Source organism: Cupriavidus sp. H19C3, assembly GCF_049393815.1.
Classification (GTDB): Bacteria; Pseudomonadota; Gammaproteobacteria; order Burkholderiales; family Burkholderiaceae; genus Cupriavidus.
On the sequence record NZ_CP184985.1, the window covers coordinates 3,940,028 to 4,167,611 of the forward strand.

General features: G+C 66.5%; 203 protein-coding genes, 1 tRNA gene, 1 other RNA gene and 2 pseudogenes (1 of these 207 only partly in view). 105 read left to right on the top strand and 102 right to left on the bottom strand.

The window, feature by feature from the left end; genetic code table 11:
- Together DFLDMN_RS18205 and DFLDMN_RS18210 are read left to right on the top strand one after the other, a co-directional pair.
- Nucleotides 1-452: the 3' portion of an RNA polymerase sigma factor gene (locus DFLDMN_RS18205; protein ID WP_423196262.1), read on the top strand. The gene continues 100 nt to the left of window position 1, outside the view; the window shows 452 of its 552 coding nt (coding positions 101-552); the start codon falls outside the window, past its left edge; the stop codon is at nt 450-452.
- Nucleotides 449-1,267: an anti-sigma factor family protein gene (locus DFLDMN_RS18210; RefSeq protein ID WP_423196263.1), complete on the top strand. Its 819-nt coding sequence runs from the start codon at nt 449-451 to the stop codon at nt 1,265-1,267. Before DFLDMN_RS18205 ends, DFLDMN_RS18210 begins: the two co-directional genes overlap by 4 nt.
- 28 nt (nt 1,268-1,295) lie before the next feature.
- On the opposite strand, the gene DFLDMN_RS18215 is transcribed toward DFLDMN_RS18210, so the two are convergent.
- The 15 genes from DFLDMN_RS18215 to DFLDMN_RS18285 form a co-directional block, all read right to left on the bottom strand.
- Nucleotides 1,296-2,084 (bottom strand): metallophosphoesterase, encoded by a 789-nt coding sequence (locus DFLDMN_RS18215; RefSeq protein WP_423196264.1) that lies wholly within the window; start codon nt 2,082-2,084, stop codon nt 1,296-1,298.
- Nucleotides 2,085-2,245: 161 nt separating this feature from the next.
- Nucleotides 2,246-3,589, bottom strand: a complete 1,344-nt coding sequence (locus DFLDMN_RS18220) for a vWA domain-containing protein (protein WP_423196265.1) — start codon at nt 3,587-3,589, stop codon at nt 2,246-2,248.
- A 19-nt stretch (nt 3,590-3,608) separates the two neighbouring features.
- The gene (locus tag DFLDMN_RS18225; RefSeq protein ID WP_423196266.1) at nt 3,609-4,283 is read right to left on the bottom strand and encodes a TadE/TadG family type IV pilus assembly protein; all 675 of its coding nucleotides are present in this window, start codon (nt 4,281-4,283) and stop codon (nt 3,609-3,611) included.
- A complete protein-coding gene (locus DFLDMN_RS18230) occupies nt 4,283-4,798 on the bottom strand; it encodes a TadE family protein (protein ID WP_423196267.1) in 516 nt (171 codons plus the stop codon). The genes DFLDMN_RS18225 and DFLDMN_RS18230 overlap by 1 nt, the downstream gene beginning before the upstream one ends.
- A 19-nt stretch (nt 4,799-4,817) precedes the next feature.
- A complete protein-coding gene (locus DFLDMN_RS18235) occupies nt 4,818-5,774 on the bottom strand; it encodes a type II secretion system F family protein (protein WP_423196268.1) in 957 nt (318 codons plus the stop codon).
- Between the two features lie 18 nt (nt 5,775-5,792).
- Nucleotides 5,793-6,767: a type II secretion system F family protein gene (locus DFLDMN_RS18240; RefSeq protein ID WP_423196269.1), complete on the bottom strand. Its 975-nt coding sequence runs from the start codon at nt 6,765-6,767 to the stop codon at nt 5,793-5,795.
- 21 nt (nt 6,768-6,788) lie between these two features.
- On the bottom strand, nt 6,789-8,171 hold the full coding sequence (locus tag DFLDMN_RS18245) for a CpaF family protein (RefSeq protein WP_423196270.1): 1,383 nt from the start codon (nt 8,169-8,171) through the stop codon (nt 6,789-6,791).
- A gap of 16 nt (nt 8,172-8,187) precedes the next feature.
- The gene (locus DFLDMN_RS18250) at nt 8,188-9,453 is read right to left on the bottom strand and encodes an AAA family ATPase (RefSeq protein ID WP_423196271.1); all 1,266 of its coding nucleotides are present in this window, start codon (nt 9,451-9,453) and stop codon (nt 8,188-8,190) included.
- Between the two features lie 42 nt (nt 9,454-9,495).
- On the bottom strand, nt 9,496-9,816 hold the full coding sequence (locus DFLDMN_RS18255) for a hypothetical protein (RefSeq protein WP_423196272.1): 321 nt from the start codon (nt 9,814-9,816) through the stop codon (nt 9,496-9,498).
- A 26-nt stretch (nt 9,817-9,842) separates the two neighbouring features.
- Nucleotides 9,843-11,750: a type II and III secretion system protein family protein gene (locus DFLDMN_RS18260; protein WP_423196273.1), complete on the bottom strand. Its 1,908-nt coding sequence runs from the start codon at nt 11,748-11,750 to the stop codon at nt 9,843-9,845.
- A 30-nt stretch (nt 11,751-11,780) separates the two neighbouring features.
- The gene (gene cpaB, locus DFLDMN_RS18265) at nt 11,781-12,626 is read right to left on the bottom strand and encodes a Flp pilus assembly protein CpaB (protein ID WP_423196274.1); all 846 of its coding nucleotides are present in this window, start codon (nt 12,624-12,626) and stop codon (nt 11,781-11,783) included.
- Between the two features lie 108 nt (nt 12,627-12,734).
- Nucleotides 12,735-12,992, bottom strand: coding sequence for a hypothetical protein (locus DFLDMN_RS18270; protein ID WP_423196275.1), 258 nt, complete (start codon nt 12,990-12,992; stop codon nt 12,735-12,737).
- 105 nt (nt 12,993-13,097) lie between these two features.
- Nucleotides 13,098-13,781, bottom strand: a complete 684-nt coding sequence (locus DFLDMN_RS18275; protein ID WP_423196276.1) for an A24 family peptidase — start codon at nt 13,779-13,781, stop codon at nt 13,098-13,100.
- Between the two features lie 107 nt (nt 13,782-13,888).
- Entirely contained in the window at nt 13,889-14,074 is a 186-nt protein-coding gene (locus tag DFLDMN_RS18280; protein WP_423196277.1) for a Flp family type IVb pilin, read from the bottom strand.
- A 1,104-nt stretch (nt 14,075-15,178) separates the two neighbouring features.
- Complete coding sequence (locus DFLDMN_RS18285) at nt 15,179-16,120, bottom strand: LysR substrate-binding domain-containing protein (protein WP_423196278.1); 942 nt, start codon at nt 16,118-16,120, stop codon at nt 15,179-15,181.
- Nucleotides 16,121-16,255: 135 nt separating this feature from the next.
- Between DFLDMN_RS18285 and DFLDMN_RS18290 the strand changes: the two genes are divergently transcribed.
- Complete coding sequence (locus DFLDMN_RS18290; RefSeq protein ID WP_423198467.1) at nt 16,256-17,527, top strand: MFS transporter; 1,272 nt, start codon at nt 16,256-16,258, stop codon at nt 17,525-17,527.
- On the opposite strand, the gene DFLDMN_RS18295 is transcribed toward DFLDMN_RS18290, so the two are convergent.
- From DFLDMN_RS18295 to hemL, 4 genes are all read right to left on the bottom strand, one after another.
- Nucleotides 17,514-18,017: a TPM domain-containing protein gene (locus DFLDMN_RS18295; RefSeq protein WP_423196279.1), complete on the bottom strand. Its 504-nt coding sequence runs from the start codon at nt 18,015-18,017 to the stop codon at nt 17,514-17,516. The two genes, DFLDMN_RS18290 and DFLDMN_RS18295, sit on opposite strands and share 14 nt — an antisense overlap.
- A gap of 13 nt (nt 18,018-18,030) precedes the next feature.
- Nucleotides 18,031-18,894 (bottom strand): TPM domain-containing protein, encoded by an 864-nt coding sequence (locus tag DFLDMN_RS18300; protein WP_423196280.1) that lies wholly within the window; start codon nt 18,892-18,894, stop codon nt 18,031-18,033.
- A 6-nt stretch (nt 18,895-18,900) separates the two neighbouring features.
- Nucleotides 18,901-19,575 carry a LemA family protein gene (locus DFLDMN_RS18305; protein ID WP_423196281.1) on the bottom strand — a complete coding sequence of 225 codons (675 nt, stop codon included), beginning with the start codon at nt 19,573-19,575 and terminating at the stop codon, nt 18,901-18,903.
- Between the two features lie 74 nt (nt 19,576-19,649).
- A complete protein-coding gene (gene hemL / locus DFLDMN_RS18310; RefSeq protein ID WP_423196282.1) occupies nt 19,650-20,942 on the bottom strand; it encodes a glutamate-1-semialdehyde 2,1-aminomutase in 1,293 nt (430 codons plus the stop codon).
- Between the two features lie 224 nt (nt 20,943-21,166).
- On the opposite strand from hemL, the gene DFLDMN_RS18315 reads away from it, so the two are divergent.
- The 6 genes and pseudogenes from DFLDMN_RS18315 (at nt 21,167) to DFLDMN_RS18340 (ending at nt 31,898) form a co-directional block, all read left to right on the top strand.
- Nucleotides 21,167-21,337 carry a rubredoxin gene (locus DFLDMN_RS18315; protein ID WP_423196283.1) on the top strand — a complete coding sequence of 57 codons (171 nt, stop codon included), beginning with the start codon at nt 21,167-21,169 and terminating at the stop codon, nt 21,335-21,337.
- A gap of 391 nt (nt 21,338-21,728) precedes the next feature.
- Nucleotides 21,729-22,283 carry a response regulator gene (locus DFLDMN_RS18320; RefSeq protein ID WP_423198468.1) on the top strand — a complete coding sequence of 185 codons (555 nt, stop codon included), beginning with the start codon at nt 21,729-21,731 and terminating at the stop codon, nt 22,281-22,283.
- A gap of 36 nt (nt 22,284-22,319) precedes the next feature.
- On the top strand, nt 22,320-22,688 hold the full coding sequence (locus DFLDMN_RS18325; RefSeq protein WP_423196284.1) for a response regulator: 369 nt from the start codon (nt 22,320-22,322) through the stop codon (nt 22,686-22,688).
- Nucleotides 22,689-22,788: 100 nt separating this feature from the next.
- Nucleotides 22,789-23,340 (top strand): chemotaxis protein CheW, encoded by a 552-nt coding sequence (locus DFLDMN_RS18330; RefSeq protein WP_423196285.1) that lies wholly within the window; start codon nt 22,789-22,791, stop codon nt 23,338-23,340.
- A 138-nt stretch (nt 23,341-23,478) separates the two neighbouring features.
- Nucleotides 23,479-25,674, top strand: a complete 2,196-nt coding sequence (locus tag DFLDMN_RS18335) for a methyl-accepting chemotaxis protein (protein WP_423196286.1) — start codon at nt 23,479-23,481, stop codon at nt 25,672-25,674.
- Between the two features lie 27 nt (nt 25,675-25,701).
- Nucleotides 25,702-31,898: pseudogene (locus DFLDMN_RS18340) on the top strand (Hpt domain-containing protein).
- 41 nt (nt 31,899-31,939) lie between these two features.
- On the opposite strand, the gene DFLDMN_RS18345 reads toward DFLDMN_RS18340, so the two are convergent.
- From DFLDMN_RS18345 to DFLDMN_RS18360, 4 genes are all read right to left on the bottom strand, one after another.
- Entirely contained in the window at nt 31,940-33,250 is a 1,311-nt protein-coding gene (locus DFLDMN_RS18345; protein WP_423196287.1) for an MFS transporter, read from the bottom strand.
- Between the two features lie 51 nt (nt 33,251-33,301).
- Nucleotides 33,302-34,060, bottom strand: coding sequence for an SDR family oxidoreductase (locus DFLDMN_RS18350; protein WP_423196288.1), 759 nt, complete (start codon nt 34,058-34,060; stop codon nt 33,302-33,304).
- Nucleotides 34,061-34,144: 84 nt separating this feature from the next.
- Nucleotides 34,145-34,387, bottom strand: a complete 243-nt coding sequence (locus tag DFLDMN_RS18355) for a hypothetical protein (RefSeq protein WP_423196289.1) — start codon at nt 34,385-34,387, stop codon at nt 34,145-34,147.
- Nucleotides 34,380-35,816 carry an aldehyde dehydrogenase family protein gene (locus tag DFLDMN_RS18360; RefSeq protein WP_423196290.1) on the bottom strand — a complete coding sequence of 479 codons (1,437 nt, stop codon included), beginning with the start codon at nt 35,814-35,816 and terminating at the stop codon, nt 34,380-34,382. The genes DFLDMN_RS18355 and DFLDMN_RS18360 overlap by 8 nt, the downstream gene beginning before the upstream one ends.
- Nucleotides 35,817-35,973: 157 nt before the next feature.
- Here DFLDMN_RS18360 and ppa point away from each other — a divergent pair, with 157 nt between their 5' ends.
- A complete protein-coding gene (gene ppa, locus DFLDMN_RS18365) occupies nt 35,974-36,501 on the top strand; it encodes an inorganic diphosphatase (RefSeq protein ID WP_423196291.1) in 528 nt (175 codons plus the stop codon).
- A gap of 188 nt (nt 36,502-36,689) precedes the next feature.
- On the opposite strand, the gene DFLDMN_RS18370 is transcribed toward ppa, so the two are convergent.
- Complete coding sequence (locus tag DFLDMN_RS18370) at nt 36,690-37,862, bottom strand: GNAT family N-acetyltransferase (protein ID WP_423196292.1); 1,173 nt, start codon at nt 37,860-37,862, stop codon at nt 36,690-36,692.
- A gap of 143 nt (nt 37,863-38,005) precedes the next feature.
- Here DFLDMN_RS18370 and DFLDMN_RS18375 point away from each other — a divergent pair, with 143 nt between their 5' ends.
- Both DFLDMN_RS18375 and glnK read left to right on the top strand, forming a co-directional pair.
- A complete protein-coding gene (locus tag DFLDMN_RS18375) occupies nt 38,006-40,063 on the top strand; it encodes an NAD(+) synthase (RefSeq protein ID WP_423196293.1) in 2,058 nt (685 codons plus the stop codon).
- A gap of 182 nt (nt 40,064-40,245) precedes the next feature.
- Entirely contained in the window at nt 40,246-40,584 is a 339-nt protein-coding gene (gene glnK, locus DFLDMN_RS18380) for a P-II family nitrogen regulator (RefSeq protein WP_423196294.1), read from the top strand.
- Between the two features lie 60 nt (nt 40,585-40,644).
- On the opposite strand, the gene DFLDMN_RS18385 is transcribed toward glnK, so the two are convergent.
- The 3 genes from DFLDMN_RS18385 to trxB all read right to left on the bottom strand — a co-directional run bounded on the left by DFLDMN_RS18385 (nt 40,645) and on the right by trxB (nt 43,052).
- Nucleotides 40,645-41,292 (bottom strand): trimeric intracellular cation channel family protein, encoded by a 648-nt coding sequence (locus DFLDMN_RS18385; protein ID WP_423196295.1) that lies wholly within the window; start codon nt 41,290-41,292, stop codon nt 40,645-40,647.
- Nucleotides 41,292-41,966 (bottom strand): Smr/MutS family protein, encoded by a 675-nt coding sequence (locus DFLDMN_RS18390; protein ID WP_423196296.1) that lies wholly within the window; start codon nt 41,964-41,966, stop codon nt 41,292-41,294. Before DFLDMN_RS18390 ends, DFLDMN_RS18385 begins: the two co-directional genes overlap by 1 nt.
- Before the next feature lie 138 nt (nt 41,967-42,104).
- Entirely contained in the window at nt 42,105-43,052 is a 948-nt protein-coding gene (gene trxB, locus DFLDMN_RS18395) for a thioredoxin-disulfide reductase (protein WP_423196297.1), read from the bottom strand.
- Nucleotides 43,053-43,264: 212 nt separating this feature from the next.
- Between trxB and DFLDMN_RS18400 the strand changes: the two genes are divergently transcribed.
- From DFLDMN_RS18400 to DFLDMN_RS18415, 4 genes are all read left to right on the top strand, one after another.
- Complete coding sequence (locus DFLDMN_RS18400; RefSeq protein WP_423196298.1) at nt 43,265-45,598, top strand: DNA translocase FtsK; 2,334 nt, start codon at nt 43,265-43,267, stop codon at nt 45,596-45,598.
- A gap of 244 nt (nt 45,599-45,842) precedes the next feature.
- On the top strand, nt 45,843-46,490 hold the full coding sequence (gene lolA / locus DFLDMN_RS18405) for an outer membrane lipoprotein chaperone LolA (RefSeq protein WP_423198469.1): 648 nt from the start codon (nt 45,843-45,845) through the stop codon (nt 46,488-46,490).
- A gap of 8 nt (nt 46,491-46,498) precedes the next feature.
- Nucleotides 46,499-46,918, top strand: coding sequence for a hypothetical protein (locus DFLDMN_RS18410; protein WP_423196299.1), 420 nt, complete (start codon nt 46,499-46,501; stop codon nt 46,916-46,918).
- A gap of 311 nt (nt 46,919-47,229) precedes the next feature.
- Nucleotides 47,230-48,243, top strand: coding sequence for a Fe(3+) ABC transporter substrate-binding protein (locus DFLDMN_RS18415; RefSeq protein WP_423198470.1), 1,014 nt, complete (start codon nt 47,230-47,232; stop codon nt 48,241-48,243).
- A gap of 10 nt (nt 48,244-48,253) precedes the next feature.
- Here DFLDMN_RS18415 and DFLDMN_RS18420 read toward each other — a convergent pair whose 3' ends face one another.
- Nucleotides 48,254-48,922, bottom strand: coding sequence for a hypothetical protein (locus DFLDMN_RS18420; protein WP_423196300.1), 669 nt, complete (start codon nt 48,920-48,922; stop codon nt 48,254-48,256).
- A 123-nt stretch (nt 48,923-49,045) separates the two neighbouring features.
- Nucleotides 49,046-50,689, bottom strand: a complete 1,644-nt coding sequence (locus tag DFLDMN_RS18425) for an ABC transporter permease (protein ID WP_423196301.1) — start codon at nt 50,687-50,689, stop codon at nt 49,046-49,048.
- A gap of 239 nt (nt 50,690-50,928) precedes the next feature.
- On the opposite strand from DFLDMN_RS18425, the gene DFLDMN_RS18430 reads away from it, so the two are divergent.
- From DFLDMN_RS18430 to DFLDMN_RS18445, 4 genes are all read left to right on the top strand, one after another.
- On the top strand, nt 50,929-52,185 hold the full coding sequence (locus DFLDMN_RS18430) for an ABC transporter ATP-binding protein (RefSeq protein WP_423196302.1): 1,257 nt from the start codon (nt 50,929-50,931) through the stop codon (nt 52,183-52,185).
- 44 nt (nt 52,186-52,229) lie between these two features.
- Nucleotides 52,230-53,663, top strand: a complete 1,434-nt coding sequence (locus DFLDMN_RS18435; RefSeq protein ID WP_423196303.1) for a replication-associated recombination protein A — start codon at nt 52,230-52,232, stop codon at nt 53,661-53,663.
- A 103-nt stretch (nt 53,664-53,766) separates the two neighbouring features.
- Entirely contained in the window at nt 53,767-55,080 is a 1,314-nt protein-coding gene (gene serS / locus DFLDMN_RS18440; protein ID WP_423196304.1) for a serine--tRNA ligase, read from the top strand.
- A gap of 68 nt (nt 55,081-55,148) precedes the next feature.
- Nucleotides 55,149-55,238, top strand: a tRNA-Ser gene (locus DFLDMN_RS18445).
- Between the two features lie 133 nt (nt 55,239-55,371).
- Here the strand turns inward: DFLDMN_RS18445 and DFLDMN_RS18450 are convergent.
- Both DFLDMN_RS18450 and DFLDMN_RS18455 read right to left on the bottom strand, forming a co-directional pair.
- Nucleotides 55,372-56,673: a hemolysin family protein gene (locus DFLDMN_RS18450; RefSeq protein WP_423196305.1), complete on the bottom strand. Its 1,302-nt coding sequence runs from the start codon at nt 56,671-56,673 to the stop codon at nt 55,372-55,374.
- 73 nt (nt 56,674-56,746) lie between these two features.
- Nucleotides 56,747-57,697 (bottom strand): LysR family transcriptional regulator, encoded by a 951-nt coding sequence (locus DFLDMN_RS18455; RefSeq protein ID WP_423196306.1) that lies wholly within the window; start codon nt 57,695-57,697, stop codon nt 56,747-56,749.
- Between the two features lie 204 nt (nt 57,698-57,901).
- On the opposite strand from DFLDMN_RS18455, the gene DFLDMN_RS18460 reads away from it, so the two are divergent.
- The 4 genes from DFLDMN_RS18460 to DFLDMN_RS18475 all read left to right on the top strand — a co-directional run bounded on the left by DFLDMN_RS18460 (nt 57,902) and on the right by DFLDMN_RS18475 (nt 62,100).
- Nucleotides 57,902-59,209, top strand: a complete 1,308-nt coding sequence (locus DFLDMN_RS18460; protein WP_423196307.1) for a D-amino acid dehydrogenase — start codon at nt 57,902-57,904, stop codon at nt 59,207-59,209.
- A gap of 125 nt (nt 59,210-59,334) precedes the next feature.
- A complete protein-coding gene (locus DFLDMN_RS18465) occupies nt 59,335-60,243 on the top strand; it encodes a glutamate/aspartate ABC transporter substrate-binding protein (protein WP_423196308.1) in 909 nt (302 codons plus the stop codon).
- A 207-nt stretch (nt 60,244-60,450) separates the two neighbouring features.
- Nucleotides 60,451-61,260, top strand: coding sequence for a transporter substrate-binding domain-containing protein (locus DFLDMN_RS18470; RefSeq protein WP_423196309.1), 810 nt, complete (start codon nt 60,451-60,453; stop codon nt 61,258-61,260).
- A gap of 180 nt (nt 61,261-61,440) precedes the next feature.
- Nucleotides 61,441-62,100, top strand: coding sequence for an amino acid ABC transporter permease (locus DFLDMN_RS18475; protein WP_423196310.1), 660 nt, complete (start codon nt 61,441-61,443; stop codon nt 62,098-62,100).
- Nucleotides 62,101-62,189: 89 nt separating this feature from the next.
- On the opposite strand, the gene DFLDMN_RS18480 is transcribed toward DFLDMN_RS18475, so the two are convergent.
- The 3 genes from DFLDMN_RS18480 to cphA (DFLDMN_RS18490) form a co-directional block, all read right to left on the bottom strand.
- A complete protein-coding gene (locus DFLDMN_RS18480; protein ID WP_423196311.1) occupies nt 62,190-62,681 on the bottom strand; it encodes an SRPBCC family protein in 492 nt (163 codons plus the stop codon).
- Between the two features lie 80 nt (nt 62,682-62,761).
- Nucleotides 62,762-65,332 carry a cyanophycin synthetase gene (cphA, locus tag DFLDMN_RS18485; RefSeq protein WP_423196312.1) on the bottom strand — a complete coding sequence of 857 codons (2,571 nt, stop codon included), beginning with the start codon at nt 65,330-65,332 and terminating at the stop codon, nt 62,762-62,764.
- Nucleotides 65,333-65,360: 28 nt separating this feature from the next.
- Nucleotides 65,361-68,006 (bottom strand): cyanophycin synthetase, encoded by a 2,646-nt coding sequence (cphA, locus tag DFLDMN_RS18490; protein ID WP_423196313.1) that lies wholly within the window; start codon nt 68,004-68,006, stop codon nt 65,361-65,363.
- Nucleotides 68,007-68,463: 457 nt separating this feature from the next.
- On the opposite strand from cphA (DFLDMN_RS18490), the gene DFLDMN_RS18495 reads away from it, so the two are divergent.
- Both DFLDMN_RS18495 and DFLDMN_RS18500 read left to right on the top strand, forming a co-directional pair.
- Complete coding sequence (locus DFLDMN_RS18495; protein WP_423196314.1) at nt 68,464-70,764, top strand: ABC transporter ATP-binding protein; 2,301 nt, start codon at nt 68,464-68,466, stop codon at nt 70,762-70,764.
- Nucleotides 70,765-70,768: 4 nt separating this feature from the next.
- The gene (locus DFLDMN_RS18500) at nt 70,769-71,239 is read left to right on the top strand and encodes a DUF1854 domain-containing protein (RefSeq protein WP_423198471.1); all 471 of its coding nucleotides are present in this window, start codon (nt 70,769-70,771) and stop codon (nt 71,237-71,239) included.
- Nucleotides 71,240-71,279: 40 nt separating this feature from the next.
- Here the strand turns inward: DFLDMN_RS18500 and DFLDMN_RS18505 are convergent, their stop codons facing one another.
- Nucleotides 71,280-71,693, bottom strand: a complete 414-nt coding sequence (locus tag DFLDMN_RS18505; RefSeq protein ID WP_423196315.1) for a hypothetical protein — start codon at nt 71,691-71,693, stop codon at nt 71,280-71,282.
- Between the two features lie 230 nt (nt 71,694-71,923).
- Here DFLDMN_RS18505 and DFLDMN_RS18510 point away from each other — a divergent pair, with 230 nt between their 5' ends.
- From DFLDMN_RS18510 to DFLDMN_RS18530, 5 genes are all read left to right on the top strand, one after another.
- Complete coding sequence (locus DFLDMN_RS18510; protein ID WP_423198472.1) at nt 71,924-72,277, top strand: c-type cytochrome; 354 nt, start codon at nt 71,924-71,926, stop codon at nt 72,275-72,277.
- A 206-nt stretch (nt 72,278-72,483) separates the two neighbouring features.
- Nucleotides 72,484-73,419, top strand: coding sequence for a manganese catalase family protein (locus DFLDMN_RS18515; RefSeq protein WP_423196316.1), 936 nt, complete (start codon nt 72,484-72,486; stop codon nt 73,417-73,419).
- A gap of 331 nt (nt 73,420-73,750) precedes the next feature.
- A complete protein-coding gene (locus tag DFLDMN_RS18520) occupies nt 73,751-74,128 on the top strand; it encodes a hypothetical protein (RefSeq protein ID WP_423196317.1) in 378 nt (125 codons plus the stop codon).
- A 64-nt stretch (nt 74,129-74,192) separates the two neighbouring features.
- Nucleotides 74,193-75,206, top strand: coding sequence for a chemotaxis protein CheB (locus DFLDMN_RS18525; RefSeq protein ID WP_423196318.1), 1,014 nt, complete (start codon nt 74,193-74,195; stop codon nt 75,204-75,206).
- Between the two features lie 125 nt (nt 75,207-75,331).
- Complete coding sequence (locus DFLDMN_RS18530) at nt 75,332-75,763, top strand: NUDIX hydrolase (protein WP_423196319.1); 432 nt, start codon at nt 75,332-75,334, stop codon at nt 75,761-75,763.
- Between the two features lie 24 nt (nt 75,764-75,787).
- Here the strand turns inward: DFLDMN_RS18530 and DFLDMN_RS18535 are convergent, their stop codons facing one another.
- The 5 genes from DFLDMN_RS18535 to DFLDMN_RS18555 all read right to left on the bottom strand — a co-directional run bounded on the left by DFLDMN_RS18535 (nt 75,788) and on the right by DFLDMN_RS18555 (nt 81,377).
- A complete protein-coding gene (locus tag DFLDMN_RS18535; RefSeq protein WP_423196320.1) occupies nt 75,788-76,525 on the bottom strand; it encodes an aspartate/glutamate racemase family protein in 738 nt (245 codons plus the stop codon).
- A gap of 27 nt (nt 76,526-76,552) precedes the next feature.
- Nucleotides 76,553-77,971, bottom strand: coding sequence for a dihydropyrimidinase (hydA, locus tag DFLDMN_RS18540; protein ID WP_423196321.1), 1,419 nt, complete (start codon nt 77,969-77,971; stop codon nt 76,553-76,555).
- A 28-nt stretch (nt 77,972-77,999) separates the two neighbouring features.
- Nucleotides 78,000-78,731 (bottom strand): maleate cis-trans isomerase family protein, encoded by a 732-nt coding sequence (locus DFLDMN_RS18545; protein ID WP_423196322.1) that lies wholly within the window; start codon nt 78,729-78,731, stop codon nt 78,000-78,002.
- A gap of 68 nt (nt 78,732-78,799) precedes the next feature.
- Entirely contained in the window at nt 78,800-80,014 is a 1,215-nt protein-coding gene (locus DFLDMN_RS18550) for a serine hydrolase domain-containing protein (RefSeq protein WP_423198473.1), read from the bottom strand.
- A gap of 64 nt (nt 80,015-80,078) precedes the next feature.
- On the bottom strand, nt 80,079-81,377 hold the full coding sequence (locus DFLDMN_RS18555; RefSeq protein ID WP_423196323.1) for an MFS transporter: 1,299 nt from the start codon (nt 81,375-81,377) through the stop codon (nt 80,079-80,081).
- A gap of 197 nt (nt 81,378-81,574) precedes the next feature.
- Here DFLDMN_RS18555 and DFLDMN_RS18560 point away from each other — a divergent pair, with 197 nt between their 5' ends.
- A complete protein-coding gene (locus tag DFLDMN_RS18560) occupies nt 81,575-82,324 on the top strand; it encodes a GntR family transcriptional regulator (RefSeq protein ID WP_423196324.1) in 750 nt (249 codons plus the stop codon).
- Nucleotides 82,325-83,424: 1,100 nt separating this feature from the next.
- On the opposite strand, the gene DFLDMN_RS18565 is transcribed toward DFLDMN_RS18560, so the two are convergent.
- Nucleotides 83,425-83,892, bottom strand: coding sequence for a gluconate 2-dehydrogenase subunit 3 family protein (locus DFLDMN_RS18565; protein WP_423198474.1), 468 nt, complete (start codon nt 83,890-83,892; stop codon nt 83,425-83,427).
- Entirely contained in the window at nt 83,889-84,263 is a 375-nt protein-coding gene (locus DFLDMN_RS18570; RefSeq protein WP_423196325.1) for a gluconate 2-dehydrogenase subunit 3 family protein, read from the bottom strand. The genes DFLDMN_RS18565 and DFLDMN_RS18570 overlap by 4 nt, the downstream gene beginning before the upstream one ends.
- 251 nt (nt 84,264-84,514) lie before the next feature.
- Here DFLDMN_RS18570 and DFLDMN_RS18575 point away from each other — a divergent pair, with 251 nt between their 5' ends.
- From DFLDMN_RS18575 to DFLDMN_RS18590, 4 genes are all read left to right on the top strand, one after another.
- Nucleotides 84,515-84,835, top strand: coding sequence for a hypothetical protein (locus DFLDMN_RS18575; protein WP_423196326.1), 321 nt, complete (start codon nt 84,515-84,517; stop codon nt 84,833-84,835).
- Between the two features lie 64 nt (nt 84,836-84,899).
- Nucleotides 84,900-86,117, top strand: coding sequence for a zinc-dependent alcohol dehydrogenase (locus tag DFLDMN_RS18580; RefSeq protein ID WP_423196327.1), 1,218 nt, complete (start codon nt 84,900-84,902; stop codon nt 86,115-86,117).
- 152 nt (nt 86,118-86,269) lie between these two features.
- The gene (locus tag DFLDMN_RS18585) at nt 86,270-86,665 is read left to right on the top strand and encodes a CzcE family metal-binding protein (RefSeq protein ID WP_423196328.1); all 396 of its coding nucleotides are present in this window, start codon (nt 86,270-86,272) and stop codon (nt 86,663-86,665) included.
- Between the two features lie 276 nt (nt 86,666-86,941).
- On the top strand, nt 86,942-88,351 hold the full coding sequence (locus DFLDMN_RS18590; protein WP_423196329.1) for a mercuric reductase: 1,410 nt from the start codon (nt 86,942-86,944) through the stop codon (nt 88,349-88,351).
- A 223-nt stretch (nt 88,352-88,574) separates the two neighbouring features.
- On the opposite strand, the pseudogene DFLDMN_RS18595 reads toward DFLDMN_RS18590, so the two are convergent.
- A pseudogene (locus tag DFLDMN_RS18595) lies at nt 88,575-89,044 on the bottom strand (transposase); the annotation flags it as partial.
- Nucleotides 89,045-89,212: 168 nt separating this feature from the next.
- Between DFLDMN_RS18595 and DFLDMN_RS18600 the strand changes: the two are divergent.
- Nucleotides 89,213-89,515 carry a hypothetical protein gene (locus tag DFLDMN_RS18600; protein ID WP_423196330.1) on the top strand — a complete coding sequence of 101 codons (303 nt, stop codon included), beginning with the start codon at nt 89,213-89,215 and terminating at the stop codon, nt 89,513-89,515.
- Nucleotides 89,512-89,943: a LacI family transcriptional regulator gene (locus DFLDMN_RS18605; RefSeq protein ID WP_423196331.1), complete on the top strand. Its 432-nt coding sequence runs from the start codon at nt 89,512-89,514 to the stop codon at nt 89,941-89,943. The genes DFLDMN_RS18600 and DFLDMN_RS18605 overlap by 4 nt, the downstream gene beginning before the upstream one ends.
- A gap of 6 nt (nt 89,944-89,949) precedes the next feature.
- On the opposite strand, the gene DFLDMN_RS18610 is transcribed toward DFLDMN_RS18605, so the two are convergent.
- Together DFLDMN_RS18610 and DFLDMN_RS18615 are read right to left on the bottom strand one after the other, a co-directional pair.
- The gene (locus DFLDMN_RS18610) at nt 89,950-90,864 is read right to left on the bottom strand and encodes a nucleotidyl transferase AbiEii/AbiGii toxin family protein (RefSeq protein WP_423196332.1); all 915 of its coding nucleotides are present in this window, start codon (nt 90,862-90,864) and stop codon (nt 89,950-89,952) included.
- The gene (locus tag DFLDMN_RS18615) at nt 90,861-91,460 is read right to left on the bottom strand and encodes a type IV toxin-antitoxin system AbiEi family antitoxin domain-containing protein (RefSeq protein ID WP_423196333.1); all 600 of its coding nucleotides are present in this window, start codon (nt 91,458-91,460) and stop codon (nt 90,861-90,863) included. Before DFLDMN_RS18615 ends, DFLDMN_RS18610 begins: the two co-directional genes overlap by 4 nt.
- A gap of 943 nt (nt 91,461-92,403) precedes the next feature.
- Here DFLDMN_RS18615 and DFLDMN_RS18620 point away from each other — a divergent pair.
- The 5 genes from DFLDMN_RS18620 (at nt 92,404) to DFLDMN_RS18640 (ending at nt 104,098) form a co-directional block, all read left to right on the top strand.
- Nucleotides 92,404-100,584: a hemagglutinin repeat-containing protein gene (locus DFLDMN_RS18620; protein ID WP_423196334.1), complete on the top strand. Its 8,181-nt coding sequence runs from the start codon at nt 92,404-92,406 to the stop codon at nt 100,582-100,584.
- A 2-nt stretch (nt 100,585-100,586) separates the two neighbouring features.
- The gene (locus DFLDMN_RS18625; protein WP_423196335.1) at nt 100,587-101,078 is read left to right on the top strand and encodes an immunity 42 family protein; all 492 of its coding nucleotides are present in this window, start codon (nt 100,587-100,589) and stop codon (nt 101,076-101,078) included.
- Between the two features lie 339 nt (nt 101,079-101,417).
- Entirely contained in the window at nt 101,418-101,786 is a 369-nt protein-coding gene (locus DFLDMN_RS18630) for a hypothetical protein (RefSeq protein WP_423196336.1), read from the top strand.
- A 28-nt stretch (nt 101,787-101,814) separates the two neighbouring features.
- Complete coding sequence (locus DFLDMN_RS18635) at nt 101,815-102,894, top strand: hypothetical protein (RefSeq protein ID WP_423196337.1); 1,080 nt, start codon at nt 101,815-101,817, stop codon at nt 102,892-102,894.
- Nucleotides 102,830-104,098 (top strand): IS256 family transposase, encoded by a 1,269-nt coding sequence (locus tag DFLDMN_RS18640; RefSeq protein WP_025647994.1) that lies wholly within the window; start codon nt 102,830-102,832, stop codon nt 104,096-104,098. The genes DFLDMN_RS18635 and DFLDMN_RS18640 overlap by 65 nt, the downstream gene beginning before the upstream one ends.
- A gap of 141 nt (nt 104,099-104,239) precedes the next feature.
- Here the strand turns inward: DFLDMN_RS18640 and istB (DFLDMN_RS18645) are convergent, their stop codons facing one another.
- Nucleotides 104,240-105,019: an IS21-like element helper ATPase IstB gene (gene istB / locus DFLDMN_RS18645; RefSeq protein WP_423196338.1), complete on the bottom strand. Its 780-nt coding sequence runs from the start codon at nt 105,017-105,019 to the stop codon at nt 104,240-104,242.
- Nucleotides 105,016-106,029: an IS21 family transposase gene (gene istA / locus DFLDMN_RS18650; RefSeq protein WP_423198292.1), complete on the bottom strand. Its 1,014-nt coding sequence runs from the start codon at nt 106,027-106,029 to the stop codon at nt 105,016-105,018. The genes istB (DFLDMN_RS18645) and istA (DFLDMN_RS18650) overlap by 4 nt, the downstream gene beginning before the upstream one ends.
- A 114-nt stretch (nt 106,030-106,143) precedes the next feature.
- Between istA (DFLDMN_RS18650) and DFLDMN_RS18655 the strand changes: the two genes are divergently transcribed.
- Complete coding sequence (locus DFLDMN_RS18655) at nt 106,144-106,368, top strand: hypothetical protein (RefSeq protein WP_423196339.1); 225 nt, start codon at nt 106,144-106,146, stop codon at nt 106,366-106,368.
- Nucleotides 106,369-106,383: 15 nt separating this feature from the next.
- Here the strand turns inward: DFLDMN_RS18655 and istB (DFLDMN_RS18660) are convergent, their stop codons facing one another.
- Nucleotides 106,384-107,157: an IS21-like element ISOcsp1 family helper ATPase IstB gene (gene istB / locus DFLDMN_RS18660; protein WP_144817098.1), complete on the bottom strand. Its 774-nt coding sequence runs from the start codon at nt 107,155-107,157 to the stop codon at nt 106,384-106,386.
- Nucleotides 107,154-108,179 (bottom strand): IS21-like element ISOcsp1 family transposase, encoded by a 1,026-nt coding sequence (gene istA, locus DFLDMN_RS18665; RefSeq protein WP_423195247.1) that lies wholly within the window; start codon nt 108,177-108,179, stop codon nt 107,154-107,156. The genes istB (DFLDMN_RS18660) and istA (DFLDMN_RS18665) overlap by 4 nt, the downstream gene beginning before the upstream one ends.
- Here istA (DFLDMN_RS18665) and DFLDMN_RS18670 point away from each other — a divergent pair.
- Together DFLDMN_RS18670 and DFLDMN_RS18675 are read left to right on the top strand one after the other, a co-directional pair.
- Complete coding sequence (locus DFLDMN_RS18670; protein ID WP_423198502.1) at nt 108,139-108,900, top strand: hypothetical protein; 762 nt, start codon at nt 108,139-108,141, stop codon at nt 108,898-108,900. The genes istA (DFLDMN_RS18665) and DFLDMN_RS18670 overlap by 41 nt on opposite strands.
- Before the next feature lie 16 nt (nt 108,901-108,916).
- Nucleotides 108,917-109,540, top strand: a complete 624-nt coding sequence (locus tag DFLDMN_RS18675) for a hypothetical protein (protein ID WP_423196340.1) — start codon at nt 108,917-108,919, stop codon at nt 109,538-109,540.
- A 375-nt stretch (nt 109,541-109,915) separates the two neighbouring features.
- Here the strand turns inward: DFLDMN_RS18675 and DFLDMN_RS18680 are convergent, their stop codons facing one another.
- The 5 genes from DFLDMN_RS18680 to ompA form a co-directional block, all read right to left on the bottom strand.
- Complete coding sequence (locus DFLDMN_RS18680; RefSeq protein WP_423196341.1) at nt 109,916-111,199, bottom strand: tyrosine-type recombinase/integrase; 1,284 nt, start codon at nt 111,197-111,199, stop codon at nt 109,916-109,918.
- A 184-nt stretch (nt 111,200-111,383) separates the two neighbouring features.
- Nucleotides 111,384-111,742: a transfer-messenger RNA gene (gene ssrA, locus DFLDMN_RS18685) on the bottom strand.
- 61 nt (nt 111,743-111,803) lie between these two features.
- Nucleotides 111,804-112,466, bottom strand: a complete 663-nt coding sequence (gene gph / locus DFLDMN_RS18690; protein ID WP_423196342.1) for a phosphoglycolate phosphatase — start codon at nt 112,464-112,466, stop codon at nt 111,804-111,806.
- A gap of 4 nt (nt 112,467-112,470) precedes the next feature.
- A complete protein-coding gene (gene ubiG, locus DFLDMN_RS18695; RefSeq protein WP_423196343.1) occupies nt 112,471-113,232 on the bottom strand; it encodes a bifunctional 2-polyprenyl-6-hydroxyphenol methylase/3-demethylubiquinol 3-O-methyltransferase UbiG in 762 nt (253 codons plus the stop codon).
- An 84-nt stretch (nt 113,233-113,316) separates the two neighbouring features.
- Nucleotides 113,317-113,976, bottom strand: coding sequence for an outer membrane protein OmpA (gene ompA / locus DFLDMN_RS18700; RefSeq protein WP_423196344.1), 660 nt, complete (start codon nt 113,974-113,976; stop codon nt 113,317-113,319).
- 433 nt (nt 113,977-114,409) lie between these two features.
- Here ompA and gyrA point away from each other — a divergent pair, with 433 nt between their 5' ends.
- The 14 genes from gyrA (at nt 114,410) to rfaD (ending at nt 130,862) form a co-directional block, all read left to right on the top strand.
- Nucleotides 114,410-117,085: a DNA gyrase subunit A gene (gene gyrA / locus DFLDMN_RS18705; RefSeq protein ID WP_423196345.1), complete on the top strand. Its 2,676-nt coding sequence runs from the start codon at nt 114,410-114,412 to the stop codon at nt 117,083-117,085.
- 81 nt (nt 117,086-117,166) lie between these two features.
- Complete coding sequence (locus tag DFLDMN_RS18710) at nt 117,167-117,745, top strand: DUF2059 domain-containing protein (protein ID WP_423196346.1); 579 nt, start codon at nt 117,167-117,169, stop codon at nt 117,743-117,745.
- A 115-nt stretch (nt 117,746-117,860) separates the two neighbouring features.
- Nucleotides 117,861-119,027: a 3-phosphoserine/phosphohydroxythreonine transaminase gene (gene serC / locus DFLDMN_RS18715; protein WP_423196347.1), complete on the top strand. Its 1,167-nt coding sequence runs from the start codon at nt 117,861-117,863 to the stop codon at nt 119,025-119,027.
- A gap of 68 nt (nt 119,028-119,095) precedes the next feature.
- Nucleotides 119,096-120,223: a prephenate dehydratase gene (gene pheA / locus DFLDMN_RS18720; RefSeq protein ID WP_423196348.1), complete on the top strand. Its 1,128-nt coding sequence runs from the start codon at nt 119,096-119,098 to the stop codon at nt 120,221-120,223.
- 45 nt (nt 120,224-120,268) lie between these two features.
- Nucleotides 120,269-121,168: a prephenate dehydrogenase gene (locus DFLDMN_RS18725; protein ID WP_423196349.1), complete on the top strand. Its 900-nt coding sequence runs from the start codon at nt 120,269-120,271 to the stop codon at nt 121,166-121,168.
- A gap of 2 nt (nt 121,169-121,170) precedes the next feature.
- Nucleotides 121,171-122,484 carry a 3-phosphoshikimate 1-carboxyvinyltransferase gene (gene aroA, locus DFLDMN_RS18730; protein WP_423196350.1) on the top strand — a complete coding sequence of 438 codons (1,314 nt, stop codon included), beginning with the start codon at nt 121,171-121,173 and terminating at the stop codon, nt 122,482-122,484.
- 113 nt (nt 122,485-122,597) lie between these two features.
- Nucleotides 122,598-123,260 (top strand): (d)CMP kinase, encoded by a 663-nt coding sequence (gene cmk / locus DFLDMN_RS18735; protein WP_423196351.1) that lies wholly within the window; start codon nt 122,598-122,600, stop codon nt 123,258-123,260.
- Between the two features lie 190 nt (nt 123,261-123,450).
- Nucleotides 123,451-125,145 (top strand): 30S ribosomal protein S1, encoded by a 1,695-nt coding sequence (gene rpsA, locus DFLDMN_RS18740; RefSeq protein ID WP_423196352.1) that lies wholly within the window; start codon nt 123,451-123,453, stop codon nt 125,143-125,145.
- A 30-nt stretch (nt 125,146-125,175) separates the two neighbouring features.
- Entirely contained in the window at nt 125,176-125,637 is a 462-nt protein-coding gene (locus DFLDMN_RS18745; RefSeq protein WP_423196353.1) for an integration host factor subunit beta, read from the top strand.
- A 215-nt stretch (nt 125,638-125,852) separates the two neighbouring features.
- Nucleotides 125,853-126,203: a LapA family protein gene (locus DFLDMN_RS18750; protein WP_423196354.1), complete on the top strand. Its 351-nt coding sequence runs from the start codon at nt 125,853-125,855 to the stop codon at nt 126,201-126,203.
- A gap of 3 nt (nt 126,204-126,206) precedes the next feature.
- Nucleotides 126,207-127,427 (top strand): lipopolysaccharide assembly protein LapB, encoded by a 1,221-nt coding sequence (lapB, locus tag DFLDMN_RS18755; RefSeq protein WP_423196355.1) that lies wholly within the window; start codon nt 126,207-126,209, stop codon nt 127,425-127,427.
- Nucleotides 127,428-127,513: 86 nt separating this feature from the next.
- Nucleotides 127,514-128,887 carry a UDP-glucose dehydrogenase family protein gene (locus DFLDMN_RS18760; RefSeq protein ID WP_423196356.1) on the top strand — a complete coding sequence of 458 codons (1,374 nt, stop codon included), beginning with the start codon at nt 127,514-127,516 and terminating at the stop codon, nt 128,885-128,887.
- A gap of 5 nt (nt 128,888-128,892) precedes the next feature.
- Nucleotides 128,893-129,840 carry a D-glycero-beta-D-manno-heptose-7-phosphate kinase gene (gene rfaE1 / locus DFLDMN_RS18765; RefSeq protein WP_423196357.1) on the top strand — a complete coding sequence of 316 codons (948 nt, stop codon included), beginning with the start codon at nt 128,893-128,895 and terminating at the stop codon, nt 129,838-129,840.
- Between the two features lie 29 nt (nt 129,841-129,869).
- Complete coding sequence (rfaD, locus tag DFLDMN_RS18770; RefSeq protein WP_423196358.1) at nt 129,870-130,862, top strand: ADP-glyceromanno-heptose 6-epimerase; 993 nt, start codon at nt 129,870-129,872, stop codon at nt 130,860-130,862.
- A gap of 42 nt (nt 130,863-130,904) precedes the next feature.
- Here the strand turns inward: rfaD and DFLDMN_RS18775 are convergent, their stop codons facing one another.
- Nucleotides 130,905-132,185: an amidase gene (locus tag DFLDMN_RS18775; RefSeq protein WP_423196359.1), complete on the bottom strand. Its 1,281-nt coding sequence runs from the start codon at nt 132,183-132,185 to the stop codon at nt 130,905-130,907.
- Nucleotides 132,186-132,549: 364 nt separating this feature from the next.
- Between DFLDMN_RS18775 and DFLDMN_RS18780 the strand changes: the two genes are divergently transcribed.
- From DFLDMN_RS18780 to cysM, 3 genes are all read left to right on the top strand, one after another.
- Nucleotides 132,550-132,966, top strand: a complete 417-nt coding sequence (locus DFLDMN_RS18780) for a ComEA family DNA-binding protein (protein WP_423196360.1) — start codon at nt 132,550-132,552, stop codon at nt 132,964-132,966.
- A 339-nt stretch (nt 132,967-133,305) separates the two neighbouring features.
- A complete protein-coding gene (locus tag DFLDMN_RS18785; RefSeq protein WP_423196361.1) occupies nt 133,306-134,616 on the top strand; it encodes a solute carrier family 23 protein in 1,311 nt (436 codons plus the stop codon).
- A gap of 95 nt (nt 134,617-134,711) precedes the next feature.
- Nucleotides 134,712-135,614, top strand: coding sequence for a cysteine synthase CysM (cysM, locus tag DFLDMN_RS18790; RefSeq protein WP_423196362.1), 903 nt, complete (start codon nt 134,712-134,714; stop codon nt 135,612-135,614).
- Nucleotides 135,615-135,795: 181 nt separating this feature from the next.
- Here cysM and mltB read toward each other — a convergent pair whose 3' ends face one another.
- On the bottom strand, nt 135,796-136,902 hold the full coding sequence (gene mltB / locus DFLDMN_RS18795; protein WP_423196363.1) for a lytic murein transglycosylase B: 1,107 nt from the start codon (nt 136,900-136,902) through the stop codon (nt 135,796-135,798).
- A gap of 95 nt (nt 136,903-136,997) precedes the next feature.
- Here mltB and DFLDMN_RS18800 point away from each other — a divergent pair, with 95 nt between their 5' ends.
- Nucleotides 136,998-137,921 carry a histone deacetylase family protein gene (locus tag DFLDMN_RS18800; protein WP_423196364.1) on the top strand — a complete coding sequence of 308 codons (924 nt, stop codon included), beginning with the start codon at nt 136,998-137,000 and terminating at the stop codon, nt 137,919-137,921.
- On the opposite strand, the gene DFLDMN_RS18805 is transcribed toward DFLDMN_RS18800, so the two are convergent.
- Nucleotides 137,899-138,114, bottom strand: a complete 216-nt coding sequence (locus DFLDMN_RS18805) for a hypothetical protein (RefSeq protein ID WP_423196365.1) — start codon at nt 138,112-138,114, stop codon at nt 137,899-137,901. The two genes, DFLDMN_RS18800 and DFLDMN_RS18805, sit on opposite strands and share 23 nt — an antisense overlap.
- Between DFLDMN_RS18805 and DFLDMN_RS18810 the strand changes: the two genes are divergently transcribed.
- The 6 genes from DFLDMN_RS18810 (at nt 138,113) to DFLDMN_RS18835 (ending at nt 144,504) form a co-directional block, all read left to right on the top strand.
- Entirely contained in the window at nt 138,113-139,147 is a 1,035-nt protein-coding gene (locus DFLDMN_RS18810) for a methionine ABC transporter ATP-binding protein (protein ID WP_423196366.1), read from the top strand. The two genes, DFLDMN_RS18805 and DFLDMN_RS18810, sit on opposite strands and share 2 nt — an antisense overlap.
- Complete coding sequence (locus tag DFLDMN_RS18815; protein ID WP_423196367.1) at nt 139,137-139,793, top strand: methionine ABC transporter permease; 657 nt, start codon at nt 139,137-139,139, stop codon at nt 139,791-139,793. The genes DFLDMN_RS18810 and DFLDMN_RS18815 overlap by 11 nt, the downstream gene beginning before the upstream one ends.
- Before the next feature lie 36 nt (nt 139,794-139,829).
- Nucleotides 139,830-140,630 (top strand): MetQ/NlpA family ABC transporter substrate-binding protein, encoded by an 801-nt coding sequence (locus DFLDMN_RS18820; RefSeq protein WP_423196368.1) that lies wholly within the window; start codon nt 139,830-139,832, stop codon nt 140,628-140,630.
- A gap of 267 nt (nt 140,631-140,897) precedes the next feature.
- Nucleotides 140,898-141,647, top strand: coding sequence for an electron transfer flavoprotein subunit beta/FixA family protein (locus DFLDMN_RS18825; RefSeq protein ID WP_423196369.1), 750 nt, complete (start codon nt 140,898-140,900; stop codon nt 141,645-141,647).
- Between the two features lie 17 nt (nt 141,648-141,664).
- Complete coding sequence (locus DFLDMN_RS18830; RefSeq protein ID WP_423196370.1) at nt 141,665-142,600, top strand: electron transfer flavoprotein subunit alpha/FixB family protein; 936 nt, start codon at nt 141,665-141,667, stop codon at nt 142,598-142,600.
- Nucleotides 142,601-142,734: 134 nt separating this feature from the next.
- Nucleotides 142,735-144,504 carry an acyl-CoA dehydrogenase gene (locus DFLDMN_RS18835; RefSeq protein ID WP_423196371.1) on the top strand — a complete coding sequence of 590 codons (1,770 nt, stop codon included), beginning with the start codon at nt 142,735-142,737 and terminating at the stop codon, nt 144,502-144,504.
- A gap of 103 nt (nt 144,505-144,607) precedes the next feature.
- On the opposite strand, the gene DFLDMN_RS18840 is transcribed toward DFLDMN_RS18835, so the two are convergent.
- Entirely contained in the window at nt 144,608-145,912 is a 1,305-nt protein-coding gene (locus tag DFLDMN_RS18840; RefSeq protein ID WP_423196372.1) for a D-amino acid dehydrogenase, read from the bottom strand.
- Between the two features lie 119 nt (nt 145,913-146,031).
- On the opposite strand from DFLDMN_RS18840, the gene DFLDMN_RS18845 reads away from it, so the two are divergent.
- Both DFLDMN_RS18845 and DFLDMN_RS18850 read left to right on the top strand, forming a co-directional pair.
- The gene (locus tag DFLDMN_RS18845; protein ID WP_423196373.1) at nt 146,032-146,535 is read left to right on the top strand and encodes an Lrp/AsnC ligand binding domain-containing protein; all 504 of its coding nucleotides are present in this window, start codon (nt 146,032-146,034) and stop codon (nt 146,533-146,535) included.
- A gap of 105 nt (nt 146,536-146,640) precedes the next feature.
- Nucleotides 146,641-147,849, top strand: coding sequence for a PA0069 family radical SAM protein (locus DFLDMN_RS18850; protein ID WP_423198475.1), 1,209 nt, complete (start codon nt 146,641-146,643; stop codon nt 147,847-147,849).
- 52 nt (nt 147,850-147,901) lie between these two features.
- Here the strand turns inward: DFLDMN_RS18850 and DFLDMN_RS18855 are convergent, their stop codons facing one another.
- Nucleotides 147,902-148,390: an NINE protein gene (locus tag DFLDMN_RS18855; RefSeq protein ID WP_423196374.1), complete on the bottom strand. Its 489-nt coding sequence runs from the start codon at nt 148,388-148,390 to the stop codon at nt 147,902-147,904.
- Nucleotides 148,391-148,716: 326 nt separating this feature from the next.
- On the bottom strand, nt 148,717-149,109 hold the full coding sequence (locus DFLDMN_RS18860; RefSeq protein WP_423196375.1) for a hypothetical protein: 393 nt from the start codon (nt 149,107-149,109) through the stop codon (nt 148,717-148,719).
- Nucleotides 149,110-149,612: 503 nt separating this feature from the next.
- On the opposite strand from DFLDMN_RS18860, the gene rpsP reads away from it, so the two are divergent.
- From rpsP to DFLDMN_RS18885, 5 genes are all read left to right on the top strand, one after another.
- Nucleotides 149,613-149,867: a 30S ribosomal protein S16 gene (gene rpsP / locus DFLDMN_RS18865; protein ID WP_423196376.1), complete on the top strand. Its 255-nt coding sequence runs from the start codon at nt 149,613-149,615 to the stop codon at nt 149,865-149,867.
- A 210-nt stretch (nt 149,868-150,077) separates the two neighbouring features.
- Nucleotides 150,078-150,707, top strand: a complete 630-nt coding sequence (gene rimM / locus DFLDMN_RS18870; protein ID WP_423198476.1) for a ribosome maturation factor RimM — start codon at nt 150,078-150,080, stop codon at nt 150,705-150,707.
- A gap of 86 nt (nt 150,708-150,793) precedes the next feature.
- Complete coding sequence (trmD, locus tag DFLDMN_RS18875; protein ID WP_423196377.1) at nt 150,794-151,576, top strand: tRNA (guanosine(37)-N1)-methyltransferase TrmD; 783 nt, start codon at nt 150,794-150,796, stop codon at nt 151,574-151,576.
- A gap of 75 nt (nt 151,577-151,651) precedes the next feature.
- Nucleotides 151,652-152,044 carry a 50S ribosomal protein L19 gene (gene rplS, locus DFLDMN_RS18880; RefSeq protein WP_423196378.1) on the top strand — a complete coding sequence of 131 codons (393 nt, stop codon included), beginning with the start codon at nt 151,652-151,654 and terminating at the stop codon, nt 152,042-152,044.
- A gap of 294 nt (nt 152,045-152,338) precedes the next feature.
- On the top strand, nt 152,339-153,019 hold the full coding sequence (locus DFLDMN_RS18885; RefSeq protein ID WP_423196379.1) for a CoA pyrophosphatase: 681 nt from the start codon (nt 152,339-152,341) through the stop codon (nt 153,017-153,019).
- 113 nt (nt 153,020-153,132) lie between these two features.
- On the opposite strand, the gene DFLDMN_RS18890 is transcribed toward DFLDMN_RS18885, so the two are convergent.
- The gene (locus tag DFLDMN_RS18890) at nt 153,133-153,972 is read right to left on the bottom strand and encodes a sulfurtransferase (protein ID WP_423196380.1); all 840 of its coding nucleotides are present in this window, start codon (nt 153,970-153,972) and stop codon (nt 153,133-153,135) included.
- Between the two features lie 164 nt (nt 153,973-154,136).
- Here DFLDMN_RS18890 and dnaE point away from each other — a divergent pair, with 164 nt between their 5' ends.
- Both dnaE and DFLDMN_RS18900 read left to right on the top strand, forming a co-directional pair.
- Complete coding sequence (gene dnaE, locus DFLDMN_RS18895) at nt 154,137-157,652, top strand: DNA polymerase III subunit alpha (RefSeq protein ID WP_423196381.1); 3,516 nt, start codon at nt 154,137-154,139, stop codon at nt 157,650-157,652.
- Nucleotides 157,645-158,889 (top strand): glycosyltransferase, encoded by a 1,245-nt coding sequence (locus DFLDMN_RS18900; RefSeq protein WP_423196382.1) that lies wholly within the window; start codon nt 157,645-157,647, stop codon nt 158,887-158,889. The genes dnaE and DFLDMN_RS18900 overlap by 8 nt, the downstream gene beginning before the upstream one ends.
- Here the strand turns inward: DFLDMN_RS18900 and DFLDMN_RS18905 are convergent.
- Entirely contained in the window at nt 158,819-159,604 is a 786-nt protein-coding gene (locus DFLDMN_RS18905) for a glycosyltransferase family 2 protein (RefSeq protein WP_423196383.1), read from the bottom strand. The two genes, DFLDMN_RS18900 and DFLDMN_RS18905, sit on opposite strands and share 71 nt — an antisense overlap.
- Nucleotides 159,605-159,876: 272 nt before the next feature.
- On the opposite strand from DFLDMN_RS18905, the gene msbA reads away from it, so the two are divergent.
- Together msbA and DFLDMN_RS18915 are read left to right on the top strand one after the other, a co-directional pair.
- On the top strand, nt 159,877-161,655 hold the full coding sequence (gene msbA, locus DFLDMN_RS18910; RefSeq protein ID WP_423196384.1) for a lipid A export permease/ATP-binding protein MsbA: 1,779 nt from the start codon (nt 159,877-159,879) through the stop codon (nt 161,653-161,655).
- Between the two features lie 208 nt (nt 161,656-161,863).
- Nucleotides 161,864-162,484, top strand: a complete 621-nt coding sequence (locus DFLDMN_RS18915) for a peroxidase-related enzyme (RefSeq protein ID WP_423196385.1) — start codon at nt 161,864-161,866, stop codon at nt 162,482-162,484.
- Between the two features lie 42 nt (nt 162,485-162,526).
- Here DFLDMN_RS18915 and DFLDMN_RS18920 read toward each other — a convergent pair whose 3' ends face one another.
- The 8 genes from DFLDMN_RS18920 to phnG all read right to left on the bottom strand — a co-directional run bounded on the left by DFLDMN_RS18920 (nt 162,527) and on the right by phnG (nt 169,333).
- Nucleotides 162,527-163,042: a hypothetical protein gene (locus DFLDMN_RS18920; RefSeq protein WP_423196386.1), complete on the bottom strand. Its 516-nt coding sequence runs from the start codon at nt 163,040-163,042 to the stop codon at nt 162,527-162,529.
- Between the two features lie 202 nt (nt 163,043-163,244).
- Nucleotides 163,245-164,492 (bottom strand): alpha-D-ribose 1-methylphosphonate 5-triphosphate diphosphatase, encoded by a 1,248-nt coding sequence (locus tag DFLDMN_RS18925; RefSeq protein WP_423196387.1) that lies wholly within the window; start codon nt 164,490-164,492, stop codon nt 163,245-163,247.
- Between the two features lie 54 nt (nt 164,493-164,546).
- Nucleotides 164,547-165,269, bottom strand: coding sequence for a phosphonate C-P lyase system protein PhnL (gene phnL, locus DFLDMN_RS18930; RefSeq protein WP_423196388.1), 723 nt, complete (start codon nt 165,267-165,269; stop codon nt 164,547-164,549).
- A gap of 7 nt (nt 165,270-165,276) precedes the next feature.
- Entirely contained in the window at nt 165,277-166,053 is a 777-nt protein-coding gene (gene phnK, locus DFLDMN_RS18935; protein ID WP_423196389.1) for a phosphonate C-P lyase system protein PhnK, read from the bottom strand.
- The gene (locus tag DFLDMN_RS18940; RefSeq protein WP_423196390.1) at nt 166,050-167,018 is read right to left on the bottom strand and encodes an alpha-D-ribose 1-methylphosphonate 5-phosphate C-P-lyase PhnJ; all 969 of its coding nucleotides are present in this window, start codon (nt 167,016-167,018) and stop codon (nt 166,050-166,052) included. The genes phnK and DFLDMN_RS18940 overlap by 4 nt, the downstream gene beginning before the upstream one ends.
- A complete protein-coding gene (locus tag DFLDMN_RS18945) occupies nt 167,015-168,223 on the bottom strand; it encodes a carbon-phosphorus lyase complex subunit PhnI (protein WP_423196391.1) in 1,209 nt (402 codons plus the stop codon). Before DFLDMN_RS18945 ends, DFLDMN_RS18940 begins: the two co-directional genes overlap by 4 nt.
- Before the next feature lies 1 nt (nt 168,224).
- Nucleotides 168,225-168,836, bottom strand: coding sequence for a phosphonate C-P lyase system protein PhnH (gene phnH / locus DFLDMN_RS18950; RefSeq protein ID WP_423196392.1), 612 nt, complete (start codon nt 168,834-168,836; stop codon nt 168,225-168,227).
- Between the two features lie 2 nt (nt 168,837-168,838).
- The gene (gene phnG, locus DFLDMN_RS18955) at nt 168,839-169,333 is read right to left on the bottom strand and encodes a phosphonate C-P lyase system protein PhnG (protein WP_423196393.1); all 495 of its coding nucleotides are present in this window, start codon (nt 169,331-169,333) and stop codon (nt 168,839-168,841) included.
- Nucleotides 169,334-169,514: 181 nt separating this feature from the next.
- Here phnG and phnF point away from each other — a divergent pair, with 181 nt between their 5' ends.
- The 4 genes from phnF (at nt 169,515) to phnN (ending at nt 173,023) form a co-directional block, all read left to right on the top strand.
- A complete protein-coding gene (gene phnF, locus DFLDMN_RS18960; RefSeq protein WP_423196394.1) occupies nt 169,515-170,249 on the top strand; it encodes a phosphonate metabolism transcriptional regulator PhnF in 735 nt (244 codons plus the stop codon).
- Nucleotides 170,250-170,388: 139 nt separating this feature from the next.
- Complete coding sequence (locus tag DFLDMN_RS18965) at nt 170,389-171,615, top strand: alpha-D-ribose 1-methylphosphonate 5-triphosphate diphosphatase (RefSeq protein WP_423196395.1); 1,227 nt, start codon at nt 170,389-170,391, stop codon at nt 171,613-171,615.
- Nucleotides 171,615-172,352: a DUF1045 domain-containing protein gene (locus DFLDMN_RS18970; RefSeq protein ID WP_423198477.1), complete on the top strand. Its 738-nt coding sequence runs from the start codon at nt 171,615-171,617 to the stop codon at nt 172,350-172,352. The genes DFLDMN_RS18965 and DFLDMN_RS18970 overlap by 1 nt, the downstream gene beginning before the upstream one ends.
- A gap of 44 nt (nt 172,353-172,396) precedes the next feature.
- Nucleotides 172,397-173,023, top strand: coding sequence for a phosphonate metabolism protein/1,5-bisphosphokinase (PRPP-forming) PhnN (gene phnN / locus DFLDMN_RS18975; protein WP_423198478.1), 627 nt, complete (start codon nt 172,397-172,399; stop codon nt 173,021-173,023).
- Nucleotides 173,024-173,059: 36 nt separating this feature from the next.
- On the opposite strand, the gene DFLDMN_RS18980 is transcribed toward phnN, so the two are convergent.
- The 6 genes from DFLDMN_RS18980 to DFLDMN_RS19005 all read right to left on the bottom strand — a co-directional run bounded on the left by DFLDMN_RS18980 (nt 173,060) and on the right by DFLDMN_RS19005 (nt 178,290).
- Nucleotides 173,060-173,569: a GNAT family N-acetyltransferase gene (locus tag DFLDMN_RS18980; RefSeq protein WP_423196396.1), complete on the bottom strand. Its 510-nt coding sequence runs from the start codon at nt 173,567-173,569 to the stop codon at nt 173,060-173,062.
- Nucleotides 173,566-174,102 carry a phosphonate degradation HD-domain oxygenase gene (locus DFLDMN_RS18985; RefSeq protein WP_423196397.1) on the bottom strand — a complete coding sequence of 179 codons (537 nt, stop codon included), beginning with the start codon at nt 174,100-174,102 and terminating at the stop codon, nt 173,566-173,568. The genes DFLDMN_RS18980 and DFLDMN_RS18985 overlap by 4 nt, the downstream gene beginning before the upstream one ends.
- Nucleotides 174,103-174,161: 59 nt before the next feature.
- Entirely contained in the window at nt 174,162-174,980 is an 819-nt protein-coding gene (phnE, locus tag DFLDMN_RS18990) for a phosphonate ABC transporter, permease protein PhnE (RefSeq protein ID WP_423196398.1), read from the bottom strand.
- A gap of 111 nt (nt 174,981-175,091) precedes the next feature.
- The gene (gene phnD, locus DFLDMN_RS18995; protein WP_423196399.1) at nt 175,092-176,075 is read right to left on the bottom strand and encodes a phosphate/phosphite/phosphonate ABC transporter substrate-binding protein; all 984 of its coding nucleotides are present in this window, start codon (nt 176,073-176,075) and stop codon (nt 175,092-175,094) included.
- A gap of 81 nt (nt 176,076-176,156) precedes the next feature.
- Nucleotides 176,157-176,996: a phosphonate ABC transporter ATP-binding protein gene (gene phnC / locus DFLDMN_RS19000; protein WP_423196400.1), complete on the bottom strand. Its 840-nt coding sequence runs from the start codon at nt 176,994-176,996 to the stop codon at nt 176,157-176,159.
- A 142-nt stretch (nt 176,997-177,138) separates the two neighbouring features.
- Nucleotides 177,139-178,290, bottom strand: a complete 1,152-nt coding sequence (locus tag DFLDMN_RS19005) for an ATP-binding protein (RefSeq protein WP_423196401.1) — start codon at nt 178,288-178,290, stop codon at nt 177,139-177,141.
- Between the two features lie 209 nt (nt 178,291-178,499).
- Between DFLDMN_RS19005 and yddG the strand changes: the two genes are divergently transcribed.
- Complete coding sequence (gene yddG, locus DFLDMN_RS19010; RefSeq protein WP_423196402.1) at nt 178,500-179,426, top strand: aromatic amino acid DMT transporter YddG; 927 nt, start codon at nt 178,500-178,502, stop codon at nt 179,424-179,426.
- 131 nt (nt 179,427-179,557) lie between these two features.
- On the opposite strand, the gene DFLDMN_RS19015 is transcribed toward yddG, so the two are convergent.
- The gene (locus tag DFLDMN_RS19015; protein ID WP_423196403.1) at nt 179,558-180,211 is read right to left on the bottom strand and encodes an alternative oxidase; all 654 of its coding nucleotides are present in this window, start codon (nt 180,209-180,211) and stop codon (nt 179,558-179,560) included.
- 189 nt (nt 180,212-180,400) lie between these two features.
- Nucleotides 180,401-180,694, bottom strand: a complete 294-nt coding sequence (locus tag DFLDMN_RS19020) for a GYD domain-containing protein (RefSeq protein WP_423196404.1) — start codon at nt 180,692-180,694, stop codon at nt 180,401-180,403.
- Nucleotides 180,695-181,112: 418 nt separating this feature from the next.
- On the opposite strand from DFLDMN_RS19020, the gene DFLDMN_RS19025 reads away from it, so the two are divergent.
- Together DFLDMN_RS19025 and DFLDMN_RS19030 are read left to right on the top strand one after the other, a co-directional pair.
- Nucleotides 181,113-183,026, top strand: coding sequence for an FAD-dependent oxidoreductase (locus DFLDMN_RS19025; protein ID WP_423198479.1), 1,914 nt, complete (start codon nt 181,113-181,115; stop codon nt 183,024-183,026).
- Between the two features lie 117 nt (nt 183,027-183,143).
- Nucleotides 183,144-184,232: an NAD(P)H-dependent flavin oxidoreductase gene (locus tag DFLDMN_RS19030; RefSeq protein WP_423196405.1), complete on the top strand. Its 1,089-nt coding sequence runs from the start codon at nt 183,144-183,146 to the stop codon at nt 184,230-184,232.
- Nucleotides 184,233-184,348: 116 nt separating this feature from the next.
- Here DFLDMN_RS19030 and DFLDMN_RS19035 read toward each other — a convergent pair whose 3' ends face one another.
- The 4 genes from DFLDMN_RS19035 to DFLDMN_RS19050 all read right to left on the bottom strand — a co-directional run bounded on the left by DFLDMN_RS19035 (nt 184,349) and on the right by DFLDMN_RS19050 (nt 188,096).
- Nucleotides 184,349-184,618 carry a zf-HC2 domain-containing protein gene (locus DFLDMN_RS19035; RefSeq protein ID WP_423196406.1) on the bottom strand — a complete coding sequence of 90 codons (270 nt, stop codon included), beginning with the start codon at nt 184,616-184,618 and terminating at the stop codon, nt 184,349-184,351.
- Between the two features lie 60 nt (nt 184,619-184,678).
- The gene (locus tag DFLDMN_RS19040) at nt 184,679-185,314 is read right to left on the bottom strand and encodes a sigma-70 family RNA polymerase sigma factor (protein WP_423198480.1); all 636 of its coding nucleotides are present in this window, start codon (nt 185,312-185,314) and stop codon (nt 184,679-184,681) included.
- 97 nt (nt 185,315-185,411) lie between these two features.
- Nucleotides 185,412-186,767, bottom strand: coding sequence for a chloride channel protein (locus tag DFLDMN_RS19045; RefSeq protein ID WP_423196407.1), 1,356 nt, complete (start codon nt 186,765-186,767; stop codon nt 185,412-185,414).
- A gap of 396 nt (nt 186,768-187,163) precedes the next feature.
- The gene (locus tag DFLDMN_RS19050; protein WP_105857316.1) at nt 187,164-188,096 is read right to left on the bottom strand and encodes an AraC family transcriptional regulator; all 933 of its coding nucleotides are present in this window, start codon (nt 188,094-188,096) and stop codon (nt 187,164-187,166) included.
- A gap of 84 nt (nt 188,097-188,180) precedes the next feature.
- Between DFLDMN_RS19050 and DFLDMN_RS19055 the strand changes: the two genes are divergently transcribed.
- Together DFLDMN_RS19055 and DFLDMN_RS19060 are read left to right on the top strand one after the other, a co-directional pair.
- On the top strand, nt 188,181-188,486 hold the full coding sequence (locus DFLDMN_RS19055) for a carboxymuconolactone decarboxylase family protein (protein WP_105857317.1): 306 nt from the start codon (nt 188,181-188,183) through the stop codon (nt 188,484-188,486).
- 628 nt (nt 188,487-189,114) lie between these two features.
- A complete protein-coding gene (locus DFLDMN_RS19060) occupies nt 189,115-190,167 on the top strand; it encodes a porin (RefSeq protein ID WP_423196408.1) in 1,053 nt (350 codons plus the stop codon).
- Nucleotides 190,168-190,232: 65 nt separating this feature from the next.
- Here DFLDMN_RS19060 and DFLDMN_RS19065 read toward each other — a convergent pair whose 3' ends face one another.
- Nucleotides 190,233-191,471, bottom strand: a complete 1,239-nt coding sequence (locus tag DFLDMN_RS19065; protein WP_423196409.1) for a hypothetical protein — start codon at nt 191,469-191,471, stop codon at nt 190,233-190,235.
- Nucleotides 191,472-191,728: 257 nt separating this feature from the next.
- Here DFLDMN_RS19065 and DFLDMN_RS19070 point away from each other — a divergent pair, with 257 nt between their 5' ends.
- The 5 genes from DFLDMN_RS19070 (at nt 191,729) to DFLDMN_RS19090 (ending at nt 196,583) form a co-directional block, all read left to right on the top strand.
- Nucleotides 191,729-192,496, top strand: a complete 768-nt coding sequence (locus tag DFLDMN_RS19070) for a DeoR/GlpR family DNA-binding transcription regulator (protein ID WP_423196410.1) — start codon at nt 191,729-191,731, stop codon at nt 192,494-192,496.
- A 49-nt stretch (nt 192,497-192,545) separates the two neighbouring features.
- Nucleotides 192,546-193,520 carry an ABC transporter ATP-binding protein gene (locus DFLDMN_RS19075; RefSeq protein ID WP_423196411.1) on the top strand — a complete coding sequence of 325 codons (975 nt, stop codon included), beginning with the start codon at nt 192,546-192,548 and terminating at the stop codon, nt 193,518-193,520.
- An 86-nt stretch (nt 193,521-193,606) separates the two neighbouring features.
- Nucleotides 193,607-194,893, top strand: coding sequence for an ABC transporter substrate-binding protein (locus tag DFLDMN_RS19080; RefSeq protein WP_423196412.1), 1,287 nt, complete (start codon nt 193,607-193,609; stop codon nt 194,891-194,893).
- A complete protein-coding gene (locus DFLDMN_RS19085; protein ID WP_423196413.1) occupies nt 194,893-195,777 on the top strand; it encodes a carbohydrate ABC transporter permease in 885 nt (294 codons plus the stop codon). The genes DFLDMN_RS19080 and DFLDMN_RS19085 overlap by 1 nt, the downstream gene beginning before the upstream one ends.
- Entirely contained in the window at nt 195,774-196,583 is an 810-nt protein-coding gene (locus DFLDMN_RS19090) for a carbohydrate ABC transporter permease (RefSeq protein ID WP_423196414.1), read from the top strand. The genes DFLDMN_RS19085 and DFLDMN_RS19090 overlap by 4 nt, the downstream gene beginning before the upstream one ends.
- 135 nt (nt 196,584-196,718) lie before the next feature.
- On the opposite strand, the gene DFLDMN_RS19095 is transcribed toward DFLDMN_RS19090, so the two are convergent.
- The 10 genes from DFLDMN_RS19095 to DFLDMN_RS19140 all read right to left on the bottom strand — a co-directional run bounded on the left by DFLDMN_RS19095 (nt 196,719) and on the right by DFLDMN_RS19140 (nt 207,039).
- Nucleotides 196,719-198,194, bottom strand: a complete 1,476-nt coding sequence (locus DFLDMN_RS19095; protein WP_423196415.1) for a LamG-like jellyroll fold domain-containing protein — start codon at nt 198,192-198,194, stop codon at nt 196,719-196,721.
- Nucleotides 198,195-198,522: 328 nt separating this feature from the next.
- Nucleotides 198,523-199,449 carry a Bug family tripartite tricarboxylate transporter substrate binding protein gene (locus DFLDMN_RS19100; protein WP_423198481.1) on the bottom strand — a complete coding sequence of 309 codons (927 nt, stop codon included), beginning with the start codon at nt 199,447-199,449 and terminating at the stop codon, nt 198,523-198,525.
- Between the two features lie 180 nt (nt 199,450-199,629).
- Nucleotides 199,630-201,093, bottom strand: a complete 1,464-nt coding sequence (gene rng, locus DFLDMN_RS19105) for a ribonuclease G (RefSeq protein ID WP_423196416.1) — start codon at nt 201,091-201,093, stop codon at nt 199,630-199,632.
- A 21-nt stretch (nt 201,094-201,114) separates the two neighbouring features.
- On the bottom strand, nt 201,115-201,744 hold the full coding sequence (locus DFLDMN_RS19110; protein ID WP_423196417.1) for a Maf family protein: 630 nt from the start codon (nt 201,742-201,744) through the stop codon (nt 201,115-201,117).
- 25 nt (nt 201,745-201,769) lie between these two features.
- Entirely contained in the window at nt 201,770-202,246 is a 477-nt protein-coding gene (rlmH, locus tag DFLDMN_RS19115; protein WP_423196418.1) for a 23S rRNA (pseudouridine(1915)-N(3))-methyltransferase RlmH, read from the bottom strand.
- 32 nt (nt 202,247-202,278) lie between these two features.
- Nucleotides 202,279-203,049, bottom strand: a complete 771-nt coding sequence (gene rsfS / locus DFLDMN_RS19120) for a ribosome silencing factor (RefSeq protein ID WP_423196419.1) — start codon at nt 203,047-203,049, stop codon at nt 202,279-202,281.
- Between the two features lie 54 nt (nt 203,050-203,103).
- A complete protein-coding gene (locus tag DFLDMN_RS19125) occupies nt 203,104-203,808 on the bottom strand; it encodes a nicotinate-nucleotide adenylyltransferase (protein ID WP_423196420.1) in 705 nt (234 codons plus the stop codon).
- A gap of 19 nt (nt 203,809-203,827) precedes the next feature.
- Nucleotides 203,828-204,742, bottom strand: a complete 915-nt coding sequence (gene hemF / locus DFLDMN_RS19130) for an oxygen-dependent coproporphyrinogen oxidase (RefSeq protein WP_423196421.1) — start codon at nt 204,740-204,742, stop codon at nt 203,828-203,830.
- 218 nt (nt 204,743-204,960) lie between these two features.
- Nucleotides 204,961-206,229 carry a phosphoribosylamine--glycine ligase gene (gene purD, locus DFLDMN_RS19135; RefSeq protein WP_423196422.1) on the bottom strand — a complete coding sequence of 423 codons (1,269 nt, stop codon included), beginning with the start codon at nt 206,227-206,229 and terminating at the stop codon, nt 204,961-204,963.
- 84 nt (nt 206,230-206,313) lie between these two features.
- Entirely contained in the window at nt 206,314-207,039 is a 726-nt protein-coding gene (locus tag DFLDMN_RS19140; protein ID WP_423196423.1) for a YebC/PmpR family DNA-binding transcriptional regulator, read from the bottom strand.
- Between the two features lie 254 nt (nt 207,040-207,293).
- Here DFLDMN_RS19140 and DFLDMN_RS19145 point away from each other — a divergent pair, with 254 nt between their 5' ends.
- The 3 genes from DFLDMN_RS19145 to DFLDMN_RS19155 all read left to right on the top strand — a co-directional run bounded on the left by DFLDMN_RS19145 (nt 207,294) and on the right by DFLDMN_RS19155 (nt 210,843).
- Nucleotides 207,294-208,853, top strand: a complete 1,560-nt coding sequence (locus tag DFLDMN_RS19145) for a helicase HerA-like C-terminal domain-containing protein (RefSeq protein WP_423196424.1) — start codon at nt 207,294-207,296, stop codon at nt 208,851-208,853.
- Between the two features lie 86 nt (nt 208,854-208,939).
- Nucleotides 208,940-209,407, top strand: a complete 468-nt coding sequence (locus DFLDMN_RS19150; RefSeq protein WP_423196425.1) for a hypothetical protein — start codon at nt 208,940-208,942, stop codon at nt 209,405-209,407.
- Nucleotides 209,408-209,730: 323 nt separating this feature from the next.
- Nucleotides 209,731-210,843, top strand: coding sequence for a porin (locus DFLDMN_RS19155; protein ID WP_423196426.1), 1,113 nt, complete (start codon nt 209,731-209,733; stop codon nt 210,841-210,843).
- 66 nt (nt 210,844-210,909) lie between these two features.
- On the opposite strand, the gene upp is transcribed toward DFLDMN_RS19155, so the two are convergent.
- Complete coding sequence (gene upp / locus DFLDMN_RS19160) at nt 210,910-211,560, bottom strand: uracil phosphoribosyltransferase (RefSeq protein ID WP_423196427.1); 651 nt, start codon at nt 211,558-211,560, stop codon at nt 210,910-210,912.
- 130 nt (nt 211,561-211,690) lie between these two features.
- Complete coding sequence (locus tag DFLDMN_RS19165; protein ID WP_423196428.1) at nt 211,691-212,677, bottom strand: Bug family tripartite tricarboxylate transporter substrate binding protein; 987 nt, start codon at nt 212,675-212,677, stop codon at nt 211,691-211,693.
- Nucleotides 212,678-212,868: 191 nt separating this feature from the next.
- Between DFLDMN_RS19165 and DFLDMN_RS19170 the strand changes: the two genes are divergently transcribed.
- Genes DFLDMN_RS19170 through DFLDMN_RS19180 form a run of 3 tightly spaced genes read left to right on the top strand, consistent with a single transcriptional unit; the run spans nt 212,869 to nt 214,985 of the window.
- Entirely contained in the window at nt 212,869-213,756 is an 888-nt protein-coding gene (locus tag DFLDMN_RS19170; RefSeq protein ID WP_423198482.1) for a DMT family transporter, read from the top strand.
- Between the two features lie 42 nt (nt 213,757-213,798).
- Entirely contained in the window at nt 213,799-214,587 is a 789-nt protein-coding gene (locus tag DFLDMN_RS19175; RefSeq protein ID WP_423196429.1) for an SDR family oxidoreductase, read from the top strand.
- Entirely contained in the window at nt 214,587-214,985 is a 399-nt protein-coding gene (locus DFLDMN_RS19180; RefSeq protein WP_423196430.1) for a methylglyoxal synthase, read from the top strand. The genes DFLDMN_RS19175 and DFLDMN_RS19180 overlap by 1 nt, the downstream gene beginning before the upstream one ends.
- Here DFLDMN_RS19180 and DFLDMN_RS19185 read toward each other — a convergent pair.
- From DFLDMN_RS19185 to DFLDMN_RS19210, 6 genes are all read right to left on the bottom strand, one after another.
- Nucleotides 214,982-215,275 carry a YkvA family protein gene (locus tag DFLDMN_RS19185; protein ID WP_423196431.1) on the bottom strand — a complete coding sequence of 98 codons (294 nt, stop codon included), beginning with the start codon at nt 215,273-215,275 and terminating at the stop codon, nt 214,982-214,984. The genes DFLDMN_RS19180 and DFLDMN_RS19185 overlap by 4 nt on opposite strands.
- A 209-nt stretch (nt 215,276-215,484) precedes the next feature.
- Nucleotides 215,485-216,630, bottom strand: a complete 1,146-nt coding sequence (locus DFLDMN_RS19190) for a BMP family ABC transporter substrate-binding protein (RefSeq protein WP_423196432.1) — start codon at nt 216,628-216,630, stop codon at nt 215,485-215,487.
- Nucleotides 216,631-216,679: 49 nt separating this feature from the next.
- Nucleotides 216,680-217,600 carry an ABC transporter permease gene (locus DFLDMN_RS19195; protein WP_423196433.1) on the bottom strand — a complete coding sequence of 307 codons (921 nt, stop codon included), beginning with the start codon at nt 217,598-217,600 and terminating at the stop codon, nt 216,680-216,682.
- 10 nt (nt 217,601-217,610) lie between these two features.
- A complete protein-coding gene (locus DFLDMN_RS19200; protein WP_423196434.1) occupies nt 217,611-218,705 on the bottom strand; it encodes an ABC transporter permease in 1,095 nt (364 codons plus the stop codon).
- On the bottom strand, nt 218,698-220,284 hold the full coding sequence (locus DFLDMN_RS19205; RefSeq protein ID WP_423196435.1) for an ABC transporter ATP-binding protein: 1,587 nt from the start codon (nt 220,282-220,284) through the stop codon (nt 218,698-218,700). The genes DFLDMN_RS19200 and DFLDMN_RS19205 overlap by 8 nt, the downstream gene beginning before the upstream one ends.
- A 418-nt stretch (nt 220,285-220,702) precedes the next feature.
- Nucleotides 220,703-221,632, bottom strand: coding sequence for a pirin family protein (locus DFLDMN_RS19210; protein ID WP_423196436.1), 930 nt, complete (start codon nt 221,630-221,632; stop codon nt 220,703-220,705).
- Between the two features lie 735 nt (nt 221,633-222,367).
- Here DFLDMN_RS19210 and DFLDMN_RS19215 point away from each other — a divergent pair.
- The 4 genes from DFLDMN_RS19215 to DFLDMN_RS19230 are packed head-to-tail and all read left to right on the top strand — an operon-like array spanning nt 222,368 to nt 225,812.
- Entirely contained in the window at nt 222,368-223,057 is a 690-nt protein-coding gene (locus DFLDMN_RS19215) for an ABC transporter permease (RefSeq protein WP_423198483.1), read from the top strand.
- A gap of 18 nt (nt 223,058-223,075) precedes the next feature.
- Nucleotides 223,076-224,011, top strand: a complete 936-nt coding sequence (locus DFLDMN_RS19220; protein WP_423196437.1) for a glycine betaine ABC transporter substrate-binding protein — start codon at nt 223,076-223,078, stop codon at nt 224,009-224,011.
- A gap of 8 nt (nt 224,012-224,019) precedes the next feature.
- Nucleotides 224,020-224,673: an ABC transporter permease gene (locus DFLDMN_RS19225; RefSeq protein ID WP_423196438.1), complete on the top strand. Its 654-nt coding sequence runs from the start codon at nt 224,020-224,022 to the stop codon at nt 224,671-224,673.
- On the top strand, nt 224,670-225,812 hold the full coding sequence (locus tag DFLDMN_RS19230) for a betaine/proline/choline family ABC transporter ATP-binding protein (protein WP_423196439.1): 1,143 nt from the start codon (nt 224,670-224,672) through the stop codon (nt 225,810-225,812). Before DFLDMN_RS19225 ends, DFLDMN_RS19230 begins: the two co-directional genes overlap by 4 nt.
- 39 nt (nt 225,813-225,851) lie before the next feature.
- Here DFLDMN_RS19230 and DFLDMN_RS19235 read toward each other — a convergent pair whose 3' ends face one another.
- Nucleotides 225,852-227,429 carry an aldehyde dehydrogenase (NADP(+)) gene (locus DFLDMN_RS19235; RefSeq protein WP_423196440.1) on the bottom strand — a complete coding sequence of 526 codons (1,578 nt, stop codon included), beginning with the start codon at nt 227,427-227,429 and terminating at the stop codon, nt 225,852-225,854.
- Nucleotides 227,430-227,584 lie beyond the last annotated feature (155 nt).

The window sequence follows — 227,584 nt, forward strand, 5'->3', positions numbered from 1 at the left end:
ACACGCTGGAGCGCGCGCTCGGCCATACCGACCAGTACCGGGACGGCGCCGATCCGCGCGCGTGGCTGTTTGCGATCATGCATAACGTCTACGTCAATCATGCGCGCCGCGCGTCCGCGCGCGTCGCGCATGTGTCGATGGACGACGAGACCATCGGCGAGGAGACGCTGGCCGTGCCGGATGCCCAATTGCGCGCGCTGGAGATGCGCGACCTCGACGAGGCGCTGGCGCGGCTGCCGGCCGAACAGCGCGAGGTGGTGCTGCTGGTCGGCCTGGAGGACATGAGCTACGCCGAGGTGTCGCAGGCGCTCGATATCCCGCTGGGGACGGTGATGTCGCGCCTGTCGCGTGGACGCGAGCGGCTGCGGGGATTGATGGCGGGTGAGGAACGCGTGCAAGGACGGCCGGACGCCAAGGCCGCGGCCGCGACCAGACTGAGGGTGGTGCGATGAACGAGCAACGAATGATCGACGAGGCCGAACTGCACGCGTATGTCGACGGACAGCTGTCGGCCGAACGGCGCGCGGCGGTGGAGCGCGCGCTCGAGGCCGATCCGGAACTGGTGGCGCGCGTCGATGCCTACCTGACACAGAAGCGCCTGCTGCATGCGCGCTACGATCGCGTGCTGGACGAGCCCGTGCCGCGCCGCCTGCGCCCGGCCGCCAATGCGAGCCGCTGGCCGCGCATGGCCGCGCTCGCGGCCATGCTGGTGCTGGGCATCGGTATCGGCCTCGGGGTGGGCGCCGGTGGGGGCTTCGGCGGCGGCCAGCCGGGCACCATGGTGGCGTCGCGCCAGGATAGCGCCGTCACGCTGGCCGAGGCCCCGGCCGGCTTCGCGCGCCAGGCCGCGCTCGCCCACGTGGTCTACATGCCCGACCTCGTGCGGCCCGCCACGCTCGACGCCGGCCACGAGCAGGACTTCGTCAACTGGCTGTCGGCGCGGCTGGGGACCGACGTGCATCCCCCCATGCTGACGCGCAGCGGCTTCGAGCTCGTGGGCGGCCGCCTGCTGCCCGATGCCGCCGGCGATATGGCGCAGTTCATGTATCGCGACGCCAAGGGGCAGCGCATTACGCTATGCGTGTCCCATCGCAAGGCCGACAGCAAGACCACGGCGTTCCGGCTGTACCAGGACGGCTCGGTCAACGTGTTCTACTGGGTCGACGGCAAGTTCGGCTACGCGGTGTCGGGCGGCATCGGCCGCGACGTGCTGCTGGAGCTGTCGCACGATGTGCACGAGCAGCTGACCGGGAGGCGTAAGTCCTGATGCCGCCATCCGGGCCGGGCACGCCGCGCTAGATTTCGACGACCTTGTGCCAGTCGAAGGCCGGGTTTTCGAGGGCGCCGGTGCGGCGCGACACGTACCCGCGCGGATTGCACACCACGCGCGCGTGATCGAGCCGGTAGTCGAAGCCGGTATGCGTGTGGCCATGCACCCACAGGTCGGCCTGCATGACGAGATCGGGCCGCCGCGAGAGGAAGCCGGCCGACACGATGTCGTGGGCATAGCGCGCATCGAGGCTGCCCAGGTCGGGGCCATGGTGCGTGACCACCACGGTCTTGCCGTCGAACGGTTGCGCCAGCACCGAGGCCAGCCATGCCGTCGCGGCCACGTGACGCGCGCGCGCGTCCGCGGGCGTGAAAGGCCGCAGCGCGCCATCGTCACCGGCGGTGCGGATCAGCCGGTGATCCATCACCACGCTGGCGCAGGCCGTCATCGCGGCTTCCATGCGATCGCTGCCGAAGAGCTGGTAGTCGGTCCACCAGGTGGTGCCGATCACGCGCACGCGTTCGCCGTCGGGTCCCGAGAATTCGGCCACGCCTTCGTTGAGCACGCTGACGTTGTTGAACTCGGCGGAGGCGTCGGCCATCATGCGGTCGACCGTATCGAAGTTGCTCTCGTAATACTCGTGATTGCCGGGCACGTAGACCACCGGCACATCGAAGGTGCGTGCGGCCCAGTCGATGCCCTCGCGGCCGTTGGCGATATCGCCGGCGAGGATGACGAGATCGGCGGCGCAGGCCGGGATGTCGGCCGGCATATGGTGTTCGAGATGGAGGTCGCTGAGTACGCGCAGCTTCATGGGCAGACTCCGGATGCGGATGCGGATGTCGGGTGGTCCGTGACATTCTCGCGCCCATTCTCCCACAGCGTGCCGCGCATGTGGACCCATGCGCGGCACGGTCTCCCCCGCGCGGCCAGACCCTGGGCGGCGCGGCCACCCGGCGGCTGGCCGCCTGGCCGCTATTGCGAAATCCGCAGGATCTCCGACGCCAGCTTGGCAAAGCAGGGTCGCAGGTCGTTGATGGTGGCGGCATAGCAGTAGATGCCGCTGGGCTGCTGGTTGTTATACAGCTTGGCATCGCTCGTGTTGGCCATGTTGCGCAACAGGTCCTGGTCAAAGCCGCCATTGCCGTCCAGCCCCAGCGTGAAGATGTAGACGCCCGCGCTGCGCAGCGCCGAGGCCATTGCCAGGGGCACGTTGGTGGCGGCGTTGTACACGTTCTTCGACAGGTTGCCGCCGTTGGTGGACGACGTGACGGTATTGGGACTGCCACCGACGATCAGGAACTCGGTATCGCTGGCGTTGTGCGCGTTGTAGTAGGTCGGCATCTCCTTGGGCACCTCGTTGCCGCTCAGCGAGCTGCCGCCGTCGCAATTGCCTGTGAGCGTCGTGTCCTGCCTGTCGAAGGCGTAGTAGCCGGTGGCATTGGACGATGCCGACGTGGCGGTAATGCCGCCGGCGCAGGTCCTGTTGCCGTTGAGCTGGTACGTGGCCGCCAGCGTATTGGGCCGGCCATCGGAGAAGAACACGATCACGCGCAGGCTCGAGCGGTTGAGCGCGGGAATGCTGTTGAGCTGGGCGCGTGCCTGCCACAGCCCCTCGGCATAGTTGGTGTTGCCCCCGTTGCTCATGCCGGTGATCCTGGTCTGCATCGCGGGCCGGTCGAAGCCGCGCTGCGAGGTGCGGATGGCGATATCGGACACCCCGCCCGACGAGAAGTGCACCAGTCCCACGCGGTCGGTGGAGGGGCTGAACTGGTTCAGGAAGCTGTTGGCATTGGACCGCACCGTGCTCCATACCGGAGACATCGATCCCGACGAGTCGATCACGAAGACCATGTCGAGGTCCTTGCGGATCGACGTGGAGGATGCCGCCACCGCGATGTTGTTGAAGCCAAGCACCTTTGTCAGCGTGAGCGGCATGGTGCTGGTGGCCGAGACGCCGATCGTCACCTTGCCCCGGTCGAACTGCACCGAGGTGGTATTGAGCGAGGGCGTGCCGCCCAGGTAGCCGGTGGGATAGTTGGCGTTGAAGAAGTCGGTGGCGGCCTGGCGCGCGGAGGCGGTCTGCTCGGCCTGCGTGGTGCCGTTGGTGACGGCGCGGGCGGCGGCCACGGCGGCGGCATCCACGGCGGCGTTGAGGCGCGCCTTGGTCACGTACGCCATGCCGGCGTCCACCGCCAGGCCCACCACGCCGGCCAGGCCCACCATCAGGAAGCCCGCGATGATGGTGATCTGGCCGCGCTGTCCCGCGCGCGTGGCCCGGCGCGTGCGCGTGGCTTGCATCGGAGCTGTGGTTCTCATGGCGCCTCCCTGCCCTGGCTCAGAACACCGTTGACGAATAAAGGTTGGGACCGAGGGTGGGCATCTGCAGCACGCCCATGGTCAGGCCCTGAAAAAACATGTTGAAGTTGTAATAGGTCTCGACCGCCCACACGACCTGGCCATCGCTCAGCTTGCCGGTCATGACGCTCGCGGTGGGCGACGAGGTGCCGGGAGAAGGCAGGCCGCTGCAGGTGCCGTCGTTGCGCCAGCCGCCGCAGTTGCCCCAGATGCGGCTGCCCGGCGCGCTGCCGCCCATGCCCCAGCCGCCGGCCCAGCGGTACTGCTCCAGCACGATATTGCGCACGGTGCAATTGGTGCCGCTCTTGTTGCAGTTCTCGGCGTTGCCCATGACCTTGGTCACGTAGATCATGCCGCGCTGGCTCATCTGCAGCGGCGGCGTGGTCTGCGCCAGCGCGTTCATGATGGTCTGCGGCGTCTGCGGGCTGCGCGAGGCGAGGCTCGCGCCTTCGCGCGTGAGGTTGACGAGAATCAGGTTGGCCTGGATGGCACGCGCAAAGTCGATCAGCGGCAGCGTGAGGAAGACGAAGACCGGCAACAGGATGCCGAATTCGATGGCGGCAATGCCGCGCGCACGGCGGCACTGGCTGGCGCGGCTCGGGCGGACCGGGACGGACGCGCGCGGCTGGCGCAGGGGAGTGGTGTGCGCGTTCATCAGAAGGCCTCGTTGCGCATGGTGGCGGCCACGCTGAAGCGATACTTGCCGCCGGTGGTGGTGAAGAACGCGGCGACGAGCGGCGTCAGCAGCGGCCAGTTGCAGTCAACCTGGATCACGACGATATCGCCGGCCGCGCCGAACATGCCCGCGCCGCTCGGTTGCGAACTGCCGTTGACCCACGTGGTGACCTGCGCGCCGGACATGTCGAACACGCCCAGCGAGCTGTCGTGGATCTTCTCCAGCACCGCGCGATAGCGCTGCGGCGAGGCCTGGTCCGGATCGAGTCCGGTCTGTCCGGTGACGGCGTAGCGCGCGCCCTCGCGCACCGCGTGCTGCATGGTCAGGTTGGCCCACATCATCGCGCTGAAGTCCACCACCGAGAACAGCAGCAGGAAGAAGAGGGGGGCCACCAGCGCGAACTCGACCGCGCTGGCGCCACGCGCGCGGCTTGGTCGGCGTGGCGTGCGCGGATGCCGCCGATGCCGTCGGTGGCCTGGAGATCGCGAAGTCATGGCTGGCTCCCGGTGAGTATCAGCCGTTCTGGCCCATCATGAACGGCAACAGCGCGCGGTAGAACTGGATGGCGGGCGAGCCGAGCAGTACTACCATCAGCGAGGGAAAGATAAAGAAGATCAGCGGAAACAGCAGCTTTACCGCGATCTTGGCCGCGCGTTCCTCGGCGCGCTGGCGGCGCTTGACGCGCAGCGTGTCCGCCTGCACGCGCAGCGAGTCCGCCACGCTGGTGCCAAAGCGATCCGCCTGCACCAGCATGCTGACCAGCATGTCCACGTCGTCGACATCGGTGCGCAGCGCCAGGTTGCGCAGGGCCTTCTCGCGCGAGAGGCCGGCGCGCAGTTCCAGTACCAGCAGTTCGAGTTCGTCGCCCAGTGCGCTGCGTTCCGTGCGCAGCTCCTCCACCACCTTGAGCAGCGCCGCGTCGAGCGCGAGACCCGCTTCCACGCACACCGTGATCAGGTCGAGCGCATCGGGAAAGGCCTCGAAGATGGCCTGCTTGCGGCGCCGGATGCAGCGGCGCAGCCACAGGTCGGGCAGGTAGAAACCGGCGATCGCCGCTGCCAGCATCGCCACCGGCAGCACCTGCCTCGGCTCGTCGCCGAGCGTGCCGCCCGTGGCCAGGAACACCAGCAGCGGCAAGGCCAGCGCCAGCACGGTCTTGGTGGCGAAGTACACCGGCATGGCCGCGGCGCCGCGCCAGCCTGCATTCATGAAGCGCGTGCGCAGGACCGAGGTATCCCAGCCCTCCTTGGGCACGGCCAGGCGCGCCAGCGGTCCGGACACGTGCGCAAGCCGCTGCATCCAGTCGTCGTCCAGCGGCGAGGGGCGCGCGGGTTCGGCCGCCGACGTGCGCGAGGCCTCCAGGATGCGCCGGCGCAGCGCGCGCGGCTGGCACAGCAGCATCGCCGCGAGGGCGACGCCGAAGGCGAGGACGAAGGTCAGTACCAGCACCGCGATCTGTTCGATTCTCATGACGGGCTCCTTGCGCGCTCAGATATGGATCCGCACGATCCGCCGCATCCACAGCAGCCCGAGCATCATCAGCGCCAGCGCGTAGCCGACGATCCACGGCCCGGCCGGATCGTTGCGCAAGGGGTCGAGGAACTCGGGGTTGAGCAGGTACATCGCGCCGGCCACGAAGAACGGCAGCAGCGACAGGATCACGCCGGAAAGGCGGCCTTCCGCGGACAGCACGCGCACCTGGCCCATCAGCTTCATGCGCTCGCGGATGATGTGGCTCACGTTGCCGAGAATCTCGGCCAGGTTGCCGCCCGACTCGCGCTGGATCAGCACGGCGATCACGAGGTAGCGCAGGTCGGACAGCGGTGCGCGCTCGGCCAGGCCCATGAGCGCGTCGTGCATCGAGGCGCCGTAGTTGATTTCATCGAACGTGGTGCGGAACTCCGCGCCGAGCGGATCCGGCAGCTCGCTGCTGGCCATGTCGAGCGCGCTCGAGAACGAGTGGCCCGCACGCAGCGCGCGGCTGATCAGGTCGGCGGCTTCCGGCAACTGCGCTTCGATGCGCGCCAGCCGGCGCGCGCGGAGCCGCTGCACATGCCAGGCCGGCAGCGCGAGCCAGGCCACGCCAGCCACCGTCAGGGGCGCCGACGGCAGGCCCAGCAGCTGGCCCACGAGCCACAGCGCGACGGGCGGCACCAGCGTGACGGCGAGGAACGTCGAGACATTCCAGCGCAGGCCGGCCTGCCTCAGCATGCGGTCGAGCGCATGGATGCGCGGCAGCCGGCGCAGCAGCGCGGCCAGCCACGGCGACTGGCTGAACGTGCGCGCCTTCATGATGGAGGCGTCGGCATCGTCCCACGCGGCCTCCGACACCGCGCGCAGGCGGCGGTCGAAGCGGCGTGCCGCGACGCTATGGCGCCGCATCCACCATTGGTAGCCGAGCGCGAGCAGCACCACGATGGTGACGAACAGCGCGAATGCGAAGCCGGTGAGGGTGCGGTCCATGGCGGTCTCCTGGCAGGCGGGTCACACGTCGAAGCGCACCGACGGCTCGTAGAGCCGGTCCGGCACCGACAGGCCGAACGCGGCAAGGCGCTCGGAGAAGTGCGGGCGCACGCCGGTCGCGCAGAAGTAGCCACGCACGCGGCCTTCGGCATCGACGCCGGTGCGTTTGAAGGTAAAGATCTCCTGCATGTTGACCACATCGCTCTCCATGCCGGTGACCTCCTGCACGCTCATCAGCTTGCGGCGGCCGTCGGTCAGGCGCGACACCTGCAGGATCACGGTGATGGCCGAGGTGATCTGCTGGCGCATGGTGCGCGTCGGCAGCGACAGGCCCGCCATGCTGACCATGTTCTCGAGCCGCGTCAGCGCATCGCGTGGGCTGTTGGCGTGGATGGTGGCGAGCGAGCCCTCGTGGCCCGTGTTCATCGCGTGCAGCATGTCGAGCGCTTCCGCGCCGCGGACTTCGCCGAGGATGATGCGGTCCGGCCGCATGCGCAGCGCGTTGCGCACCAGCGAGCGTTGCGTGATCTCGCCGCGGCCCTCGATATTGGGCGGCCGCGTTTCCAGCCGCAGCACATGATCCTGGCGCAGTTGCAGTTCGGCGGCATCCTCGATGGTGACCACGCGCTCGCTGGCGGGGATGAAGCCCGACAGGATATTGAGCAGCGTGGTCTTGCCGCTGCCGGTGCCGCCCGAGATCAGGATATTGAGCTTGGCCCTGACCATCGCCTCGATCAGTTGCGCCATCGGCGGCGTGAGCGTCTGCAACTCGATCAGGTCCTTGACCATCAGCGGATTGACGGCAAAGCGCCGGATCGAGAGCAGCGGGCCGTCCACCGCCGAGGGCGGAATGATCGCGTTGATACGCGAGCCGTCGGGCAGGCGGGCATCGACCATCGGGCTCGATTCGTCGATGCGCCGGCCCACGCGCGACACCATCTTGTCGATCACCTTCATCAGGTGCGCATCGTCGTGGAAGGTGACGTCGGTCAGCTCCAGCTTGCCGCGCCGCTCCACATAGACCTTGCTGGCGGTGTTGACCAGGATGTCGGAAATGGTCGGGTCCGCCAGCAGCGGCTCCAGCGGCCCGTAGCCGAGCATCTCGTCGCGCACGTCGGACACCAGCCGGCGGCGCTCGGCCTCGTTGACCGGGAGATTGCGCTCGTCGACGATGCGCTCGACCAGCACGGCGAGCTCGCGCCGTACCTGCTCGGGCGACAGACGCTGCAGTTTTTCCAGTTCCACGCGCTCGATGATGGCGGTGTGGATATCGAGCTTGAGCTGCTGGTACGCGCTGCTGGCGGTGCCGCCCGCGGGGCTGGCGGCGCTCGGGCAGATGCGATCGGAGACGTGGTCCGGCACCGTCTCGCCGGCCTTCTCGAACAGTTGTGCGCGCAGGGACATGGCGGATCTCCGGTGGTCAGGCTTGCTTGCCGAGTGTCAGCGGCTGCCGCGCGGCGGGCTGGGTCTGCGCGGGCGAGGGGGGCGAGGAGGGCGATGGCGACGACGCCGGCGCCGCGCGATGGCCGAGCAGCCGCGCCAGCAGGCCGTCGCCGCGCGTGGCAGGCTGCGGGAACACCGTGTCCACCATCTGCGTGAACGCGCGCGAGACCGCGCTGTGCGGCGCCAGCGCAAGCACCGGCACCCCCTGGTTGGCGGCCTCGCGCGCGGTCCTGGCATCGGCCGGCAGGGTATGGGCCACGCGCGCCCCGAGCGCGTCTTCGAGCGTGCGGCAGGTGACGGGGGCATGCTTGTCGAACTGGTTCACCACCAGTTGCGTGCGCTCGGCCGGATAGCCGAGCGAGCGGAAAATCTCCATCAGCTGCCGTCCCGCGCGCAGGTATGGCAGCGACAGCTGCGCGACGCAGTAAATGGTGTCGCTGTGGTCGAGCACCATGATCGACGAGGGATTGATGTCCTGCCCGACGTCGAACACGAGCACGTCGTAGGCCGGGCGCGCAAGGTCGAGAATCAGTTCGAGGTGTGCCGCCTTGATATCGCCGGCCTTGACCGGATCGCCAGCGCCGGCGATCACGTCGAGGTTGGGATGCGCATGGGTGATGCACGCGTCGAGCAGCGCGAGGTCGAGCCGGCCGGCCTGCTGGCAGATGTCGGCGAGCGTGGCCGGCGGGGTCTTGTCGGTCACCACGAACGCGGCATCGCCAAACTGCTGAACGAGGTCGACCAGCAGCACGCGCTTGCCGCGCTGGGTGGCCACCGCATGCGCGAAGCTGGCCGCGACGAAGGTGGTGCCGGCCCCGCCCTTGCATGACGAGAACGCGAACGTGCGGGCCTCGGTCTGGACTGCGGCGGGCGTGCGGGCAGCGACGCGGGCGAGCTCCTCGTTGAACTCGCGCGGATCGAGCGGCCAGCGCAGCACGCTGCGCACGCCCATGCGCATGGCGCGCATCAGCAGGTCGGCGGTGGGTGCCGGCGTGACCAGGATGCAGGGCACGTCGCCGGGTTCCGGAAAGCGCTGGCGCAGGCGTTCGAGCACGTTGGCATCGAATTCGTCCGCCTGCAGCACCAGGAAATCCGACGGGTGGATCAGGCCGGCCATGGCGAGCGCCTTGGCCGGGTCCACGCAGACCAGCTGCGGCTGGCGCTGGATGTCGGCCTGCTGGGCCAGTGCGAGCATCTGGCGTGCGCGCGTGTCGTCTGCCGAGACCAGGATGAGCTTTGCCATGGCGATGTCTCCAGTCGTTGCGGGTTGCCGGCGCGGCGCGCCTCAGGGCGAAGGGGTCGAGTTGCCGCCCACGCCGCCCACGCCAATCACGAAAGTGTTGCCGCTGCTGGGCGGGTTGCTGAACGACTGGTTGTAGCGGTCGAGCGCATAGGTGGCGGCACGGCCGTCCACGCCCGTCACCGGATCGGTGTTGTACGACGCGTCGGGATTGAGCGTCTGCATCATGCGCACGGTGCGTACCGATTCGCCGAAGTGCGCGTCCCATACGGGCGAGGTGTTCATGCAGCCGCCCAGGCCGAGGCCGAGCAGCGCGGCAGCCATGGCAACGGCCAGGCGGCGGGCGGAAAAAGCGGGGTGGGTCATGGTGGTCTCCTGTCTGCGGGCGGCGTTCATTGCGTGCTGGTGGCCGCGAGCGCCACCGGCGGCGCCGTGGGCGGCAGCGCGGCGGTGGGGACGAAGCCGCCGCTGGCCGGCGCCTGCGGTGCCGGCAAGGCGGGCTGGGCCGGAACCTCCGTGGGCATCGGCGGCAGCGGCACGCCACGCACGATGCCCACCGTGGGCACCGGCGTTACCTGGGTGGTCGGCGCGAGCGGCGCGCCCGGAGCGGTCGGCACGGTCGGCATGGCTGGCGCGAGCGCCGGTTGCGGGGCCGGCAGCGCGGGCGTCATGGCGTCGCGGCGCGGATGGCCTTCCATGTTGCCGTTGAGATAGACCTCGCCGGGCGTGGACGGGCCGAACGAGTCGGTCGGCATCGGATAGTTCGGCGGCAGCGGCTTGACCAGGCGCGGCGTCACCACGAACAGCAGTTCGCTGCGGTCCTGCTGGAAGTTGGTGCTGCGGAACAGGTTGCCGAGGATCGGCAGTTCGCCGGCGCCGGGCAGGGCCTTGAGGCTGCCGGTGACGTTGCTCTTGATCAGGCCGCCGATGGCGAAGCTCTGGCCATCCATCACCTGCAGCGTGGTGGAGGCGCGGCGCGTATTGATCAGCGGCAGGATGGTCGAGCCCGACAGGTTGGGCGCGGTCAGCGCCACGCCGGTCGGCGACAGCTCGGACACCTCGGGCGCGACCTTGAGATTGATGCGGCCGTTGGCCAGCACGGTCGGCGTAAAGCGCAGGCCGACGCCGAAGGTCTCTTCCTGCAGCACGATGGTGGTCACGCCGCCAAAGCTCGACTGCGGCACCGGGATAAACACCTTGCCGCCGGCGAGGAAGCTGGCCTCCTGCCCGCTGATCGCCATCAGGTTGGGCTCGGCCAGGATCTTGACCAGGCTGTCGCCCTTCTGCGCGTCGATCTGGAACGCAAACGGCAGGTTGTTGTTCTTGACGCCGGTGAGGGCCGCGGCGCCGCCCGAGAGGAAGTTGGCGAGCAGACCGAACGACCAGCTGCCGAACGCGCCATTGAGGTTGGCCGCCGCACCGAGCTGGTCGATCAGCGTCTTGGAGACCTCCGCGACCTTGACCTCGAGCATGACCTGTTGCGGCGCATCGACCGTCATCATGTTGATCACGCGCGGATTGCGCACCGGCATGCCGCTGTTGGCGAGGCCGGCGTTCATCGACACCGGCATCATCGTGCCGCCCATCGGCATGGCGCTGCCGTTGGCCGGCGCGGGCTGGCCGATGGCTTGCGCCGGCGCCTGCAGCGGACTGCGCGTTTGACGCATGACGAACGCGTTGGCGATATCCATCGCCATCTGCGCAACCGTGGCATCGGGCACGTTGCCGCTCAGCACCAGGCTGTCCGCCGCGGCCGAGACCCGCACGCGGCTGGCGTCGGGAATCAGCGAGTGCAGCGCCGCCTGCAGGCCGGCGGGGTCGGCGCCCACGGTGACGTCGATCACGGTACAGCGGCCGCTCTTGCCCTGCACGATCATGTTGGTGGTGCCGACGTCGAGGCCCAGCAGATAGAGCGTCTGCGGCGAGACCAGCATCGCCTGCACCACGCTCGGATTGCCGAGCGTGCGCGTACGCGCCGGTTCGGGCAGCGTCAGCATGCGCGACTTGCCCACCGGCACGGTGACCTGTTCGGGCTCGGCGGCGGCGCCGGCGCAATTGGGGCCGCGGCTGGCGGCGGTGTCGGCGCTGTGCTGCGGCACGGCGGCCGCGCCGATGGTCAGCTGGATCGGGCCGTTGGCGGCAATGCGCGTGGGCTGCGCCACGCCGGCGGCGGCTGCTTCGGTGGCCTGGACCTGCTCGCTCGCGAGCCAGACGCTCGCGAACGCGAGGCTCGCGAGGGTGGTGGTGCGCAGGACGCGGCGGACACGCGGGCGACCTGTGTGGGTATGGCTGGCTTTCATGTGATTCCCCCGGTTGGTTGGCCTCGGTGCCTAGAAGCACTCCTTGTCTTGTTGCATGCCGCTGATCACCCCGATGCAGTTGCCGTGCTTCTTCTCGGTGACCATGCGTACGATCTGCACGGCCCGGGCGAGCGGCGCCGCGGGCGCGGTGGCCTGCAACACGGGCTCGTTGAGCAGGCTGCGCTTGGTGGCGCCGGCGGTATCCACCGGGCGCGGATCGATCTGGTTGCGCAGGACCAGCGAGAGCGAGCCGACACTGCGCGCGAGGTCGAGCTTCTCGGCCTCTTCGGGCGAGACCTCGAGCGTCACGGCGTTGACGACCTTCGGCTTGGTCTCGTCGCGATTCACTTCCTGGGCCACGGCGAGCACCAGGATCTTCTCGAGCACGATCTTGGAAATCGACTGCTCGGGCTGGCCTGCATCGGTCCGGGCGGCGTCCTTCTGCGTGTTGACGATGATGTCGACGAAGCTGCCCGGCAGTGCGAAGCCGGCTACGCCCACCACGTCGTTGACGCGTACGGTGATGGCGCGCTTGCCTTCGGCGATCACCGCGGAGAGGCCGCCCTTGGTGCCGGCCGGCGTGAGCTTGGCTTCGAGGATCGGCTCGCCCCGCATCACGCTGGCCTTGGTCACGCGGCCATCGATCGACTTGAGGTCGGTCATCGCGCCCGGCGGCAGGCTCTCGCGCGGCCATTCGACCAGCCTGGCGAACTCGGGCGCGAGGCGCTGGCCGAGATTGATGTCGGCGGTGGCCACCGCCACCTTGACGGTGCTGTCGGCGCTTTGCTGGACCATCCAGCGGGACGCCAGCACAACCGCGGCGAGGCCCGCGAGAGCCGCGACCAGCAGCATCAGCAGGGTGCGTACGTTTCTCATTTGATGGTCCTCCTGTGTGAATCGATGGCGCGCACGCGCCCCGGGCGGCTCCAGGGTTCAGCCTGGAGCGCCACTGTCCTGCGGTGAGTCGTCTGGGGGTGCCGGGCGCTAGTGGAAAGCCCAGCGCACGTGCTGGCGCGTGGTGCGGGCGGCTTGCGCCGGTGGATCGCCGAGCGGCTTGCGGTTGTACTGGCGCGAGTGGCAGCGGCGCGCTGGCGTGGTGACGGCGGCGGTGGTGCCGTGACGCTTGCCGGTGCGGCCGGTCCGCCCGCCGTTTGCCCCGCCGTCTGCCCCGCCGTTGGCCGCGCCGTTTGCCCCGTTGTTTCCACCGTTGCTTCGATGGGTACTCTTGTTCGACCTTGCCATGATGCTTCTCCCGTTCCTGCCTCGTTCTTGCCTGCGTCTGCGTCCGCGTCTGCGTCCGCTTCTGCGTCTGCGTCTGCTTCGTTTTCTGCGGACCGTCGCCTGGCGTCAGACCACGCCCGTCATCACCAGCAATACACCGCCGCCGATCGCCACCGCATAGGGCAGGCGCATCGTCGTCCTGAGTCGGGTCGCCCCGCCGGGGCCGCCGGAGTCTGCGCTGGCGCGGCCCTGGCCGCGCGTGGCGGCGTCGGGGTGCACGTCGGTGGCCTGCACATCGGCGCTCTGCGCGGCCTTCGTATTGGTGGCGTGCGTGTTGGCGGCGTGCGTGTTGCCGTGGGCGCCCGCCATGCCGAACGGCAGCCACAGCAGTGCGCCGAGCATGGCCGAGAACGTGTGGCGCACGCGACGGCGCACGAACATCGTGCCGATCGCCAGCGCGCCACCGCACAGCAGCGTGGCCAGCAACAGTTCCGGCACGCGGGCGGCGCCGGCGCATGCGCCCACGCAGCCCATCAGCTTGGCGTCGCCGGCGCCGACCGCGCCGGCCACGTAGAGCAGGACGAATGGCGCGAGGCCGGCGGCGAGGCCGGTGGCCCAGAGCCACGTCCCGTTACCGGCGCCGTGCAGTGCCATCTGCAGCAGCCACGCCGCGATGGCACCGGTGGCGACGAGCCGGTTGGGAATCCGGTGACTGCGCAGGTCATGCACGGCGGCCGTGCCCACGAGGGCGAGCAGCAGGCCGGCGGTCAGCACGTCGAACGTACCGAAAGTGCCAGGGGTGGCGAGCATGATGTTTCCTTTTACGCAGCGATGCAGGGAAGGCCTGCCATGCGGTGCGCGACGCGGGGCCCGGAAAGAGGTACGCCTTTTCCCGGGCCGCGCGGCACGCTGCCGGCTCAGCCCGCGGCCGAGGTGAGGGCGGTCTGGATGTTGGTCCAGATCTTCGTCACGGCGGTCTTGATGGCCGGGCCCGCTGCCACCAGGCACAGGGCCACGAACGCGAGCAGCAGCGCGTATTCGATGCCGGCCGCGCCGTCTTCTTCGCGTGCAAAACGCTTGATGCCTTGGAACATGGTGCTCATGTCCTTCTCCTTCACGTCATGGTTGAGGGAAAAAAGCGCCCGCTGGAGCACGGGCACAAGGTTTGACCGGGGGTACCGGCCAGGCCAAACCGGGATGCGTTCGCTGGCGCGACGACATGCCGATCCCACCTTGCTCAGGCAGCCCGGCAGCGGCCGTGACCGACACCGGATCCGTCGCCCGCGACATGGCCGCTCCCGGCATGCCACGCGATGCGAGCGCCGTGGACCGATTCGAACCTGCTCCAGGAATCGACCCACGCCCTGAAAGTGCTGCAAAGCTCTGCGACGTCACCGCTGCCGGTTCCGCCTCCGGGCAGCACTGCAGCTTGCCGTCCGGTTTTCCTCCCCCCGGGTCCCACCGCAGGTCCTGCTGCCGTGTCGCCCGTTCCCGTCCCACTGTTGTGCGTCGCGAGCCTGGGATGCCGTCTGTTGCGGCATCTCCGTCGCTCGCCGTGGTTGCGGGACATGGAGCGACGAACGTGCCATTCAGGCTAAGTGTTTGATTTATATGGAGGTGGCGCATCGCCAGTGCGTCGTTTTAGAGACTGTGTAACTAATTGTTTCTGATTGGTTACTGGCCGTATCCGGCACTTTCAGCCGGCTGTATGCGGGATTTTTCGGCAAATATGCGCCAATCGCCACACCCAACGATGGGCAAAGTGCTGCGTGCAGTTCTTACGGGCGGGTTGGCCCCAAGTCAGGCCAGGTGGTCAAAAACGTATCAATTTTGAAGCGCCTGAAAGGCCACCGTGGAGGGGACTCATCCGTTCTGCACGGACAACCGCACGAGGCGCTCGGCAGTCCGCATGTCGGCGCAGGGACGCGTGGGGGCGTTGCGGGGAGCCGGGGGTGACGCGACAGACGAGCCGCGCCTCATCCGTTCGGCCGAGGCGCGGCCGGGATGGCTCGCGTGCGTCACGCAGCCATCGCCCAGATGACGTATGTAGGCGCTCACGGTCGGGATAATCGGGCGCGCGCCGGAAAGGTTGCAAAGATGAAACCTCGGGGCCGGAGGGCGTCATCCTGTAAAAAACATGAAGCGGCGATAACGCTATTTGACAGACCGTCGCGGACCTTGGCAGACCGCGCGGCCCGTGCGCTGTTTCACGCGTGTGACGACGCGGGTGCCAGCGACGAGGCCGCGACCTGCTCGCGCAGCCATGCGTGGAAGCGCAGGATCGCGCGCTCGCGGGGATTGCCTTCGCGCCACGTGACCCAGTAGTGCAGGCTCGACGGAATGCGCGTGCTGCCTACCTGCACGAGCTGGCCACTGACCAGGTAGTCGTGCGCCAGTTGCGCGCGCGCCGTGGCCACGCCAAGTCCGGCCACCGCGGACTGCAGCATGAGGCCGGCGTCCTGGAAAATCGGCCCGCGCTCGGGTTCCTCGGGCGGCAGGCCGGCCAGCAGCAGCCAGTCGCGCCAGGGCCGTAGCGCAAAGCGCAGCATCGGCAGGCGCGGCAGGTCGGCCAGCGTAAAGCCGGGATATTGCGCCAGCAGGCCTGGACTGGCGACCGCGATGACGTGGTCCTCGATCAGGTTGTGGCAGGCAAAGCCGGGCAGTTCCACGCGCTGGTGCCAGATGCCGACGTCCACCGAATACGGGTCCGGCGGCGTGATCTCGGCATGCAGGCGCAGGTGGAGGTCGAGTTCCGGCGCCAGCGCATGCAGGCTCGGCAGCCGGCGGATCAGCCAGGCGTTGGCCAGGTCCGCCATCACGCTGACCTGCAGACGGACCGCCGGCGCGCCGGCGCCATCGCGCGGCTGGCCGGTGTCGCTGGCCTCGCGCAGGGCGGTTTCGAGTCCGTCCAGCGCGGCACGCACCTGCTCGGCCAGGCGCGCGCCGACGCTGGTCGGCGTCATGGTGCTGCCGGTGCGCTGGAACAGCTTGGTGCCAAGCTTGTCCTCAAGTCCCCGGATATGGTGGCTGATGGCGCTGTGGGTAAGCGCAAGCTCCTCCGCCGCGCGCGTAAAGCTGCGGTGACGCGTGGCCGCCTCCAGTGCGCGTAGCGCCTGGAGCGGGGGCAGGTGAGGCGGGCGGGAGGTCATGGCCGTCAAATTCTACTCACAATGGGCGCAGGTATCTTTCATTGGCGTTGCCATCGTACGGTCGGGACAATGCGAGGCATGGTCACTACCACTGCTTCCCGTCCCGACGCCGACGCCCAGGCTGCCGCCGCCCCGATGAATTCCCCCACGTCCGGCACGTCCGGCACGTCTGACACGCCGCACACGCCGCACACATCGCCCGCGCGCTGGCGGGTGCTCGCGGTGTTCTCGCTCGGCTACCTGGTTTCCTATGTGTTCCGCGGCGTCAATCTCGGCTTTGCCCCGCATCTGGTCGACGAGCTCGGGCTGAGCGCCGCCGACCTCGGCCTGCTGACCAGCTTCTACTTTCTCGGCTTTGCCTTGGCCCAGTTGCCGGCGGGCCTGCTGCTCGACCGCTTTGGCCCGCGCCGCACCGAAGCGGCACTGCTGTTGCTGACGGTGGCGGGGTCCGCCGTGTTTGCCGCCGCGCCGGGCATGGTGGGCCTGGCCGCCGGCCGCCTGCTGATCGGGGTGGGGGTGTCGGTCTGCCTCGGCGCCGCCATCCAGGCGCTGTCGATGTGGTTTCCGCTCTCCCGCATGCCGCTGCTCAACGGCGTGGTGATGGCGATTGGCGGGCTCGGCGCCGTGGCGGTGGGCACGCCGCTGGCCTGGCTGCTGACCTGGACCGACTGGCGTACCGTCAGTGCCGGCATGGCGCTGGTCTCGCTGGTCATGGCCATGCTGCTGTGGTTTGGCGCGCCCGACCTGCCGCGTGTCAGCCGCGAGAGTCTGGCGCAGCAGCTGCGCGGCACGCGCGAGATTCTTGGCAGCGAACGGTTCTGGCGGGTGGCGCCGCTGACGCTGCTCAACCAGGGCGTCTTTCTGGCGGTGCAGTCGTTGTGGGTGAGCGCGTTCATGCGCGACGTGCAGGGGCTGGCGCCGGCGGACAGCGCGCGCCATGTCTCGGTGATCGGCTTTGCGATGATGGCCGGCTGCGTCGGGGCGGGCTGGGCCGCGCGCCACCTCGAGCGCCTCGGCATCAGCCTGCGTGCCTTTGCCGGTTTCGGCATGATGGGGTTTATCGGCGTCCAGGTGCTGCTGATGGCCGGCGCGCCGCTGCCGCTGCCGCTCCTGTGGGCTGCGTATGGCGTGTTCGGGTCGAGCGGCATCCTGACCTACGCGCTGCTCGCGCGCCGCTTTCCCGATGCGCTGATCGGCCGGGCCACCACGGCGCTGACGCTGACGGTGTTCCTCGCCACGTTTGCGTTCCAGGTCGGCATCGGCGTCGTTCTCGACTTCTGGCCGGCCAGCGGCGGACGTTATCCCGCGCGTGCGCATCTGGCGGTATGGGCCGGCCTGGTGGTGCTGCAGGTGCTGGCGTCGGCGTGGTACCTGATGGGGCGCCGCGCCGCGCCTACAGCACGATAGGGCGGTCGTCGAGCTCGTTCGGATTGTGGCCGTCGCCGGCCGGGTAGTGCGCGACCAGCAGGGCATGGATGCGCGCCACGGCGTGGAGCACGGGCCGGACCGACAGGTCATGCGCCAGCCCATGCGTCAGTTCGTTGCAGATCTCGCGCCAGGCCTCCGGCCGCACGCGCGCGTCGATGCCGCGGTCCGCCAGCAGTTCGACCGCGTGGTCGGCCAGGTTGATATAGAGCAGCACGCCCGAGTGGTCCTCGGTGTTCCACACTTCGAGCGCGCCGAAGAGCGTCCGCGCCCGCTCGCGCGGCGTGACTCCGGCCCAGGCATGGCCGACCGGCATGGCGGTCTCGATGGCCACGCGGACCTCGCCGCGATGATGCTGTTCGCCGGCATGCACGGCGACCTGCAACTGATGCCGGGCCTCGGGCGGAAAAATCCTGCGGGCCGAGAGCGGCGGGGCACAGAGATGGCGCAGCGCGCGCTTGAGGGATGGCATGGGCGTGTCTCCGTCACCAATTGCCCGACGCGCCGCCACCGTCGAAAGTGCCGCCGCCACCGCCGCCAAAGCCGCCGCCGCCCCCACCACCCAAGCCGCCACCGCCAAAGCCGCCACCCCAGTGCCGGCCGATCTCGTAGCCGCTCATGCCGCCCAGCCCGCCGGCCGTGGTGGCCGGCCAGCCGCGCCGGCCGGTCACGATCTGCGGCCCACGTCCGCGGCGGCTGGCGGCGCCGATAAAGAAGAACAGGATGATCGCCAGCGGAAACAGCACCGGCAGCCATTGCTGCCAGCCCGACACCGGCTTGCGCTGCCGTGCCTCGGGCCCGGCCAGGCCCTCCTTGTCGATGGTCTGCTGGATGGCGGAGATGCCTGCGGCCAGGCCGCCGTAGAAATCGTTCTGGCGGAAATGCGGCGCCATTACGTCCTGCAGGATACGCCGCGACATCGCGTCGGTCAGCGAGCCCTGCACGCCGCGGCCTACCTCAAGCCGCATGCGGCGCAAATCCGACGGATTGTTTTTGGCGATCAGCACGATCACGCCGTCGTCGATGCCCTGGCGTCCCGCGCGCCAGGCATCGGCCACGCGAATGCTGTATGCGTCGATGGTTTCGGGCGCGGTGGTCGGCACCATCAGCACGAAGATCTGGCTGCCGCGCTGCTGCTCGTATTCCGCCAGCACGTTCTCCAGCGCGCCGCGCTGGTCGGGGGTCAGCGTGCCGGTGAGGTCGGTCACGCGCTGGCTCAGCGGCGGTACCGCGACCAAGCCGTCCGCGACGCCGGCGCCGGTCCGGGCGGCACCCGCCGGCGCGGCCATCAGGCACCACAGCAAGCCCAGCAACGCCGCGCGCAGGAGAGGCTGCAACCGGGCGGACATGATCGGTCAGAACTTGACGGTGGGCGGCGTGGAGATTGCCTTCTCGTTCTCCACGGTGAAGGACGGCTTGACCTGGTAGCGGAACACCATCGCGGTCAGGTTGGTCGGGAAGCTGCGCGCCAGCACGTTATACGACTGCACCGCGGCGATATAGCGCTGGCGCGCCACCGTGATGCGGTTTTCGGTCCCTTCCAGTTGCGACTGGAGGTCGCGGAACGCGGCATCGGCCTTCAGTTGCGGATAGTTCTCGGACACCGCAAGCAGCCGCGACAGCGCGCTGGTCAGCTGCCCCTGCGCCTGCTGGAAGCGCGCAAAGGCTTCCGGATCGTTCAGCGTCTCCGGCGTGACCTGGATACTGGTGGCCGCCGCGCGCGCCTTGGTCACCGCCTCCAGGGTCTCGCGCTCATGGCTGGCGTAGCCCTTGACGGTATTGACGAGGTTCGGGATCAGGTCCGCGCGCCGCTGGTACTGGTTGACGACTTCAGCCCACGATGCCTTGACCGCTTCGTCGCGCGCCTGGAAGTCGTTGTAGCCGCACGCGGAAAGCAGGCTCGCAAGGCAGGCCAGCGCGAGCCAGCGGCACAATGCCGCCGCCGGACGCGCGCACGACGTGAATCGGGACCACCGGGATGGCGGGGATGGCAGGGATGACGGGGAAGGCGAAGGCAGGAAAGCACGCATCGACGACTCCTGAGACAGCCGGGTTGGCAGATCCCAAGTGTAGCGCACGCCGATGCGGCACTCCCCGCGCCGGATCAACCCGCCGCGAAGGCCTTGCGCGCCGCCGCCACCGTCGCCTCGATGATGGCGTCGTCGTGCTGCGCCGAGACGAACCCTGCCTCGAACGCCGAGGGCGCCAGGTAGACGCCTTCGTTGAGCATGGCGTGGAAGAAGCGGTTGAAGCGGCCGACGTCGGCGTCGGTCACCTCGGCAAAGCTCGCGGGCACCGCATTGCGGAAGTAGAGCCCGAACATGCCGCCCACCGCGTCGGCCGCGAACGGCACGTTGGCCGCGCGCGCGGCGGCGGTCAGGCCGTCGGTCAGCTTGCGCGTCTGCGCGGCCAGGCGGTCATGGAAGCCGGGCGCCTGGATCAGCTTGAGCGTGGTCAGGCCGGCGGCCACGGCGAGCGGGTTGCCGGACAGTGTGCCGGCCTGGTACACCGCGCCGAGCGGGGCCAGCCTGGACATGATGTCGCGCCGGCCGCCAAAGGCCGCGGCCGGCATGCCGCCGCCGATCACCTTGCCCAGGCAGGTCATGTCCGGGACGATGCCGTAATGCGCCTGCGCGCCGCCCAGTGCGACCCGGAACCCGGTCATGACCTCGTCGAAGATCAGCACGGTGCCGTGCTGGCTGCACAGATTGCGCATGGCACGCAGGAAGGCGTCGCTGGCGCGCACCAGGTTCATGTTGCCGGCCACGGGTTCCACGATGACCGCGGCGATCTCGCCGGCATGGCGCGCGAACGCCTGCTCCAGCTGCGCCACGTCGTTGTACGCCAGCACCATCGTATGGCGCGCCACATCGGTCGGCACGCCGGCCGACGACGGGGCGTTCTGGGTGGTATCGGCAAAGGTCAGCAGGCCGGAGCCGGCCTTGACCAGCAGGCTGTCGGCATGGCCGTGGTAGCAGCCTTCGAACTTGATGATCAGGTCGCGCCCGGTGAAGCCGCGCGCCAGGCGCAGCGCGCTCATGGTGGCCTCGGTGCCCGAGGACACCAGCCGCACCTGCTCGATCGACGGCACCAGCTTGCAGATCTCCTCGGCCATCTCGATCTCGGCCTCGGTGGGCGCGCCAAACGAGAAGCTCTGGGCCGCGGTCTGCTGCACCGCGCGCACCACCTCGGGATGGGCGTGGCCCAGGATCATCGGCCCCCACGAGCCGATGTAGTCGATATAGCGCTGGCCATCGGCATCCCACAGCCAGGCGCCCTCGGCGCGCGTGATGAAGCGCGGCGTGCCGCCCACCGAGCGGAAGGCGCGGACGGGCGAGTTGACGCCGCCGGGGATGGTTTGCTGGGCGCGGTCGAAGAGCTGCTGGTTACGGGACATTGCTGGATATCCGGTCATGGCGAGCATTGCCGGGCGATCTTCGCACAATGGCAATGTGTGGGAAAAATAGGGCGATCCCGCTTGTAACGACGGACAACTGCCCGCCAACAGGCGTGAACGCAAAGGAAATGGCGCCAAGCACGGGCTGCGCCGCTGGCGCCGCCCGTGCCGATTCGGGTACCATCATGCGCTGAATTTTAATGGAGAGTGGCAGAAGCCTGAATATGGAATACAAGACCTGGATGTGCCTGATCTGCGGCTGGATCTATGACGAGGCCACCGGCGCCCCCGAAGACGGCATCGCGCCGGGAACCCGCTGGGAGGACGTTCCCATCAACTGGACCTGTCCCGAATGCGGCGCGCGCAAGGAAGATTTTGAAATGGTCGCGCTCTGACGCGATCGGCTGGCGGGACCCCGCGGTCCCGCAACTGGCGTGCCGTAGCGCCAAAGCGACAGATCGGCGGGCCGCGCCGGCGCATCCGGATTGACGGCCCAACGTCGAGAAGTCACACTCTGCGGCAAAACAGAGCTAGTGTCCCGGCCGCATGGCAGGTCAGGGACGGTGTAATGCTTGTCTGCGACGCTGCCAGCGCGCGGCAACGCGCGCCATAACGCAAGCCACAAACAACGCCATGCAGTACCCGGCTGGTCGGCCGGCTTTTTTTGACTGGGAATCAGATGAATCGGGGGCCGCCGCCGCGAAGCCATCAGGCCATCGCGTCGTGCGGGTGTTCTCAAGTGAATACCGGCGTCTGCTTCGGCAGGCAGCTGGTCGCGGGAACAACATGCGGGTCGCTCAAACAGAAGAAAACGGTCGGGTCAACAACGGTGCCGTGGGCGGTACGGTTGCGGGTACCAACGTGGGTATCCACGCCGGTGTCCAGTCGGGTAACCCATTGGATAACCAATCGGGTATCCGGTCGGGTGCCCACGCGGATTCGCACCACAAGGTGCTCGTCATCGACGATTCCAGCACCATCCGCCGCACGGCGGAAATTTTCCTGTCGCAGGCAGGGTGCCAGGTCATGCTCGCGGAGGATGGCTTCGAGGCGCTCGCCAAGATCGGGGACATGCATCCCGACCTCATCTTCTGCGACATCCTGATGCCGCGTCTCGACGGCTATCAGACCTGCTCGCTCATCAAGAAAAGCCCACGCTTCCATGCGATACCGGTAATCATGCTGTCCTCCCGCGACGGCGTGTTCGACCGTTCGCGCGGCCGGCTGGTCGGCGCGCAAGACCATCTCGCCAAGCCCTTTACCCGCGAAGCCCTGCTGCAGGTCGTCGAGGCCTGCCTGCGGGGCGGCGTCCAGGAGGAGGGCGCGGCCGTGGCGGCCTGACAGCGGGCCGTCACTGCATTCCTAGGATTGATACAAATGACCATCAGCAAAATTCTCATCGTCGACGATTCGCCCACCGAAGCCCTGTTCATGTCCGACCTGCTCGGCAAGAAGGGCTTCAAGGTTTCCGTGGCTGGCAACAGCGATCAGGCCATGGCCCGGCTCGAGGCGGAACCCTTCGACCTGATCCTGATGGACGTGGTCATGCCTGGCCAGAACGGCTACCAGACCACCCGCGCGATCAAGCGCGACGACCGTTTCAAGGACATCCCCGTGATCATGTGCACCAGCAAGGGCCTGGACACCGATCGGATCTGGGGCATGCGCCAGGGCGCCACGGACTACATCGTGAAGCCCGTCGACAGCGAGGAGCTGCTGTCGAAGATCGCCGCGCTGTCGCACTGAGCGGCGGCCAGCAGGGGCCGGGCTTGCCCCCGGCATTGCGTTGATTCGTCATCGGACGGCGGCACCCACGCCGCCGCCCATCCCTTACCGGTATCCGCCCATGAACGCGCCGCGCCAAGACCTACGTGCCCGCCAGACCCGGCTGCAGGACTATCAGGCCATGCTGGCCAGACGCCTGCGCGAGGCGCGCAGCCTGCCTGCGGTGGACAGCTACCTCGGCGTGCAGATCGGCCAGCGCCACTGGCTGCTGCCGCTGCCGGAGACCGGCGAGGTGCTCGAGATGCGCGCGCCCGCCGGCGTGCCGCTCACGCAGCCGTGGTATCGCGGTCTGATCAACGCGCGCGGCAACCTGCTCGGCGTGATCGACTTCAGCATGTTCTGCGGTGAGGCCCCCACGCCGTTGCAGGCCGGCAGCAAGATCGTGGTGCTGTCGCGCAACGTGGAGCGCGCCTGCGGCATCATCGCCACGCGCGTGGTCGGGTTGCGCCATGCGGGCGACCTGAGCCTGCCGCACGGCGAGGTACCGCCCGGCGAGGCGGTCTGGGAGGGCGCGAGCTACGCCGACCGCGACGGGCGCGACTGGCAGGTGCTCGACATCCGCCAGTTGCTGGAAGCGCCGGCCTTCCTGCAGGCGGGACGCGCAGCCAGCTGAGTTCGCTTCGGAACACCTTGACGTCGCGCGCAGGGCATTGCCCCGCCGCGCGGCGAACGGCGCGGGGAGCGCGCCGGCGCAGCACCAGGCAGTACCAGATTCGATAACAGGTCAGATAAATCGCACAAGAGGGTCGCTATGGGTATCAAGAAGATCAGCCTGGGACGCCGGACGGCCGCGGCCAGTGCCGCCGGCGAGGCCGCTGCGCCGGGCGCGCCGTTTGCGGGCCGCCAGGGCGCGGGCAAGAGCGGGCTGGGCCGCACGCCGGTCGAGCAGCTCTCGTCGTGGCTCACGCGCATGCCGTTCGCGTCCCGGCAGCGTACGCTCACGGTGGGCGTGGTGGTGTCGCTGCTGGCCCTGCTGGCGTCGGTCTATCTCGATAACCGCCAGGCCTCCAACGGCGCGGCGCAGATCGAAATCGCCGGTAACATGCTGATGCACTCGCAGCGCCTGGGCAAGGCGGTGCCGGTGGCGCTGCTCGGCAATGCCGAGGCCTTCAAGCAGCTCAGGCAGTCCAAGGAAGAACTTGCGGCGGACCTGCAGGCGCTGCAGCAGGGCAGCGACGAGCGCCACGTGCGGGCCACCTCCGGTGCCGCGCAACCGCTGCTGGAGCGCGCCATCGATACCTGGAAGCGTTCCGAGAAAAGCGCCGGCGACGTGCTGGCCCAGCAGCCGATCCTGACGCAGATCGGCCAGACGCTGCAGATCTTCAACGCCTCGAACCCCGAACTGCTCGAATCCGCGGAACAGGTGGCGGCCATCAAGCTGCAGGCCGGTTCCAACGCGCGTGAGGTGGCCGCGTCCGCGCAGCTGGTGATGCTGACGCAGCGCCTGGGCAAGAACCTCAACGAGTTCCTCTCCGGTGAAGGCGTCAACCCGGAAACGGCGTTCCTGCTGGGCAAGGACACCAACACCTTCCGCGAAACCCTGGACGGCCTGATGAACGGCTCGGAAGCGCTGCGCCTGTCCGCCGCGTCCGATGCCGAGACCCGCACGTACCTGCAGCAGCTGTCGCAGCGCTTCGAGGCCGTGCAGAAGACCACGCAGACGATTCTGCAGAACCTGCCGGGCCTGATCGCCGCCAAGCGCGCCCAGCAGCAGATCTTCAACGACAACGAAGGCCTGCGCGCCGAGCTCGGCACGCTTCAGACCGCGTACGCCGAATCGGCGCGGTACCGCCCGTGGACGCTCGGCGCGACCATCGTGTCGGCGCTCGCCACGCTGCTGTTCCTGGCCGGCCTGGCCGCGCTGTACCTGCGCGACTCGCGCGCGCGCGCGCTGGAAGCCGAGGCGCGCGAACGCGAGGCGGAAGCACGACGGATGGAGGAAAAGCGCAACAACGACGCCACCCAGAAGGCCATTCTGCAGCTGATGAACGAACTGCAGGACATCGCCGATGGTGACCTGACGCGTCAGGCCACCGTGACCGAGGACATTACCGGCGCGATTGCCGACTCGGTCAACTACACGGTGGAAGAACTGCGCGAACTGGTGGGCCGCGTGCAGCAGACCGCGGGGGAAGTGCAGCACGCGTCGAGCCAGGTGCAGGAAACCTCGGTGCAGCTCGCGGCGACCACCGAAGAACAGTCGCGCCAGATCCGCCAGACCGGCGAGTCGGTGGTGGAGATGGCGGACCGCATCACGCAGGTGTCGCGCGGCGCGGCCGAGTCGGCCAACGTGGCGCGCGCCTCGCTGTCCGCGGCCGAACAGGGCCAGCACGCCGTGCAGAACGCCATCGCCGGCATGAACGATATCCGCGAGCAGATCCAGGAGACTTCCAAGCGGATCAAGCGGCTGGGCGAGTCGTCGCAGGAGATCGGTGAAATCGTCGAGCTGATCTCGGACATTACCGAACAGACCAACGTGCTGGCACTGAACGCCGCCATCCAGGCCGCATCCGCGGGCGAGGCCGGACGCGGCTTCTCGGTGGTGGCGGAAGAAGTGCAGCGCCTCGCGGAACGCTCCGGCGAGGCAACCAAGCAGATCGGTGCGCTGATCCGTACGATTCAGACCGATACCCAGGACGCGGTGCACGCCATGGAGCGCAGCACGCAGGGGGTGGTCGAGGGCGCGCGCCTGTCCGATAACGCCGGCGCCGCCCTGGTCGAGATCGGCCGTGTGTCGCGCCAGCTTGCCGAGCTGATCGAACAGATCTCGCAGACCACGTCGCACGAGGCCGATCTGGCCACCAACGTGGCACGCCATATCGAAGGCATTCTCCACGTGACCGCGCAGACCACGGCCGGTACCCGCCACACCGCCACCTCGGTGCGCCAGCTGACGGCACTGACCGAAGAGCTCCGTAACTCCGTGTCGCGGTTCAAGATCGCCTGAGTCCGCACGGGCACAACCTGAGTCGTCATGTCCCTGAATTCCACCGTCCAGAGTGAGCCGGCCGACCTGGCCGGTTCGCTCCCCACCCACGCGTCGGACGACACCGACGGCGCGCCCGTGGTGGCGCAGCGCGATCTCTCGGTGCTGGCCTGGCTGGCCCCGAGCCTGCGTACGGCGCTCGACGACGCCGCCAACGAACTGGGCCACTACGTGGACGAAATCCAGCAGACGCCCGAGGCACTGGGCGCGCGCGACACCACGTCGCTGCGGCTGGCAGGCCAGCAGTTGCACCAGGCCGCCGGGGCCGTGCATATCGTCGGCCTGCGCGGGGTGGATGCGTACTGCCAGGGCCTGCGGCGCCTGCTGGAGGCGATCGATGCCGGTACCGTGCCGGCCGGCCCGGAAGCGCTGGCGGTGTTCCGCCATGGCGTGCAGGCGCTGGCCGAGTACGTCGACGACCTGATGGCCGGCGATCCCGAGGATCCGCTGCGCCTGTTCCGCCCGTATGCGGATGCGCTCGCCCTGATGAAGGAAGAGCGTATCCATCCGGCCGACCTGTGGCTGGAAGAACTGCAGATGCTGCCGGGCATGGTGCTGCCGACGCGCTCGACCACCGCGGTCACGCGCGCGCGCCAGCGCTTCGAGGCCGCGCTGCTGCGCGCGCTGCGGCTGCCCACGCCGTGCGTAGATGCCGCGCTGCTGCGCGAAGCCTATCTGCCGCTGCAGACCGCGCTCGACGACGTGCGCAATCACGAGCAGGACGCGCGCCGCTCCTCCGATCATCCCGAGCGCGGCATCTGGCATGTGCTCGCGCTGGTGTTCCGCGCGCTCGCGCATGGCCTGTTGCCGTCTGACCTGCTGGCCAAGCGCTTTGCCGCGCGCGCCCATCTGCTGCTGCGCCAGTATCTGCAAGGCCAGGTGCGCGTGCCGCAGGCGCTGCTCAACGACGCCGTGTTCCTGCTGGTCTCGACCGGGCTCACGCCCGATCCGGCGCCGGCCGCCACCTCGGCCCACCCCCCCCACACACCTGCCATGCAGGCCTCGCTCGAGGTGCTGCGCATCGATATCGCGCGCTGCCTGCAGGCGTTCCGCATCGACGCGGCCCACGCGGTGGCGCGTGCCGACTTCCGCCTGCGGTACTACGGCTGGCTCGATCCGATCGATTCGCGCAACCTGCAGCAGGCCGCGGCCGCGCTCGAGCGCGCCGCCGGGGCCGACCAGGCCGAGTGGGAACTGGCGCTCGCCTCGCTGGCGGAAGCCGCGCTGCCGCTGGCCCAGCCCGCGTTGCAGCAATTGCTGTCGGCCGCTGCCGCCTATCGTGCGGCGCGTGGCGATGGTAATGGTGACGCCCACGGTGACGCGCATGCGGCCGCGGGCCGCGCGCCCGGCACCGCGGGTATCGTGCTGTTCCTCGCGCGCGCGCTCGCCATGCCGTGGCGCGTGCATGGCAATTCCGGGCATCCGTCCGCGGCCGAGTTTGCCGCGCGCTGCGAGGCGCTCGCGGCCTGCCTGGCCGACCCCGCCGCCGCCGCGCCGGACTGGCTCGCCGAGATGGTCACGGTGGCGCACGCACAGGCGCTGCGTGCCGAGGCCGTGGCGCAACTGCGCGCGCAGCTGGACAGCGGCGAGTCGTGGCTCGACACCTATGACCGCAATGCCGCGCGAGCGGGCGCTCCGAACGTGCTCGGCGACGCGGTGAACGCATTTGGCGCCCTGCGCGGCACGCTGGAGCGGCTGCAGCTCGGCGCCGCCATGCCCGAGGGTATGGCGGCCGAAAGCGCCGCCGCCACCCAGGCGCTGGCCGCCGTGATGGCGCGCCTGGACGCGCTTGCGGCGCTGCCGGCCGGCACGGGCGCGGGTGCGCCGGGCATGGAAGACGGCGCGGCCAATGCATCGCAGGCCCGGCTCGAACTGCTGTCGGCCATCGCCGCGGATCTTGGCGCCGTGCATGCGTTTGTCGATGCGCTCGAATTCGGCCGCAACCGGCCCGATGCCGATCCGCTGGCGGACGCGCTGGCCGATCCGCTCGCGCCGCGCGCGCAGGGGGGGCGCATGAAGGCGCGCCCCAGAACGTGCTGGCCGCCGCGCGCGCGGCAGCAGTGAACGCCATTCGCGTGGCCGCCGAACCCGACTCGCCGGAGGTCCAGCGGCTGCGCGAGGCGGTGCAGGCGGTGGTCGATCAGGCCGCCATCGACGACGATGCCACGCTGCGCCGCCAGGCCACCGAGGCCACCACCCAGCTGCACGCGTGGCTGGCCGGCAGCGCCGCGGCCGCCGAGCGGCTGGTGGTGGCGCTGGCCGAAGCCATGCCCGCCAGCACCGCCGCCGCGGGTCCGGTGGGCGCCGGCACCCCGGCAGCGGCCGCGCCGATGCCGACCGATGCGGCGGCCATCGATGCGGAGCTGCTCGAAATCTTCCTGGCGGAGGCCGAGGAAGTGCTCGGCAATCTCGCGCGCGATCTGTCGGGCGGCGTGGAGCCGTTCCGCGATGCCGACGTGCTGAGCCGGGTCCGCCGTGCCTTCCACACGCTCAAGGGGTCGAGCCGCATGGTCGGCCTGAACCGATACGGCGAAGCCGCATGGGCGGTGGAGCAGGTGATGAACCTGTGGATCGCCGAGGCCCGCGAGCCCGAACCCGCGCTGCTGACGCTGCTGGGCCACGCGCATGCCTTGCTCGGCGACTGGGTCGTGGCGTTGCAACGCGATCCGGCCGCGCTGCGCGATATCGCCGCGCTGGTGGAGGAAGCGCAGGCCCTGCGCGAGCCGGCTGGCGCCAACGCCAGCACCAACGCCGGCGCTGCCGGCGCGGGCTCCGCCGCGGGCGAGCCGCCTTCGCTCGACGCGCTGCTCGCGGCGGAACTCGGCACGCTGGCGGCGCCACCGGTGCCGGCGCCGGGCGAACCCGCGCCCGCACCGGCGTCCGTGCCGGCCGCCGACGAACACAAGGTCCTGCCGTTCCGTCTGCCCGACGCGCTCTCGAACGAGGACGATCACTACAAGGTCATCGGGCCGATCCGTATCGGGCTCGCGCTCTACAACGTCTATCTGCAGGAAGCCGACGACCTGCTGCGCCAGTTTGCGACCGACCTGTCCGAATGGCGCCTGTCCGGCTACCCGTCGCCGAGCGACCTGTCGCTGCGCGTGGCGCACACCCTGCAGGGCAGTGCCTCCACGGTCGGCCTCGAACCCGTGCGCGAGATCGCCGAAGCGCTCGAACAGCTGTTGCTGCTGCTCGGCAATCATCCGGTGGTGATGCATCCGGGCGACTTCCGCCTGCTGGAGCAGGCCGTGGAGCGGCTGCGCGGCATGCTGCACCAGTTTGCCGCGGGCGTATGGCCGGATCCGGAACCGGGGCTGTGCCGCAGCCTGGCGGAGTTCGGCGAACGCGCACTGGTGCGCCCGCGCGTGCCGGTGCCGGCACCGCAGACACCGACCGAGCACGAGAGCTCGGTGGCGCGCCTGTTCGGCCAGTCGCCGGCAGCACCGCCGCAAGCGTCGGTGCTGCCGCTGGTGAGCGCCCCGTCGCTGACCGCTGCCGACAACGGCCTGCCGCCGGTGGCGCTGGACGGCGCCGACGGCATGGTCAGACGCGCACCCGTGACCGCGCTGCCGCCGGTGGCTGCGCCCAGCTTGACCTCCGTCACTCCGCTCACGCCCCTCACGCCCCTCACGCCGGTCACGCCCCTGCATGACGCCGTGGTGCTGACGCTGCCCACCGGCGGCCGTCACGACGCCGTGGTCGAAGTGCGCGTGCCCGACCCGCAGGACGATCCCGCGCTCGATGCCGCGTCGCTCGACCCCGCACTCGTCGAGATCTTCCTCGAAGAGGCGCACGGCAGCCTGCCTGAACTCGGCAAGCTGCTGCGCACATGGGAATCGGCCCCGGAGGAAACCCAGCACGGCGGCCTGATGCTGCGGGCCCTGCATACGCTCAAGGGCAGCGCGCGCATGGCCGGCGCGATGTCGCTGGGGCAGGCCGCGCACGAAATGGAAGCGCTGGTGGAAGCCACCGTGCGCGGGCAGCGCGTCGACCCCGAACTGTTCCGTCGCCTCTACGCGTGGTACGACCGCATCCTCGCGCACGTCGAGGCACTGCAGAATGGCCGCCTGCTGGCGGCCGACGATGCCGATGTGGTCAACGGCCTGATCGAGGCGCCGGCCGCGTCCACGGGCGCCGACACCGCCGCCGCGACGCCTGCCGACCGTGGCACCGGCACCCAGGCGCTGGCCCAGTCCAACGCCCTGACCGCCCCGGCCCAGCCCGGCGCGCTGGCCACGCCGGCTGCCCTGCCGCCGGCGCAGGCCGATGCCGAACGCCAGCGCGCGATGGTGCGCGTGCAGGCACGCGCGCTCGACACGCTCATCAACGACGCCGGCGAAGTGGGCGCCACGCGCGCGCGCCTCGACAGCGAACTCGAGGCGTTACGCTCGTACCTCGGCGAACTCAACGACAACGTCGCGCGTCTGCGCGGCCAGTTGCGCGAGATCGAGATCCAGGCGGAAACGCAGATGGCATCGCGCATCGCCGATGCGCAGCAGAACCAGCAGTTCGACCCGCTCGAATTCGACCGCTTCACGCGCTTTCAGGAACTCACGCGCATGATGGCCGAATCCGTCAACGACGTGGCGACGGTCGAGCAGAACCTGCAGCGCGGCTTCGATCGCGCCTCGGGCGACCTCGCTGCCCAGGCCCGGCTGACGCGCGGCTTGCAGCGCGGCCTGATGCAGGCGCGCATGGTGCAGTTCGACGCGCTGGCCGAACGCCTCTACCGCGTGGCGCGCCAGGCCGCCGGCGAGACCGGCAAGGAAGTCCGCCTGCTGATCAAGGGCGGTACCGTGGAAATCGACCGCTCGGTGCTGGACCGCATGGCCGGCCCGATCGAACACCTGATCCGCAATGCGGTGGTGCATGGCATCGAACCGGCCGACGTGCGCCTGGCCGCCGGCAAATCCGCCACCGGTGCGCTCACGCTCGAGGTGCAGCAGGAAGGCAACGAGGTGGTGCTGCATTTCTTCGACGACGGCGGCGGCCTCGACCTGCCGCGCATCCGTGCGCGCGCGATCGAACGCGAGCTGCTGACGCACGACGACGATGCCAGCGAGGCGCGCCTCACGGAAATGATCTTCGCGCCGGGCTTCTCCACCGCCGAGGCGGTGTCGGAACTGGCCGGCCGCGGTGTCGGCATGGACGTGGTGCGCGCGGAAACGGTCGCGCTCGGCGGTCGTATCAACCTGTCGACGGAAGCCGGCCGCGGCACCCGCTTCACGGTGCATCTGCCGCTGACCACCGCGATCACGCAGGTGCTGCTGATCTCGGTCGGCAACCGCCTGTACGCGGTGCCGAACGGCATGATCGACCAGGTGCACCAGCTGCGCTCGCAGCCGCTGCTGGAGGCGTACAACGCGGGCCGCTATGGCGCGGCCGGTGGCGACGTGCCGTTCTACTACTTCGGCACGCTGCTGGAGGAAAGCGCGGCGATTGCCTCGGGCCGCAAGTATTCGCCGGTGGTGGTGGTGCGCTCGGGCGCCGAGCGCGTGGCCGTGCACGTCGACGACGTGATCGGCAACCGCGAAGTGGTGGTCAAGCATATCGGTCCGCACCTGGCGCGCCTGGAAGGCATTGCCGGCGCGACCACGCTCGGCGACGGCGAGATCGTGCTGATCTACAACCCGGTGGTGCTGGCACAGCGCTATGTGCGCGAGCGCGGCGCGCAGGTGCCGGCGATGCCGCTGCCCGCGCCCGAGGCGCTCGGCGCGGTGGCGGAGATGGGGCAGGGCGGCGGCGAGGCCGCGCCGGTGCCGGGCCTGGCCACGCGCCCCACCGTGATGGTGGTGGACGATTCGCTGACCGTGCGCAAGGCCAGCCAGCGGCTGCTGTCGCGCGCGGGCTACCAGGTGGTGCTGGCGCGCGACGGCGTGGATGCGCTGCGTCAGTTGCAGGAAGTCATGCCGGACGCGATGCTGGTGGATATCGAGATGCCCAACATGGACGGCTTCGACCTCACGCGCAATATCCGCGCCGATAGCCGCACCGCCCATATGCCGGTCATCATGATCACGTCGCGCACCGCGGAAAAACACCGCAACTACGCCATGGAAATCGGCGTCAACGTGTATCTCGGCAAGCCGTTCAACGAGGACCAGCTGCTGCAGACGCTGCACCAGTGGATCGGCGAGCGTGCGGCCGGCACGGCCGGCTCCGTGGCGCAGATGCTCGGCGAGTAGTCATGCGCGCCGGCGCTCCCGCCCGGGAGCCCGGCCCGTCCTTACCCGGCGCGCTGGTTCACCATGCGCGCCGGCACCGATAGCGCCAGCGCCGCCCCCACCACCATGCACGCCGCCAGCAGGTACATGCCCGAGTCGGTGCTGTGCGTGAGGTCCTTGAGCCAGCCCACCGCATAGGGGCTGATAAATCCCGCCAGATTCCCCAGCGAGTTGATCAGCGCAATGCCGGCGGCCGCGCCGGTGCCGGCCAGGAACGCCGTCGGCAGGCTCCAGAACAGCGGCAGCGTGGTCAGGATGCCGAGGGTCGCGAGCGTCAACGCCACCATCGCGAGCGCGGTGTTGCCATGCCATTGCACCGACAGCACCAGCCCGAGCGCCCCGAGCAGCGCCGGAATCGCAATATGCCAGCGGCGCTCGCCGCGGCGGTCCGCGCTATAGGCAAACAGCACCATGCCGATCACCGCGCAGCCATACGGCACCGCGGTCAGCAGCCCGATATGGAAGGCGCTGGTCACGCCGGTCTGCTTGATGATGGTCGGCAGCCAGAAGCTCACGCCATAGAGACCCATCACGAAACTGAAGTAGATCGCGCTCATCAGCCAGACGCGCGGGCTGGCCAGCACCTGGCGCACGGGTGCGTCTTCCTTGTGCGCGTCCTCCGAGGCGATATTGCGCTCCAGCAGCGCCTTCTCCTCGGCGGTGAGCCACTTCGCGTGCGCGATGCGGTCGTCGAGATAGGCCAGCACCCACAGGCCCACCAGTACCGACGGGATGCCCTCGAGCAGGAACATCCACTGCCAGCCGGCCCAGCCGTTGTGGCCATCGAAGGCCTGCATGACCCAGCCCGACAGCGGCCCGCCGATCACGCCCGAGAGCGCGATCGCGGTCATGAAGAACGTGGTGGTGCGGCCGCGCCGGGCGGCCGGATACCAGTAGGTCAGGTAGAGGATGATGCCGGGGAAGAAGCCCGCTTCCGCCACGCCCAGCAGGAAGCGCAGGAAGTAGAACATGCCCGGCGTGGTGACGAACATCATCGCCGCCGAGATCAGGCCCCATGTGATCATGATGCGCGCGATCCAGATGCGGGCGCCCACCTTGTGCAGGATCACGTTGCTCGGTACCTCGAACAGGAAGTAGCCGATAAAGAAGATGCCGGCGCCCAGGCCGTAGATGGTCTCGCTGAACTGGAGGTCGTTGAGCATCTGCAGCTTGGCAAAGCCGACGTTCACGCGGTCCAGGTAGGCCACCACGTAGCAGAGCAGCAGGAAGGGCACGAGGCGCCAGCTCACCTTGCGATAGGTGGCGTCCTCGAAGCCGGCGCTGAGGCCGGGGGTCACTGTGGTTGCGGTCATGGTGTCTCCTCGTTATGTGGGTACCGCCAACAGACAGCTCGCTTGCCGGGATTACACGCAGCGCCCTCCATCGACCTCGATGCAGGTGCCGGTAATAAAGGCGGCTTCGTCGGAAGCCAGGTACAGACAGGCATTGGCCACGTCCGCGGGCGTCGACATGCGCCCCATCGGAATGGTGGCCAGGAACTTGGCGCGGTTCGCGGGCGTATCGGGCAGGCCCATGAACTGCTCCAGCAGCGCGGTGGCGCCGATCACCGGGTTGACGCAGTTCACGCGGATATTGTCGGGGCCGAGCTCGGCCGCCATCGCCTTGCTGGCGACGATGACCGCGCCCTTGCTGCCGTTGTACCAGACCAGTCCCGGGCGCGGCCGCACGCCCGCGGTGGAGGCGATATTGACGAACACGCCGCCGCCGCGCTGGCGGAAATGCGGAATGAAGTGGTGCGCGGCCCAGTAGATGCTCTTGACGTTGACGGCGTAGACGCGGTCGAACTCGTCCTCGGTGATCTCAAGGATCGGCTTGTTGCGATGGGTGGTGCCGGCGTTGTTGACGACGATATGCACGTCGCCGAAGGCGTCCAGGGTGGCATCGCGCATGGCCGCCACATCGTCGCCGCGCGCCACGTCGGCATGCACCGCGCGCGCCTGGCCGCCGGCGTCGCGAATGGCGGCCGCCACGCGCTCGGCCGCCGCCAGGTTGAGGTCCGCCACCATCACGCGCGCGCCCTCGCGCGCAAACGTCTGCGCGATGCCCTCGCCGAAGCCCGAGCCGCCGCCCGTGACCACGGCCACCTTGTTGGCCAGTCTCATCGTCTGTCTCCTCGTGGGGCCCCGCCGCGGTCTGCGCCGCGTGCGGAGCGGTTGGACGTCAGTGTGCGCAGTCAGTGCGCCACGTCAGTGCGAGAACGGACCGCGTCCGCGCAGCGCGTTGGCGATCATCATGATGGCAAGCAGGAACGGCAGGGCGACATAGAGGCACCAGTGGATACGGTCGCCGACCGATTCGCCCCACTTGCGCTTGAACACCTGCAGGCGCGGCATGCCGGACGGATTGGTGGCGCGCTTGTTTCGCACGTGCCACGCCATCCAGAAAAAGAAGATGGCAAAGGCGACCGACAGGAAATTGATGTTACCCATGTTGAATGGCGATGGTTTTGAGAGTGGTGAATCCGTACAGGGCCTCGAAGCCCTTTTCGCGCCCGTGGCCCGACTGGCCGGTGCCGCCGAAGGGCAGCTCCACGCCGCCGCCGGCCCCGTAGTTATTGATAAAGACCTGGCCCGCGCGCAGCTTGCGCGCCAGGCGCAGCTGGCGCGCGCCGTCGCGGGTCCAGACCCCGGCCACCAGGCCATAGGGCGTGCCGTTGGCCAGCGCGAGCGCTTCTTCCTCGCTGTCGAACGGCATGGCCGCGAGCAGCGGGCCGAACACCTCCTCCTGTGCCAGGCGATGGGTCGGCGGCACGTCGCGGAACAGCATCGGCACCTGGTAGTAGCCGCTCTCGGGCGCCTCGCCCACGATATGTCCCTGCGCCACCACGCCGATGCCGGCATGCTGCGCATCGGAGACGAAATCCCAGACGCGCTGCTGCTGCTTGCGGCTGATCAGCGGCCCGCATTCGAGGTCCAGTTCCGACGGACCCACGCGCAGCGACTCGAACACGCCGGCCAGCTGGTCGAGCAGGGCCTCGTATACGGGGCGCGCCACCAGCAGGCGGCTGCCCGCCGAGCAGGTCTGGCCGGCATTCTGCACGATGCCGTTGACGACAACCGGCAGCAGCGCATCGAGGTCCGCATCGGCGAATACGATCTGCGGCGACTTGCCGCCCAGCTCCAGCGTGACCGGCACATGGTTCTCGGCGGCGAGCTGCGCCACGAGCTTGCCGGTCTCCGGCGAGCCGGTGAACGAGATATGGTCGATGCCGGGATGGCGCGCCAGCGCCGCGCCCGCCTCGTGGCCATAGCCGGTCACGATATTGAGCGCGCCCTCGGGCAGGCCGGCCTCGGCGGCGAGTTCGGCCACGCGCAGCAGCGACAGGCAGGCATCCTCGGCGGGCTTGACCACGCAGGCATTGCCGGCGGCCAGCGCCGCGCCCACGCTGCGCCCGAAGATCTGCAGCGGATAGTTCCACGGGATGATGTGGCCCGTCACGCCATGCGGCTCGCGCACGGTCAGCACCGTATAGCCGGGCTGGTACGGAATGGTCTGGCCGTGCAGCTTGTCCGCGGCGCCGGCGTAGAACTCGAAGTAGCGGGCCACCGCGCGCGCATCGGCGCGCGCCTGGCGCAGCGGCTTGCCGGTATCGCGCGCCTCCAGCGCGGCGAGTTCGTCCTCGTGCGCGATCAACGCGAGCGCCACGCGATTGAGCAGGCGCGCGCGCTCGGCCGGTGCCAGCGCGCCCCAGTCGCCCTCGCAGGCGCGGCGCGCGGCGTGGACCGCGACGCTGATATCGGTGCCGTTGCCGCGGGCGATCTCGGCAAAGGGCTCGCCGCTGGAAGGATCGAACACCTTGATGCGAAGGCCGGAATCGGGAGCGATCAGGCGATTGGCGACGAAATGCTGGGCGTGCATGAATGTCTCCCGCTCATAAATTGAGCGAATGCTTAATCGGAATGCCGCATTATCGCGCAGGTGCCGCCCGGTGCAACCGCGGGGCGGAGGCGTCCGGCCCCGGTCCGGGGCGCTATAATGCCGGCCATCTCACAACACAGGCATCTGGAGAACCCGCATGAGCTTCAACCTCGTCTCCCCGGGCAAGGACATCCCGAACGATTTCAACGTCATCATCGAGATCTCCGCCCAGAGCGATCCCGTGAAGTACGAGGCCGACAAGGAAACCGGCCTGCTGTTCGTGGACCGCTTTATCGGCACCGGCATGCGCTATCCGGCCAACTACGGCTTTATCCCGCAGACGCTGTCGGGCGACGGCGACCCGGTGGACGTGCTGGTGCTGACGCCGTTCCCGATCCTGGCCGGCGCGGTGGTGCGCTGCCGCGCGCTCGGCATGCTCAAGATGACCGACGAATCGGGCGTGGATGCCAAGCTGGTGGCCGTACCGGTCGACAAGCTGTCGCCGGCCACCGCGTTCATGAAGGGCCTGTCGGACGTGCCGCAGAACACGCTCGACCAGATCAAGCACTTCTTTGAGCACTACAAGGCACTGGAAGCCGGCAAGTGGGTCAAGGTGGACGGCTGGGCCGGCATCGAGGAAGCCCACAAGGAAATCACCGACGGCGTGGCCAACTACAAGAAGTAAGCGCCTTGCATCGGCGTCCATGCGGGGCACCCCTCATGGCGCCCCTCATGGCCCCCCCTCATGGCCCCCCCTCATGGCCCCCTCGCGTGCCATGACGTGCCAGCGGCGGTGCGTGCCGCTCCCGTTGCCAGTGCCCTGGCCGGAGCGGCGCGCACCGCCGCTTTTTCATGCCGGCGCGGGCGGCGGCCTCAACTGCCCGCCCGCGCAAACGGGTTGCGCTCGCCGAGCTCGTCCAGGTACGCGTCGATGCCCTGGCGCTCGCGCACCAGGAAGCGCTCCACCGCATCGGCAAAGGCCGCATGGGCCAGCCAGTGCGCCGAGCGCGTGGCCACCGGCAGGAAGCCGCGCGCCATCTTGTGCTCGCCCTGCGCACCGCCCTCGAAGGTGCGGATGCCCTCCGCAATGCAGAACTCCAGCGGCTGGTAGTAGGCGGTCTCGAAGTGCAGGCACGGATGATGTTCGAGCGCGCCCCAGTAGCGCCCGTACAGCGTACTGACCGCCGGATCGGCGTCATAGACCAGCAGCGAGGTGGCAATCGGCCGCCCCGCGCGCTCGGCCACCACCAGCAGCAGGTGCTCGGGCATGGCCGCGCCGATGCGGCGGAAGAAATCGAGGTTCAGGTACGGCGTGGAATGATGCTCGCGGTAGGTCTGCCGGTAGCAGCGGTTGAACAGCTGCCACGCCGCATCGTCGATCTCGCGCCCGCGCAGCTGGCGGAACGTGATGCCGGCCTCGGCCACGCGCCGCCGCTCGGCGCGGATGTTCTTGCGTTTCTTCTGCGACAGCGTGGCAAGGAACGCCTCGAAGTGCGCATACCCCGGATTGGTCCAGTGGAACTGGACGCCGTGGCGCATCATCATGCCGGCGCGCTGCATCAGCGTGGCTTCGTCCGCCGACGGAAACAGGATATGCAGCGACGACATGCCCGATTCCTCGGCCAGCGCGAGCGCGATGCGCAGCAGCAGTTCGCGCGCCTCGGCACTCTCGGCCAGCAGCCGCGCGCCGCGCACGGGCGTGAACGGCACCGCGCAGAGCCACTTCGGGTAGTACTCCAGCCCATGCTGGTGATACGCGTCGGCCCACGCCCAGTCGAAGACATATTCGCCGTACGAGTGCGCCTTGGCGTAGAGCGGCATGGCCGCCGCCAGGCGCTCCGTGCCGTCGGCCGCGGGCCTCCACAGCGTCAGGTAGCGGGGCGACCAGCCGCTCTCCGCGCTGGCGCTGCCGCTTGCGTGCAGCGCGTGGAGAAAGGCGTGGCGCAGGAACGGAGTGGGTTCGGGCTGGGCCGCGAGCAGGGCGTCCCAGGCGTCGGGCGCGATGCCGGCCAGATCCTCGACGATTTCGGTGCGGTAGTCGGACATCTTTTCACGGGGTGCCGCGACGGCGGCGCCGGACGAGTCTACCGGAAACGGCCTGCCGGCGCAGGGCACCGCGCCCGCGACGTAGAATGCACGGATGCACGTCCCCAGCCGGACCCCGCACACCCATGCAGACAAAGGCAGACATGACGCATCCGTTTTTCAACCTGTATTCCCATGGCTTCGCGCGTGTGGCGGTCGGCGTGCCCGAATGCCGCGTGGCCGACCCCGCCTTCAACGCCGAACAGACCATTGCGCTTGCCCGTGAGGCCGCCGCCAGCGGCGCCGCGCTGATCGCGTTTCCCGAACTGGGCCTCTCCGCCTATACCTGCGACGACCTGTTCCACCAGCGCGCGCTGCTGCGCGAATGCGAACTCGCGCTCCAGCGCATCGTCGAGGCCTCGGCCACCTTCAGCACGGCGCTGGTGGTGGGCATGCCGCTGGTGGTCGAGCACCAGCTGTTCAACTGTGCGGTGGTGGTGTCCGGTGGCGTGATCCGCGGCGTGGTGCCCAAAAGCTACCTGCCCAACTATTGGGAGTTCTACGAGGCGCGCCAGTTCAGCGCCGCCGATAACGCGCCGGTGTCCCGCATCTCGCTGCTCGGCGCCACGGTGCCGTTCGGCGCCGGCCTGCTGTTCGAGGTCGAGAACATCCCGTTCTTCCGTTTCCATGTGGAAATCTGCGAGGACGTCTGGGTGCCGGTGCCGCCGTCGTCGTTCGCGGCGCTGGCCGGGGCCACCGTGCTGGTCAACCTGTCGGCCTCGAATATCGTGGTGGGCAAGTCCGGCTATCGCCATCAGCTGGTCTCGCAGCAGTCGGCGCGCTGCCTCGCGGCCTATCTCTACAGCTCGGCCGGCAAGGGCGAATCGACCACCGATCTCGCCTGGGACGGCCAGGCGCTGATCTACGAAAACGGCGAACTGCTCGGCGAATCGGCGCGCTTTGCCGATACCTCGCACCTGCTGCTCGCCGATGTCGACGTGGAACGGTTGTCGCGCGAACGCATGCACCAGGTCACGTTCGGCCATTCGGTGCGGCGCCATCGCGGCGAGGTGGAGCGCTTCGAGGTGGTGTCGTTCCGCGTCGAGGTGCCGACCGTCGAGGCGCTGCCGCTGGTGCGCAAGGTCGCGCGCTTCCCGTACGTGCCGGCCGACCCGCGCCAGCGCGACGAGCGCTGCATGGAGGTCTACAACATCCAGGTACAGGCGCTGGTGCAGCGCATGTCGTCGAGCAAGCTGTCGAAGCTCGTGATCGGCGTGTCGGGCGGGCTCGATTCCACGCATGCGCTGCTGGTCTGCGCCAAGGCGATGGACCGGCTCGGGCTGCCGCGCGCCAATATCCTCGCGTACACCATGCCCGGCTTTGCCACCAGCGACCGCACGCTGCAGCAGGCGCGCCAGCTGATGACGCTGGTAGGCTGCACCGCCAGCGAGATCGATATCCGCCCGAGCTGCCTGGCCATGCTCAAGGATCTCGACCATCCGTACGCGCGCGGCGAGGCAGTCTACGACGTGACCTTCGAGAACGTGCAGGCCGGCGAGCGCACCAACCACCTGTTCCGCCTGGCCAACTATCACGGTGGCATCGTGATCGGCACGGGCGATCTCAGCGAACTCGCGCTGGGCTGGTGCACTTACGGGGTGGGGGACCATATGTCGCACTACAGCGTCAACGCCAGCGTGCCCAAGACCCTGATCAGCCATCTGGTGCGCTGGGTCGCCGAGACCGGTCAGGTGGTCGATGCCGGCAAGGACGTGTTGCTGGCGGTGCTCGATACCGATATCAGCCCCGAACTGGTGCCGGGCGGCGCGGGCGCGCAGGACAAGGCGCCCGAGCAGAAGACCGAGAACATCATCGGTCCGTACGAGCTGCAGGACTTCCACCTCTACTACACGCTGCGCTTCGGCTTTGCGCCGTCCAAGGTCGCCTTCCTGGCGCTCACGGCGTGGGGCGACCGCGCGCGCGGCAGCTGGCCCAACGGGCCGGAAGTCGCGCGTAACGAGTACCAGCTCGGGGAAATCAAGCGCATCCTCGGTATTTTTGTCGACCGCTTCTTCCGCACGAGCCAGTTCAAGCGTTCCTGTATCCCCAATGCGCCCAAGGTCGGCTCGGGCGGATCGCTGTCGCCGCGCGGCGACTGGCGCGCCCCGAGCGATGCCGAGGCGGCGGTCTGGGTGCGCGACCTGACGCGCATTCCCGACTGAGCGCAGCCTGCTCGGGGTGCTGCCCGGGGGCCGCTTTGGTGCCGCTCTGGTGTCGTTTCCGGGGCCGCGCAAGTGGGCCACCGCACGCACCGCGGCGCGGTCCCGCGCGCCGTCTTTGATCGGGGAGATGGGATTCGCGCTAAAATCTGTCATCTTTGACGACAAACACGCAGGGGCCAGCCATGAAGCAGATTACCGCGATCATCAAACCGTTCAAGCTCGACGAGGTACGGGAGGCGATGGCCGATGTGGGTGTGACCGGTCTGACGGTGACCGAAGTCAAGGGCTTCGGCCGCCAGAAGGGCCATACCGAGCTCTACCGCGGCGCCGAATACGTGGTGGACTTCCTGCCCAAGATCAAGATCGAGGTGGTAGTCGCCGAGAACCAGCTGGAAACCGTGCTCGACGCGATCGTCAAGGCCGCGCACACGGGCAAGATCGGCGACGGCAAGATCTTCGTGACCGAGATCGAGCGCGTGATCCGGATCCGTACGGGCGAGCAGGACGAAGCCGCGATCTGAGCGACCGCGACGCTACCGCGGTCACACCGCCAGGCCGGCCTCGTGCCGGCTTTGTCGTTTTCAGCTCGGCAGTTTCCAGCCGAACTGCACCGAGACCAGCCGCATGGCCATGGTGACCAGCGCACCGGTGAGCAGCGCCGCCTCCTGGTCCGCGCGCATCCACGTCAGTCCCACATACACCCAGCAGCCGACGAAGGAACAGGTCGCGTACGGCGAACGGTCGCGCAGGATCATCGGGACCTCGTTGCACAGCACGTCGCGCACCACGCCGCCGAACACCGCCGAGATAATGCCCATCATGACCGCCACCGTCGGCGTCATCTGCGCCACCAGCGCGAGCGACGTGCCGGTGACCGAGAACAGCCCGAGCCCGATCGCGTCGGCCACCAGCATGGCGCGATCCGAGGCCACCGTGCTGACCACGCGGAACACGATGGCCGCGCCGATCGACATCACGAAGATCAGCATCACGTAGTACTCGTGCTCGACCCAGTAGAACGGCCGGCGGTCGAGCAGCACGTCGCGCACGGTCCCGCCGCCGAAGGCGGTGGCAAACGCGACGATGAAGGTGCCGACCGCGTCGAGCCGCTGCTTGCGCGCGTCCACCACGCCCGACACGGCAAACGCGAGCACGCCGATCACCTCCATCACATGGAGGATCAGGGGCAGCCGCCCCATCAGCAGGTCGAACGGCAGATGCAGGTGCATCAGGTGCGCGGTTGCCGCAGCAGCACCATCACCGCACCCGCACCGCCCTGGGTCTCGCGGGCCTGCACGAAGGCGATCACCTCGTCTTTCTGCACGAGCCAGCTGCGCACCTTGCCCTTGAGCACCGGTAGCTTGTCGGGCGAACCATTGCCTTTGCCATGGATCACACGCACGCAGCGCACGCCGTTGCGCACCGACTTGCGCAGGAACTCGGCCAGCGCCTCGCGCGCTTCTTCACGGCGCAGGCCATGCAGGTCGATCTTGTCCTGCGGCACCCACTCGCCGCGGCGCAGCTTGCGGATGACGTCGAGCCCGATGCCGGGACGACGGAACGACATCTCCTCGGTATCGAGCAGGTTCTCGACGTCGAACTCGTCCGACAGCGACGCGGCCAGCACCGCCTTGTCGTTGCGCTCGGTCTGGGTCGCCACCGGGGCGGGGTGCTGGGGAGGGTGGGAGACGCGATTGCGGTCGCGCAACTGGTTGACGCCGCCGACGCTGTTGCGGAAGACATCGGCTTCCTCGCGCGCGCGTTGTGCGGCGGCCTCGGCGGCCAGCCGCTCGGCCTCGCGCTGGGCGGCGTCGGCCTTCAGGGTGTCACGCAGGCCGGCCAGGTCGTCGAGACCGAAGCGCCGGGCCGGCGACCGGTTGGGTTTGGGGGCGCCTTGCGACATGGAGCATCTCCGGGAAGCATGGCGCGATTATATCGGGCGGCGCCGCCTCCGGCGGCATGCGCGGGCCGGTGGCGAACGCGGCCGGGTCCCGCTTTTGTCGCCGCCCCACGGCGCCAGGGCGCCGGTGCCCGGGGCCAATTACTTCAGCGCTTCCACGTAGCGCTGCGCATCGAGTGCGGCCATGCAGCCCGTCGCCGCGCTGGTGATGGCCTGGCGGTAGATCTGGTCCTGCACGTCGCCGGCCGCGAACACGCCCGGAATGCTGGTTGCCGTGGCATCGCCGGCCAGACCGCTCCTGGTCACGATATAGCCGTTGTTCATGTCGAGCTGGCCAGCGAACAGGTCGGTGTTGGGCTTGTGGCCGATGGCGATGAACACGCCCGCCAGCTTGACCGCGTCCACCTCGCCGGTCTTCACGTTGCGGATGCGCACGCCGGTCACGCCCGAGTCGTCGCCGGTCACCTCGTCGAGCACGCTGTCGAAGCGGATCTCGACGCGGCCTTCCTTGACGCGCTGGAGCAGGCGGTCGCGCAGGATCGGCTCGGCGCGGAAATCGTCGCGGCGATGGATCACGGTCACCTTGCTGGCGATATGGGACAGGTACAGCGCCTCTTCGACGGCGGTGTTGCCGCCGCCGACCACCGCCACTTCCTGGTTCTTGTAGAAGAAGCCGTCGCAGGTGGCGCACGCCGACACGCCGCGGCCCATGAACGATTCCTCCGACGGCAGGCCGAGGTACTGCGCCGAGGCGCCGGTGGCGATGATCAGCGCGTCGCAGGTGTACTCGCCGGCGTCGCCGATCAGGCGGATCGGGCGTTCGGTCAGCCTGGCCGTATGAATGTGATCGAAGATGATTTCGGTATTGAAACGCTCGGCATGCGCCAGAAAGCGCTGCATCAGTTCCGGGCCCTGCACGCCATTGGCGTCGGCCGGCCAGTTCTCGACGTCGGTGGTGGTCATCAGCTGGCCACCCTGGGCCAGGCCGGTCACCAGCACCGGGTTGAGGTTGGCGCGCGCGGCGTACACGGCTGCGGTATATCCCGCGGGGCCGGAGCCGAGAATCAGCACTTTTGCGTGTTTGGACATGATGCGTTCCTGGAATTCGTGTGACGGGCGCGGCCGTCCCGCATCGGTTCCGCAAGGCGGATCGAGGGGCGGCCTGACGCCGGCTTAAATACTCAGCCGCCATTATATGTGGTGCGGCATTTGCTCACTGTTGCAAATTCCAATGGGGGCGATAGGGCTGGCCAAGGGTAGAATGGCCCCCATCGTTCACATCTGGCGACCCCTGTTTCTGCATGGCCCGAGCTACCACGACAACCCGTACCGACCCGTCCGCGCTGCCGTCCCGCATCGGCAAGCTGCTCGGCGAGGTGCGCTGGTTCCTGCTGCTCGCCGTCACGCTGGGCTTCCTGTGCGTGCTCGCGAGCTACAGCAAGGCGGACCCCGGCTGGTCCCACGCCAACCAGGTCGCGGATATCCACAACCTGGGCGGCCGCGTCGGCGCCTGGGTCGCCGACGTCCTGTTCTTCATCTTCGGTTTTTCCGCCTACTGGTGGAGCGTGCTGCTGGTGCGCCGCTGCTGGCGCGGCTGGCGCACGCTGACCGCCGAGCTGCCGGAGCGTGCCACCGAGCCGCATGCCGGCGCCATGGTCAGCTGGATCGGCTTCGGCCTGACGCTGGTCTCCAGCATGGGCCTCGAAGCCATCCGCATGTATCCGCTGCGCGCCGCGCTGCCGCGGGCGCCCGGCGGCGTGCTGGGCGACCTGCTCGGCGGCTGGCTGCAACTGGCGCTCGGGTTCTCGGGCGCCACGCTGCTGCTGCTGACGATGTTCGCGATCGGGCTGTCGCTGTTCTTCCATTTCTCGTGGCTGTCGGTGGCCGAGCATGTCGGCGGCTTTGTCGAGTCGCTGTTCATCGGCTTCAAGGCGCGCCGCGAAAGCAAGCAGGACCGCATCATCGGCGCCGCCGCCAAGGTCGAGCGTACCGAGACGGTCGAGGTCCAGCGCGTGCGCATCGAGGAAGCCACCCCGGTGCAGATCGTGCGTCCGCAGGCGGTGCCCAAGCATGAGCGCGTGGAACGCGAGAAGCAGCAACCGCTGTTTGCCGATATCCAGGACTCCGACCTGCCGCCGCTGTCGCTGCTCGATCCGATTCCCGCCCATCAGGAAACCGTGAGTGCCGAAACGCTCGAGTTCACCTCGCGCCTGATTGAGAAGAAGCTCAAGGACTTCGGGGTCGAGGTCAAGGTCGTGGCCGCTTATCCGGGTCCTGTCATCACGCGCTACGAGATCGAGCCGGCCACGGGCGTCAAGGGCAGCCAGGTAGTCAACCTGGCGCGCGACCTCGCACGCTCGCTGTCGCTGGTGTCGATCCGGGTGGTGGAGACGATTCCCGGCAAGAACTACATGGGGCTGGAACTGCCGAATCCCAAGCGGCAGACCGTGCGCCTGTCGGAAATCCTTGGCTCGCAGGTGTACAACGAGAGCGCCTCGAACCTGACCATGGCGCTCGGCAAGGACATTGCCGGCAAGCCGATGGTGGCCGACCTCGCCAGGATGCCGCACTGCATGGTGGCGGGTACCACCGGCTCCGGCAAGTCGGTCGGCATCAACGCGATGATCCTGTCGCTGCTCTATAAGGCCGGCGCGGAGAGCGTGCGTCTGATCCTGATCGATCCGAAGATGCTCGAAATGAGCGTCTACGAAGGCATTCCGCACCTGCTGTGCCCGGTGGTGACCGATATGCGCCAGGCCGGCAATGCGCTCAACTGGGCGGTCGGCGAGATGGAACGCCGCTACAAGCTCATGAGCAAGCTGGGCGTGCGCAACCTCGCCGGCTACAACAAGAAGATCGAGGAAGCGGCGGCGCGGGAAGAGAAGATCCCGAACCCGTTCAGCCTGACGCCCGACGCGCCCGAGCCGCTCGAGAAGCTGCCGACCATCGTGATCGTGATCGACGAGCTGGCCGACCTGATGATGGTGGTGGGCAAGAAGGTCGAGGAGCTGATCGCGCGCATCGCGCAGAAGGCGCGTGCGGCCGGCCTGCATCTCGTGCTGGCCACGCAGCGTCCTTCGGTGGATGTGATCACGGGCCTGATCAAGGCCAACGTGCCCACGCGTATCGCGTTCCAGGTCAGCAGCAAGATCGACTCGCGCACCATCCTCGACCAGATGGGCGCGGAAACGCTGCTGGGCATGGGCGATATGCTGTACCTTGCGCCCGGCACCGGTCTGCCGGTACGCGTGCACGGCGCCTTTGTCTCGGACGATGAAGTGCACCGCGTGGTCGAGAAGCTCAAGGAGGGCGGCGAGCCCAACTATATCGAGGGCATTCTCGAGGGCGGCCTGGTCGACGGCGACGGGGGCGGCGACAGCCTCGGCGGCGGCGCGGGCATCGCCGGCAGCGGCGGCGGCGAGGCCGATCCGTTGTACGACCAGGCCGTGGAAGTGGTGATCAAGAACCGGCGCGCGTCGATTTCGCTCGTGCAGCGGCATCTGCGCATCGGCTACAACCGCGCGGCGCGCCTGCTTGAGGATATGGAAAAGGCAGGGCTGGTGTCGGCGATGTCCGGCAATGGCAATCGCGACATCCTGGTGCAGGGCGGCGGCGCCGCGCGCGACGAGGAGTAAGCCCGCCGCGCCACCGTCGGCCTGTCGGCCTGTCGGCGGTGGCGCCCGATCACGGGACCACCGTGGTCGGGCCCGACAACCCCGCGGTGTAGCGTCCGGGCCGCCGTCGGCGATTAACGTCCCGTTACCAACGCCGCCCTGCCCGTTACGTCTGTCACGGCCGGCACGGGAATCCCGCGCCGGCGCCAGGCTCTAACCGGACAGCATCAATGGACAAGAAAGGAACATTGTCATGCGTCTTCGCATGTTTCGCGGATTCGGCTCGGCAGTTGCCACTGCCTGTACGGCACTTGCGCTGGTGACGCTGGCCGCGCCGGCTGCCCACGCGGCCGCGACCGACCAGTTGCAGAGCTTCGTGTCCGGCGTCAAGAGCGCGCGCGGGGAGTTCACCCAGCGCCAGGTCAAGGGCAATGGCGATAGCGCAAAGGTCACCGGCACGTCGAGCGGCACCTTTGCCTTTGCGCGCCCCGGCAAGTTCACGTGGCGCTATACCAAGCCCTACGACCAGCTGCTGCAGGCCGACGGGCAGACCCTCTATATCTACGACAAGGACCTCAACCAGGTGACCGAGCGCAGGCTCGACGGTGCGCTGGGGTCGAGTCCGGCCGCCATCCTGTTCGGCAGCAACGACTTCGAGAAGAACTTCAATATCGGCAACGGCCCCACGCGCGATGGCGTGGAATGGCTTGAGCTGACGCCGAAGGCGAAGGACACGCAGTTCGAGCGGATCGGCATCGGCTTCAAGAGCGGCAACCTGGAGGCGATGGAGTTGCGCGATGCGTTCGGCAACACCACACTGCTCACCTTCACCGGCATCCAGAAGAATCCATCGCTGCCGGCCGATACCTTCCGGTTTGTGGTGCCCAAGGGCGCCGATGTCATGAAGCAGTGATGCCCCCTATGCCTAACGCACCTTTGCGGGAAACCCTCCCTCTCAGCCTGACGGTCGCGGCCATCCTTGGCGCGGCCGCGCTGCTATGCGCCTGCGGAACCACCGCCGGCACGCGCCAGTTCGACGTCGATGCCTTCCTGCGCGCCTCGGACACCGCCATGCCGGAGGTGATCGGCAATGCCGATTTCCTCAAGGCAACGCGCGCGCCGGTGGCGCAATGCGCGGCATTGCTGCAGTCGCCGCACAGCGGCGCGCTGGAAGACCTGCCGCCGGCCGGATCCGGCCGCGGTCCGGCCTGGCTGCTGCACCCGGCCGGCACGCCGGACAAGGTCTGGCTGATCGTCGGCGAGGCGGGCGGCGAGCGCAGTTGTCACGGTCCGCTTCCCGCCGACGCGATGAAGGTGCTTGCCGAGCGCGCCAGGAATTGAGCCCGTGGTTGGCACGGCTGGCGACGTGGCCAGGTGGCGACGTGGCCCGTACGCCAGCTTGTCGAAACCGCTTAATACGCATGACAAAAATGTAATTTGACCGCTTAAATGCGAATGATTATCGTCATTGGCCAATAGACTGGCACAGGGAGATGACGATGAGCAGCACGAGGGCGGGTCATGGCGCAAGGCAGGGGTTTGCGCACGCAACAAAGCACGCAACAAAGCACGCAACAAAGCACGCGACAAAGCACGCAACAAGGCTGGCAACAACGGAGGCAGGCGCCTTGCATCGGGGTACCACGCGCCTGATGGCGCTTGCCGGCGCCTGTATGCTGCTGGCCACGCCGCTCGCCGCGCTGGCCCAGGAGAAGGTGCTCAATCTGTACACCGCGCGTCACTATCAGACCGACGAGGCGTTGTACCGCAATTTCACCGAAAAGACCGGCATCAGGATCAACCGGATCGAGGGGCAGGAAGATCCGCTGCTCGAACGGATCCGCAACGAGGGCGCCAACAGTCCCGCGGACGTGTTTATCACCGTCGATATCGGCCGCCTGTGGCGTGCCCAGCAGGCCGGCGTGTTCGCCCCGGTGACGTCGAAGGTGCTGGCGTCCCGCATTCCCGCCAACTATCGTGATCCCAATGGCGAATGGTTCGGCTTCTCCGCGCGCGCACGCGTGATTGTCTTCAACAAGACCACGGTCAAGCCGGGCGACATGACGCGCTACGAGGAGCTTGCCGACCCGAAGTGGAAGGGCCGCGTGTGCACGCGCTCGAGCGGCCATGTCTACAACCTGTCGCTGGTATCGAGCCTGATCGCCCACGATGGCGCGGCACGCACCGAGCAGTGGGCGCGCGGTGTCGCCGCCAACCTGGCGCGCGCGCCGAAGGGCGGCGATACCGACCAGCTCAAGGCCGTCGCCGCGGGCGAATGCGATATCGCGATTGCCAATACCTACTACCTCGCGCGCCTGCTCAAGTCGAGCAAGCCGGAAGACAAGGCGGTGGCCGACAAGCTCGGCGTGGTGTGGCCCAACCAGTCGAGCCAGGGCGTGCACATGAACGTGTCCGGCGGCGGCATGCTCAGGCACGCGCCCAACAAGGAAGCCGCGGTGAAGTTCCTGGAGTACCTTGCCAGCGACGAAGCACAGGCTTACTTCGCCGACGGCAACAACGAGTGGCCGGTGGTGCCGAGCGTAAAGATCTCCAACCCGGCGCTGGAGCAGCTGGGCGAGTTCAAGGCCGACAAGATCAACGTGGCCGAGCTTGGCAAGTACCAGGCCGAGGCGCAGAAGATCGTCGACAAGGCCGGGTACCGCTAGGCACGCGCACTCACAGCAGGAAGCGACGATTGTCGTTAGGTGGGTACTGACTTTCGACCTTGCGGAACTTCAGCTTGGTGCTGCTCGACAGCTTGCGCTTGGCCATGCGCTTCTGCAACTGACGATGGACGGCACGGATATGACCGATGGAATCCTGCGCATAGGGCTTGCCGTCGGTCGCACCGGCCAGGCCACCGCCGGCCGCCAGCGCGGCGTTGTGCTCGGCCGCCGATTTCTGGATCAGTACGTCGAGCACCTGGCGCGCGCGCACGGCCGCCTGCAAGGCGCCATCGCCGGGGTTGTCGCGCGCGCGGATGGCATCCTGCGGCAGGCGGGTATTGCCGGCCACCCGACGCAGCGAGGCGCGCAGCTCGCCGCCGTCGAGCTTGGCTTCCTGCACGATCCAGACCGCATCGTGACGCAGCCACGCTTCCGGATCGACCAGTCGGCGCAGCAGCGCCGGCAGCAACGCCTGGCCGCCAAAGCGGCGCGCGCGGCGAATCGCGTGCAGGCCGATCCGGCGCATATGCGGGTTCTCGTGGTCGACCAGATCCTCGATCAGCCGGTCGGCGTCTTCCTGCGATTCCAGCAGCTCGGCAAACTGTCCAGCGAGCGAAATCTCTTCGACATTGCTCAGCTTGTTCTTCGCGGCCAGCCGGGAAGCCTTGAACAACAACATGCGGTAACGCAGCATAAATACCCTCGAACGGATAAGCCGATAAATACCTGCCTGGAGGCCTCGTGTGAAGACACGGGCCATTGGCGGTTATCGGCAGCGCCGAAGCGAACTTTAGATCGGTATTTACCCTTGTTCCGGGGGCGGCACCGCGCTGCCCCCGCGCTGTCCGCGACCGGCATGCTGGATCGCGCGCGACAGCACGATCACCGGCAGCAATCCCACCAGCACGATCACGAGCGAGGCGGTTGCCGCCTCGGCCAGGCGCTCGTCGGCGGCAAGGTTGTAGGCCTGCACGGCCAGCGTGTCGAAATTGAAGGGCCGCATCACGAACGTCGCCGGCAGTTCCTTCATGACGTCGACAAAGACGATCAGCGCCGCCGTGAGCAGGCTGCCGCGCAGCAGCGGGGCATGCACGTGCCGCAAGGTGGCGGCCGGGCCGTACCCGAGGCTGCGCGCGGCACTGTCCATGGCCGGTGTAATGCGCGCCAGCCCCGCATTGACCGACTGCAGTGCCACGCCAAGAAAACGCACCAGATAGGCATAGACCAGCGCCGTCATGCCGCCCGTCAGCAGCAGGCCCACCGACACGCCGAGCGCTTCGCGCAGCCAGTGCGACAGCGCATTGTCGAGCTGCGTCACCGGTACCAGCACCCCTACCGCGATCACGGAGCCCGGCAAGGCATAGCCCATGCCGCAGAGCCGCGTCAGCACGCGCAGCAGGCGCGCCCGCGGCCCGCCGGCGGCGCCGCGCCCGGCGTAGCCGATGGCAAGCGCCACCAGCACCGCGATCACCGCGCTCGTGCTCGCCAGCACAAAGCTGTTGCGTACCAGCCCGATAAAGCGCGGTCCGAACTGCGCGTCGCCGTCGGCCCACGCCATCCGGCACAGCATCAGCGCCGGCAGCAGAAAACCGAGCGCCACCGGCAGCGCGCACCATGCGCAGGCCAGCCAGCCGCGCCAGCCAGACAGTGGCTTCATGGCCGGGCGCCGCTGGCCCGCGCGGCTGTCGTCGTGCACCCGCGCACGGCCGCGGCTGGCCCGTTCGAGCCACAGGATCGCGATCACGAACAGCAGCATGCACGCGGACAGTTGCGCCGCGGCGAGCTTGTCGCCGAGCGAGAACCACGCACGAAAGATGCCGGTCGAGAAGGTCGGAATGCCGAAGTACGCCACGGTGCCGAAGTCGGCCAGCGTCTCCATCAGCGCGAGCACCGTGCCCGCCAGGATGCCGGGCCGCGCGAGCGGCAGCGACACGTGCCACAGCGTACGCCACGGGCCATGGCCGAGCAGCCGTGCAGCCTCGAGCGTGCTCGCGGTCTGCTGCAGGAATGCGGTACGCGCGGTCAGGTACACGTAGGGGTAGAGCACCAGCGAGAACAGCACGATCGCGCCGCCGGTCGAGCGGATGTCCGGAAACCAGTAGTCGCGCGCGCGCCAGCCGGTCACGTCGCGCAGCCAGCCCTGCACGGGGCCGGCGAACTGCAGCGCATCGGTGTACGCGTAGGCGATCACGTAGGCGGGCATCGCCAGCGGCAGCACCAGCGCCCACGCCATCAGGCCACGCCCCGGAAAGCGGCAGGTCGCGGTCAGCCACGCGGTGGTCACCCCGAGCAGCAGCACGCCCGCCATCACGCCGGCCAGCAGCACGAGCGTGTTGCCGATGTATTCGGCCAGCACGGTATCGACAAGATGCCGCCAGGTGTCCGTGGCCGGCGACAGCACGCTCGCCACGATCACGCCGATCGGCAGCACGATCAGCGCCGCCATCAGGCAGGCGACCACCGTCAGCGGGGGCGGAGAGCGCAGCCACCGCAGCGGTGGCCGCGGTCGCCGAGATTGCAGTGGTTGCGGAGGTGGCGGAGGTGGCGGAGGTTGGGGAGAGGGCAGGCGCGGCATTCGATGGCGGTTGTACGGAGGCACACGTGTCGGAGACGATCGATGCGACGGGATTCGCGCATTCTAGCGTCGCCACTCACTATAATCGCGCCATGCGTGCCGAGGCCTTGATGTCGCTCACTTCTCCAGACCATACTCAGATCGCTGGCGCGACCCCTGCGTTGACACCGTCGCCCACCCGCGGCTCCACCAGCGCGTCCACCAGCGCGTCCACCAGCGCCGCTACCAGCGCGTCTGCCGCCGCCGCGCGCGCGGCCTCGACGGCCGCGCCACCGGTGGTCGAGGTCGACCGCATCGTGCACGGTTTTGGCCCCCACACCGTGATCGACCGGCTGTCGTTCTCGCTCGCGCGCGGCACCATCGCCTGCCTGCTGGGTCCGAGCGGCTGCGGCAAGACCACGGTACTGCGCGCGCTCGCCGGCTTCGAGCCCTTGCGCGCGGGCGAGATCCGCATCGACGGCCGCGTGGTGTCGTCCGCCGGTACCGGCCTGCCGCCCGAGCAACGGCGGATCGGCATGGTGTTCCAGGACTACGCGCTGTTTCCGCACCTCGACGTGGCGGCCAATGTCGCGTTCGGCTTGACGCGGCGCGAGCGGGCGGCCCGCGCCGCGCGCGTGCGCGAGATGCTCGCGCTGGTGGGCCTGCACGACGCGGGCGGCCGCTATCCGCATGAACTCTCGGGTGGCCAGCAGCAGCGCGTGGCGCTGGCGCGCGCGCTCGCGCCACGTCCGGCGCTGCTGCTGCTCGACGAGCCGTTCTCCAATCTCGATGTCGACCTGCGCGAGCGGCTGGGCCAGGAAGTACGCGGCATCCTGCGCGCGCAGGGCACCACCGCCATCCTCGTCACGCACGACCAGTACGAGGCGTTTGCCATGGCCGACGAGATCGGCGTCATGCACCAGGGCACTATTGCCCAGTGGGGCGATGCACATACCCTCTATCATCGTCCGGCCACGCGCTTCGTCGCCGGCTTTATCGGCCAGGGCGTCTGGCTGCCGGGGCGCCGGCGCGGCAGCGATATCGACCTCGCGCTGGGTACGCTGCCGTGCCGCGCCGCCACCCTGGCCGGGAGCGCGACGCTGGCGGACCCCAATGGCGAGGTCGAGGTGCTGATCCGCCCCGACGACCTCGTGCACGACGAAGCGAGCCCCCTGCGCGCGCAGGTCACCGACAAGGCCTTTCGCGGCGCCAACATTCTCTATACGCTGCGCCTGGCCGACGGCAGCCGGGTGCTGGCGCTGGTGCCCTCGCACCATGACGTGCCGGTCGGCGCCACGCTCGGGTTGCGCGTCGAGGCCGACGATGTGGTCGCGTTTCCGGCCCTGGATGCGGCACCGGACCAGCCCTCGCCGGCCCGACCGGCGTGATCGTCTACACTGTCACGTTCATGATTCTGTTGGACTGATTGACCGTGGCGGACTCGCTGTTTTCCGAACCTCCCGACCGTTCCAGGCAACCGCTGGCAGAGCGCTTGCGTCCGCGCACCATCGACGAGGTGATTGGCCAGCAGCACCTGCTTGGCGCGGGCAAGCCGCTGCGCGTGGCGTTCGCGTCCGGCGAGCCGCATTCGATGATCCTGTGGGGCCCGCCCGGCGTGGGCAAGACCACGCTCGCGCGCCTGATGGCGGACGCGTTCGACGCCGAATTCATCGCGCTGTCCGCGGTGCTGTCCGGCGTCAAGGACATCCGCGAGGCGGTCGAGCGCGCCGAGCAGTATCGCGCCCACGGGCGGCGCACGCTGGTGTTCGTCGACGAGGTGCATCGCTTCAACAAGAGCCAGCAGGATGCCTTCCTGCCGCATGTGGAAAGCGGCTTGTTCACCTTTATCGGCGCCACCACCGAGAACCCGTCGTTCGAGGTCAACGGCGCGCTGCTGTCGCGCGCGGCGGTCTATGTGCTCAAGAGCCTCGACGAGCAGGAGCTGGCGCAGCTGGTCCGGCGCGCCAGCGACGAACTGGGCGGCCTCGACTGGGACGACGAGGCGCTGAAGCTGGTGGTGGCGTCCGCCGATGGCGATGGCCGCAAGCTGCTCAACAACGTCGAGATCGTCGCGCGGGCGGCGCGCAATGCCGGCGCGGCGCGCATCGATACCGCGCTGCTCGGCAGCGCGTTGTCCGAGAACCTGCGCCGCTTCGACAAGGGCGGCGACGCGTTCTACGACCAGATCAGCGCGCTGCACAAGTCGGTGCGCGGCTCCGACCCCGATGGCACGCTGTACTGGTTCTGCCGCATGCTCGATGGCGGCGCGGACCCGCGCTATCTGGCCCGCCGCATCGTGCGCATGGCATGGGAGGACATCGGCCTGGCCGATCCGCGCGCGGCACGCATCACGCTCGATGCCGCCGAAACCTACGAACGGCTGGGCTCGCCGGAAGGCGAGCTGGCGCTGGCGCAGGCGCTGCTGTATCTGGCGGTGGCGCCCAAGTCCAACGCGGGCTACAACGCCTACAACGCGGCGCGCGCGTTTGTCGCCAAGGACAGGTCGCGGCCGGTACCCGTGCACCTGCGCAACGCGCCCACGCGGCTGATGAAGGAGCTCGGCTACGGCCACGCCTACCGTTACGCCCACGACGAGCCCGAGGCCTATGCCGCGGGCGAGCACTACCTGCCCGACGACCTGGCCGACCAGGACTGGTACCGGCCGACGCCGCGCGGCCTGGAGGGCAAGATCGGCGACAAGCTGCGCCATCTGCGCGAACTCGACGACGCGTGGCAGCGGGCGCGTGAGAGCCGCGGCAGCAGGGCGACGGGCGGGGCCACGGGCGGGACGAAGGGCGAGAAGCGCGAACGGGACGACAGGGGCGAACAAAGCGACAGGGACGAAAAAGGACGAACAGGCGAATAGGCGGCCCGACGTCCCGCACATTCCGCGACGGCGAGACACGCGGGTGCAGTAAAATGTCGCGTTTTCCGGCATGTCGCCGGATTCAGCACTTCCCGACCGCAACATGCTCGACATCCAGCTGTTCCGCAAAGACATCGACGCCGTGGCGCAACGCCTTGCCACGCGCGGATTTTCCCTCGACGTGGCGGCGTTCCAGGCACTGGAAGCCGAACGCAAGCAACTGCAGACCCAGACCGAGGAACTGCAGGCCCGCCGCAACAGCCTGTCCAAGCAGATTGGCATGCTCAAGGGCAAGGGCGAGGACGCCTCGGCCGTGATGGCGGAAGTGGGCGGCATCGGCGACCAGCTGACCGCCTCGGCCGCCCGCCTGAACGACATCCAGGCCCAGATGCAGGACACCATGATGTCGATCCCTAACCTGCCGCACGAGAGCGTGCCGGTGGGCAAGGACGAGACCGGGAACGTGGAAGTCCGCCGCGTCGGCACGCCGCGCGCCTTCGACTTCGACGTGCGCGATCACGTGGATATCGGCGCCAGGCTCGGCCTCGACTTCGAGACCGCCAGCAAGGTCACCGGCGCGCGCTTCTCGATGCTGCGTGGCGGCATGGCGCGCCTGCACCGTGCGCTGGTGCAGCTGATGCTCGATACCCATACCCTCGAGCATGGCTATACCGAGATGTACGTGCCGTATATCGTCAACGCGGCGTCGATGCGCGGGACCGGCCAGCTGCCCAAGTTCGAGGAAGACCTGTTCAAGGTGCCGCGCCGCATGGGCGGAGAGGGCGAGGACGGCCAGGGCCGCACCGAGAACTTCTACCTGATCCCGACCGCCGAGGTGCCGCTCACGAATATCGTGCGCGACGAGATCGTCGCCGCCGATGCGCTGCCGTTGCGCTTTGTCGCCCATACGCCGTGCTTCCGCTCGGAAGCGGGCGCCTATGGCAAGGACACGCGCGGCATGATCCGCCAGCACCAGTTCGACAAGGTCGAGCTCGTGCAGGTGGTGCCGGCCGAGCAGTCGATGGAGGCGCTGGAGCAACTGACCGGCCATGCCGAAGCCATCCTGAAGAAGCTCGACCTGCCGTTCCGCACCATCGTGCTGTGCACGGGCGACATGGGGTTTGGCAGCACCAAGACCTACGACCTCGAAGTCTGGATCCCGGCCCAGAACACCTATCGCGAAATCAGCTCGTGCTCCAACATGGGCGATTTCCAGGCGCGCCGCATGGGCGCGCGCTACCGCACCGGGCAGGGCAAGCCCGAGCTGCTCCATACGCTGAACGGCTCCGGCCTGGCGGTCGGCCGCACGCTGGTCGCAATCCTCGAGAACTACCAGAACGCCGACGGTTCGGTCACGGTACCGGCCGCGTTGCAGCCGTACATGGGCGGTGTGGCGCGGCTCGAACCGGAAGCGTAACGAGTGCTTGCATTCCTCGCGGCGATATCGCTATAATCTTGGTTTCGCCGCGAGCGACCAAGTTACCTGGAGAGGTGGCAGAGTGGTCGAATGTACCTGACTCGAAATCAGGCGTACCGGCGACGGTACCGTGGGTTCGAATCCCACCCTCTCCGCCAATACAAAAAGCTGCCTTCGGGTAGATAACAAGAAGTTGCAGTACCACTGAAAAGCCGACGCCTACGAAAGTAGCCGTCGGTTTTGTTTTTTTGTGGCTGATTTCTGGTGCCTGTTTTTCTGCGCCCCCGCTTCTCAGGCGACCGCGTTCGTCACCGGCAGCCGCGACACCAGCAACTGGTCGATCTTGTGGTGGTCGATATCGAGCACCTCGAAGCGGAAACCCGCCACCGTGATCGACTCCGACTTCTTCGGAATCCGCTTGAGCGCGTAGATCACCAGCCCTGCCGCGGTATCGACATAATCCTCGCCGGGCAGGGTATCGATCTCCAGCGCCTTCTTCAGGTCGACGATGGGCGTCAGGCCATCCACCAGCCATGACGAGTCGTCGCGGCGCACGATCTGTTCGTCCTCGGACGAATACAGGATGTCCCCCATCAGCGCCCCGACGATATCGTCGAGCGTGACGATGCCCACCACCAGTCCGTACTCGTTCATGACCACCGCAAAGCTTTCGTGCATCTCGCGGAACCGGGTCAGGGACTCGGACAGCGTCAGCGTGTCCGGAATCACCAGCACGTTCTTGTCGTGGTGCTGGCCGATATCGGCCAGCACCGCGGCGCTGTCGTTGGCCAGCAGCTGCTGCAGGATGTCCTTGGAATCGATATAGCCGAGCACGTCGTCGAGGTCGTGCCCGCAGACCGGGTATTGCGCATGCGGCTGGTTGACGAGCTTGCGCCGCACGCTTTCCGCGGTCTCGTCGAGCGTCAGGTACACCACGTCGTCGCGCGGCGTCATGATGGCGGTAATGCCCTTGGAGTCCAGCTCGAATACGTTCTCGATCAGGTGCAGCTCGTGCTTGCGCAGCACGCCGGCCTCGGCCCCCGCATCGACCATCGCCGCAATGTCCTCGGTGGTGATCTGGTCGACCGGCTTGGTCGGCAGGCGGAACAGCCGCAGCATGGCATCGGCGGCGGCGTTGAAGATCCATACCAGCGGCTTGAGCACCTTGAGCAGGGTCAGGATCGGGTCGATCACGGCCACCGCGCAGGCCTCGGGGAACGTCATCGCGATGCGCTTGGGAATCAGGTCGGCGAACTGGATAAACAGCAGCGTCACGATCAGGAACGAGCCGATATTGGCCACGCGCTGGGCGTGGTCGACGCTGAGGTAGGGCAGCAGCGCTTCGTAGGCGAGGTCGGAGACGTGCTTCTCGCCGAGAATGCCGGCGAGGATGGCCACGCTGTTGACGCCGATCTGCACGATGGTAAAAAAGTTGCCGGGCTCTTCCTTGAGCAGCATGACCTTGGTGGCGCGCGCATCGCCGCGCTCGGACATGATCTGCAGCTTGGTGCGCCGGGCGGCGGTCAGCGCGATCTCGGAGACCGAGAAAAAGGCGCTGATCAGGACGAGGAGTATCAGGGTCAGGACGAACATGGTGTCGCGATCTTACCTGTCATGCGATCGATGATGGTGCACGCGTCGCGCGGCTGTCAATGCGCGCACGCGTTCACTTGAGGGCGTCGAAGCTCACCACCGGCGTCTCCAGGCGCTGCGGCAGCGTCACGGCCAGCGCCTCGGCCTCGGCGGCGAACTGTGCGCGCATGTCGTCGACCAGGCTGGATGTGCCGCGATGGCTCGCGCGCAGCAACTGGATCTCGAATGGCAGCACGGGCGCGATGTCGTGCAGCATCACGCGCGACGCATTGGCGCTCAGTGCGGTGTACTGGTCGAGCACGGTCACGCCAAGACCGGCGTCAACCAGCGAGAGCGCGAGCGAATAGGTCTGGACTTCGAGCGTGCCGTGCGGCTCCAGCCCATGGCGGGCCAGCGTCTGACGCACCAGCAGCCCGAGCGAGGTGTTGTCGTCGTGGCCGATAAAGGGCCGGTCCATCAGGCGCCGCATGGCCACGCTCGCGCGTCGCCCGCCGCTCGGCAACGGCTGCGCGCGCGGCACGGCCAGCAGCATGCGTCCCGCCGCCACCGGTTCGCTCGCGATCGCCTCGTGGCGCGGCGGCGAGTAGGCAAAACCCACGTCGATCTGGTTCGACAGCAGCGCATCGACCAGCTCGTCGGTATGGTGCGTGAGCACCTGGACCTGCGTTTCCGGATGGCGCGCGCAGAAGCGCCGCACCGCCGGCACCAGCAGCGGATGTGCGAGGCTCGGCGTGGCCGCCACGCGCAGGCGGCCCGCTCCCTTGTGCCGCAGGCTCTCGGAGACCCGGCGCACGCGCTCGATCTCGCCATATAGCCTTTCGACATCGCCATAGAGGGCCACCGCCTCCGGCGTGGGTTGCAGCCGTCCACGCACGCGCTCGAACAGGCGGAAGCCGAGCGAGGCTTCGGCATGCTGCAGCACGCGCGAAACCACGGGCTGGGACACATGGAGCAGGCGTGCGGCCTCGCTGACGGTGCCGGTCAGCATGACGGCGCGGAACACTTCGATCTGGCGCAGACGCATGGTTGTGGTGCGGGGTGGCGCTGCCGATGGTCGCGACTGGTGCGGGAAAGTACCAATAACGTGCGGGAAAACCCCGCTTTGCGGCGTACGGCAGGCGCCCATAGCATAAAGACATATTCTGGCACGTATTGGCATTGGGCAAGGCCGCCCGCGTGGAATACGCTCTGGCCCATCGTCTTTATCGGGCTCGGGACCAGGGTAGCCATGCGGGTAGCAATCGTAGGAGCAGGTGTCGTCGGCATGACCAGCGCATGGCGGCTGGCCAACGACGGTCATGAGGTCACCGTGATCGAGCGTCATGCCGGGCCTGGCGAGGAGACCAGCTTTGCCAATGGCGGCCAGCTCAGCTACAGCTATGTCGCGCCGCTGGCGGGCCCGGGCGTGCTGTCGAAGGTGCCGGGCTGGCTGCTGCGGCGCGATTCGCCGATGCGCTTCCGCCCGAGCGCGGACCCCGCGCAATGGCGCTGGCTGCTGGCTTTCGCGCGTGCGTGCAATGCCACCACCAGCGATGCCACCACGCGCAAGCTGCTGCGCCTGGCGTTTTATTCGCGCGACCTGATGCAGGCCTTCGTGCATGGCGAGCCGGTGCGGGGTGCGGGCCGGCCCGGCAACCTGCCGGGCGGCGGTTTCGATTTCGCGCGGCGCGGCAAGCTGATCGTGCATCGCGATGCGGCCGCCTTCGATGCGGCGCGGCGCCTGCTCGACTACCAGGCCAGCCTTGGTTGCGAGCAGCACGCGCTCGACCGCGATGCGTGCGTGGCACTGGAACCCGCGCTGGCCGGCATGCGCGACCAGATCGCTGGCGCCATCCATACGCCGAGCGAGGAGGTGGGCGATTGCCATCGCTTCTGTGTCTCGCTGGCCCGGTTGCTGCAAGCCCGCGATACGGTCAGCCTGCGCTTTGGCACACGCGTCACCGGACTGCTGCGCAGCGGGTCGCGAGTGACCGGGGTGGCCACCGCGACCGGCGACATCGAGGCCGATGCGGTGGTGGTGGCCGGTGGAATCGGCAGCGTGCCGTTGTTGCGGCCGCTGGGCGTGCGGCCCAAGTTGTGGCCGCTCAAGGGTTACAGCATCACGGTGCCGCTGGTCGACGGCGCCCACGCGCCGCATCTCAGCGTGACCGACTTTGCCAACAAGATCGTCTACGCGCGGATCGGCAATACGTTGCGCGTGGCCGGCATGGCGGACCTCGTGCCCGGCGGCCCCACCATCGATCGCGAACGCGTGGCCACGCTGGCCGCGCAGACGCGCGCCCTGTTCGGTGGCCTCGCCGGTATGGCCGCCAACGACGATGTCAACGCGTGGCAGCCCTGGGCTGGCCTGCGGCCCGCCACGCCGGACGGCGTGCCGCTGATCGGCGCCTCGCGCGTACCGGGGCTGTGGCTCAACCTGGGCCACGGCGCGCTCGGTTTCACGCTGGCCATGGGCAGCGCGGGACTGCTGGCGGACCAGATGGCCGCGCGCCGGCCCGCGCTCGACGCCGCGGATTTCAGCGCGCTGGCGGCCTGAGCGCGTCGGCCCGGGCGTCGCGGCGCCGGCAGGATTCAGCAGGTTTCGAAGTTGCAGTACCTCCGAGTTGCAGTACCGCAGTGTTACGTCGTGCCACTAAACCAAGCCCCATCCAGGAGCGAAACATGAAGAAACTGCCCACCTCCCATCTGTCGCGCCGCGTACTGGTCGCCGCCGCGCTCGCCCTCGTTGCCGCCGGCGCCCACGCCGCCGATGGCGACACGCTCAAGAAGATCAAGGACTCCGGTGTGATCTCGCTGGGCTATCGCGAATCGTCGATCCCGTTCTCGTACACCGATGGCAAGGAGGTCATGGGGTATTCGCACGAGATCATGCTGCAGATCGTCGACAAGGTGAAAAGCCAGTTGAACATGCCCAACCTGCAGGTCAAGCTCACGCCGATCACCTCGCAGAACCGGATTCCGCTGGTCCAGAACGGCACCATCGACATCGAGTGCGGCAGCACCACCAACAACCTCGAGCGCCAGAAGCAGGTGGCGTTCTCCAACAGCATCTTCATCTATGGCATCCGCATGCTGGTGAAGAAGGATTCGGGCGTGAAGGCACTGGCCGACCTCAAGGACAAGAACGTCGTCACCACGGCCGGCACCACCGGCGAGCGCCTGCTCGTGAAGATGAACGGCGAGAAGGGCATGAACATGAACCTGATCAGCACCAAGGATCATGGTCAATCGTTCCTGATCCTGGAGACCGGCCGCGCCGCCGCCTTCGTCATGGACGAGCCGCTGCTCTACGGCGAGCGCACCAAGGCCAAGAACGCCGCGGACTGGGTCGTCGCCGGCGAGCCGCTGCAGACCGAGAACTACGCGTGCATGTTCCGCAAGGACGACGCCTCGTTCAAGAAGCTCGTCGATGGGGTGGTGGCCGACCTGCAGACCAGCGGTCGTGCCGAGAAGCTGTACAACAAGTGGTTCATGACGCCGGTGCCGCCGCGCAACATCAACCTGAACTATCCGCTGTCGGCCGATATGAAGGCGTTGTTCGCGGCGCCTAACGACAAGGCGTTCCAGTAAGCGGGCCTCGGCGGGCACGCGCCGCGCGCCCGGCATGTGGCTGGGCGGTTATATAGCCATGATGGATCGTTATTTCGCTTTCGATAGTGTTTGCGGTAGTGTTGAGCCCGCTGTAGCCTTCTAGCGGGCCACGATGGGCACAATAAAGGGCGGGCGCCTTCATGAGAGGCGGCCGTCCGCACACAACTACCACTCACTGGAGAAGATATGGGATCGATTCGTACTGGCTGGTTCAAGCCCCTGCTGGCCGCCGCGCTGCTCGCCGGCGCTGGCCTGACCGCCGCCGCCGCAAGCGCGGCCGACCTGCTCGATAGCGTCAAGCAGGCGGGCGTGCTCAAGATCGGCATCGAGGGCACCTATCCGCCGTTTGGCTTTCGCGGCGCGAAGAACGAGCTGGAAGGTTTCGATGTCGACGTGGCGCGCGCCGTGGCCGGCAAGCTGGGCGTCAAACCGGAGTTCGTGACCACCGAATGGAGCGCGATCATTGCGGGCCTGCAGTCGGGCAAGTTCGACGTGATCGTCAACCAGGTCTCGGTCACCCCGCAGCGCAAGCAGGCGCTCGACTTCTCCACGCCGTACGTCTACTCGGCCGCGCAGCTGATCCAGCGCAAGGATGACAAGCGCGAATTCAAGTCTCTCGAAGACCTCAAGGGGCACAAGCTCGGCGTCAGCCTCGGCAGCAACTACAACGAGCTGGCCAAGTCGGTGCCGGGCATCGATGTCAAGACCTACCCGGGCGCGCCCGAGTACCTGCGCGATCTTGCCGCCCAGCGCGTGGACGCCGCGCTCAACGACCGCCTGATGGTCAACTATCTGATCAAGAACGCCAACCTGCCGTTGCGCCCGGGCGCGGTGGTGCAGGGGGCCAACTCCGAAGTCGCCATCCCGTTCCGCAAGGACAACCCCAGGTTCGCGCAGGCCATCGACAAGGCGCTGGACGACCTGCGCAAGGACGGCACGCTGGCCAGGCTGTCCAACAAGTGGTTCGGCTCGGACGTGACCAAGCCGTTGAAGTAACGCGCCGCGAGGCCCTGGCGGGCCAGGGGCAAGCGAAGGGGTAGGGGCAAAGGGCCCGACTTCCTGGCCTTGCTTCCGGACGCCCCGGCTCCCCCGGCGCCGGGCCTCGTGCGTGGCCGTGGCCCGCCGGCGCGGGGTCACGTATGATCGCGGCGATCGATCACGTTCATTTCCCGCCCCATGTCCGCTCTCACGCTCGTTGCCGACTCGCTGCCCGTGCTGTTGCAGGGCGCCTTGCTCACGCTCAAGTTCGCCGTGCTGTCGATGGTGTTCGGGCTCGTGATAGGTATCGGGGTGGCGCTGATGGGCATCAGCCACGCGACGGTGCTGAAGACGATGGCGCGGATCTACGTCAGCATCATGCGCGGCACGCCGCTGCTGGTGCAGATCTTCGTGGTCTATTACGGCTTGCCGGGCATCGGCATCGCGCTGGAACCCACGCCGGCCGGGGTGCTGACGCTGAGCCTCAATGTGGGCGCCTATCTGTCGGAGAGCATGCGCGGCGCGATTCTCGGCATTCCGCGCGGGCAATGGATGGCAGCGTATAGCCTCGGGCTGACGCGCGGGCAGACCTTGCGCTACGTGGTGGGGCCGCAGGCGCTGCGGCTGGCGGTGCCGAGCCTGTCGAACAGCCTGATCAGCCTGGTCAAGGATACGTCGCTGGTCTCGGTGATCACCGTGACCGAGCTGCTGCGCACGGCGCAGGAGATCATCGCCGCCACCTATCAGCCGTTGCCGTTATACCTGGCGGTGGCGGTCATCTACTGGGTGCTCAGCACAGGGCTGTCGGTATTGCAACGTGGGCTCGAGCGCCGGCTGTCGTTGCCGGGCCGTCATTGAAGGCGCCGCGGCGCCCGCGCGCCCCTCACTGTCTCCTCACCGCGCTGCCTCGCCGCATCATTGCCTCGGCGCCTGATTGCCTCCGCGCATCACCGATCGCCGACGCCTGACGATTGCGGCGCGGGCGGTGGGCGAGGGGTCTCCACCCGCAGTGGCCGGCCGGTCTCCAGCAGGGTCTTGAGTCCGGCCAGGATCAGCGGCCAGCCATTGCGGCCGCCCTGCAGGATCTGCTCGTCCACCGGCTCCTGATGCGTCTCGCTGACGGTCAGCCGCACCGCCTCGCCGAGCGCGTCGAGTTGCCAGGTGACGACGACCTCGGGCAGCGTGCGGAATGCTTCCAGCCATTCCACCCGCCAGGTCACCGAGAGCCGGTAGGGCGGCTCGCATGCCAGCACCACCCCTTGCGAGTCGATCTTGCCATCGTCCATGCGCAGCACGAACGGGCTGCCGACCTGCCAGTCCGACTCGACCCGGCGGCCAAAGAAATACTGCACGCTCAGCGCGGGATCGGTCAGCGCCTGCCAGACCTGCTCCGGTGAGGCCGCGATATAGGTAACGACGACGGTCTGCGGGGTTTGCATGGCTTCTGCCTCGGCTGTCAAGGGTGGGGCCCCGCCGGGGCGCCAGCCCTGACGGATGCCCGGTTGTGGCGGTGGCGGCCTCAGCCCTGCGCGATCCGGCTGGCGATATGCGCCAGCGCTTCTTCCACCTGGTCCACCAGGATCAGGCAGAGATCGCCGGGCTGCAAATGCGCCAGACCGGTATCGATGGCGAGAAACTCGCCGCGGATTTCCTCCACATGGTGCGCGCGCGGCGCGCCTTGCAGGCCTTCGCGCAGCAGCGCCAGTACCTCGCCATCCTCGCGGCCGCGCTGGCACTGGTCCTGATATAGCACTACGTGGTCGAACACGCCGCCCAGAATCTGCGTCTGCCGGCGGATATCGTCGTCGCGCCGGTCGCCGGCGCCGCTGATCACCACCACGCGGCGCTTCGACGGCATGGTCTCCACCGCATTGCACAGCGCCTGGATCGCGTCCGGGTTATGGCCATAGTCGGCGATCAGCGTGGCGCCCTTGTAGTCGAACACGTTGAAGCGCCCCGGCGCGGTCGCCGCGTCGTTGACAAAGGTGGCGAGCCCGCGGCGGATCACCGCCCAGTCGATGCCGAGCGCCCAGGCCGCGGCCACCGACGACATCGCGTTCTCCACCTGGAAGCCGATGCTGCCGTTGCGCGTGAGCGGAACGTCGGCCAGCGCGATGCGTACCTGGGCCTCGCCCTCGGATGCCACGATATGGTCGCCATCGACGAAGACCACCCGCTTGCCCTGCGCGCGGTGCAGCGCCATCGCCGGCAGCCCCGGATCGTGCGCAAAGAAGGTAATCGAACCCGGGCAGGCATCGGCCATGCGCGCCACCATCGGGTCGGCCGCGTTGAGCACCGCCATGCCGTGCGGCGCCACGTTCTGCACGATCACGCTCTTGAGTACCGCGAGGTCCTCCACGGTGCTGATATACGACAGTCCCAGGTGATCGCCTTCGCCCACGTTGGTCACCACCGCCACATCGCAGCGGTCGAACGCCAGGCCCTCGCGCAGCAGGCCGCCGCGCGCGGTCTCGAACACCGCCGCATCCACGTCGGGGTGCAGCAGCACGTTGCGCGCGCTGCGCGGGCCGCTGCAATCGCCGGTGTCGATGCGCTCGCCGCGGATATAGACGCCATCGGTGCCAGTCATGCCCATGCGCAGGCCGCTCGCGGCCAGCAGATGGGTAATCAGCCGCACCGTGGTGGTCTTGCCGTTGGTGCCGGACACCGCCACCACCGGGATGCGCCCATCGTCGCCATCGGCAAACATGGTCGAGATGATGGCTTCGCCCACCGCGCGTCCCTTGCCGTACGACGGTTGCAGATGCATGCGCAGGCCCGGCGCCGCGTTGACCTCGACGATGCCCCCGGCCTGTTCCTCGAACGGCTTGAGCATGGTCTCGCACACCGCGTCCACGCCGCAGATATCGAGGCCCACCATCTGCGCCGCCGCCACCGCACGGGCGGCGATATCGGGATGCACGTCGTCGGTGACATCGGTTGCGCTGCCACCGGTGGAAAGGTTGGCGTTATTGCGCAGGACCACGCGCGTGCCCTTCGCCGGCACGGAATCGGCGGTCAGGCCCTGCTTGGCCAGCACCGCCAGCGCGATATCGTCAAAGCGGATCTTGGTGAGCGAGGTGGCATGCCCCTCGCCGCGGCGCGGGTCGCGGTTCACTTCGTCCACCAGCTGGCGCACGGTATGCGTGCCGTCGCCGATGACCTGCGGCGGATCGCGCCGCGCGGCGGCCACGAGGTGCTTGCCCACCACCAGCAGGCGGAAATCGTGGCCGGGGATATAGCGCTCGACGATCACGTCCGACGAGATATCGGACGCCACCTCGTACGCCGTCATCACTTCCTCGCGCGTGCGGATGCGCACCGCCACGCCCTTGCCCTGGTTGCCGTCGCGCGGCTTGACCACCACCGGCGCATTGATTTCCTGCGCGGCGGCCCAGGCTTCCTCGGCGCTGCGCACCGAACGGCCGCGCGGCACCGGCACACCGGCGGCGTGCAGCAGGTTCTTGGTCAGTTCCTTGTCCTGCGCGATCGACTCCGATACCGCGCTGGTCATATCGGTCTCGGCGGCCTGGATGCGGCGCTGCTTGCTGCCCCAGCCAAACTGCACCATCGAGCCCTGCGTCAGGCGTCGATACGGAATCCCGCGCGCCACCGCCGCATAGACGATCGAACCGGTGCTTGGCCCCAGGCGCACGTCCTCGTCGAGTTCGCGCAGCCGGTGCAGCGCATCGTCGAGGTCGAACGGCAGGTCGTCGCGCGCGGCCAGGCAAAGTTTTTCCGCGAGGTCGAAGGCCAGCCGGCCGACGTCTTCCTCGCTGTATTCCACCACCACCTGGTAGGTGCCGGGCTCCAGGGTCGGCGCGGTGTTGCTGAACGTGACGGGACAACCGGCGGCGGCCTGCAGTCCCAGCGCCGCCACTTCAAGCGCATGCGCCATCGAGGGCGAGCCGGCCTCGTCGTCGGGACGCAGCGGGCCGATGCCCGGGAAGCGTGCGCGCAGGCGGTCTTCAAAGCCCGGCCTCGCGGCCTGCAGATGCGAGGCGTCCGAGCACGCGACGATCGCTTCGATCGCCGTATGACGGCACCAGAGATTCGGACCGCGCAGGGCCCGGATGCGAGAGACTTCCATAGAAAGCGTTTTCCGTTGTTCTTCGAGGTCAGCCGCGGCGGCCGTTGCGCCCCATCCACTGGTGCACGAGTTCCACGGCCGATTCGGTCGCGGCTTCGTCGCACTGGATCACCAGCAGGTCGCCGGCCACCAGCTGCGACAGCGCCGACTCGATCGCCGTACGGCGCGACCCTTCGTCGATGATCTTGGTCACCCGGCGGCCTTCGTACAGGCCCTGGCGCAACAGCGCGCGCGCTTCCGTGTCGGGCAGGTCGCGCCGCACGCTGTGGTCCTCGCAAAGGAACACGCGGTCGAACGTGGCCCCGATGATTTTGCCCTGGCGCACGAGGTCTTCGTCGCGGCGCTGCACGCCGGCGCCGAACACCAGCATGCGGCGCTCCGACGGAAAGCGCTCCAGCGCGGCACCGAGCGCTGCGAGCGCGGGTGCGTTGTGCGCGTCGTCGACGATTACCGTGGCGCCGTTGCGCTCGAACAGCGTGAAGCGGCCCGGCACATCGACCTGGCCCACGTCGAAGGTGACGATGCCCGCGCGGATCAGGTCGTGCGAAATGCCGAGCGCCCAGCCCGTGGCCACCGCCGCCAGCACGTTCTCCACCTGGAACGCCACGCGGCCCGCGTAGGTCAGCGGAATCGCGGCAACCTCGGTCAGCGCGGTCTCGCTGGCACCGGTGGCCAGCACGACCTTGCCGTCGCGCACATACACCGCGCGCTTGCCGGCGGCGCGGTGCGCGGCCAGCGCGGGCAGGTCGGCGGACAGGCCAAAGAAGATCACGTCGCCGTCGCACAGTTCCGCCATCTCCACCACGCGCGGATCGCGCGCGTTGAGCACGGCCACGCCGTCCTTGAGCACCACGTCCACCTGCGTGCGCATGACGTTGTACATGCGGTCGGCATCCTCGACGTAGTAGTCGCCGAGGTGGTCGGGTTCGTCGAAGTTGGTTACCACGCCGACCTGGCAGCGGTCGTAGACCAGGCCTTCCGACAGGATGGCGCCGCTGTCGTTCTCGAACACGGCCGCTTCCACGGCGCGGTTCATCAGGATGCGATGGCCGGCTTCCCAGTTGGCACGGTCGCCGGTCTCCACCTGGCGACGGTCGAGGAACAGGCCGTCGCTGCAGGCGAGGCCGGTGTGCCGGCCGGTCAGCTGCAGCAGGCGCGCCACCAGGCGCGCGACCACCGTCTTGCCGTTGGTGCCGGTAATGCCGACTACCGGAATGCGGCCGTCGTCGGGCTTGCCGTCGCGCGCGGGCGGAAACAGGTGCTCGACGATGGCATGGCCCACCGGGCGCGGGGTGCCGTCGGCGGGTTTGATATGCATGAGCAGGCCGGGCCCGGCGTTGACCTCGACGATCGCCCCGCGCTGGTCCGCCAGCGGCCGCGAGATATCCTCGGCCACCAGGTCCACGCCGGCGATGTCCAGGCCCACCACGCGCGCGGCCAGCGACGCATGGGCGGCCACGCTCGGATGCACGCGGTCGGTCACGTCGAACGCGACATTGCCATTACGCTGGATCAGCACGGTCTTGCCCGCGGGCGGCACCGAGTTGCCGTCTTCCAGGCCCTGGCGGCGCAGTTCGAGCCGTGCCGCCGAGTCCAGCCGCACGCGGTTGAGCGGATGGTCCTCCGTGCTGCCACGGCGCGGATCGGAGTTGATCTGCAGCTCGATCAGTTCGTCGATGGTCGACTTGCCGTCGCCCACCACGCTCGCGGTCTCGCCCATCGCGGCGGCCACCACGCGGCCCCCGACCACCAGCAGGCGGTGCTCGTTGCCGGGCACGAAGCGCTCGACGATGACGCCGTTGCCTTCGTCGATCGCCACCGCGTACGCGGTTTCCACTTCCTCGCGCGTGACCAGGTTGGTGAACACGCCGCGGCCATGGTTGCCGTCGTACGGCTTGACCACCACGGGCAGACCGATATCGTTGGCGGCCTCCCACGCATCCTCGGGGCTCTCGACCATGCGGCCTTCCGGCACCGGCACGCCGCACGACTGGAGCAGGCTCTTGGTCAGGTCCTTGTCGCGCGAGATGCTTTCGCCGATCGCGCTGGTACGGTCGGTCTCGGCGGTCCAGATGCGGCGCTGGCGCGCACCGTAGCCGAGTTGAACCAGATTGCCGTCGGAGAGTCGGATGGAGGGAATGTCGCGGTCGTCGGCGGCATCGACGATGCAGGCCGTGCTGGGGCCGAGGCAATGCTCGTCGACCAGCCGGCGCAGGTGGTCCACCGCGGCGGGCACGTCGAACGGGCGGTCCTCGATGGCCGCCATGACCAGATCGCGCGCGGCAAACAGCGCGGCACGCGTGACGTCCTCATGCCAGGCCCGCACGATCACCTTGTAGACGCCGCGCACCGGCGTCTCGCGCGCCTTGCCGAAGCCGCCGGGCATGCCGGCCAGGTTCTGCAGTTCGAGGGTCACGTGTTCGAGGATGTGGCCGGGCCAGGTTCCTTCCTCCACCCGCTTGAGAAAGCCACCGCGTTCGCCGTAGCTGCAGCGATGTTCGATCAGCGTCGGCAGCCAGGTCGACAGGCGCTCGTAGAACCCCGGAATCTTGTTGGAGGGAAACTCCTCCAGCTCCCCGATATCGACCCATGCCTCCAGCACCGGCCGATATGTCCACATATTCGGGCCGCGCAGCGACATGACATCGAAAATCTCAATGTCCTTCTTTTTCATTGAATTAGCTTGTGGTGCTTGGTGCTTTTGATGGCAGAGGCGGCTAGTGGCCGAGATGCTTGCAGCGTGGGCGAACGCCCGGAATGGTAGCCTGACCTTTCAATAACGTTACAACGATTCGTACGTTGACGCTGCGGGCATCGACTTGTCGTCGGCGCCCGGGACCCTTGGATGCCTGGTGCACTGCAGCAGGCGCACCCGTATGTTTCGGTTATGTATACTTGCGGGCAAAATTGCGGGCCGCCAGTCGCCGCCCGCGCCAATTTGTATCAAGTTATGTCCGCCTGCCATCCATTCTGGACGAAATGCGGACGTTTCTTCCGCGGCTTACACGCGTATTTTCTTGCGTTGTTCACGCGTACGTGACGCGTTTCTTACGTTTCTCGCCACTCGCTTCGCGCAACCGCTTCTCGCAATCGCTTCTCGCAACCGCTTCTCGCAACCGTTTCTCGCCATAATGACCCAGCTTTCCCAGTCCGCCCCTCCGTCGTCCGGCCCGCCTGGCCGTTGGGGCGCCGAAATCGGCACCGCCCTCGAGTCCGGGGAGACTTTCCTGGCCGGCCTCGAACTGGATCTGGACGAAAGGCTGCATTTTACCCAAGGGTGGCTGGTTGTGACCGATCGGCGCCTGCTGGCACGCGCCCCCGGCACTACCGTCGTGACCAGCTGGCCGATTGCGCCCGGACTGCAACTGATCCATGGCGACCATGCCGGTGTCGGCACGCTGGAGCTGCAGGACGGCAACGGTCGTCTGGCGCGCTGGCGCTATACGCTTGGTTACAATCCCGAGGCGCTGCGCCTGGCGGACCAGTTCGAGGCCCGGCGCGAACTGCTGGCCACCGGCCACGCGCCCGCCGCCAGCGAGGACGACGTCTGCCCGACCTGCAAGGCGCCGCTGCCGCCCGGCGACGACCCGTGCCCGCAATGCAGCCGCGACCTTGAAACCCCGCCGTCGACATGGGCATTGTTGCGCCTGTGGCGCTTTGCCCGGCCGTACCGCTTCGAGCTGCTGGCCGGCTTCCTGCTCACGCTGCTCAGTACCGCCGCCACGCTGGTGCCGCCGTATCTGACCATGCCGCTGATGGACAAGGTACTGATTCCGTTCCAGAACGGCGTGCCGATCGACTATGACCTGGTCAAGCTCTATCTGGCCGGCCTGCTGGGCGCGGCGCTGACCGCATGGGGCCTGGGCTGGGCGCGTACCTATCTGCTGGCGCGCGTGTCGGAGCGCATCGGCGCCGACCTGCGCACCACCACCTACCAGCACCTGCTCAAACTGTCGCTTGAATACTTTGGCGGCAAGCGTACCGGCGACCTGATGGCGCGCGTCGGCTCCGAAAGCGATCGCATCTGCGTTTTCCTGTCGCTGCACCTGCTGGACTTTGCCACCGATGTGCTGATGATCGTCATGACCGCGATCATCCTGATCTCGATCAATCCGTGGCTGGCGCTGGTCACGCTGGTGCCGCTGCCGTTTATCGCGTGGATGATCCATCTGGTGCGCGACCGCCTGCGGCATGGCTTCGAGAAGATCGACCGGATCTGGTCCGAAATCACCAATGTGCTGGCCGATACCATTCCCGGCATCCGCGTGGTCAAGGCGTTTGCGCAGGAAAAGCGCGAGGTCGAGCGCTTCCGCGAGGCCAACCGCCACAATCTGGCCGTCAACGACCGCGTCAACGCGGTGTGGTCGCTGTTCACGCCGACCGTGACCCTGCTGACCGAGGTCGGCCTGCTGGTGGTCTGGATCTTCGGCATCTGGCAGGTCTCCCACAGCGCCATCACGGTCGGCGTGCTGGTAGCGTTCCTGACCTATATCAGCCGCTTCTATACGCGTCTGGATTCGATGAGCCGCATCGTTTCGGTCACGCAGAAGGCCGCGGCCGGCGCCAAGCGCATCTTCGATATTCTCGACCACGTCTCGAGCGTGCCGGAGCCGGTGCGTCCCGCCCACCTGGCCAACGTGCAGGGCGCCATCGAGATGCGCGACCTCGGCTTCCGCTACGGCAATCGCGCGGTGATCCGCGGCCTCGACCTGGCGATCGCGCCGGGCGAGATGATCGGTCTGGTCGGGCACAGCGGCTCCGGCAAGAGCACCCTGGTCAACCTGATCTGCCGCTTCTACGACGTGTCGGAAGGTGCCATCCGCGTCGACGGCATCGATATCCGCTCGCTGCCGGTATCCGAGTATCGCCGCCATATCGGCCTCGTGCTGCAGGAGCCCTTCCTGTTCTTCGGCACGATTGCCGACAATATCGCCTACGGCAAGCCTGACGCCACGCGCGAAGAGATTGTCGCGGCGGCGCGCGCCGCGCATGCGCACGAATTCATCCTGCGCCTGCCGCACGGCTACGATTCGCTGGTGGGGGAACGCGGGCAGGCACTGTCGGGCGGCGAGCGCCAGCGCATCTCGATTGCGCGCGCACTGCTGATCGATCCGCGCATCCTGATCCTCGACGAAGCCACCTCGTCGGTGGATACCCAGACCGAGAAGGAAATCCAGAAGGCGCTCGACAACCTCGTGCAGGGCCGTACCACCATCGCCATTGCGCACCGGCTCTCCACGCTGCGCAAGGCGGACCGGCTGGTGGTGATGGATCGCGGCCGCATCGTCGAGGTCGGCAGCCACGACGAGCTGCTGGCCAGGGAAGGGGCTTACTACAAGCTATATCAGGCGCAGGCGCGTAACGTCGACGCCGAGGACGTCATCAGCGACGGTGCGTCGCTCGAAGCCGTGGAGGCCGCCAATGCACAATGACCAGATGTCCGCCATCGACTTCAGCCTGACGCGCAACCGCTTTGGTCGCCTCGTCATGACCCTCGCCGATGGCACCGCCCACGAGGGCGTGGTGCCGGTGCGCGCGTTTCCGATTGCCGCACCCGAGGACGGCGTCGGCATGGTGAGCACCGACGGGCGCGAACTGGCCTGGATTCCGCGCCTCGCGGCCTTGCCGGCCGACGTGCGCGCGCTGATCGAGGCCGAACTGTCCAGCCGCGAATTCATGCCGGAGATCGAGCGTATCGTCGCGGTGTCGACGTTTGCCACGCCGAGCATGTGGACGGTAAAGACCAATCGCGGCGAGACCACGCTGGTGCTGCGTGGCGAAGAAGATATTCGCCGGCTCTCGGGCAGCACGCTGCTGATTGCCGACAGCCATGGCATTCACTACCTGATCCGCGACCTCCTCGCGCTCGACAAGCCCAGCCGCAAGATCCTGGACCGCTTCCTCTGAGGGGAAGCGGCGCCGCGGATGGGCGCCCGGTGCAGGACGCTCAGTGCAGGAACGACGGGGCCTGGTCCTCGTCGTCCTCGTCCTCTTCCCAGTCCTCGTGCATCACTTCGGTCTCCGGCGCCATGTCCCATACCGCCGAATGAAACTGCACCGCGAACCACGCGCGGAACATGTCGAGCGACAAGGTGTCCGGCCACAGCTCATCGGTGAACCACTCGCCCAGCATGAATTCGAAGAACTGGCGCCACCGTTGCTCCACCCACTGCACCGCATGATCGGTGGAGTCGGCAAAGTCGGCCGGCACCAGGAAGACGCTCTCGTCGTCGCGCACGTCCTGCAGCGTCAGTGTTTCGATCGGCTCGGGATCGACGGCCAGGATCCAGTCGAGAAACGGCTGTTGCGGGACCAGGACGATCGCGCAACGATTGATGGTAAAGCGGGGATAGTCGGACATGGCAGGGCGCGGCTTGGGCGGCTTGGGCGGAATAGGATGCGGTATTGTAGCCGCCCGCCGGTGCTGGCTGCTGGTGCCGACCGCCGATGCCGACTGCCGACGCCGACCGCCGGTGCCGACAACCGGTGCCGACAACCGGGCCGACAACCGGGCCGGGCGGATAGAATCGCGTCATGCCTCGCTTCCCCCTCTCCCGTCTCGTCCTGTTGGCCAGCCTGGCCGGCGCCGCCATGCCGGCGGGCGCCGCCAGCGCCATGCCCGCCACCGGTCCTGCAGGTAACGCTCAGGCCGGGCAGGGCGTCTTCGCCAGCAAATGCGCCTCATGCCATCGCGTCGGACCCAACGCGCGCGGCGGCTTTGCCCCCCAGCTCAACGCCATTTTCGGCCGCAAGGCCGGCAGCACCGCCGACTACCGCTATTCCGACGCGATGAAAGCGTCGGGCGTGGTGTGGAACGACGACACGCTGCGCGCCTTCGTGAGGTCGCCAGGCAAGGTCGTGCCGGGTAACCGCATGCTGTTCTGGGGCCTGCGCAGCGACGAGGACATCGACAATCTGCTGGCCTATCTGCGCACCTTCCCGTAGCGCGCGCATCACGGTAGCGTCTTTGCAGTTCCGGTGCGACACGCTGTACGAATTGCGCGCGCGCCGCCGGCCCGTTTCCGCCAGATCGCCCCGTGCAGGGCACGGGGTATCACATGTGCCCTGCATTCGCACACGGCCAGGGGGCGGCATGGTTGTTGCGGCGGCAGTCTTGCCTGCCGTTCCACAACAACCATGGGAGATGGATCATGTTTTTGCACAACAAGCGACTGCAATACACCGTACGCGTGTCCCGGCCCGATCCCGGCCTGGCCAACCTGCTGCTGGAGCAGTTCGGCGGGCCGCAAGGGGAACTGGCAGCCGCCTGCCGTTACTTCACTCAGGCGCTGGCCGAAGAGGACCCCGGCCGCAAGGACATGCTGTTCGATATCGCCACGGAGGAGTTGAGCCACCTCGAAGTCATCGGCTCGATCATCGCCATGCTTAACCGCGGCGCCAAGGGCGAACTCGCGGAAGGCATCCAGCAAGAGGCGGAGCTCTATCGCGCGCTCTCGGGCCCCGGTAACGACAGCCACGTCACCCAGGTGCTCTATGGCGGCGGTCCGGCCCTCGTCAATTCGGCCGGTGTGCCATGGACGGCCGCGTATATCGATACCATCGGCGAACCGACGGCCGACCTGCGCTCGAATATCGCCGCCGAGGCGCGTGCGAAGCTGATCTACGAGCGTCTGATGAACGTCACGGACGATCCCGACGTGCGCGAGGCGCTTGGCTTTCTGATGACGCGCGAGGTCTCGCACCAGCAGTCGTTCGAGAAGGCGCTGTACTCCATTACGCCCAATTTCCCGCCGGGAAAGACCGCGGTCGATCCGAAGTTTGCCAACGTCTACTTCAAGATGTCGCAGGGCGAGGCGATGCGTGGCCCCTGGAATGCCGACAGCAATTTCGTGTTCGTCGAGGATCCGCCACCGGCGGTGGACGGTGGCGACGGCATGCCGCAGGTCACGCTGCCCAGCCAGCAACAGGACACGCTTGCGTCGATGGCCACACGGCTGCAGTCCGATATCGGCAGCGATCCCGTCACGGGCGCCGACCTCGGCCGTGGGGACATGGCAGACGAGACCGGCGACAACATGGACCGCGGTAGCGCTGCTGGCGCGAAACCGCGCGGCGAGCTCGGCTAGCGCGGCGCATCATGTCACCGCGCCAGGCCGTCACACCGCTGGTTGACACCGCCCACCACCATTGGCACCTGCATCCGGTTCGGCTCCTGGCAGGGCTCACGATCGTGGTGGGCGGCTTTCTTTCCCTCATCGGCGCCATCTGATGCGCACGCACGGCGCCGGCATCAAACGGCGCCGTGCGGTAACGACTGCATCGCAAACCTACAACCGCGACACCCCTGGCCACGCCGCGACCACCCGGCAACAACCCGGTAACAACCCCGGCGGGCACGCCTTGCCGCCCGGTGCGTTTTTTGCACGAGTGGCCCGGAACAGACTGGAGGATCGCACCATGGACACCAGACCATGCACACGTTGGCTCGCAGCCGCCATGATCGGCGCGCTGTGGAGCGCCGGCGCGCTGGGGCAGGCACCGGGCAATCGCGCCGACTACGGTGCGCGCGACAGCCGCATCGTCGGCCCTTCCGCGCCCGGCAGCGCGCCGGCGGCCAGGGGCGCCAACAACCCCGGCGGGCTCGGCAAGGGGCCGGCCGACATGCCGCCGGAGCCGGGCACTCGCGCGGGACTGCCTGGCGGCGCCCAGCGGGACCGCGCGCCTGCCGACGCCGCCGGCAAGGGTCCCACCAGCGGCCTCAATGGCCGGCCGCGCAAGGGTACGGGCGGCGCCACCATCGACCAGACCAGTCCGCCCGACACCAAGGCGCGCTGAGCCGCCCGCACGGTCTGGCACGGACGGTGCGTGTGCCCTGCTGTGCGGAGCTCAAGGGGACGCCATGAGAGATGTCATCGTGCTGGGCGGTTCGCGAGGGGCCTTTGCCGTGCTGCGCCAGCTGGCCGGCGCCCTGCCGGGCGGGCTCCAGGCCGCGGTCTTTCTGGTGCTGCATATCGGCAAACATCCTACGCAACTGGCGGAGTTGCTGACGTCATGGGGTCCTGTGCCGGCCACCTTCGCGCGCGACGGCGAGACCTGGGAGACGGGACGGGTCTATGTGGCGCCCCCCGATTGCCATATGACGGTGACGCGCGAGTCGATCCAGTTGTCGCGCGGCCCCAAGGAGAATTTCTCGCGCCCCGCGATCGACCCGTTGTTTCGTTCGGCGGCCGTGGCATTGCGCGAGCGCGTGGTGGGCTGCATTCTCAGCGGTGACCTCGACGACGGCGCAGCAGGTCTGGCCTTTGTACGCGCCTATGGCGGCTGCGCCGTGGTGCAGGACCCGGCCGATGCCGACGCGCGCTCGATGCCAACCGCCGCGCTTGCGGCCGCGGGCGGTGGCACGGTGGTGCCGGCGCGGGCACTGGCCGCGACGCTGGTGGAGCTGGTCTCGGCGTCGCCTGACACCGACGCGACCGGCGCGGCGGCCGATGCAACATCCAGGGGAGACGCAGCAATGGAACGGGATCTGGGTGCGCTGGGGACCGAAACCTCGATTGGCGCGCATAGCCACGCCGGGTTCGACATGCTCGACACGATCGGCGCGCGCGTGCCCCTGACGTGCCCCGAGTGCGGCGGCACCATGTGGCAGTTGCGCGATGCGCATCCGCTGCGCTTTCGCTGCCATACCGGCCATGCCTTCTCCGCGCTGACGCTGAGCAGCAGCGCGGACAAGGTGGCGGAGGACGCGGTCTGGAATGCCATCCGCATACAGAAGGAAAAGGCCATGCTGGCGCGCATGCGCGCGCACGAGGCAAGGCTTGCCGGCGACCAGGAGAGATTCCACATCGAGGCGTCACGCGTACGCCAGTGCGAGCGGGTGCTGTCGATCCTGGAGCAGGCGTTGTCTGACTAGACAAGTCAGATTCGCCCTGGCCGCCCGCGAAATTCTCACTCGCCCGCGTCAGCATTGGGGGGGTGTTGACCGATATAGTACAAAGGCCCGCGCATACGGTCGCGCGTGGGCCCGCTGACAGGAAGATGACTGACTACATGGATATGTCGACAACGAGCACGAAGACAAAGACGGATGCGCATGCGAAGGCCAAGCGGAGAGCCACCGTCATTTGTACGCGGGAAGACCGGATATTGCTGGTCTCCAAGGACGAATTGCGCTGGGCGCTGCCCGGCGGTCGGCCCGACAAGGGCGAGAGCCCTGCCGATGCGGCAGGACGGGAACTGTTCGAGGAGACCGGCATCAAGGCCCGCAAACTCACGTTCCTGTTTGAATTTACGGGAGCCACCACGCTGCACTATGTGTTCATGACGCGCCTGGACGAACTGGCGCGTGCCACGCCGCGCAACGAGATCGCCCATTGCCGCTGGCTCGCCAGCGGCAACCTCACGGACCTGGCCATCAGCCCGACCACCCGGCAAATCGTGCGCAACGCGTTGGCACTGGCCGGAGAGTGACCCGCACGGGTCCGCGCCACCGGCCTAGTCCAGCAACCGAGTCAACGCGGGTGGCAGGCCGGCATTCGGCTTTTGCGGCGGCCGCGCAAAGCTACCCGCGCGCGCACTGCCCGGTCGCAACGCGACCAGTGACTCGCAATGAAGCACGGCGCTGCTGACGCCATCGACCACCGGCACCGGAATCCTGCCCTGCAGCGAGCGCGCCAGGCCCGCCAGCGGGGCGCCGGCCACGATGATCACGTCGGCGCCGTCCTCATGCACGGCCTGCAGGCTCAGCGCCTCCAGCCTGACCGCATGGTCCTGCTGAACGCTGCCGATATCGCGCAGCGGCGACTGCAACGAGCGGATGCTCGCCAGACGCCCGGCCAGCCCGTTGGCGGCCACGCATGCGCGGTACCACGCCTCGATCCGATGCGAGATCGCGATAATCGAAAAGCGCTGGCCCAGCAGGCACGCGCTGGCCAATGCGGCCTCGGTCATGCCCACCACGGGCACATCGAACAACTCCTTGAGCCCGGCCAGGCCAGGATCGCCAAACGCGGCGACCACCAGCCCGTCGAAGCTGCCGGCATGCTCTGCGGCCGCGCAGGCGGTGGCGTAGCCGCCGACCAGCGCCTCGAAGCGGGTTTCGATATAGGCCACGCCAAAACTCGCGGTAGCCATCGTGATGCGGGTGTCCGGCGCCGCGGTGCGCCGGGCCTCGGCCTGGATCAGGTCGGTGACCGAGCCGCTGATATTGGGATTGACGATCAGAAGGTTCATGGGAGGTAGCAGTTGCGTGCGCGCGCCTCAGAGCTCGGGCTGTCCCGCCTCGAGGAAGTTGCCGCGCCCGGCGGCGGGTTCGAGATATTCGCCATTGCGCACGATCATGTCGCCGCGCGAGAACGTCGTCATCGGCCAGCCGGTGACTTCGATGCCTTCATATGGCGTGTAGTCCACGGCGTGATGCAGATGACGGTTGGCGATGCGTACCTTGCGCGACGGATCCCACAGCACGATGTCGGCATCGGCGCCCACGGCAATGGTGCCCTTGCGCGGATACAAGCCATAGACCCTGGCGGGCCGGTACGAGGTCAGCTCGACGAATTGATGCAGCGACAGCCTGCCGCGCTGCACGCCATCGAACAGCAGCGGCAGTCGGGTCTCGATGCCGGGCACGCCGTTGGGAATATGGTCGAACGGCTGGGTCGTGCCGCCCAGCTTCTTGCCCTCGGGATCGTCGTAGTTGAACGGCGCGTGGTCCGACGAGAACACGCTGAACACGCCATTGGCCAGTGCGCGCCAGACCGCCGCCTGGTTTTCCGGATCGCGCGGCGGCGGGCTGCATACGCACTTGGCGCCTTCGTAGCCGCCGTCGCCGGGCAGGCCCATGTCGTCGGCGGTCAGGTACAGGTACTGCGGGCAGGTCTCGGCCAGGATCTTCAGGCCGCGGCCCTGCGCCCAGCGGATCTGCTCGATCGCTTCCTTGCCCGAGACATGCACGATCAGGATCGGCACGTCGACCAGCTCCGCGAACGAAATCGCGCGATGGGTGGCTTCGCGTTCCACCACGGCTGGGCGGGCCAGGCCATGGAAGCGCGGCGCGATGCGGCCTTCGCCGGTGAGCTTGTCGGTGAGCCACGAGATGCAGTCGGCGTTTTCGGCATGCACCATGACCAGCGCCTGATGGCGGCGCGCGACGTCGAGCACCTCGAGCATCTCGCGGTCGGACAGCTTGAGGTCGTCATAGGTCATGTAGACCTTGAACGAGCTGTAGCCCTGGTGGATCAGTGCGGGCAGTTCGTCTTGCAGCACCGCGGGCGTCGGGTCGGACACGATCAGGTGGAACGCATAGTCGATCACGGCACGCCCCGCGGCGCGGCGATGGTAGTCGGCCACCGCCGCCTTCAACGAGTGGCCCTTCTCCTGCGCCGCGAACGGGATGACCGTGGTGGTGCCGCCGCAGGCCGCGGCGCGCGTGCCGGTGAAAAAATCGTCGGCCATGCGCATGCCGTCCGGCATCGGCTGGTCCAGGTGGCAATGGCCATCGACGCCACCGGGCAGCGCCAGCAGCCCGGTGGCGTCCACCTCCTGCCGCGCGGGCGGCAGATCGTGGCCAAGCGCCACGATCTTGCCGTGCCGGACGCCGATGTCGCAGCGAAAGCGGTCGGACGCCGTGACCACATCGGCATGGCGGATCACGAGGTCGAGGGTATGGGGTGCGGGCATGGTCCGGTCCTCCGAGGCAAAAGAAGGGTTACTCGACTTCGCGGAACAGGCGGCCCCAGCCCGTCAGCGCCCGCGTATCCACACCGGCCAGGCGCAGCGACTTCCACACCACGGTGGAGATCGTGTCGTAGAGCGGGATGCCGGTTTCGGCTTCCAGTTCCTCCGCCAGGTGCGCCGCGTGCAGGTTGGTACAGAACGTGGAGATGGCCTGCACCTCGCCGGTGGCGGCCACCTCGCGCACCATCGTGCGGATGGTGTCCGCCGTGACTTCGGCAAAGCTGTAATTCACATGCAGGCCCAGATGGCGCTCCGTGGCGCAGTCGAGGCCGTTGCGCTGGTAGTTGGCGATGATGCGCTGCTGCACATCGGCCAGGTACGGCGTGACCAGGCCGAAGCGGCGCACGGCGGTCTTCTCCAGGATGTCGTTCAGTGCCAGTACCGAGGTGGTGGCCGGAATGCCGGTGGCCTCGGTGATCTGCCTGCACAGCGACTGGTCGTGATGGAAGCCGAGCCAGCCGGACGACGTGCCGTTCCAGGCGATCACATCGACGCGCGCGTCGGCCAGCAGGCGGGCGGCGGCCAGGATCTTTTCGAGGTCGAACTGGCCCAGGGCCTGGTCACGCAATGAGATCTCGGTGACCGTAAAGCGCGAGAAATGTGCGCTGACGTTGGGCAGGCGGCTCACCATCGCGCTGGTGATGGGTTCCAGCGCGGTGTTGGAAGAGGGGGTCAGCATGCCAAGACGAATCTGCTTGCTCATGGTTTGTTCTCGGGAGTGAGCGGGCACCGTCTGGGGTGCGGTGCCTCGCGGGAGTGTTGCGAGGGGGACTACTGCTCGGGTTTGTCGTTGAAAGCGAGCTGGGTGCCCGGCACGCCCCGGCTGGCGCGCGCCAGTGCCAGTTCCTTGCGCAGCGCGGCCGCACGGCTGGCATCGGGCTTGACGGTATGGCCGGCCTGCAGCGCGGGCAGCACGTAGTCATTGACCATCCGGCGATACAGGTCGAGGTACTTCGCATCGCGCAGGCCGCCCTCGGTGGACATGATGCTGTTCATCACGATGACCGCGTTCTGCGCGGGCAGGACGGTGATGAACTGGCCCTTGTAGCCCATCGCGCTGAACTCGCGCTCCGACTTTACGATGTTGTTGACCCAGCAGTAGTAGCCGTAGTCGCGGGCCGGGCCCGAGGGCGTGGTCATCTGCGCGATCCATGCGGCGGGCACGATCTGCTGCCCATGCCAGCGGCCCTGGTCGAGCATCAGCATGCCCAGCCGCGCCATGTCGATCGCGCGCAGGCGCAGGCCCCAGCCACCCGACACCGCGCCCTTGCCGTCGACGCCGTCCCAGCGGAAGTGCGACATGCCGAGCGGCCGGAACAGGCGCTGTGCGGCGTACTGCTGCTCGGGCATGCCGGCCGCCTCGCCGATGGTGGCGCCGACCAGTATCGGGTTGACGTCGATATAGTCGAACTCGGTGCCGGGCGTGGTGCGCACGCTGGCCGCTGCCGCTACCTTGAGCCGGTCGGGCACGCCGTAGTACAGCGTGTCGGTGCCTTCGACGAGGCGGTACGACAGTCCGCTCGACATCGACATCAGATGGCGCAGCTGGATCTGCTGCTTGTCCGCCAGCGCGGGCGCAAGGTCCGGACGGGTCGCGGCGAGCCTGGACGCCGGCGCATCGGTGGCAGCCAGCTTGCCATCGCCCACCAGCGTGCCCACCAGCAGCGCGCTGATGAACTTGGTAACCGAGTACAACTCGTGGTGGTAGTCGCGCGCCAGGCCATCGCCGTAGCGTTCGAACACGAGCTTGCCATCCTTGACGATCAGGAGGCTGCGTACGTCGAGCTGGTCGCGGCGGATCCATTCGGACAGGGCCACCAGCCGCGTGGAATCGACGCCCAGGGCCTCGGGCTGCGCCAGCGGGATGCCGTCGGCGGTGGCCGGCTTGCCACCCGGTGCGGTGGCATATGGAGTGGCATATGGAGTGGCCGCGATGGCATGCAAGGCGCCACCGGCGGCGATCAGCGCCGTGGCGATCAACGACATTGGTTTCATGGCATTCTCCTGCGGTCGATGGACGGTATGCGGTGCCGCGGCGCGGCACCGGTTATCAGACCGGGATCTTCTTTTCGTAGTCGATGGCCGTGGAGGCCAGCAGCAGGCCCACCCCGGCGGCGGCAAAGAACATCAGCGCGAGGAAGTACGAGCCCGTGAACTGCACGATCATGCCGACGATGATGGGCACGCTGATGCCGCCGATATTGCCGCCCAGGTTCATCACGCCGCCCAGGAAACCGATCTTGTTACGCGTGCCCAGGATCGACGGGATACACCAGAACAGGCCGCACCAGCGCAGGAAGAACAGCGTCGAGGAGAGCAGGGCGACCACCACCACGGGGTTGGTCACATAGGCCACCGAGAAGATCGAGATCGTGGCCACCACGGCGGCGATGCCGAACAGCGTGCGCATCACCACGTTCGGGCGACCGCCGGCTTCCTTCCACTTGTCGGCAATCCAGCCGCCGATCAGTTCGCCGACAAAGCCGCAGAAGAAGATGATGAAGCTGGCGCCACCCATGGCCTTGATGTCGAAGCCATGCACCTTGTTCAGGTAGTTCGGCATCCACGTCAGCAGGCCGTAGAACACAGTGTTGAAGCACATCCAGCCGATCGCCATGCACCACACCGAGCGGTACTTGAAGAAGTCGAGCGAGCGGCCCGACAGGTTGGCAGGCTCGGCACGATGTTCGTTGGCCTGCGCCTCCTCGATATAGCGCGCCTCGATCTCGTTGACGCCGGCATGTTCGCGCGGCGAATTGCGGATGTACCACCACGCCATCAGCCCGGCGACGACGGTTCCCGCGCCGGCCACGACAAAGGCCAGACGCCACGAGCCCAGCGCCGCGATCAGCCAGGTAATGATGATGGCGCCGAGCGCCGCGCCCAGCGGCGCGCCGCCATCGAGCAGCGTGGCCCCGCGGCCGCGCTCGTTCTGGGTCATCCAGATCGCATTGAGCTTGCCGCCGGCCGGATAGATCGGCGCCTCGGCGGCGCCCAGGCCCAGGCGCGTCAGCAGCAGCGTCGTGGCCGAGGTGCAGACCGCGGCCAGCGCCTGGAACGCACCCCAGAACACGGTGGCGCAGGCAATCACGATGCGCGGCTTGTACTTGTCGGCCAACATCCCGCCGGGCACCTGCATCAGGGCGTAGGTCCAGAAGAAGGAACTCAGGATCAGCCCCTGCATGGCGGGGCTCAGGTCGAATTCCCTGGCGATCAGCGGCATCGCTACCGAGAGCGACGCGCGGTCGATGTAGTTGATGGCGATGAGGCATAGCATCATCAGGAAGATCTTCCAGCGGACGCTGCTGCGCGTGGCCGTCATCGTGGCGGCCTGGCTTGTGGTTGGCATGAGGGGTCTCCTGGCTCCTTTGGTACTGCGTTACGTATGCGAGGCGGTTTCTTCGAGGTGTGTTGCGCAACTGACCGCAGTATAGGATACGTAATCTGTAATTACAAAGCTTGTAAGTCTTTGATTTATATATTCATAGGGTAAGCACCAAGACGGTGTGATAGTCTTCGGACTGGTGCAGATTCCCTATTCTGGTGATGTCCGTGACACAAGCCCTTCCCAAATCCGCCCGCCTGCGCACACTGGGCATGTCCGCCGAAATCGCGGCAAGCCTGCGCACCATGATTCAGGAGGGCGAGCTGCCGCCGGGCGCGCGTATCGACGAGAAGGCGTTCTGCGACGCGTTCGATGTCTCCAAGACGCCGCTGCGCGAGGCGCTCAAGGTGCTGGTGGCGGAAGGTCTGGTGCTGCATCGCCAGTACATCGGCTATCGCGTGGCGCCACTCGACCTCGACGAACTGCGCCAGACCTTCGAGACGCTGCACGGCCTGGAGGCGCATGCGGGAGAGCTGGTGGCGCAGCGGCTCGACGAGGCGGCGCTGGCCAGGATCGAGCGCAAGCACCAGGCCATGATCGATGCGCACGAGGCCGGCAAGCGTACCGACTACTTCCGCATCAACCAGGAAATCCATCAACTGATCGTGGACAGCGCGGCCAACGCCGTGCTGTCGGGCATCTACGCCACGCTGATGAGCAAGGTGCATCGCGCGCGCGGTGCCGCCAATGCCGACCTGATGCGCTGGCAGGAGTCCCACGAGGAGCACGATGCCATCATGGCCGCGCTGCGCGAGCCGGGCCGGCCGCGGCTGGCCGGCATCCTGCGCGACCATTCCGAGAACACCGCGCGCGAAGTGCTGCGCGTGGTGGAACAGACGCTGGCGGAGCCGGCACGCACACAGCGCGCCGAGCCCGCGCCGCGCATGCCGCGCGGAGCCCGGTCCGTCTGAACGGGGCGTACGCCGGGTGAGGGTGCGCTGACACATCGGCATTGTCGCCCAGCGCATGCAGCGTGGCGGCCGGTCCCGCGCCCGGCAACGGCCCGATCGGCGCGCGCGGCTGGCTTGCGTAGTAGCGTGCAATGCTCGCGATATCGCCGTCGGTCAGGCCTTTTGCGATGGCGCCCATGACCGGCGATGGCCGGGTCCCGCGACGAAAGTCGAGCAGTTCCTTGACCGCGTATTCCGCCGGCATGCCTTCGAGCCGTGGCAAGGGCTGCGGTGCCGGCGCGCCTGGGGCGTGACAGGTGGCACATGCCGGCGTGGTCGCGCCCACTAGGATGCAGACCTGCGGCGAAGCCTTGGCGAAATGCTCGCAGCCGAAATTGGAACAGAAGCCGCAATACACGCACGCGCTCATCGGCAGGCCCTCGCTGTTCACGTACGGCCGCGTCGACAGCGCCGAGGGCCGGATATACGGGTGATAGCCGAGCGATGCGGCGGCGGTACCGAACAGCGCCGACGCAAACGGCACCTTCATCGGTGGATTGGGATATGGACGCGAGCGCCACGGCTCGAACGGATTGCCGCCCGGCTGACGCTGGCCTTTGAGGTTGCCGGCAAAACCGGATGCGCCGATCAGGTAATCGAAGCGATCGTAGAACGGTTCGAGCTCGTCATAGTTCAGTGGCCAGTCCTGTGCGGCGAGGTCCGCGTCGAAAATCCCGGCCCCGTAGCGCTGCGTATAGTGGCTGCGCAGCTTCAGGTCGGTCGGATCGAAGCGATAGCAGGCGCCGGACCAGTGATTGCCCGCGCCGCCAAGGTGCGTGGCGGGGTACGCGAACTGCCATCGTCGCATCGGCAACGCGGTCTGGTCGGTGCGATTGCGAAACGTAAACGTCTCCACCGCCGTGTCCTGGTGCAGCGCGTGGCGGCGCGTGTACTTGAGTTCGTCATGCACGGCCGGCGCCTGGAAGTCCGGCGATGGCCAGCGTGGCTGGCCGCGCTCCGCACCACCACGCGCGCGCCGTGCGCGGCCAGTTCCTTGCCGACGATGGAGCCGGTCCAGCCGCCACCGACGATGACGGCATCCACCGCGGGAAGTGTCTTGCTCATCGGACGGCTCCCGCGTCGTTGCTGGCCGGGCTGCGGCAGATCGTCTCGTCGGCGGCCGCCAGGAAGGTAACAGGGCGGTCGGGCGGCACTGTCATGCTCATCGCGTGCGGGGGCGCGGTGGCGATCGAAACCGGCGCGCGCGCGTAGGGCACGTTGTGACGCTCGATATCGTTGGCAAAGCTTGCCATCGCGCCCGGAAAGCCGACCAGCTTCCAGCCCGCCATATCGCGATTGCCGCCGTAGACCGGATCGGCAAAGAATCCTTCGATGGTGCCGTCGAGGAGCATCTGGAAGAACACCGCGCCAGGCAGCGCATCGAGCGCGAAGGAGCCGGCCTCGAGCCCGGCCAGGACCGCGTCCTGCGTGCCAGCCGCGAGTTGGGCGAAAGGGCGCCCGCCATACTGTGCGCGACAGGCACGGTCGAGCGCGGCGAGGCCGAGCCGATAGCATTCCGCCGGCGTCAGGGGTAGCTGGTAGCCCTGCTCGGGGGTCCCGGCCGGAAAGGGCCCTGACGGTAGAAGTTGGCGCCCGCGCCAAACGCGCCCGCCAGCTGCCGGTCGAGGAACGTCGTCACGCCGGCCTCTTTGGCACCGGGCCCGAGTTCATCCGCCGGAATCAGCCGCGCGACGATGGCATCGACGGTAATTTCTTCCTCGTGGTTGAAGAACAGCGCTACGGAATCTGCGTCGCGCGTGGCGTTGCCGGCAACCTCGTGGGCCGGCGCCGGCAGCAAGGCTGGTCCTTGTGCGCCGGCCAGCACTGTCGCCGTCGCGGGCACGGTGGCACCGATGACCTTCAGCAGACGGCGGCGTCCGGGCTTGAATGCTGGCTGCATGACTGCTCTCCAGGGAAAGAAAACCAGCGGGAACGCAAGAAGCTGACCATTGCCGGTGGCATACGCAGTGGCATGCATGGTGCTTGCACGCTCGCATCAGGAGCGCAGCCATGTACCGATATTCACCGTCCACACCGTCAGCGCGAGCCACGCACGCGACGCAGCCGACGCCATCGGCGCCACCAACGCCATCGCCATTGGCGCCAAATCTGCGAAGCCCGCGATACTGGCGCGACTCGCAAGCGAAGCGCGTGCTCGCGGTTGCCGCGATGCTGCTGTCGCTCCCGGCCGCGTCCGCGGTCCCCGCGGCGGGCACCGCGCCGAAGATGCCGGCGGCAAGCGCGCCCTACGCAGCAAGCGCGCCCCATGCGGCACGCGCGCACGACATGCCGGCACGCACGCCAGACCAGCGCCCGCACGGCGCGCCTGCGACGTCGGCATCCGCCGCCCAGGCCGGGTCCGCGCTACGTTCGGGTGGCGCGGGCGACAACCACGGCGCGCCCGGCACCGGTGCCGCCGCCGGTTCCGGCGGCGCGGCGGACATGCGCGGCGAGCCTGCGCGCCGGCGTTGAGCGACGCACGCGCCGGCGGGCGCCGCCTTTCCACTTCCCGAGCACGAACGACAAGGAGCAATCCATGAAAGCAGTGGTATTCCACGCCATCGGCGACATCCGGCTGGAGGACGTACCGGAGCCGCGCATCGAGCAGCAGGGCGACGCCATCGTGCGGCTTACCGCCAGCGCAATCTGCGGCACCGACCTTCACTTTATTCGCGGGACGATGGAGAGCATGAAGCCCGGCACCGTGCTTGGCCACGAAGGCGTCGGTGTGGTGGAGGCTGTGGGAAGCGACGTACGCAACCTCCAGGTCGGCGACCGCGTCGTCATTCCATCGACCATCGCGTGCGGCTATTGCTCGTACTGCCGCGCGGGCTACTACGCGCAATGCGATAACGCCAACCCGCACGGCAAGCAGGCCGGCACCGCATTCTATGGTGGCCCCGAACAGACCGGGCCCTTCAACGGCCTGCAGGCGGAAAAGGCGCGCGTGCCGATGGCCTCGGTCAATCTGGTGAAGCTGCCCGACGAAATCTCCGACGAGCAGGCCATCATGCTGTCCGATATCTTCCCGACCGGCTATTTCGCCGCGGACCTGGCCAGCATCGCACCGGGACACACGGTGGCGGTGTTCGGCTGCGGCCCGGTGGGACAGTTTGCAATTGCCTCGGCAAAGCTCATGCACGCGGGGCGCATCTTTGCCATCGACGCGGTGCCGGACCGCCTGGAAATGGCCCGAGCGCAAGGCGCCGAGACTATCGACTTCGATGCCGAGGACCCGGTCGAGACCATCCTCAAGCTCACCGGCGGCATCGGCGTGGATCGCGCCATCGATGCGGTCGGCGTGGATGCCGTACACGCCCATCACGGCCCGGCGGCGGCGGACCCGGCCAATCAGGAGGGCGAGCAGCTCAAGGCGCAACTGGCGCCGCACGCGCATCCGCACGACGGCAACTGGGAGCCCGGCGACGCCCCCGCGCAAGCGCTCCAATGGGCGGTCAAGAGCCTGGCGAAGGCCGGCACGCTGGCCATCGTCGGCGTCTATCCGCCGACCGACAACAGCTTTCCGATCGGCGCCGCGATGAACAAGAACCTGACGGTGCGGATGGGCAACTGCAATCACCGCGCCTATATTCCGCGGCTGATCGAGTATGTGCGCGCCGGCGCCATCGACCCGACCGCCATCCGGAGCCGTACTGAACCGCTGGTGGACGTGATCGCCGCATACGAGCAGTTCGACAGGCGCCAGCCCGGGTGGCTCAAGGTCATGCTTGCGCCTGTGGGGCAGGGCGCGTGAGGCGGTAGCCGGCGTTGGACCGGACTCGCAACGTCTGTGGTCCGAGCTGTCGCCCGATACGCTTGAGCAGCAGGTTGAGAAGCGCGAGCCTCAACAAGCGCGTGCGCGCGGCCTAGAGTAGGGTCATCCCCCAATCATCATGGAGCCGGAAAATGACCCACCGATGCCAACCGCCAAACCATGGCAACCTCGTCCTGCGCGCGACGGCGGCGCTGATGGCGCTCTGCATGTGGAGCGCCGTGGCAGCGGCCGAGCCGGCGGGCACGGTTGCGAAGCTCGCCGGCCATCGTGTCGCTGCCACGGAAACGACGGCAGCGACCGCGCGCACGATCGTCATGACGTCGGCCACCCGGTCGGTCCAGGTGCAGCCTGGCGAAACCGTTCGCTTCGATTTTGGTGCGACCTCCGCCATCTGGCGCTTCGCTCCGGATGAGCCCGAACACACCGTGTTGGAACTGATCAATCTCTTTCCCGAGATTCCCGCTGCGGAAGGCGTGTGGGTGCATCTGCAAAGCGCGAGGACGTATCGGGGCGTGCTGGGCGAATAGGATGGTCCCGGCCGCCATGCTTCCCGGCCATCTTTTCCCGTTTGCGGAAACCTGCGTGCAGGCGGCGTCAACAAATGACGTGCGCAAGCCAGATTCTCGCTGATCGGCAGGTAAGTTACTGCCAGGCCTGTGTCTTGTGACCTCGTCAGGCCGAGTGCTACTTTCACTGCCATCCCGAACGCGTTGACGCGGCGCGTTTCACTTCCAGCATTCTGGTATCGGACGCCATGCAAATGGCGTTCGTTTTTTCTGCGCTCTTGCAAACGGAGAATGCACATGTCTGCAGTGGAGAAGTTCGACGTACTCATCCTTGGCAGTGGACAGGGTGGCAAGTTGCTCGCCTGGCATCAGGCCCGGGCGGGTCGGCGAGTGGTAGTGGTGGAGCGGCAGTGGGTCGGCGGCTCGTGTCCGAGCGTCGCCTGTCTTCCGAGCAAGAACGAGATCTGGAGTGCGCGCGTCGCGCATGTTGCACGCCATGCCGGCGACTACGGCACGCGTACCGGCGATGTGACGGTGGACATGGCCGAGGTGCGCCGGCGCAAGCAGGCGATGATCGACGGCGAGACCGCATTTCACCTGCAGGCATACCGGGACAGCGGCGCCGAACTGGTGATGGGGAGCGGGCGCTTTGTCGCACCCAGGACGCTGGAAGTCAGTCTCAACGATGGCGGTTCGCGCACGCTCACGGCGGAGCAGGTATTCATCAACGTCGGCACGCACGCCGCCATGCCGGCGACGCCAGGCCTCGATGCCGTCCGGCCGATGACGCATATCGACGTACTGGAACTCGGCTATGCGCCGCCGCACCTGATCGTGCTCGGCGGCGGGTATATCGGCATCGAATTCGCACAGGCGTATCGCCGCTTTGGCAGCCGCGTGACGGTGATCGAATCGAATCCGCAGATCATGAGCCGCGAGGATGGCGATGTCGCGGAGGAGATGCGGCGCATTCTGGTGGAGGAGGGCATCGAGATCGTGACCGGCGCCGAGGTCCGCAAGGTATTCGGCCGGTCGGGCGAGGGCGTGGCGGTCGACGTACGCATTGCCGAGGGAGAGCACCACATCGAGCGCCGCATCGAGGGTAGCGATCTGCTGGTTGCGGTGGGCCGCGTGCCAAATACCGATGGCATCGGCCTGGCGGAAACCGGCGTGGCGCTCGACAGTCGCGGCTATATCCGCGTCAACGACCGGCTCGAAACCACCGCGCCGGGCATCTGGGCGATCGGCGAGTGCGCGGGATCTCCGCAGTTCACGCATGCCTCGGTGGACGACTTCCGCATTGTTCGCGACAACCTCGCCGGGGCCCGGCGCCGCACCTCGGAGCGCCTCGTGCCGTACTGCATGTTCACCGATCCGCCGCTCGCACGCGTAGGCCTGAGCGAACGCGACGCCGTGCGACAAGGCACCCGCGTCCGCGTGGCCACGTTGCCCATGAAGCAGGTCCTGCGCACGCAGGCCACAGCGGAGACGCAAGGCTTCATGAAGATACTCGTGGCCCAGGACGACGATCGGATCGTCGGCTTCACGATGATCGGCGCGGAGGCCGGCGAAGTGATGGCCGCCGTGCAGACCGCAATGCTCTCGGGCATGCCGTATCAGAAGCTGCGCGATGCGGTGATCGCCCACCTCACCATCGCCGAGGGACTCGGACCACTGCTGGCGGGAATTCCGGCGCGAAGCGAGTAATCCGGCTGGACGCCATGCCCGGATCGCGGGAGTCACGAGGAGACCCGCAAGTGATGACCCACAAGCCGGGCAAAAAAATCCCCAAGGGCAGTATTCCTTGGGGATTCCGGATTCCGGCACACGCTGGGGGGCGGTGCCGGACAATGGTAATCCCGCGCTTTTAACGCGGGGCGGAAGTAGAGACTATGCTGCGGCCAAGAGCCGCTGTTTTGGCGTCATGCCACCGATGCCCATGCAGTTGGTCGTGCATGAAGTCTATCGACCATACCGCGTTCACCGAGACTGGCACCGTCAACGGCTCCGGCGCCTGACGCACCAGTCTCCTGCGCGGCTTGATGCGCAGGTTGAGTTCCAGCTCCCGGTAAATCCGGTAGACGCGCTTATGGTTCCACCCGAAGCCCTTCACGTTGCGCAGATACAGGAAACTCAACCCAAATCTGCCAGCGCCTCAGCAACGATCTCGGCCTTGATTTTCTCTTCGACGTAGATCTTGCGCAGCCGGGTATTCTCTGCCTCCAGCTCCTTCATCCGCGCCATCAGCGACACATCCATGCCGCCGTACTTCCCGCGCCAGTTATAGAAGGTAGCCGTGCTGATGCCCATCTCGCGACAAATCTCCGGCACCGCCAGGCCCGACTCCGCGCGTTTGAGCGCCTCCATGATCTGGCTGTCCGTGAACTTCGACTTCTTCATCCGTAGAACCCCTTTTGCTGGAATATTCTACTTGCCGACCCGCTTATCCAGCGGGGGGATTACCCCTGAGCCCGATCGCATACCGGGAGAGTCTCGGAATCGCGGCATAAAACAGTCCAAGATTCTTGCCGCACCCCCGGTGGGTCAGTTTTACTTCGGCGCTAACAGGTGCTCGACCAGCTGCGGGCGATCTTGCGCGCTCCGAATCTCCTGGGTGAGATCCTGCCGCAGGCGATCAAGCTCGACCCGACCTTGGACGAAGCCAAGATCACCGTGGCCATGACCCGACTCGACGCGATTTGGGATCAACTGTTCCCGGCGGAGCAGACACGGATCGTGAAATTGCTGGTCGAGAAGGTGATCGTGTCGCCCAACGACCTCGAAGTACGACTGCGCGCCAACGGCATCGAATGGCTGGTGCTGGAACTGCGTCCCGAGCCGGTCGAGCAAACTGAGGAGGCCCTGGCATGAGCGACATCCGCATCCAGAAAACTGGCGAGCCGGACATCGTTGAGGCGAGTGGTGGCCGGCTGACCCTGTCGGTACCGATCCAGATCAAGCGCCGTAGTGGCCGCAAGCTGGTCACCTTGCCGAACGGCGAAACCGCACCGGTCAGACCGTGGGATGTGGCACCGACATCCATCCAACTGGCACTGGCCAGGGGCCACCGCTGGCTGGCCATGCTGGAATCGGGGGAAGCAAAGTCCTTGAAGGAGATCGCCACGCGGGAGGACATCGACCACAGCTACGTCAGCCGTATGGTCAACCTGACTACGCTGGCGCCCGATGTCGTGGCGGCCATCCTGGACGACGCACTTCCGAACCACATCACGTTGTTCGACCTGGCGGTTGATCCACCCGCGCTGTGGGATGAGCAGCGAGCACGGGTCGGGCTTTGACTGGTTTCACCCTGCCACTGACAACCAGGGTCCGCCAGCCGGCCAGTGTTGCGGGTAGTCGGCATCAGCGTTCGCCGCAGCGATGACTGGAAGCAGGAAATCTCGAAGCGACACCACGACGTCCTCCAGGCGCAGCGCTTCGAGTCTGTTCTTTCCCAGAAACGCCTGCCACTGCGTCTGCTTTTGCGCATCTTGCGCAAAACCATCCGTCAGGCCAAAGGGGATGTCCGGGGGCAACGTCGTTTTGCGTCGATCGAAGGTTGCCCGAATCGCGCGTCGCAGGGTGTCGCCGTCAAATTCGGTGTACCGCGACAAGATCCAAAGGTCGAAGTAATCCTTCATCCGGCTGTTGGCGATACCCAGCGAGGCCAAGGCCTCCAGCTTCTCTGCCACCACGGTGTAGCGCGGATAGACGCGCAGTTTCGGCGCCGAGAACTCCGATAGCATCACGGGGTACTGGACATCTTCCGGCCCTGGTGTGACGGCATCGCCGAAACCGATGTCGACCTGAATCGGGCAGCGCGCTCCATCGATCAGTCCGAGCAAGGTGACGCGCACGCCGGCGTAGTTGGCCTCCTTGCGGATCTCCGCCGCTTGAACGGTGTCCGGTCGAAACGTAACACCGTCGTCAGTCTCCATCGCGCAGACGTCCTTGAAGACGGCCTCCAGGCGTGGCAACTCGGCCGAACCAAAACCCAGAAAGTCCGCATCCAGCGTCGGCCGGTGCGGGATGTCGAACCACAAGTCGAACAGTAGCGCGCCTTTCAGTAGGAACTGGTCAGCATGGGGCGAAACGCTGAGTCGGTACAGCAGCCGCTCAAGGGTGTAGCGGGTCAAGACCAGATTGAAGTCTTGTCGGGTCTCGCGGGCGCGGGTGAGCAGGCGGGCCCGCACCGAAGCGGCCGTGTTGCGCTGGTTCATGACAAGCTTTCCATGTAGGGGCGCATCACATTGGCCACTCGGCACAGCGATGCATAGCGCCAGAGTTCGTCCATACTCACGCGCTTGGCTCGCCAGGCTTCCTGCAGGGCTTCCATCGCGACATCGAGGCCGATCTTGTTGCGGAACTTGAAGCAGTCGGCCACGGTGCGGGCGACGTTGGTCACGCGCACGGTCACGCCATCGATCTGGTGCTCTTCAATCCCATCGGTCAGCGCGGCACCTGAGAAGCGCACGATGCGCAGCGGGGGATAATCCATCTTCGGTGCACGCGCCTTGTTGGGAATCGCCAGCCAGACCTCGAATGGCGATTGCGTGGTGAGGTCGTGCACCCGCAGTGCTGACAGCAGGCAGACGATGGCTTGCGGGTGTTTGCGGGCCACCTCGGCCAGCGTGCCATGCTCGGATACGCTGCGATCGGGACGGGCGTACAGACCGCGACCCACGCGGACGAGCAGGCCCTGCCGAACCAGCCGCGTGAGTGCGACACTGGGCAGACCCAGCGCATCGAGATCGCGCGGGCGTATCAGGCCGCGCTCGGCGGCGAGATCCAGAATGGTCTGGTGCGAAGTTTCCATGCCACCATGATGTTGCATTACGTCGGTAGTTGTCAATATATACCGACAAAACACAACTACGGGGTTTCCTTTGCTCCCCGATGCTGCAATCCAACCGCTTGATTCGTCCGCGCGTAACTATTTGATCTGTATAGCGCTGACTTATGGCCTTTGCGGACTTCGGGCCGGTTTCAGAGGGCGAGGTCGGAGCGAGGAATGGCCAGGAGAGAGAGTGGAATGTGGCCTGAAACGGGCCGATAGTGTGAGCTGCGAAGTCCGCAGGCTTCCGCAGGAATCCCGCGAACACGCGGGAACCGGCGCGATCGGGCAAGAAAAAACCCCAACCGAGAACGGTTGGGGTTTCATTATTGCCGGCGGGAATCGAACTGTTGCTGGGAAGCCACGAAAATAAAGGGTTTCCGCTTTTGATGTGGGCGTCCTACCCCTAAGTCCCACCCCATTGACGCTAGATGTGGATAGATGCAGCTGGACTCTCGCGGACAACTCTCGGTTCCTCTGTTGCGTTTGGCGATCTCGACCCCAAGCAGGACCACTCAAACACGAGCCCTTCGGCTCCGCATCGACTGTCGGGGTTGAAGCAGCCGTGAGCGCGCCGTGGCGCACATTTTGATTGATTTTTCGCACCGGTGATGATCCAATGACGTCCATCGTAGTTGGTGCCTCACACTTGCCTGCGATAGTTTGACCTGCTAAAGCGGCGCCCAATCGCTGCGGAGCACAATCCAAAATACGTAGCCCTACCTACGTTGTGAGAGTCCTTGCGAGGGACACTCCGTATAAGCCCCACGGGCAATTCTCAAAGAATCATTCTGCTCAGACGCTAACCGTTTCGATCATCGCATCGAAGGGCTTCGCTCTGCCTGACCGCGCCATTTTTCCGCGCGAACTTCACTTTCAAGACATCTACTGTTCAACGATTCCGCAAAGGCGGAAGGGAGTGGGCGTGAATCGCGTATCTACAGGGCTGTCTGCTGCCCGATGGAAAGCAGAAAGTAGTGGTGTTGCGTCGATCGGCAATCTTATCGATTGCCACTGCGATCGTCTTATCGACATCAAAGAGTTGATCAAACTCACCGGCGATAGTCGCAGCGGTGCCTACGAGAAAATGAACCAGGCATCTGACGCCTATGATGCAGATCACCCGATCGGCGTTCGGTTGGGGCGTAAGTCGGTACGCTACCGGCTCAGCGAAGTCTTGGCTTATATCGCGTTAGGCAACCTGGTCAACCGGCAGGGCAGCGTCTATGGCCAGACCGGCCTTTCGCTCGCCAGCGGTGGCACCGTGGACAATACCGCCGGCTCCGCGCAAACGGCCGGCGACCTGGACGTGGTGGCCAGCGGGGCGGTGGTCAATCAGGACGGCATGCTCGCGGCCAATGGCACCCACAGCAAGGCTACGGTCTCCGCCGCCGGCATTGACAACACGCGGGGCTCACTGGTCAACGCGGGCGATGGCGTGACGACCCTCACGGCGACCAATGCACTCACCAATACGGCGGGCAGGCTCGGCGGCAATGGCGACGTCACCATCGCCGCACAGACCCTTGCCAACAACACGAATGGCATAACAGGCGGACAGGTGGCGGCAAGCCGCGCGCTGGATCTGCAGGTCAGGTCGCAGCTCGACAACCGCGGCGGCACACTGTACGGCCAGAGCCTGACGCTCAACCAGACCGGTGCAACGCTCAACAACGCCGGTGGGCAGGTATTGGGTGGCGCGGACGTCAAGCTGAATGTGGTTTCCCTGTCCAACCTGGGCGGCGCGGTCAAGGCGAACCAGGATGTTGCCGTGGCGGGCGGCGTGTCCGGCAGCGGGACCATGATAGCTGGCCGCGACTTGACACTGAACGTGGCCGGTGACTACACCAACGACGCATCCAACCTGCTGCGTGCCAACGGGAGCATGAAGGTGGCGGCCACCGGCACGCTTACCAATACGGCAGCCCTGCAATCGGCGGGCGCGCTGACCGTTTCCGGTACCAACGTGATGAACGCGGCAGGCGCGGATATCAACTCGGCCAATACCACCGTCACGGCCAGCAACCTTGTCTCGAATGCGGGACGCATCGAAGGTGACACGGTTCAGGTCAGCAGCCCGACGATGATCAACACGGGGACGGTGATCGGCAACAACGTCCAGGTGCAAGGGACCGATATCGTCAATAACGGACCATCGGCACTGATGGCCGCCGTCAGAAACCTGAACCTCTACGCCGGCAACTCGGTGCAGAATCTGGACGGAGCCACGCTCTACAGCGCAGGCAACCTGCAGATCGCCCGCGATGGCACGCGCGACCCCAACACCGGGTTGCTGGCCAACCAGGTGAATGCGCTGATCAATCGGTCGGCAACGATCGAGGCCGATGGCGACATTGACATCGCGGCCAATCAGGTCAGCAACACGCGCACGAGCATCGTGACGACGGCTGGAACACCCGTGCAGACCGCTGTCCAGACACTCACGCTCTGGCAGGCCGGACTTCCCAGTGCCGAATTGAATGCTCACGGCAGTGTGACGTTCCCGGCATGGTCCTGGAGCACGCAAAACGCCCCAGTCAGCACGCCTCAAACCAACGCGTTGCGTGCGCCGATTACGGTGACGGTGGATAAGTCGACGGTAACCAACCTCAACACCACCAACCAGACACTGTCCTTCACGCAGTTCCCGATCGAGGAATATGGCAGCCTGCTGACTGGGCCAAACTGCGACATCGACACCGGCATCTGCACGCGGCCAATTGCAACCAGACCTACCCAGTACTATCAGTCGATCCAGGACAACGGCTCGACCTACAGCATCACCTTCTGGCCGGACTGGGACCCGAACATCCATATCCGGCCGGATGAAGTCCGTCAGGCAAACTTCGGTCACGACTTCAACGAGATCTCACGTACGACCGTCACGATGACGGCCACTGACCAGCTCGTGAGCGCCACCGACGCGGCGAGGATTCAGGCGGCGGGAAATATCCGCATCAATAGCAACAACGGCAACATCCTGAACCAGTCCTCGACAATGGCCGCCGGAGGCAGCCTGGTGCGGGTAGCGGCAAACGGCACGATTCAGGATGTGGGCACGGTGCTGCAGCAAACCGTCACCACGCAAGATACCTCCACGTTCTATTGGCATCAGCGCACAGGCGGCAGCCAGGAATGGCAGGTCGTGGCATTCCCGGATGCGCCACAGGCACCGACCACGACGGCCGCGCTGCCGGCCATCGCAACAGCCAATCAGGCAGTGCAGACCACGGCCCAGAACGTGACAGTGGCCTCGGTGAACGCTGTCGGCGCGGCGGTGACAGGGGCCAGTGTGTCAGGTGGCGGTGCCAGCGGCACCCAGTTGGCAGGCGCCTCCGGCAGTGCGGGTGCGGCCACTTCCGTCAACGCGAGCGGGACCAGTGCGGTAGCTGGGGTGAGGGGACAAGCGCGGCCCCCGCAGACGCTGGGCACGGCACAGGGCGGGATTCCCAACCTCAAGCTGCCGACCAACGGCTTGTACCGCATCCGCACGGCGCCGGGCGACACCTACCTCGTCGCCACGGACCCGCGCTTCACGCAGTACACCAACTTCATCTCCAGCGACTACATGCTCAACGCGCTGGGCCTGGACCCACAGAAGACACAGAAGCGCCTGGGCGACGGATTCTATGAAGAGAAACTGGTCCGCGATCAGATCACGCAACTGACGGGCAAGACGTTCCTGACCGGCTATACCGACCAGTTGGAGGAATACAAGGCGCTGATGAACAACGGCGTCACCTATGCCAAGACGTTTGATCTCACGCCAGGCGTGGGTTTGACCGACGAGCAGATGCGCCAGCTCACCACCGACATGGTGTGGATGGTGTCGCAGGACGTGACGTTGCCCGATGGCACGACGCAAGCGGTACTGGTGCCCAAGGTCTATCTGGCGCAAGGCAATGGCGTGGACCTGAATGCCACGGGCGCACTCGTCGCCGGCAAATCCGTGGCGATTAGCGCCACCGGCAACGTGGAGAACAGCGGCGCGATCGTTGGGGACATCGCCACGCAGGTAGTGGGCGGCAATATCGTCAACCGGGGCAGCATCGGTGGAACAGGTACGACCGTTGTAAGTGCCACGCAGGATGTGCGCAATCTTGGCGGCCGTATTGGCGGGCAGGATGTGGTGGTATCCGCCGGGCGAGACGTCATCAACGAATCGCAGACGATCACCAATACCACCACACTGGCCAACGGCAATAGTGCGAGCGCCACCGGGGTTGGCGCGGCGGCGTCGATCTCAGGGACGAACAACGTGGCCGTCCTGGCCGGGCGTGACATCAGCATGGTGGGCGCGGGGGTCAATGCCGGGGGCAATGCGTTGCTGGCGGCGGGGCGGGATATCAACCTCGGCACTATCGTGACGGGCACGACGCAGGATGCGACGGCGCATGGTGGGCAGGACTATCTGCGTGATCGATCCGTCGTGAACGTGGGCAGCACCGTCAAGGCGGGAGAGAACGTGACCGCCGTCGCCGGCCGCGACATGACGCTGACGAACGCAAACATCCAGTCCGGAGACAGCACCACATTGGTGGCCGGGCAAAACGTGGCCATCGTCAATGCCACGGACACCCACGCGCACAGCGCGGGCGCGCAATCGAACCGGGAGCAATCCAGCTTTACGCAATCCTCTTATGGCGAGACCGTGCGTGGCACGTCGGTGCAGGCCGGCAGTAACGTGCGGGTTGGCGCGGGCCAGGCCGACATCGTCTCCGATGTGTTGGCGGCCAACGGCATCACCGCCGAGAAGAGCGCGGGCGGAACGCTTGGCGTGATTGGCTCGAATCTCGCGGCTGGCACCGGCACTGCAGGCGGCAATGTGACGCTGGTGGCGAAGGACGATATCGTCGTCGCCGAAGCCCGCGAAGTGCACGAAGAGAGCAGCGAACAGCGGTCGCGCAGCAGCGGCTTCCTCTCGCGCAAGTCGAGCTACGACGCTACTTCCGCGTATGAAAACGTTGGCGTCGGCAGCCTGATCAGCGGTGACACGGTGACTGCGGTGGCGGGCAACGACCTGCTGGTCCGCCAGAGTGCCATCGCGGCGACCGACGCCGTGAACCTGACGGCCACTCGTGGCGATGTGCTGATCACAGCTGGCCAGAACACGCACGAATCGACGGAAGCGCACGAGCGCTCGGCGTCCGGGTTGTCGTTCTCGGCAGGCAAGGGCGGCATCGGCATGTCGGCTGGCAGCAGCGATGCCAAGTCGAACTCGCATACGGTGGCCGTGACGCAGAGCGATGCCCGTTCCACGGTGGGGGCTACTAACGGTAACGTCACGATTGTCGCGGCCAAGGATGCCACTATCGTCGGCAGCGACCTGATCGCAGGACGCACTGGCGATAACAAGGACGCTGGCAATATCGCGATCCAGGCCGAGAACATCACGGTTACGACCGGTGTCGACAGCGTGGTGCAAGACAGCAGCAGTAGCAGCCGGTCCACGACCTTCGGTATCCATCTGGTCGGCACGCCGCTCGACACGATCCGCAACCTGCAGGCCAACAATCAGTCGGATAGCACGGTCACGCGCGTCAAGCAGAGCCTTGGCGAAATCGGCCACTCAGCCGGTACGGCGCCGCAGGTGGCCATCACGTTTGGCAAGAATTCGAGCAATGCCACGAGCCATGTCGAAAGCGTCACCAATAGCGGCAGTTCGCTGACTGGTGCGGGAGACATTACGCTGCGCGCCACTGGCAACGGTCAGTCCGATGCGGCTGGCAAGCCAATCGATGGCGACATCCTGCTGCACGGGTCGGCCATCAGCGCTGGTGGCAAGGCCACGCTTGACGCCCAGCGCAATGTCAGTATCGAGGCGTCGACCGACACCTACAGCGAATCAACGTCCTCGAACTCGAGCGGCTGGAAGATCAGTACCGCTGTGGCGACGCTCGGCGATGTTGGCCGCAACCTGAACGGTAGCGCCAACAACAGCGGTGTATCGACGTTGCCGTTTGGCACGCAGAAGAGCAGTGCAAGCGGTGATCTGGCTGTCAGTCAGCAGAACGCCAGCACGGTGACGGGCGATTCCGTATCCATCGTCAGCCGCACGGGCGATGTGCGCATTGCCGGCAGCGGCGTGGCGGCGGAGAACGACATCGCGATTGCCGCGAAGCAGGGGCGCGTCGATATTCTTTCGGGCCAGGAATCCAAGTCGCAGCGCAGCGATAGCAGTAGCCGCGTGATCGGCGACCTGGGCGGCGACGGCTATACCGGCATGACCGGCGTCCGCACCGAATCCCATCACGTGGATGCAAGCGGTACCTCCGAGAACACGATCCGCAGTCAGATCGTGAGTCAGAACGGCAGCGTGAGCATCTCCGCCAAGGACGACCTGACGGCGCGTGGTGCGGATATCGCCGCGGGCCAGGACGTGACGCTGATCGGCAAGAACGTGGTGCTGGACCCCGGCACCGATGACAGTGCGCATAACCAGGTCGACAAGTCGAGCCAGTACGGTGTCACGCTGGCGCTTTCGGGCTACAGCATTACCGCTGCGAAGGCAGTCGAGGCCGCTGCACGGTCCGTCGAGGATGGCAAGGATGGGAAGGTGGCTGCGCTCTATGCAGCCCAAGCCGGCCTGGCACTGGTAAACGGTGGCGTGATTGGCAAGGAGGTGCTGACCAGCGCGGGCCAGCAGACGCCGCAAGTCATCAAGGTCACGGTCAGCGTCGGCGGCGGCAGCCAGCAGAGCGAGTCGCACAGTACCGCCAGCAGCCAGCAGGGCACTACCGTGAAGGCGGGTAATGCCGTCACTGTCGTTGCGACAGGATCGGGACAGAAGGATGCCGACGGCTTTGCCACGGACGGAGATATCACCGGACGGGGCGTGCAGATCAGCGGCAAGACCGTCGATCTGGTGGCTGCCCGTGACGTGGCGCTCGAAAGCGCGCAGGACCGCACCAAGAACGATAGTCGCAGCAGCGGCAATAACTTTGGGGTGGGTGTTGGCTTTGCGATCGGTGGGGCGCAGAACGGCTTCACATTGGAACTGTCCGCCGCGCAGAACAAGGCGAAGGCCAATGGTGAATCGCTCACCAACGAGAATTTGCACGTCAGCGCAACTGACAGCCTGACCGTCACGAGCGGTCGCGATACGAACCTCAAGGGCGCGCAACTGATAGCGGATCGCATCGAGGGATCGGTCGGACGCGATCTCAATATCGAAAGCCGGCAGGATACGGAGATCTACCACTCCAAGGAGTCGTCGTCGGGCATGCAGGCCAGCATCTGCGTGCCGCCGATCTGCTACGGCACGACCGTCAATGCATCGGCCACGATGGCGAGCGGCAAGACGGACAGCACCTACGCATCGGTGCGTGAGCAGAGCGGAATCTATGCCGGCCAGGGCGGGTTCGATGTCAACGTCAAGGGCAACACCGACCTGAAGGGCGGCATCCTGGCCAGCACGGCCGATTCGTCGAAGAACAGCCTGACCACCGGCACGCTGACGACGAGCGATATCGAGAACAAGGCGGAATACAGCAGCAGTTCTTCGCAGTTTGCGGCGAGTTTTAGTGCGGGTAAGAGCGTGGAGGCCAGCGATCCGAACCTGGGGCCGGTTCAAGCGGCCCATACCGAGCTTCTAGGTAACCTGAACCTGGCCGGCAACCTCGCCAATACCGCAATGGCGAGTGCGGCGGGCAATGCCCAGAAGCCGATCACGGGCAACGCATCAGGCACAACCAAGAGCGCGATTGCCGCTGGCACCGTAACGATTACGGATGCCGACGGCCAACAGGCCAAAACCGGCAAGACGGTGGAAGAAACGCTCGCCAGCCTGAACCGCGATACGGAGAACGCGAACCAGAGCATCGACAAGATCTTCGACGCGCAGAAGGTCAAGGATGAGCAGGCGCTCCGGCAATTGACCGGCGAGACTATCCAGCAGGCGGCGCCGATCATTTACAACCAGGTGGGGAATGTCCTAAAGGGGCAGGACGAATACGTGAAGGTTGCCGTCCACGGACTTGTGGGCGGGCTGGTTAGCAAGGCGCTGGGTGGGGATTTTGGTACTGGTGCGGCGGGTGTAGCGGCATCGACGGCGGCGATTGCGGCGCTGGATGCGAACCTTGGGAGCCTCGGAGTTGACTCTGCTACGAAGGACAAGCTGTTGCAGCTAGTGGGGACGGCTGTGGCGGGCGCAATCGGGGGCAATGCGGCGGCGGGTACGGCCGGGATGGCTGACTCCTATAATCGGCAAATGCATGATCACGAGGAAAGGGCGCTTGCACGACTGCAGGAAGGAAAGTCGCCCGAGGACCGGCAGCGTCTGGCCGACGCGGCTTGTGCATTGATTCATTGCGCACTCAACGTGCCATCTAATGATCCAGCCTACGCCGAGACGCTTGCCTCGGAGCAGCGGGGGCGGCAGTATGCCAATGAGCAGGAGCAGTTGAAAGCGACCGGGATGTTCGGGTATGGTCCACTGGACCCGGTTACAGACATTCAGGCCCGGGCACGCGACTACGCACTCAACGAGGCAAAGAGTGCGATCCGTGGCGCGACCAATATCGCCGGTCAGTTCGGTGAACTGGTAAAGGCAAATGGACCGCAGGGGCCGCTTGTCAATCCGGACGACTTGGGCGGGCCAACTGGCCCGAAGGGGCCGAGCGGGACTGCCGGCGCGGTGGTGACACCGGTCCCCTGTCCGGTAGGGCCAGGTGCGTGCGGCATGGTAGTGACACCTGTGGTAACGCCAGGCTCTGGCTTACCGGACAATGCTCTGACGTCTTCCAGCGGCGGCAAGGACAATGCCAATGGGAGCAACGGGAACAACAGATTACCTATTCCTGACACGGTAACCGCCGACAACGGTCTTCAAATTCAGTCAAATTCAAAACACACTGCCGGAATGCCAGGTAATCGTCCGAACGCCGGTATTGAACCCCGCAACTCGCTGGATCTTTTCAACTCATCGATCCCAGGGGGAGAAAAGTCGCGATATGCGATCGATGCTGAGGGCAGTATTAACAGGTTCTATTCGGACGGAAATGGGGTTTATCATTGGAGTGGGTCTACTGGTGATGCGAAGGCACCTCTGGATGTTTCGAGTATTCCAATTTCTGTTCGCCGTGCACTGGGTTTCAAAGGAAAGTAAAAATGCTTGTGGGAAATCCCGATAGTTTCGCGATTTGGTGTGATGCCGTCGATTCATGGTCGACAGAGCACTTCAAGAACGGATGCTTCTCCTATTTTATAGGCGGTACGCTGATCTGGTCGTTGAATGCGACACTCGATAGCGATATCAGCCTGCTTTCCGTGATGAATTGCATGAAAGGAAGTGTTGAAGATAAAATTCTCTACGAATTGCCAGTGTCAGTTTCCTATGCAGAACTTTCAAAAAGGGCTTTTCCAGGTACGGATTCGAGCGCAACGGAAAGTGACTATAAGCATCTGGTTGCGGTAGGAAGCCTTTTGGATGATGGTCATAAGATCTTCCTCATCGAATCCGGAGATGATGCGAAATTGATCTGGTCCAATGAAAAATTGGATTCAAGAATTAGTGAATTTTTACTCAAGCGCGGCGAAGTCCAGGGCGTCGTGAGAGATATCGTTGATATATTCGAGGCGTATCAAAAAAATAACGGATGAATTATTATTTTGGGGTCCCTGATATCTCTCGTTTGAGAGGTTATTAAAATACGTGGAAAATTTGGTGCGCAAAGTGCGCTTGGTTTTCAAAATTGATGTCATCGAGTTGTTATTTATGTAGTCTCTCGCCAGCAACTTGCACTATTTTGGCCCCGGAATTATCGTGCATGGTCTTATTTTTTAAAATATCGATATTCCAAGTGTCGTTTATATTCCGACCGATAAGAGCTTGGCGTTCCTCCGAGCGCTACAAGGCTAGCCAGGCTTCTAAGAGCCTCACAGCCGCGCCACGAACACACGACACTACCGCACTCGTAGTTCCGATTCGCCAATTCCAACATGAAGTCCTACCTTTTCGCAGCCCTATCCCTGTCAAGCGCCACCGCCGTGGCCGCCTCGCAATCCGTCGTTCTGGAAACCCCCATCACCTACGCCCCCGGCGCCGAAGTGGTTGAACGAGTCAAAACCGAATGCCATATCGAAGACATGCTCGCAAACCACGTCGGCGAAGTCCTGCGCAAACGCAACAAGGGCAGTGCAGGGACGATCGAATCAGGCGTCGATCCCAATGGCGCCAAAGTCCTCAAACTCCAGATTTCTCACGTGCTCGGCATTGGTGGCGGCGCGTGGACAGGCCCGAAGGCCATCACCGTGATGGCGGATCGAGGCCGTCCATGCTTTGTCGCGTCTGTCGCCCGAAGAGACTGAGCGGCTGGCGACTCTGGAAAAGTCCCTTGTGGACCTCAACGCCAATGATCCCGTCAAGGTACGGCAGCAACTGACCAACCGGCTCGGCCGGGTCAAGGGACTCCTTGTTCATGTGCAGACGGTGGAGCGGGAGTTGTCGGACGAAGCGATTGCCGCAGTGCTGGATGCCCGAACGGAAGGCAAGCGAAAAAGTGAAGCTGCTCGGAGGCAGAAGGAGGCGACGTTCGTCGAGGGTCTGCTGTCTGGAACAGGGGCTGAGCCTTGGAAGGAGATGTGGGAGGCAGCCCGCACGTTTTCGCATGAACATGCCTATCCCGGACAACCTTTTCCAGTTGTTGATGCAGAGGCGCGCTGCGTACTGTGCCAGCAGGGCTTTGAGGCCGATGCGGCCGAACGACTGCAGAGTTTTGAGGCCTTTGTTACCTCGCCCGTCGAGCAGGAGCTGCGCAATTTGCGGGAGAGGTACTCACGCTTGCGGCAAGCGTTCAGCGAACTCAACACTTCGACAGAGGCAGTCGAAGCAACGCTCACGGAGCTTGCAATCGACCATGAGGAGCTTGTCACCGGCGTGCGAAGAGCAATTGAAGAAAACGAGCGCCGTAGGGACGCTGTGACGAGTGCCTTGGCGGACAATGTGGACATCGCATCGGACCGCCCAAACCTCACAGTCGTAAGCCCTGTCGTTCAAGCTCTTAAGGGGCAGCTCGAGGAAAGGGTGGCCGCGCTTGGGGCGCAAGACGTTGTCGCTGAACGCAGAAAGATCACGAACGAGCTTCAGGAGCTGAAAGCCCGCAAGCTCCTGTCCGAAAACGAACAGTTGGTTGTGAGTGAGATCGAGCGCAAGCGTAAGCTCGCCGCTTACGGGCAATGCGTGACTGACACCAACTTCAATGCCGTAACCCAGAAGAGCACGGCTGTCACAAAGGCGGTCGTAACGCAGCAATTGAAGAAGAGCTTCGCCGAGGAGTTGGTCAAGTGTCAACGCGGGCCTGTCAGATTTTTAGTGTGCCGAGGCCATGAGACGATAACGGAAATAACGTCCTATGACCGATGCAACCGTGACCAAGAAGAGCAAGAACCCGAAGGCGCCGAAGCTGTTCCCCGATGAGCTGATCGATCAACTGCTTGCCCAGGTGCAGAGCAAGGATGCCGAGTCGATCCTGGGCGAATCGGGCTTGGCCGGCCAGCTCAAGAAGCAACTGGCCGAGCGCATGCTCGCGGCCGAGTTGAGCCACCATCTGGAAACCGAGGCCGAGCAAGGCAAGGCGGGCAACCACCGCAACGGCACAAGCCGCAAGACGGTCCTCACGCCCAACGGCGAACTGACGCTGGATATTCCACGCGATCGGCAGGCGACGTTCGAGCCGCAGTTGGTCGGCAAGTATCAACGCCGGCTGCCGGGCTTCGACGACCACGTCATCAGCATGTATGCGCGCGGCATGAGCGTGCGCGAGATTCAGGGCCATCTGCTGGAACTGTACGGGCTGCAGGTGTCGCCCGATCTGATTTCCACGGTCACCGACGAGGTGCTGGCCGACGTCGAGCAATGGCAGCAACGCCCGCTCGAGGCCATGTATCCGATCGTGTACTTTGACGCGCTGCGGCTGAAGATCCGCGACGAAGGCACGGTCAAGAACAAGGCGGTCTATCTGGCGTTGGGCATCCGCGCCGACGGCCGCAAGGAAGTGCTGGGTTTGTGGATCGAGCAAACGGAAGGCGCCAAGTTCTGGCTGAAGGTCTTCAACGAGTTGAAGAACCGCGGCTTGCACGACATCCTGATCGCGGTGGTCGATGGTTTGCGCGGCTTCCCCGAAGCGATCGAGGCGGTCTATCCGGCCGCCCAAATCCAGACCTGCATCGTGCATCTGATCCGCAATTCGCTGAATCTGGCGAGCTGGAAGGACCGCAAGTCGCTGGCTGCCGCGATCAAGCCGATCTATCAGGCCGCCACGGCCGAGGCGGCGGCAGCGGCGCTCGACGCCTTTGCGCAGAGCGAGTGGGGGCGCAAATTCCCTACCGTCGCGGCCATGTGGCAGCGCCAATGGGAACAGGTGATCCCCTTCTTCGCCTATCCGCCCGAGGTGCGTCGAATCGTATATACGACGAACGCCATCGAGAGCATGCACATGCAGTTGCGCAAGATCGTCAAGAACCGCGGCCACTTCCCGAGCGACGAAGCCGCCAGCAAACTGCTGTTTCTGGCCTTGCGCAACATCGAAAAGGATTGGAAGATGCCGCCTATCACCTGGCGGCAAGCAGTCAATCAGTTCGCCATTCTGTTCGGCGAGCGATTCACCGCCGCCATCAGCTGAGATCTTTTAACCGACCTCAGCACACGAAATTCCTGACACGTCCGTCAACGCCGATCTAAATCTGACCCACTTTGGCTGAGATCGCCGAAGTAAATCTGACCCACCCAGGCCACTGGCCGCACCATAGTGCGACCCCGTTTATTAAGTCAGCGGGGCTCTCCTGGTCGTTTGACCCGCCTTGCGCTTGTCCTTGAGACGGAAGCTCTCGCCCATGATCTGAACGATGTGCGCATGATGCAGCAGGCGATCAAGCATGGCAGCGGTCAGGGTCTGATCGTCGGCGAACGCACCTGACCATTGCGTGAATGGCAGATTGCTCGTCAGGACCATCGATCCGCGCTCGTAGCGCTTTGCCACTACGTTGAAGAACAGATTGGCCTCATCACGCCCGAATGGCAGGTAACCGATCTCGTCGATCACCAACAGCTTTGGCCCCAGCACCGCTCGGTTGAAGTACTCTCGTAGCCGGCCCTGAGCCTTGGCTGCTGCCAACTGCATCATCAGATCGGCCGCGGAGATGAACCGTGCCTTGTGTCCCGCCATCACCGCGCGCTGACACAGGGCCAGTGCAATGTGTGTCTTGCCCACGCCACTGGGGCCTAAGAGCACGACGTTCTCCGCACGCTCGACAAACGTCAGATGGCCCAACTCCATAATTTGGGCTTTGGGTGCTCCCGCGGCCTGCGTCCAGTCGAACTGCTCCAGCGTCTTGATGGCGGGCATCGTTGCCAGCCGACTCAGCGTGGTGCGCTTGCGCTCCTCGCGTGCCTGCACTTCGCCGGTGAGCACGGCTTCAAGGAAGTCGGCGAAACTCTTCTCCTGCCGCGCTGCATCCTGCGCCAGCGCTGCCCAGTCACTGGCGAGACGTGCCAACTTGAGCTGGTCGCACAGCGCGACGATACGGTCATGTTGCAAGCTCATCGGGCCAACTCCAGCAATGCGTCGTACACCGCCAACGGGTGCTGCAAGCTCTCCACCGGCACGGCCACGCGCTGACGTTCTGGCGGAACGGCCTTGAGAGCTGGCGCCGCAAGCATGACCGCTCGTTCCTGCTCCAGCATCACGGCGGGCACCGCCTTGGTGGTGGCGTGGATGCGGGCGTTCGCGACTTCGTCGAGCCAGCGGCGGACGTGCACATTGGCCAGGTTCGCATCCAGACGAAGTCCGCTGGCTTCCACCGTTGCCGCCAGTGGTACCACGAAGCTGCCCTTGAGGTAAGCGTTGAAGCGCTCCACCTTGCCCTTGGTCTTGGCGCGATAAGGCCGACACAGCCTCGGCGTGAAGCCGCAGGCTTCGGCCAACTCTAGCAAGTCGCTGTTCCATCGGTGCAGGCCTTCGCCGTATGCATCGCGCTCAATGACCACTGCCTTGGTGTTGTCGAACAACACGTGCTCGGGCACGCCACCGAAGTAGTCGAAGGCTTCGCGCAAGCCTGTGCAGAGCGTGCCAGCATCCTCGCCGGACGCGGCGACGAACTTTACGAAGCTCGCTCGGCTGTAGCCCATCGTGGCAACGAACGCCAGCAGAGCGTCACGGCCACGGCGGACATAGGTGAAGTCGGCCTGCATCTGCTTGCCTGGCGCCGTCTCGAACCGGACCAAGGGTTCGGGCTCGCTCGTCTTGAATGGCGCTACCCATGCCTTGAGCTGGCTGATTCCGCCGGTATATCCGCGCTCGCGAATCTCACGCAGCAGCACGGTTGCCGGAATCCATCGGGGGCGAGCCTGCTCGATCCGCTCCTGCAGGTACCCCTTGTACTCGTCGAGCTTACAGGCACGGGGCTCACGTGGTCCATATCGTTGTGCCCCGTCGTCTCGAAGGTACCGGCGTACCGTGTTGCGAGAGCACTCCAATTGCTTGGCGATCGCTCTGACGCTCTCGCCCCTTCGGGCCAATACTCGTATCTCCACTGCTTGCTCCTGAGTCAGCATTGGCAGCCCTGAAAAAGCTGCCATGCTCGCTCAGGTGGGTCAGTTTTACTTCGGCGCTAGGGGGTCAGTTTTACATCGGCGCTAACAGTCAAGCTCGGCTTTCGCCATGTCGAAGTGGAGCTGAAAGATGCAGGTGGTGCTGAGGGAGTGCTCTATCACAAGCTCGTGCTGACCCGTGCGCCTGGTGTCAACCTGCCCAAGGTCGTCAGCGAGGGGGAGCAGCGAACCCTATCCATCGCTGCATTCTTTGCCGAGCTGAGCACCGCTGACGATCCATCGGGCATCGTTGTCAAGCGCAGCCCAAATCTGAGCCACTTCGCGCGCCCGCGCGCAAAGTAAATGTGAACCAGTTGATTAGTTCTTCGTGGCGGGCACGTGGCCGGCCTTGCGTTGCTGTTTCAGCCGATAACTATCTCCTTTGATTTGGACGATGTGCGCGTGATGCAGTATCCGGTCCAACATTGCCGCAGTCAGCGTGGTATTGCCGCCGAAGGTCTGATCCCATTGGGTGAAGGGAAGATTGCTGGTGAGGATCATGGAGCCGCGTTCATATCGCTTGGCGACGATCTGGAAGAAGTGGCTGGCTTGGTCGCCGGACAGGGGTAAGTAGCCGATCTCGTCAACGATTAGCAGGCGTGGGCCGAGGATGTTGTGTCGCAGGACGGCGTCGTATCGCTCCTGACGCCTGGCGGCCTCGAGTTGCAGCATGAGGTCGGCGGCGGTGATGAACTTGGTCTTGATCCCGGCTTGTGTGGCGGCGTATCCGATGGCAATCGCCAGATGAGTCTTGCCGACGCCGGAGGGACCAAGCAACACGGCGTTCTGACTGCGTTCGATGAACCGCAGCGTCGCCAGTTCGTCGATCAACTTCCGAGGCGCTCCCACAGCAAAGCCGTAGTCGTACTCGTCCAGCGTCTTGACCGCTGGGAACCCGGCCATGCGAACCAGCGTCTGGCGTGAGCGGACTTGGCGGGTATCACGCTCATGTTCCAGCACGTGCTCCAGATAGTCCATGAAGCTCCAGTCCTTGTTCACCGCGTCACTGGCCATTGCGCGGTATGCCTGCATCAAGCCCTCGAGCTTGAGCGTCTGGCAATGGGCATCAATTCGCTCCTGTTGCAGGTTCACGCTCGTACCTCAGTCAAAAGTTGCTGATAGACCGACAGGGGGTGTTGCAGCGTGGCGTCCAGCGACGGAGCAGCTTGTGTGACCTTCGTGAGCTGGGAGGGCTGGGAGAATGCTGGCAGCTCACGCAAGAACGCGCGCTCTCGCTGAGTGAACAACTCCGCTGGCGCGTATCCGGTTACCGGATGCACACGCTGGTTCGCCACGTCGCGCAGCCACTTGCCGACTTCGGCGTTAGCTGTATCGACGTCCAGCACCAGGCCCGACTGCTTCAACCAACTGGTCAACGGCACGTAGAAGTTGCCACGCAGGTACCGATGGAAGCGTTCGACTTTGCCTTTGGTTTGGGCACGATACGGACGACAGAGGCGGGGAATGAATCCATAACGCTTGGCAAGGTCCAGGAGGCCGGGATGCCAGCGGTGATGGCCCTCTGCGTAAGCATCGCGCGACGCGACGATAGTCTTGGCGTTGTCGTACAGGATCTCCCGCGGAACCCCGCCCAACGTCTCGAACAGTGCGTGATGGCAGGTCATCAGCGTTTCCGCCCGCTCGTTCGTGGTGAATCTGGCCCAGCGCCAGCGACTGAACCCCAGAGTCGCGGTAAAAGCGTAAAGCGGGTCAGCGCCACGGCGAAAGACGACGAAGTCGCATTGCATCTGATGACCCGGCGCGGTCTCGAACCGCACGATCGGATCAGCCGCTTGCAAAGGCTTATGCGCGTGCATGAAGGCTTGGAGACTGCGCAGCTGTCCCTGATAGCCTCGCGCTCTTAGCTCGCGCAATAGCGCGGGCGCCGCGATCCAATCCGGAAAGGCAGCTTGCATGCGCTCGCGGATGTAATCGTGAAACGGGTCGAGCTTGGTCGGGCGAGCCTCACGCTGCTTGTAACGGGGGACATCGTCCGCAGCCAAGTAGCGAGTTACGGTATTGCGAGAGACGCCCAGCCGTCGCGCGATCTCGCGCAGCGACAGCCCTTGGGCCTTGAGCACATGGATCTGCATCCACTGTTCCTTCAAAAGCATCGTCGGCCTTCGCGCGGAAAAGGCAGACTGTACGGAAAAGTGGTTCAGATTTACCTTGCGCGAAGTGGCCCAGTTTTACTCTGCGCGCAACATCGTCTTCGACGATCCTGTTTCCTCCCTGGACTTTCGCTGGCGCGATGGAGTGGCGCGCCGGTTGGTTGAGGAGGCGAAGAAACGACAAGTCATCGTGTTTACCCACGATGTGGTCTTTCTTCTGCTGCTCAAGCAGTATGCGGAGGCGGAGGCCGTCGAGCAACTGGATCAACACGTCCGCCATCAGCCGCAAGGCGCTGGGGTCTGCACTGAGGAGTTGCCTTGGGTCGCGATGCCGGTCAAGAAAAAGATTGGCTACATTAAGAGCGAGTGGCAGGCCGTTGACAAGCTGGAGCGTGAAGGTCAGCAGGACAAGTATGAGAAGGAAGCCAAGTACCTGTACGGGCTTCTGCGCGAGGCCTGGGAACGGGCAATCGAGGAGGTCCTACTCAACAACGTGGTCGAACGCTTCCAGGTCGGCGTACAGACGCAGCGGCTGAAAGTGGTCGACATCGACGCCGCCGACTATGGTGCTATCGAAGTCGGGATGGGAAAATGCTCGAAATGGCTACCGGGCCATGATAAGGCCGCTGCGGACCGAGCACCGGTGCCGGGTTCAGCCGAGTTGAAGGCGGACATCGAAGCGCTCGAGACCTGGATTGCAGCGATCCGCAAGCGTCGGACGTAGCGGCAACGGGAGATTGATGATGAATTCGAGTGAAGAACTAGTTTATTGGTACCTTCGGCTCAATGGTTTCTTCCCATTAACCAATTTCGTCGTCCATCGCCATCCGGCGGCACAGCATCGCTCAGACATTGACGTGCTGGCTGTCAGGTTTCCGCACGTCTTCGAAGAGGTTGGTGGGCAGCCGGTTGACTGGGACCCGTTTCTGACGGATCGTCTGCCCTTCGAGCAGGTCGTCGCCGTGATCTGTGAGGTCAAAACCGGCGCCTTTGACCAGGAGAGGATTTTCCGCGCTGAGCAGGTAAAGCCAGCCGTTGCACGGCTCGGAATCTGGTCGCGAGCGCGTGTCGATTCAATCGCCGAACAGCTTCATACCGAGGCTTCTGTGGTATCGCCAGAGGGTGTCGTATGCAAGTTGCTGGTGACCGAGGAGACGTCGGAATCCAAGTCCTATCTGAATCGCACGGTGCCGGACTTGGAGACATTCATCGATGAACGCATCGCGCGATATCCGTTTGAGAAATACGGATCACGCATGTTCTTCTCGGCGGGCCTATTCCAGTCACGGATAGCCCCCGCATCAAGGGCCGCGCGCGCTGCGAGGGCGCCAGGCCGGCCGCGCCCGGCTGCCGAAGCTGAGTAGCTCAGACGTCAGTGAACCAGGACTGACTCACAGTTCGGCGCTGTGCTGCCTTAATGCCCGCGGCTGTAGTTCAAGCGATATCTCGTCCATGCCGCCCCCCCGTTGGTAGCGCACGTGTGGCGCGCGGCCAAGTGCTGAAGAGCTCGGCTAGTCGCGCGTCACCGTGGACATCTACGTTTGTCAAAGGCCGGCTTTGAAAGACCGCTGCTAGTCGCCGGATGCCTATTACGGTTAATGGTCGATTCGGCCATCGTCTCTCGGTTAATAGGGCTGCGCTAGGCACTAGAGCATCGGCTGAATACAGCGATCGTTATGCCTGCGTAGCGCAGTGCACCTACTCACTTGTCCTCGTGTGGCTGAGACCTGCACATTTGCTCATGCCGCGACTTGCCGTAGCGGCAAGACCGTCGCACCGTCAGCAAGTCCATCCAAGTAGTCTGCCCAGTCCTGCATCATCGTTGTACGCTCTTCCAGGAAAGAAGCACGGTTATAGGCCCGCCCATTCGAGTCGCGAACTGCATGCGCAAGTTGTAGTTCGATGAATCGCTCATCCACCCTGACGCGTTCTGCCAGCGCGGTGCGTGCCATCGCCCGGAACCCGTGACCAGTCATCTCCTCGCCGGTATAGCCCATACGCCGCAGTGCAGACAGTACGCCGTTATCCGAAAGAGGGCGCTCTCTAGTTCGAGGTGAAGGAAATAGATAGCGACCACTACCGGTAAGCGGTTGTAGCTCGCGCAAGATCTGCACGGCCTGGCGGCTCAGAGGTACGAGGTGGCCGCCGCTCAGTTGCTTTTCTTCCTTCGGACGTTTCATGCGCTCATTCGGAACTTCCCACATGGGCTCAGTCCCACCGAAGCGGCCCGTGCCATCAAGATCAAACTCTATCCACTGTGCTTGTCGCAGTTCGCCGGGACGAAGGAAAACCAGCGGTGCGAGCTGTAGGGCTGCACGGACAATCTGCGAACCCTTGTAGCCACGGATGGAACGGATGAGTTGACCAATCGCCTGCGGATCGATGATGGCGGCATGGTTGCGAGTCGTCGGCAATTTCAGTGCCCCGCGACTCATGGTCTCAACGGGGTTTCGCTCGGCGCGGCCCGTCTCAATGGCATACAGGAAGACCTGAGAGCAGTCCCACTTAGCGCGATGTGCGGTTTCCACTGCTCCGCGCTCCTCGATCTTGCGTAGCACAGCCAGTACCTCCGGCGTGGTTAGCGCTGCGATTGGGCGGTTGCCGATGTGAGGGAAGATATCTCGCTCGAAGCGACGCAGAATGCGAGTGCCGTGGCTCTCCACCCAGGTTTGCTTTTCGCGTGCGAACCACTCTCGCGTAACGCCTTCAAAGGTTGTGTTCGCGGCGAGCTTGGCCGTCAGCCGCTGAGCCTTACGTTCGCCAGAAGGATCGAGCCCGGCGTCGATCTGGTCCTTTGCGGCTTCGCGGCTCTTCCGAGCGGCCGCCAGACCGACGCGAGGGTAGGGGCCGATAGTAAGAAGCTTTTCTCTGCCGCCGAAGTAATACTTCATGCGCCAGTGCTTGCCACCGGTTGGGGAAACTTCCAAATACAGTCCGCCGCCGTCGGCCATCTTGTAAAGCTTTTCGCGAGGCTTGGCGTTGCGGCACTCGATGTCGGATAGTGGCGCAATCTTGCGAGGCATGCTGTCGAATCGTAGGGGTAGAATTTTTCCTAGGGGTATGATTTTGCAAATCTACCCCTACGAACACCCCACTAGTGGGCGGATGCTGTTGGATGCTCTCGGACAGTTTTGGACGAAAAAAATCCCCAAGGCCTTGATTTCCTTGGGGATTTTGGATTCCAGCGGACGTCACTGGACAGTGTATTGGTGGAGCCGGCGGGAATCGAACCCGCGTCCGCAAGCCCTCCACAGAGAGTTCTACATACTTAGTTCTGTCATTTGATTTAACCGTCGCAGCGCGGACGAACACGCTCTGTTACGGCGAGTCACTAGGTTTTCGTCCCCGTAGTCGTGACACCCACGGGGCTTATCTGACGTAAATGACCTCGCTGGTTCTTGCGAACCCTAGCCCGTCAGCGAGCCAGTGCGAGGACGGCGGCCCTTAGGCTGCCAGTGCGTAACGTTCGTCGTTAGCAGTTATTGCATTCCCATTGATTAACGAGGTGACGGGTCCTCGGTATGCCCTCACTGCTTCGCAACCCACGTCGAAACCAGGTCGGCCCCAGTAAGAAGAAGACGCATTGTACCCGCTTCGGTTCCGTATGTGTGGACACCGCCGGGCAATTCAAGAGAGTGCGAGCAATGCGATCAGTTCGCCGGGGTGGCGGATCAGGTGGTCCGCGCCCCACGTTTCGGGCGGCGCACCCTCGCCGCAATAGCCGTACGCGGCGGTCACGGTGACCATGCCCGCAGCCTTGCCGGCCTGGATGTCGCGCAGGTCGTCGCCCACGTAGACGCAGCGCGCGGGCGCCACGCCGCTGACCTCTGCCGCATGGAGCAGCGGCGCGGGGTGCGGCTTGGCATGCGGGGTGGTATCGCCGCTGACCACCGCGGCGGCGCGCGGCGTCAGCCCGATCGCGGCCACCAGCGGAACGGTAAAGCGGGCGATCTTGTTGGTGACGATGCCCCAGCGGATGTCGGCCGCCTCGAGCCGTGCCAGCACGTCGTCCATGCCGTCGAACAGGCGCGTATGGACCGCGATATCGGCCTCGTAATAGTCCAGGAAGGTGTCGCGCAGGGCTGGGAAATCCGGATCCTGCGGCGTCTTGCCAAAGGCCGCGCCGATCAGCCCGCGTGCGCCATGCGATGCCACCGGGCGCAGCGTTTCATACGGCACCGGTGCCCGGCCGTGCTCCACCACCAGGCGGTTGGCCGCGGCGGCGAGGTCGGGCGCGGTATCGGCGAGCGTACCGTCCAGGTCGAAGAAGACCGCGTCGAAGCTGCGCATGGATTCAGCCGGCACGACGGAACGCCATCATGTAATTGACATCGGTGTCCCGCCCCAGCGCATAGACCTGCGTCAGCGGGTTGTAGGTCATGCCGCGCATGTCGACCAGCTCCAGGTCGGCAATGCGCGCGAATCGCGCGAGCTCGGACGGGGTAATGAACTTGTCGTAGTCGTGGGTGCCGCGCGGCAGCATGTTGAGCACATATTCCGCCCCCACGATGGCCAGCAGGTAGGCCTTCAGGTTGCGGTTGATGGTCGAGAAGAAGACGTGGCCGCCGGGACGCACGAGCGTCGCACAGGCACGCACGATCGAGGCCGGATCGGGTACATGTTCCAGCATCTCCATGCAAGTCACGACATCCACGCTGGCCGGCACGCGCGCCGCCAGGTCCTCGACCGGGATTTCCTCGTAGGTGACCGCCACGCCCGACTCCAGGCTGTGCAGGTCCGCCACCTTGAGGGCCTTCTTCGAGAGATCGATGCCGCGCACGGTGGCGCCGGCGCGGGCCATGCTCTCGGACAGGATGCCACCCCCGCAACCGACATCGACCACCTGCTTGCCGGCCAGCCGCGCAATCCCGTCGATCCAGCCGAGCCGTAAGGGGTTGAGGTCATGCAGCGGCTTGAACTCGCTGTTCGGATCCCACCAGCGGTGGGCCAGCTCGCTGAACTTGTCGATCTCCTTCGGATCGGCATTGCGGCCGGACGTGGGGTCGACAGCGGGATGGGCGGAGGCGGGGGCAGCGGAAGCGGCGACGGACGACATCGTGTCTCGAAGAAGGGTTTGCGGCAACTTTACCAAAAAAAAAGCCCAGCTCGCGCTGGGCTTTCTTCATCGGAAGGGTTCCGATTAACGGGCGCTGCGGGTGCCGACCACTTCGACTTCCACGCGGCGGTTCGGCTGCTGGCAGGCGATCTGGGCGGTGCGGTTGCCCTTGCACGACTTCGGATCGACCTTCAGCTGACGCTTGCCCTTGCCTTCGGTGTAGACGCGGTTGGCTTCCACGCCCTTGCTCACCAGGTAGGCCTTGACCGATTCCGCACGACGGATCGACAGGCGGTCGTTGTAGCGGTCCGAACCGAACGAGTCGGTGTGGCCCACGGCGATGATCACTTCGAGGGTGATGCCACGCAGCTTCGAGACCAGGTCGTCCAGCTTGGCCTTGCCTTCGGGCTTCAGGACAGCCTTGTCGAAGTCGAACAGGGTGTCAGCAGCGAAGGTGACCTTCTCGCTCGAAACCACCGGGGCTGCCGGAGCGACCGGAGCGGGCGGCGGGGTCACTGCGGCCGGAGCCAGCGCGCCATCGCACAGGGCGTTGGCCGTTGCCGGGGTCCAGGAGCTGTCGCGCCAGCAGAGCTCGTTCGTGCCATTCTTCCACACGTACTCGCTCGTACCGTTGCCCCAGTTGTCGTTCACTGCCTTCTTTTCGTAGGGAACGGATTGGGCTTGAGCGGATGCAGCCATTACTGCGGTAGCTGCAACGAGCGCGAGCTTGGCAAATTTTTTCATATTTCTCCTCTCAGGATGAGATCACCGCAGGGTTACTGCGAGCAAATGGACGAAAACAAGTCATACATTCTTCGGAGTATAACATTCTCGATGTGGTGGATGCTCCACTTCGAACAACGTCTGGCTCTTCGCTGGGGAATTGTGCCACAAGGCTCGTTTCCTAAGAAGTAAATATATTCGATTCAACCACCGCGTTTTGGGCCTGTGGTGTTTGTGCAACATCGCCCTTGCGATGCCCGCAAACCCTTGTCCCGTCTGGCTTGCCGGCGATGGCACGCGCTCCCGCGGAGCCCCTCCGAGGGCCTGCGGAAGGGGGTCGGGAAGGGGTTGTCGCGCGTGATAGAATGGCACGTTGCCCATCCCCCGCAGGCCCCTCGCGGCCGAGCGGGAATCGGGCATCTTTCGCTTAAACCTGCCGCATAAACACGCCGCAATGGATCAATTCGCCAAAGAAACTCTTCCGGTCTCGCTGGAAGAGGAAATGCGCCGCTCCTATCTGGATTACGCGATGAGCGTTATCGTCGGGCGCGCGCTTCCCGATGTCAGGGACGGCCTGAAACCAGTACACCGACGCGTGCTCTATGCGATGCATGAGCTCAATAACGACTGGAATCGCCCTTATAAAAAATCGGCGCGTATTGTCGGCGACGTGATCGGTAAGTATCACCCGCACGGCGATATCGCGGTCTACGACACCATCGTCCGCATGGCGCAGGATTTCTCGCTGCGCTACATGCTGGTGGACGGTCAGGGCAATTTTGGCTCGGTCGACGGTGATAACGCCGCGGCCATGCGTTATACGGAAATTCGCCTGTCGAAGATCGCGCATGAAATGCTGCACGATATCGACAAGGAAACCGTTGATTTCGAGCCTAACTATGATGGCTCCGAAAAAGAACCCGGTATTCTCCCGGCGCGAATTCCCAATTTGCTGATCAATGGCTCGTCGGGTATTGCGGTCGGTATGGCGACCAATATTCCGCCGCATAATTTGAATGAAGTGGTGGATGCCTGCCTGCATCTGCTGCGCAATCCGGAAGCGACCGTCGACGAGTTGATCGAACTGGTGCCGGCGCCCGATTTTCCGACCGCCGGCATCATCTATGGCATCCAGGGCGTGCGCGAGGGCTATCGCACCGGCCGCGGTCGCGTGGTGATGCGTGCGAGGACCCACTTCGAAGACATCGATCGCGGTCAGCGTCAGGCCATCATCGTCGACGAACTGCCGTATCAAGTGAACAAGCGCACACTTCTTGAGCGCATTGCCGAGCTGGTCACGGAGAAGAAGGTCGAGGGGATTTCCGATATCCGCGACGAGTCGGACAAGTCCGGCATGCGCGTGGTGATCGAGCTCAAGCGCAACGAGGTGCCCGAGGTCGTCCTCAACAATCTCTACAAGAATACGCAGCTGCAGGACACGTTCGGCATGAACATGGTGGCGCTGGTCGACGGCCAGCCCCGGCTGCTTAACCTGCGCCAGATGCTGGACGCCTTCCTCTCGCACCGGCGCGAGGTGGTGACCCGGCGCACGGTGTTCGAACTGCGCAAGGCGCGCGAACGCGGCCATGTGCTGGAAGGCCTGGCCGTGGCGCTGGCCAATATCGACGAGTTCATCGCGATCATCAAGGCCGCGCCGACGCCGCCGATCGCCAAGCAGGAACTGATGGCCAAGTCGTGGGACTCGGGCCTCGTGCGAGAGATGCTCGCGCGTGCCGAAAGCGATACGCCGGGGGGGCGTGCCTCCTATCGTCCGGATGGCCTCCCCGCGGTATTCGGCATGCAGCCGGACGGGCTGTATCGACTTTCCGACAGCCAGGCGCAGGAAATCCTCCAGATGCGCCTGCAACGCCTCACGGGCCTCGAACAGGACAAGATCGTCCAGGAATATCGCGAGGTGATGGCGATCATCGCCGATCTGCTCGATATCCTCGCGCGGCCGGAACGCATTACCACCATCATCTCCGACGAACTCACCGCGATCCGCGCGGAATTCGGCGATGAGCGCCGCTCGCAGATCGAGCTCAACGCGACCGAACTCGACACCGAGGATCTGATCACGCCGCAGGACATGGTGGTCACGCTGTCCCACAGCGGCTATATGAAGAGCCAGCCGATTTCCGAGTACCGCGCGCAGAAGCGCGGCGGGCGCGGCAAGCTGGCCACCGCGACCAAGGAAGACGACTGGATCGACACGCTGTTCGTGGCCAACACGCACGACTATATCCTGTGCTTCTCGAACCGCGGCCGCCTGTACTGGCTGAAGGTCTACGAGGTCCCGCAGGGTTCGCGCAACTCGCGTGGCCGTCCGATCGTCAACATGTTCCCGTTGTCCGAAGGCGAGAAGATCAATGTGATCCTGCCCGTGCGGCAATTCGACGCCGAGCACTTCATCTTCATGACCACCGCGCGTGGCACGGTCAAGAAGACCGCGCTCACCGAGTTCTCGAATCCGCGCAAGGCCGGCATCATCGCCGTGGACCTCGATGAGGGCGATTACCTGATCGGCGCCGCGGTGACCGATGGCCAGCATGACGTGATGCTGTTCTCCGATGCCGGCAAGGCGGTGCGCTTCGACGAAAACGATGTGCGTCCGATGGGCCGGCAGGCGCGCGGCGTGCGCGGCATGAACCTCGACGAGGGCCAGACCGTGATTGCCATGCTGGTGGCGCCGGCGGAAACCGCCGAGGGCGCCGAAGGCACGGAGGGCGGCGAAGCCGCCGCGGTGGGCAGCGTGCTGACCGCCACCGAGAATGGCTACGGCAAGCGCACCCCGATCACCGAGTACACTCGACACGGCCGTGGCACCAAGGGCATGATTGCGATCCAGACCAGCGAGCGCAATGGCCGTGTGGTGGCCGCCGCACTGGTGTCACCGGAAGACGAGATCATGCTGATCACCACCGGTGGCGTGCTGATTCGCACGCGCGTGGCGGAAATCCGCGAGATGGGTCGCGCCACGCAGGGTGTCACGCTGATCAACGTGGACGAGGGCACGCGCCTGTCGGGCCTCCAGCGTATCGTGGAGAGCGACGCCGACAGCGGCGGCGCGGACGAAGCGGAAGCCGTCGATGGCGCCGCCAGCGCTCCCGAAGCGGATACCGAATCGTAATCAGATGCAACAGTGGGACGGCGCCCCGGAACTCACCACGGGGGCGCCGGACTAACGGGACATATTTTCCAGGGAGTCATAATGCTCAAAACCTATCGACGTATTGCCGTTCTGGCTGCTTTCGTTCCGGCGTTCATGGTCGCGCAGGGCGTCCATGCGCAGGACGCCGGTGCCGACAAGGACAAGACCGCGGCCATCAAGGAACTGCTGTCCGTCATGCAGGCCGACCAGGCTGTCAAGGGCCAGGCCGATAACTGGCAGGCCGGCGCCAAGCAGGAAGCCCCGCTGGTACTCGAGCAGGTACTGGTCGAGAACAAGACGCTGAGCGACAAGGACAAGCAGGCCGCCGTCGAGAAGCTCAAGAAGAACGGCGCGGTCCAGCGCATGGTCGATGGCGCCGGCACGCAGTTCAACACCGACGCCTTCCGCCAGGACGCCATCAAGGCCCACTACGATGCGTTCGGCAAGTACTACAGCACGCAGGAAATCAAGGACCTGACCACGTTCCTGAAGTCGCCGACGGGCCAGAAGTTCATGGCCAACCAGGGCAAGGCGACCCAGGAAATCTGGGGTTCGATGATGCAGAAGTATGGCCCGCAAGTCGGCAAGTCGATGCGCGACGCCGCCGAGAAGGAAATCGCCGCCGCTTCCAAGAAGTGATGCGCTGATCGGCCCGCCGGGCGGCCCAGTTTGGCCGCGATGTCCAACGGCACACGGGTTTGAGGGATAATGGCTGCCTGGTTTCATCCGGCAGCCATTTTTCTTTCCCCCCTCCATGAACGATCCCCAGACCCCCGCCCTTGCCGGCATCATGCAGCGAGCATTGGCCGAGCGCGTGTACAACTTCTCCCCGGGCCCCGCCGCGCTGCCCGCCGAGGTCCTGCAACAGGCCGCCGAGGAGATGCTGTCGTGGCAGGGCAAGGGCGTGTCGGTCATGGAGATGAGCCACCGCAGCAAGGAATTCGAGAGCATTCACAATGCCGCGCTGGCCGACCTGCGCGAGCTCTTGCGCATTCCGGACAATTTCCGCGTGCTGTTCCTGCAGGGCGGCGCCATCGGCGAGAACGCGATCGTCCCGCTCAACCTGATCCGTCGCGTCGATGCCGAGCTTCCCAAGGTCGATTTCGTGGTGAGCGGCACCTGGTCGGTCAAGACCGAGCAGGAAGCGCGCCGCTATGGCGAGGTCAATATCGCCGCGTCGAGCGCCGACCGCAAGTTCACCTGCATTCCGGACGTGGCCTCGTGGCAGCTTTCGAATGATGCCGCTTATTTGCATCTCTGCACGAACGAGACCATCGTCGGGGTGGAATTCCACGACATTCCCGAGGTCGGACAGACCGGTACCCATGACAAGGGCCGCATCGTCGTGGCCGATGCGTCGAGTCATATCCTGTCGCGTCCGATCGACTGGTCGCGCGTGCAGGTGGTCTATGCCGGCGCGCAGAAGAATATCGGGCCGGCCGGCGTGACCATCGTGATCGTGCGGGAAGACCTGCTCGGCTTTGCCCATCCGCATTGCCCGTCGGCCTTCAACTGGCGCCTGATCGCCGAGCACAACTCGATGTACAACACGCCGCCCACGTATGCGATCTACATCGCGGGACTGGTATTCCAATGGCTCAAGCGCCAGGGTGGCGTGCCGGCGATCGAACAACGCAATATCGCCAAGGCACGCGCGCTGTACGACTTCCTGGACCAGAGCCAGTTTTATCGTAACGAGATCGATCCCAGCTGCCGCTCGCGCATGAACGTACCGTTCTTCCTGCGCGACGAATCGCGCAACGAAGCGTTCCTGACCCAGGCGCGCGCGAATGGCCTGGTACAGCTCAAGGGCCACAAGTCCGTGGGCGGAATGCGCGCCAGCATCTACAACGCGATGCCGCTGGAAGGCGTATCCGCGCTGATCGAGTTCATGCGCGAGTTCGAACGCACGTCGGCCTGAGCGGCGGCGGCGCGCTCGATTGATTCCCCCACGGCCATGCCCGGCGCATGGCCGAGCAGGTTCCCATCATGACAAGCGAACACAAGCAAGACACCAGCGCCGGCCCGAGCGCGCAGGAACAGGCCCTGTCGGCGGACCTGGCGCCGCTGCGCCAGCAGATCGATGCGGTCGACCGCGAACTGCTGACGCTGCTCAACCGCCGCGCGCAACTCGCGCTCGACGTGGGCGAGGTCAAGAAGAAGTATGGCGCGCCGATTTTCCGTCCCGAGCGCGAGCTGCAGGTGGTGCGCAAGGTGCAGGGCGCCAACCAGGGTCCCCTGCTTGGCGAAAGCGTGGGGTCGATCTGGCGCGAGATCATGTCGGCCTGCCGCGGCCTCGAAAAGCCGCTCGAGATCGCCTTCCTGGGGCCGGCCGGCACGTTCTCGGAGCAGGCGCTGTACGCGCACTTCGGCCATGAGGTGACCGGGGTGCCCTGCCCGAGCATCGACGAGGTGTTTCGCGCGGTGGAGGCCGGTACCGTCGAATATGGCGTAGTGCCCGTGGAGAACTCCACCGAGGGCGCGGTGTCGCGCACGCTCGATCTGTTCTTGCAGACCTCGCTCAAGATCAGCGGCGAGATCGCGCTCAAGGTCCACCACAACCTGATGGCGTCGACCCCGGACATGCGCGGCGTGACGGTGGTGCGCGCGCACGCGCAGGCGCTCGCGCAATGCCAGCACTGGCTGACCGCGAACTACCCGCATCTGGAGCGCCAGGCGGTATCGAGCAATGCCGAGGCCGCGCGCATGGCGAGCGAAGATCCGACCGTGGCGGCGATTGCCGGCGAAGCCGCCGCCAACCGCTATCACCTGCATATCGTGCGCACGCATATCCAGGACGATCCGCATAACCGCACGCGCTTTGCCGTGATCGGCCGCTACGAGACCGAGCCGTCGGGCAGCGACCAGACCTCGCTGATCCTGTCGGTGCCCAACACGGCCGGCGCGGTGTACCAGTTGCTGGCGCCGCTGGCGGCCAACGGCGTGTCGATGTGCCGCTTTGAATCGCGCCCCGCGCGCAGCGGGGCGTGGGAGTACTACTTCTATGTCGACGTCGAGGGCCATCAGCACGATGCGCCGGTCGCGCGCGCGCTGGAAGAGTTGCGCCGCAATGCCGCGTACATGAAGGTGCTGGGGTCGTATCCGTCGAGCAAGTAGAATGCCGATCCTTTCGTTCAACCCCCGCCGTGTCGGACTGATGCCGTGAGCGCCCTGCATTTTCCCCGTGTTGTCATTGTCGGCGTCGGCCTGATCGGCGGATCGCTGGCGCTCTCGCTCAAGCGCGCGGGTGTGGTCGGCACCGTGGTCGGCGTGGACCGCTCGCCCGAGGCGCTCGAGATCGCGCAGCGCCTTGGCGTGATCGACGAGATCGCGCCTTCGGTGGAAGCCGCGGCGCCCGGCGCCGGCGTCATCGTGCTGTGCGCGCCGGTGGCGCAGAACTTTGCCATCCTGCATGCGCTGGAACCGCACCTCGGCGCAGGCACCATCGTCACCGACGTGGGCAGTACCAAGAGCGACGTCATCGTCGCGGCCAAGACCGCGCTGGGCGACAAGGTCGCGCAGTTCGTGCCCGCGCATCCGATCGCGGGCCGCGAGCTCAGCGGCGTGGAAGCTGCGCTCAACGACCTTTATCTCCACAAGAAGGTCATGCTGTGCCCGCTGCAGGAGAACAGCCGTGCCGATGTGGCCGCGGTGCGCGCGATGTGGGAGTCGACCGGGGCCGACTGCCACGTGATCTCGGCGGTGCAGCACGACGCGGTCTTTGCCGCGGTCAGCCATCTGCCGCACCTGTTGTCGTTCGCGCTGGTGGCGCAGGTCGCCAACGCCGAGGATGCCGCCATGAAGCTCGATTTCGCCGGTGGCGGCTTTCGCGATTTCACGCGCATTGCCGGCTCGTCGCCGGAGATGTGGCGCGATATCTGCATCGCCAACAAGGACGCGTTGCTGCGCGAACTCGATACCTACGAGGCGGTGCTCGGCCACCTGCGCACGCAGATCCGCAATGGCGATGGCGCGGCGCTGGAACGCATCTTCGCGCGGGCCAGCGCCGCACGGCTCAAATGGGGCGCCACGCGCGCGACCATCAACAACGTCGAACCCTGATCATGGAACACCTCACGCTGGGCCCCCTGACCCGTGCCACCGGCACGGTCCGCCTGCCGGGCTCGAAAAGCATCTCCAACCGCGTGCTGCTGCTGGCCGCGCTGGCCACGGGCGAGACGCGTGTGCGCGAACTGCTCGATTCCGACGACACGCGCGTCATGCTGGAGGCACTGCGCGTGCTGGGCGTGACGTGGCGCCGCGAAGGCAACGACTGCATCGTGCGTGGCGTGGGGGGGGACTTCCCGAACAAGTCCGCGGAGCTGTTCATGGGCAACGCCGGTACCGCGATCCGGCCCCTGACGGCGGCGCTGGCGCTGCAGGGCGGGCACTACGAGCTGTCCGGCGTGCCGCGCATGCACGAGCGGCCGATCGGCGATCTGGTCGACGGGCTGCGTCAGGTCGGCGCGGCGGTCGACTATCTTGGCACCCCGGGCTATCCGCCGCTCCAGATTCGTCCGGCGCAGATTCGCATCGATGCGCCGATCCGCGTACGCGGCGACGTGTCCAGCCAGTTCCTGACCGCGTTGCTGATGACGCTGCCGATGGCCACCGCAGCGAGTGGCCGTATCGAGATCGAGGTGGTTGGCGAGCTGATCTCCAAGCCCTATATCGAGATCACGCTGAACCTGCTCGCGCGCTTCGGCATCACGGTCGAGCGCCAGGGCTGGGAACGCTTTATCCTGCCGGCCGGCGCGCAGTACCGCTCGCCGGGTGAGATCTATGTGGAGGGCGATGCGTCCACCGCGTCGTACTTCCTGGCGGCCGGAGCGATCGGTGGCGGACCGCTGCGCGTGGAAGGCGTGGGCATGGCCAGTATCCAGGGCGACGTGCGTTTCGCGGACGCGCTCAACCGCATGGGCGCCAACGTCATGGCCGGCGACAACTGGATCGAGGTGCGTGGCACCGAGCGCGACGATGGCCGCCTGCACGGCATCGAGCTCGACTGCAACCATATCCCCGACGCGGCGATGACGCTGGCGGTGGCCGCGCTGTTTGCCGAGGGCACCACCACGCTGACCAATATCGCCAGCTGGCGCGTCAAGGAAACCGATCGCATCGTCGCCATGGCCACCGAGCTGCGCAAGCTCGGCGCCACGGTGGAGGAGGGTGCGGACTACCTGCGCGTGACGCCGCCGGCGTCCGCCGACGCATGGCGCACCCCCGCCGAGGGCATCGACACCTATGATGACCATCGGGTCGCCATGTGCTTCTCGCTCGCCGCATTCGGCCCGTTGCCGGTGCGCATCAACGAGCCGGGCTGCGTGGCCAAGACCTTTCCCGAGTATTTTTCCGTCTTCGCCGGCGTTTCGCGGTAGTTTCGCGGCAAGTTGTGGGTGGCAGGTGGTGGGCGGCACAGCGTCGCGGCAGGGTGTCGCGGTCGGCAAACATTGCACGCGAGGGGAGACCCCGTGGGATCTATAAATAAAGAATGACTATTATCGACGTCATCACCATAGATGGGCCAACTGCCTCCGGCAAGGGCACGGTGGCGCACAAGGTGGCCGACGCCGTCGGATTCCATCTGCTCGACAGTGGGGCGCTCTATCGGCTGGTGGCGCTCGCCAGCGCGCGAGCCGGAGTGGATCCGCAGGATGCGGCGGCCCTCGCGGGAATGGCCGCCCGCCTCGACGTGAAGTTCGGCCCGGACCGGGTGTGGCTGGCTGGCGAGGAAGTCAGCCAGGCAATCCGCGCCGAGGCAGTGGGCAATCGCGCCTCCGCGATTGCCGTGCACCAGCCGGTGCGCGACGCGCTGACCCAGCTCCAGCGCGACTTCCGCAAGCTGCCGGGGCTGGTGGCCGACGGCCGCGATATGGGCACGGTGATCTTTCCGGACGCCCGTCTCAAGGTGTTCCTGACCGCGAGTGTCGAAGCGCGCGCCCGGAGGCGCTATAAACAATTGATTGATAAGGGAATTTCTGCTAATATCGAAGACCTTTTGCGTGACCTCGAGGCGCGCGACGCGCGGGATCGTACCCGTACCGCCGCGCCACTGCGTCCCGCCGAAGATGCGAAGCTGCTCGATACCTCCGAAATGACGGTGGAGCAGGCAGTCTCGCAGGTGCTGGAGTGGTTCGCCGCCATCAGGCAGTGACCGGCCGTCAGGCAGGCGCTGCAAACTGAAGGAGGCCAGCCGGCACCGACGGTGTCCGCATGCGGCCATGCATGGTTCTTCCTGGATCCATGTGGCATGCGGATGTTGACCAACCTTACCCCGCTGCACACGGCAGACTGAGCGCGATGGTCGCGCCGGCCGGTGTACCGCGGATTGCTAACTTACGTTTATGTCCGACCTGCAAACCAACGAATCCTTTGCCGCACTGTTCGAGGAATCGATCGCCCGCTCCAATATGAAGGCTGGCGAAGTGATTTCCGCCGAAGTGGTGCGCATCGACCACAACTTCGTGGTCGTCAACGCCGGCCTGAAGTCCGAGGCATTTGTGCCGGTGGAGGAGTTCCTGAACGACCAGGGCGAACTCGAAGTGCAGGCCGGCGACTATGTTTCCGTAGCCATCGACGCGCTCGAGAACGGCTATGGCGACACGATTCTCTCCCGCGACAAGGCCAAGCGCCTGGCATCGTGGCTCAACCTCGAGAAGGCGCTGGAAGACGGCGAAATCATCTCGGGTACCGTGACCGGCAAGGTCAAGGGCGGCCTGACCGTGATGGTCAATGGCATCCGTGCCTTCCTCCCGGGCTCGCTCGTGGACGTGCGTCCGATCAAGGACACCACGCCGTACGAAGGCAAGACCCTCGAATTCAAGGTCATCAAGCTCGACCGCAAGCGTAACAACGTCGTGCTGTCGCGCCGCGCCGTGGTGGAAGCCACGCTGGGCGAAGAGCGTCAGAAGCTGATGGAAACGCTGAAGGAAGGCGCGATCGTCAACGGTATCGTCAAGAACATCACCGACTACGGTGCATTCGTCGACCTCGGCGGCATCGACGGTCTGCTGCACATCACCGACCTGGCCTGGCGCCGTGTCCGCCATCCGAGCGAAGTGCTGTCGGTTGGCCAGGAAATCACCGCCAAGATTCTCAAGTTCGACCAGGAAAAGAACCGCGTCTCGCTGGGCGTGAAGCAACTGGGCGAAGATCCGTGGGTCGGCATCTCGCGTCGTTACCCGCAAGGCACCCGCCTGTTCGGCAAGGTGACCAACCTGACCGACTACGGCGCGTTCGTCGAGATCGAAGCCGGCATCGAAGGCCTGGTGCACGTGTCGGAAATGGACTGGACCAACAAGAACGTGGCCCCGTCCAAGGTTGTCCAGCTGGGCGACGAAGTCGAAGTCATGGTGCTCGATATCGACGAAGACAAGCGTCGTATCAGCCTGGGCATGAAGCAGTGCAAGGCCAATCCGTGGGACGATTTCAGCCGCAACCACAAGAAGGGCGACAAGCTGACCGGCCAGATCAAGTCGATCACCGACTTCGGCGTGTTCATCGGCCTGCCCGGTGGTATCGACGGCCTGGTGCACCTGTCCGACCTGTCGTGGCAGGAAGCTGGCGAGGAAGCCGTTCGCAAGTACAAGAAGGGCGACGAAGTGGAAGCCGTGGTACTGGGCATCGACGTCGACAAGGAACGCATCTCGCTGGGCATCAAGCAACTGTCGGGCGATCCGTTCAACAACTTCATCTCGGCCAACGACAAGGGTTCGATCGTGCAGGGCACCATCAAGTCGGTGGATGCCAAGGGCGCCGTGGTGCAGCTGGCTGACGACGTGGAAGGCTACCTGCGTGCCTCGGAAATCTCCGCGGACCGCGTGGAAGACGCCCGCAACGTGCTGAAGGAAGGCGAGCAGATCACCGCGCTGGTGGTCAACGTCGACCGCAAGGCCCGCAACATCAACCTGTCGATCAAGGCCAAGGACAGCGCAGAGCAGCAGGAAGCGATGCAGAAGTTCCAGGCCGACACCGGCACGGCTGGCACGACCAACCTGGGCGCGCTGCTGAAGGCCAAGCTCGGCCAGGACAACCAGTAATCGCAGGTCCGAACCCCGCGCGGAACCGCCATGACCAAGTCCGAGCTCGTCGAAAAACTGGCTGCCCGCTTTCCGCAGTTATTGCTGCGGGATGCGGACATCTCGGTGAAAACGATTCTCGACGCGATGTCGGAGGCGCTGGCCGATGGCCATCGCATCGAGATTCGCGGCTTCGGCAGCTTTGGTCTGAACCGGCGGCCGCCGCGCGTGGGGCGCAATCCCAAGTCCGGCGAACGCGTGCTGGTACCTGAAAAGCGGGTGCCGCACTTCAAGGCGGGCAAGGAATTGCGCGAGCGCGTCGATCGTCCGGTGCCAGCCGATGGCACCGCGTCGGGCGGGGCGAGCGGTGCGGTTGGTGGCGCCGTTGGTGGTCCAGTCGGTGGGTCCGTGAGCGCCACGCTCCACGGCAACGGCAAGGCCGCCACCGTGGTGCCGCCGGCGCAAGCCGGTTCGCGTGACGAGGACAGCCAGCTCAACCTGGTGCGGTCCTGACACGCCTCGACGCCAGCCTCGCGACACAGGCTGTCTGTGGGAAAGCGCTCCTCCGGGAGCGCTTTTTCTTTTCCGCTCCGTGGGCGGTGGCACGGAGTGCGGTGCAGCATCCGGTTACCGTTTGCGTGAGGTGATTCCGCTACAATGCCGGGAATTCGCCGATACGCGCAGCGTATGCGGTGCGTCCCCGCAGTTCTCCCGTTTGCCGCCACCGCATGAAACTTGTCGCCTGGATTATCCGTATCGTCCTGTTCGCCCTGCTGTTCGTGCTCGCGCTGCGCAATACCGACGACGCCACGCTCCAGCTGTTCTTCGGCGCCGTCTGGCATGCGCCGCTGATCCTGATCCTGCTGGCGGCGTTTGGCCTCGGTATCGTGGCCGGCCTGGCCGCGGTGGCGCCGGGCCTGATGCGGCAGCGCATGGAGGCCGCACGCCTGCGTCGCGCGCTGGCCGAGGCCCGCGCCCAGATGCCATCCCCGGCGGCCGAGCGTCCCAATCCGGCCGGACCGCCGCCGCGCGAGGCCAGGCCGGGCGTTCCCTATAACGTAGCTGGCCCGAAGGTCTGAGCCATGATGTTCGAAACCTGGTGGCTGCTGGCGCTGCCACTTGTCTTTTTTCTCGGCTGGATGGCCGCGCGCTTCGACCTGCGTCAGCTCATGAGCGAGCAGGGCGCGTTGCCGCGTTCGTACTTCAAGGGCCTCAATTTCCTGCTCAACGAGCAGCCGGACAAGGCGATCGACGCCTTTATCGAGGTGGCCCGCCTTGATCCGGAAACCACCGAACTCCACTTTGCGCTGGGCGCGCTGTTCCGCCGCCGCGGCGAAACCGAGCGCGCCATCCGCGTGCACCAGAACCTCGCCACGCGTCCCGACCTGCCCGAGCCCGAGCGCGAGCATGCGCTCTACGAACTTGGCCAGGACTTTCTGCGCGCGGGCCTGCTCGACCGCGCCGAGGAATCGCTGCGCCGGCTGATGTCCGGTCCGTATGCGGCCTCGGCCAAGCGCGTGCTGCTCGAACTGTACGAAGTCGAGAAGGAATGGCAGAAGGCGATCGATGCCGCGCGCGAGTTGCAGACGCTCGAACAGAAAGACTATCGCGTGCAGATCGCGCAGTTCTGCTGCGAGCTCGCGCAGGACGCGCTGCAACGCAAGCGTCCCGACGATGCGGTCGAATGGCTGCGCAAGGCCACGGTGGAGAATCCCGCCAATGTGCGTGCCCCGATCCTGCTCGGCGATGTGGCGATGGCCGCCGGCGATGCGCGCGGCGCGCTCGGGCACTGGCTCGGCATCGAGACCCAGGACGCATCCTACCTGCCGCTGGTGGCTGACCGCGTGGTCAAGGCGTATGGCAGCCTCAACGAGCAGGGGCGCGCGCTCGACTGGCTGCGCGGCCTGCTCAAGGGCAACCTCGCGGCCGAGCTGCTCGATACCGCGTACCGTGCCGAGCTCGAAGCCAACGGCGCCGTAGCCGCTGCCGCGCTGATGCGCGAACAGCTGCGCCGCCAGCCGACGCTGCTGGCGCTGACCAGGTATTTCGAGGCGCAGGCCGCCGCAGCGGAGCTGGTGGAAGAGGTCGCGTCCAGCGAGGCGACCGCCGGCGGCGACACGGCCTTGCAGGCGCAAGCCAGGGAGACCGCCGCGATTCGAGATCTGCTGCAACTGCGTACACGTAACCTCGCTCGCTATACCTGCCGCGAATGCGGCTTCCGGGCGCGGCTGTTCTACTGGCAGTGCCCAGGCTGCAACCGCTGGGAAACCTATGCGCCGCGCCGGTCCGAGGCCCTCGGCTGACCCGGCCCCTGCTTGTCAGTGTTCCCAACCCATCTGCCCAATCCCAACGAAGCGCGTACCAAGACCCGCCTCCTGGAGCATCTGCTATGAAAGTGACGATTATCGGTAGCGGCTACGTCGGTCTGGTGACCGGCGCCTGCCTTGCGGAGCTCGGCAACTCCGTGTTCTGTCTCGATGTCGACGAACGGAAGATCGCGCTGCTGAACAACGGCGGCGTACCGATCTACGAGCCCGGCCTCAAGGAACTGATCGAGCGTAACCGCGCCGCCGGCCGGCTCACGTTCTCGACCGATGTGGCCGCCAGCGTCGAGCATGCCGACGTGCAGTTCATCGCGGTAGGCACGCCCCCGGACGAGGATGGCTCGGCCGACCTGCAGTACGTGCTGGCCGCTGCCCGTAATATCGGCCGCCATATGACCGGCTTCAAGGTCGTGGTGGACAAGTCGACCGTGCCGGTGGGCACCGGCGACCGTGTCTCGGCCGTGATCCGCGAGGAGCTTGCCGCGCGCGGGCTGGAAGACCTGCAGTACTCGGTGGTATCGAACCCCGAGTTCCTGAAGGAAGGCGCCGCGGTGGAGGACTTCATGCGACCGGACCGCATCGTGCTCGGCTGCGATGCCGATGCCGCCGGCCGCCATGCGCAGGCGATCATGCGCCAGCTCTACTCGCCGTTCAACCGCAATCACGAACGCACGTTCTACATGGACGTGCGTTCGGCCGAGTTCACCAAGTACGCGGCCAACTCGATGCTGGCCACGCGCATTTCGTTCATGAACGAGCTGGCCAACCTGGCCGACGAGGTCGGCGCCGATATCGAACTCGTGCGCCTGGGCATCGGCTCGGACCCGCGCATCGGCTACAGTTTCCTCTATGCGGGTGCCGGCTACGGCGGCTCGTGCTTTCCGAAGGACGTGCAGGCGCTGATGCGTACCGCGGCATCGTACGGCAAGCCGATGCGCGTGCTGGAGGCGGTGGAGGCGGTCAACGACAGCCAGAAGCGCGTGCTGGGCGAAAAGATCGTGGCGCGCTTTGGCGAGGACCTCACCGGCCGGACCTTTGCGATGTGGGGGCTCGCCTTCAAGCCGAACACCGACGACATGCGTGAAGCCCCGTCGCGCGTGCTGGCCCGCGAGCTGGTGTCGCGCGGCGCGGCGTTGCGCGTGCACGACCCGGTGTCGATGGAAGAGGCGCGCCGGGTGCTGCAACAGGATCTTGCCGATGTGCGAGACGGCATGGCGCGCGTACACTTCTGCCAGGCGCAGATGGATGCGCTCGAAGGCGCCGACGCGCTCGTGATCGTGACCGAGTGGAAGGTGTTCCGCAGCCCCGACTTTGCGCAGATCCGCAGCCTGCTGAAGTCGCCGGTCATCTTTGACGGCCGCAATCTTTACGAACCCGATGCCATGGTGCAGGCCGGCATCGAATACCACGCGATCGGGCGACCTACCCTGACGCGCTGAGACGCATGAGCAGAAGCCAAATCTCGCAGGAACAGATTCGCCAGGCGCAGGTACTGGTGGTGGGCGACATGATGCTGGACCGCTACTGGTTCGGCGATGTCGACCGCATCTCCCCCGAGGCGCCGGTGCCGGTGGTGCAGGTCAAGCGCAGCGACGAGCGCCTGGGCGGTGCGGCCAACGTGGCCCGCAACGTCGCCGCGCTTGGCGCGAAGGTGGGCATGCTCGGCGTGGTGGGCGACGACGAGCCCGGCCGCACGCTGGAAACGCTGCTGACCGCGAGCCAGGTGCAGCCGTACCTGCATCGCGATGCCGCGCTCAATACCACCATCAAGCTGCGCGTGGTGGCGCACCAGCAGCAACTGCTGCGCGTCGATTTCGAGAGCGCCCCCGCCAACGAGGTGCTGGCCTCGGTACAGGACCGCTTCCACGCGCTGGTCAACGACTACGAGGTGCTGGTGCTGTCGGACTACGGCAAGGGCGGGCTCGCGCACGTCGGCCGCATGGTGGAGGCCGGCCGCGCGGCGGGCCGCGCGGTGCTGGTCGATCCCAAGGGCGACGACTATTCGCGTTATCGCGGCGCCACGCTGATCACGCCGAACCGCGCCGAGATGCGCGCCGTGGTGGGGGCGTGGAAGACCGAGGCCGACCTCACCATCCGCGCGCAGAACCTGCGCCGCGAGCTGCAGCTGGAAGCGCTGCTGCTGACGCGTTCGGAAGAGGGCATGACGCTCTATACCGAGGCCGAGGTGCTGCACGTCTCGGCGCAGGCGCGCGAAGTCTATGATGTATCGGGCGCCGGCGATACCGTGATCGCCACGCTGGCGACCATGCTTGGCGCGGGTGTGCCGCTCAAGGAGGCCGTCCAGCACGCCAATCGCGCGGGCGGCATCGTGGTCGGCAAGCTCGGTACCGCCGTTGTCACTTATCCCGAATTGTTCGGCGCCGGCGCCTGACCGGCCGGTGTCACCAGACTGAATCCATCATGACCATCATCGTCACCGGGGCCGCCGGGCTGATCGGCAGCAACCTCGTCAAGGGCCTGAACGATCGCGGCGAGCGCGACATCATCGCCGTGGACAACCTCACGCGCGCGGAAAAGTTCAACAACCTGGTGGACTGCGAGATTGCCGACTACCTGGACAAGGAAGACTTTCTGGCACGCTTTGCGCGCGGGGACTTCGGCAAGGTGCGCGCTGTGTTTCACGAGGGCGCGTGCTCCGACACCATGGAGACCGACGGCCGCTACATGATGGAGAACAACTACCGCTACACGCTGGCACTGATGGAAAGCTGCCTGGAGCAGGCCACGCAGTTCCTGTACGCGTCGTCGGCGGCCACCTACGGTGCATCGTCCACATTCCGCGAGGAGCGCGAGTTCGAGCGTCCGCTCAACGTGTACGGGTACTCCAAGTTCCTGTTCGACCAGGTGGTGCGGCGCCGGCTGCCGTCGGCGCTGTCGCAGATCGTCGGTTTCCGCTATTTCAACGTGTACGGTCCGCGCGAGGCGCACAAGGGCCGCATGGCGTCGGTGGCGTTCCACAACTTCAACCAGTTCCGCGCGGAAGGCACCGTCAAGCTGTTCGGCGAATACGGTGGCTATGGCCCGGGCATGCAGAGCCGCGATTTCGTCTCGATCGAGGACGTGGTCAAGGTGAACCTGTTCTTCCTCGACCATCCGGGCAAATCCGGCATCTTCAACCTGGGTACGGGCCATGCGCAGCCTTTCAACGACATCGCGCATACCGTGGTCAATACGCTGCGCGAGGCCGAAGACAAGCCACCGCTCTCGCTCGAGGAAATGGTGCAGGAAGGGCTGGTCGAGTACATCAAGTTTCCCGACGCGCTGCGCGGCAAGTACCAGTGCTTTACGCAGGCCGATATCTCCCGCCTGCGCGAAGCTGGCTATGGGGCGCCGTTCCTGACGGTGCAGGAAGGCGTGGCGCGCTACTGCAACTGGCTGATCGAGCGCGGCTGAGCCCGCGCCAAAGCGTCGAGGCAGGCGGCCGCGCCCATGGCGTCACGCCAGCGCGCGTTCGATCGCATACGCGGCCGAGAGCGCTACCGCATCGCCGTGGAACGGCCCGATCACGGTCACGCCCACGGGCATGCCGTGTGCGCCCACGCCGGTCGGCACGTGCACGCACGGTAGTCCCAGCACCGTCCACATCCGGTTGAACACCGGGTCTCCGGTCGAGCCCAGGCCCAGCGGCGCCTCGCCCGGGGCGCTCGGGGCGACGATCACATCCACGTTGTCGAACACGCGCGCCACGGCATGGCGCATGGCCGCCGCATGCACGCGCGCGGCCGCATGACGCCGGCCGTCGATGGCATTGCCAGCCGCCAGCAACGATGCGAAGGCGGGGCTGAACGCGTCGGCGTGGCCGCGGGCTTCGGGCGCAAACGCGGCAGCGGCCTCGAAGGCCATGATGTCGGCCTGGGCCTGCGCGAGTTCCGCCGTCAGCGCGGGCATGTCGAGATCGTGCAGCACATTGCCCGCGCACTCCACCACCTGTCGGACCGCCTCCAGCGCTCCGCGGCTGGCGCGGTCGGCATCGTCCCAATGCGGCGTGCGATACAGGCCCACGCGCAGCGAATGTAGCGCGCGCGGCGTGAGCGCGAGCCGCGCCAGCGTGCCGACGAAGAATGCCGCGTCGTCGACATTGCGCGCCAGCACGCCGAGCGTATCGAGACTCGGCGCGAGCGGCTTGATGCCGGCCAGCGGCAGCGTGCCATGGGTCGGCTTGTAGCCGACCACGCCGCAGAACGCGGCCGGGCGAATGATCGAGCCCGACGTCTGCGTGCCGAACGCCAGCGGCACCATGCCCGCCGCCACTGCCGCGGCGGAGCCGCTCGACGAGCCACCCGGCGTGCGCGGGGCCTGCATCGATGCACGCGGATTGCGCGTGGGCCCCGGCTGACCGGTGGCGAATTCGGTGGTGACGGTCTTGCCGAGCATCAACGCGCCCGCCTGGCGGGCCGCGGCCACGGCGGCGGCATCGGTGTGCGGGCGATGGTTGCGGTAGATCTGGGAGCCATAGGCGGTGGGCATGTCGGCGGTGTCGATCAGGTCCTTCACGCCCACCGGCAGCCCGTGCAAGGCGCCGGTCACGGTACCGGCATCGAGCCGCCGCGCCTGCATCAGCGCGTGGCCGGCATCGACCCATGCCCACGCGTGGATCTGCGGCTCCAGTGCGGCAATGCGATCGAGGCACGCACGCACCAGCGTCTCCACGCGCAGCTCGCGCTGCGCGAGCTGGATGGCCAGCGTGCGTGCCGGCAGGGCCAGGATGTCTTCCATCGTCAATCTCCTCCGCGTACAGGCGCCGCGTACACGCGGCCAACCATCGTTTGCGCGATCTTAGGCCGCGATTGTCACAGGAGCATGTGCTCGGACACATAAACGCGTGCGTTGCGTTACAGCTTGTGTCAGACGGTTCCGATCGGCGCCGCACGCTTCTATCCTGACCTTCCTCGACCGGCCGCGTGGTTGCCATCGCGATCGCAATCGCCCTCGCAATCGCAATCGCAATCGCCATCGCAATCGCAATCGCAATCGCCATCGCAATCGCCATCGCCCTCGCAACCGCCATCGCGTTAGCCGGCTCGCATGTGCAACCTTGCTCCAAGGTGTGGAGCGCAACAGTGAAGAGGAGAGTTTTCCGATGAGCAATGCTTTCAATCGACTGTCGATCCGGTTCCGTAATGTCACGCATCGTGTCGTGCTGGCGCTGATGCTTGGGTTCGCGTGGTGCGGCTGGGCCCAGGCGGATGTGGATGTCAACAGCGCCGACGAGGCCGCGCTGACCGAGGTGCGTGGCATTGGCCCGGCGATGGCGCGGCGCATCGTCGAGGCGCGCCAGAAGGACGGTGCGTTCCGGGATGTCGACGACCTTGCCGACCGGGTGCCGGGCGTGGGCCCGAAGTCTGCGGCCAACCTGCAGGATGCGGGGCTCACGTTTGGCAAGCCGGGCCCGGCGGGTGGTGCGCGCAAGGAGGGGAAGGGGGCGACTGCCACCGCCGAGAAGGGCGGCCAGAGAGGGGGGGCAGCGGGGGGATCCGCGGGGAAACCAGCGAGGTAACGAGCGGAGTAACGACCGGAGTAACGACCGGGGCAGTGACAAGGTCAGCGATAAAGGCGGAACACGAGCCGGCGCGGACCGCTCGCGCTGAGGGGGCAGGCTGGTACGTGTTGTGATTGTCCGACGGCGGCGCTGGGGCGCTGGGGCCGGGGTATGGCGCTTGGTATCATGCGGGCGCCATACAGCGACCGGGGCCCGCCTGACCGGCAATACCGCTTCACAGCCATCGTGATTCCGGCGGCGGTGCGACCCGGAGGTGCGACCCGACGACAATACTGACCAACCACGAAACGGACGGCTCCACTGCCGTGGGCCGTCCGACCGACAGGGAGTGACAAGATGATCCAAGGCGAGGATGCGGGATTCCTGCCCAAATGGCGGCTCAAGACCGAGGGCGTGATCGCGCCCGATGAACGGCTGCCGGCCGGCCAGACCATACTGGCCGGGATCCAGCATGTGGTGGCGATGTTCGGCTCCACGGCCATCGCCCCGATCCTGATGGGCTTTGCACCGAATATCGCCATCCTGTTCTCGGGCATCGGCACGCTGATCTTCTTCCTGTGCGTGCGCGGCCGGGTGCCGAGCTACCTCGGTTCCAGCTTCGCCTTTATCGCCGTGGTGATCGCGGCCACCGGCTATGCCGGCAGCGGGCCCAATCCGAATATCCCGGTGGCGCTCGGCGGCATTATCGCGGCCGGCGCGTTATACACGGTGATCGGCCTGATCGTGCAGGCGGTCGGCTACGGCTGGGTCGAGCGGTTGATGCCGCCGGTGGTGACGGGCGCGATCGTCGCGGCTATCGGCCTCAATCTGGCGCCGGTGGCGGTCAAGGCGGTCAGCGCGGCGCCGCTCGATACCTGGATCGGTCTGCTCACGGTACTCGCGGTGGGACTGGTGGCGGTGCGCGCGCCCGGCATGGCTGGACGTCTGCCCGTGCTGCTTGGCGGCCTGGCCGGCTACCTGGCCTACTTCGTCGCCACCAACCTGATGGGCATGGGCAAGCCGATCGACTTCTCGGGGGTGGCGGCGGCGAGCTGGTTCGGCATGCCGGCCTTCACGGCGCCGGTATTCCACGCCAACGCCATGCTGCTGATCGCGCCGGTGGCGGTGGTGCTGGTGGCGGAGAACCTCGGCCATATCAAGGCAATCGGCGTGATGACCAACCGCAATCTCGATCCGTATATCGGCCGCGCCTTTATCGGCGACGGCATTGCCACCATGCTGTCGGCAAGCGGCGGCGGTACCGGCGTGACCACCTATGCGGAAAACATGGGCGTGATGGCCGTAACGCGCATCTACTCGACGCTGATCTTTATCGTGGCTGCGGTAGTGGCCATCCTGCTCGGCTTCTCGCCCAAGTTCGGCGCGCTGATCCTGACCATTCCGGGGGCCGTGATCGGCGGGCTGACGATTGTCGTCTTCGGCCTGATCTCGGCCACGGCGGGTCGTATCTGGGTACAGAACCACGTCGATTTCTCGAGCTCGCGCAACCTGATCACGGTCGGTGCCACGCTGACCGTAGCGGCGGGTGACCTCACACTGCGCCTCGGTGGGCTGACGCTGGGCGGCATCGGTACCGCGACGTTCGGCGCGATTCTGCTCTATCACCTGCTGGGTGATCGCAAGCCGGCGGAGGAGTCGGCACTGTAGCCAAAGCCCACGCGCGGGGCAGGGCGAAGCCGCGCGTGGAGCGGGGGGCGGCACGCCTGCATTACAATGGCCGCCGGACCCCCATACCGCGCATCATGGCCTACAAGACGATTGAAGACACCATCGGCAATACGCCGCTGGTCCGACTGCAACGCATTCCTGGCGCCGCCCTCGAGGCGCGTGGCAATGTGATCCTTGGCAAGCTGGAGGGTAATAACCCGGCAGGTTCGGTCAAGGATCGCCCGGCGCTCTCGATGATCCGCCGTGCCGAAGCGCGCGGCCGCATCAAGCCGGGCGATACACTGATCGAAGCCACGTCGGGCAATACCGGCATTGCGCTGGCCATGGCCGCGGCGATCCGCGGCTATCGCATGGTGCTGATCATGCCGGAGGATCTCAGCCTCGAACGACGCCAGAGCATGGCGGCCTACGGCGCCGAGATCATCCTCACGCCGGTCAAGGGCGGCATGGAATATGCGCGTGACCTGGCCGACGCCATGGAACGCGAAGGCAAGGGCGTGATCCTCGACCAGTTTGCCAACCCGGACAATCCGCTCGCGCACTACGAGACCACCGGGCCCGAGATCTGGACCGAGACCGAAGGCCGCATCACGCATTTCGTGTCGGCCATGGGCACCACCGGCACCATCACGGGCGTGTCGCGCTATCTCAAGGAAATGAATCCGGCGGTGCAGATCGTCGGCGCGCAACCGGCCGAAGGCTCGCGCATTCCGGGTATCCGCAAGTGGCCCGAGGCGTACCTGCCCAAGATCTACGACGCGAAGTTCGTGGACCGCACCGAGCCCGTCAGCCAGGCCGACGCCGAACATATGGCACGCCGCATGGCCCGCGAAGAGGGGATTTTCTGCGGCATCTCCGCGGCGGGCGCATTGTGCGTGGCCCTGCGCGTTGCCGAGGAAGTGGAAAACGCCACCATCGTGTTTGTGGTGTGCGATCGCGGTGACCGCTACCTGTCGACGGGCGTCTTTCCTGCCTGATGCCCTGATGACGGCGCCTGATTCCGGCGCCTGATTCCGGCTGATTCCGGCTGATTCCGGCTGATTCCGCTGCCTGATCGCGGCTCATCCCGTATCAGGCAGCTCGCTCCCATCGCGCAACGCCCCGACCCGAGGCGTTGCACCGGTATCGGCATGCTTCAGCGCCTCAGGCTTCGGCGCCTCAGGCCATCGCCGCCTTCACCGCTTCACCCAGCTGATACACCGACAGCGCATAGAAGAAGCTGCGGTTGTAGCGCGTCAGCACATAGAAATTGCGCAGGCCGATCATGTATTCGGTCGGCTGGTCCGGCGTGGGGAGGTCGACCACGAGTACACCGGTTTCCCCTTCGCGCCCGCTATCGATCGGCTCGTCGAGCTGCAATCCGGCGCGGGTGAGCTGGTTCAGCGTGCGCGTCGGCCACGGCTCGCCATCGGCCGCCGCGCTGGCCACGCCCAGACTGCCAGCATCGCCGGCAATGCGCCACACCACCGGACGTCCCTGTTCCCAGCCGTGCAGTTGCAGAAAGCGGCCGACGCTGCCAATCGCGTCGGTCGGGCTGTTGCGCAGGTCGATATGACCGTCGTTGTCGTAGTCGATCGCATATTCGCGCAGGCTGGTCGGCATGAACTGCGGAATGCCGATCGCGCCCGCGTAGGAGCCCGTGACCGAAAACACGTCGGTACGCGTATCGCGGCACCAGAGCAGATAGTCGCCGAGCTGGTCGCGGAACAGCCGGGTGCGCGCCTCGCGATTGGGCGTATCGGGATAGTCGAAGGCCAGCGTCGACAGCGAATCCATCACGCGGAACGTGCCCATATTGCGGCCGTAGATCGTCTCCACGCCAATGATGCCGACGATGACCGAGGCCGGCACGCCGAATTCGGCTTCGGCCCGGCGTAGCGTGTCGCGGTTCTGTTGCCAGAATCGGACACCGGCATTGATGCGGATCGGCTCGATAAAGCGCGAGCGGTACGCGCGCCAGCTTTTACGGCCCGGCGTGGACGGCGGCATGATCAGCCGCGCCACGGTGGCGGAGTACACCGTCTGCGCGAACCAGCCCTCCAGTTCGGCGCGCTGAAAGCCGTTGCGCGCGACCATCTGGTCGATAAAGGCACGGGTCTGAGGATGGTTCTGGTAGCGGCCGGGGTCGATTTCTTCTTCCGATACGCTTACGCGTCGCTTGCCGGCGGCCATCAGGCCAGGGGAGATGCCGCAGAGGCCCAATGCGGCAGCGCTGAATGCGGCGCGCAGCAGCGGGCGTCGCAGGGATCGCTGTTTCTCGGTCATGTTGTCCTTTGCAAGTCGCGGACGAGTATAGCGGATGCGTCCCGACGTCCTGTGCTAACGTAACGAACGGAGACAAACTTGAACCCACAACGATAATGCCAACGGGCTACTACACACACCCGGCGTTCCTGTTGCACGAGATGGGACACTTCCATCCCGAGTGCCCCGAGCGCTTGCAGGCGATCGAGGACCATCTGATTTCGCATGCGATGGACGGCCTGCTCGATCGCCGCGAGGCGCCCGCGGCCACCCCGGCGCAGATCGAGCGCGTGCACCGGCCCGACTACGTGTCGGGGCTTGCGTCCCTCAGCCCGGCCACGGGATATCGCGCCATCGACCCCGACACCAGCATGAATCCGCACACGCTGACCGCCGCCACCCACGCGGCTGGCGCGGCGGTGGCGGCCACCGATGCGGTGATCGCGGGTGAGCTCGAGAATGCGTTCTGTTGTGTGCGTCCGCCCGGCCATCACGCCGAACCCGGCCGCGCGATGGGGTTCTGCTTCTACAACAATGTGGCCATCGCCGCGCGTCACGCGCTGGCCGCGCACGGCCTGCAGCGCGTGGCCGTGATCGATTTCGACGTGCATCACGGCAACGGCACCGAGGCGGCCTTCCGCAATGACCCGCAGGTGCTGATGTGCAGCTTTTTCCAGCATCCGTTCTATCCGTACAGCGGCACCCACGAAGTGGCGCCCAACATGTCGAACATTCCATTGCCCGCTTATAGCAACGGCATGGCCGTGCGCGAGGTGGTGGAAACGATCTGGTTACCGCGCCTGCACGAATTCAGGCCCGAGATGCTCTTCATCTCGGCCGGCTTCGACGCGCATCGCGAGGACGACCTTGGCCAGATGGGTCTGGTGGAGCAGGACTATGCGTGGATCACCGGGCAACTGCTGGCGGTAGCGCGCACGCATGCCAAGGGGCGTATCGTCAGTTGCCTGGAGGGCGGCTACAACCTCAGCGCGCTCGCCCGCAGCGTGTTCGCGCATCTCAAGGTGCTACTGGAATCCTGAGTTTGCCCTCCCAGCGCCGCAATAAGTGATAAAAGCGCCGCACCACGCCGGCTTTATATGACAATGCGGTATAAAGCCGGCCGAAAAATCTCGTTTGAGGTATGAAGGCGATCGCATAAAATGCGGGCTTCGCCAAATTTTGTGCGGCAACAGCGCCCGAGCCCGGCTCGCCTGTTGCCGTTTTCATTTCCATGATCGAACTGCAAGGACTCTCGCAGCGGTTTCCCGGTGGATCCGGGGAAGTGCATGCATTGCGGGATGTCAGCCTCGGCATTGCCGCCGGCGAGATCTTCGGCATCATCGGCCGCAGCGGCGCCGGCAAGAGCACGCTGGTGCGTGCCATCAACCTGCTCAATCGCCCGACCGGCGGGCGCGTGATCGTCGACGGCCAGGACCTGACCGCGCTCGACAACGATGCCCTGCGCCTGGCGCGCCGCCAGATCGGCATGATCTTCCAGCACTTCAACCTGCTCTCGTCGCGCACCGTGTACGACAACGTCGCGCTGCCGCTGGAGCTGGCCGGCAAGTCGAAGGCCGAGATCGCCGATACCGTGCTGCCGCTGCTTGACCTGGTCGGGCTGTCGCCGCTGCGCGACCGCTATCCGTCGCAGATCAGCGGCGGCCAGAAGCAACGCGTGGGCATTGCGCGCGCGCTCGCCAGCAAGCCCAAGGTGCTGCTGTCCGACGAAGCCACCTCGGCGCTCGACCCGGAAACCACGCGCGCGATCCTGGAACTGCTGCGCCGGATCAATCGCGAGCTCGGCCTGACCATCGTCATGATCACGCACCAGATGGAGGTCATCAAGCAGGTCTGCGACCGCGTGGCCGTGCTCGAGGCCGGCCAGGTGGTGGAAACGGGCAGCGTGATCGACGTGTTCCTGCGGCCGCGGCACGAGGTCACGCGCGCGATGATCGGCGACGTGATTTCGCAGGAGCTGCCGCCGAGCGTGCTCAAGCGCGTGGAGTCGCGGCTCGGCAACGGGCGCGACCACGTCTATCGCCTCGCCTTTACCGGCGAGGGCGTCGATCAGCCGGTGCTGGCACAGGCCATCCGCCAGTACGGGCTCGACTTCAACATCCTGCATGGCCATATCGACGAGATCCAGGGGCAGGCCTTCGGCTCGCTCGCGATCATGGCCACGGGCGAACCGGCCGACGTGCGCGCGGCCATGGCGTTCCTGCGCAGCCGGGGCGTGGTGGTGGAGGAGATCGAACATGTGGTCTGAGGAAATGACCGAGCTGTTCCTGGGCTCGTTTGGCGAGACGCTGCTGATGGTCGGCATCTCGGGCGTGGTGGGCGCGCTGTTCGGCGTGCCGCTGGGCGTGCTCCTGCATCTGACCAACCGCGGCGGCGTGCTGTCGCATCCGCTGTTCAACCGCACCATCGGCGTGGTGGTCAACGCGGTGCGCTCGATTCCGTTCATCATCCTGCTGGTGGTGGTGATTCCGTTCACGCGCGTTATCGTCGGCTCGTCGATCGGCACCACGGCGGCGATCGTGCCGCTGACGATTGCCGCGATTCCGTTTATCGGCCGCCTGGTCGAGGCGGCGCTGCGCGAGGTGGACAAGGGCCTGGTCGAGGCCGCGCAGTCGATGGGCGCCACGACCGGACAGATCGTGTGGAAGGTGCTGCTGCCCGAGGCCATGCCGGGCATCGTCGCCGGCCTCACCATCACGTTCGTGAGCCTGGTCGGCTATTCGGCCATGGCCGGCGCGATCGGCGGCGGGGGGCTGGGCGACCTTGGCATCCGCTACGGCTACCAGCGCTATATCACCGAGGTGATGGTCGCGGTGGTGATCATCCTGATCGTCTTCGTTCAGGTCGTACAAAGCTTTGGCGATTGGCTGGTCCGCCGGATCAGCCATCGCTGAACGACAACATTGACAGATTCACAAGGGATACCCGAGATGCAACGTCGCAATATGCTGAAGACCCTGGCCGCGCTGAGCGTGGCCGGCGTGGCGCTGTCCACCGGCGCGCTGGCGCAGGACAAGCCGATCAAGGTGGGCGTGACTGGCGGCCCGCACGCGCAGATCATGGAGCAGGTGAAGAAGGTTGCGGCCAGGGACGGACTCAATATCCAGCTGGTCGAGTTCAGCGACTACATCCAGCCCAACGCGGCGCTGGCGGCCGGCGATCTCGATGCCAACAGCTACCAGCACCTGCCGTACCTCGAGGCGCAGATCAAGGATCGCGGCTACAAGTTCAGCCATGTTGGCTTTACCGTCACGTTCCCGATGGGCGTGTATTCGAAGAAGGTGAAGTCGCTCGACCAGCTGAAGAACGGTGCCCGCGTGGGCGTGCCGAACGATCCGACCAACGGCGGCCGCGGCCTGTTGCTGCTGCAGTCCAAGGGCCTGATCAAGCTGCGCGCTGACGCCGGTCTCAAGGCCACACCGCTCGATATCGTCGAGAATCCGAAGAAGATCAAGATCGTCGAACTGGACGCGGCACAACTGCCGCGCTCGCTCGACGACCTTGATGCCGCCGCCATCAATGGCAACTATGCGGAGTCGGCCGGGCTGTCGCCGACGCGGGACGCGATCGCGATGGAAGGCCCCAAAGGTCCGTACGCCAACGTGATCGCGGTGCGTACCGTTGACAAGGACAAGCCATGGGTGGCCCGGCTGATCAAGGCCTACCACTCGCCGGAGGTCAAGCAGTACATCAATGCCACCTACAAGGAGTCGGTGATCACGGCGTGGTGAGGGTGCGAGTGACGGGCTGAGGATCGCCTGATGAGGCACCTGGCGCGGACAAACCGCGCCGGATTCGAAGTTTTCATCGGTTCGCTGTCCATTTCGCGCCATCCTGCGGCACAATGGACGGCGATTCTGGTTTGCCGGGCGATCCCGGCAATTCTTCGACTAAAAAATAGTACGATCGTTCGGAAAACCGGAGCGCCGCAACCCCGGTGGGTATAATGGCGGGCGATTCAAATCTTTGGACTATCCAGCAATCAGTGGAGTGAGCGCATGAAAGTACTCGTCGCAGTCAAGCGGGTGGTGGACTACAACGTCAAGGTCCGCGTGAAGTCGGATGGCACGGGCGTCGACCTGGCCAACGTCAAGATGAGCATGAACCCGTTCGACGAAATCGCCGTGGAAGAGGCCGTGCGCCTGAAGGAAGCCGGCGTGGTCACCGAGGTGGTGGCCGTGTCGTGCGGCGTGGCCCAGTGCCAGGAAACCCTGCGTACCGCGATGGCCATCGGCGCCGACCGTGGCATCCTGGTGGAATCGGCCGAGGAGTTGCAGCCGCTGGCCGTGGCCAAGCTGCTCAAGGCGCTGATCGGCAAGGAACAGCCGCAACTGGTGATCCTCGGCAAGCAGGCGATCGACGACGACTCCAACCAGACCGGCCAGATGGTGGCCGCGCTGGCCGGCCTGCCGCAGGCGACCTTTGCCTCCAAGGTGGTGGTGGCCGATGGCAAGGCCTCGGTTACGCGTGAAGTCGATGGCGGCCTGGAAACGCTGTCGGTCAAGCTGCCGGCCGTGGTAACCACCGACCTGCGCCTGAACGAGCCGCGCTACGTGACGCTGCCCAACATCATGAAGGCCAAGAAGAAGCCGCTCGAGACCGTCAAGCCGGAAGACCTCGGCGTCGACGTCAAGCCGCGCCTGTCCACCGTGAAGGTGGTGGAGCCGGCCAAGCGCAGCGCGGGCGTGATGGTGCCGGACGTGGCCACGCTGGTGCAAAAGCTGAAGAACGAAGCCAAGGTTATCTGAGCGCGGGGAGAGAAAACATGACTGCACTCGTCATTGCTGAACACGACAACCAATCGATCAAGGCCGCCACGCTCAATACCGTGACGGCAGCTGCCCAGTGCGGCGGCGATGTCCACGTGCTGGTGGCCGGCGCCAACGCCAGGGCGGCCGCCGATGCCGCCGCGAAGATTGCCGGCGTGAGCAAGGTTCTGCTGGCCGACGCGCCGTATTTTGGCGACGGCCTCGCCGAGAACGTGGCCGACCAGGTACTGGCCATCGCCAGCGACTACTCGCACATCCTCGCGCCCGCCACCGCGTACGGCAAGAACATCCTGCCGCGCGTGGCCGCAAGGCTCGATGTCGCCCAACTGTCGGACATCACCAAGGTCGACGCGCCCGATACCTTCGAGCGTCCGATCTATGCCGGCAACGCGATCGCGACGGTGAAGTCCGCCGACAAGATCAAGGTCATCACCGTACGGGGCACGGCATTCGACGCCGCTGCCGCCGAGGGTGGTTCGGCCGGCGTGGACGCGCTGCAGGCCGTGGCCGACGCGGGCATCTCGCAATTCGTTTCGCGCGAAGTGACCAAGAGCGACCGTCCGGAACTGACCGCTGCCAAGATCATCGTGTCGGGTGGCCGCGGCGTGGGTTCGGGAGAGAACTACACCAAGGTGCTGACGCCGCTGGCGGACAAGCTCAACGCGGCGCTGGGCGCATCGCGCGCGGCCGTGGACGCGGGCTTCGTACCCAACGACTACCAGGTGGGCCAGACCGGCAAGATCGTGGCGCCGCAGCTGTATATCGCCGTGGGTATCTCGGGCGCGATCCAGCATCTGGCCGGTATGAAGGACTCCAAGGTGATCGTCGCGATCAACAAGGACGCCGAGGCGCCGATCTTCTCGGTGGCCGACTACGGCCTCGTGGGCGACCTCAACACCGTGGTGCCCGAGCTGGTGTCGGCATTGGGTTAAGTACCCGCCGACCATCGGTCGTGCGCCCCGCGCGGTCGGTACGCCCCGATCGCGCGCCAATAACAGCGTGCCAATAAAAATAGCCGTTCCGGGCGTGTCCCGCGAACGGCTTTTTTCTATCACAGGAGACATCGATGACCTACCGCGCACCGCTCAAGGACATGCTGTTCGTGATGAACGAACTCGCGGGGCTGGATGCCATCAGCCAGTTGCCGGGCTTCGAGGATGCCACGCCCGATACCGTGCAGGCCGTGCTGGAGGAAGCCGCGCGCTTCAACGAGGAAGTGGTGGCGCCGCTGAACCGCCTCGGCGATACCGACCCTAGCAGCTGGCGCGAGGGCGAGGTTCGCACCACGCCGGGCTTTCGCGACGCCTTTCGCCAGTTTGGCGAGGGCGGCTGGCAGGGCGTGCTGCATCCAGCCGACTTTGGCGGGCAGGGTTTGCCCAAGCTGGTGGCCACGCCGTGCAACGAGATGCTGAACAGCGCGAACCTGTCGTTCGCGCTGTGCCCGTTGCTGACCGATGGCGCCATCGAGGCGCTGCTGACCGCCGGTACCGAGGCGCAGAAGGCCGCCTACCTGCCCAGGCTGATCTCGGGCGAGTGGACCGGCACCATGAACCTGACCGAGCCCCAGGCCGGTTCCGATCTCGCGGCCGTGCGCACGCGCGCGGAGCCGCAGGGCGACGGTACCTTCAGGCTGTTCGGCACCAAGATCTTCATCACGTACGGCGAGCACGACATGGCGCAGAACATCGTGCACCTCGTGCTGGCGCGCACCCCCAATGCGCCGGAAGGCGTCAAGGGCATCTCGCTGTTCATCGTGCCGAAGTTCCTCGTCAATGCCGATGGCAGCCTCGGCGCGCGCAACGATGTGCATTGCGTGTCGATCGAGCACAAGCTGGGCATCAAGGCGAGCCCGACCGCCGTGCTGCAGTTCGGCGATCATGGCGGCGCCATCGGTACGCTGGTGGGTGAGGAGAATCGCGGCCTCGAGTACATGTTCATCATGATGAATGCGGCGCGCTTCTCGGTGGGCATGCAGGGCATCGCGGTGTCCGAGCGCGCGTACCAGCAGGCCGTGGCCTATGCGCGCGAACGTGTGCAGAGCCGTCCGGTGGACGGTTCTGCGCGGCAGGCGGTGACCATCATTCATCATCCGGACGTCAAGCGCATGCTGATGACGATGCGTGCGCTGACCGAAGGCGCGCGCGCGATGGCCTACGTGGCGGCGGCCGCGAGCGATGCCGCGCATCAGCATCCCGATGCCGGGGTGCGGGCGCAGAACCAGGCGTTCTACGAATTCATGGTGCCCGTGATCAAGGGCTGGAGCACCGAGATGTCGATCGATGTGACCAGCCTTGGCGTGCAGGTGCACGGCGGCATGGGCTTTATCGAGGAGACCGGTGCCGCGCAGCACTACCGCGACGCGCGCATCCTGCCGATCTACGAGGGCACCACCGCGATCCAGGCCAACGACCTGGTCGGACGCAAGACCTTGCGCGATGGCGGTGCGGTGGCGCGTGCGATCTGCGCGCGCATTGCGGAGACCGAAGCGCAACTGGGCGCGCATGCCGCCGTGCAGGCGCAACTGGCGCGCGGACGCCAGGCGCTGGAAGCGGTGGTGACGTTTGTGGTGGCGCAAGCCAAGGCCGATCCCAACGCGGTGTTTGCCGGCAGCGTGCCGTACCTGCGGCTATGCGGCATCGTGTTCTCGGGCTGGCAGATGGCGCGCGCGCTGCTTGCGGCGGAGCGCAAACGGGGCGACGATCCGTCGTTCCACGACGCCAAGATCGCGACGGCACAGTTCTACGCGCAACACATCCTGCCGCAGGCTGTGGCCTTGCGCGATGCCATCGTGGAAGGCGGCGCGCCGGTCAATGCGATGACGGAGGCGCAGTTCTGACACGTCGCCACGCGGTGCGGGCGTGATGGAAGACGGGGACAGGAGAAGCGTGAGAGCTGGTGCCCGCGGCGGGACGGCCGCTGCAGGCACCACCGTGTCCGGCTCAGGCCGGCAGCGGGCGCGGTACGCCCTGGCTGCGCGGCTGCTTGCGATAGCGATCGACCGACAGGTCGTCGGCGCGAATCGCCGGGCGCGTGCCCGACACCAGGTCGGCCAGCAACTGCCCCGAGCCGCATGCCATGGTCCAGCCCAGCGTGCCATGGCCCGTGTTGAGCCACAGTCCGCGCAGGCCCGCCGCGCCGACCACCGGGGTGCCATCCGGCGTCATCGGCCGCAGGCCGGTCCAGAAGCTCGCGCGGCTGACATCGCCGGCGCCCGGGAACAGGTCGGTCACCACATGCTCCAGCGTACGACGCTTGCCCGGATCGAGCGTGCGGTCGTAGCCAACGATCTGCGCCATCCCGCCCACGCGGATGCGGTCGTCGAAGCGCGTGATGGCCACCTTGTAGGTTTCGTCGAGCACGGTCGAAACCGGGCTGCGCGCGGCGTCCGTCATCGGCACGGTAATCGAGAAACCCTTGAGCGGATACACCGGCAGGTTCGACAGGCCCGGCAGCACATGGCGCACGAACGGCGTGGACCAGCTGCCCAGCGCCACCACCACGGCATCGGCATGCATCGGCTGGCCCTGTACGACAGCGCCGGTAATGGCGTCGCCTTCGGTGAGCAGACCATCGATGGAGCGGTTGTACAGAAAATTGACGCCGATCGACGCTGCCATGGCGGCCAGCCGCTGGGTAAACAACTGGCAGTCGCCGGTTTCGTCGTTCGGCAGGCGCAGACCGCCGGTCAGCTTGTGGCTGACCGCGGCCAGTGCCGGTTCGCTGGCGGCGAGTTCGTCGCGCGAAAGCAGTTGGTAGGGCACGCCGGCTTCCGCGAGCACGGCGATGTCCTTGGCCGCGCCATCGAACTGTTCGGCGGTGCGGAACAGCTGCAGGGTGCCCTGTTGGCGGCCTTCGTAAGAGATACCGGTTTCGGCGCGCAGCGCACGGATGCAGTCGCGGCTGTATTCGGCCAGCCGCACCATGCGCTCCTTGTTCACGGCGTAGCGCGCCTCGGTGCAGTTCAGCAGCATCTGCCACATCCACTGCAGCTGGAACAGCGTGCCGTCCGGCTTGATCGAGAGCGGGGCATGCTCCTGGAACATCCACTTGATGGCCTTGAGCGGCACGCCTGGCGCGGCCCACGGCGAAGCGTAGCCCGGCGAGATCTGGCCGGCGTTGGCAAAGCTGGTACCAAGCGCGGGCGCCGCCTCGCGGTCGACCACGGTCACCTCATGACCCGCACGGGCCAGATACCACGCACTGGTGACGCCGATCACGCCACTGCCCAGAACCAGAACTCGCATCGTCTTTCTCCCATCCTGCTACCCAACCAGACTGTCAGGAAATAACAGGAAACGTACCTATAATATTGAGTTCAAAGCAGTCATAGTTACTGAATTTCTTATAGAAAAAGGAAAAAATCATGAGAACGAGTCGCGAGCCGATCCGTAGTCTCGATCGGCTCGATCGCCGTATCCTGACGCTGCTTCAGGCGGATGGCCGGATCTCGATGAAGGACCTGGCGGAAGCGGTCGGGCTGACCATTACGCCGTGCATCGAGCGGGTCAAGCGACTCGAACGCGACGGCGTGATCATGGGCTACTACGCGCGGCTCAACCCGGCCCTGCTGGGCAGCGCGCTGCTGGTGTTCGTGGAGATCTCGCTCGGCAACAAGTCGGGCAACATGTTCGAGCAGTTCCGGCGCGAGGTGCTGCGCATTCCCGAAGTGCTGGAATGCCATCTGGTGTCCGGCGATTTCGACTACCTGATCAAGGCCCGCATCCGCGAGATCGGCGAGTACCGGCGGCTGCTCGGCGACATCCTGCTGCAGTTGCCCGGCGCGGCGCAGTCGAAGAGCTACGTGGTGATGGAAGAGATCAAGGAGACCCTGGCGATCGCGGTCGAAGAGCGCGACAAGTCACTATAAGAAGGGAAGCGTCACAGCCGCCTTGGATACTGTATAAACATACAGTATGATGCCGGCATGGACGGGCATGACGAACACGGATCTCGGGATGCGACGCCGGACGGAATGCCGGCGGCGCAGGCCAGGCCGATCCGGCTGATCAAGGGGCGTGGCGCAGTCAGCAACCTGCAGGGCCGCTTCGAGCGCGACCAGCGGGTGGAGTTCGACGATGGCTGGGGCGCCGCCGGCGCGACCGCGGATGGGAGTACCCCTGAGGCGGCCGGCATGGCCGGCGCAGACGAGCTGGCGGCGCGTGCGGAAGTTGACGTGGCGGACGGCGGGTTGGAGGACACGACGCCGCCGCGCCTCGTGACACACGTGTCGGTCGAACGCGCGCGCTCGATTCTCACGCATAATGCGTCGCCCGATATCCCGTTCGATACATCGCTCAATCCCTACCGCGGCTGCGAGCACGGCTGCATCTACTGTTTCGCGCGTCCGACCCATGCCTACCTGGACCTGTCCCCGGGCCTCGACTTCGAGTCCAGACTATTCGCCAAAGCCAATGCGGCGGAGCGGCTTCGCGAAACGCTGGCCCGACCGTCTTACCGATGCGAAACCATCGCGCTCGGCGTCAACACCGATGCGTACCAGCCGATCGAGCGCGAACATCGCATTACGCGCGGCGTGCTGGAGGTGCTGCACGAGTGCGACCATCCGGTTGCGCTGATCACCAAGTCGTCCCTGATCGAGCGCGATATCGATCTGCTCGCGCCGATGGCAAGCCGGAGGCTGGCGGTGGCGGCCGTCACCATTACCACGCTCGATGCCGGCATGGCGCGCACGCTGGAGCCGCGCGCGGCCACGCCGAGCCGGCGCCTGCGCACGATCCGCACGCTCGCCGAGGCCGGCATTCCGGTGGGGGTGAGCGTGGCGCCCGTCATTCCGTTTATCACCGAGCCGGATCTGGAGCGCATTCTGGAGGCCGCGCGCGAGGCCGGCGCAGTCTATGCCAACTACATCGTGCTGCGCCTGCCGTGGGAAGTGCGGCCGCTGTTCGAGGAATGGCTGCAGGCCCATTTTCCCGATCGCGCGGAACGCGTGATGAATCGCATCCGCGACATGCGCGGCGGCAAGGAATATGACGCGGACTTTGCGTCGCGCATGCGCGGCACGGGGATCTGGGCAGACCTGATGCGTCAGCGCTTCTACCGTGCCGCCGACCGGCTGGGATTTCGCTACGACCGTTATGGCCTGGATACGTCGCTGTTCAAGCCGCCGGCGGCGCCACGGCGCGCCCGGCCCACGGATGCGGCGCAGGGCTCGCTGTTCTGACGGCGCGCTTCAGGTGGGGGCGGTGCAGTGGCGTGGCGCGCAGCGGTGGGGCTTACTGGGAAAGCGCCTTGGCGGCTTCCACCTGCGACTCGAAGAAGGTCTGGAAGCTGATGGCAAGACCGGCCATCAGCAGACCGGTGCCGATCATCAGCGACAGGATGATCAGGATCACCACGGGCCAGCCGGAGCGGGTCGGCCTGCCGTCCGGGTTATAGCGCGCGTCCCACTTGTCATCGGGGCGCAGGCCGAACACGATCGCGGTCAGGAAGGCGCTGATTACCGAGGCGCCGCCGGCCACCGCAAAGGTCCAGTTCAGGATCGGATTGCCGGCCTCGGCCAGCAGCGAGGTGAAGCCGATGACGCCGGCCAGGGTCGCCACCAGATGCGTCCAGCCGAATTTGTCGGCAAATCCTTTGAGGTAGAAGCGGTGCGCGCCGAGGCTGCCGAGCAGGAAGGCGAGGGCCACGGTGACGAGCTTGGACTTGGCGCGCACCGACGGGATCGGTGCTTTGGCGCTGGAGGCAGGGCTGGCGACGGACATCACGGACCACGGAAGCGCCGCGGCATGCGGCATCGGCGCACATTGTACGCCGCGTGTTCCGCCATACGGGTAGCGAGGGTGGAAAACGAGGGGGGCGAGGGCGGAACGAGGGCGGAACGAGGGCAATCCGCGATGGCCGGGGTAACCCGGCGGCAACCCTGTGCCAACGATTGCCGCTCAAAGGCAGGCGCTCGAGGATTGCCGCCCAGGGACCGAGGTTTAAGGAAGGAGGCTTAAGGAAGGAGACTTGAGGACGGAGGCTTGAGTACGGAGACTTAAGCGCCAAGGCTCAGCATCTGATGCGTTTGCCGCTTGTGATGGCAAGGCTACCGCCCGCCGTCGCGGCCGCGTGCCTGCCAGCCCGGACCCACGCCTGTCGGTCGCAACTCGGTGGTGTTCTGGGCTTCGGTCTGGGTTTGGCGCTCGGGCTGGCGGCTGGTGCGATCGTCGGGGCGGCCCGCGTCGGCAGGCCGGCCGCTCAGGCGATCGTCGGCACGAGCCCGTGCTTCCATGCGTTCGATCTGCGCACGCACGTGGTCGCGACTCTCGGTCCGCATGCTGGCGACCTCCAGCCCGCTCCCCACGCGCGGCAAGTGAGCGCCGTCGCGGAGATGTTGCCAGAAGGAGGCTTGCGCATGACTGGCGGCGATGCCGCCGAGCAACCCGGTGGCGACCAGGCTGCCCGCCAACAACAGGCGCAGGCGAGAGCGGTCAAGCATGCGAAATTCCAAATTCCGGAAGCGAATGAAGCGTTGAGCGATGTATTCATGGTACGCACGCGGCTACGTGACCGCCTATGCCAATCCCGTTACCGGTGTAACGGATTGTTTCCTCCTGAATGGTGGCTCGAATTCTTGGCTCGGGCGCGTCCGGCCATGGGAAAGCGGTCGCGTTCATCGCCCCCGTTTGTCGCCCCGTTTGTCGCCCGTTTTTCGCTCCGGTCGTCGCCCGTTCCAGCGCAGGTTGGTTGCGGGGTTGGTGGGTCGAGGCGTCGCGGTTGCGCCAACTCGAATGAGGCCCGAATGAGGCATTGACGGCCGTATCGGCCCGGCCTCTGCGCAACCCTGCGGTGTTGCGCAGGCGACGCATGGACCTCGTGTTTCTGGCGGAAAGCGGGGCGGCTTGGCCGGGAAGCGTCTAAGTGTTTGTTTGGCTTCGGTTAATGGGCTATACTCTTGCGTTTCGTGTTCGCACACCCCCCGTTTTTTCGAGGAATAAACCCATGGTCGTAATCCGTCTGGCTCGCGGCGGCAGCAAGAAGCGCCCGTTCTTCAACATCGTCGCTACCGACTCGCGTAACCGTCGCGATGGCCGTTTCATCGAGCGTATCGGTTTCTACAACCCGCTGGCCGCCGGCAAGGAAGAAGGTCTGCGCGTGGTGCAAGACCGCCTGACCTACTGGCAAGGCGTGGGCGCCCAGCTGTCGCCGACGGTGGCTCGCCTGGTCAAGCAAAGCAAGACCCCTGCTGCTGCCTGATAGCCCGTTCCAGGCGCGTTCGTGGCAACTACCGGTAGCGGGCGCAGGCCGCTGAATGGGCCGCTCGACAAGTCGCTGAAGCAGCCGCTCAGCCAGTCGCTCAGTCAGTCGCTCAACAAGCCGCCGCTCAACCAGCCGTCCGGTACTTCGCCAGGCAAGTCGCCAGGCAAGTCGCTTGACCCGGCTGGCGCCAACGCCCAGCCGCGCGCGCTGCCACCGGCGCTGCTGTCCACGGAAGCGTTGCCCGACGACCTTATCGAGGTCGGCTATGTCGGCGCCGCGTATGGTATCCGGGGCTGGATCAAGGTTCAGCCGCACGCGGACGATGCCTCCGCGCTGCTCCATGCGCGCCGCTGGTGGCTGCTGCAGGCGCCGCCCACGGGCGTCGTGACTGCCGCGCCGGCGCAAGCCGGGGCCGTCAGCATCAAGATTGCGCAATCGCGCGAACACAGCGGTACCGTCGTGGCCCAGGCCACGGGGGTCTCGGACCGTAATACGGCCGAGGCGCTCAAGGGCCGCCGTGTGTGGATCCGGCGGGCGGACTTTCCGGCGCCGGAGGAAAACGAGTTCTACTGGGTCGACCTGATCGGTTGCGCCGTGGTCAACGAGCAGGGCGAAGCGCTCGGCGAGGTGTCCGGACTGATCGATAACGGTGCGCACCAGATCCTGCAGGTCGTCCATGCGTTGCCGGCAGGCAACAGCGAGGATGGCAGCAAAGCCAGCGGCGCGCCCGGCACGGACAAGACCGCCGAGCGATTGATTCCGTTCGTGGATGCGTATCTGCGCAGCGTGGATATCGCCGGCAAGCGGATCGTCGTGGACTGGGGACTCGACTACTAGTTGCCGCGCATCGTTGCGGCAACCGCGCAGTAAGTCAGGCAGTAAGCCACGCAGTAAAGCCATGCAGTAAAGGAAGGGAGGCCGCGGTGCAGTTCGATGTGATCACGCTGTTTCCCGAGATGTTTCGCGCGCTGACCGACTGGGGCATCACCAGCCGGGCGGCCAAGCAGCAGCGCTATGCGTTGCGCACGTGGAATCCACGCGACTTTACCGTCGACAACTACCGCACGATCGACGATCGGCCGTACGGTGGCGGCCCCGGCATGGTCATGCTGGCCAAGCCGCTGGAAGACGCGATCGACGCGGCCTCGGCGGCGCAGGCGCAGGCCGGTGTGGGTCAGCCGCATGTGGTGCTGATGTCGCCCCAGGGCGCGCCGCTGACGCATGCCAAGGTCATGTCGCTGGCGCAGCGGCCCGGGCTGGTGCTGTTGTGCGGACGTTACGAGGCGATCGACCAGCGTCTGATCGACCGCCGCGTGCATGAGGAAATCAGCCTCGGCGATTTCGTGCTGTCGGGGGGCGAGTTGCCTGCCATGGCACTGATCGACGCGGTGGTGCGGCATCTGCCGGGCGTACTGGGCGATGCGCAGTCCGCCGTGCAGGACAGCTTTGTCAATGGCCTGCTGGACTGTCCGCATTACACGCGGCCGGAAGAATACGAAGGTGTGCGGGTACCCGAGATATTGCTCGGGGGTCATCATGCCGAGATCGAGAAGTGGCGGCGCCAGCAGGCGCTGGCCAATACCGCGAGAAAGCGCCCCGACCTGATCGAGGCGGCTCGCGAGCAAGGTTTGTTGTCCCGCGCCGACGAGAAGTTTCTGTCGGAGTGGGCAGCGAAGGAACGGCGGGAGCTTGCTCCCGTCAAGTGAAACCCCATCCTCTGCCGGGGCCTGGACAAGGTTCCGGGGCATTCAACGCCGGCACGATGGTTACGGAGAAAAACGATGAACATCATCGAGCAGATCGAGAAGGAAGAGATCGCGCGCCTGACCGCCAACAAGACCATTCCGGCGTTCGCCCCTGGCGACACCGTGATCGTCAGCGTGAACGTGGTGGAAGGTAACCGCAAGCGTGTGCAGGCTTATGAAGGCGTCGTGATTGCCAAGCGCAACCGCGGCCTGAATTCGTCCTTTATCGTGCGCAAGATCTCGTCGGGCGAAGGCGTGGAACGTACGTTCCAGCTGTACTCGCCGCTGATCGCCGGCATCGAGGTGAAGCGTCGCGGCGACGTGCGTCGCGCGAAGCTGTACTACCTGCGTGAGCGTTCGGGCAAGTCCGCGCGTATCAAGGAAAAGCTGGTGTCGAAGGCTGCCGCTGCTGCAAAGGCGGGAGCTTAAGGCCGGCGTCCACCGCCGGGCAACCGGCGGCGCATGGCGTTGCAAAGGGCACCTTCGGGTGCCCTTTTTGCATGGTGCCCCCCGGTCGCGACGGGTCGGGGCACACTCTGCATCGATACCGCGCGCATGACGGGGCCCGCATGACGCGTCCCGCATGAAGCGTCCCGCATGAAGCGTCCCGTATGGCACCTCCGATGCGTGGGTCAGATGCGTTGCGTCCCAGCATCAATGCCGTGGCGCGGGCCCGTGCCCGCCGCAGCGCCGTCGGGAGCGCTCTGTCATACTGTTGCCGTTATGCGTCCGATCTTCAATCCCGAAACGCTGCCGATCCTGGACATCGATACGCGCAGCGCACCGCTCTCCGCGCCCCGCATGCAGCCGGATTTTATCCGCCGCCGCCTGCTCGCGCCGCCTGCATGGGAGCCACTGCTCACTGACGAATCCCGCGTCTACGACAAGACCCGCGCACTGCGCGAGGCCGCCGTGCTGGTGCCGCTGGTCGAGCGCGAGGACGGATTGTGGGTGCTGTTCACCGAGCGCAATGCGAATCTCAACGCACATGCGGGGCAGATCAGTTTTCCCGGCGGCCGCCAGGAAACCTACGATGCGGACCGCATCGCCACGGCGTTGCGCGAAACCCAGGAAGAAATCGGTCTCGCGCGTGACTACATCGAGGTGCTGGGCTCGCTGCCGGACTACATTACCGGCACCGGCTACCACGTCAGCCCGGTGGTCGGCCTGATCCGGCCCGGCTTTACGCTGCAGCCCGATGCGGGCGAGGTGGCGGATATCTTCGAGGTACCGCTGGCGTTCCTGATGGATCCGTCGCGCCACGAGCGGCGCATGTTGCGCTGGGTCGATGGCGAGCGGAAGTTCTATGCGATGCCGTATCCGCGCGAGGGCGGTGGCCATCGTTTTATCTGGGGCGCGACGGCGGCGATGCTGCGCAACCTCTACCTGCTGCTGGCCGCCTGAGTCCCGCCGCCTGCGCCCGCCACCTCGGCCCGTAATTTCAGCCGGTAATCTCAGCCGGTAATTTCAGCCCGTTGCCTCAGCCTGTCATCTGAGCGCAGCGGCGGCGATGCCCGTCAGGCAGCGGCCGCGCTGGCGCACTGGGGGCAGCTCTTGCCGACCACATAGGCCGGGTCCTGCTGCGCCTCGGGCGTGACGATCGCGCGGCAGGCGAAACACTGCACCGGGCCGGAAGGCTCCAGGTCCGGATTCAGCGCGGTGCGATAGTCGAAGACAAAGCAGTCGCCGCGATAGTGGCTGCCGCCGACTTCCTCGAAGTATTTGAGGATGCCACCTTCGAGCTGGTAGACGTGGTCGATGCCGACTTCCTGCATATGGATCGCGGCCTTCTCGCAGCGGATGCCGCCGGTGCAGAACGACACCACGGTCTTGCCCGCGAACTCGGCGCGATGCTCGGCCACCTTTTGCGGAAACTCGCTGAACTTCTCGATATCGTATTCGACGGCCTGGTCGAATGTGCCCACCGCCACCTCGAACGCGTTGCGCGTATCGAGCATCACCACGGGGCGGCCCGCGTCGTCGTGGCCCTGGTCCAGCCAGCGCTTGAGGTCGACGGGGCGAACCGACGGCGCGCGTCCGGCTTCGGGCCGGATCAGCGGCATCTTCATCGTGATGATTTCCTTCTTCGCACGCACCAGCATGCGGCGGAAGGGCTGGCTGTCGGACAGGCTTTCCTTGGGCGCGATGTCGGCGAAGCGCGGATCGGCGTGCAGCCACGCCATGAAGTCGTCGATCGCCGCGCGCGGGCCGGCCAGGAACATGTTGATGCCTTCCGGAGCGAGCAGAATGGTGCCCTTGAGCGACAGCGCATCGCAGCGCGCGCGCATTTCCGGACGCAGCCGATCGATATCGTCGAGCGAAACAAATTTGTAAGCGGAAATGTTGACGATCTGCATGGGACTGCCGTGGATGGGGCTCACGCCTGCCGGGCATGCCTGGCGCGCGTGATAACTGCCTGATTGGAAACGCGAAATTATAGCGCCTGAGGGCCCGTCCCCGCGCCGCGCGCGGACAAAAAACCCGGTCCCGCGCGCGAGGGTAGCCGGTACAATGGCGCCCTATGTCCGCACCCCGCTTCGTACACCTCCGCCTCCATTCCGAATACTCCATTGTGGACGGCATCGTCCGCCTGGAGGATGCGGTCAAGGCCGCCGCCGCCGATGGCATGGGCGCGCTCGCGCTGACCGATCTCGCCAATGCCTTCGGCCTGATCCGCTTCTACAAGGAAGCGCGTGGCGGCGGCGTCAAGCCGATCGTCGGCGCCGACGTCTGGCTGGCCAATGCCGATGACCGCGACAAGCCGTCGCGCCTGCTGCTGCTGGTGCAGGACAAGCGCGGCTACCTGAACCTGTGCACGCTGCTGTCGCGCGCATGGCTCGGCAACCAGCACCGCGGCCGGGCCGAGCTCGAGGCGGGCTGGTTCGACGAACCGGGCGAGGAAGGGCTGCCGCTGGCCACTGGCCTGATCGCGCTCTCCGGCGCGATGGGCGGCGACGTAGGCCAGGCGCTGGCCAACGGCAATGTCGAGGGCGCGCGCCGTGCGGCGCAGCACTGGGCGCGCGTGTTTCCGCAGCGCTTCTATATCGAATTGCAGCGCGCCGGCCTGCCCGGCACCGACGCCTACGTGCAGCAGGCCGTGCAGCTGGCGGCCGCGCTGCAGTTGCCGGTGGTGGCGACGCATCCGGTGCAGTTCATGACCCCCGACGACTTCACCGCGCACGAGGCGCGCGTGTGTATCGCCGAGGGCGAGCTGCTGGCCAATCCCAAGCGCACCCGCAAGTTCACCACGGACCAGTATTTCAAGACGCAGGACGAGATGTGCGCGCTGTTCGCCGACATTCCGTCCGCGCTGCGGAACGCCGTGGAGATCGCGCGGCGCTGCAACCTCACGCTGGAACTCGGTAAGCCGCGCCTGCCGCTGTTCCCGACGCCGGACGGCATGTCGCTCGACGACTACCTTGTGCACATGGCGCGCGAGGGCCTGGAGCGCCGGCTGGCGGTGCTGTTTCCGGACGAAGCCGCGCGCGAGGCGCGCCGGCCCGAGTATTACGCGCGCCTGGAGTTCGAGACCGGCACCATCATCAAGATGGGCTTTCCGGGCTACTTCCTGATCGTGGCCGACTTTATCAACTGGGCCAAGAACAACGGCGTGCCGGTGGGGCCGGGCCGCGGTTCGGGTGCCGGTTCGCTGGTGGCCTATGCGCTCGGCATTACCGACCTCGATCCGCTCAAGTACGCGCTGCTGTTCGAACGCTTCCTGAACCCGGAACGGGTATCGATGCCCGACTTCGATATCGATTTCTGCCAGCACGGGCGCGATCGCGTGATCACGTACGTGAAGGAGAAGTACGGCAAGGACGCGGTCTCGCAGATCGCCACGTTCGGCACCATGGCGGCCAAGGCCGCGGTGCGCGACGTGGGGCGCGTGCTCGACCTTGGCTACGGCTTTGTCGATGGGGTGGCCAAGCTGATCCCGTTCAAGCCGGGCAAGCTCGTCACCATCGAGGAGGCCAAGAAGGAAGAGCCGCTGCTGACCGAGCGCGAGAACAACGAGGAAGAGGTGCGCCAGCTGCTGGAACTGGCGCAGCGCGTGGAAGGCATGACCCGCAACGTGGGCATGCACGCCGGCGGCGTGCTGATCGCGCCGGGCCGCCTGACCGATTTCTGCCCGCTCTATACGCAGGGTGGCCAGAACGACGGCATGAGCGGCGTGGTGAGCCAGTACGACAAGGACGATGTCGAGGCGGCCGGCCTGGTGAAGTTCGACTTTCTGGGCCTGACGACGCTGACCATTCTGGACTGGGCCGAGCGCTATATCCGCCGGCTCGATCCGTCCAAGGCGGACTGGAACTGCAGCCAGATTCCGCTCGACGACGGGCCCGCCTTCGACATCCTCAAGACCGCCAACACGGTGGCGGTGTTCCAGCTGGAAAGCCGCGGCATGCAGGGCATGCTGAAGGACGCCAGGCCCGACCGCTTCGAGGACATCATCGCGCTGGTGGCGCTCTATCGTCCGGGCCCGATGGACCTGATCCCGAGCTTCTGCGCCCGCAAGCACGGGCGCGAGAAGGTGGAGTATCCCGATGCGCGCGTCGAGCCCGTGCTCAAGGAGACCTACGGCATCATGGTCTACCAGGAGCAGGTGATGCAGATGGCGCAGATCATCGGCGGCTACTCGCTCGGTGGCGCCGACCTGCTGCGCCGCGCCATGGGCAAGAAGAAGGCCGAGGAAATGGCCAAGCATCGCGAGCTGTTCCGCGAGGGCGCGGCGAAGAACGGGCTGTCGTCGCAGCAGGCCGACGATATCTTCGACCTGATGGAGAAGTTTGCCGGCTACGGCTTCAACAAGTCGCACGCGGCCGCCTATGCGCTGCTGGCGTACTACACGGCGTGGCTCAAGGCGCATCATCCGGCCGAATTCATGGCGGCCAACATGTCGCTCGCCATGGACGACACCGACAAGGTCAAGATCCTCTACGAGGATTGCCGCGCCAACGGCATCCGCGTGGATCCGCCCGACGTCAACGCGAGCGAGTACCGCTTTGCGCCGACCGATGCCCGCACGATCCGTTACGGCCTGGGCGGCGTCAAGGGTTCGGGGCAGGGCGCCATCGAGGACATCCTGCGCGCGCGCGAGGACGGCCCGTTCCGCGATCTGTTCGATTTCTGCGAGCGCGTCGACCGCCGCCAGGTGAATCGCCGCACGATCGAGGCGCTGATCCGCGCCGGCGCGTTCGACAGCATCCACGACAACCGCGGCCAGTTGCTGGCCTCGGTGTCGATCGCGATGGAAGCGGCCGAGCAGAAGGCCGAGTCCGCCAACCAGGTGTCGCTGTTCGACCTCATGGACGATGCCGCCGCCGAGGCGCACCGGCCGGAGCTCGTCGACGAGCCGGCCTGGACCACCAAGCGCCGCCTGCAGGAAGAGAAGCAGGCGCTCGGCTATTACTTCTCCGGCCACCTGTTCGACGCGTGGCGCGAGGAGGTACGCCGCTTCGTCAAGGGTACGCTCGCCAACCTCGAGAAGGAAGTGCAGGGCAATGGCGGTGGCTACGGCCGCGACGTGCGCGGCAAGGTGGTGGCGGGCGTGATCACCGGCATCCGCACGCAGATGACGCAGCGCGGCAAGATGCTGATCGTGATGCTCGACGACGGCACCGCGCAGATCGAGATGACGGTCTTCAACGAGCTGTTCGATGCCAACCGGCACATGTTCCGCGAGGACGAACTGCTGATCGCCAAGGGCAATGCGCGCCATGACACCTTTACCGGTGGCGTGCGCTTTACCGCCGAGTCCGTGATGGACCTGGTGGCCGCGCGCGCCGAATACGCCGATGCGGTCTGCCTGGCGTTCAACGGCAATGCCTCGACCGAGCGGCTGCGCGAACTGCTGACGCCGTACCTGGCCAACGTGGCGCAGCGCCCCGGCGTACCGGTGCGCATCCGCTATACCAACCATGACGCGCAGTGCGAGGCGACCCTGGGCGCGCAATGGCGCATCACGCCGTCGGACGATGCGCTGACCAGCCTGCGCAACGCGCTGACCGGCGACAGTGTGCGCATGCTCTATGTCTGAGCCGCGCCGGCGCATCCTGTTTCACGTCACGCACTTCCTGCATGGCGGGATCGAGACCGCGCTGGTATCGCTGCTGGCGTCGCTCGACCCGGCCCGCTTCGAGGTCGGGCTGACGGTGACTTATCCGTCCGAGGCGCTCGACCAGCATTTCCGCGCGCGCCTGCCGGCCCACGTGAAGGTGCATGTGCTGGCGCCCGAGCGCTGGCTGTCGCATTGCCGCCAGCTCAAGAAGGCGCGCAAGCTCGGCCCGCTCGGCAAGCTCTACGAGGAAGTGCTGCTGCCGCCCGTGCGCAAGCCGCTGATGAACCGGCGCTTCCGCCAGATCCTGGCGGGCCGCGGTGGGCAGCGCGGCTACGAGCTGGTGGTCGACTACGACATGTCGCTGTCGCGGCTGACCGGTCGCCTGCCGGTGCCGATGATCGGTTACCAGCATTTCAGCGTGGCGCACCTCGCGCAGGGGCATGGCCGCAAGTTGCGCAAGCTGCGGCGCCAGTGCCGCGAGCACTACGACCGCGTGGTGATGCTCAACGACAGCATGCTGGCCGACGCGCGCCGGCTCATTCCCGAGGCGGCGGACAAGTTCGTCAAGCTCTACAACGCCTTTGACCTGGCGCGCATCCGCGCCCTGGGCGAGGCTACCGACGTCGCCCTGCCGACCGCACCGTATATCGTCTCGGTGGGCCGGCTCGAAGAGAGCCAGAAGGATTTCGCCACGCTGCTGCGTGCCTATGCGCGGCTGGTGGCGGCAGGCATCGCCGAAGACCTGGTGATCGTCGGCGACGGCGCCTCGCGCGCGCGGCTGGAGCAACTGGCACAGGAACTCGGCCTGGCGGCGCGCGTGCGCTTTGCCGGCTTCCAGGCCAATCCGTTTGCGTGGATGCGGCATGCGCGGCTGATGGCGTTCAGCTCCCGCATGGAGGGGCTCGGCAATGTCCTGGTGGAAGCGCTCGCGCTCGGCCAGGTGGTGGTGAGTACCGATTGCCCGGTGGGGCCGCGCGAGATGCTCGACGACGGGCGCGCCGGCCTGCTGGTGCCGGTGGGCGACGTCGGGGCGCTGGCGGACGCGATGACGCGTGCGCTGCGCGACGATGCGCTGCGCCACGATCTGCTGGCGCATGCGGCGGGGTTTGTCGCGCGCATGGGGCTGGCGCCTACCGCCGAGGCCTTCAGCCGCGTGGTGGCGTCGCTGCTGTCGCGTCCGGCTGACGCGCCTGCCGGCACAGCAGCCACAGCTTGATGTACTTGTAGTAGCTGGCCTGGCCGTTCATCAGCGCCACGCCGAGTCCCTGCGCGCCATCGAGAAAGCCGCGGCGCAGGATCCAGGTCCGCAGGAAGGCCCACAGGCCATGGCCGACCGCGCTCGCGGCCGAGGCGGTCTTGCCGCGCCGGAAGGCCTGCTCGGCGCCGAGCGTGGAGTACTGGTCGATCTTGCGCAGGACCTGCGAGAAATCGTCGTAGGTGTAGTGCAGCAGCGGCGAGGCGAGGCGTTCGACCGGGCCGTCGGTGATCACGTTTTCGTGCACGAGGTCGTCGGTAAAGCGCGCCTTGCCGAGGCGGAACACGCGCGTGAGGTAGTCCGGATACCAGCCGCCGTGGCGGATGAAGCGGCCGCAGAAGCGCGACAGGCGCGGCATTTCGTAGGCATCGGCGCGGCCGGAGTCGAGCGCGGCGAGGATCTCGTCGCGCAGTTCGGGGGTGACGCGCTCGTCGGCGTCGATCGACAGCACCCACTCGCTGCGCACCTTGGACAGCGCGAGGTTCTTCTGCGGGCCGAAGCCGGGCCAGCCATCGGTCTGGTAGACCTCGGCGCCAAGGCGGCGCGCGATCTCCACGGTGCCGTCCGTGCTGCCCGAATCCACTATAATCGCGCGGTCGCACCAGGAAACGGATGCCAGGCACGCCTCGATGTTGTGGGCCTCGTTCTTGGTGATCAGGACGACAGAGATTTTCATAGCGATGATGGCAATGGGGCCGGGCCTGGACGAGGCGGCTCCCTGTGGCTCGCTATTCTAGCTGGACCCCGTCGGCCCCCGTGGTTGGCCACCGTGGTTGGCCCCCGTGGTCGGCCCCGGATGGCCCCATGACAGGACCCTGGCCGGACCAGAGCGGGACGCGCCACCTCTGCCCAGACACCCAGCGGTCCCGTCGTGCGGCGTCATGCCGCAATCGGGGGCCGGCTCCCCAATGAGAGAAGCACTCCTCGCGCGAGCGGGGTGGAGTCAATGTGAACAACACGCACGAACAGAAGAGCACGGCACAGCAGGAGACCGATACCCTCCGGCGCGTCTGGACCTACCTGCGGCCCGAGCTGCGCACCTTCATCATCGCGATCCTGGCGATGGCGGTGGTGGCCGCCAGCGAGGGCATCATCCCCAAGGTCGTCAACGACCTGCTCGACAAGGGCTTTGGTGGCGCGTACGCGGGCAAGCTCTGGCATGTGCCGGCGCTGCTGACCGGCGTGGCGCTGATCCGCGGCGTGGCGCAGTTCGCCTCGGGCTACTGGCTCAGCCGCGTCTCGAACAACGTGCTGATGACCATGCGGCTGCAGATGTTCGAGCGCATGCTCAGCGCGCCCGCGCTGTTCTATCACCGCAATACGGCCGCGTCGCTGATCAACGCCGTGATCTTCGAGGTCAACCAGGTCATGCAGATCCTGACCGGCGTGCTGATCACGCTGGTGCGCGACTCGCTGACGGTGCTCGCGCTGCTGGTCTACCTGTTTTATACCAACTGGCGCCTGACGCTGGTGGTGGCCGTGCTGCTGCCGTCGATCGGCTTTGTGATGTCGCGCGTGAACCGCCGCCTGCGCAAGCTGAACCGCGAGCACCAGGCCGTGACCAATACCGCCGCGTACGTGGTGGAAGAGGCCGCGGGCGGCTACAAGGTGGTCAAGCTGCATGGCGGCGAGGCCTACGAGATGAACCGTTTCCACGCGATGGCCGAGCGCCTGCGCGGCTATTCGATGCGCATGGCGGTGGCGGGCGGCCTCAACCAGCCGGTCACGGCGTTCCTGGCGGCGCTGGCGCTGTCGGTGATCCTGTCGATCGCGATGGTGCAGTCGCAGGCCAACCAGACCACGATCGGCGGCTTTACCGGCTTTGTGATGGCGATGCTGCTGCTGATCTCGCCGCTCAAGCACCTGACCGACCTCAACCAGCCGCTGCAGCGCGGCGTGACCGCGGCCGAGATGATCTTCCGCCTGATCGACGAGCCGATCGAGCCGCAACAGGGCGGGCTGCCGCTCGCGCGCGCACAGGGCAACCTGGCCTTCGACAAGGTGGGCTTCCGCTACGGCGACGCGGGCCGCGCGGCGCTCGCCAATATCGACTTCAAGGTCGCGGCGGGCGAGGTGGTGGCGCTGGTGGGACCGTCCGGCAGCGGCAAGACCACGCTGGTCAACCTGGTGCCGCGCTTCTTCGACCCGACCGAAGGCCGCATCCTGCTCGACGGTCAGTCGATCGACGCGTTTGCGCTGGCCGACCTGCGCCGCCAGATCGCGTTTGTGAGCCAGGATGTGGTGCTGTTCAACGATACCGTGGCGGCCAACGTGGCCTACGGCGTGCATCCGCGCGAGCAGATCGACATGGCGCGCGTGGAGCGGGCGCTCGCGGCGGCGTACCTGACCGATGTGGTCAAGGGCCTGCCGGAAGGGCTCGACACCAATATCGGCGACAACGGCATGAAGCTGTCCGGCGGCCAGCGCCAGCGCCTGGCGATTGCGCGCGCGATCTACAAGGATGCACCGATCCTGATTCTCGACGAGGCTACCTCGGCGCTCGATTCCGAGTCGGAGCGCCAGGTGCAGGCGGCGCTGGAATCGCTGATGGTGGGGCGTACCACGCTCGTGATCGCGCACCGTCTGTCGACCATCGAGAACGCCGACCGCATCGTGGTGCTGGAGCAGGGCCGCGTGGCGGAGCAGGGCTCCCATGCGGAGCTGCTGGCGGCCAACGGGCTGTATGCCGGCCTGCACCGCATCCAGTTTGCCACCCAGCAGGCGTAAGCCTGGCCCTGGCCGGCGGCCGCAGTGGCGGCTGCGGTGGCGCCAGTCGTGGGCGCCAGCAGGGGGCTGGAAGGGGGCAGTAGGGGGGGTAGTGGGCGGCGGCTGGCGGCACCCTCGCCCGGCCGCCATGGCAGTCCCTCCGTCTGACGCGTGGCGACAGCGGTAAGATGCGACTCCAGAGGTATCCCATACCCACCAGGAGACGATCATGACCGCTGCAAGCCTGCCCGACGGTGCCGCCACCGGCGCCGCTCCCATCAGCCGCTATCCCGTACCGCCGCTCAAGGACCTGCCCGACGATATCCGCGCGCGCATGCTCGAGGTGCAGGAGAAAGCGGGCTTCGTGCCCAACGTGTTTCTTGCGCTGGCGCACCGGCCCGACGAATTCCGCGCGTTCTTCGCCTATCACGATGCGCTGATGCTGAAGGAGAGCGGCCATCTGACCAAGGGCGACCGCGAGATGATCGTGGTGGCGACCTCGGGCGCCAATCAATGCCTCTACTGCGTGGTGGCGCATGGCGCGCTGCTGCGCATCTACGAAAAGAAGCCGCTGATCGCCGACCAGGTCGCCGTCAATTACCGCAAGGCGGATCTGCCGGCACGCCAGCGCGCCATGCTCGACTTTGCGATGAAGGTGTGCGACGACTCACGCCATATCGAGGAAGCCGATTTCGCGGCCCTGCGCGCGCACGGCTTTGACGATGAGGACGCGTGGGATATCGCCGCCATCACGGCGTTCTTCGGCCTGTCGAACCGCATGGCCAATACGGCCGGCATGCGCCCCAACGAGGAGTTCTACCTGATGGGGCGCGTGCCGAAGGCGAAGTAGAAGGGCCGGGCCCCCGGGGGTGTGGCGCGGGGCTGCACTCCTTCAGCGTACCTCCGCGCAGTGCCCGCTGCGCGGATCGAACAACACCGGCCAGGCCTGCTCGTAGATGCCCGGCGTGCAGCGTTTTTCGCAGCGCGCATGGGCCAGCGTGACGCGCCGCGGATCCTGCCACACCATCAGCTTGCAGCCGCTGCCGTCGAGGGCGACCAGTTCGATATGCGGCTTCTGTTGCGTCTGTTTGAATTCGTCGAGCTGGAATTCGCACGAGCCGCGTCTGGACACCCAGAGTTTCCAGCTGAGCGTTTTCACATCGTTGTGCGAGACGCGCATCATCGCTTCCTCGCGGAAGCCGTCCTCCTCGGTGCGCTTGCATTCGCCGGCCATGTCGATGTCGCGCGCGGGAATCGGCGTGGCACGGGCTGCCTGGCCGGACGGCGGCGCCTTGGTAGCGGTCGGGCCCGGGGGCGGCCTGGAGCGGTCGGCGACGGGCGGCGGCGTGCATGCCGCGCATAAAAAAATGGCCAGCATCGCGGCTGGCACAGTCGGTCGGATCGTCATGCTGCCTCCTCGGGAACCCTTGATGACCGTTATAGGGGACCGGGGCCGGAAAGGGAATGGTGCAAGCCCCAAGGCGCGCTGTCAGTCGGGCGGACTATAGTGAATGGATGTGCCGGCGCGCACGGAAGGGCGATCGGGATGGCGATGGTGCCACGGCGGGGCCGGCCGGCGCCTGGCGTGGTCCGGCCCCGCGCTTGCCGGATCAGGTCAGCGCTGCTTCGTGGCCTGCTTTCTGGTCCGCTTTTTGGTCCGTTGTCTGGTCCCGGCCGGCGCCTACCGCGATGCGCGGCGCCAGCGGATACCCCGCGGCAAAGACCAGCCGGCCGGCCGACCAGGTGTGGGTCACCAGCGGCTGGCCCGCCACCGCGGCCACCGCGATCACGTCCGCGCGCGCCCCGACGCGCAGGCGCCCACGGTCGTCCAGGCCGCACGCATCGGCGGGATTGGACGTGACCAGGGCGAGGGCGCGGTCGAGCGGCAGGTCCGCCAGCCGGGCGGCGGCAAACGCGGCCGCGATCAGCGTCGACGGCTGGTAGTCCGAACACAGGATGCTGGCCACGCCGGCCAGGATGCCGTCGAGCGCGCGCATCGACCCGCTCTGGCTCTTGCCGCGCAGCACGTTGGGCGCGCCCAGGATGGTCGGCAGGGCGACCTCGGTGGCGGCGCGCGCCGTCTCCACATTGATCGGGAATTCGCTCATGCGCACGCCAAGCGCATGCATGGCGGCGATGCGCTGCGGCGAGTCGTCGTCGTGGCTCGCGGTCGGAATGCCGTGGGCGCGCGCACGCGCGAGCAGGCGGTCGACGCGCTCCGACGCGCCGTCGAGCCGGGCCCGCTTTTGCGCGGCGGCATCGGCCGCTTCCTCGCGCGTCATGCCGTGGTTGCCCATCATGTACGACACGTAGGCATCGAGCGTCTTGAACTGGCCCTGGCCGGGGGAGTGGTCCATGACCGAGAGCAGGTCGACCACGCCTTCGTCCATCAGCGCTTCCAGGACCGGCACCGCGGCGGGATCGGTGACTTCGTAGCGGACATGGATGCGATTGTCGACCAGGCTGTGCGCGCCGAATGCCGCCACCGCGCGCACCAGTTCGGCGGCGGTATCGTTGTTGCGCACGCCGAAATGATTGCTGGCGAACGAGAGCGCGTGATACGGCGTGGTAATGCCGGCCGCGGCATTGCGGCGGTCGACCTGCGCCACCGCAAAGTCGAGCGGAAACAGCACGCCGGCGCGCGGCTCGGCTTCCTTCTCGATGGCGTCGCAGTGGACGTCGATCAGGCCGGGCATCACGGTATGGCCGCGCAGGTCGACCTCGTTGGCGTGGCCCGGGACGGTGCCCGCGTCGGGCTCGATGGCGACGATATGGCCATCGTCGATCAGCAGGGCGCTGTCGGCCAGGATCTGGTCCGGCAGCACGAGGGTGGCATGCGTCAGGTAGGTGGTGGGCATGTCGGCGGAGGTGTGGTTGGGTTCAGGCGCGTGGGGTGGGCACCAGCGGGGTGTTCAGGCAGCGACCGCGGCAGGCTGCAGCGGCAGCAGGCGCGTGGCCACCGCATCGCGTACGGCTTCGTCGTGGAAGATACCGATCAGGCAGCGGCCCTCGGCCAGCGCTTCCTGGATCAGCGCCACCACCACGGCACGGTTGTCGGCATCGAGTGACGCCGTGGGCTCGTCGAGCAGCAGGATCGGATGGCCGCCGATCAGCCCGCGCGCGATATTGACGCGCTGCTGCTCGCCCCCCGAGAACGTGGCCGGCGGCAGGTCCCACAGCCGGCGCGGCACATTGAGGCGCGCCAGCAGGCCGGCCGCGCGCTCGCGTGCCTCGGCCAGCGCGGTGCCGCGCTGCAGCAGCGGCTCGGCCACCACGTCGAGCGCGCTCACGCGCGGAATGGCGCGCAGGAACTGGCTGACATAGCCGATGACCTCGCGGCGCAGGCGCAGCACCTGCTGCTCCGCCGCACCGGTCAGACTGACCCACGGCGCGCCCGCCAGGCTGGTATCGCGCAGGCGGATGGTGCCTTCGGTGGCAAGGTAGTTGCCGTAGAGGCAGCGCAGCAGCGTGCTCTTGCCGGTGCCCGAGCGGCCTGCCAGCACGAGGCATTCGCCGCGGCCGGCATCGAAGTCGATGGCCTGCAGCACGGGCAGGCGTATGCCGCCCTGGTTGTGCAGCGTGAACATCTTGCCGAGGCCACGGACCTCGATCATGCGTTGGGAAGCGTCTTGCATGTTGGTTTCAACCTTGCAGGATGGAGGACACCAGCAGCTGCGTATAAGGATGCTGGGGGTCGTCGAGGATCTGGTCGGTCAGGCCTTGTTCGACCACGCGGCCACCCTGCATGACGAGGGTGCGGTGCGCCAGCAGGCGGGCCACGGCCAGGTCGTGCGTGACGAGGATGGCGGCGAGGCCGAGGTCGGTTACGAGGCGGCGCAGCAGGTCGAGCAGGCGCGCCTGCACCGAAACGTCGAGCGACGCGGTGGGCTCGTCCATGAACACCAGGCGCGGGTGCGTGACCAGGTTGCGCGCGATCTGCAGGCGCTGCTGCATGCCGCCCGAGAACGTGGCCGGAATGTCGTCGAGGCGGGCCAGGTCGATTTCCATCTTCTCGAGCCATGCACCGGCAATCTCGCGCAGGTCGCCATAGTGGCGCTGGCCCACGGCCATCAGCCGCTCGGCGATATTGGCGCCGGCACTGACCTGCATGCGCAGGCCGTCGCGCGCATGCTGGCGCACGAAGCCCCAGTCGGTGCGCGCGAGCAGCCGCATGCGCGCGCTGGAGAGCGAGGCGAGGTCGGTCAGGCCCTGCTCGCGCATGTCGTACCAGACGCTGCCGCGCTGCGGCGCGGCCTGCATCGACAGGGCCTGCAGCAGCGTGCTCTTGCCGGAGCCGGATTCACCCACCACGCACAGCACCTCGCCCGGGTAGAGGTCGAAGCTGACCTCATGGCAGCCATGCAGGCCGTCCCAGGTGCGCGTGACGTGGCGCGCCGACAGCAATGGTGTCGTGCTCATGCCGCGGCTCCTTCGGTGTTGTCTCCGCTGTTGCTGCCGCCGGAGTTGCTCCCCCTGAAGTTGCTCCCGCTGAAGTTGCTCCCCATGTGACCGGCGGCCTGGCGCTCCGCGCAGTATTCCGTATCGGAGCACACGAACATGCGCGTGCCGGCATCGTCCGTAATGATCTCGTCGAGGTAGCTGTCGCTGGCGCCGCACTGCGCGCAGCAGCTCGACCACTTCTCGACCTGGAACGGGTGATCGACAAAGTCGAGGCTCTTGACGGTGGTGTACGGCGGCACGGCGTAGACACGCTTCTCGCGGCCGGCGCCGAACAGCATCAGCGCGGGACTGCGGTCGAGCTTGGGATTGTCGAACTTGGGAATCGGCGACGGGCGCATCATGTAGCGTTGATTGACGATGACCGGGTAGTCGTACGTGGTGGCGATATGGCCGTGGTGCGCGATGTCCTCGTACAGCTTGACGTGCATCGCGCCATATTCGGCCAGCGAATGCATGGTGCGGGTCTCGGCCTCGCTCGGCTCCAGCCAGCGCAGCGGCTCGGGAATGGGCACCTGGAACACCATCACCTGGCCCGCGCGCAGCGGTGTCTCGGGAATGCGGTGGCGGGTCTGCACGATGGTGGCTTCAGCGGTGCGTTCGGTGGTGCGCACGCCCGTCACGCGGCCGAAAAAGCGGCGGATGCTGATGGCGTTGGTGGTGTCGTCCGCGCCCTGGTCGATGACCTTGAGCACATCCTGCGTGCCGATGATGGCGGCGGTCACCTGGATGCCGCCCGTGCCCCAGCCATACGGCAGCGGCATCTCGCGGCTGCCGAAGGGAACCTGGTAGCCGGGGATCGCCACCGCCTTCAGCAGCGCGCGGCGCAGCATGCGCTTGGTCGATTCGTCGAGGTAGCCGAAGTTGTAGTGCTCGTCGCGCGCCACGGTGGCGGCCGCGGCGTGCCGGTCGGAAAACTGGCTCATGCGAGGCTCTCCTCTTGCGGGTGGGCGGGGGCCGGGTTGGGCAGGTTGGCTGCGGCGGACGCGGCGGCCGTGGTATCGGCGCCGGTGGCCGCGCCGCTATCCGTGGCGCGTGCGGCATCGTGCTCCGCGCGCAAGCGGCGCACGAGTTCGAGTTCGGCCTGGAAGTCCACGTGATGCGGCAGCTTCAGATGCTGGACAAAGCCGGAGGCCTGCACGTTGTCGCTGTGATACAGCATGAATTCGATGTCGGTGGCCGGGGCGTCGGTGGCTTCGCCGAACTCGGTGGCGCGCATCGCGCGGTCCACCAGCGCCATCGACATGGCCTTGCGTTCGCCGTTGCCGAACACCAGGCCGTAGCCGCGCGTGAACTTGGGAGCTTCGGCGCCGCCGCCGGCGAACTGGTTGACCATCTGGCATTCGGTCAGCTCGATCTCGCCGATGGTGACGGCAAAGCCGAGCTCTTCGACAAACAGCTCGACTTCGGCGCTGCCATAGCGGATCTCGGCCGCGAACGGATGGTTATTGGCGTAGCCACGCTGCGTCGAATAGCCCATGCCGAGCAGAAAGCCCTCGTCGCCGCGCGCAAGGCTCTGCAGGCGCGCCGAGCGGTCGGCGGGAAAGGTCAGCGGATCGCGCGTGAGGTCGAACGGTGCCGGATCGCCGGCGGGGACGTCTTCGCGCTCGACCAGCGACTCGGCTTCGAGCAAGCCCGTCACGCGCGGCATGTCGGTACGCACGGCGGCCAGGGTTGCCCCGGACGCGGCGGCGGATGCCGGCGCCAGCGGTTCCGGATCGCGTCCGGCCTCGAGCGAGAAGTCCAGCAGTCGCTGCGTATAGTCGTAGGTTGGCCCGAGGATCTGGCCGCCGGGCACGTCCTTGAAGGTCGACGAGATCCGGCGCTGCAGGCGCATGGTGCCGGTATCGACCGGCAAGGTGTAGCCAAAGCGCGGCAGCGTGGTGCGGTAGGCGCGCAACAGGAAGATCGCTTCCACCTGATCGCCGGCGGCCTGCTTGAGCGCGAGCGCGGCAAGGTGGGGGTCGTAGAGCGAGCCCTCGGCCATCACGCGCGAGATCGCGAGCGGCATCTGCTCGCGGATCTGCGCGAGCGTGATATCGGGCAGCGAGGTATCACCGCGGCGATACGCATCGAGCTGGCGATACGAATTGAGGATTGCGCGCTCGCCCCCTTTGACTGCGACGTACATGTCAGTTCTCCAGTTGCGTGGTGCGCGGCAGTGCGCAGAAGCGGTCGCCCGCGGTCAGCAGCAGGTCCACGCCGAGCGGAAAGCCGGCATGGTTGGCCTGCCATTGCGCGCGGAAGTCGGGCGCGAGGCCGGTCACGGCGAGTGCCTGGGTGGTGTCGATGCCGGGGCCGCGTAACACCAGCGCGTCGCCCCGGGCAAGCGATGCCACCTCGATCAGCAGCGTGGCCGAGCGGTCCGGATAGGCGGGATCGCCCTGCGCGCAGTGCGCGAGCATCGGCATGGCATAACCGGCGGGCACGCAGACGAAGGTCGCGGCAGCGAGGTCGTCGACCAGCGGGCAGCCGCAGTGGAAGCGCAGGAAGGCACGCGCGGCGGCCGGGATATCGGCGGGCAGCCAGACCGGCGTGTCGCTGTCGGCAAGCGTGAGCAGCAGCGCGGCGGCGGCGGGCGACAGACCGTCCGGCAAGCCGCTGGTCGCCGGCAGCGCCTGCACCTGGCCGGGATGCGCGAACGCATGCAGCGCGGTGCGGAACACCTGCTGGGCATCGTCGACGGGATGGTCGAAACCGGGCAGCAACGAGGGCGCCGCCGTCATGGACATCTGTGCTGGCATGGTCAGTCTTCTCCGCGAACCATGGTGAAAAACTCCACGCGCGTCTGCGCGGCGGCGGCTGCCTGCTGGCTGGCCCGTGCCTGCAGGGCGGCGTCGAGCGGGGCGATCACGGCATCCTGCACGCGGGCATGCCAGTGCGGCGACTGCAGCAGCGCGTCGAGCACGGCCGCCTGTTCCGCATGGCGGCTGCCGCGCCCCTGTACATAGGACACACCGGCAATGCCGTCGGCCTCGAGCACCACCGCGCAACGCGTTACCGTGGTCTCGCCCAGGTTGAACTGCGCGCCGGTGCCGCCTGCCCGCGCGCGCACCATTGCCATGCCGCTTTCCGGCTTGCGCAGGAAGCGGTAGGCCGGTACGTCGCCTTGCCCGTGTAGCCGGGCCCAGGCGGCGTCGAGCGCCTCCGCGCCTGCCAGCGCAAGAACCCGCATCCATGCGGCACGCGCGGTTGCCGCGGCGGAGCCGGCAGACGACTGGTCGGACGTTTCGCCTTTCATTCTCACCCCTATACGTCTATACGTTTAGATGTAAAATACCACAACACGGCGATACTAGAACACAGCGAGATGAAGCTTTGATGACGGCGCGCCGGGGTGCCGGGACACCTCCCGGGCGGGGCTGCACTGAGGCACAATCGCATGGTTTTGATGAATGCTTGATGACACGAGGCTGGACAAGATGTCTGAACGGGAAGTCGAACGCGGCTCGGGTGTCGCCGTGTGGCGCCAGATTGGCGAGGCGCTGGCGGAAGACATTCGCAACAAGCTCTATGGGCCTGGCGAGCAATTGCCGCCCGAACCGGAACTGGCTGCGCGCTTCTCGGTGAACCGGCATACCATCCGCCGCGCGATGGGCGAGCTGGAACTGAGCGGGCTGGTGCGCATCGAGCAAGGCCGCGGCACCTTTGTGCAGGAACATGCGATCGATTACGCGATCGGCCGGCGCACGCGGTTTTCGCAGAACCTTGCGGCGCAGGGCATGCGCGGCCACAGCGAGATCGTCGATGCGCAACTGACGCGGGCGCCCGAGGTGGCCAGGCATCTCGGTCTGAGCCGCACGGCGCAGGTACTGCACGTGCAGATGATCGGCAAGGCCGAGTCGCGAACCATCGACGTGGCCGAGCACTATTTCGATCCGGCGCGCTTTCCGGGCCTGGACGAACGGTTGCGCGAGCTGGGCTCGATCTCGCGCGCTCTGGCGCAGTACGGCATTGCCGACTACACGCGCAAGTGGTCGCGCATCACCGCTGCCATGCCGACCGCGCCGGTGGCACGCCTGCTCAACCAGCCCAAGACACGGCCGGTGCTGCAGGTGGAAGCGCTCAATGTGGACCTCGATGGCAAGCCGCTGCAGTACAGCATGACCCGATTTGCCGGCGACTGGGTACAGTTGACAGTCTCGGATCAGGACTGAGCGCGCAGGTTTTTTTTGCGCCGACCTGTGCGCCGACTTGTGCGCCGACTTGTGCGGGGGCGGTCTGCTGGCTTCGTGCCGGTCTCGCCCCATTGGTCTAGACATCTGTTTGTCATGTCACGACGCTAACGTGTTGATCATGCATACGACTAACGCCAACTCCAATCTGCCGCTCGCCGGCATCACCGGCCGCAGGGTGCTCGGCATCGCTGGCATTGCGCCTGCGACGCTTGGCATCGACGGCAGCCATCTCGCGGAACGCCCGGCCGAGGCCGGGCCCTGCATCGACGCCGGCGACCTGCTGGTGCTGCCCGGCATCGTCGATATCCATGGCGACGCGTTCGAGCGCTCCGTGATGCCGCGTCCCGGGGTGAGTTTTCCATACCCGGTGGCGCTGCTCGACGTCGACCGTCAGCTGCTCTCGCATGGCATTACCACGGAATTCCACGGCGTGACGCTGTCGTGGGAGGGCGGCTTGCGCGGCGAAGCCTATGCGTTGCGCATGTTCGAGGCGCTCGCGCAACTGCAGCACGTGCTCGGTGCCAGCCATCGGGTGCATCTGCGCTTCGAGGCCTACCATCTGGCCGGTGTGGAAACGGCGCTGAACTGGATGGCCGATGGCCGCGTCGGCCTGCTCGCCATCAACGACCATTTGCCGACCATGGCGCGTCGCATGGCCGACGAACGCAAGGTCCTCCAGTATGCCGAGCGCGCCGAATGCGATGCGGAAACCTTCCGCGACCGCGTGCGCGCCGCGAGCCGCAATGCGCAGGAAGTGCCGGCCGCGATGGCCCGTCTGATTGCCGCGGCACGCGCCGCCGGCCTGCCGGTGGCCTCGCACGACGATCCGGACGTGGCCACGCGCCAGCATTACCACCGCCAGGGCTGCGGCATCGCCGAGTTCCCGTTGACCATCGAGGCCGCGCGCCTGGCGCGCCAGCTTGGCAACGAGACCGTGTTCGGCGCGCCCAATGTCGTGCGGGGGCAGAGCCATACCGGCGCGCCCAATGCGACCGAGATGGTGGGCGCGGGGCTGTGCACGGTGCTGGCCTCCGACTATCACTATCCCGCGCCGCTGCAGGCCGCGTTCAAGCTGGCCTTGCTCGGCGTGACGGACTTGCCCGGCGCATGGCATCTGGTCTCGCGCAATCCCGCGCGTGCCGCCGGTTTGCGCGATCGCGGCGCACTGGTGCCCGGCATGCGCGCCGATGCGATCCTGGTGGACGACAGCCAGCCCGGCATGCCGCGCGTGTGCGCGGCGATCGTCGGTGGCCGCGTATGTCACGCCACCATGGCGCTGCCGATGGTAGACCTCGCCACGGTTGTGGTACTGGGCGCCGCACGCGGCACCAGCCTGGCAGCATGATGCGCGCCCATCGCTACGCCATCTACCTGGCGCCGGGCGAGCCGTTCCGCCAGTTCGGCAGCCGCTGGCTGGGCCGTTGCGCGGACACGGGCGCGCGGGATCTTGCGCCGGAAGCAGACGATCCGCGCCGCGCGGCATGGACGCGCGCGCCCGCGCATTACGGACTCCACGCCACGCTCAAGCCGCCGTTCCGGCTGGCGCAGGGTACGGACGCCACCATGCTCGACGCCGCCGCGCGAACCTTTGCGCGCGGCCGCCCGGGGTTCGATGCGCCGTTGGCGCTGCGTGCGCTGCGCGGGTTTGTCGCGTGGTGCCTTGCCGACGACGGCGAGGGCGCGGGCGATGCCCGGCGCCAGATGCAGGCCCTGGCCGACGGCGCGGTCCGCGCCTTCGACCGCTTTCGTGCGCCGGCCACGCCCGAGGAGATCGCGCGCCGCAATCCCGACCAGCTTGGTGGCGAGCAACGCCGCATGCTGGAGCTGTGGGGGTATCCATATGTGTTCGACACCTTCACCTTCCATGTGTCGCTGACCGGCAAGGTGGACGGCGACGAAGTGGCCGATGCGCTGGCGCTGCTGCAGCGCCTGGGCGCGTCGATCCTGCAGATGCCGTTGCGCGTGGACGGCATCAGCATCTATGTCCAGACCGAGCCTGGCGCCGACTTTCTGGTGGGCCGGCATTACGGATTCGACGGTGGCGTCACCGATGGCGCCGCCGCGGCGTATCTGGCGTCATGAGCGGGGCCATCGGCGGTGCCGGCGGCGGCACGATACGCGAACCCATGGGCCGCCCCCCGCGCGTTGCACATGGCGGACAAGGCCTGTTCTACGTGATGGGCCCGTCCGGTAGCGGCAAGGATTCGCTGCTGCGCGCATTGCGCGAGCGCCTGGGCGCCGACGACCGCATCGTGATCGCCCATCGCTATATCACTCGCGAGGCCGATGCCAACGAGGCGTCGGTCGCGTTGAGCACCAGCGAATTCGCGCGCCGCCAGGCGCTCGGCTGCATGGCGTTGCACTGGCGCAGCCATGGCCTGCACTACGGCATCGGCGTGGAAATCGAGACCTGGCTGGCACAGGGACTGCGCGTGATCGTCAATGGCTCGCGCGAGTATCTGGCGCAGGCCGTGGCGCGCTATCCCGCGCTGTGCGCGGTGCATGTACGCGTCAGCCCCGAGGTGCTGGGCGCACGCCTGCGTCAGCGTGGCCGCGAATCGGAGGCCGCCATCGCCGCGCGCCTGGCACGCGCCGCGCAGGCCTTCGAGGTGCCGGCCGGCTGCCAGCTGGTGGATATCGACAACAGCGGTCCGCTGGAGGACGCGGCGGCGCGCCTGGCGGCGCTGGTCGGTGCCACGGCGCCTGCGGGCGCGCACAGCGCGAGCCCGCGCGCGAGGAATCCGGTCGAGTGAAACCGGGCGTGATCGACCCGCTCGGGGCCAACCGGCTCAATTCAAACCATCCGCCAGCGCGATACTGAAACTGATGCCGTGCTCGGTGAAGCCGAGCTCACGATAGAAACGGTGGGCCTGAAGTCGTCTGGCATTCGACGACAGCGCGAGCTTGGCCGCACCGGCCTCGCGCGCCAGCCGCATCGCTTCCTGCATCATCCGCTTGCCAATGCCGCGGCCGCGCGCGGCGGGCGCTACCACCACGGCCTCGACAATCGCTTCGGGGCGGCCGTCGTGCACCATCACCGGAAACACCAGCAGGCTGAACGTGCCGAGCGGCGCGCCCGCAGGGGCGTCGCGCGTGCCGGTATCGGCTTCGCCCGCTGGCGCGTCGTACATCAGGTAGCAACGGTAGCGCGGCAGCCGCCGCATCTCGGCGAAACGCTCGCGCATGCAGGCCAGGGGCAATGGCGCTTCATCGTCCATGGTGGCGAGGAGGCTCGCCAGCTGGTCCAGCTCCGCATCGGTCCCGCGTACTTCATGCAGATGCAGCGCCGCCGGGTTCATGCGGCCGGACGGGCGCAGCGGGCCGCCATGGCGAGATAGTGCGACAGCGTCGGTGTGGGCAGGTCGACCACCTTGGCGAGGTCGTCATAGCGGCGCAGGCGCACCGCGGCGTCGGCGTGGCGGTTGGCGGCAAAGGCATTGGCCTGGGCGTCGTCGAACGGACCGCCCTGCAGGCGCAGGCTGTGCACGGATGCCGGCGACAGCGAGTCGTGATACGCCGGATCGCGCGCGCACAGGTAGCGCTTGGCGGCCACGTGCAGGCGCACGGGCTCGGTCACGTCGGCGCCGAACAGTCCCGCCAGCGCGTCGGCCGCGGCCTCCTGGTGGCGCATGTCGGTAGTGCTGCTTTCCGCCAGCATCAGATGTCCCACGTCGTGCAGCAGCGCGGCGACGATCAGCGGTTCGGGTTCGCCGGCACGCTCGGCCAGTTGCGCGCACTGCAACGCGTGCGCGGTCTGGCTGATGGCCTCGTCGCCGTAGTAGTTGGTGCCGTGGTTGGCAAAGAGGTTTTCGATCTGCGCAAGCGTCAGCATGGGAAGCGGGAAGAAAGCGGAGTCACAGGAGGGGCGTGACAAGAGGAGATGGCGGCGGGTCAGATCAGGACCTTGCGGATCTGTGCCGACAGGACATCGATGGTCGTCACGAAGATCACGATGATGATCATCACGGCGCAAGTCTGCGCGTACTGGAAGCTGCGGATGATCTCCCACAGCACGGTACCGATGCCGCCGGCGCCGACGATGCCGACCACCGAGGCGGAACGCACGTTCGATTCGAAGCGGTACAGCGCAAACGAGAGCCACAGCGGCAGCACCTGCGGGATCACGCCGAAGACGATCTCTTCGAGCGCGCCGGCGCCGGTGGCGCGCACGCCTTCCACGGGGCGGGGGTCGATCGCTTCCACGGCTTCGGCGAACAGCTTGGCCAGCACGCCCATGGTATGGACCCAGATGGCGAGTACGCCGGCGAACGGACCGAGACCCACGGCCACGATGAACAGCATGGCGTAGACCATTTCGTTGATGGCGCGGCAGGCGTCCATCAGGCGGCGCGTAGGCTGGTAGATCCAGGGAGGCACGATATTGGCCGAGCACAGCAGGCCCAGCGGGACCGCGAGCACGACGGCGATGGCGGTGCCCCACAGCGCGATCTGCACGGTAACGAGCATCTCGTCGAGGTAGGTGTGCCAGTCGCGGAAATTGGGCGGGAAGAAATCGGCGGCGAACTGCGCCATGTTGCCGGACTGGCTGATCAGGTCGAGCGGCCGCATATCGGCCCCTTTCCACGATGCCGCCAGCATTGCCAGCAGGACGCCCCAGATCAGCATGACGGCGAGCGAGGTGCGCGGGGGCCGCACGCTCGATGCCCGGGGCGGCAGCGGCGGCAGGCCAGGCTTGGCGGTGAGGGACATGATGGCAGTCCAGTAAAAGGTTGATGCGGAGACAAAGGGTTGATGCGGCGATGACGGCGCCAAACGGCAGCAAGACCGGAGGCGGGCGCGCCTCCGGTCTTGCGGTACGGCTTACTGCGCGCTCGACGCGATCTTGTCGAGGTCGGCCAGGCGGCGCGACACGTCGGCCAGCTGCTTTTCCTTGTCGGCGGCGGCGAGCGTGGCGTCGGTTTCGATCTTCTGCTTTTCCTTGGCCAGTTCGATCTGGCGGATCGGCACGAGCTGCGCGTCAGACGAGGCACGGAAGCCCTGGTAGGTCAGCCTGCTGAGGTTTTCCTTCTCGCGCGCGGCATTGCTGCCTTTGCCGTAGTTGACGAAGAACGTCTTGATCTTGGTCTTGGTCTCGGCCGGCAGGTCCTTGCGATAGACCAGCGGGTCGGCCGGGATCAGCGGCGACTTCCACAGTACGCGCACGAGGTCGTACGCGTTCTTGCCGGTGTTGATGCGATAGCGCTCGAAGTTCTCGGTGTTGTTGACCGCCACGTCGACCTGCTTGTTCAGCACGGACAGCAGGTTGGTTTCGTGGTTGCTGATGCGCACGGCCTTGAACAGGGTCTTCGGCTCGACCTTGTTGGCGCCCCACAGGTAGTAGCCCGGCACCGCCGTGCCCGACGTCGAGTTCGGATCGCCGGCGCCGTACGAGAGCGTCTTGCCGCGCTTGATCACGTCCTCCACCGACTTCAGGTCGCTGTCCTTGTTGACGATCAGCAGCGACCAGTAGCCGGGGTTGCCGTCCTTGTCGATCACCGAGGCAAATACTTCGCCGCTGGCACGGTCCACCGCCTCGATGGCCGACTTGTTGCCGAACCAGGCGATCTGTACCTTGTTGAAGCGCATGGCCTCGATAATGCCGGCGTAGTCCGAGGCGAAGAACGGCTTGACCGGCACACCCAGCGTCTTGCTGAGGTCGTCGACCACGGGCTGCCATGCGTCCTTGAGGTTCGACGACGATTCGGTCGAGATGAAGCCGATGTTCAGCGGCTTGGCCTCCTGGGCGAAGGCCGGCAGGGCCACGACACCAGAGGCAACCACGGCGAGGAAGGTTCTGCGAAGCATGGGGAGACTCCGTTTGAGTAAGGCTTTGGGGATAAGGCTGTGGGAAGGCGCTGCGGGCAGCGCCCGGAAGCGAAGCCGCGGTCAGGCGGTTGCCATGGCGACCGGCGCCACCGCAGGCACGGCGGGTACGGATTCGGCCGCGGTGTCGTGCAGTAATTCGTCCGCCTCGGTGCCATACAGGTCGCGCAGCATCGACGGCGTGAGCGCCGCGGAGGGGCCGTCATAGACCACCTTGCCGTGACGCAGCGCCACCACGCGCGGGCAGTAGCGCATGGCCACATCGACCTGGTGCAGCGAAACCACCACCGCGACCTTGCGCGTGCGATTGATCTGCGCAAGCAGCGACATCACGCGGCGCGAGGACTCGGGATCGAGCGAGGCGATGGGCTCGTCGGCCAGAATCACGCTGGCGTTCTGCACCAGCGTGCGCGCGATGGCGGCGCGTTGCTGCTGGCCGCCGGACAGCGTCGAGGCGCGCTGAAACGCATAGTCGTCTATACCAACCTGTGCAAGCGCATCAAGGCCGGCCTGGACTTCGGCGGCACGAAAATAGCGAAACAGGCTGCGCCACTTGGGCACACGCGTGAGCATGCCGACGAGGACGTTGGTAATGACCGGCAGACGGCCGACCAGGTTGAATTGCTGGAACACAAAGCCGATATCCGCGCGCACCTTGCGCACGTTGCCGGCGAGCCTGCCGTTGCGCTGCACGACGCGGCCATTGACCAGAATCTCGCCCACACCGGCATCGCCCGTGACAAAGCCGGCCACATGGCGCAGCAGCGTGGATTTGCCGGAGCCCGAGGCGCCCAGCAATGCCACCATCTCGCCCGGCGCGACGTGCAGCGAGACATCGTCAAGCGCCTTGCGATCCGCGCGGAAGGACTTCGAGAGTCCGCGGACCTCAATTGCATGCGTCATGTCCACTCCTTGTTGAATGACACGGCGCATTCTGGCTGGGGTCGATGACAGAACGATGACGTATGTGAGGTGATGGCGCGTTATATGTCTGGCAGGCGAGTCAAAGTGCGTCCGGGAGCGTCCCGGATGATGGCGTGATGCATCATGACAGGGCCGGCACCACGCCGAGCATGCCGGCGTCGCGCAGCAGCGCGTCGAGTCCGGTCTCTTGCAGCGCGTACACACCGTGCGTGTTGCGCCAGAGCAGCGACTTGTCGCACAGCGATTCGAGCGCGAGGTCGATATGGCAATGATCGATCGGGGTATCGTCGTCGGGCGCGAGCCGGGCCATGACTTCGCGATACGCGCGCATCGTGTCGGGCCAGAACGGCGAGAACCGGTGCCCGCGCGCCGCTGCCACGCGCAATACGGTGGAGTCGAGCGGGGTCAGCGCTTCCACCACGCGCAACTGGCCGCGGCGATGCTCGGTGATCTGCGTGTCGATGGCGCTGGCAAAGCGCAGGTCGAGCGCGTCGCCGGCGGTGTCGCGCGGCACGGCCAGGGCGGCCGCCTGCAGCATCTGGGGGCGGTAGCCGGCACGCCGGAACGCATGGAACACCGCCCCGGCATCGAGCGGCCGCGCATAGGTCTGCCGGGTGCAGAACCACTGCACGAAATCCATGCCAAGCGGGGGCAGTTCCATCCATGGCGCGCAGAAGAACGGCTGGTCGTGGCTGTGGCACAACATGGCCAGCTTGTCGCGGTGGGAGCCGCTGGCGAGGATCCGCATGCCGTGGTACGGCCCGGTATTGAGGCGGTCGCGCGCGCCCTTGAGGGCAAACAGGGCGTCGTTGCCGAGCGCCGACGTGCTGGCATGCTGCGCCTCGTCGAGGATCAGCACGATCGGCTGCTGCGCGTCCGCGGCGAGCAGTTCGAACGCCGCCGCCAGCGAGATGCCGCTGCCGAGGCCGACGCGATCGAGCACGAACGACACGTCGTCCGCCTCGTCCGCGTCCAGCGCCACCGCCTGCACCAGCCGACGCATCACGTGCGCATGCTTCCAGAGTTCCTGACGAATCGCCTCGACGATGACCATGCCAGGCTCGGCGCTGCGGTCTTCCCACAGATCGACATGGATCACGAGCGCACCGCTGCGCCGCAGTTCAGGCACGAGGTCTGCGCGCAGGAAGGTCGACTTGCCGGTACGACGCGGCGCCACGAGCAGCAGGCCCGATGCGGCAGCGGCCGGCCCGGCCGCGCTCAGAATCCGTGCGGCCATTTCCGTGGCCAATGCCTCTCGATGGAATACGTGCATGAGTCTCTCCGTGTGGTGGAACAGCAGGATGGAGCGATTGTTTGCCGCCGCCCGATGCGATGTATATGAGACGATTCTGAAAAGGTTTCTGTGCCGCGGGGACGACCTTCGCGGGCAACATGCGCGGCCGATTACAATGCCGGCCATCCACCTTCCGGGCCGTGCGCGCTGGTCCGCGCCTGTGCCGCTACTTCATACGATTCCCCTGCATGGCAGTGATCCACAATCAGAAACGGGCGACATGGATCGGGTTGATCGCGGTCCTGCTCTGGAGCGCGATCGTCGGCCTGATCCGCGGGGTGAGCCAGAGTTTCGGTGCCACGGGCGGAGCGGCATTGATGTACACCGTGGCCGCCGCGCTGCTGTGGGTGACGGCAGGGCCGGCGCGCATCCGCGCGCTGCCGCCTGCCTATCGGGTGTGGGGCAGCGTGCTGTTCGTCTCGTACGAGCTATGCCTGTCGCTGTCGATCGGCTATGCCAACAGTGGCCGGCAGGCGATCGAGGTGGGCATGGTCAACTATCTGTGGCCCACCTTCACCATGGTGGCGGCGATGCTCTTCAACCGGCAGCGGGCCAACTGGCTGATCGTGCCGGGCTTTCTGGTGTCGATGCTCGGCATCGCGTGGGTGCTCGGCGGCGATCGGGGGCTCGATCCGGCGGGCATGGCGCTCAATATCCGCGACAATCCGCTCAGCTACGGCCTGGCCTTCGCGGGCGCGGTGATCTGGGCCGGCTATTGCACGGTGACGGCACGCATGGCGCAAGGCAGGAATGCCATCACGCTGTTCTTTGTCCTGACGGCGCTCGCGTTGTGGGGCAAATACCTGTTCACGAGCGGCGAGACCATGGCGTTCGACGTGCCCGGCCTGGTCTGCCTGGCGCTGGCGGCGGGTGCGATGGGGTTTGGCTATGCGGCGTGGAATGTCGGCATCCTGCACGGCAACGTGACGATACTTGCCGGCGCCTCGTACTTTATTCCGGTGCTGTCCGCCGCGCTCGCGGCAACCTTGCTGCGCGCGCCGTTGTCGTTGGCGTTCTGGCAAGGCGCGTCGATGGTGTGCGCGGGGTCGATCCTGTGCTGGCTGGCGACGCGCGGCAAGGGTAGGCGGGGCGACGAGCCAGGGCGGGGCGACTGAGGGCGGGCACGCGCGCCGTGCGTGAGGGTGGGCACGTGGCGCGCTCGCCTCGCGGTGCGCCGCGACCGTGCCCTCGCAAACACCGCCTGGCGGCGCGCGCAGGCGGTGTCGAGGCGGTCGCCGGTGGCGGCTTACGCGTTCTGGCTGACCGTCTCGCCCGTGGTCAACGCGTTGGCGAAGCGGTGATTCACGTCGCGGTGGCCGACTTCATCGGCGCGTACCGCGACCACGACATCGCGCAGCCGCGCATCGGCCGGCAGGTTCCAGTACGCGATCGCGAAGGCCGGGGCGGCGACGTTCTCGACGCGGCCGGCGTCGATCTCGGCCAGGTAGAGCGTGTAGCTGATCACGGCCTGTTCCTCGAAGTATCCGACCAGGCGATGCGCGGTGCGGGCCGAGATCAGGTACAGGACAAAGTAGGCCACGAAGAAGATCGCCTGTACCAGCAGGATCACGACCCGTTCGAACCAGCTCGGCTGCGCGATCTGGATAAAGGTCATCAGGTGCATGCGCTCGTTTTCCGCTTCGTCGAGCAGCGTGCGGATCCACCCTTCGTCGGCCACCATCCAGCGCAGGCAGCGCAGGTGCACCAGCATCCCGCCCACCATGCCCGGCACGGCCGCCACGGTCTCGAGCACGATGGCCCGGTTGCCATAGCGCCTGGCGAAGAACGTATCGGCGAAGAAGCGTAGCGTCAGCGTGATGGCCAGGGCGACGCGGTCCGAAACACCGTCCACGTCATGGTGGACGTCGAGCGTGTTCGGGGTGGGGTGATTGGCTTGCATGATGGGCTCCGAAAAGTGGGATCGAGGTGGCGCTGTGCGCGCCGTCGAGCCGGTCGGCCAGGCCGTCTCTCGCTTAAACATGCATTCACAATACAACTTTAAAGACGCGACGCCAAGCGGATTTGCTGCTCCGCAACAGGGTGCGTGCGATTATCGAACGCACCCTGTTGCCGCGGGGATCTGCCGGATTCAGGGCATCCTGGCGATGAATGCGTCCATTTCGGTGGCGCTGAACGCGCGCAACATCTGCGTATGGACGTTGCCCTGCGCCCCGACGCAGAGACCGAAGGTGGTGATGGCGGCATCGTCGGGCGCTTCCAGCGTGAGCACGATGTCGTACTTGCCCAGGGTCCAGTACATGTCGGTCACCTTGACGCCGAACTGCGACGCCATGTCGCGCACGGCGGCCGCGCGCCGGGTGGTGTCCTTCACCGAACGAATCCCCTGGTCCGTAAACCTTGCGAGAACGATGTAGCGGGTCATGGTGGCCTCCGACAGGAAGAGAGCGGGCGCCGCCGGCGACCGCCGACGGTGGCTCATGACTGCGCAGCGTGCCGGGCACGCTCGTAGCGTGGGCAACCCCCCAACATGCATATCGCGAGCCATCGCCGGCGCCAGGCCGTCGGGCGGTGCATCGCCGCGCGCGGCGCGCCGTAGGCGCGTGCGGCGTGCGATGGGAAGTTGCAGCGGTGAAACAGGCCGGGCCGCCCGCGCGGGCCCCGCAAGGCACGGCCACGCCACGTGCTGCGCGCCGGCTACGACCAAGGTCGCAGCCCGGCAGCGGAAGGTAGGAAAGGGGACGCGGCGGCGACGGAATCCATTGGTGTAACGTGCGGCAGCGAGTATCGTTGCAGTGACTGCCGCATTCCCCTTCACCGCCCTGGAGTTGCCGATGATGCCGATGAACAGCGATGCCCCCGGCATCATGATGTCGCGCCGACATCAGATGTTTCCGGAAATCAGCGAAGCCGAGCTCGGCCGCATGCTCCGCTTTGGCGTGCGGAAATCGTTCGAGGCCGGAGCGTTGCTGGAAAGCACGGGCGTGCGGACGCCCGGAATGTATCTGATCCTCGCCGGCGAGGTGGATATCATCCAGCGCGACGGCATGGGCAACACCCAGCCGATCGTGCAGATGGGCCGCGGCGATTTCGTCGCCGAACTGGGCTCGATGACGGGCAAGCCGTCGCTGGTCGATGCCATCGCGGTCGGCAAGGTCGAGACGCTGCTGGTATCGCCGCGTGATCTGCGCATGCTGATCGTCGCCGAGGCCGACCTTGGCGAGCGCATGATCCGTGCCCTGATCCTGCGGCGCGTCTCGCTGATCGAGTGGGGCGCCAGCGGCCCGGTGCTGATCGGCCGGCCGGGTTCCGCCGGCCTGTTGCGCCTCGAAAGTTTCCTGCGCAGCAACGGCGAACCGTACCGCGTGGTCGACGCGCGCGAAGACGAGAGCGCCGCCGCGCTGATCGAGCAGTACGGCGCGCATGCCGGCGTTCCGGTCGCGGTCTGTCCCGATGGGTCGGTATTGCTCGATCCGTCCGAGGCGACGCTGGCGCGTTGTATCGGCATGGTCGATACGCACGAGCGCGAAGAGGTCTTCGATGTGGTCGTGGTCGGCGCCGGCCCCGCCGGGCTGGCGACCGCCGTCTACGCCGCCTCCGAGGGCCTGCAGGTGGTGGTGCTCGACCGCCGCGCCTATGGCGGACAGGCCGGAGCCAGCGCGCGCATCGAGAACTACCTGGGCTTTCCCACCGGCATCTCGGGCGCGGCGTTGACCGGGCGCGCCCACGTGCAGGCCGAGAAGTTCGGCGCGGAGCTCCTGATTCCCGCGGAAGTGCAGTCGCTCGACTGCTCACGCGATAACCGCGGGCGCGCGTTGCGCGTGCAACTGACGGACGGGCGCTGGCTGTGCACGCGTACCGTCGTGATCGCCAGCGGCGCGCGCTATCGTCGTCCCGACGTGCCGACGCTGGCCGACTTTGAAGGGCGCGGCGTGTGGTATTGGGCCTCGGCGCTGGAAGCCCGCATGTGCCACCAGTCGGAAGTCGTGCTGGTGGGCGGCGGCAATTCCGCCGGCCAGGCCGCGGTGTTCCTGTCCCAGCATGCGGCCAGGGTTCATATGCTGGTGCGTGGTGCCGGACTCGCGGCGAGCATGTCGCGCTACCTGATCGACCGGATTGCCGCCACGCCCAATATCGAGCTCCGGACGCACACCGAGATTGCGCAGTTGCACAAGGGCGAATGCGACGGCCTGGTGGGCGTGACGTGGGTGGACCGTCGCAATGGCGCAACCGAGCAACGTGCGCTGCGCAATGTCTTCTTGTTCGTCGGTGCCGATCCGGAGACGCGCTGGCTCGCAGGTTGCGGCGTGACGGTCGATCGCGCCGGCTTTGTGCTGACCGGTGCGGCGTCGCGGCGCGGCGGGCATGACATCGTGCCGGGCTGCGGGCACGCCCAGGTGCGTGCGGACCTGCGTGCGGAAGCGGCGGCGCAGATATCGGCGCAGATATCGGCGCAGATATCCACGCAGGTGCCGGCACTGGTGCCGTCGGAGGCGCCGGCCCAAGCGCCGGGCGAAGCGTCGGGCGAAGCGCCGGGATGGCAGCCGGCCGCGCTGGAAACGTGCGTGCCCGGCGTGTATGCGGTCGGCGACGTGCGCTCCGGTTCGGTCAAGCGTGTCGGCGGCGCGATCGGCGAAGGTGCTGCCGTGGTCGCGCAGATCCACGCATACCTGGCGTTGGCCGATGCGGCGGCCGATGCAGTGACCAATGCGGTGACCGGTGTGGCGACCGATGCGGTGACCAATGCGGTTACCTGAGCGCATGCCAGTGCCACGGGGTGCGCCGCCGGGCGGAGCGCCGGCGTGGCGGATATGCGAACATGCGCGCACGGTGCCGGCCCGGCACGCACCGCATAGTCGACATAGGGAGATATCGTGGCCATCCACAACGACAACCAGCGTATCGCGCAACTGTTCGGCATCGAATTTCCGGTGATCCAGGCGCCGATGGCAGGCGCGACCACGCCTGCCATGGTCATCGCCGCCAGCGAGGCGGGCGCACTCGGCTCGCTGCCTGCCGCGCTGTATTCGGTGGAGCAGTTCGCCGCCGCCATGGCCGAGGTGCGCGCGGGTACCGCCAGGCCGGTCAACGCCAACTTCTTCACGCACAAGACCCCGGCGCCCGATCCGGTGCGGACGATGGCATGGCGAGCACGGCTGGCGCCGTATTACGTGCAGTACGGCATCGATCCGGGCGAACCGATTCCGGCCGCTGGCCGCGCGCCGTTCGACGATGCATATTGCGCCGTGGTCGAGGAATTTCGCCCTGAGGTGGTGAGCTTCCATTTTGGCCTGCCGCCGGAACCGCTGCTAGAGCGCGTGCGCCGTACCGGCGCGAAGATCATCGCCTCCGCGACTTCCGTGGCCGAGGCGTGCTGGCTCGAGGAACGCGGCGTCGACGCAATCGTGGCGCAAGGCTTCGAGGCCGGTGGTCATCGCGGCAATTTCCTGACGGGCGATCTGGAAATCGCCACGGCGGTGGGCACCATGGCGCTGGTCCCGCAGGTGGTGGATGCGGTCAGCGTGCCGGTCATTGCCGCCGGAGGCATCGCCGACCACCGCGGCATTCATGCGGCGTTTGCGCTCGGCGCATCGGCGGTGCAGATCGGCACGGCTTATCTGTTTACGCCGGAGGCCACCCTGACCGAGGCGCACCGCAAGGCCCTCAGGTCGGCGCGTGACAACAGCACGGCACTGACGAACCTGTTCACCGGGCGGCCGGCGCGCGGCATCGTCAACCGCCTGATGCGCGAGGTGGGCCCGATCTCCGATGTCGCGCCCGCATTTCCCACCGCGGGAGGTGCCTTGCTGCCGTTGCGCAAGGCCACCGAACAGGCCGCGCCCGGCGAGTTCACCAACCTCTGGTCGGGGCAGGCCGGCCCGCTGGGCCGCGAGATGAGCAGCGCGGCGCTGACACGTTACTTCTGCGAAGCGTGTGCGGAGCAGGGCGGCCGCGCGGGATGACACCTGCGTTTCAGCGTGGACGGCGTGGCGGCAAGCGTCAGTCCGGCGGAGGTGGCGGTGGGGCATGGGGCGCCGCTGTCGGCCGCCGCGTGCCGCGTGCCACGCGTCGCGCGAGGTTATTCGTCGCGGCCCAGGCGGCGCATCGCCTTGCGCATCAGCTGCATCTGGCCGTTGAAGTTGGTGCAGGCGTCGCAGATCGTCATGTGAGCACGCGCGCGTAGCCGCTCGGCCCAGGTCAGCGGCTGGTCCATGCCCTTCATGGTCAGGTGATGAACCTCCTCGCAGTGGGGCAACAGCCGCTTGCGATAGCCCGGGGCGCCTTCAGCACCTTCAGCACCTTCAGCACCTTCAGCGCCTTCACGATCCTTGGGGTCTGGTGGGGGCATGGATAGCGGTCTCCTGTCAGGGTGGCGATGCCGGCATGGCCGGCATGGTCGGCGGGGGGGCTAGGGGGGCGACGGGCGAGACGTTATGCCGGCCCGCGCGCTGCCGGCCGCGGGCCGCCCGAACCAGCTCAGTTCCAGGCATTCGCGCAGACGCATGCGGGCCCGGTACAGCATCACCCACGCGTTAGTCGCGCTGATCTTCAGATCCTGACAGATTTCTTCCGTTTCCAGCTCCAGCCATTCGCGCATCATGAAAATGCGCGCGGCCTTGGCGGGCAGCTTGTCGACGCATAGCTGGAGGACTTCGAAAAACTCGCGCCGCTCCAGCGTACGGTCGGGGTCGCCCCAGTCCGAGGGCGGATGATGGTAGTGGCCGTTGCGCGCGAACAGCGCGTCGAAGGCGTCCTGGTCGGACTGCGCCTCGCCGTCGTCGTCGGCGGCCACCGCCAGGCGGACTTCGCGCTTGCCGCTGCGCAGGATGTCGATGATCTTGTGCTTGAGGATGCCGACCAGGTAGGTGCGCAGCGTGGACTGGCGCGCAAAGCGCTCGGGGTGTTCCAGCGCCGCCAGCACCGTCTCTGACACGGTGTCCTCGGCCAGCGCCTCGTCGCGCAGTTGCAGCCGCGCAAAGCGCAACAGGTAGGGCCGTACGGTTTCCAGTTCGTGGGCGTCGATTCCGACTTCCTGCGCTGCCATTCTGACGTTCTCGGGTTCGGGCAGCCGCGTCAGCGCGGCCATGCGCCATCATACCTGCATGGCGCATGCGTCATCCCCGGGCGCGCCCCGCCGCGCGCTAGGTGGTGGCCTTGCGTTGGCTGAGCGCTACTGTCTCGCGCCGGAACACGTGGCTCATGTGATGGTAGAACGGATGCGGGTTGAACTGGCGCGACAGGAACGATGCCATCAGCGAGGCCGCCAGCAGGAACAGCGTGAGGTCCTGCGTGCGCGTCATTTCCATGACGATGACGCTGGCGGTGATCGGGGCCTGGGTGGCGGCGGCCAGGAACGCGGCCATCGATACCAGTGCCAGCATGCGCGGCTCCGCCAGGCCGCTGGCGAAGTGCGCGACGTTCTGGCCGATGCCGGCGCCGATCGCCAGGGCGGGTGTGAAGATGCCGCCCGGAATGCCGGCGAAGTACGACACCACCGTCGCCACCAGCTTGGCGATGCCGAACCACAGCGTGCTGTGCGGCTCGCCGTTGATCAGTCCGGACGCCTGTTCATAGCCGGTGCCGAAGGTCGCGCCAGCCGTGGCCCAGCCCAGCAATGCCACGACCAGACCGCAGCCGAACGCAATCCGGATCGGATGCCGCATCACCGCGCCGCGCCACCTGCCGGGCGTAAGCCCCGGCACGCCGATGATCAGCACCTTGGCGAACAGCCCGCCCATCACACCATTGACCGCGGCGCACAGCAGCACCGGGCCCCAGGCATCGTGCAGCGCCAGCATCGACGCCTTGACGCTGAAGTACGGATTGTTGCCCAGCACCGCCAGGGACAGGAAGCCGGCGGTCAGCACGCCCGACAGGACCAGCCGGTCCCAGCGCACGGCGGTACCGCGCCCGAGCTCTTCGATCGCGAAGACCACGCCCGCCAGCGGTGTATTGAAGGCGGCCGCAAGCCCGCCCGCGGCGCCGGCGGCGATCAGCGCGTTCGGGTGGAAACCGATGCGGAAGCGGAATTTCTCGTGGCACCAGCGGCCCCAGGCCAGCATGGCCGCGGCACCCACCTGCACCGAGGGGCCTTCGCGGCCGACCGAGGCACCGGCCAGCAGGGCGCCGGTGGTCAGCACGACTTTCCACATCGACTGGCGGAACGACACCAGCAGGGTCTGCGCGGCGCCGGACGGCGGCAGCGTGACGGCTGCGATGACCTGCGGTATGCCGCTGCCACGCGCCTGCGGCGCGAGCCGGATGGTCAGCCAGCGCAGCGCTGCCAGCCCGAACGGCAGCATGACGAACGACAGCCAGGGGGTGGCGCGGGTGGCCACCGCATTCCAGTGCAGCGCCAGCTCGGCCAGCCATGCAAAGGCCATCGAGAACAGCGCCACCATGCCGGCGCCGAACATGAACACGCCATAGCGGATGGAGGTACGGGACACGCGGCTGACATGGCGGTGCTGGCGGCGGGAGGTGCGATAGGCGCGCATGCCCAGTTCGCGCAGGCCGAGGCGTCGGGCGCGGCGGCGAGGGCCGGTCGTGGCGGCGGTATCGGTATCGGCAGCGGCAGCATCATCGGCAGCGGCGTGCGGGGCCGGACCGCTGTCGGACCGTGGCTGGGAGGGTGCAGAAGGTGGGGAGGCCGAAGGTGATGGGTTCGACGGAGAGGGGGCAGACGGCGAGGGGGCAGACGGCGAGGGGGCAGACGGCGAGGGGCCGGGAGCGTCGGAAGAACTGGCGGACCGGGCGGATGGCTCGGAAGGGCGAGGCGAACCCTCTTGTTCGTGCGTATCGGCCATGGGGCAGGTGCGGGGCGTAAGGTTGAAAGCAGGGCGCCGCGGCGGGCGCGCAGCCTCAACTATACGCCCCATGGCCAGTTTGGACTGTCAGCGCGCGCCGCGCTGGCGGAAGCCGGAGGGGTCCACGCCGTGATGTTTCTGGAAGGCTTGCGAAAAGTTGCTGCGGCTTGAGAACCCCACCGCATTGGCCACGGCGGCCACCGGCAGCGTCGTGGTGGCCAGCAGTTCGGCCGCCTTGCGCAGCCGCACCGATCGCAGCATCGCCATCGGGGTCTGGCCAAACGCGCGCTCGAAGTGCGCGGCAAAGGCGGAGCGGCTCATGCCGGCCAGGTCGGCCATGCGCTCGACCGAGAACGGCGCCTCCGGATGCGCGAGCATCTCGCTCATGGTCCGTGCCAGGCGCGCGTCGGCAGCCGCGGCGGTCCAGGCCAGTCCGACCTCTTCATCGTCGGCCAGGCGGCGCAGCAGCATGACCAGGCATTGCTTGAGCAGCGCCTCGATCAGGACGCGCGAGCCCAGGCCTGGCTGCACCGATTCCGCCAGCAGCATCACGAACTGGTCGCGCAACCCGTCCGGGCCGTCGAACTGCGTGACCACGGGCCGCCGCAGCGCCTTGAAGGGGTCGGGTGCGCCTTTGTCGAAGCGCAACTCGCCGCACGCGGTGCCGACGCCAGCCTCGCCATCGCCGACGCTGACGGTGGGCGCCGTCTCGCGTGACGGCCAGGCATCGAAGCTGGCGCGGTCCACCGACCTGACCTGCGTCGGCGCGGCGCTCTCGATGCGATACGAAACGCCCGGCGGCAGCAGCACGAAGCAATGCGGGCGCAGGGCGATGCGCTGACCGTCGCCGGCATCGAGCGTGCCATGGCCGTCGAGACAGTAGTGCAGGCTGGCCGTCCGCGGCGCGTTGAAGCGCACGCTCCAGCCATCGCGGATATCGCACCGCGTCATGCGTGTTACGCCCAGGTCGAGTGTCGAGAGGAATTGCTCCAGCGCACGTTGGCTTTCGGGGGTAGGCATTTCTGGACGGTTTAAGACCAAATGAAGACCACATGGAACATGGCCCTTTCTATCATACACCTACCCCACTTAACGGAGATTGCCATGTTCGATATGAAAGACCTGTCCCGCCTCAAGCAACTCGACCAGAATGCGCCCGAAGCGATGAAGCGCTTCTGGGCCTTCGACCAGGCCGTGTTCGCCGAGGGTGCGCTCTCGGTCCAGCAGAAGCAGCTGATCGCGGTGGCCGTGGCACTGACCACGCAATGCCCGTATTGCATCGCGCTGCACACCAAGGCCGCGCGCGATGCCGGCGCCAGCAACGAGCAGCTGGCCGAGGCCGCGCTCGTGGCCGCGGGCATTCGCGCGGGGGGTGCCATCACGCACGCCACGCACCTGTTCCGCGATTGAACGCACGGTTGGCAAAGGCGGACATCTTGTTCATGTCCGCAAGCCAGCCATGCGAACACCGCCCGTGAAGGCCTCCACGCATACGATGACGGATGCCATCAAGGGTTGGTCGAGTCGGTAGAGAGATCCGATGCCGCGCGCGCGGCATCGCGCGCGCTTTCTTGCGGGGGCGGCTTCTGCGTGCCCCCATTCCGGTCCTCCTTCTGGTTGCGGCATCTCCGCAACTTCCCACCTTCGCATCGTCCCATCGCTTGATCGCCGTCGTCCATCGTCGGATTCCACCGAGTGGAACATTTGCGCATGCACGACCCGGTGCGCAACGATGGGGTCCGAGACGGCCTGCAGACGCGTCCGACGGTGCCTGGCATTTGGCGCGCGTCCGCCTTGTCATCAACGGTATTGCACGCGATTTTTTTTCTCAGGGATATCCCGAGCCTGACGACACATCGATCACAACATGATGTAATGTCTGGGCCGTCATACAAGCTGATACGCGATCGATACGAGAAGATCGCGCGTACGACGCAGTGCGATGTGGCGCTGCGCGAAGGGGTCAGCAAAGCCAGAACAAAGCAGGCCGGTACAGCCAGGCCGACGAAGTTTTTTCAACGAGGAGAGACCTGAGAGCATGAAAAGGAGAGATGTGTGGATGGCGGCGGCCGTTGCGGGCCTGTTCGCCGGGGGGGCGTTCGCCCAGTCGTCGGTCACCGTGTATGGTGTGGTCGATGCGGGTGTGGAATTCGCGAATCATCAAAAGGCTGGGAACAACAGCGTGGTTCGCTTGCAGTCGGGCAATCTGTCGGGGTCGCGCTGGGGTCTGCGTGGCGTCGAAGATCTCGGTGGTGGCCTCAAGGCGGTGTTCGCGCTGGAAAGCGGGTTCAGCGTCGACGATGGCAAGAGCACGCAGGGCGGCCGCCTGTTCGGCCGGCAGGCGTGGATCGGCTTGAGCAACCGCTACGGCACGCTCAGCCTCGGTCGCCACAATACGCCCGCGTACGACTTCGGTGTGCAGTACGACCCGATGGGCATCTCGACGCGTTACTCGATCGGCGTGCAGGACGGCACGTTCCAGTCGCGCGCCGACAACTCGCTCAAGTACGCCGGCAAGTTCGGTCCCGTCACGGCCAAGTTCATGTACAGCTTTGGCGCGGACGGTACGTCGGGCGTCAATGGCGAAGTGCCGGGCAACTGGAAGGTCGGCCGCGAGTTCGGCGGTAGCCTCGCCTATGAAACCGGCCCGCTGGCGGTGGCGGTGGTCTATGACGAGCTCAATGGCAACACCGTTGCCACCGACGAGAACAAGAACCGCAAGGTCGCGCTCGCGGGTACGTACACCATCGGCGCGGTCAAGACCTACCTTGGCTATCGCTACGCGCGCTACATGACGCCGCCGACCTCGCAGACGACCAACCTGTACTGGGCCGGCGCGCAGTGGGATGTCACGGCCGCGTGGTCGCTCACCGGCGCCGCGTACTACCAGGACTTCCGCAATTCGGGCGCGGATCCGTGGCTGTTCGTCGTCTCGGCGGACTATGCGTTCTCCAAGCGCACCGACGCTTACCTGAACCTGGCCTTCACGCGCAACAAGGATGGTTCGGATCTGGGTACCGGCGGCTTTGGCTCGACGCTCCCGGGCAAGAACCAGACCGGCGTGCTGCTGGGCATTCGCCACAAGTTCTAAGCTTGCATGCGATGTGAACGAGCCCGCCGGCAGCATCGGCGGGCTTTTTGTCGTACTGCGCCGGACTAGGGTGCCGTTGCCGGGGCCGCGGGTGAAGACGCCGCCGACGCTGCGTCGCCGAAATGATAGAGGTGCGTGTTGTCCGGCGCCTCGCCGACCGGTGTGCCGAGCGGATGAAACAGGGCGTGGCGGCGAAAATTCTCGCTGTCCGATCTGGCGTTGTCCTTCGCCAGCGCGACGGCCGCGCGGTAGGCCATCGGCGCCTTGGATTTCTCGATCTCCAGCCGATGCGTCTGCGTATTGACGCGCACGCTATAGCGGCCGAGGTTGTAGAACAGGTACATCGCAAACAGGTTGTCGTAGTCGCGATAGGCGCCCTGGTCCCGACGGAAATCGAGCGACAGTACCGACGGAAAGCGGTTGGGCAGGTCCTTGAACGCGACCTTGGGTTCTTCGCGCGGCTCCACATAGCGCGAGCCTTCGTACTTCTTGTAGAGCACCACATCCATCGCATAGCCGCGCCGGTCCCACGCGGCCATCAGCTTCAGTGCCATTTCGGTCGGGATGTTGGCGGTGGCGGCGGCCACCACGCGACGCCCGCGCAAGAGCCTCGGGTTCTTGACCTCGAGATCCTGGTAGCCGGCGCCGTACCGGAAGGCCGAGCCGATCGTCTTGGCGCAATTGAGCCGCAGATAGTCGTACTTGACCTCGCCGTGGTGATACTCGACCCCCGTGGCACGCCGGCGATAGTCGTCGTTCATGCGTTGGAAGTACGCCAGCAGCGCCTGCGTCTCGGCGGCCGGCACGCCGGTCACGCGCACGCCGATGACCGTGCGCTTGTAGATCTCGCCGAAGTCGAGGCCGAACACCGCCGTCTCCGCCACGGTAGAGCGGGTCTTGAACAGGTACTCCGCCTTCGGGATGGCAACCATCAGTTCGCCGGTGTAGAAAGCCTGCTCGTGCGGCGCCGTGCGGTCTGCGTAGAAGTTGGCGGAATAGACGCGCTCCTCGCTGCCGGCCCCGCTGCCGGTCTCGTCCGCGCCGCGCTTGTCGCGTACGGCCAGCGCGATATGTCCCGCCGAGCCTCCCTTCGAGGTACCGAAGCTGATCAGCAATTCAAGGTCGTAGGGGTCCTGCCGGAGGGCGCCGACGATTTGCGCGAGGTTGGCCGGCTCCGGCCCGCCCGGGCTGCCGAAGGGCGGCACGCCCACCGCGCCGGGGATGTCCCTGTCCTCGGCCGCGCCCGCCGTGCCGGCAAGCAGCGGCGCCACAAGGATCAGGCAGGCGGCCAGCCAGGCTTTCATGGTCATCTCCCGTGGGCAACATCGAGAACAGCCCCGCTTCCACGCATATCGCGCGCCAGGCGCGGCGGCACGCGCCACGGCGGCGGGCGGCGCGCGGCCAGGGGCGCAATCTGGCACGGTCGGTTGCAGGGTTGAAACGTGGCGTGCATGCCGGCAAGGCATGCGCACCGTTGTCACCGAAGTGAAACACGACGCGCTTACATTTTCATTCGAACGTGAAGCGTGAGCGAATGAGCCTGACCGAATGAGCTGACCGAATGAGCCTGACCCCGCGGCAACGAGACATTTTCGGATGGCTGAACGACGCCGGCTACCTGAGTACCGAGCAACTGGCGAGCCGCTTCGGCGTCAGCACGCAGACCATTCGCCGGGACATCAATGCCTTGAGCGAACAGGGCCTCGCGCGCCGGATGCACGGTGGCCTGAGCCTGCCCGCCAGCCAGCACAACCTGAGCTATCTGCAGCGTAGCACCGCCCACGTCGAGCGCAAGCGGCGCATTGCGGATGGCGCGATCGGCATGCTGGAAGCCGATGCCACGGTGTTTCTCGGCTATGGCACCACGGTGGCCGAGTTTGCGCGCGCGTTGCCGGTGGATCTGCCGCTGCGCGTGGTCACGACCAACCTCGGCGCCGTGCACGCGTTGCAGGACAAGCCGCGCATCGAGACCTGGGTGGCCGGCGGCCGCTTGCGCCAGGGCGATATGGATGTGATGGGCGGCGCCACGCTGGACTTCCTCCGGCGGTTCCGCGCGCACCTGGCGATCTGCAGCGCCGCGGGCATCGATGCGGATGGCACGTTCTACGAATTCCAGCCTGAAGAGGCCGAGTTGAGTCAGGTGGTGCTGGCCAACAGTCATGCGCGCGTGCTGCTGGCGGACAGCAGCAAGTACCTGCGCCACGCCCCGTGCCGTGTGGCCGGACTCGACCAGATCGAGCATCTGTACACCGACGTGGATGCGGCGGACGCGCTGCCGGCGTTGCCCGCCCTGTGCGAGCGCGCCGGCGTGGTCCTGCACCTGTGCTGATCCCTGGCGCGGCGGTGTGATCCGGCGCGCCTGTTCTTGCGAATCCTGAATGGCCTATCTGCGACTTGAACGATTGCAGCAGCGTTTTGGCGACCATGTCGTGCTGCACGACATCGACCTCGATATCGAGCGCGGTGAATTCATCGCGCTGCTCGGGGCGTCGGGCTGCGGCAAGACCACGCTGCTGCGGCTGATCGCCGGCCTGGATCGGCCCGGCGGCGGCCGCATCCATATCGACGGCCGCGATGTCACCGCGCTGGAGCCCGCACAGCGGGGGCTGAGCATGGTGTTCCAGTCGTACGCGCTGTTTCCGCACCTGAGCGTGGCCGACAACATCGTGTTCGGCCTGCGCGCGCGCAAGGTCGGGCGCGACGAGCAGTCGCGCCGCCTGCATCAGGCCGCGGCGTTGCTCGGCCTCGGCCAGCTGCTGGCGCGCAAGCCTGGGGCACTGTCCGGCGGCCAGAAGCAGCGGGTGGCACTGGCACGCGCCATCGTCTCGCATCATCCGCTGTGCCTGATGGACGAGCCGCTGTCGAACCTCGATGCGCAGTTGCGCGCCGAGATGCGGGCCGAACTGCGCAAGCTGCAACAGCAGCTGGGCCTGACGGTGGTCTACGTGACCCATGACCAGGTCGAGGCCATGAGCATGGCCGACCGCATCGTGCTGATGCACCAGGGCCGGATCGCGCAGACCGGTACGCCGGCGCAGCTGTACGAGGCCCCCGCCACCCCGGTGGTGGCGCGCTTTATCGGCCAGCCGCCGATGAACCTGATCCGCATGCCGGGCACCGAGGCGTGGCTGGGCGTGCGTCCCGAGCATATCGAACTGGACGGCCTGCATCCGGCGGTGGTGACGCGCGCCGAGTACCACGGTGCGGACACATTGATCGAAACCATGCTCTACGAGCAGGCGGTACTGGTGCGGCGCCCCGGCCGGGTATCGGTGGCGCCCGGCACGCGCCTGATGCTGCAGTGGTCCACCACGCATGAACATCGCTTTGCCGTGGACGAGACACCGGCTTGAGCCATGCCTCGCCCGCGCTGCCCCGTTGTGGATCTGTTGTTGACCCATCGCTTACCCGTTGTATCCGACCTTCCCAAGGAGCCTTCATGTCGTTCAAGCACCGATGCCTGGCCCTCGCGCTCGGCACCCTTACCAGCCTTGCCTCGCTGACCGCCGCGGCAGCGCCGACGCAGGTCACGATGTATTACCCGGTCTCGGTCGGCGGCCCGCTCACGCAGGTGGTGGACCGTCTGGTCGGCGAGTTCGAGCAGGCCAACCCGGACGTCAAGGTCAATGCGATCTATGCCGGCAACTACGACGACGCCCGCACCAAGGCTCTGGCCGCGCTCAAGGCGGGCACACCGGTGCAGACCTCGGTGCTGTTCTCGATCGACCTGCATGAACTCAAGGACCTCGGCGTGATTCGCCCGTTCGACGACTTTGCCACCACGCCGGAAGACAAGGCCTGGCTGCAAGGCTTCTATCCGGGCCTGATGGACAACGGCCGTGCCGATGGCAAGACCTGGGGCATTCCGTTCCAGCGTTCCACCATCGTGATGTTCTACAACAAGGATGCCTTCCGCCAGGCGGGCCTCAATCCGGACCAGCCGCCGCGCACGTGGACCGACATGCGCGAGGCCGCCGCCCGGCTGGTGCAGCGCGATGGCAACACCACCCGGCGCTGGGGCGTGATGATCCCGTCGACCGGTTACGCCTACTGGATGTTTGGCGCGCTGACCAAGCAGAACGGCCAGACGCTGATGAATCCGGCCGGCACGCGCACCATGTTCGACAGTCCCAAGGCGGTGCAGGCGCTCGAATACTGGACGTCGCTGGCGAAGGAGGGCGTGAGCCCGAAAGGCCTGATCGAATGGGGCACGCTGCGCCAGAACTTCGTCGAGGGCAAGACCGCGATGATGTGGCATTCCACCGGCAACCTGACCGCCGTGCTCAAGGAGGCGAAGTTCGATGTCGGTGTGGCGCCGCTGCCCGGCAACACCGAGCCGGGTTCGCCCACCGGCGGTGGCAACTTCTACCTGTTCAAGAGCGGCAGCGATGTTGAGCAGCGCGCGGCCTTCCGCCTGGTCAAGTTCCTGACCGCCCCCGAGCGCTCGGCGCAATGGAGCGTGGCCACCGGCTATATGGGCGTGAGCCCGGCCAGCTACGAGACGCCGACGCTCAGGGACTATGCAGCCAAGGTGCCGCAATCGCTGGTGGCGCGCGATCAGTTGTCGGTGGCCACCGCCGAGCTGTCGACCCATCAGGCCGGCCGCGTGCGCAAGCTGCTGGAAGACGCGCTGCAATCGGCCATCGCCGGCCAGCAGGAACCGCGTGCGGCGCTGACCGGCGCGCAGGCGCAGGCCGAGCGCGTCCTCAAGCCGTATCAGCGTTGATGCGCGCCAGTCAACGCGCCTCGGGCCAGGCCGCGCAGGCCTGGCTCATGCTGTTGCCCGCGTTGCTGCTGCTGGGCGCCTTTACGTACTGGCCCATCGCCGGCAGCCTGTGGGATGCCTTGCATACGCAGGCGCCCGGCATGCCGCCGGCATTCTCCGGCGCCGACAACTTCGCGGCATTGCTGGACGACCCGGTGTTTCGCCAGGCCGTGCGCAACAACCTCTGGTATGCGCTGGTCACCGTGCCCGTATCGGTGATCCTGGCGCTGGCGATGGCGTTGTGGGTCAACCAGCGCCATGCCGGGCGCGGGCTCCTGCGCCTGGCTTTCTTTACCCCCACGGTGCTGCCGATGGTGGCTGCGGCCAATGTCTGGCTGTTTTTTTATGCGCCCGATATCGGCTTGCTGAACCGGCTGCTGGCGTGGGGCGGCATGTCCGGCCGCAACTGGCTCGGCGATATCGACACCGTGCTGCCGGCGCTGATGGTCGTCACCATCTGGAAGGAGGCTGGCTTCTTCATGATCTTCTACCTCGCGGCATTGCAGTCGATCTCGACCGAGCAGCTCGATGCGGCGCGGCTCGAATCGCCGTCGGCATGGTACCGGCTGCGCCGCGTGGTGCTGCCGTTGCTGGCGCCGACCACGCTGTTCGTGGTGGTCAATGCGCTGATCAACGCTTTCAAGCTGGTCGACCATCTGTTCGTGCTGACCCGTGGCGGTCCCAACAACGCCAGTTCGCTGCTGCTGTACTACCTCTACGAGATCGCGTTCAAGTTCCAGGACGCGAGCTATGCCGGGGCGCTGACCATCGTGCTGCTGGCCTTGCTGGCGCTGTGCTCGGCGGTCCAGTTCGCGCTGTCGCGCAACCGCATCCATTACCGATGACGTCATTCCGCACTGTCCTGATTCCGGTTGCCGCCGCGGTGGCCGGCCTGTTGTGGATCTCGCCGCTGCTGTTGCTGTGCTGGGGCGCGTTTCATCCGGGCGGCGAGGCCATGCGGCTGAGCCTGCAGACACCCTGGGGCCTGGGCAATTTTCCGCAGGCGTGGAGCGTGGCGCCGTTTGCACGCTACCTGCTCAATACCGTGTGCATCGTTACGTTGCTGCTGGTGCTGCAACTGGTGGTGTGCACGCTGGCCGGCTACGCGCTCGCGCGCCTGCGCTTCGGCGGCCGTGGCGTGGTGTTCGGCCTGGTGCTGCTGCAATTGATGGTGATGCCCGAGGTGTTGATCGTCGGGAACTACCTCACCATTGCGCGGCTGGGGCAGGTGGATACCTGGCTTGGTGTGGCGCTGCCCTACATCGCCAGCGCGTTCGGCATCTTCTTGCTGCGTCAGACCTTCATGACCGTGCCGCAGGAGCTTGAGGACGCGGCGCGCATCGCAGGGCTGGGTCGGCTCGGCATCCTGCTGAAGGTGTATGTGCCGCTGGCGCGGCCGACCTATCTGGCCTATGCGCTGGTGTCCGTCAGCTATCACTGGAACAACTTCCTGTGGCCGCTGGTGGCCACGCAGACCGAGGCCAGCCGGCCGGTGACCGTCGGGATGGCGCTGTTTGCGGCGCCGGAGACCGGCGTGGACTGGGGCGTGCTGTCGGCCGGCACGCTGTTGTGCGTGGGTCCGCTGGTGCTCGCCTTTTTGCTGTTCCAGCGGCAGTTCATGCAGTCGTTCATGCAGGCGGGCGTGAAGTAGCAGCGGGCCGGGCGCTGCCAGCCGGTGCGACGTGGGCGCCGCGGTCGGGCCGCGTGGCCGGCCGGGGCGGTGCTTGCCGCCGCCCCGCGCGGCTACGCCAGACCAAGGCGCGCCACGTCACGCGCCATGGCCAGCTCAGTGGTTCCGCCAGCGCTGCACCATCACCTGCTGGATCTTCCCCTTGAAGAAGTAGCGGCGATCCGTTGCGCCTTGCGGATCCGCGCCGATCACGATCGGGCTGGTATTGAGGCCGACGCCGCCCACTACGGTCGCCGATGGCAAGCCCTCGACATTGTTGACCCACAGCCGCACCGCGCCATTGCCGTCATACGCGCCGACGATAAAGTACGAGTTGGTGCCATTGAGCGCCACCAGCGAGGCCGTCGCGTAATGGTAGGCGCCGCCCACGTACACGCCGAAACGCAGCGTGGTACCGGTCTGTTCGAGCGCAAACGCGCCCGCATCGCTCTTGGCGAGGATCGATGCGGTGGCGCCCGAGGTCAGATCGTCGAAGTTGACCACCGCGCTGACCAGATAGCCGCCGTTGACGTCGTTGTCCGCCTGCCACGTGGTGACCGACTGCGCGCCGCTGAACACCATGCTGCCGCCGACACGATCCTCGTCGGAGGTAACTGCCAGCGATTCGAGCGTCGGCGTGGTGGCGCTTTGCGGCACCGCGTACCGGGTCCCGTTGGTGCGCTGGTAGGTCAGCGGCCATGCGGTCTGCCGGGCCGTGTTCATGTACAGCAGCGCGGTCGGCTCGGCGATCAGCGACCGTGCCGAGCTCGCCAGCGGCGTGGTCCCGCGGTCGTATTCGGTCGTGATGAAGTCCACGTCCTCGCGCAGCGCCGACAGATACGCTTCGCCCATGCTGGCGGGGGTGGTATAGACGCCGGCGCCCAGGCCAAGCAGCTTGGCCTGCATCAGCGCGCCATACAGGTTGGCCATGCGGTATTCGAGTTCGACGCCGTTGAAGCCGAGGCTTTGGGTGGTGCGAATGCCGTTGCGAATGTCCTTCTCGATCAGCGTGTGAAAGCGCACGTGGTCGCGAATGCCGGCAAACTCGGACTGCGCGAGCAGTGCCTTGGCGCGCACCAGGTGTTGATGACGGTTATTGCCGTCCATGAACGCACGCAGCACCACGGGGCGGCCGGCCCGGGCATAGCCCCAGTCCCGCACCGCGCGCAGCACGCCGAGCATCAGCTTGTCGCTGTCGGCCGCGGTGGCGTAGTTTTCCTTGATCTCCAGGAACAGCAGCCGGTCGCTCTGCTGCAGACTGGTATTGGCCAGCGCGTCGACCAGCGTGCCGACGGCGCTGTTGCTATGCGCGTGCTCGACATAGACCTGACCGTCGGCGTGCAGGGTCAGGTCGAACTCGATCAGGTCGAAGCCGCGCGCTAGCGCCATGGCCACCTGGGTGTTGGTGGCGGCGGTGCTGGCACCGTAGCAGTTGTGGCAGGACAGCGCCACGGTATTGCCCAGCGGCGAGGCGGGCAGGGCGCGGTCCACCCCGTTCCAGTAAGCGCTGGCTTGCGCGGCCAGCGGCGCCACCAGCAGCAGCCAAAGCCATGCGCGAATGAAACGTCGATACAACTGGATGGTTGAAGTCATTCAGGATCTCGTCGTGTTGGATTGAGCGGAACACGGGCCGGCAAGACATGCCGGAAGGCCCGCGATCACGCGGCGCACCCCACCATGGTGCGGCGACAAGGTGCGGCAGCGGCACGTGACGCAGGCGATTGTCGAAGACAGTCCGTGGCAGGATCGTGACGGCGATATGAAACTACATCGCTTTCATTTGCTCAGCGGCGAGGGTGAGGCAAGGAGAGGACGAGGAGAGGGAAGGGAGAGGGAAGGGAGAGGGAAGGGAGAGGGAAGGGAGAGGGAAGGGAGAGGGCAGGGCGCCGTCGCCCCGCCCGCGCCGGCGGCCGGCGACATCTCAATCCGCGGTTGCCCCGGACCGCTTCACAACGGGCGCCCACTTGCGAATCTCGCTGTCGACGAACTTGCCGGTCTCGGCAGGCGTCATCGGCATCGGCTCCGAGCCACGATCGGTGATGAACCTGCTCAGTTCGGGCGACTGCAACGCCTTCACCGCCTCCGCATTGAGCAGGCTCACGGTTGCAGGCGGCGTGCCCGCGGGCGCCATCAGGATGGCCCAGCCAACCGCCTCGAAGCCCGGCACGCCTGCCTCGCGCACGGTCGGCACCGACTGCAACTGCGGCACACGCCGGGCCGTCGTCACCGCCAGCGGCACCGCCTTGCCGCTCTGCACCAGCGGCATGGCCGCCGTCACCGAATCGACCATCAGCGGAATCTGATTGCCCAGAAAATCGGCCTGCGCCGGGCCGCTGCCCTTGTAGGGGATATGCACGATAAACACACCGGTCTGCGCCTTCAGCATTTCCGCGGACAGGTGCTGTGTGCCACCGATGCCGGCGCTCGCATAGCTGTACTTGCCCGGCGCCGCCTTGGCCTTGGCAATCAGTTCCGGTAGCGATCTGAAACCCGACTGCGGCGTGGCCAGGAAGATCAACGGTACCGAAAACACGCCGGTGACCGGCGCGAAGTCCTTGAGCGGATCGTAGTTGAGCTTCTTGTAGAGGGTCTGGTTGATCGCCATCGCACTGCCGGCCATGACCAGCGTATAACCATCGGCCGGCGCTTTCGCCGCCACCTCCATGCCGATATTGCCGCCCGCACCGGCACGGTTCTCCACCACGATGGACTGCCCCAGCTGCTTGCCAAGCTTCTCGGCAAGGGCGCGCGCAAAGATATCGGTCGCCTGCCCGGGGGGAAACGGCACGATCAGCTTGATGGGACGGTCGGGATAGGCAGCGTGCGCGGTGCCGGCGACAGCCAGCATCAGCGCAACGAGATGGTTGCGGGACGGCTTCAACAGAATCTCCTCGAATGATTGCAGGTGCGCGACGCTTCTGATCGGCGTCATCAGACGAGATTCTACGCGCAGACGTCCCGCGCCTCCGGGGCCGTCAGGGCTCTTCACGATATGTTGTCCGTGGAGCCAGGTACCATCCTTCGCACGCTACATCAGGATGATGTCGTACTGCTCCTGATGAAACGTCGACTCGACCTGCAGCGAGATCGGTTTGCCGATGAAATCGCCGAGCATGGCCAGGTGCTGGCTCTCTTCCTCGAGGAAGAGGTCGATCACTTCCTGCGAGGCCAGGATGCGGAATTCGCGGGGATTGAACTGGCGCGACTCGCGCATGATTTCGCGCAGGATGTCGTAGCACACGGTGCGTGGCGTCTTGACCTGGCCCTTGCCGGAGCACACCGGGCACTGTTCGCATAGCACGTGCGCGAGCGATTCGCGGGTGCGCTTGCGCGTCATCTCCACCAGCCCGAGCTGCGAGAAGTTGTTGACCGTGATGCGCGTGCGGTCGCGCGAGAGCGCCTTCTTCAGCTCGGAGAGCACGGCATCGCGATGCTCGGCGTTCTCCATGTCGATGAAGTCGATGATGATGATGCCGCCGAGGTTGCGCAGCCGCAGCTGGCGCGCGATGGTATGCGCGGCTTCGAGATTGGTCTTGAAGATCGTGTCGTCGAAGTTGCGCGCGCCGACATAGCCGCCGGTGTTGACGTCGATCGTCGTCATCGCCTCGGTCTGGTCGATCATCAGATAGCCGCCCGACTTGAGATCCACGCGCCGCGACAGCGCCTTTTCGATTTCCGCGTCGATATTGAACAGGTCGAAGATCGGCCGCTCGCCGGTGTAGTGCGACAGCCGCGGCAGCACCGCGGGCGTGTACTCCTGCGCAAACTCGACCAGCTTGAGATAGTTCTCGCGCGAATCGACCTGGATCACGCCGGTGGCATCGCTGATGAAGTCGCGTAACACGCGCTGGGCCAGGTTCAGATCCTGATAAAGCAGACTCGGCGCCGGCAGCGTGGTGGCGTTGAGCTTGATCGCGCCCCAGATCTTGCGCAGGTAGGCGATGTCGTTGCTGAGCTCGTCGTCGCTGGCTTCCTCGGCAATGGTCCGAACGATAAAGCCGCCGCGTTCGTCGCCGGGCACCAGGCCCTGCACGCGCGCGCGCAGCGCCTCGCGGTCGACCTCGCCTTCGATGCGCTGGGAGATGCCGATATGCGGGTCCTGCGGCAGATACACCAGCGTGCGTCCCGCGATACTGACCTGGGTCGACAGCCGCGCGCCCTTGGTGCCGATCGGGTCCTTGATGACCTGCACCATCAGCGCCTGGCCTTCGTACAGGGTCTTTTCGATGGCGAGCTGCGCGCCGTTCTTGCCGTCGTGGTCGCGCGGGTGCCAGATATCGGCCACGTGGAGAAAGGCGGCGCGTTCGAGGCCAATGTCGATGAAGGCCGACTGCATGCCCGGCAGCACGCGTACCACCTTGCCCAGATAGATATTGCCGACCAGCCCGCGCGTGAGCGTCCGCTCCACATGCAGTTCCTGCACGGCGGCCTGCTGGACGATGGCGACGCGTGTTTCTTGCGGCGTGATGTTGACTAGGATGTCTTCAGTCATGGCGGTGGATTACGCCGCGGGTCAGAAGCGCAATCCAGCCTCGCGCAGCAACGCCGCTGTCTCGAATAATGGTAGTCCCATGATACCCGAATAGCTTCCCGAGATACGTTCGATGAACTCGGCCGCGCGCCCCTGAATGCCGTACGCGCCGGCCTTGCCGAGCGGCTCGCCGCTGGCGACGTAGCGGTCGATCTCGGCGGCGCTGACCGGTCGGAATGTGACGTCGGAGATCGACAAGGCATGCCGCGCACCAAGCGTCGACACCACCGTCACGGCGGTCAGCACCCGATGCGTGGTGCCGGACAGCGAAGCCAGCATGGCGGCCGCCTCGGCCGCGTCGCCGGGTTTGCCGAGAATGTCGCCGCCACGGCAGACCGTGGTGTCCGAAGTCAGGATGGGGCAGGGGGGCAGGCCGCGCCGCTCGCGCCGGCGCTGGGCGGCCTCCGCCTTCAACGCGCACACCCGTTGCACATAGTCGTCGGGGCTTTCGCCAGGCAGTACCGCTTCGAGCGCTTCGGCATCCTCGTCGCCACCGGCGAGCAGCAGTTCGTAGCGCACGCCGAGCTGGGTCAGCAGTTCGCGCCGGCGCGGGCTCTGGGAAGCGAGGTAGAGGGTGTCTTGGGGCGTGTCTTGGGGCGTGTCGTGGCGCATGTTGGGAGCCCTGTCACCACGCCGGTCAGACGCGGTGGTACGGATGGTTCTGCGTGACGGACCACGCGCGATAGAGTTGCTCGGCCAGCAGCACGCGCACCATGCCGTGCGGCAGCGTCAGGCTCGAGAGCCGGATCAGACCGTTGGCGCGCGCCTTGAGGGCAGGATCGAGCCCGTCGGCACCGCCGATCAGGAAGGCCACATCGCCGCCTTCGCGCTGCCAGCCGGTCAACTGCTGGGCCAGCTGTACCGTGGTCAGGTCCTTGCCGCGTTCATCGAGTGCGATGATGCGCGGCCGCGTCAGCCCGGAGAGGGCGGCTTCGATGCGCGCCGCCTCGCGTTGCATCACGGTGGCGGCGTTGCTGCCGGAGGAGCGGGCCTCCGGCTTGATTTCGCGCAGCTCGATGCGCAGCTCGGGCGGCATGCGCTTGGCATACTCCGCGAAGCCGGATTCGATCCAGGCAGGCATCTTGTGGCCCACCGCCACGATCACGAGTTGCATGCGTCGCTGCCCGCAGGATCCGGATCCGACCGTCAGGCCGAACGGGTCGTGCGCTTGCGCGGCGCGGCCGACTTGGTGGCGGCTTTGGTGGTCGCCTTGGTGGTCGCTTTGGTGCCGACCTTGGGCGCGGTCTTGGTCGGCGCCTTGCGCGCCGTGGTGGTCCTGGTGCCCGCCGCCGTCTTGCGCGCCGCCCCGCCCGCGGCGGTCTTGCGCGCGGTGGTGGTCTTGGCGGCGGTCTTGACCGCGCCGCCGCTCGACGTCTTGCGTACCGGCTTGCGGATGGTGGCGATCGCGTCCGGATCGGTATCCTCGTGGCCCATCGGCGGCGACGGCTCCTTCATGCCCTCGGGCAGGCGCGCCAGCGCGGGACGCAGGTTCGACGCACGGCGCGTACGCGGCGACGGCGCTTCCTCTTCCTCGTCGTCCATCGGCTCGCTGGCCTTGGCCAGGCTGCGGGCGCCGGCCAGCTTCATGCGTACCGGCTTGTCGCCCCAGATTTCCTCGAGGTTGTAGTAGAGCCGAAGCTGCGGCTGCAGAATGTGCACCACGGCGTCGCCGCAGTCCACCAGCACCCACTCGCCGGTCTCCAGGCCTTCCACGGCCACGATATGGCCGCCGGCTTCCTTGACCGTGTCGCGCACGGAAGCGGCCAGCGCCTTGGTCTGCCGATTCGAATTGCCGCTGGCGATCACCACCCGGTCGAACAGTTCGGTCAGGTGAGTGGTGTCGAACACCTTGATGTCCTGCGCTTTGACATCCTCGAGCCCGTCGACGATGGCGCGTTGCAGTTTACGAATATCCATGGTGTCTTTCTTGTTCAGCTTGCTTCGATCGGAATTGGGGGAGTGCGAGGCGGCTCATGCCTTGCGATACAGACCGTGGCTGGCGATGTAGTGTGCCACGCCGTCCGGCAGTCGGTCATCCGCGACCTCCTCATGCGCCAGACGCTCACGCAGGCCCGTGGACGAGAGGTCGACGGCGAGCGTCTGGTCGATCCACATATGGCCGGAGGGCGAGCATTGTATCAGGTGCGTGTCCGCCAGCCGCGCCGACATCGCCTCCCGTACCGGCCCGTCGAGCGTGGACAGCTCGAAACCCGGGCGTGTGGCGATGCACAGGTGCACATGCTGGAACAGCGCCTCCCAGCCGTGCCAGGTGTGCAGGCGCAGCAACTGGTCGGCACCCATCAGCCACGACATCGAAGCCTCCGGGCCATATTGCTCGCGCAATTGCATGACGGTGTCGATGGTATAGCTGGGGCCGGCGCGATCGACCTCCATCCGGCTCACATGGACGTAGGCCTCGCCGGGAACCACCGACGCCGCCGCGATTTCAGTCATATGCAGGCGGTCTTCGGCGGGCGTGACGTCGCTGCCCTTCTGCCACGACTGTCCGGTCGGTATCCACAGCAGTTCGTCCAGCGCCAGGTGTTCCAGAAACAGTTGCGCGAGGGCGACGTGGCCGCGGTGGGGCGGGTCGAAGGTGCCGCCGAGGATACCCAGTCGATACGGGCGTCCGGGCGGGGCGGTTCGTCGTCGGAAAGCGGGTGCGGATGCCGTCATCGTGTGGGGGCGCTCGCGATCAGGTCCAGTCCCGCGAGGGCAGGAAGTCGGTGTATAAGGCCGCCTCGGCGCTGCCGGGTTCGGGTTTCCAGTCGTAACGCCAGCTGACCTGCGGCGGCATCGACATCAGGATGGACTCGGCACGGCCGCCCGATTGCAGGCCGAACAGCGTGCCGCGGTCGAAGACCAGATTGAATTCCACATAGCGCCCGCGGCGATACGCCTGGAAGTCGCGCTCGCGCTCGCCGTACGGCATGTCCTTGCGCGCCTGCAGGATCGGCAGGTAGGCGTCGAGGAACGCATCGCCGACGGCCTGCATCATGGCGAAGCTCTGCGCGAAGCCCAGCGCCGAGAAATCGTCGAAGAACACCCCGCCGATGCCGCGCGCCTCGCCGCGATGCTTGAGGAAGAAATACTCGTCGCACCATTGCTTGAAGCGCGGATACAGGTCGTCGCCGAACGGCGCCAGCGCCTGGCGGCAGGTGCGATGGAAATGCGCGCAGTCGTCCGCGTTGCCATAGTACGGCGTCAGGTCCATGCCGCCGCCAAACCACCACACGGGCTCCGCATCGGGCTTGACGGCCACGAAGCAGCGCACGTTCATATGGACGGTGGGCACGTACGGATTGCGCGGATGAAAGACCAGCGAGACGCCGGTGGCCTCGAAGCTGCGCCCGGCCAGCTCGGGGCGGTTGGCGGTGGCGGAAGGCGGCAGCGTGTCGCCGCGCACATCCGAGAAACCTACGCCCGCGCGCTCCATCACGGCGCCGCCCTCCAGGATCCGCGTGCGGCCGCTGCCGCGCAGACGTTCCGTGGGCGGCTTCTCCCAGGCATCGGTCAGAAACGGTTGTCCGTCCACTGCAGAGATGGCGTCGGTGATGCGGTCTTGCAGACCGAGCAGATACGTGCGGACTGCCTGGGTGTCGATCGTCATGATAAAGAACGCTTCGCGTCGGGGCTTCGTGACATGCAGCGCAGCGGGGTTACCTGAATGCAGGGTGGCAGCTGGCAGCGTTGCAGTGGCCGAGGCTGGTGGCAAAACCGCCGGCGCTGCGATGAACAGCGTCGGCGGTCATCATGGTGTCACGATTGTACCGGGCTGGCAAAGCCGCGTGCGGCCGGCCCGATGGCGAGTGGCGATAGAAAACGGCGTTAACGCCGAATTGCGCGGTAGCCAATATCGGTGCGGAACTGCATGCCATCGAAGCGAATCTGCTCGACCGCGGCATACGCGTTCTTCTGCGCCGCCTTGACCGTATCCGCCAGGCCCACCACACACAGCACGCGGCCACCCGAGGTCAGCAGCTTGCCGTCCTGCAGCGTGGTCCCCGCGTGGAACGTCACCGCATCCTCGGTTTCGGCCGGAATGCCGGTAATCACGTCACCCTTGCGCGGCGCTTCCGGGTAGTTGTACGCGGCCATCACCACGCCCAGCGCGGTACGGCGGTCCCAGTCGAGTTCGATCTCGTCGAGCTTGCCCGTGACCGCGGCTTCCATCACGTCGACGAGGTCCGTCTTCAGGCGCGCCATGATCGGCTGGGTTTCCGGATCGCCCATGCGGCAGTTGAACTCCAGCGTCTTCGGATTGCCGTCCTTGTCGATCATCAGGCCGGCATAGAGGAAGCCGGTATAGGGAATGCCGTCTTTTTCCATGCCGCGCACGGTCGGCAGGATGATCTCGCGCAGCGCGCGCGCATGCAGCGCGGGCGTGACCACCGGCGCGGGCGAGTACGCACCCATGCCGCCGGTGTTGGGGCCGGCGTCGGCATCCAGCAGGCGCTTGTGATCCTGGCTGGTGGCCAGGGCCAGCACGTTCTTGCCATCGACCAGGACGATAAAGCTGGCTTCCTCGCCGGCCAGGAATTCCTCGATCACCACGCGCGCGCCGGCGTCGCCGAGCTTGTTGTCGGCCAGCATCATGTCGACGGCGTGATGCGCTTCTTCCAGCGACATCGCCACCACCACACCCTTGCCGGCGGCCAGGCCATCGGCCTTGATCACGATCGGCGCGCCTTGCGCATCGATATAGGCATGGGCACGCGCGGCGTCGGAGAAGGTCTGGTAGGCGGCGGTGGGAATGCCGTGGCGATGCATGAAGGCCTTGGCGAAGTCCTTCGACGACTCGAGCTGGGCCGCGGCCCGGGTCGGGCCGAAGATGCGCAGGCCGCGCGCACGGAAGACGTCGACGATGCCCGCCGCCAGCGGGGCCTCGGGACCGACCACCGTGAAGTGCACCGCTTCGCGCTCGGCAAAGGCGGCCAGCACTTCCGGATCGGTCAGCGGCACGTTCTGCAGCCGCTTGTCGAGCGCCGTCCCGCCGTTGCCCGGCGCCACGTACACCACCTGTACCTTGGGCGACTGGGCCAACTTCCAGGCCAGCGCGTGTTCACGACCACCCGAGCCGACAACCAATACTTTCATGATCCACTGCCAGAAAAGAAACGCATGCAAGAAGCGGCAGTCGGACCAGGCCGGACTGCCGCCATGTTTGGGGGCACGGAGGCGTTATTCCTCGATGACCGCGTTGGTGAAGACTTCCTGCACGTCGTCCAGGTTTTCCAGGACATCGAGCAGCTTCTGCATCTTCGCGGCATCGTCGCCGGTAAAGCTCACCTCGTTCTGCGGCTTCATCACCACGTCGGCCACTTCGGCCTTGAAGCCGGCGGCTTCGAGCGCGGTCTTCACGGCCGGGAAGTCGTTGGGCGGGCAGGTGACCTCGATCGAGCCATCCTCGTTGCTCACCACGTCGTCGGCGCCGGCTTCCAGCGCGGCTTCCATCAGCTTGTCCTCGGGCGTGCCCGGGGCAAACAGGAACTGGCCGCAATGGGTGAACATGAACGCCACCGAACCCTCGGTGCCCATGTTGCCGCCATGCTTGGAGAACGCGTGACGGACTTCCGCGACGGTACGCGTGCGGTTATCGGTCAGGCAGTCGACGATGATCGCGGCACCCGCCAGGCCGTAGCCCTCATAGCGGATTTCCTCGTAGTTGGCGCCCTCCAGGCCACCCACGCCGCGCTGGATCGCGCGCTGGATGTTGTCCTTGGGCATGTTGGCGTCCATGGCCTTGTCGATGGACAGGCGCAGGCGCGGGTTGGAGTCGGCATCGCCGCCGCCGAGCTTGGCGGCCACGGTGATTTCCTTGATCAGGCGTGTCCAGATCTTGCCGCGCTTGGCGTCAGCGGCGGCTTTCTTGTGCTTGATGTTGGCCCATTTGGAATGACCGGCCATGATTTCTTCTCTCCGAGGCGGAACAACGCGGCGGCGCGAGGAGGCAGCGTGAGGGCATCAGCGTGCGCGCCATGTGATGAATGTGCCAAGCTGCTGGCTATAATCAGCGCAGGATTTTATCACGCGGCTTGGCCCGCGTTCTGGCCGGGGCAGCGCATGTACTGCCCGGTTGCTGTCCGGTTGCCGTTCGTTTCCTGTCCGCTTTCTGTCCGTTTCCTGTCCGTGTGCTGTCCATTGACAAAATCGAGTTGACCATGGCCGATCCCATCCTCCTTGCCAAGAACGCCGACCAGGAACTGGTCCTGCTGCCCGAGATGGGCAACCGGCACGGGTTGATCACCGGCGCCACCGGTACCGGCAAGACCGTGACCCTGCAAACGCTGGCACAGGGCTTCTCGCGGCTGGGCGTGCCCGTGTTCATGGCCGACGTCAAGGGTGACCTGACCGGCATTTCGCAGCCCGGCCAGCCCTCGGACAAGCTCAAGGCCCGCCTGGCCGAGCACAACCTGCCGGAGCCTGCCTGGGGTGCCTGCCCGACCACGCTGTGGGACGTCTTCGGCGAAAAGGGCCATCCGGTGCGGGCCACCGTCTCGCACATGGGCCCGCTGCTGCTGGCGCGCATGCTGGAGCTCAACGATACCCAGCAAGGCGTGCTCAACCTCGTGTTCCGCATTGCCGATGCCAACGGCCTGCTGCTGCTCGACGCCAAGGACCTGCGCGCGATGCTGCAGTACGTGGGCGACAACGCCTCGCAGTTCACCACCGAGTACGGCAACATCTCGGCTGCCTCGATCGGCGCGATCCAGCGCGGCCTGGTCGCGCTCGAATCGCAGGGCGCCGACCGCTTCTTCGGCGAGCCGATGCTCAATCTCGAAGACTTCATCCAGACCGAGAAGGGGCAGGGCGTCATCAATATCCTCGCCGCCGACAAGCTGATGAACGCGCCGCGCCTGTACGCGACGTTCCTGCTGTGGATGTTGTCCGAGCTGTTCGAGAAGCTGCCCGAGGCCGGCGACCTGGACAAGCCCAAGCTCGTGTTCTTCTTCGACGAGGCGCACCTGTTGTTCAACGATGCCCCCAAGGGGCTGCTCGACAAGATCGAGCAGGTGGTGCGGCTGGTGCGGTCGAAGGGGGTGGGCGTGTATTTCGTGACGCAGAATCCGATCGATATCCCGGACACGGTGCTGGGCCAGCTTGGCAACCGCGTGCAGCACGCACTGCGCGCCTTCACGCCACGCGACCAGAAGGCGGTCAAGGTGGCCGCCACCACCATGCGTGCCAATCCCCGGCTCTCGCTCGAGACGGTGATCGGCGAGCTCGGCGTGGGGGAAGCGCTGATCTCGTGCCTCGATGCCAAGGGCACGCCCGGCGTGACCGAGCGCGCGTGGGTGCTGGCGCCGGGCAGTCGCATCGGTCCGATCACGGACGCGGAGCGCCAGCAACTGATCGCGTCGTCGCTGGTGGCGGGGACGTATGAGAAGACGATCGATCGCGAATCGGCGTACGAGAAGCTGCGTAGTGGCGTTGGCAATGGAGGCGCCGGCAATGGCGACGCGGTGGCGGGCGGTGCGGATGCCAGTGGCGGCAAGGTCGGCAGGCCGGCGCCGTCCGCGCCGGCCGAGGGCGGCGGCTGGCTCGACCAGGCCGGCGACATCTTCGGCACGCTGACCAAGGGTACGGGCAAGAGCGGCCGTGGCGATTCCATCCTGGAGTCGATGGCGAAGTCCGCGGCCCGCACGGTCGGTTCGCAAGTCGGACGCGAGCTGATTCGCGGTGTGCTGGGCAGCCTGCTCGGTTCCGGTCGCAGGAAATAGCGCCGCGGCCTTTCAGCATTGCCCTATATGGGCGGCGCGCTTGGCACGCCTACGCTTGGGCCCCGTTCCAAGCCATCCCGCGTGTCATGAGTCGTTCCCAAAAACCCAGAAAAGCCTATCGTCCGCGCGACGCCAGTCCGCGTGGCGCGCTGCGCCTGCAGCCGTGGAAGCTCAATGCACTGTTCGGCCCGCTCGAACACCTGCTGGCGTCCCTGGAGCGCGGCGATCCGTTCTACGTGACCGATGACGGCGCGCTGTCCTATTTCGTCAAGGGCCAGGGTGCGGCCTATGAGATCGTCGAAGCGATCTTCGGGGTGGTGGAGACCTATGACATTGCCCGGCTGCGCGACCGCGCGTGTCCGGACACTGGCGCGCTGCAACAACTCGCCGAGAAGCTGCGCGCCAGCGCGCCGCTGACCACCGCCGATCTCGACCGGTGCCATGCTTGCCTGGCCCGGCTGCGCGCGTACACGGCGCAGTTATCGCAGGTGACGATGACCGACCTCGTCAATACCGCCGCCATCAAGTTCGCGCTGGACGATCTGCCGGGCTGATGGGCTGGATGGAAAGAAGGGCCGCATGAGCGGCCCTTCTTTTTTGCTGCAAGGAAAGTCGGGCACAGATGAGGATGCCCGGCACGGAGCATAAGGCGGGTGTCTGGGAGTGCTGATAGGTTAAACCTTATTTTCATGTGACAGATTTAAATAAATTCCATGATTTATGTGTAAGTTGTTGAATTAACGGAATAAATAGCATTAAAAAGAGCTGTGCTCCTATGCAACAGCGAGGTCGGTAAAGGCTTGAGTGCATGAATTATTGAATTTCATAATTCCTCCCGCGCAAGAATGGACTTGCGATATGAGCGAGAGAAAGAAGTATGAAATTCAAATTGATTCCCGTTGCCGCCGCAGCCATGCTTTCCACGGGCGCCATTGCACAGTCGAGCGTCACGCTTTACGGCGTACTGGACGCCGGTATCGAATACAAGACCGGGGTCGGCAAGGGCTCGCGCGGCGGCGCGGAAGTGCGCATGATGTCGGGCGGCATGTCCGGCAGCCGCTGGGGCCTGCGCGGCATGGAGGACCTGGGTCGCGGACTGAAGGGTGTGTTCGTGCTCGAGAGCGGCTTCAACATCGATGACGGCAAGTCCGCGCAGGCCTCGCGCCTGTTCGGCCGCAAGGCCTATGTCGGTCTGGCCGGCAACTTCGGCGAGGTGACGCTGGGTCGCCAGGAGACGCCGTTCTACGCGTTCGGCCTCCGCTTCGATCCCATGGCGCTGGCCAACTACTCGCTGGCCACGCAGGACGGCGCGTTTGCCGGCCGGGCCGACAACGCCATCAAGTACGTGGGCACCTTCAGCGGCCTGACCGTGAATGCGCTGTACAGCTTCGGCGCCAACACGGGGGGCGGCGGCTTTGGCGAGGTGCCGGGCCAGTCCAAGATCGGCGCGGAAACGTCGCTGGGCCTGACCTACGCCACGGGCCCCCTGGCCGTTGGCGTGGTGTTCGACCAGACCAACGTCGGTGCGCCCAACGGTACCTATGCCGACCTGCAGCGATCGGCGGACATGAAGACCCGGCGTGCCGCGGTCGGTGCGTCGTATGCCTTCGGTCCGGCCAAGGCGTTCGCGGGCTATCGCTGGGCCAAGGCCTATGATTTCGCCGTGTTGCCGGGTACCGATGGCAAGAACTCGTCGAACCTGTACTGGCTTGGCCTGGGCTACCAGATCCTGCCGGCATTCTCGATGACCGGCGCCGCGTATTACCAGGATGTACGCGGTTCCGGCGCCGATCCGTGGACGTTCGTGGTATCGGCCGACTATGCGTTCTCGAAGCGCACCGACGTGTACTGGAACATGAGCTACGCGGCCAACAAGAATGGCTCGTCCATGGGCGTGGGCGCCAGCGGCATCGGCGGCAGCGGCTATGGCACGGCCGCCGTGGGCAAGAACCAGTTCGGCACGGTGATCGGCCTGCGCCACAAGTTCTAAGCGAAGCGGGTCCGCGCCCCGACTTTCCCGCGCGTCGGGAAGGTCGGGGCGCAGGCGCCCGGTGCCTCAGTTCTTGGTGCCGAACAGCCGGTCGCCGGCATCGCCGAGTCCCGGCACGATATACGCGTGCGCGTCCAGATGGCTATCGAGCGAAGCGACGTAGAGCCGCACACCCGGATGCGCCTTCTGGAAAACCTCCACCCCTTCGGGCGCCGCCACCAGCGCGACGAACGTAATCGCCTCGTCCTTCACGCCGCGCTTCTTCAGCACATCCACCGCATGCACGGCGGAGTAGCCGGTAGCCACCATCGGATCGCACAGGATGAAACTGCGGTCTTCCAGGTCCGGCAGGCGTACCAGGTATTCCACGGGGCGATGCTGCTCGTCCCGATATACGCCGATATGGCCGATACGCGCCGACGGAATCAGCTCGACCAGGCCATCGCTCATACCCACGCCCGCGCGCAGCACGGGCACGATGGTGAGCTTCTTGCCGGCGATCACCGGCGCCTCCAGCGGAACCAGCGGCGTCTCGATATGGCGCGTGGTCAGCGGCAGGTTGCGCGTGATCTCATACCCCATCAGCAGCGTGATCTCGCGTAACAGCTCGCGGAAGGTGCGCGTGGAGGTCTCCTTGTCGCGCATGTGCGAGAGCTTGTGCTGGATCAGCGGGTGGTTGAGGATGAACAGGTTGGGAAAGCGCGGATCTTGTTTCATGGCGGCTGGCAAAAAGAGGCGGGGGCTGGCCCGATGCAGCCGGATTGTAAAGGCAATGCCAGGGCGCGGCCCGGTTTTTGCGCCGGGCCGCCAGACCTTCGTCAACCGCCTCGCCGCGGCCGCCTGGCCGTCAGTCGACCGTAATGCCGGCGGACTTGGCCACCTTGCCGAAGCGCTCGTATTCGGCCGTGGTGAGGCTTTGCAGCTCCGCCGCGCTCGAACCCTTCGGATTGAAGCCGGCCTGGGTCAGCTTGTCGCGCACATCGGGCCGCGCGAGCGCCTCCACAAAGGCCGCATTGAGCGTCTGCACCACCGGCGCCGGCAGATTGGCCGGGCCGTACACGCCGAACCACGGTTCCACCGCATAGCCGGGCAGCCCCGCCTCGGCCAGCGTCGGCACGTTGGGCAGCGACGGGGAGCGCGTCTTGCCGGCCACCGCCAGCGCGCGCAGCTTGCCGGCCTGGATATGCGGCAGTGACGCGGGCAGGTTGTCGAACATCACCTGCAGATGGCCCCCCAGCATGTCGTTGATGGCCGGGCTGCTGCCCTTGTACGGCACGTGCGTCAGGCTGGTCTGCGTCATCTGCGCGAATATCGCGCCGGCCAGGTGCATCGAGGTACCGGTGCCGGCCGTGGCGTAGGTCAGACCCGGATGCGTCTTGGCGTAGGCCACCAGTTCCGGCACCGTCCTGACCGGCAGGGTCTCGCTGACTTCCAGCACGATGGTCGAGGTACCGAGCAGGCTGATGGCCGTGAAGTCCTTGCGCGGGTCGAACGGCACCTGCTTGTAGATATGCGGATTGAGCGCGTTGGTGGAGATCGCGCCAAAGCCGATGGTATAGCCATCGGGCGCGGCCTTGGCCACCGCATCCATGCCGATATTGCCGCCGGCGCCGGGCCGGTTCTCGATCACCACCGGCTGCCCCAGCTTCTCCGCCACGCGCTGGCCGACGGTGCGCGCCACGAGGTCGGTGGTGCCACCCGCCGCGTAGGGCACGACAAAACGGATGGGCTTGGCCGGATAGGTGTCGGCGAAGGCGGGCAGGGCCGGCAGCGTGACGGCGAGCGGTAACAGCAGCGCCGACTGGAGCAGGGCGCGACGACGGGTAAACGGCATGACTGGATTGTCTCCTCTGATCGGGTTGTTCCGGGCAGGTAACGGGCACCGGACGCCGGCCATTGTAGGGGATCGGCCGTCCGTCGTCCTTGCGGCTTTTGCCTTACAATCCCCCGGTCCCGGCGCTGCCGGGAAGCACTACCGAGCGCCCCGTGACCGCATCCCACAAAACCCTGTCTTCGCCTGCCGAGGTGCCTGCCACGCAGCGCTACGGCCTGGCCGTCGCGGCCATCGGCGCCGTGCTGTTCTCCGCCAAGGCGATCGTCGCCAAGCTCATGTACCGCTACAACGTCGATGCGGTCATGGTCATCACGCTGCGCATGCTGTTCGCAGTGCCGCTGTTCATGGTGATCGGCTGGTGGCAGGCACGCAAGCTGCCGCCGCTGTCCTGGGCCGACCGCGGCCGCGTGGTGTTCCTCGGTTTTATCGGCTACTACCTTTCCAGCTTTCTCGATTTTCTCGGTCTGCAATACATCACGGCCGGACTCGAGCGGCTGATTCTGTTCCTGACCCCTTCGTTCGTCCTGCTGACCACCGCGCTGGTGTTCCATCGGCCCATTCACGCACGGCAGTGGATCTCGCTGCTGCTTGCCTATGCAGGTATCGTGCTGGTGTTTGCCCATGACCTCGACGTCAGCGGTGCGCAGGTCTGGCTCGGTGGCGCGCTGGTGCTGGGCAGCGCATTGTCGTATGGTGTGTATCTGATCCTGAGCGGCGAACTGGTGCGGCGCGTCGGCTCGCTGCGGCTGGTGGCGTACGCCATGTGCGTGTCCACGCTATGCTGCGTGATCCAGTACCTCGTGCTGGGCCGGCCGCTTGCCGAGCTCGCGCAGCCGGCACCGGTGCTGTGGCTGTCACTCGTCAATGCGGTGTTCTGCACGGTGTTGCCGGTATCGCTGACGATGGTGGCGGTGGCGCGCATCGGTGCGCCGATGGCATCGCAGGCTGGCATGATCGGACCGGTATCGACGCTCGCACTGGCCTTCTGGCTGCTGGGCGAGCCCGTCAGCGGCGTGCAGCTGGCCGGCAGCGCACTGGTGCTCGGCGGCATGTACCTGCTGTCGGCCCGCAAGAACTGACACGTAACAAGGCAACGGCAATATCCCAAGGAGGAATGAGCAATGGATTTCGGATTGCGCGGTAAACATGCGCTGGTGTGCGGCGCGAGCAAGGGCCTGGGTCTGGCGTGCGCCGACGCGCTGGCGGCGGAAGGTGTCGACGTGGTGATCGTCGCGCGGGGCGCCGAGGCGCTCGAGAAGGCTGCCGCCGACCTGCGCGCGCGCCATGGCCGCCGCGTGATTGCGGTGGCCACCGATATCACCACGCCCGATGGCCGCAAGCAGGCGCTCGATGCGGTGGCCAGGCTCGGCGATCTCGATATCCTGGTGAACAATGCCGGCGGCCCGCCCCCGGGTAACTTCCGCGACTGGGGCCGCGACGAGTGGATCGCCGCCATCGATGCCAACATGCTGACCCCGATCGAGCTGATCAAGGCCACCGTGGACGGCATGATCGCGCGCAAATGGGGCCGCATCGTCAATATCACGAGTGGTGCGGTCAAGGCGCCGATCGACGTGCTGGGCCTGTCCAACGGCGCACGCTCGGGCCTGACCGGCTTTGTCGCCGGCCTCGCGCGTGAAGTGGCGCAGCATGGCGTGACCGTCAACAACCTGCTGCCGGGGCCGTTCAGCACCGATCGTCTCTACAAGACGCTCGAAGGCGGCGCCAAAAAGGCCGGCATCTCGGTCGACGAGGCCGCGCAACGCCGCGCCGCCAGCAATCCGACGCGCCGCTTTGGCGATCCCGCCGAGTTCGGTGCCACCTGCGCCTTCCTGTGCAGCAAGCAGGCCGCCTATATGACCGGCCAGAACGTCCTGCTCGACGGTGGCGCCTATCCCGGAACGTTCTGATGACCCAGTCCGCGACGCCCACCAAAGCGAGGATCGCGCTGATCGCGCACGATCACAAGAAGGACGATATCGTCGCCTTCGCGGCGCGGCATCGGGACTTTCTCGCGCAATGCGATCTGCTGGCCACCGGCACCACCGGTGGCCGCATCGCGGACGAAACCGGACTCGCGGTCACGCGGATGCTGTCCGGCCCGTGGGGCGGCGACCTGCAGATCGGCGCGCAGCTGGCGGAAGGCCGTATTTCGGCGGTGATTTTCCTGCGCGACCCGATGACCCCGCAGCCGCACGAGCCCGATATCAATGCGCTCGTGCGCGCCTGTGACGTCCACAACGTGCCCTGTGCCACCAACCTCGCCACGGCGGAACTGCTGCTCGCGCAGCTATCGGCGGCGCGCTAGCGCGGCCGTACCGTGGTTGCGGCGGCGCGCATCCGGGCCTGCCGCAGGATATGCGGCGGCAGGCGCCGCAACATCAGGTGCACCGCGAGCGGAATCAGCACCACGTCGTCGACGATGCCGAGACCGGCGATCACGTCGGGAATCAGGTCGATCGGAGAGATGGCATAGATGGCCAGGCCGATGGTGGCCGGCCGCAGCCAGGGCGGGGCGTCGGGATGACGCAATGCAAACCACAGCAGTCGCCCGTCACGGCGGACCAGCGTCCACAGGGCAGACAATCGCTTCCACATGATGGGCCTCCTTGATCACGCGGCGCGTGAAATGGCTAACGGCTGAATCGTCAGTCGAATAGCTTGGGCCAATCCGGGGCGCTTCAAGTTCCGGCGTGGGGCCGGCGGCTGGCGTTCCCTCCCGCCTTGCGGACCATGCGGGAGTCAGGCGGAAGGGAACGCCACGCCACCATGGCGCGGCATCGCCGCAACGGCAGTTACCGCACCGTTCAGCCCGGCACGTTGCCTTCCACGCCCTCGACGTAGAACTTCACGTTATGCAGGAAGGCGTCGTCCGCGGTCTGGCCGGCCGCCACCTGTTCCTTGCCCGTGTTGTCCTTGATCGGACCCTTCCAGATCGGTGCCGAGCCGTCGACGATGCCCGCCTTGCGTGCCTCGACCAGCGTCTTCACGTCGGCGGGCACCACCGCGTTGAACGCCTTGAGGTCGATCGCGCCTTCCTTGAGGCCCCACCAGATGGTGCTGTTCTTCCACTGGTTGTTGAGCACATCGTCGACCACCTTGGTGTAATACACGCCCCACGAGATCACCGACGCGGCCAGGTGCGCCTTTTCGCCGAACTTGCTCATGTCGCTGTCCCAGCCAAAGGCATAGATGCCTTTTTCCTGCGCGGTCTGCACCACGGCGGCGGAGTCGGTGTTCTGCATCAGCATGTCCACACCCTGGCCGATCAGCGTGGTGGCGGCTTCGCGCTCCTTGCCCGGATCGAACCACTTGTTGACCCACACCACCTTGACCGTGGCCTGCGGATTGACGCTGCGCGCGCCGAGCGTGAACGAGTCGATATTGCGGATGACCTCCGGAATCGGCACCGAGGCCACCACGCCCATCTTGCCGGTCTTGCTCATCTTGCCGGCCACCACGCCGGCCAGGTACGCGCCCTCATAGGTGCGCACGTCGTACTGGGCAAGATTGTCCGCGGTCTTGAAACCCGTGGCGTGTTCGAACTTGACGTCCGGGAATTCCCTGGCCACCTTCAGCATCGACTCCATGTAGCCGAACGTGGTGCCGAAGATCAGCTTGTTGCCCTGGCTGGCCAGGTCGCGGAACACGCGCTCGGCATCGGCGGCGGACTCGGGCACGTTCTCGACGTAGGTGGTCTTGACCTTGTCGCCGAACTTGGCCTCCACGGCCTTGCGGCCGGCGTCGTGCGCATAGGTCCAGCCGGCATCGCCCACCGGGCCGATATAGACGAACGCGACCTTGAGCGGTTCGCCGGTGGCGGCAGCGGCCGGGGCAGAGGCCGCGCCGGCGGCCGGCTGTTCTTCCTTCTTGCCGCAGCCGCTCAGGGCGAGCACGGCGGCGGCAGTCAGCGCAGTCAAGGCCGCCAGGGTGGTCCTGCGTGTGACAGTCATGATTTCTCCTTGTAGTGTCTTCTGGTGTGATGCGACTGGGTAAAACGGATCAGGCGTTGCCGGGCCGGAACGGCTTGCCCAGCGAGGCCGGCATATTGAGGCGAATCCACGCCGGATTGCGCGAAATCAGCGCCAGCACGACGATCGTCGCCGCGTACGGCAGCATCGACAGGAATTGCGATGGCACCGCGATGCCGATGCCTTGCAGGTAGAACTGCAGGATGGTCACCGCGCCAAACAGCCACGCGCCGATCAGCACGCGGCCCGGACGCCAGGTGGCAAACGTGGTGAGCGCCAGCGCGATCCAGCCGCGCCCCGCGACGAGGTTCTCGACCCACATCGGCGTGTAGACCAGCGACAGGTATGCACCCGCCAGTCCGCAGCATGCGCCGCCGAACAGCAGCGCGCCGAAGCGGATCCATTGCACCGGATAGCCTAGCGCGTGCGCCGATTCGGGCGACTCGCCGATCGCGCGCAGCGTGAGGCCGGCACGCGTGCGGAACAGGAACCACATGATGCCGAAGCACAGCAGCAGGCTGAAATACACCATCCAGTGGTGCTGGAAGAAGGCCGGGCCGACAAAGGGCAGGTCGGCCAGGCCCGGAATCGCCTTGGCCTGCGCGGGCATCGCATAGCCGACGAAGCGCTGGCCCATGAACGCCGACAGGCCGGTGCCGAAGATCGACAGCGCCAGCCCGGTGGCGACCTGGTTGGTGGCCAGCACCAGCGCAAGCCACGAAAACAGCGTGGCCATCACCATGCCGGCCGCGGCGCCCGCCAGAAAGCCGAGCAGCGGCGACTGGGTCTGGTAGCCGACCATGAAGCCGATGGCGGCGGCGACCAGCATCATGCCTTCCGCGCCAAGGTTGAGCACGCCGGCGCGTTCGTTGATCAGCAGGCCGAGCGCGGCCAGCAACAGCGGCGTACCGGCATTGATGGCGGTAGCGATGAGCGGAGCGAGTTGTTCCATCTGACGCTCCTCAGGTCGCGGCCGCGCGCCAGCGCAGGCGGTTGTCGATCAACGTGTCGCACGCCAGCAGGAAGAACAGCAGCATGCCCTGGAACACCCAGCCAATCGCCGACGGCAGGCCGATGCGCGACTGCGCCATCTCGCCGCCGATATAGAACAGTGACATCACGATGCCGCCGAACACGGTGCCGACCGGATGCAACCGGCCGACAAAGGCGACGATGATGGCGGTAAAGCCGTAGCCCGGCGAGATCGATGGCAGCACCTGTCCGATCGGGCCGGTCACCTCGAACGCGCCGGCCAGACCCGCGGTGGCGCCCGAGATCAGCAGCGCGCTCCACAGCGAGGCGCGCGCCGAGAAGCCCGCATAGCGCGCCGCGGCCGGCGCGGTGCCACCGACCTGCAGGCGGTATCCGGCAAAGCTGCGGAACACGAAGACCGTCATCGCCACCACCAGCACCAGCATCACGGCAAAGCCCGCATGCAGGCGCGAGCCCGCCAGCAGGTTGGGCAGCAGGAACTCGGGCGAGAACACCTTGGACTGCGGAAAGTTCATGCCTTGCGGATCCTTGAGCGGGCCGTTCACGACCCACAGGATCAGTTGCTGGGCGATATAGGTGAGCATCAGCGAGACCAGGATCTCGTTGGCGTTGAAGCGGTCCTTGAGCCAGGCCGTGAGCGCGGCCCACAGCATGCCGCCCGCCATGCCCGCGAGCGAGGCCAGCACGAGCACCGGCACGCCGCCGATGGTGTGGCCCGGCACATCGAAGTACAGCACGGTAGCGCCGGCGCAAATGCCGCCGAGGATCAGCTGGCCATCGGCGCCGATATTCCAGATGTTGGCGCGATAGCAGACCGCCAGGCCGAGCGCGCACAGTACCAGGGGCACGGTCTTGAGCAGCACCTCGCCGATGGCGCGGCGGTCCTTGAGCGGATCGACCAGGAACACCTTGAGCGCCGCCATCGGGTCCTTGCCGAGCGCGACAAACAGCAGCGCGCCAAACAGCAGCGTGAGTGCCAGCGCGATCAGCGGCGAGGCGTAGGCCATCGTGCGCGAAGGTGTGCCGCGCGGCGCCAGCATCAGGGGCAGGCGATGGTCAGCCATGGCGTGCCTCCATCCCGGCGCGATCGGCGGCCGCACCGGCCCCGGCGAGTTCGCGCGCGGGCCCGCCTTCCCACAGTCCGCTCATCCACAGGCCGACCTGCTCGCGCGTGGCCTGGTCCACCGCGATCGAGGGCGACAGGTGGCCCTTGGCGATCACGTGCAGGCGGTCGCAGAGCGCGAACAGTTCGTCGAGCTCCTCGGAGACCACCAGCAGCGCGCAGCCGGTGGCCTTGAGCGCGAGCATCTCGTTGTGAATCTGCGCGGCGGCGCCGACGTCGACGCCCCACGTCGGTTGCGCCACGATCAGCACCTTCGGTCCGGCCTCGATCTCGCGGCCGACGATGAATTTCTGCAGATTGCCGCCCGAGAGGCTGCGCGCCAGCGCGGCCGGCCCGCTGGCCTTGACGCGGAAGCGCTGAATCACCGCGGCGGCCAGGCCGGCCGCGGCTGTGGGCGAAATCATGCCGCCCCGCACGAACGGCGGGGTCTGGTGCGAGAGCAGGGTATTGGCGGCCAGGCTCATGCCCGGCACCGCACCACGGCCAAGGCGCTCCTCGGGCACGAAAGCGAGCCCTGCGCGGCGGCGCGCGCGCGCATCGAGCCGGCCGACCGCGCGGCCGTCGATCTGGATGGCCGCAGCAGTCGCGCGCGGGTCCTCGCCGGACAACGCGCCGAGCAGCTCCTGCTGGCCATTGCCGGACACGCCGGCGATGCCGACGATCTCGCCGGCATGCACGTCGAGCGCGATGCGCTGCAGCTCGGTGGCAAACGCATGCGCGCGCGGCAGCGACAGATCGCGCACCGCCAGCCGCAGCGGTCCGCGCTCGGTGGCCACACGCGCCTCGCGCGGCGGCTCGCCACCGATCATCAGGCGCGAGAGCGAGGCCGCGCTTTCCTCGCGCGGATCGCATACGCCGGTGACGCGTCCCATGCGCATGACCGTCGCGGTATGGCACAGCGCGCGGATTTCGTCGAGCTTGTGGCTGATATAGAGAATGCTGGTGCCTTCGGCCGCCAGCTGGCGCAGCGTGACGAACAGCGTTTCCACCGCCTGCGGGGTCAGCACCGAGGTCGGTTCGTCGAGGATCAGCAATTGCGGCCGGGCCAGCAGCGCGCGCACGATTTCCACGCGCTGGCGTTCGCCCACCGACAGCGTATGCACGTGCCGCTGCGGTTCCAGCGGCAGGCCATAGCGCGCCGCGGTGTCGCGGATGCGCGTGGCCAGCTGCTGCAGGTTGCCGACGTCGCGCGGCGGCAGGCCCAGCGCGATATTCTCGGCGACGGTCAGCGTGTCGAACAGCGAGAAATGCTGGAACACCATGGCGATGCCCAGGTTGCGGGCGTCGTGCGGGCTGGCGATCGACACCCGTGCCCCGTTGAAGTGCACTTCGCCGGCGTCGGGACGTACCGCGCCGAAGATGATCTTCATGAGGGTGGATTTGCCGGCGCCGTTTTCGCCGAGTACGGCGTGGATCTCGCCCGGGGCGACGGTCAGGCTGACGTCGTCGTTGGCGATCACGCCGGGATAGCGCTTGGTGATATGGCCAAGCGCCAGCCTGGGAGGGGTCTGTGATGTCACTGAGGCGGCTCGAATTGTTGTGGGCAGCAACGTTGATGTCGGACGACCGACGGTCGGGCAGGCGAGCGCGTGACAGCGGGGCGCGCGTGCGAGCTTGGCGCACGGCACGGTGACGACCATCACGATGTTCGCATGCCCGACATTCGCTGCGGATTATATAAGTGTGCGGGGCGCCGGCCCGGTGTTTTGGCGTCGCGCCAGCCCCTGCAACGGTTGGGGGAGATTGCAATTCGCATGCCGGAATAAAAAAAGCCACGGCGCGGGCCGTGGCGGGTGGAGGGGTTAGCGGGGACATGGCCCCGGGCGAGTGCGCGGCTGGCGCGTCCGGGCTGTGTGCCCGCCCGGCGCGCTCGGCCATGCGCGAAACGGTACGCCCGACGGTGCTCCCGACGGTGCGCCCGGTCAGCCGGTCAGCCGGTCAGCCGGCGCGCGCCTCCATCTCGATGCTGGCAAAGCGTCCTTCGCGGAAGTCGGCCAGGGTCTGGTAGATCTGTTCCTGCGTGTTCATCACGAAGGGGCCGTACTGCGCGATCGGCTCGTTGAGCGGCTGTCCCGCGATCAGCAGGAAGCGCGCGTCCTCGCTTGCCGTCACCACCACGCCGTCGCCGGTGCCGGTGTTATCCAGCACCCCCATGCGCTGCGCCTCGACCACGGCGGCGTCGCTGCCGCTGCCGACCTTGACCTCGCCGCGATACACGTAGAGAAACGCGTTATGGCCCGTCGGCAGCGTTTGCGCAAAGCGCGCGCCCGCCGGCAGATGGACGTCCAGGTACAGCGGTTCGGTCACCGGCCGCGTGACCGCGCCGGTGATGCCGTGCGAGTGGCCGGCCAGCACGCGTAGCGTGCCGCCGCCCGGCAGCGTCACGGTCGGCACGTGCTGCGACGGCACGTCGCGGTACCAGGGCGCCGTCATCTTGTCGGCGGCCGGCAGGTTCAGCCAGAGCTGGAAGCCTTCCATGCGGCCTTCTTCCTGCTCGGGCAATTCCGAGTGGACCACGCCCGAACCCGCCACCATCCATTGCACGCCGCCGTTCTCGAGCAGGCCTTCGTGCCCGGCGCTGTCGCGATGGCGCATGCGTCCGGCCAGCATGTACGTGATGGTTTCGAAGCCGCGGTGCGGGTGATCGGGAAAACCCCCGATGTAGTCGTCCTTGTTGTCGGTGCCGAATGCATCGAGCATCAGGAACGGGTCGAGCCGGCGCTGCAGGTTCTGCGTCAGCACGCGCGTCAGCTTGACGCCGGCGCCGTCAGAAGTGGCCACGCCTCGCACCACGCGATCGACGGTGCGCGAGCGCTGGACGGACTCGGCGGTGGTGACAGTGGTGGCAGGGGTGTTGCGCACATCCATGATGCTTCTCCTGAGTTAGTGTGTACCCCTGCAATTTAAGGGTTTGGCGGAAATCCGGTAGACGGCATGCGGGCAAAAGATTGTTCCGCTGATGGGACGAAGATCGCTTTTCATGCGTTTCCGTGCAACGGCGGAATGGTGACGCAACGCCCGTGCAGAAGAAGGAGGCGACGGATGGCGCGATGTGCCGACGGTGGCCGGATTTCGCGGGTCCGCGGGCGCGGATGACATGATGACAGAACTTGTGTAGAATAGCGGCCTCTTTATCATACGTTGCGATACGTTCGTAACGCAGTATCGTCACCTGGCCACCCCGCCGCGTTGGTTTGAGCTCAAGTTGGCTGGAGCTTGAACCGGCTGGATCTCAAGTTGGTGAGATCCGCCAACGTCGCTGGTTGCGCCGCTACCCGGAACCGTCCGCCCTCGCGTGGCGGTTCCATCCGATGGGTTCGCACGGACCTGCTCCCTGACGGTTGCGCCCGCCTCGCGGTCTGCCGGCCGGACCATCCCGTGCAATCCCAACGTCCGTCCGCCGGCGCCTGTGCCGGCCATGGCGGCAAGGCAATCTGAACCGGGCCCTGGCGGGCATCCCCCTGAAGTCGAGGGACGCCGGGCCATTTGTTTTTCACTGTCGTCATGTGGCGATTCAATCTCACGAATCGGCCATGGACTGCCTTTGGAAAAGGAGCTATGCCCCAACAAGCCGCACGTTTCACGTCCCGCCTGCGGGCCACCATGCTGGCCGCCGCCCTGGCCGCTGCCCTCGGCGCCCTGGCCATCTGGATCGGCCCCGACGTCATCGCCGCGTATCGCGAACGCCTGCTGTACGACCTGGCCGACCATCTGCGCCTGGTGGCGATCTCGATGAGTCTGGCGCTGGCCACCGGCATCCCCGCGGGCATCGGCCTGTCGCGGCCCTGCATGCGGCGCTGGGCCGATCGCCTGATGCAGGTGTTCAACGTCGGCAATACGGTGCCGTCGCTCGCGGTGCTGGCGCTGGCGCTGGCCGTGCTGGGCATCGGCGAGCGTCCCGCCATTCTCGCGCTGTGGCTGGCGTCGCTGTTACCGATCGTACGCAACACCTACGAAGGCCTGCATAGCGTTTCGCCCGCACTGCGCGAGGCGGCGCGCGGCATCGGCATGACCCCGCGCCAGCGCCTGCTGCGCGTCGAATTGCCCAATGCGCTGCCGGTGATCCTCGCGGGTGTGCGCATCAGCCTCGTGATCAATGTCGGCACGGTCCCGCTGTCGTTCCTGATCGGCGCCAACAGTCTCGGCGAGCTGATCTTTCCGGGCATCTACCTCAACAACCAGTCGCTGCTGCTGCTGGGCGCCGCGGCCACCGCGCTGCTGGCGCTCGCGCTCGATGCGCTGTTCGCGTACGCGGGGCATGTCTACCTGCGCCGCCGCGGGCTGGCCAACTAAGGGAAGGGGAAGACTTTCATGGATTGGAAACCACGCGCGGAGCGCCGCGCATTCTGGATCTTCGCCATCGTCGGCGCCATTGTCGCGGGCATCCTGCTGAGCACGGCGCCGGCACGCGCCCAGCAGCCCGGCCCGACGCTCAAGGTGGGCGGCAAGAACTTCACCGAGCAACTGATCCTGTCGTCGATGACCTCGCAGTACCTGCGCGCCAAGGGCTTCGGCACCGAGCTCACCGCGGGCCTTGGCAGCACGCTGATGCGCCAGGCGCTGGAGTCGGGCCAGCTCGACGTGGTGTGGGATTACACCGGCACCGCGCTGATCGTGTTCAACCAGGTCCAGGAAAAGCTCGACGGGCCCGAGAGCTACGCGCGCGTGAAGGCGCTCGACGCGGACAAGGGCCTGGTCTGGCTGGCGCCCTCGCGCATCAACAACACCTATGCGCTGGCCATGCCGCGCGCGCGGGCCGAGGCCGCCGGCGTGACGACCCTGTCGGCGCTGGCGGCGCGCATGCGCGCAACGCCCGACGAACGCCATCCACTCGCCGTCGACATGGAATTTGCCGCGCGGCCCGATGGACTGGAACCGCTCAAGGCCGCCTACGACCTGCCGTTCACGCGCCGCGACGTGATTCAACTCGACCCTGGCCTGGTCTACACCGCGCTCAGGAACGACCAGGTCGAGCTCGGGCTGGTCTACACCACCGATGGCCGCGTCAAGGGCTTCGACCTCGAGCTGCTCGAAGACGACCTGCACTTCTTTGCGCCGTACAACGCGGTGCCGGTGGTGCGCAAGGCGGTGCTCGACGCGCATCCGCAACTGGCGGAACTGCTCGATGCCCTGGCCGCCACGCTCGACAACGAGGCCATGACGACCATGAACTATCAGGTCGATATCGAGCAGCAGCCGGTGGACAAGGTGGCCGCGGAATTCCTGCGCGGCCACGGCCTGATCTGAGGACGACCATGGACCTGATCTCGTATCTGCAACATAGCTGGCCCACCTTGCTGCGGCTGACCGCCGAGCATCTGGCACTGGTCGGCGCCGCGGTCGGCCTGGCCATCGTGACCGGCGTGCCGCTCGGCATCGTGATGACGCGCCACCGCTGGCTGGCCACGCCGCTGCTCACGCTGGCGACCATCGTGCTGACGCTGCCGTCCATCGCGCTGTTCGGCCTGATGATCCCGATCTTCGCGCGCTTCGGGCATGCGCTGGGTTATCTCCCGGCCGTGACCGCGGTGTTTCTCTATTCGCTGCTGCCGATCATGCGCAATACGTACACGGCGCTGGCCAATGTCGACCCTGGCATCCAGGAGGCCGGGCGCGGCATCGGCATGACGCCGTGGCAGCGCCTGCGCCTGGTCGACCTGCCGCTCGCGGTGCCGGTCATTCTTGGCGGCGTGCGTACCGCCGTGGTCATGAATATCGGCGTGACCACCATCGCCGCGCTGATCGGGGCAGGCGGCCTCGGTGTGCTGATCCTGCAGGCGATCAGCCAGAGCAACATGAGCAAGCTCGCCATCGGCGCGGCGCTCGTCAGCCTGCTGGCGATCGCCGCCGATGCCGGTCTGCAGGCCCTGCAGCGTGCCCTCACCCCGAAAGGAATCCGACAATCATGATCGAACTCGACCAACTGACGAAAACCTTCGTACAGAAGGACGGTACGGCCTCGACCGCCGTCAATGCCGTCTCGCTGACGGTGCCGCGCGGCGAGATCTGCGTGTTCCTGGGCCCGTCGGGCTGCGGCAAGACCACCACGCTCAAGATGATCAACCGGCTGATCGAGCCGACCTCGGGCACCGTGCGCATCGAGGGCGAAGATACCGCGGGCATCGATGGCGTGGCCCTGCGGCGCAAGATCGGCTATGTGATCCAGCAGATCGGCCTGTTTCCGAACATGACGATCGAGGAAAACATCATGGTGGTGCCGCGACTGCTGGGCTGGGACAAGCGCCGCAGCCGCGAGCGCGCACGCGAGCTGATGGCGATGGTGCAGCTCGATCCGGATCGCCTGCTCAAGCGCTATCCGCGCGAACTCTCCGGCGGCCAGCAGCAGCGTATCGGCGTGATCCGCGCACTGGCGGCCGATGCGCCGGTGCTGCTGATGGACGAGCCGTTCGGCGCGGTGGATCCGATCAACCGCGAAAGCATCCAGAACGAGTTCTTCCAGATGCAGCGCCAGCTCGGCAAGACCGTGATCATGGTCTCGCACGATATCGACGAAGCCATCAAGCTGGGTGACAAGGTGGCCGTGTTCCGGCGCGGAGAGCTGGTGCAGTTCGACCATCCCGACGCGCTGCTCGCGCATCCTGCCGACGACTTCGTGCAGGCCTTTGTCGGCCACGACAATACGCTCAAGCGCCTGCTGCTGGTGCGGGCCGGCGATGCCGCCACCATGCCGCCGGGCGCCACGCCCGCGATGCCGCTGGTCACCGCGCTGGGCGTGATGGACGACGCCGATGTGCGGCACCTGCCGGTGATCGACGACGCGGGTTGCGCGCTCGGCTACGTCACGCGCCGCGATGCGCGCGCGGCCAATGGCACCTGCGCCGACGTGCTGCGGCCGTTTCCGGCCACGGCCACGTTCGACGAGCATCTGCGCATCGTGCTGTCGCGCATGTACCAGCACAACACGAGCTGGCTGCCGGTGATCGACGCGCAAGGCGCGTACCTCGGCGAGGTGACGCAGGAATCGATCGCGGGGTACCTGAGTTCAGGCAAGTCGCGCGGCACGCTGCAGGCGGCGCTGGCCGCCTGAGCGCCGCCGGCCGCCCCCGCGCGCGGCCGGGTGCTGCGCTCAGGCGTGGCCGAGCTCGCCGTCCTTCAGGCGCCACAGGCCGAGCGGGTTGCCATCCTTGAGCGCTTCCGGCAGCAGGCCGGCCGGCAGGTTCTGATAGCAGACCGGACGCAGGAAGCGATCCATCGCGGTGGTGCCCACCGACGTCGTGCGCGTGTCGGACGTGGCCGGGAAGGGGCCGCCGTGGACCATGGCGAAGCACACTTCCACGCCGGTCGGATAGCCGTTGAACAGCACGCGGCCGGCCTTGCGTTCGAGCGTCGGCAGCAGGCGCGCGGCCAGCGCATGGTCGCCGGCATCGGCCTGGACCGTGACGGTCAGCTGGCCTTCCACGGCACGCGCCACCGCAATCAGGTCGTCCGCCGTGCGGCAGGTCACCAGCACCGTCGAGGGGCCGAACACTTCCGCGTGCATGCGCGCGTCGGCGATGAACTGTTGCGCGGTGGTCTCGAAGAACGCCGGACGGGCCTGGTTGGGGCCGGTGGCGGCCAGGCCGCATGCGGCGCGCGTCAGGCCCTCGATTTCCGCGAGCTTGGTCACGCCCTTTTCGAACGCGCTGTGGATGCCCGGCGTGAGCATGGTCGCGGCCGGCTTGCCGGTGACGGCGCCCACCGCGGCGGCGCGGAACTTGCCCAGCGCGGGCCCTTCGATCGCCAGCAGCAGGCCGGGGTTCGTGCAGAACTGGCCCACGCCCAGCACCAGCGAGTCCACCAGTTCGCGGGCGATGGTCTCACCGCGCGCGGCGAGCGCTTCGGGCAGCAGGAAGACCGGGTTGATGCTGCTCATTTCCGCATAGACCGGAATCGGTTGCGGGCGATTGCTGGCCACCTGCATCAGCGCCAGGCCGCCGGTACGCGAGCCGGTAAACCCCACGGCCTGAATCACCGGATGGGCCACCAGCGCGGTCCCGATCGCGATGCCGGCACCGGTGACAAGCGAGAACACGCCCTCCGGCAGACCCGCATCGGCCACGGCCTTCTGGATCGCGCGGCCCACCAGTTCCGACGTACCCGGATGCGCAGGGTGGGCCTTCACCACCACCGGGCAACCGGCCGCCAGCGCCGATGCCGTGTCACCGCCGGCCACCGAGAACGCGAGCGGGAAGTTGCTGGCCCCGAACACGGCCACCGGGCCCACCGCGATTTTTTGCATGCGCAGGTCGGGGCGCGGCGGCGTGCGCTCGGGCAGCGCGCTGTCGAGCGTGGCGCTTTGCCAGCGGCCATCGCGCAGCACGCGCGCGAACAGGCGCAGTTGGCCCGTGGTACGACCGCGCTCGCCTTGCAGGCGCGGCAGCGGCAGGGCGGTTTCGGCATGGGCGCGCTCGATCAGTTCGTCGCCGAGGGCTTCGATATTGTCGGCAATGCGCTCCAGAAAGCTGGCACGCTGCGTGGGGGAGGTGGCGCGATAGGGATCGAACGCGGCCTCGGCCAGCGCGCAGGCGCGCTCGACATCCGCGGCACCGCCGCCATGGAAGGTCGGCTGCAGCGCTTCGCCCGTGGCCGGGTTGATGGCCTGGAAAGTGTCTTCGGTGCCACGCACGGCGCTGGCGCCGATCAGCATTTCGCCGGTAATCGTCATGATGGGATTTCCTGCTGGGAGGGAGAATCGGGGAAGTGCCTGCGCGCGGTCAGCCCGGATGCGGGCGGATGGTGCGGCGGCACACGATGAAAATGCAAGGGAAAGCCGTCGTCATAAGACATCATATGACATGCCGGGCCGGCCCGCAACCGTGC

Bases quoted from the DNA above. Each gene is read 5' to 3' on its own strand.
- DFLDMN_RS18210 (WP_423196263.1), top strand. From the start codon at position 449: ATGAACGAGCAACGAATGATCGACGAGGCCGAACTGCACGCGTATGTC.
- DFLDMN_RS18215 (WP_423196264.1), bottom strand. From the start codon at position 2,084: ATGAAGCTGCGCGTACTCAGCGACCTCCATCTCGAACACCATATGCCG.
- DFLDMN_RS18220 (WP_423196265.1), bottom strand. From the start codon at position 3,589: ATGAGAACCACAGCTCCGATGCAAGCCACGCGCACGCGCCGGGCCACG.
- DFLDMN_RS18225 (WP_423196266.1), bottom strand. From the start codon at position 4,283: ATGAACGCGCACACCACTCCCCTGCGCCAGCCGCGCGCGTCCGTCCCG.
- DFLDMN_RS18230 (WP_423196267.1), bottom strand. From the start codon at position 4,798: ATGACTTCGCGATCTCCAGGCCACCGACGGCATCGGCGGCATCCGCGC.
- DFLDMN_RS18235 (WP_423196268.1), bottom strand. From the start codon at position 5,774: ATGAGAATCGAACAGATCGCGGTGCTGGTACTGACCTTCGTCCTCGCC.
- DFLDMN_RS18240 (WP_423196269.1), bottom strand. From the start codon at position 6,767: ATGGACCGCACCCTCACCGGCTTCGCATTCGCGCTGTTCGTCACCATC.
- DFLDMN_RS18245 (WP_423196270.1), bottom strand. From the start codon at position 8,171: ATGTCCCTGCGCGCACAACTGTTCGAGAAGGCCGGCGAGACGGTGCCG.
- DFLDMN_RS18250 (WP_423196271.1), bottom strand. From the start codon at position 9,453: ATGGCAAAGCTCATCCTGGTCTCGGCAGACGACACGCGCGCACGCCAG.
- DFLDMN_RS18255 (WP_423196272.1), bottom strand. From the start codon at position 9,816: ATGACCCACCCCGCTTTTTCCGCCCGCCGCCTGGCCGTTGCCATGGCT.
- DFLDMN_RS18260 (WP_423196273.1), bottom strand. From the start codon at position 11,750: ATGAAAGCCAGCCATACCCACACAGGTCGCCCGCGTGTCCGCCGCGTC.
- cpaB (WP_423196274.1), bottom strand. From the start codon at position 12,626: ATGAGAAACGTACGCACCCTGCTGATGCTGCTGGTCGCGGCTCTCGCG.
- DFLDMN_RS18270 (WP_423196275.1), bottom strand. From the start codon at position 12,992: ATGGCAAGGTCGAACAAGAGTACCCATCGAAGCAACGGTGGAAACAAC.
- DFLDMN_RS18275 (WP_423196276.1), bottom strand. From the start codon at position 13,781: ATGCTCGCCACCCCTGGCACTTTCGGTACGTTCGACGTGCTGACCGCC.
- DFLDMN_RS18280 (WP_423196277.1), bottom strand. From the start codon at position 14,074: ATGAGCACCATGTTCCAAGGCATCAAGCGTTTTGCACGCGAAGAAGAC.
- DFLDMN_RS18285 (WP_423196278.1), bottom strand. From the start codon at position 16,120: ATGACCTCCCGCCCGCCTCACCTGCCCCCGCTCCAGGCGCTACGCGCA.
- DFLDMN_RS18290 (WP_423198467.1), top strand. From the start codon at position 16,256: ATGAATTCCCCCACGTCCGGCACGTCCGGCACGTCTGACACGCCGCAC.
- DFLDMN_RS18295 (WP_423196279.1), bottom strand. From the start codon at position 18,017: ATGCCATCCCTCAAGCGCGCGCTGCGCCATCTCTGTGCCCCGCCGCTC.
- DFLDMN_RS18300 (WP_423196280.1), bottom strand. From the start codon at position 18,894: ATGTCCGCCCGGTTGCAGCCTCTCCTGCGCGCGGCGTTGCTGGGCTTG.
- DFLDMN_RS18305 (WP_423196281.1), bottom strand. From the start codon at position 19,575: ATGCGTGCTTTCCTGCCTTCGCCTTCCCCGTCATCCCTGCCATCCCCG.
- hemL (WP_423196282.1), bottom strand. From the start codon at position 20,942: ATGTCCCGTAACCAGCAGCTCTTCGACCGCGCCCAGCAAACCATCCCC.
- DFLDMN_RS18315 (WP_423196283.1), top strand. From the start codon at position 21,167: ATGGAATACAAGACCTGGATGTGCCTGATCTGCGGCTGGATCTATGAC.
- DFLDMN_RS18320 (WP_423198468.1), top strand. From the start codon at position 21,729: ATGCGGGTCGCTCAAACAGAAGAAAACGGTCGGGTCAACAACGGTGCC.
- DFLDMN_RS18325 (WP_423196284.1), top strand. From the start codon at position 22,320: ATGACCATCAGCAAAATTCTCATCGTCGACGATTCGCCCACCGAAGCC.
- DFLDMN_RS18330 (WP_423196285.1), top strand. From the start codon at position 22,789: ATGAACGCGCCGCGCCAAGACCTACGTGCCCGCCAGACCCGGCTGCAG.
- DFLDMN_RS18335 (WP_423196286.1), top strand. From the start codon at position 23,479: ATGGGTATCAAGAAGATCAGCCTGGGACGCCGGACGGCCGCGGCCAGT.
- DFLDMN_RS18345 (WP_423196287.1), bottom strand. From the start codon at position 33,250: ATGACCGCAACCACAGTGACCCCCGGCCTCAGCGCCGGCTTCGAGGAC.
- DFLDMN_RS18350 (WP_423196288.1), bottom strand. From the start codon at position 34,060: ATGAGACTGGCCAACAAGGTGGCCGTGGTCACGGGCGGCGGCTCGGGC.
- DFLDMN_RS18355 (WP_423196289.1), bottom strand. From the start codon at position 34,387: ATGGGTAACATCAATTTCCTGTCGGTCGCCTTTGCCATCTTCTTTTTC.
- DFLDMN_RS18360 (WP_423196290.1), bottom strand. From the start codon at position 35,816: ATGCACGCCCAGCATTTCGTCGCCAATCGCCTGATCGCTCCCGATTCC.
- ppa (WP_423196291.1), top strand. From the start codon at position 35,974: ATGAGCTTCAACCTCGTCTCCCCGGGCAAGGACATCCCGAACGATTTC.
- DFLDMN_RS18370 (WP_423196292.1), bottom strand. From the start codon at position 37,862: ATGTCCGACTACCGCACCGAAATCGTCGAGGATCTGGCCGGCATCGCG.
- DFLDMN_RS18375 (WP_423196293.1), top strand. From the start codon at position 38,006: ATGACGCATCCGTTTTTCAACCTGTATTCCCATGGCTTCGCGCGTGTG.
- glnK (WP_423196294.1), top strand. From the start codon at position 40,246: ATGAAGCAGATTACCGCGATCATCAAACCGTTCAAGCTCGACGAGGTA.
- DFLDMN_RS18385 (WP_423196295.1), bottom strand. From the start codon at position 41,292: ATGCACCTGCATCTGCCGTTCGACCTGCTGATGGGGCGGCTGCCCCTG.
- DFLDMN_RS18390 (WP_423196296.1), bottom strand. From the start codon at position 41,966: ATGTCGCAAGGCGCCCCCAAACCCAACCGGTCGCCGGCCCGGCGCTTC.
- trxB (WP_423196297.1), bottom strand. From the start codon at position 43,052: ATGTCCAAACACGCAAAAGTGCTGATTCTCGGCTCCGGCCCCGCGGGA.
- DFLDMN_RS18400 (WP_423196298.1), top strand. From the start codon at position 43,265: ATGGCCCGAGCTACCACGACAACCCGTACCGACCCGTCCGCGCTGCCG.
- lolA (WP_423198469.1), top strand. From the start codon at position 45,843: ATGTTTCGCGGATTCGGCTCGGCAGTTGCCACTGCCTGTACGGCACTT.
- DFLDMN_RS18410 (WP_423196299.1), top strand. From the start codon at position 46,499: ATGCCTAACGCACCTTTGCGGGAAACCCTCCCTCTCAGCCTGACGGTC.
- DFLDMN_RS18415 (WP_423198470.1), top strand. From the start codon at position 47,230: ATGGCGCTTGCCGGCGCCTGTATGCTGCTGGCCACGCCGCTCGCCGCG.
- DFLDMN_RS18420 (WP_423196300.1), bottom strand. From the start codon at position 48,922: ATGTTGTTGTTCAAGGCTTCCCGGCTGGCCGCGAAGAACAAGCTGAGC.
- DFLDMN_RS18425 (WP_423196301.1), bottom strand. From the start codon at position 50,689: ATGGCGGCGCTGATCGTGCTGCCGATCGGCGTGATCGTGGCGAGCGTG.
- DFLDMN_RS18430 (WP_423196302.1), top strand. From the start codon at position 50,929: ATGTCGCTCACTTCTCCAGACCATACTCAGATCGCTGGCGCGACCCCT.
- serS (WP_423196304.1), top strand. From the start codon at position 53,767: ATGCTCGACATCCAGCTGTTCCGCAAAGACATCGACGCCGTGGCGCAA.
- DFLDMN_RS18450 (WP_423196305.1), bottom strand. From the start codon at position 56,673: ATGTTCGTCCTGACCCTGATACTCCTCGTCCTGATCAGCGCCTTTTTC.
- DFLDMN_RS18455 (WP_423196306.1), bottom strand. From the start codon at position 57,697: ATGCGTCTGCGCCAGATCGAAGTGTTCCGCGCCGTCATGCTGACCGGC.
- DFLDMN_RS18460 (WP_423196307.1), top strand. From the start codon at position 57,902: ATGCGGGTAGCAATCGTAGGAGCAGGTGTCGTCGGCATGACCAGCGCA.
- DFLDMN_RS18465 (WP_423196308.1), top strand. From the start codon at position 59,335: ATGAAGAAACTGCCCACCTCCCATCTGTCGCGCCGCGTACTGGTCGCC.
- DFLDMN_RS18470 (WP_423196309.1), top strand. From the start codon at position 60,451: ATGGGATCGATTCGTACTGGCTGGTTCAAGCCCCTGCTGGCCGCCGCG.
- DFLDMN_RS18475 (WP_423196310.1), top strand. From the start codon at position 61,441: ATGTCCGCTCTCACGCTCGTTGCCGACTCGCTGCCCGTGCTGTTGCAG.
- DFLDMN_RS18480 (WP_423196311.1), bottom strand. From the start codon at position 62,681: ATGCAAACCCCGCAGACCGTCGTCGTTACCTATATCGCGGCCTCACCG.
- cphA (WP_423196312.1), bottom strand. From the start codon at position 65,332: ATGGAAGTCTCTCGCATCCGGGCCCTGCGCGGTCCGAATCTCTGGTGC.
- cphA (WP_423196313.1), bottom strand. From the start codon at position 68,006: ATGAAAAAGAAGGACATTGAGATTTTCGATGTCATGTCGCTGCGCGGC.
- DFLDMN_RS18495 (WP_423196314.1), top strand. From the start codon at position 68,464: ATGACCCAGCTTTCCCAGTCCGCCCCTCCGTCGTCCGGCCCGCCTGGC.
- DFLDMN_RS18500 (WP_423198471.1), top strand. From the start codon at position 70,769: ATGTCCGCCATCGACTTCAGCCTGACGCGCAACCGCTTTGGTCGCCTC.
- DFLDMN_RS18505 (WP_423196315.1), bottom strand. From the start codon at position 71,693: ATGTCCGACTATCCCCGCTTTACCATCAATCGTTGCGCGATCGTCCTG.
- DFLDMN_RS18510 (WP_423198472.1), top strand. From the start codon at position 71,924: ATGCCGGCGGGCGCCGCCAGCGCCATGCCCGCCACCGGTCCTGCAGGT.
- DFLDMN_RS18515 (WP_423196316.1), top strand. From the start codon at position 72,484: ATGTTTTTGCACAACAAGCGACTGCAATACACCGTACGCGTGTCCCGG.
- DFLDMN_RS18520 (WP_423196317.1), top strand. From the start codon at position 73,751: ATGGACACCAGACCATGCACACGTTGGCTCGCAGCCGCCATGATCGGC.
- DFLDMN_RS18525 (WP_423196318.1), top strand. From the start codon at position 74,193: ATGAGAGATGTCATCGTGCTGGGCGGTTCGCGAGGGGCCTTTGCCGTG.
- DFLDMN_RS18530 (WP_423196319.1), top strand. From the start codon at position 75,332: ATGACTGACTACATGGATATGTCGACAACGAGCACGAAGACAAAGACG.
- DFLDMN_RS18535 (WP_423196320.1), bottom strand. From the start codon at position 76,525: ATGAACCTTCTGATCGTCAATCCCAATATCAGCGGCTCGGTCACCGAC.
- hydA (WP_423196321.1), bottom strand. From the start codon at position 77,971: ATGCCCGCACCCCATACCCTCGACCTCGTGATCCGCCATGCCGATGTG.
- DFLDMN_RS18545 (WP_423196322.1), bottom strand. From the start codon at position 78,731: ATGAGCAAGCAGATTCGTCTTGGCATGCTGACCCCCTCTTCCAACACC.
- DFLDMN_RS18550 (WP_423198473.1), bottom strand. From the start codon at position 80,014: ATGTCGTTGATCGCCACGGCGCTGATCGCCGCCGGTGGCGCCTTGCAT.
- DFLDMN_RS18555 (WP_423196323.1), bottom strand. From the start codon at position 81,377: ATGCCAACCACAAGCCAGGCCGCCACGATGACGGCCACGCGCAGCAGC.
- DFLDMN_RS18560 (WP_423196324.1), top strand. From the start codon at position 81,575: ATGTCCGTGACACAAGCCCTTCCCAAATCCGCCCGCCTGCGCACACTG.
- DFLDMN_RS18570 (WP_423196325.1), bottom strand. From the start codon at position 84,263: ATGCAGCCAGCATTCAAGCCCGGACGCCGCCGTCTGCTGAAGGTCATC.
- DFLDMN_RS18580 (WP_423196327.1), top strand. From the start codon at position 84,900: ATGAAAGCAGTGGTATTCCACGCCATCGGCGACATCCGGCTGGAGGAC.
- DFLDMN_RS18585 (WP_423196328.1), top strand. From the start codon at position 86,270: ATGACCCACCGATGCCAACCGCCAAACCATGGCAACCTCGTCCTGCGC.
- DFLDMN_RS18590 (WP_423196329.1), top strand. From the start codon at position 86,942: ATGTCTGCAGTGGAGAAGTTCGACGTACTCATCCTTGGCAGTGGACAG.
- DFLDMN_RS18605 (WP_423196331.1), top strand. From the start codon at position 89,512: ATGAGCGACATCCGCATCCAGAAAACTGGCGAGCCGGACATCGTTGAG.
- DFLDMN_RS18610 (WP_423196332.1), bottom strand. From the start codon at position 90,864: ATGAACCAGCGCAACACGGCCGCTTCGGTGCGGGCCCGCCTGCTCACC.
- DFLDMN_RS18615 (WP_423196333.1), bottom strand. From the start codon at position 91,460: ATGGAAACTTCGCACCAGACCATTCTGGATCTCGCCGCCGAGCGCGGC.
- DFLDMN_RS18625 (WP_423196335.1), top strand. From the start codon at position 100,587: ATGCTTGTGGGAAATCCCGATAGTTTCGCGATTTGGTGTGATGCCGTC.
- DFLDMN_RS18630 (WP_423196336.1), top strand. From the start codon at position 101,418: ATGAAGTCCTACCTTTTCGCAGCCCTATCCCTGTCAAGCGCCACCGCC.
- DFLDMN_RS18640 (WP_025647994.1), top strand. From the start codon at position 102,830: ATGACCGATGCAACCGTGACCAAGAAGAGCAAGAACCCGAAGGCGCCG.
- istB (WP_423196338.1), bottom strand. From the start codon at position 105,019: ATGAGCTTGCAACATGACCGTATCGTCGCGCTGTGCGACCAGCTCAAG.
- istA (WP_423198292.1), bottom strand. From the start codon at position 106,029: ATGCTGACTCAGGAGCAAGCAGTGGAGATACGAGTATTGGCCCGAAGG.
- istA (WP_423195247.1), bottom strand. From the start codon at position 108,179: ATGCTTTTGAAGGAACAGTGGATGCAGATCCATGTGCTCAAGGCCCAA.
- DFLDMN_RS18675 (WP_423196340.1), top strand. From the start codon at position 108,917: ATGATGAATTCGAGTGAAGAACTAGTTTATTGGTACCTTCGGCTCAAT.
- DFLDMN_RS18680 (WP_423196341.1), bottom strand. From the start codon at position 111,199: ATGCCTCGCAAGATTGCGCCACTATCCGACATCGAGTGCCGCAACGCC.
- gph (WP_423196342.1), bottom strand. From the start codon at position 112,466: ATGCGCAGCTTCGACGCGGTCTTCTTCGACCTGGACGGTACGCTCGCC.
- ubiG (WP_423196343.1), bottom strand. From the start codon at position 113,232: ATGTCGTCCGTCGCCGCTTCCGCTGCCCCCGCCTCCGCCCATCCCGCT.
- ompA (WP_423196344.1), bottom strand. From the start codon at position 113,976: ATGAAAAAATTTGCCAAGCTCGCGCTCGTTGCAGCTACCGCAGTAATG.
- gyrA (WP_423196345.1), top strand. From the start codon at position 114,410: ATGGATCAATTCGCCAAAGAAACTCTTCCGGTCTCGCTGGAAGAGGAA.
- DFLDMN_RS18710 (WP_423196346.1), top strand. From the start codon at position 117,167: ATGCTCAAAACCTATCGACGTATTGCCGTTCTGGCTGCTTTCGTTCCG.
- serC (WP_423196347.1), top strand. From the start codon at position 117,861: ATGAACGATCCCCAGACCCCCGCCCTTGCCGGCATCATGCAGCGAGCA.
- pheA (WP_423196348.1), top strand. From the start codon at position 119,096: ATGACAAGCGAACACAAGCAAGACACCAGCGCCGGCCCGAGCGCGCAG.
- aroA (WP_423196350.1), top strand. From the start codon at position 121,171: ATGGAACACCTCACGCTGGGCCCCCTGACCCGTGCCACCGGCACGGTC.
- cmk (WP_423196351.1), top strand. From the start codon at position 122,598: ATGACTATTATCGACGTCATCACCATAGATGGGCCAACTGCCTCCGGC.
- rpsA (WP_423196352.1), top strand. From the start codon at position 123,451: ATGTCCGACCTGCAAACCAACGAATCCTTTGCCGCACTGTTCGAGGAA.
- DFLDMN_RS18745 (WP_423196353.1), top strand. From the start codon at position 125,176: ATGACCAAGTCCGAGCTCGTCGAAAAACTGGCTGCCCGCTTTCCGCAG.
- DFLDMN_RS18750 (WP_423196354.1), top strand. From the start codon at position 125,853: ATGAAACTTGTCGCCTGGATTATCCGTATCGTCCTGTTCGCCCTGCTG.
- lapB (WP_423196355.1), top strand. From the start codon at position 126,207: ATGATGTTCGAAACCTGGTGGCTGCTGGCGCTGCCACTTGTCTTTTTT.
- DFLDMN_RS18760 (WP_423196356.1), top strand. From the start codon at position 127,514: ATGAAAGTGACGATTATCGGTAGCGGCTACGTCGGTCTGGTGACCGGC.
- rfaE1 (WP_423196357.1), top strand. From the start codon at position 128,893: ATGAGCAGAAGCCAAATCTCGCAGGAACAGATTCGCCAGGCGCAGGTA.
- rfaD (WP_423196358.1), top strand. From the start codon at position 129,870: ATGACCATCATCGTCACCGGGGCCGCCGGGCTGATCGGCAGCAACCTC.
- DFLDMN_RS18775 (WP_423196359.1), bottom strand. From the start codon at position 132,185: ATGGAAGACATCCTGGCCCTGCCGGCACGCACGCTGGCCATCCAGCTC.
- DFLDMN_RS18780 (WP_423196360.1), top strand. From the start codon at position 132,550: ATGAGCAATGCTTTCAATCGACTGTCGATCCGGTTCCGTAATGTCACG.
- DFLDMN_RS18785 (WP_423196361.1), top strand. From the start codon at position 133,306: ATGATCCAAGGCGAGGATGCGGGATTCCTGCCCAAATGGCGGCTCAAG.
- cysM (WP_423196362.1), top strand. From the start codon at position 134,712: ATGGCCTACAAGACGATTGAAGACACCATCGGCAATACGCCGCTGGTC.
- mltB (WP_423196363.1), bottom strand. From the start codon at position 136,902: ATGACCGAGAAACAGCGATCCCTGCGACGCCCGCTGCTGCGCGCCGCA.
- DFLDMN_RS18800 (WP_423196364.1), top strand. From the start codon at position 136,998: ATGCCAACGGGCTACTACACACACCCGGCGTTCCTGTTGCACGAGATG.
- DFLDMN_RS18810 (WP_423196366.1), top strand. From the start codon at position 138,113: ATGATCGAACTGCAAGGACTCTCGCAGCGGTTTCCCGGTGGATCCGGG.
- DFLDMN_RS18805 (WP_423196365.1), bottom strand. From the start codon at position 138,114: ATGGAAATGAAAACGGCAACAGGCGAGCCGGGCTCGGGCGCTGTTGCC.
- DFLDMN_RS18815 (WP_423196367.1), top strand. From the start codon at position 139,137: ATGTGGTCTGAGGAAATGACCGAGCTGTTCCTGGGCTCGTTTGGCGAG.
- DFLDMN_RS18820 (WP_423196368.1), top strand. From the start codon at position 139,830: ATGCAACGTCGCAATATGCTGAAGACCCTGGCCGCGCTGAGCGTGGCC.
- DFLDMN_RS18825 (WP_423196369.1), top strand. From the start codon at position 140,898: ATGAAAGTACTCGTCGCAGTCAAGCGGGTGGTGGACTACAACGTCAAG.
- DFLDMN_RS18830 (WP_423196370.1), top strand. From the start codon at position 141,665: ATGACTGCACTCGTCATTGCTGAACACGACAACCAATCGATCAAGGCC.
- DFLDMN_RS18835 (WP_423196371.1), top strand. From the start codon at position 142,735: ATGACCTACCGCGCACCGCTCAAGGACATGCTGTTCGTGATGAACGAA.
- DFLDMN_RS18840 (WP_423196372.1), bottom strand. From the start codon at position 145,912: ATGCGAGTTCTGGTTCTGGGCAGTGGCGTGATCGGCGTCACCAGTGCG.
- DFLDMN_RS18845 (WP_423196373.1), top strand. From the start codon at position 146,032: ATGAGAACGAGTCGCGAGCCGATCCGTAGTCTCGATCGGCTCGATCGC.
- DFLDMN_RS18850 (WP_423198475.1), top strand. From the start codon at position 146,641: ATGCCGGCGGCGCAGGCCAGGCCGATCCGGCTGATCAAGGGGCGTGGC.
- DFLDMN_RS18855 (WP_423196374.1), bottom strand. From the start codon at position 148,390: ATGTCCGTCGCCAGCCCTGCCTCCAGCGCCAAAGCACCGATCCCGTCG.
- DFLDMN_RS18860 (WP_423196375.1), bottom strand. From the start codon at position 149,109: ATGCTTGACCGCTCTCGCCTGCGCCTGTTGTTGGCGGGCAGCCTGGTC.
- rpsP (WP_423196376.1), top strand. From the start codon at position 149,613: ATGGTCGTAATCCGTCTGGCTCGCGGCGGCAGCAAGAAGCGCCCGTTC.
- rplS (WP_423196378.1), top strand. From the start codon at position 151,652: ATGAACATCATCGAGCAGATCGAGAAGGAAGAGATCGCGCGCCTGACC.
- DFLDMN_RS18885 (WP_423196379.1), top strand. From the start codon at position 152,339: ATGCGTCCGATCTTCAATCCCGAAACGCTGCCGATCCTGGACATCGAT.
- DFLDMN_RS18890 (WP_423196380.1), bottom strand. From the start codon at position 153,972: ATGCAGATCGTCAACATTTCCGCTTACAAATTTGTTTCGCTCGACGAT.
- dnaE (WP_423196381.1), top strand. From the start codon at position 154,137: ATGTCCGCACCCCGCTTCGTACACCTCCGCCTCCATTCCGAATACTCC.
- DFLDMN_RS18900 (WP_423196382.1), top strand. From the start codon at position 157,645: ATGTCTGAGCCGCGCCGGCGCATCCTGTTTCACGTCACGCACTTCCTG.
- DFLDMN_RS18905 (WP_423196383.1), bottom strand. From the start codon at position 159,604: ATGAAAATCTCTGTCGTCCTGATCACCAAGAACGAGGCCCACAACATC.
- DFLDMN_RS18915 (WP_423196385.1), top strand. From the start codon at position 161,864: ATGACCGCTGCAAGCCTGCCCGACGGTGCCGCCACCGGCGCCGCTCCC.
- DFLDMN_RS18920 (WP_423196386.1), bottom strand. From the start codon at position 163,042: ATGACGATCCGACCGACTGTGCCAGCCGCGATGCTGGCCATTTTTTTA.
- DFLDMN_RS18925 (WP_423196387.1), bottom strand. From the start codon at position 164,492: ATGCCCACCACCTACCTGACGCATGCCACCCTCGTGCTGCCGGACCAG.
- phnL (WP_423196388.1), bottom strand. From the start codon at position 165,269: ATGCAAGACGCTTCCCAACGCATGATCGAGGTCCGTGGCCTCGGCAAG.
- phnK (WP_423196389.1), bottom strand. From the start codon at position 166,053: ATGAGCACGACACCATTGCTGTCGGCGCGCCACGTCACGCGCACCTGG.
- DFLDMN_RS18940 (WP_423196390.1), bottom strand. From the start codon at position 167,018: ATGAGCCAGTTTTCCGACCGGCACGCCGCGGCCGCCACCGTGGCGCGC.
- DFLDMN_RS18945 (WP_423196391.1), bottom strand. From the start codon at position 168,223: ATGTACGTCGCAGTCAAAGGGGGCGAGCGCGCAATCCTCAATTCGTAT.
- phnH (WP_423196392.1), bottom strand. From the start codon at position 168,836: ATGCCAGCACAGATGTCCATGACGGCGGCGCCCTCGTTGCTGCCCGGT.
- phnG (WP_423196393.1), bottom strand. From the start codon at position 169,333: ATGAAAGGCGAAACGTCCGACCAGTCGTCTGCCGGCTCCGCCGCGGCA.
- phnF (WP_423196394.1), top strand. From the start codon at position 169,515: ATGTCTGAACGGGAAGTCGAACGCGGCTCGGGTGTCGCCGTGTGGCGC.
- DFLDMN_RS18965 (WP_423196395.1), top strand. From the start codon at position 170,389: ATGCATACGACTAACGCCAACTCCAATCTGCCGCTCGCCGGCATCACC.
- DFLDMN_RS18970 (WP_423198477.1), top strand. From the start codon at position 171,615: ATGCGCGCCCATCGCTACGCCATCTACCTGGCGCCGGGCGAGCCGTTC.
- phnN (WP_423198478.1), top strand. From the start codon at position 172,397: ATGGGCCGCCCCCCGCGCGTTGCACATGGCGGACAAGGCCTGTTCTAC.
- DFLDMN_RS18980 (WP_423196396.1), bottom strand. From the start codon at position 173,569: ATGAACCCGGCGGCGCTGCATCTGCATGAAGTACGCGGGACCGATGCG.
- DFLDMN_RS18985 (WP_423196397.1), bottom strand. From the start codon at position 174,102: ATGCTGACGCTTGCGCAGATCGAAAACCTCTTTGCCAACCACGGCACC.
- phnE (WP_423196398.1), bottom strand. From the start codon at position 174,980: ATGTCCCTCACCGCCAAGCCTGGCCTGCCGCCGCTGCCGCCCCGGGCA.
- phnD (WP_423196399.1), bottom strand. From the start codon at position 176,075: ATGCTTCGCAGAACCTTCCTCGCCGTGGTTGCCTCTGGTGTCGTGGCC.
- phnC (WP_423196400.1), bottom strand. From the start codon at position 176,996: ATGACGCATGCAATTGAGGTCCGCGGACTCTCGAAGTCCTTCCGCGCG.
- DFLDMN_RS19005 (WP_423196401.1), bottom strand. From the start codon at position 178,290: ATGCACGTATTCCATCGAGAGGCATTGGCCACGGAAATGGCCGCACGG.
- yddG (WP_423196402.1), top strand. From the start codon at position 178,500: ATGGCAGTGATCCACAATCAGAAACGGGCGACATGGATCGGGTTGATC.
- DFLDMN_RS19015 (WP_423196403.1), bottom strand. From the start codon at position 180,211: ATGCAAGCCAATCACCCCACCCCGAACACGCTCGACGTCCACCATGAC.
- DFLDMN_RS19020 (WP_423196404.1), bottom strand. From the start codon at position 180,694: ATGACCCGCTACATCGTTCTCGCAAGGTTTACGGACCAGGGGATTCGT.
- DFLDMN_RS19025 (WP_423198479.1), top strand. From the start codon at position 181,113: ATGAACAGCGATGCCCCCGGCATCATGATGTCGCGCCGACATCAGATG.
- DFLDMN_RS19035 (WP_423196406.1), bottom strand. From the start codon at position 184,618: ATGCCCCCACCAGACCCCAAGGATCGTGAAGGCGCTGAAGGTGCTGAA.
- DFLDMN_RS19040 (WP_423198480.1), bottom strand. From the start codon at position 185,314: ATGGCAGCGCAGGAAGTCGGAATCGACGCCCACGAACTGGAAACCGTA.
- DFLDMN_RS19045 (WP_423196407.1), bottom strand. From the start codon at position 186,767: ATGCGCGCCTATCGCACCTCCCGCCGCCAGCACCGCCATGTCAGCCGC.
- DFLDMN_RS19050 (WP_105857316.1), bottom strand. From the start codon at position 188,096: ATGCCTACCCCCGAAAGCCAACGTGCGCTGGAGCAATTCCTCTCGACA.
- DFLDMN_RS19055 (WP_105857317.1), top strand. From the start codon at position 188,181: ATGTTCGATATGAAAGACCTGTCCCGCCTCAAGCAACTCGACCAGAAT.
- DFLDMN_RS19060 (WP_423196408.1), top strand. From the start codon at position 189,115: ATGAAAAGGAGAGATGTGTGGATGGCGGCGGCCGTTGCGGGCCTGTTC.
- DFLDMN_RS19065 (WP_423196409.1), bottom strand. From the start codon at position 191,471: ATGAAAGCCTGGCTGGCCGCCTGCCTGATCCTTGTGGCGCCGCTGCTT.
- DFLDMN_RS19070 (WP_423196410.1), top strand. From the start codon at position 191,729: ATGAGCCTGACCCCGCGGCAACGAGACATTTTCGGATGGCTGAACGAC.
- DFLDMN_RS19075 (WP_423196411.1), top strand. From the start codon at position 192,546: ATGGCCTATCTGCGACTTGAACGATTGCAGCAGCGTTTTGGCGACCAT.
- DFLDMN_RS19080 (WP_423196412.1), top strand. From the start codon at position 193,607: ATGTCGTTCAAGCACCGATGCCTGGCCCTCGCGCTCGGCACCCTTACC.
- DFLDMN_RS19085 (WP_423196413.1), top strand. From the start codon at position 194,893: ATGCGCGCCAGTCAACGCGCCTCGGGCCAGGCCGCGCAGGCCTGGCTC.
- DFLDMN_RS19090 (WP_423196414.1), top strand. From the start codon at position 195,774: ATGACGTCATTCCGCACTGTCCTGATTCCGGTTGCCGCCGCGGTGGCC.
- DFLDMN_RS19095 (WP_423196415.1), bottom strand. From the start codon at position 198,194: ATGACTTCAACCATCCAGTTGTATCGACGTTTCATTCGCGCATGGCTT.
- DFLDMN_RS19100 (WP_423198481.1), bottom strand. From the start codon at position 199,449: ATGCTGGCTGTCGCCGGCACCGCGCACGCTGCCTATCCCGACCGTCCC.
- rng (WP_423196416.1), bottom strand. From the start codon at position 201,093: ATGACTGAAGACATCCTAGTCAACATCACGCCGCAAGAAACACGCGTC.
- DFLDMN_RS19110 (WP_423196417.1), bottom strand. From the start codon at position 201,744: ATGCGCCACGACACGCCCCAAGACACGCCCCAAGACACCCTCTACCTC.
- rlmH (WP_423196418.1), bottom strand. From the start codon at position 202,246: ATGCAACTCGTGATCGTGGCGGTGGGCCACAAGATGCCTGCCTGGATC.
- rsfS (WP_423196419.1), bottom strand. From the start codon at position 203,049: ATGGATATTCGTAAACTGCAACGCGCCATCGTCGACGGGCTCGAGGAT.
- DFLDMN_RS19125 (WP_423196420.1), bottom strand. From the start codon at position 203,808: ATGACGGCATCCGCACCCGCTTTCCGACGACGAACCGCCCCGCCCGGA.
- hemF (WP_423196421.1), bottom strand. From the start codon at position 204,742: ATGACGATCGACACCCAGGCAGTCCGCACGTATCTGCTCGGTCTGCAA.
- purD (WP_423196422.1), bottom strand. From the start codon at position 206,229: ATGAAAGTATTGGTTGTCGGCTCGGGTGGTCGTGAACACGCGCTGGCC.
- DFLDMN_RS19140 (WP_423196423.1), bottom strand. From the start codon at position 207,039: ATGGCCGGTCATTCCAAATGGGCCAACATCAAGCACAAGAAAGCCGCC.
- DFLDMN_RS19145 (WP_423196424.1), top strand. From the start codon at position 207,294: ATGGCCGATCCCATCCTCCTTGCCAAGAACGCCGACCAGGAACTGGTC.
- DFLDMN_RS19150 (WP_423196425.1), top strand. From the start codon at position 208,940: ATGAGTCGTTCCCAAAAACCCAGAAAAGCCTATCGTCCGCGCGACGCC.
- DFLDMN_RS19155 (WP_423196426.1), top strand. From the start codon at position 209,731: ATGAAATTCAAATTGATTCCCGTTGCCGCCGCAGCCATGCTTTCCACG.
- upp (WP_423196427.1), bottom strand. From the start codon at position 211,560: ATGAAACAAGATCCGCGCTTTCCCAACCTGTTCATCCTCAACCACCCG.
- DFLDMN_RS19165 (WP_423196428.1), bottom strand. From the start codon at position 212,677: ATGCCGTTTACCCGTCGTCGCGCCCTGCTCCAGTCGGCGCTGCTGTTA.
- DFLDMN_RS19175 (WP_423196429.1), top strand. From the start codon at position 213,799: ATGGATTTCGGATTGCGCGGTAAACATGCGCTGGTGTGCGGCGCGAGC.
- DFLDMN_RS19180 (WP_423196430.1), top strand. From the start codon at position 214,587: ATGACCCAGTCCGCGACGCCCACCAAAGCGAGGATCGCGCTGATCGCG.
- DFLDMN_RS19185 (WP_423196431.1), bottom strand. From the start codon at position 215,275: ATGTGGAAGCGATTGTCTGCCCTGTGGACGCTGGTCCGCCGTGACGGG.
- DFLDMN_RS19190 (WP_423196432.1), bottom strand. From the start codon at position 216,630: ATGACTGTCACACGCAGGACCACCCTGGCGGCCTTGACTGCGCTGACT.
- DFLDMN_RS19195 (WP_423196433.1), bottom strand. From the start codon at position 217,600: ATGGAACAACTCGCTCCGCTCATCGCTACCGCCATCAATGCCGGTACG.
- DFLDMN_RS19200 (WP_423196434.1), bottom strand. From the start codon at position 218,705: ATGGCTGACCATCGCCTGCCCCTGATGCTGGCGCCGCGCGGCACACCT.
- DFLDMN_RS19210 (WP_423196436.1), bottom strand. From the start codon at position 221,632: ATGGATGTGCGCAACACCCCTGCCACCACTGTCACCACCGCCGAGTCC.
- DFLDMN_RS19215 (WP_423198483.1), top strand. From the start codon at position 222,368: ATGCTGGCCGCCGCCCTGGCCGCTGCCCTCGGCGCCCTGGCCATCTGG.
- DFLDMN_RS19220 (WP_423196437.1), top strand. From the start codon at position 223,076: ATGGATTGGAAACCACGCGCGGAGCGCCGCGCATTCTGGATCTTCGCC.
- DFLDMN_RS19225 (WP_423196438.1), top strand. From the start codon at position 224,020: ATGGACCTGATCTCGTATCTGCAACATAGCTGGCCCACCTTGCTGCGG.
- DFLDMN_RS19230 (WP_423196439.1), top strand. From the start codon at position 224,670: ATGATCGAACTCGACCAACTGACGAAAACCTTCGTACAGAAGGACGGT.
- DFLDMN_RS19235 (WP_423196440.1), bottom strand. From the start codon at position 227,429: ATGACGATTACCGGCGAAATGCTGATCGGCGCCAGCGCCGTGCGTGGC.